Genomic DNA, 214,774 nt, shown 5'->3' on the forward strand with positions numbered 1-214,774 from the left:
GGAGACATTGCCACCGATCACCACCGCCGCTCTCCCGCGGCGCAGGCCGCGCGCGGCTCCAAACGCACGCCCGTCTGATCGGCCGCCGAACGCGTCAGAATAAACGGGCGGTGAGAGAAGTGGGCTAGAGGAGCGGGAAGAACCAGCTGATCGCGAGCACGCTGGCCGCACCTACGACGATGTTCATGGGCACGCCCACCTTAAGGAAGTCGGCGAAGCGGTAGTCGCCGGCGCCATAGACGAGCGTATTGGTCTGGTAGCCTATGGGCGTCGCGAAGCTTGCGCTCGCGCCGAACATCACCGCCACCACGAAGGGGCGCGGATCGACGCCCAGTTGGCCCGCCAGCCCGATGACGAGCGGCGTAAGCAGCACGGCGATCGCGTTGTTCGTCACGAGTTCCGTGAGCACCGAGGTGAGTATGTAGACGGCGAACAGCGCCACCAGCGGCGGCATCTCCGTAAGCCACGGCGCTGTAACCGCGACCAACAACTCGATGCTGCCGGCATTCTGCAGGCCGATACCCACCACGAGCATTGCAAAGATCAGCACGAGGATGGAACCCTCGACCGAATCCCAGGCCTCGTCGGCGTCGATGCATCGCAGCACCAGGATGCCCGCCACGGCCATCAGGGCGAGCGTGCCGATATCCCCGACATTCCAGGCCGCAAGCAGGACTACTGCGACAAGAGCCAGCACGGCGATCGGCGCCTTGCGCCGGCGAAAAGCACGGCCGCTCGGCCGCGATACGGAGACAAGATCGGCTTCCTCCGCCAGCGCATCGAAGCTGGCCGAAGGTCCCTCGAGCAGCAGCTTGTCCGCCGGTCGCAGCCGCACATTGTCGAGATCTGGCCCCGGAATGTGACGGTGCCGGTGGGCGCCCAGCACGCGCACTCCGAAACGGCGACCCAGCGTGAGATCGGCGATGCGTTGGCCGACGCTTGACTTGTGCGGGGCAACGATCACCTCGACCACCACGGTCTCGCCCCTGCCCTCCGGCCCGCGGCGCAATCCCACGCGCAGTTCCGGCTCGTCGTTGAGGGTCAGGAGCTCCGACGTCGTCGACATGAAGAGGAGGGCATCGCCCTTCTCCAGCACCCGCTCATCGTATCCGCTGCGCAGCAATTCGCCGCCGGTGCGTGCGCCGATGATCCTGAGGCCGGGGCGATGGAATTCCGTGATCTCGCGGAGCGGCAGGCGTGTGAACTTGCCTTCCTTGCGGATAGTAACCTCGGACAGGAACTCCGTCTCGCCCTCGCGGGTCTCCTCCCCCGCGGCCCCCCGGTCGGGCAGCAGGCGCCGGCCGATCAGGAGCATTGTCACCAACCCTGTGGCTGCCGCGATGGCTCCCACCGGCGTGATTTCGAAGATCGAGAAGGGCTCGAGCCCGTTCTGCCGCGCCACGCCATCGACCAGCAGGTTGGTGGACGTGCCGATAAGCGTCAGCGTTCCGCCAAGGATGGAGGCATAGGACAGCGGGATGAGAAAGCGCGTCGGCGCGACTTCCAGCACCCCTGCCAGCCTGATGACGATGGGTATGAGAATCAGCACCACCGGGGTGTTGTTCATGAAGGCGGAGGCGACGATCGTGGCGGCAATGAAAATGGCACCGGCAATAAGTGGCCGGTTTTCCGCGCGCCCGATGATGGCCTCCGCAACCGCCTCCAGCACGCCTGTCCGTATGAGCGCGCCGGACAGGATGAACATGGCGGCAATCGTGATGGGCGCGGGATTGGAGAAAACATCCATCGCCTCTGCCGGCGCCACCAGGCCGAGCAGCATGAAGAGCGCCGCTCCCCCTACGGCCGTCACCTCTGGCGGATAAATCTCCAGGATGAAGACGACCAGCATCAGCGCCAGGACCAGCAAGCCGACCTGGGCCTCGTATCCGCTGATAAGATTTTCCATGAAGGGAACCCCAGCACTGAAGCTGCGCCACGACTGTTGCGCCAGCCAGCCTAAATGGCGACCGGCATCAAAGGTTCCGCAATCCCGCAAACGAGCGGGGCGGCACTGAGGCCGCCCCTTCGAACCGTGCTTGGGAGGAGGAAAGCCGATCCGACGGCTACAGAATCCTCCCAAATGCTTAAAGATTGGTTAACGAACCCTTAACATTTCGAACTATTCGGCGGGTCCCATCACTACCTGGACATGATCTCCGGTCCCATCAGGCTGTAAGGTAGCCAGGTGGAAAGGATCGGCATGTAGGTCACCAGGATCAGGAACGCGAAGAGTACGGCCACGAAAGGCAGCGCCGCCTTCACCACCTGTATCAGACTCATGCCGGTTATCCCCGACGTGACGAACAGGTTGAGCCCGATTGGCGGGGTAATCATGCCGATCTCCATGTTCACCACCATGATGATGCCAAGGTGCACCGGATCGACGCCGAGTTCCATGGCGATGGGGAAGACCACCGGCGCAACGATGAGCAGCAAGCCCGAAGGCTCCATGAACTGGCCACCGAGCAGAAGCAGCAGGTTGATCGCGATCAGGAACGTGAACCAGTTGAAGCCCGCACCTATCATCAGGTCGGTAATGGTTTGGGGAATGCGCTCCGATGTCAGCACATGGGCAAACAGCAGCGCATTGACGATGATGAACATCAGCATCACGGTCGTGCGCGCCGCATCTACCATCACCTTGCGCGTATCGTCGTTGAAGAAGGCGCGGAAGAAGTTCCGCCCCATCAGCGAGAGGTTGCGTCGCCAGATCGGCAGGCTCGCAATCAGATACCCTGGAATGTTCAACGGATTGGACTCGCGGTCCCGCCATAGCGCGTAGGCCACCATGATCGCGAGCGACAGCGCCACGCCCAGCAAGGTGCGGCCGCGCAATGTCACACCCGGTAAATCGGCTGCGGCGAAGAATGTCAGGATCATCCAGACGAAGAAGAAGGCGACGGCGTAGACACTGGCCGAAAAACCGACCCGGGCGCGTTTGGGATCGTCCTGACGCAGCCATTTCTCGCCCTTCATTGGCCCCATGTCGCGGTAGACGAACAGAGCCACGGCAAAGGCATAGACGGCCGCCACGGATGCCGCTTCCGTCGGTGTGAATACACCACCATAGATGCCGCCGAGGATGATGATGATGAGAAAGAGGCCCCATCCCGCTTCCTTGCCGCCTTCCAGGATTTCGCCGAAGCCCTTCCATTCCTCCGCCGGCAGGTTCTTGACGCGCGCCATCACATAGATGGCGATCATCAGCATCAGGCCGGCCACGATGCCCGGTATCACACCGGCCAGGAACATGCGTCCGACAGATACGTCGGTCGCCGCTGCATAGACAACCATCACGATGGACGGCGGGATGAGAATGCCGAGCGTGCCGGCATTGGCGATGATGCCGGCTGAAAACTCCTTGGTGTAGCCCACTTGCCGCATGCCGGCGATGGCGATCGTGCCGATGGCCACCACGGTCGCCGGCGACGAGCCGGAGAGTGCTGCGAACATCATGCAGGCAAGGACCGACGCCATGGCCAAGCCGCCTTTGAAGTGCCCGACGGAAGCAATGGCGAAGCGGATGATGCGCCGCGCCACCCCGCCCGTCGACATGAACGCGGAAGCCAGAACGAAAAACGGAATGGCCAGCAGTGTGTAGTTCTGGGAGGCCGTAAACAGTTGCAGCGCCACCGACGAAACGGAATCGTTGGAGAAGAACGTGATGATGATGAGCGACGACAAGCCCAGCGATACGGCCACCGGCACACCGAGAAATAGCAGCGACAGGACCAGAACGAAGAGAATGAGCGATTCCATCCAGGCTACTCCTTCAGCGCGTCGCGGTTTTCGCTCACAAGGTCTTCAGCCTCGTGGCCCGCAATGATGAGTTCCCGCTCGCCCCGGTAGATGGCGATGACACCTTGAAGTGCTCTGAAGGCCAAAAGAGCCAGACCCACGGGCAGCATCAGGTAGGCCACCCAGCGCTGCACCCGGTCCTGCAGCCCGAAATTCTCCTGCATCCACATGGGGTAGCGCAGGTCGTCGAGCCCAGTGCCTCGGTCGAACATGAAGGTCCAATAGCCGATCGCGCCGGTCTGGCGCCAATTGGTGGAAACATCGGCGCCCAGCCAGGCAAGCCAGCCTGCGTACAGCAGTAAGAAGGCATAGAGGAAGGTGCAGAGCGCGGCGAAGATGGCGGCGATGCGGAAGGCCGGCTTCGGCATCAGCCGCACGAAGGCGTCGACCCCGAGATGGATGCCGTTCTTCACGCCGTAGCTCATGCCGAAGAGGATCAGCCAGGCAAAGGCGATGCGCGTAAACTCGAGCGCGCCTTGCCAGCCGCTGTTGAACCCGTAGCGCGCGATCACCTGGGTGAAGGATACGAAGGTGATGGCGGCGAGAAGAAGTGAAAGAACGTTTTCTTCAAGGCGGCCGACGGCAGCCGGATAGCGTCTTTCGGCGAAGAAAAGTACGGTCACCAACGCAATCAGCGCCAGCGACGGCCAAAGCAGTTCCATGTCGATTGCCTCCCACGAGCGAAATAGCCGCGCCGTTCCCCGGATTGACCTGGCGCGTCATCTTCCGTGCCCGTGCGTCCGCCTGGACGCACGGCAATGCTGTTATTCGCTACCTGACGCACCGGGCGTTCCGGATATTAGTCCCGGTTTGCTCCGATGCGCCCGACGCACCCGCCGAAGCGGGTGCGCCTCTATCCGTCAGGAGCCGGTATTGGCCGCCGCCTGAATAAGGTCGGCGCCAATATCGCTCTCGAACTTCTCCCACACGGGCTTCATCGTGGAGAGCCATTCCTGGCGCTGCTCCGGCGACAGCTCGCGGATTTCGCCGCCCGCATCGAGGATGTTCTGGCGGCAGGCTGCTTCCTTGTTGGCAACGTCGGCATTGGCCTCGACCGTCACCTCGTTGACGATCGTCAGGAACTGGTCGCGCACCTCCGGCTCGAGGCCCTCAAGCCATTCCGTCGAGGTCACGAGCAGATAGGACAGGAGCTGATGGTTGGTTTCGGTTATGCCGTCCTGAACCTCGAAGAATTTCTGGGTGTAGATGTTGCACCAGGAGTTCTCCTGCCCGTCGACGACGCCCGTCTGCAGCGCGCTGTAGACCTCGTTGAAGGCCAGCTTCTGCGCGGAAGCCCCCATGGCCTCGATCATCGCCACAGCCACGTCCGACGTCTGCACGCGGAACTTCAGGCCGGCCGCATCGCTCGGCACGTTAAGGGGCTTGTTCGCCGAGAACTGCTTGAGGCCGGACATCCAGTAGCCGAGCCCCGTATAGCCCTCGTCCTCCATGACCGTGAGCAGTTCCTTGCCGTTGTCCGACTGGATGAAGGTGTTGACCGCATCAAGGGAAGGGAAAAGGAAAGGCAGGTCGAAAAGCCGGTATTTGAGGGTGTATGCCTCGAACTTCGCCAATGACGGCGCCGCCAGTTGCACATCGCCCAGCAGCAGCGCTTCCATCACCTTGTCGTCATCGTAAAGGGTGGAGTTCGGAAAAACCTCCATACAAGCGGTTCCGTTCATCTCCTCATTGATGCGATTGGCAAGGAGGACGGCCGCTTCTCCCTTGGGGTGTCCCTTTTCGGCCACCACATGGCTGAACTTGATGACCATCTCGCCATCATCGCAATTGGCGGAAGCTGCCGAAGTGCCGATTGCCAGCATTCCGGCGGCCGTGAGCATGAGTCCGAGTTTTTTCATGGTGTTTACTCCTCCACATTATTTTCTGCGAACGTCGCCCGCAGCAGCGGCGAAAGGAAGCGAGCTGCCGCCCTGTTGCAACAGCTTCGGGCCGGACGGCAGCGCTTTTTTCCGCCGCCCTCGGAAAAATGGGTGGATGTGGTAACATTCATCTTCCCGCGCTGTACCCCAATAGTAACAGCTATCCCGCAGAGCGGAAGCTGGACCGATCCATTCCGTGCTTCTGCATCTTTTCGTAGAGCGTCTTGCGGCTGATGCGCAGCGCCTCGTAGGTCGGCTTCAGCCGCCCGCCATTCGCTTCCAGCTCGGCCGCGATCACCTGGCGCTCGAACGCCATGACGCGTTCGGAAAGCCCGCCGGCATCGGCCGTCATCATGGCTTCATCCTGTCCGTCCAGCCCCAGCACGAAGCGCTCGGCCGCATTGCGCAATTCGCGGACATTGCCGGGCCATTCCCTCATCGCCAACTTCATCAGCAGCGCCGGCCCCGGCTTGCGCGCCTCGACGCGATAACGCGCCGCCGCATCCTGGGACAACAGGGCAAAGAGTGCGGCGATGTCGTCGCGGCGGCGGGCCAGGGGCGGCATGTGTAGCGTCATGACGTTGAGCCGGTACAGAAGATCGCCGCGAAAAGCCCCGTTTGCAGCGGCGCTTTCCAGATCGACCTTGGAGGCGGCGATGAAACGGGCGTTGAGGGGGATGGCGTCGTGCGAGCCGAGCCGCGTCACGGTGCGGTCCTGGACGACGCGAAGGAGCTTGGCCTGCACGTCGAGCGGCATCGCATCGATCTCATCAAGGAACACCGTGCCGTTGCGCGCGTGCTCGAATTTGCCGAAGCGCGCCCGTGTCGCGCCCGAGAAGGCGCCGACCTCATAGCCGAATAGCTCCTGGTCGATCATGCCCGTCGGCAGCGCGGCGCAATTGATCGTGACGAAGGGCCTGTCTCCGTCGCCGCTGAGGTCATGGATGGCGCGCGCGGCAATTTCCTTGCCGGTGCCGGTATCGCCGATGATCAACACGTCCGACGGTGTCTGCGCGACCGCGCGGATCCGGTTCCGCAATTCGATCATGACCGGCGTGCGGCCGGCAAGACGGGCTTCGAGATTGTCCCAGCGGCTGGCCACCTTGTCGCGCAGCCTACGGTTTTCCAGCGTGAGCTGCCGCTTTTCCACCGCGCGCACGATGGAATCCACGAAGCGTTCGGTGGCGAAAGGCTTTTCGATGAAATCATAGGCTCCGGCGCGCATCGCATCCACGGCAAGATCGATGTCCCCATGGCCCGTAACCAGGATGACGGGAAGGTCCGGATCGATCTCCAGCGCCTTGCGCATCAACTCCATGCCGTCGGAGCCCGGCATGCGGATATCCGTCACCAGAACGCCGGCGAAATTGCGCGAAAGGGCGGGCAGCGCTTCCGCCGCCGAGGCCGCGGTGCGCACCGGCACATCGGCAAGTTCCAGGAGCTGGGTTGCAGCGCGCCTGATGTCGGCATCGTCGTCGACGAAAAGAACTTCGAAACCCTCGGTCATTGAGCCGCCTCGCTGGCCTCAAGCGCGCTTTCGAGCTCGACCGTAAATACGGCGCCCTCGCCATGATTGGCGGCTGTCAGCCGGCCGCCGAAATCCTTGATGATGTTGTAGGAGATCGACAATCCCATACCCATGCCCTTGCCTACCTCCTTCGTCGTAAAGAAGGGGTCGAACATACTGGCCAGCGCCTCTGGCGCAATGCCGGAGCCGTGGTCGCGCACGGCCACCAGCGTGCGGTCGCCCTGACGGCGCACCGACACCTCGATGATGGGATCGGAAACGCCCTCCATCGCGTCGAGCGCATTGGAGAACAGGTTCACGAAGACCTGCTGCAGGCGCACCGGCCCGCCGCGCACGCGGACATCGCCCTCCGCCATGTCGAGTTCGACCCGTGCGCCCGCCTCGCGCAGCCGGGCGCCCAGCACGGCCATCGCATCCTCGATGACCTTCGTAATCGAGGCATTGCCGAAGGTCGGGTTGGGCTTGCGGGCGAAGTTTCTGAGGTGGCGGGATATGTCGGCCATCCGGTCGGTCAGTTCCGATATGCGGCGGATATTGTCGCGCGCCTCCTCGCCGCGGCCCCGCTCAAGGTATTTGAGCGCGTTGTCGGCATAGGATTTGGTTGCCGCCAAAGGTTGATTGAACTCGTGCGACAGTGAGACCGACATCTGGCCGAGTGCCGCCAGCTTGCCCGTCTGCACCAGCTCCGACTGTGTTCGGCGCAACTGCTCCTCCGCCTGCCGGCGCTCGTGCACCTCCCGTTTCAGCGTCTTGTTGGACTGGCTGAGCGCCCGTGTGCGGTCGCGTACGACCCGTTCGAGCCGCAACGATACGGCCCGGTCGCGCCGCCCCCTCAGCGTCACGACATACTGACGGTTGATCAACGCCTGGACACCGAGACTGGCAAGCAGCACCAGTCCGCCCGCGATCGCGCCCCAAAGGAGTCGGGCGATGTCTGCCGAAGCCGTACTGGAAAGGACGTGCAGTTCCCAATCCAGCAATGGCAGGAACCGGCTCGCATCGAGATGGGCCCGCCATCCCTCGCTTGTCTCGTAAAGGAGCTTGTCGCCATCCGCCTGCATGATCTCCGGCTCCGGGCGCAGCCGCCACTTGGAGCGGTTGGAAAGGAAGATGTTTCCGTTCTCTGCGACCACATAGATCGGGTTGGCCGAAAGCGACCATGTCGCCTCGAGCCGGTCCAGGCTGACAAAGACGGCAACGATGGCCACCACGGCCGTGTCCGGCCCGCGGATCCCGCTTGTGAAGACATAGGCGCGCTGGCCGTGCGCGAAGGTGAAGGCCTCGCGGCCGAGCTGCCCGAACTTCGCCGCGCGCACGAGTTGCGACGATGGGTCGAGCCGGCTGTCGTCGAACAGGCTGAGGCCGGAGGCGATGGGCTCGCCATCGGTCGTGAAGAACACCACGTCGAGCGCGCTCGACAGCCCGGCCGCCTGCACGCCGATCCTCCATACGGCCTGCCTGTCGACCTGTTGGCCCGGTTCAGAAAAGAGCGCCCGCACATCGCCGCGCCGGCTCAGCGTTCCAGCCAGCAGCCGGTGCTTGTCGAGCATGCCCGAAAGCGCTTCGGCCTGCACGGCAAGTGTCTCGCGGGCCGAGGCGCGCAGATTGGCCTCCATCGCGCCGCCGGCATAGGAGGCGGTGAAATAGGCTGCGGCGCAGACCACGCCCAAGGTCGCGATCAGGTTCAGGAAGCCGTATCGGCGATACCTGCGCGCCAGAGCTCCTCCGCTTGGCATCTCAGTCCCCATCTTCTTGTTTTGAGCCCGTTATATCACGCGTCATGCCCGCAGGAAGGGCGGAGCCGATTAGAGGCGGCGGCTACTGCCCGGATCGCATCCGCTCCACCGACACCGCCCTGACCAGCGCCACGATCTCCTGCCCTGGCGACAATCTCAGCAAGCGCGCCGAGCGGCTGGTGACACGCGCGAAGATCGTCTGCCCCTCGAAATCCATCGCAACATCGGTAACAGGCCCCCGGCTCTCCACTCGGGTGATCCGGCATGGAAGCTGGTTGCGTATGGACAATTCTTCATGGCAACGGGTGGCAAGCGCCACCTCGGAGGCATCGATGCGCAGCCGCACGCGGTTTCCGGGGCGCATATCCGCGCCCGGCAGCTCCATGACCGAAGAGCCGACGGCCACCTCGACCGTTTCGCCATCCTCGTGGAAAGCAGCTACCCTGCCATCGATCAGCGCCACGGGTGCATCGTTGGCGCGGGCATAGGACGCCCCGGCGCCACCGAGGACATCAGCCGGCGTGCCGGTCTGGACGACCCGGCCGTCCTCGATCACCACCACGTGGTCAGCAAGGCGCATCACTTCCTCCGGCTCGTGGCTGACATAGATGACGGGTATGCGCGCCTCGCCGGCAACCGCTTCGAGATAGGGAAGGATCTCGCCGCGCCGCTGGCGGTCGAGCGAAGACAAGGGCTCGTCCATCAGCAGGATTTCCGGCTCGGCCAGAAGCGCCCGCCCGATCGCCACCCGCTGTCGCTCGCCGCCCGACAGGGTTTCGGGAAAGCGGTCGAGCAGCGTTTCGAGGCCAAGAAGCGCAACAATTTCCTCAAACCGCCGCGTCGCCCGCCGCCGGCCCGCCCACCGCGCATAGGTGAGATTGCGCTGGACGGACAAATGCGGGAACAGCCGGCCGTCCTGGAAGACGAATCCGACATTGCGCGACTGGGGAGAAAGATCAATGCCGCGTTTCGTGTCCAGAAACACCCGCCCGCCCGCAGCGATGCGCCCCACTCCCGGCCGGATCGTCCCGGCGATCATCTTTAGGATCGTCGTCTTGCCTGCGCCGGAGCGTCCGAACAAGGCGGTCACACCCGGTCCGGCTCCAAATGCCGCGCGGATTGCGAACCGGCCGGCGCTGCCCGTGACGTCGACTTCGAGCTGATTCATGGGCTAGCCCTGCCCTTGAGCCGCCGCGCCACCCACTCCGAGGCCAGCACGGCGGCGAGCGCGATGAGCACCGAGGCCAGGATCAGTCGCAGCGCGGCCGCGTCCCCGGCTGGTGTCTGCAGCAGCGAATAAATCGCCAGCGAAAGTGTCTGCGTCTCGCCGGGAATGTTGGAAACGAAGGTGATGGTCGCGCCGAACTCGCCCAACGCCTTGGCGAAGCCAAGTGTCGCGCCCGCCATCACACCCGGCAGCGACAGAGGCAGCGTGACCGTGGCGAATATCATGAGGCGCGATGCCCCCAGCGTAGCGCTCGCCTCTTCCAGCCCCCGGTCGACAGCTTCCAGCGACAGCCGTATCGGACGAACCAGAAGCGGAAATGCCATGAGGCCCGCGGCCAGCGCCGCACCGGTCCACCGGAATGCAAAGCTGAAACCAAAGGCCGCGTCGAGCACCCGACCTATCGGCCCGCGCGAGCCGAACAGGACGAGCAGCCCGTATCCCGTCACCACCGGCGGCAGAACCAGGGGAAGGGTAACCAATGCCTGGAGGAGGCTCTTCCCCGGAAATTCCCTGCGCGCCAGCAGCCACGCCGCAAGAAACGCCACTGGCAATGCGAACAGGATGGCGGTCAGCGCCACCTTCGCGGACAGCAGGATAATCGAGGTTTCCACCTCACTCATTGCCGCCGGTCCTCCGGAACCGGCGCAAAGCCGTAACGGGCGAAGATCGCCCGACCTTCAGCCCCCGAAAGAAAGTCCAGGAAGTTTTCGGCGGCAGCCGTGCCCTTTCTCGTCGCGGCCGCCGGGTAGACGATCGGCGGGTGGCTGTCCCCAGGGAACGTATAGACGCGCACCAGATCGTCGCTTGTGGCCTTCTGGTCCGACCCGTAGACGATCGCCGCGGTCACTTCGCCCCGGCGCGCAAATTCCAGCGCGACCCGGACATTTTCGGCGAACACAGCGCCATCCCTCAGCCTCTCCCACAATCCCAGGCTTTCCAGGGCAGCCTTTGCATACATGCCGGCCGGCACATGGCCGGGGTCGCCCATGGCAAAACGGCCCCGCCCCAGAAGCACACGCGGATCAGCTATCTTCGGCATGGGACCCGCCGCTGCAATCACCAGGTCATTGCCGGCAATGTCCCGCCGGCTGGGCCCGCGCAGGAGGCCCGCACCTTCGAGCCGGTTCATCCAATCCTGGTTGGCCGAGATGAAGATATCGGCCGGCGCACCCGCTTCTATCTGGCGAGCCAGCACTGAACTCGACGCGAAGGAGACGATGACTTCCGCATCGATCGTCCGCCCGAACGCTTCAACGGCAGCGTCTATCGCCTCTTTCATGCTGGCGGCGGCGAAGACGACAATCTTGTCCGCCGCGAGGCTGGCAGACGCAGTGGCCAGCACGAATGACGTTGCCAAGACGACGGCGAGCAGCTTCCTCATCACATCCTCCATAGGCCATGCGGCGCGACCGGGCCTTGCAGACCCGAGGCCGGATGTCGGCGGGTACGAAACCGGGTGTGATGGTAGCCAGCAGCTGCATCCGCGCACCGGACGCAGCGCCGGCCTTGGCGCAAGGGCGGCCGATCACCGCCGCCCGTTGTTGCCACAATAGGTTGCCATTGCGGAAGGAAGCAAGTGGCTCGTCAATTCACGGTATCAGCGACAGTCGCCTCGATGTGGTCGACCAGCGCATCGGGCAGCTTCAGCCTGCCGGCCAGCATATCGAGATACCCGCGCTCGGCCCGGCTTTTCGGATCGATGGTGAGACGCGATGCGGTATAGAGCTCGATCTTCTGGGCATCGGTCTCGGCCGCATCCACCAGGGCGTCGAGGTCGACGGGTTTTTCAAGCTCCTCGACGAGGAACGCCTCGGCTTCCTCGCCGATCCCGGACAGGCGCAGGCGGTCGGCGATCTTCTTGCGTTCTGCTTCATCGATATGGCCATCGGCCCGCGCCGCCGCGACCATGGCGCGCACCAGCGTAAACGCGAATTCCTGCTCCCCCTGGGGCGCCTGGGCCGGATCGAAAGTCGTACCGGCGGGCGGCGGTAGCAGATCGCCGTCTTCGACGGTCGCCGCCTCTGGCTTCTTGCCACTCTGGTAATTCTGATAGGCCTTGTAGGCGAGGCCGGCAACAGCAGCCATGCCGCCCAGCTTCACCGCGTTCTTGGTAAGTTTACGCCCTGTCCCGGTGCCGAGCAGCACCGCCACGATCGCTCCCGTGGCCAACGGATTGTCCTTGGCAAGCTGCGTCACCTGTCCAGCCTTGTCCCGTACGGTACTCTCCGTCCCCGGAACATTGCTGCCCAGAAAATCGTCAAGCAGCTTTCTTGGATCGATCATGGCGTTCTCCTCGTGAAACTCGGTTCCCCGCGCCCCCTTTTTACGCGATCTCAGGTAGGCGGTGCCGGCGGAAAATACAATGCGGCATTGTACGAAGAACCCGAAGGATCGCAGCTTTTCAGCCCTGGCCGATGGGAAAGGCGCGTCCGCGCTGGCGCGCCAGTTCCACCTGCCGCTGCCTTTCGGCATAGCGCGCGCGTTCCGCCTTGCTCTTGCCGTCATGACAATGGGGGCAGGAAATGCCTTCCCTGAAATGCTCGGACTGCCGCTCCTCGGGCGTCAGCGGATGTCGGCATGCGCGGCACAGCGTGGCGCTTCCTTCCACGAGCCCGTGGCCCACCGACACGCGCTCGTCAAAGACGAAGCACTCGCCTTCCCAGAGGCTGTCGTGGGAGGGCACTTCCTCCAGATATTTCAGAATGCCGCCCTTGAGATGAAACACGTCGTCAAGCCCCCGCATGCGCAGATATGCCGTTGCCTTCTCACAGCGAATGCCGCCGGTGCAGAACATCGCCACCTTACGGTCCTTGAGCCTTTCGAGATTTTCATCCACCCAGCGGGGAAATTCGGTAAAGCTCTGCGTCGACGGATCGATGGCGTCACGAAAGGAGCCGATGGCCGTCTCATAGGCGTTGCGCGTATCGATGACGACCGTGTCGGGCTGCGAGACGAGCGCGTTCCACTCCCTTGGATCGACATAGGTGCCGGCCTGCGCCGCCGGATCCACGCCTTCCACGCCCATGGTCACGATCTCCTTCTTCAGCCGCACCTTCATGCGGTGAAAAGGCATATGCGAGGCATGGCTGTACTTGAAATCCGGAACGCCCAGCCCCGGAATGGCCGTGAGATGAGCGACGAGTTCGACTATTGCATCGGCACTGCCCGCCACCGTGCCGTTTATACCTTCATGCGCCAGGAGCAGCGTCCCGCGAATGCCGAACCTGCGGCAAAGCGCGATCAACGGCTCCCGCTGCGCCTCGAAATCATCGAAGCGCGCAAAGCGGTAAAGCGCCAGCACGGTGATCGGCTCGTTTGCTTCAGTTTGCTGCATAGGCGCGTCCTACGCCGCGATCGGGGCAAAGGCAAGATGCAGAGTCGGGCCCTTTTCCTGCCGCAAAATAATTTTTGCACCTGATTTATCCACGCTGGCCGGTCCTGGGGGACAATGCTCTGCAACGCAATGGAGACAGCGCCCGATGATATCCGCAGACACCGCCAGAACGATCGCCGAAGCCGCTGTCGAGGCAGGCTTCGAACCCGCCGCCCTACTGGCCCTGGTCGAGGTCGAGAGCGCCGGACGCACGCACGTGCTCGTCGATGGCCGGAAGGAACCGTTGATACGGTTCGAGGCCCATTACTTCGACCGTCGCCTGGAAGACGAGACGAGGCAGCGGGCGCGAGACGAAGGGTTGGCATCGCCACGGGCCGGCGCGGTACGCAACCCGCCCAGCCAGGCCGCCCGCTGGGCACTCCTGGAACGGGCCTGCCGGATCGACCGCAACGCCGCCTATGAATCCGTCTCATGGGGCATCGGCCAGGTCATGGGCGCCCACTGGTCGCGGCTCGGCTACGAAAACGTGGAAGCCCTGGTGGCCGCAGCGCGCAGCGGCGTGGAGGGGCAATTGCGCCTTACCCTGCGCTATATTGCCATGGCCGGTCTGGCCAATGCCCTGAAGGAGAAAGATTGGCAGGCTTTTGCACGCGGCTATAATGGACTCGGCTACGCCCGCAACGGCTACCACCTGAAACTGTCCCTGGCCTATCGACGTCACGCGCGCGGCCCTGTCGGGACACCGGAAATGCAGCCGAGGCAGAAGCCAGCCAGAACCGGGGTTTTGCGCACCGGGGACACCGGTGCCCAGGTCAGGCATGTCCAGACCTTACTCTGCGCGCTAGGCTATCCGGTCCCTGTCGACGGCGTGTTTGGACCTCGCACCCGCGCGGCCATCCTGCGCTTCCAGCGATCGGAAGGTCTGCGTCAAGATGGTATAGTCGGCGCTGAAACGCTCGCAGCCATGGAACAGGACCTGCCGCTGGCCCAAGCCGGCCATCGGTTCCGCAAGGTGTTCATGGCCTTCTGGCGTCGCGTCGGACGCTTGATCCTGTAGCGCACCGGTCAAATCCAACCGCCCAGGACATTTGTACTTTGCCGCTGAATCGGTTTAAGGAAACGCGAAGCCATCGCAGGAGCCAGTCATGATTAAGAAGACGGAACGACTTGTGGAAATTCTGTCGGGCCAGCCCGTCATTCCCGTTCTCAAGATCGACCGGCTCGCCGATGCCGTGCCCTTGGCCCGGGCGCTCGCGAAGGGCGGGCTGCCGGCAGTGGAAATCACTCTGCGCACTCCCGACGCGCTGGACGCCATCCGGCTCGTCGCCGACGAAGTCCCCGAGGCGATCGTCGGCGCCGGCACCATTCTGTCGGCCAGGGACTATGCAAGCGCAGTAAGTGCCGGCGCGCAGTTCATCGTCTCGCCCGGCACCACCCAGGAGCTTCTGGATGCGGCCGGCCAGTCGGAAATCCCCTTTCTCCCCGGCGCCATCACCCCCAGCGAGATCATGGCAGTCCGCGAGGAAGGCTATCGGGTATTGAAGTTCTTCCCGGCGGAACAGGCAGGCGGCGCGTCTTTCCTGAAATCGCTCTCCTCGCCCATCGCCGACATCCGTTTCTGCCCGACGGGCGGCATCTCCCCGAAGAACGCGAATGACTACCTTTCCCTGCCCAACGTCTTGTGCGTTGGCGGCTCCTGGGTCGCGCCTGACGATGCATTGCAGGCAGGCGATTGGGATCGCGTCGAGAAGCTCGCGCGCGAGGCCTCCCTATTGCATAAGGGTTGACCGGATCAGGCGGAGTAGAAGGCTGATCGTTTGAAGCGCCGAGCATTGCCGGCGCTTTTTTATCGCGCCGCGAACTTCGCGACCGACAGGAAGGTCACGGCCTTGCCGGTGAAGCGCCGCGCGTCAGCAATCATCCCGTCTTGCTGGAAACCGTCCGTATAGACTGCGCTGGGCGCCTTGGCGATCTGCGGCGTAAAGGACGGTGCTTTGGTCCGATGTGTCTTGTTGATCACCGAATCACGGCTGAGCACCAGTTGTCCTCCACTGGAATGTACCGGCATCACCAAAGGCTTCGGCTCCGGACGTGCATCGTCTGGACCGGGCTTCGCGCTCTTGGGCGTCGTTCTTGCGCTCTCGGCAATTGCCCGAACAGCAGTGCCCTTTGACGTATCCTGAAGCATGGCAAGACGGGGCGAAGCCGAAATCGGGCTGGCGCTCTTTTCCAGAGCGTCCTGCGTGGGTGCGGATGAAGCCATGGGCATGGCGGTGGCTGCTTCGACCGCAGCCGCCTTTGCATCCGGCACGGCATCGGTAAGCGCCGCAACGACGTATTCGGTCGGAACAGTCGCGTCCGGCTCGGCCACCGCAGTCAGGGCTGGAGTCGCGTCATCGCGCGGAGTCTGGTCGTTCGAGGCAAGAAGTTCGGCAATCGCATCCGCCGGGCCAGCCCCTTCGGGCCGCCGCGTCGGCGTGACGAAAGCAGTAGTCGTCGGAAGATCATCTTCCTCATCCGCCTTCACCGACGCCACCTGCACTGCCGGTGTCGCGTAGTCCGGCCTCGGCGAGGGCACGGGAACCCGCTTGGTAAACTGGAACGGAATCTCGTCCGGGGCAGGTGCTTCGGCGACAACAGCCTCTGCCTGCAACTGCTCGGCGTCCGGGGTCCCGGGCTGGGCTTGCTGCGCAGGAGGCGGAGCAACGGAAGCGACCGCAAGTTCGGTGCCTACGCCGATGTCGGGACGCGGTGCCGCGCGTGGCAGCGGCAGGGCACGGGCGGGCAAAGCCGCCAGGATCGTCGCCGGTGTCTCAGGCTCAGGCGCGGGCTGAGCGGCCTGCGCCGGCGCGCGTGCCGCTGGCGGAGCAGCCGCGACCTGCGTGACGGATTCGGCCGTATCCTCTTCCTCGTCGGCGCCGCCGCCAAACAGCGCGGCAAGCAGCCCGCGGCCACGGGGGCGGGTGCTTTCATCGGCGATCTGGACAGTTCCGCCGTTGCGTTTGCGGGCCTCATAGGAAGCCAATGCCTGCTGATAGCCGGGCAGCGGCTTTCCGTCCGTCGGCACATGCAGCGTCTTTCCGTCGGGGAAGACGGCGGCTAGCTCCTTGCGGCTCATGCGGGGCCAGTGACGCACATTGCCAACATCCAGGTGAATGAAGGGGGAGCCCGAACGCGGATAATAGCCGACTCCGCCTGCTTGCAGTTTAAGCCCGGCATTGCGCAGGCTCGAAAGCTTTACGCCCGGAATGTAGAAATCGATAGCCTTGCCGAGCATATGCTGGCTTTTCTTGGCCACACCATTGGAGCGGCTCCGCAGCATCGCATTGGTCTGCGGCGACCGGTAGGCAGAGACCACATTGATATAGTCGCGAGCGCCGGTAGCCTGATAGACCTCCCAGAGCACATCGAGCAGGCGCGGGTCCATCTTGGTCGGCTCGTTGCGCCGCCAGTCCCGCAGGAAACGGTTGATTTCGTTGAGACCGCTCTGGATATAGCGCCCGTTGCGCTTGTACGTGATTTCCGCCCGCTCTTTCGTATGAATGAAATACAGCTTGAGCGTCCGCGTTTCCGCGCTGGCTGGAGCGGCGGCAAGGATGAATGCAATGGCTATAAGAAACCCGGCTGCCACGTTCCTGGAGCCGAACAGTGCCTTGCGCCATCCATGATGTCGAACGTCGTTGTTTTTCAACTCGTGGCCTTGTCGGCTGGAACTGTCCCCGAAGCGATTGTCTGGAGGCTCTCCTGCCCCCGAAACACCCTAAGTCTCTATCCTAATGGTTAATCGAGCCTTATCGAAGTAGCAATGCCCTTAGACAATGGCGATAAAGTGACGGGCTTGAAGTGCATTAAGGCTCGGTAAATAAACGCTTAAAAGCACCATGGAGAAGGTTGGAGGCTCAGCCCTGGCGCGAGCGCTCGTCGCCCGGCTCGATGCCCATTTCCTTGAGTTTGCGATAAAGTGTGGAGCGGCCGATGCCGAGTCGGCGCGCCACTTCGCTCATCTGGCCGTTATAATGGTCGATGGCGAACCGTATGATCTGATGTTCCAGCGCTTCCAGCTTCTGCACCTGCCCCCGTTCGTCGAGGATACGCAAGAGACCGGCATGCAGCGGCTGCCGCTCTACCTGAGCATTCTGTGCTTGATCCGCCAAGGCGAACACCCGGTCCTGCACGACCGGCCGCTCGTCCGGAACATCTTCGAGCACGTCTTCATCGATCCCGTGCACCTGCGCTCGGATCTGAGGAAAATCCACCGCCGTCAGCGCCTCGGCCTCGCAAAGCACCATCGCGCGGAACACGGCGTTTTCGAGCTGGCGGATATTGCCCGGCCAGTCATAGCTACTAAGCATCTCCAGGGCATCCGCCGAAATGCCCCTGATCTTCCGGCCATGCGTCGAATCGGCAAAGCGTCCAATGAAGTGCTGAACCAGGATCGGCACGTCTTCCTTACGGTCGCGAAGCGGCGGCACCATGATCGGGAAAACATTGAGGCGGTAATAGAGATCCTCCCTGAACCGTCCCTCCTTGACCCGCTGAAGCAGATCGTGATTGGTCGCTGAAATCAGCCTTATATCGACCTTGACGGTTCCGCGCCCGCCCACCGGATCGACCTCGCCCTCCTGGATGGCGCGCAGCAGCTTGACCTGGACATCGAGCGGCAGATCGCCGATCTCGTCGAGGAACAGCGTTCCCGTGCTTGCCTCGACGAACTTGCCCGTGTGTTTTTCCGTTGCGCCGGTAAACGCGCCCTTCTCATGGCCGAAAAGGATGCTTTCCACGAGATTGTCGGGTATCGCGCCGCAATTCACTGTTACGAACGGCTTGCCGCGCCGTACGCTCTCGCCGCGAATGGCCTGCGCGATCAGTTCCTTCCCGACTCCCGATTCGCCCTCTATGAGAATGGGAATATCGGTTGCCGCCGCCTTCTGGCAGAGCCGGAGAACCCGTGCCATGGCCTCGCTGCCGGTGACGATGTCGCGCAGGGAGAAGCCGCTGCCGCGCCGCGCCGGCTTCTTGCGCGCCGCGCCACCCAATTCCTGTACCTTCAGGGCGTCGCGCAAGGCCCTGCCAATGCGTTCCGGCGAGGCCGGTTTGACGACGAAATCGAACGCGCCCGCCCGCATCGCCTCAACCGCGGTGTCGATGCCGCCCTTGGCCGTCTGAACGATGACAGGCACGTCGAAATTGCGTTCCCGCAAGCGCTCCAGCACTTCGATGCCGCCCATGCCGGGCATGACGAGGTCGAGTATGACGGCGCGCAGACCATCTGCCCCGCGCTGTTCGACCAAGTCCATCGCCGCCGCCCCGCTCTCTGCCAACTGGGTGGACATGCCAAGCCGCCCTACCACGGCCTCCAGAAGGCGGCGCTGCACAGGATCGTCGTCGACTATCAATACCGCATCGGACATGTTTGCCACAGCTTCCTGAAAATCGCGCGAATGTACACGTGGGCGGACTGGAACAATATGGCACAGGCTTCTAAACAGGCATTCAAGAAACCCGGTGAACGAATCCTTCGCGCCTTGTGGCGCATTTGAACCGCAGCATTAAAACCTATGGAGCAATTTATGGCCTATCGCTCAGGCTCAGGCGCAAAGCTTCCCCATGCCCCGGCGGCACAAGGCGCGGACGGCACGAGGATAAGCGGCGCCCTCGGCGATCTGCCGGAGTGGAACCTGGCCGATCTGTACCCCGCCATCGATTGCGCGGAATTGACAGCCGATCTGAAGCGGGCGGAAGAAGACGCCATCGCATTTGAGAAGGCCTGGAAGGGGCAGTTGGAGGCAGAAGCCGCCAAAGGGGCGGCAGGCAGGCTTGGCCGGGCCGTGCGGGAGTTCGAGGTGCTGGATGAGCTCTTCGGCCGCATCGGCTCCTATGCCGGCCTCACCTATGCCGACGATACCTCCGACCCAAAGCGGGCGAAGTTCTATGGCGACGTGCAGGAAAAGCTCACCAATGCGAGCACCCATCTCCTGTTCTTCTCCCTGGAGCTCAACAAGATCGACGACGCACTGATTGAGAAGGCGCTCGCGGAGGATCCCGGCTTCGGCAACTATCGCCCCTGGATACTCGATCTGCGTAAGGAAAAACCGCACCAGCTCGACGACAGGAGCGAGCAATTGTTCCACGAGAGCTTCGTCATAGGGCGCGGTGCATGGAACCGCCTTTTCGACGAGACCATGACCAGCCTGCGCTTCGATGTGAATGGCGAGGAACTGTCCCTGGAGCCGACCTTGAACCTGCTTCAGGACGCCGACGGCAAAAAGCGGCGCCAGGCGGCCGAAGCCCTTGCCGAAACGCTGCGCGGCAACATGCGCGTCTTCACCCTGGTCACCAACACGCTGGCCAAGGAGAAGGAGATATCCGATCGCTGGCGCAGCTTCGCCGACGTCGCCGATTCACGCCATCTGGCGAACCGTGTAGAACGGGAAGTCGTGGACGCGCTGGCGCAGTCGGTGCACGAGGCCTATCCGCGCCTGTCGCACCGCTACTACGCCATGAAGGCGAAGTGGCTCGGCATGGAAAAACTCAACCATTGGGACCGCAACGCCCCGCTGCCGGATACACCCCAGACGGTCATCGCTTGGGAAGAGGCGCGCGAAATGGTGCTGTCCGCCTATCACTCATTCGCGCCGGAAATGGCTGAGATCGCAAGCCGCTTCTTCGACCGCCGCTGGATCGACGCCCCTGTGCGGCCGGGCAAGTCGCCGGGCGCCTTCGCCCATCCCACGGTGCCCTCGGTCCACCCTTACGTCCTGTTGAACTATATGGGCAAGCCGCGTGACGTGATGACGCTCGCCCACGAGCTCGGCCACGGCGTCCATCAGGTGCTCGCCGGCGAACAGGGCGCGCTCATGGCCTCGACGCCGCTGACGCTTGCCGAAACGGCTTCCGTGTTCGGCGAGATGCTCACCTTCCGCTCACTGCTCGACCGCACCGCCGACCGCCGCGAGCGCAAGGCCATGCTGGCCCAGAAGGTCGAGGACATGATCAATACGGTCGTGCGCCAGATCGCCTTTTACGAGTTCGAGCGCAAACTGCATCTGGAACGGCGCAAGGGCGAGCTGACATCCGATCGGCTGGGCGAATTGTGGCTCGAGGTCCAGAAGGAAAGCCTCGGGCCGGCGGTGGACCTGCGTGAGGGATACGAAACCTTCTGGGCTTACATTCCCCACTTCATCCATTCGCCCTTCTACGTGTATGCCTATGCGTTCGGCGACTGTCTGGTAAATTCGCTGTTCGCCGTCTACCAGCAGGCGGAGGAAGGCTTTCAGGAAAAATACTTCGAGATGCTGAAAGCCGGCGGAACGAAGCACCATTCCGACTTGCTCGCGCCCTTCGGCCTCGACGCCTCAGACCCGGCCTTCTGGAATAAGGGGCTTTCGGTTATCGAGGGGTTGATCGACGAGTTGGAGGAACTGGACGAGGCATCGACGTCCAGCGACACTGCGCTGTAGGACCGCAGCTTCCGGCGGAAACGAAGCACGAGTACTGACCAGGCTGGAGCCTCGAATTCACCTTGGCAACAACTGATACCCGTAGGAGAACCCACCTCGCCCGTGCCTTCTTTCGCAATGACCTGACGGGCCAACGACTGGGCTTTGCCGGGCCACGGGAACTCCTGCTGGCGCACCGTCCTCGCGAAGTCGCCGAAATGCTCGATGCCGCCGAGGCGCACCGTCTGGCGGGTAGGTGGTTGGCCGGCTACATTTCCTATGAGGCGGGCTACGCGCTCGATCTTTCGCTCGTTTCCCACATGCCTTTGGTACGGCGCGCACCGCTCGTCTGCTTGGGCGTATTCGACGCACCATCGGATGCGGGCGACGTACCGGTCTCGGATCAGGACCCCGACCTTTCCCAACCGGTTGCCCAATGGAGCCTCGACGACTACCGCACGCGCTTCGACGCCCTGCACCGTCATCTGGCGCTTGGCGACTGCTATCAGGGCAATCTCACCTTTCCGGTTCGCGCGAAATGGCGAGGCGAGCCTTTCGCGCTGTTCGAGCGGCTGACCGCCCGCCAGCCGGTGCGCTATGCCTCCTTCATCGACCTTGCCGGCCCGGTGGTCCTGTCGCGTTCGCCCGAGCTGTTCTTCGAAGTATCGGGCAACGGCTTCATCGAAACCATGCCGATGAAGGGTACCATGCCGCGCGGCACCACCGCCGAGGAAGATCAACGACTGAAGGAGCTTCTGCACTCCGACCCGAAGAACCTGGCCGAGAACCGGATGATCGTCGATCTCCTGCGCAACGACATCTCCCGCATCAGCGAAGTCGGTACGCTGGAGGTCCCCGAGCTATTCCGAATCGAGACCTATCCCACCGTTCACCAGATGGTCAGTCGCGTGCGCGCGCGCCTTGCCGAAGGAGCCACGCTGCGGGAGATTTTCGCGGCACTCTTTCCCTGCGGCTCGGTTACCGGCGCGCCCAAGATCAGCGCCATGAAAATACTGCGACGGCTGGAAGGCGGCGCGCGCGACGTCTATTGCGGCGCAATCGGCTGGGTCGCGCCGGACGGGCGCATGCGTTTCAACGTCGCCATCCGCACGATCGCGCTCCATGACGAGGGGGAGGCCGTGTTCAACGTGGGCGGCGGCGTGGTCTTCGATTCCACCGCCGAAGGCGAATATGAAGAAGCGCTCCTGAAGGCCCGCTTTGCGACGGGCGAGGTGCCGCGAACGCCATAGCGCCCGGCAGGCGACCTTTCCACCGCGTTAGGGCTGTTGGCCATTTTCGCTTTATTGTGACGTTGAACTGTGTTTTTCCAACGCGATCGCATGCTTCCCCCGGACATTGAGGAGAACCATCCCAAATGGCGAAAAACGACTGGCCCGTCCACGGCGAGATTTCCGGCCCCATCGTGATGATCGGCTTCGGCTCCATCGGACGAGGGACACTTCCTCTCCTCGAGCGTCATTTCAAATACGACAAGTCGCGCATGGTGGTGATCGACCCCAGCGACGAGCATCGCAATCTGCTCGACGAACGCGGCATCAAATTCGTCCAGGCCTATGTGACCAAGGAGAACTACAAGGAGTTGCTCACGCCGCTCCTGACCGAGGGCGAAGGCCAGGGCTTCTGCGTCAATCTTTCCGTCGACACCTCCTCACTCGACCTGATGAAGCTATGCCGCAAGCTGAAGGTTCTCTATATCGATACCGTCGTCGAACCGTGGCTCGGCTTCTATTTCAACAAGACCGCGGACAACGCCTCGCGCACCAATTATGCACTGCGCGAAACCGTGCGCCAGGAGAAGCGCAAGAACCCCGGCGGCACCACGGCGGTCTCCACCTGCGGTGCGAATCCGGGCATGGTCTCCTGGTTCGTCAAACAGGGTTTGGTGAACCTGGCCGGCGATCTGGGCGTCGACATCAAGGAACCAGGGTCGGAAGACCGCGAGGGCTGGGCGAAGCTGATGAAGAAGCTTGGCGTTAAGGGCATCCATATCGCCGAACGCGACACCCAACGCACCAAGAAGCCGAAGCCCATGAACGTCTTCTGGAATACTTGGTCCGTCGAGGGCTTCATATCGGAAGGGCTGCAACCGGCTGAACTCGGCTGGGGCACCCACGAGAACTGGAAGCCCAAGAATGCGCGCAAACAAAAAAAGGGATGCAAGGCTGCGATCTTCCTGGAGCAGCCGGGCGCAAACACCCGCGTGCGCACCTGGTGCCCGACACCGGGCCAGCAATACGGCTTTCTCGTCACCCACAATGAATCGATTTCGATCTCGGACTACTACACGGTCCGCGACAGGAAGGGTAAAGTCGCCTACCGCCCAACCTGCCACTATGCCTATCACCCCTGCAACGACGCAGTGCTTTCGCTTCATGAAATGTTCGGCGCCTCCGGCAAGGCCCAGCCCGTTCATCATGTGCTCGACGAGAACGAGCTTGTCGACGGCATCGACGAGTTGGGCGTGCTGATCTACGGCCACGAGAAGAACGCCTATTGGTTCGGCTCGCAGCTCTCGCTCGAAGAAACACGTGAGTTGGCCCCTTACCAGAACGCCACCGGCCTTCAGGTCACGTCAGCCGTTCTCGCCGGCATGGTCTGGGCACTCGAAAACCCCGAAGCCGGCATCGTTGAAGCCGACGAAATGGATTACCGACGCTGCCTGGAAGTACAGCTTCCCTATCTCGGTCCGGTGAAGGGCTACTATACCGACTGGACGCCGCTCGAAGGCCGCTCTGGGCTTTTCCCCGAAGACGTCGACGAAAAAGACCCATGGCAATTCCGCAACATTCTCGTGCGCTGATGCCCATCGGACATGTTTTGCTTGCATTCCCCATCTTTTGTGGCGAATGAATCAGGCATTCGAGGAGAGGAGGCTGCTATGGTCAATTTTCGCAGGGTTGGGCCGCTGGTCACGGTCGTGACGGCTCTAATCGTCTCTGGCTGCGTAGGTGGCGTGGCACCGCGCGAGATCGCGTCGCGCCCCACCGGCGTCGAAGGCCAGTGGATGGACACCCAAAGGGTCGCGATTTCGACATTCTCTGGAGGCCGCTTCGATTCTGTCGCCACCGATACGGGCAACAGGCTCTCAGAAGGCACCTACCATATGCGGGACAGAAACAATGTGGAAATCACGATGACCTCGCTTATCCGCCAGACAAGGACGAGCGTCAATTGTGCACTGGTTTCGCCAAGCCAACTGAACTGCACCAACGCCTCCGGCCAAAACTTCGTTCTGACCCGCCGCGGCGGCGTATCCTGATCACACGCCTTTGAAATACCGCACAAGGGCCATGGCCCTTGCGCACCGGCATGCCCGCCTGCAATAAAGCCACCGGACAATTGCGGGAGGAGCAATGGCCGCCTATTACGATGCGTCCGAGACACGCGATCCGTCCGAGCGCGAAGCGGAACTTTTCACGCGCCTGCCGGATTTTCTTCACCGCGCGGCCACCGAGGCGCCGGGGCTTGCGTCATGGCTTTCGAACGTGGACCTTGCCGCCGTCAGGACGCGCGGCGATCTCGCGCGCCTTCCGGTTCTGCGCAAATCCGAACTGCTGGAGCGCCAGCGCGCCGACCCGCCTTTCGGCGGCTTCGTTCCCCCCAGCTATCTGAAGGGCTCCCGCCTTTTCATGTCGCCCGGACCCTTGTGGGAAGCGCAGCCGCCTGGCGCCGATCCCTGGGGCGCGGCGCGGGCTTTCTTCGCCGCCGGCGTGCGCCCCGGCGACATCGTCCACAACGCATTCGCCTATCACATGACGCCAGGCGGCTTCGTACTGGACGAAGGCGCGCGCGCCTTCGGCTGCGCCGTGTTTCCCGCCGGCACGGGTAATACCGACATGCAGGTGGAAGCCGCCTCTCATCTGCGTCCCGCCGTCTATTGCGGCACGCCCGATTATCTCAGGGTCATGCTGGACCGGGCGGAAGAGATGGGCCACCCGCTGACCTCGTTCAAGCGCGGCCTGGTCTCCGGAGGCGCGCTCTTTCCTTCCCTGAGAGAGGAATATGCCGGCCGCGGCATCAGCGTCTACCAGTGCTACGCCACCGCTGAATTCGGTGTCATCGCCTACGAGACCTGCGACGAGGACGGCGTCCCGCTGCCCGGCATGGTGCTCAACGAGGACCTCATCGTGGAGATCGTCCGCCCCGGCTCCGACGAGCCGGTGCCGGACGGTGAGGTGGGCGAGATCGTGGTAACGAGCTTCAATCCCGCCTACCCGCTCGTGAGGCTCGGCACCGGCGACCTTTCGGCCGTCCTGCCAGGCCAAAGCCCGTGCGGCCGCACCAACCGCCGCATCAAGGGCTGGATGGGCCGCGCCGACCAGCGCACCAAGATCAAGGGCATGTTCGTCGATCCGAAACAGGTGGCCGAGCTCCTGCGCCGCCACCGCGAGCTCGCCCGCGCCCGCCTTGTCGTCACCAGACGCAACGAGAGCGACAGCATGGCCCTGTATGTCGAGCCGGCAGACGGTGCCGTGGTCGACCGGGAAGCCGTGGCAGCCTCGTTGAGGGATATAACCAAGCTTGGCGGCGCGGTCGAAGTGGCCGCGCCCGGAACCCTGCCTAACGATGGCAAGGTGATCGCCGATGAAAGGCAATACGTCGGCTAAGTTGAACCCAAAACAAGGGTTGCGGGGGACGTACCACCGGCACAGGTTTCCCTTGCATCGGACCAGACCCGGTGGGAACATGCTGCCCAGCAGGCGTTACGAAACCGACACAGGCTGACACTACAACCGGACTGCTGTCGCGCGGTGACACCGGCTTAGCCACCTTCGGGAGATGAACAATGAAGAAGCTCGCCCTATTTGCCCTGACTTCGTCGGCGCTTGCCCTCACGGCGACCCAGTCCTTTGCCGATTACACGCTCAATATCCTGCACATCAATGACTGGCACAGCCGCATCGAATCCATCAACAAATACGATTCGACGTGCTCGGCCGAAGACGAGGCGGAGGGCAATTGCTTTGGAGGCGCGGCACGGCTGGTGACGGCAGTGCGCGACCGGCGGGAGGCGCTTGACGGCCAGAACGTCCTCTTCCTCAACGCCGGCGACAACTTCCAGGGATCGCTCTTCTACACAACCTATAAGGGTGCGGTCGAAGCCGAGTTCCTGAACCTGATGAAGACCGACGCCATGGTCGTCGGCAACCACGAATTCGACGACGGCGAGGACGGCCTCGCCACTTTTCTCGACAAGGCGGAGTTCCCGGTTCTGGGTTCTAACGTTAAAGCCAGCGAGGCCTCCAGCCTCGGCGACCGGGTGAAGGAATATGTCATCCTCGGAGAGGGCGGCGAGAAGATCGGCATCGTCGGCGCGGTGGCGAACGACACGGCCGAGCTTTCATCGCCAGGCGAGAATGTGAGCATCATAGAGGACGTGGAAGGTATAACCGCCGCCGTCGAGGCCGCAAAAGCCGAGGGCGTCAACAAGATCATTGCCGTAACCCATGTCGGCTATCCGCGCGACCTTGCCGCCATCGCCAAGATACCAGGCGTGGACGTCGTGGTGGGCGGCCACACCAACACGCTTCTGTCGAACACGATCGAAGGTGCCGAGGGCCCCTATCCGACCATGGTGGACAATCCGGACGGCTACCAGGTGCCTGTCGTGCAAGCTGCCTCCTACTCCAAATATCTGGGCGAACTGAAGGTGGTGTTCAACGATGAGGGCGTCGTGACGGAAGCCACCGGCGACGTGCATCTTCTGGACGCGACCGTGCAGCCGGACGAAGCCGTCGCCGAGCGGGTCGCCGAACTGGGCGGCCCCATCGAGGAGCTCAAGCAGAAGGTCGTTGCCCAGACCACCGCCCCTATCGATGGCAGCCGCGAGAACTGCCGCGCTGGCGAATGCGAGATGGGCAACGCCGTCACCGATGCAATGCTTGCGCGCACGAAGGACCAAGGGGTTGATTTCGCCATCACCAATGGCGGGGGCCTGCGCGCCTCTATCGACGCAGGCGAGGTGACGATGGGCGAGGTGCTCGGCGTCCTGCCTTTCCAGAACACGCTCGCCACCTTCCAGATCAAGGGCGAGGATGTCATCGCCTCGCTCGAGAGCGGCGTCAGCCAGCTCGAAGAAGGCGCCGGGCGGTTCCCGCAAGTCTCCGGCCTGCGCTTCTCGTTCGATCCGTCCGTTGCACCGGGCGAAGGCCGGGTAAGCAATGTCGAGGTCAGCGAAAACGGCGAATGGCAGTCGATCGATCCCGACAAGACATATTCAGTGGCCACCAACAACTTCATGCGCAACGGCGGCGACGGCTACAAGCTCTTCGCCGAAAAGGCTGAAAACGCCTATGATTATGGGCCGGGCCTGGAAGAGGTCTTCGCTGATTATCTGACCGAAAACAGCCCCTACCAGCCAGCCATAGACGGACGCATCACCAAGGTCGAGGCCGCGACGGCTTCTGCCGGAGCCACGGAAGAGGCGAGCGGTCCTTCCGCCGATATGGCCGGGGAAAGTGCCGACGGCACGGCTGAACCCGGTGAAGCAGCAGCCGATACGCCCATGGCGAGCGAAACGACCATGGCCGAGGATGGGCAGAGCCATACTATCGCGCGCGGCGACACCTATTGGGATCTTGCCCAGCGCTTCTACGGCGATCCCCGCAAGTGGCGGACCTTGGCGGAAGCCAATCCCGACCACACGGCCCGTCGGCTGATGGTCGGGGCGGCAATCGTCGTCCCCGCTGCCGAATAGCAGAACCGGCAAAGCATCTATCGGTCTCGCCCCTGTCGGCGGGACCACCCTTCCCCTGCGGCCACAAGCGCCATTGTATTTATCCGCTCCTCCACTAGCTTCAAGGCGCGCATAGGAGCTGGATTGAGATGACGTTGAAAACGATGCCGGAAGCCGGGGCCGCCAAGTCTGCGACGGTACTTCCCGAGGGACACCCGCCGGTCAGGATCGGCAAGGTCGGCGTCCTGCTCGTCAATCTTGGCACGCCCGACGGCACCAGCTACTGGCCCATGCGGCGCTATCTTCGCGAATTCCTGTCGGACAAGCGGGTGATCGAATGGCCGCGCGCCATCTGGTATCCCATTCTGTACGGCATCGTGCTGAACACCCGACCGAAGAAATCGGGCGCGGCCTACGACACGATATGGAACAGGGAGCGCAATGAATCGCCTCTGCGGACATTCACCCGCTCCCAGGCCGAGAAACTGGCAGGAACGCTCGAAGGGCTCGACAATGTCGTTGTCGATTGGGCCATGCGTTATGGCAATCCCTCCATCGAGACGGTCACCAAGAGCCTGATGGAACGCGGCTGCGAACGCATCGTCATGTTTCCGCTCTACCCGCAATATTCCGCGACCACCACGGCAACCGTGAATGACAAGTTCTTCGAGGCGCTGATGAAGATGCGCTTCCAGCCGGCGATCCGCACCATACCTTCCTATCAGGACGAGCCGGCATATATAGAAGCGCTCGCACGTTCCATAGAACAGCACCTGGCGACGGTCGACTTCGAACCGGAGGTGGTGATCGCGTCCTATCACGGCATTCCGCAGAGCTATTTCCGGCGCGGCGATCCCTATCACTGCCACTGCCAGAAGACGACGCGGCTGCTGCGCGATCGGCTCGGGTGGGACGAGGCGAAATTGATCACCTGCTTCCAGTCCCGTTTCGGCCCGGAGGAATGGCTCCAGCCCTATACGGACAAGACGGTGGAGAAACTGGCGCGCGACGGCGTGCAGTCAATCGCTGTCCTTAATCCCGGCTTCGTCTCCGACTGCCTGGAAACGCTTGAGGAAATTGCCATCGAGGCAGGCGAAATCTTCCACGAGGCAGGCGGCCGGAACTTCACCCACATACCTTGCCTTAACGACAGCGCCGAAGGCATGGCAGTGATTGAAACTCTCGTCCGTCGCGAATTGGCGGGATGGGCTTAAAACAGGACAGCCACCCTCTTACCTATAGGTCGCAATCTGTGAGATAGTGCGGCAGCTTTAATCCATTTCCACCCGCAGGGATCACGCAATGCTTTTTTCAGGTCTCGATATTCTTATTCCGGTCCTCGTCGTCCTTGTCCTCCTGCTGCTGTTCGTCAGCGTCAAGACGGTGCCGCAGGGGCATAATTACACGGTCGAACGCTTCGGCCGCTACACGCGCACGCTTTCACCCGGCCTCAATATCATCACCCCCTTCATCGACCGCGTTGGCGCGAAGATGAACATGATGGAGCAGGTGCTGGATGTGCCGACCCAGGAGGTCATCACGCGCGACAACGCCATTGTCGCCGTGGACGGCGTTGCCTTCTACCAGGTGTTAAGTGCGCCGCAGGCGGCTTATCAGGTATCCGGCCTGGAGAACGCCATACTCAACCTGACCATGACCAATATACGTTCGGTCATGGGCTCCATGGATCTCGATGAGCTTCTGTCGAACCGCGACATGATCAACGAAAAGCTCCTGCGCATCGTCGATGAGGCAGCCAATCCGTGGGGCATCAAGATGACCCGCGTTGAGATCAAGGACATCAACCCGCCCGCCAACCTCGTTGAATCGATGGCGCGGCAGATGATGGCCGAACGCAACAAGCGCGCTCAGATTCTCGAAGCCGAAGGTCTCAAGCAGGCCCAGATCCTTGAAGCCGAGGGCCGGCGCGAAGCCGCTTTCCGCGACGCCGAGGCGCGCGAGCGCGCGGCAGAAGCCGAAGCCCGCGCCACCCAGGTCGTCTCCGAGGCCATTGCCAAGGGCGACGTTCAGGCGGTCAACTACTTCGTCGCGCAGAAATATACCGAAGCGCTCGCCAAGATCGGTTCGTCGGCCAACAACAAGATCGTGCTGATGCCTTTCGAAGCGTCTTCGCTGATCGGAACGCTGGGCGGCATCGGCCAGATCGCGCGGGACGTGTTCGGCGAGGACGGCAAGAGCCCGCGCCCCTCCACACCCCGTCCGCCGACGACCGGCCTGGCCCGCGATTGAGGCCCGGCCATGCTTCAATCGATTCTGACCGAACTCGGCCCATGGAACTGGATGGTGCTTGGCTTCGTCCTGCTGGCGCTCGAATTGCTTGTCCCCGGCATTTTCCTTCTATGGATCGGAGTTGCCGCCATCCTGACCGGCGCGCTCGCGCTGCAATTCTGGGGCCTGGCCTGGTTGACCTGGCAGGTGCAGGTCCTCGTCTTCCTGGCATTGTCCATCGCTTCGGCGCTCATCGGCAAGAGGCTCATGGACGCGCGGCGGGCGAACGACACCGATCAGCCGCTGCTTAACAAGCGTGCGGAGCAGCTTGTTGGGCGCACCGCCTCACTGGAGGAACCCATCGACAACGGCTATGGCCGCATCCGCATCGACGATACCACCTGGCGCGTCTCCGGCCCCGACCTGCCAGCCGGGACCCGCGTGCGGGTGACGAACGCAGATAGCGGCGAGCTCAAGGTCGAGAAGGCCTGAGCGCAGACCTACGCCGCTCCGATACGCAGAAGGTCGTGCAGGTGGACGATGCCAACCGGCTTGTCCCCCTCGACCACCATCAGCGTGGTGATCGCCGAGGAATTCACCATCTGCAGCGCGGTGGCGGCCAGCGTGTCGGGCGCGATGGTCTTGGGATTGCGGGTCATCACCTGGTCCACACTCATCGACAATATGTCGCTGTCCATGTGGCGTCTGAGGTCGCCATCGGTGATGATGCCGGTCAGCCGGCCGTCGGCGGCTGCCACACCGACGCAACCAAATCCCTTTCTCGAGATTTCGAGAATGGCTTCCCGCATTCCGGTACCGGTGGAAACCAGCGGCAGGTCCCCGCCCGAATGCATGATGTCGCCCACATGCATCAGATTGGCGCCAAGCTGTCCGCCTGGGTGAAATGTCCGGAAATGATCGGGTGTGAAGCCACGCGCCTCCAGGAGTGCGATGGCCAGCGCATCGCCGATGACGAGTTGCAGCAGCGTCGAGGTCGTCGGCGCCAGCCCGTGAGGGCATGCTTCGGCCGCCTTGGGCAGGCGGAGCACGACGCTCGATTCGCGCGCAAGCGCCGACTTTTCGCCGGAGGTGATGGCGATGAGCGGTATCGAGAAGCGTCTTGCATAGGCAACAATGCCCTTCAGTTCGGCGCTTTCCCCCGACCATGAAAGTGCGATGATCACATCATCGCGGGCGATCATCCCGAGGTCTCCGTGATTGGCCTCGGCGGGATGCACGAAATAGGCCGGCGTTCCCGTGGAGGCGAGCGTCGCGGCGATCTTGGAACCGATATGGCCACTCTTGCCGACCCCGGTGACGATGACGCGGCCGGAGATGCCGCTGATCGCGTCAACAGCCGCCGCGAAAGGTTCGCTCAGCCCGTCGGTCAGGGCCTGGCTCAGTTCCGCGAGCCCCTTCCGTTCGGTCTCGAGCGTCCGCATCGCCGAAGCGATAGCCTGTGCCGGATCGGTCTTTTTTCTGGGTGCGCCGTGCATGCGATGGCGCTTAGCGCTTTCACCAGCCAATGTCCAATCCTCTTTGCCGGCACAGGCCGCGCACATGTTCGTTCGCGCAATTCAACTATGTGTTAACCATCGGCGTTTACCGTTTAATTACCAGGGCCCGACGGGCCGCACGAGAATTCGGGTAGCAATGTCGCGATTACCTCCGGCAGGGAACTACGCTGTTTGGCGGCTGGCTGCCTTTGCCGGCCCGCTGCTTTTTGCCCAGGCCGTTCATGCGCAGGAATACCAGCTTCGCGGTGCCGTGAACGAGCAGGAAGTCAGCTCCAGTCTCCTCGCCGGGGGAACGGGAGGCATACCGGCCCCTGCCTACGAACCGGCGAGCCAAGGAGCGGTTACCGACGAGGAAATGGACACGCTGTTTCCTTCCGGAGAAGGCGTCGGCACGACGATCTCACAGGAGCCGTTCCCGCCGTTGAACCCCTCCGCCCGACCGGTATCGCGCCCGAGTGCCCGCACCAACGACGCCGAGGATCCCAGCTCTTCCACGGCGGCTGACGCGAACCCGCCCGACGCCGGAATTGATGATCTGAGCACCGGAGGCACGCGCCCGGCCGGTCCCGTCGAATCCAAATATCTGGAAGAGCCGCGGCGGCTCAACCAGCCTGTCGTGCCCGTGGAAGGGCAGGCCAGGGACGAGCCGCAGGACCCCTATGCGCCGCTCGGCCTGCGGATCGGAACGTTCAATGTCGTGCCGCAGCTCGAACAGGGTCTGACCTGGACGTCGAACGCCAATAACAGTCCCGACGGCGGCGAAGCAGTGCTCTCCCAGACCACGCTGCGCCTTCGAGCCGTGTCCGACTGGTCGCGCCACGGGGCGACGGCCAACGCCTTCGGCACCTACCGTAAATCTATCTCAGGCGAGGAAGTTTCCGAGCTGGAAGGCGGCGCGGACGCCGCGCTCCGGCTCGACTTCGCCGACGACCTCACGGGCAACGCATCGCTCGGCTACCGGGCCGCCCGCGAATCCGCCTCCTCCCCGGTGGCGATCGCCAGCGTCGATCGGCAGCCGCTGCGTCACACGATCGATGGCACGCTCGGCATCGAAAAATCCCTCGGGCGCCTTCGGCTCGGCCTTGCCGGCGACGTCACACGCATCCAGTACGGCGAAGCGGAGTTGAGTGACGGCACCCGCCTTTCGCAGGACGACCGCAACTCGACCCTGGCCCTGATGCGGCTTCGCGCCGGATATGAGATATCCCCCAGCCTCGCGCCATTCGTGGAGGTCGAGGGCGGGCGCCGCTTCTACGATGAGGAAAACGACAGCGCCGGCTATGCCCGCTCCGCCACGCGCCTGGGCGCCCGCGCCGGACTGGCGGTGAACGTGTCGGAGAAACTGTCGGGCGAAATCTCGGCCGGCTGGATTTCGGAGGATTTCGAAGATTCCCGTCTTGAAACGATCTCCGGCCTGGCCCTCGCCGCCGCCATGGAATGGTCGCCGGTGCGGGAGACGACCGTACGCCTCGACGGGTCGACAATCATTGAGGGTACCACCGATGCAGGCCAGAGCGGCTCCATGCTTTACTCTGGAACGCTGCGCGCCTCACGGAATCTGCGTGCCAACCTCACCGGCGAAGCGGCATTCGGCGCCGCCTACCGCGACTATGTCAGCGGCGGCCATGATCTGATCCTGAGCGGCGAGGCAAGCCTTACCTGGTGGTTGAACCGCTATGCCGGCTTGGTCGGCCGGGCGCGCCATGAGCGCCAGACGAGCAGTCTGCCCGACCGTGACTACGAGACCACGAGCGTCTTCATGGGTGTGACCCTGCGCCGCTGAAATTGCATCCGCCTACCCTTCCTGCGCCAGGATATCGCGGGCGAAACGTGTGATGAACGGCTTCAGGTCCTCGCGTTGCAGTGCAAAGGCGAGATTGGCCTCCACGAAGCCTTCCGGCGAGCCGCAATCGAAGGTACGGCCTTCATAGATGTGCGCGTAGAAGGGTTGTTCGGCGTGCAGGCGCAGCATGGCGTCGGTGATCTGGATTTCGCCGCCGGCCCCCGTCTCCTGGTTCTCCAGAAGCGCAAAGATTTCCGGCTGAAGAATATAACGGCCGTTGATGTAAAACGGCGACGGCGCGTCCTCAGGTTTCGGCTTTTCCACCATGGCGGTGATCTCGAAGCCCGAATGAGCGTCCTTGCCGCGTCCGACGATGCCGTATTTGTGGGTCTCGGAGGGATCGCATTCCTCGACGGCGAGGATGTTGCCGCCGGTCTGCTCGTAGAGGTCCACCATCTGCTTCATGCAGCCCGCTTCCGATTGCATGATCATGTCGGGCAGCAGCAAGGCGAAAGGCTCGTTGCCCACCAGCTCCCGCGCGCACCAAACGGCGTGGCCGAGCCCCAGCGGCACTTGCTGGCGGGTGAAACTCGTCTGCCCCGGCTGCGGCTGCATCGCCTTCAGGCGCTCGAGGATTTCTGTCTTTCCGCGCCGCGAAAGCGTGTCGTAAAGTTCCACCTGCACATCGAAATGATCCTCGATGGCAGATTTGTTGCGGCCGGTCACGAAGATCAGATGCTCTATACCTGCTTCACGCGCTTCATCCACCACATACTGGATGACCGGTTTGTCGACCACCGTCAGCATTTCCTTGGGCAACGCCTTGGTCGCTGGCAGGAACCGCGTTCCCAGGCCGGCGACCGGAAACACGGCTTTACGGATCTTCTTCATGCAAAAGGCCCCTTTTCAAGATCGGTTGGTGGAAAGACACGCATCGGTCAATGCGCGGGGAATGGGTTGGTTGCGCCGTGAAATAGCGCGAATTTTCTGGCATCACACATCATGCACGATTCCTATGGTAAACTCTTTACTAACCGCAATAGGCGATCATGGGGCACGAATTTCCTTTGGAGGTTGGAATGTTGTCACGCCGAACCCTTTCAGGCTTCATTGCGCGCGGGTTTCTCGTAGGCGCACTTCTCGCAGCCGGCGCAGTTTCGCCTGCCCGGGCGGATGCCGGCTTTCAGCGGTGGGTCGCACAGTTCCGTTCTGTCGCGATCCAGAACGGCGTTTCCGGCGAAGTCTACGATCGCGCCTTCCGCGGCATCACCGCGCCTGATCCGGAAGTGTTGGAAAAGGCCCGCTATCAGCCGGAGTTCCGCGCCGAGCCCTGGGAGTATTTCGACAACCGGGTGCAGGAAGAGGCTATCCGCACGGGACAGCAGCTTGCGCGCCAGTGGAAGCCGTGGCTGGATCGCATCGAGCGCCAGTTCGGCGTGGATCGCTCCGTGTTGCTGGCCATCTGGTCGATCGAATCGAACTATGGCGCAGCTCTCCAGAACGACCGCATCATGCGCAGCCTGCCGCGCTCCCTGGCCACGCTCGCCTATGCCGACAGCCGCCGTGCCAAGTTCGCACGCACGCAGCTTATCGCTGCGCTGAAGATCCTGCAGCGCGGCGACGTCACCGAACGCCAGCTCACCAGTTCCTGGGCCGGCGCCATGGGGCACACGCAGTTCATCCCGACCAGCTACCAGGCCTATGCGGTCGACATGGACGGCGACGGCCGCCGCGATATCTGGAATTCGGTGCCCGATGCGCTGGCCACTGCGGCAAACCTCCTGCGCAAGAATGGCTGGCGCCCCGGGGAAACCTGGGGCTATGAGGTCGTTCTCCCCGGAGGCCGCAAATTCCCGGCCGGCAACATGTCGCTCCAACGGTGGGCATCCATCGGCGTCGTGCGCGCCAACGGCAAGGCCTTCCCACGTCCGTCTGACAGCGCGGAGTTGAAAGTGCCGGACGGGCGCGCCGGCCCCGCATTCCTGATGACCAGGAATTTCTCCGTCATCAAGCGCTACAACAATTCCGACAAATATGCGATTGCCGTCGGGCTCCTTGCGGACCAGATAGCCGGCTATGGCGGCCTCGTGCGCGATTGGAGCCGGCCGTTCGAACGCCTGTCCTTCGGCGAAACCGAAGAGCTGCAGAAGCGGCTGGGCGCGCTTGGCTATTATGATGGGCCGATCGACGGCAAGATCGGCTCGGGCTCGCGCAACGCCATCAGGCAATTCCAGGAGCGCATGGGGCTTAACCAGGACGGCCATCCCAGCAAAGAGGTTCTAAGGAAGCTCCGGGGGAACTAAAATTCCTTGCGTTCCGGCTGAATGCGGAAAACAACGATGGAGCGCAGTTCGATATCCGGCAGGACGTGCGGCAAGGAGGACATCTTGCTCATCGGCACAAGGACGAGGAAAATTCTGGCCAAGGCGGTACTGGTTGCCGCCGCTTGCGGCTTTGCCCTCGCCGTTGTTCCGCCCATTGCCGGCACCGCGGAGGCCCAGGAGCTGATCCGCAGGCGTGGTCTTCTCGACATGCTTTTCGGCGGGCCGCCGGAGCGCCAGCTACCGCCCGCGCAAGCCGCACCCAGCCGGCAACGGCAAAGCGCACCGCCTCCTTCCACGCGCAGGCAGTCGAGCAGACCGTCGCAGCGGGCCGCTCGCCCCGCCCCGCCACCGGAGCCTGAGGTCGAGAAACTGGAGAATGCGCGCGTTGTCCTCGTCGTCGGCGACTTTTTGGCAAGCGGTCTGGCCGAGGGCCTGCAGGCAGCCTACCAGGAATCGCCCGGCGTCGTCATCGTCGACCGCACCAATGGCTCCTCCGGCTTCGTGCGCGACGACTACTATGACTGGAATGCGGAAATCACCGGCATAGTGGAGGAGGTCGACCCGGCCGTGGTTGTCGTCATGATCGGTTCCAATGACCGCCAGCAGCTCGTCATCGACGGCCAGCGTGAACGCCCGCAAACGGAGCCCTGGATCCAAGAATATGAAAGGCGGGTGAACGCTTTCGCCACCGCGCTCAAGGATGAGGACGTGCCCTTCATCTGGACCGGCATGCCGCCATTCAAATCGCCGAGCATGTCGTCCGACATGCTGGCCTTTAACGACCACTACAAGAAGGCCTCCGAGAACGCCGGCGGGACTTTTGTCGACATATGGGAGGGCTTCGTCGACGAGAGCGGCGCCTTCGTCTTCACCGGACCCGATATCAACGGTCAATCCGTGCGCCTGCGTGGCAGCGACGGCATCAATTTCACCCGCCCGGCCAAGCGCAAGGCGGCATTCTACGTGGAAAAACCGCTGAACAAGCTGCTCGGCGACGCCGTGGCGCCCGACATCGAGCAGTTCGACATCCAGAATCTTCCGATGCCCGGCCTGCTGACGATAGAACCCGAGATGATCGACCGCACCGGACCGATCTCGCTGGCGGGCCCCGAACTGGACGGGAACAAGGAACTGCTGGGCGCCTCGCACCAACCCGTGCCCGAAACGGAAAAGCGATCGCCGCCCCTGGAAGCTGGAACCGTTCCAGGCAGGGCCGACAGCTTCGCTCTCGATCCGACCCCTGCCGGAGCTGAAACGGAAGACACCGCGGCCGAGACCACGACGTCGATCCTTCCCTGATACCTCAATGGTGAGCCCCGCCGCTCAGCGCGGCAGAACCGTCTCGCCCATCAGAAACTCGTCGATCGCGCGAGCGGCCTGGCGGCCCTCACGAATTGCCCAGACCACGAGCGACTGGCCGCGCCGCACATCGCCCGCCGCGAAGAAGCGGTCGACATTGGTGCGGTAGTCCTCATCGTTGGCCACCACGTTGGTCGAGTTGCGGCGGTCGGTTGTAGTCTCCAGCGTGGAGTCCAGTTCCCTGAGCACGCTCTCCTCGTTGGGCCCGGCAAAACCGATGGCGATAAAGGCGAGGTCGGCCTTGATGATAAATTCCGTGCCCGCCACCGGCTTGCGCTTTTCATCCACCTCACAGCACTTCACGCCGGTCAGTTCGCCGTCCTCGTCGCCGACGAACTCGAGCGTGGCCACCTGGAACTCCCGTTCCGCGCCCTCCGCCTGCGATGAGGACGTGCGCATCTTGGTGGCCCAGTAAGGCCACACAGTAAGCTTGTCTTCCTTTTCCGGTGGCTTGGGGCGAATGTCGAGCTGGGTCACGCGCACCGCGCCCTGGCGGAACGCCGTGCCCACGCAGTCCGAAGCCGTGTCACCGCCCCCCACCACGACGACATGCTTGCCGCCTGCCAGGATCGGCTCTTCCGGCCAGGCGGTGGACTGGATATCCTCTCCCCCTACCCGCTTGTTCTGCTGCACCAGGTAGGGCATGGCGTCATAGACGCCGTGAAGCTCCACGCCCGGGATGCCGGCAGGGCGCGGCTTTTCCGAACCGCCGCAATAAAGCACCGCTTCGTATTCGGCCAGCAGTTCCTCGACCGGCTTGTCCACGCCGACATTGACCCCGCAATGGAACACCACGCCTTCACCCTGCATCTGCTCGATGCGGCGGTCGATATAGTGCTTCTCGATCTTGAAATCGGGAATGCCGAAACGCATCAGCCCGCCGGGCCGGCTCTCGCGCTCGTAGACATGCACCTCGTGGCCGGCGCGGCCGAGCTGCTGGGCAGCCGCCATGCCAGCCGGGCCCGAACCGATGATCGCCACCCGCTTGCCGGTCTTCCTGTCGGCCGGCTGCGGGCGCACATAGCCCAGTTCATAGGCCTTGTCGGCAATCGCCTGCTCGATGGTCTTGATGGCGACGGGAATGTCCTCGAGATTCAGTGTGCACGCTTCCTCGCATGGCGCAGGGCAGATGCGGCCCGTCCATTCGGGAAAGTTATTGGTCGAGTGCAGATTGCGGATCGCCGTCTCCCAGTCTCCCTGGTAGACGAGGTCGTTCCAGTCCGGGATCTGGTTGTGCACGGGACAGCCCGTCGGACCGTGACAATACGGAATCCCGCAGTCCATACAGCGCGCGGCCTGTTTCTCGACTTCCTTGTCCGACATAGGCAACGTGAATTCGCGGAAATGGCGAATGCGATCGGCCGCCGGCTGATACTTGTGCACCTGCCGGTCGATTTCGAGAAACCCTGTAACCTTGCCCATACTCATCCCTTGTTCCTGACGGCCCGATCAGGCCCGCAACCAGTTTTCGATCCTCAATCCCGGAACCCGGGAGAATTCCTTGCCGCATCGTTCCGGGCACCCGTCACACCGGTGGCTACGACGGCCCCCAGTACCAGTAGGCAAACCCGATGACCGCACCCAATACGACGATTTCTGCTCCTGCCCTGCCAGCCATCAGATAGACTGCCATTGGAATCGCTACGGCGACCAGAAGCGACACCAGGGCGTGAACGAGCCTTAGCGCGCTCACTCCGCCGCCACACCCATCCGCATACGCTCCATCTCTTCGAGCGCGCGGCGATACTCGACCGGCATCACCTTGCGAAATTTCGGCCGGTACTCCGCCCAATTATCGAGAATTACCCGCGCCCGCTCGGAGCCCGTGTAGTGGAGATGGTTGGCGATCAGCTTGGCAAGGCGCTCTTCGTCGTGCCGGGTCATGTCGCCGGAGACGTCGACGCGCCCCTTGTGCGCAAGGTCGCCGCCGTGGTGGTGCAGCTTTTCGAGGATGTCGTCTTCCTCCGGCACCGGCTCCAGCTCGACCATCGCCATGTTGCAGCGTTCGGAGAAATCACCAACCTCGTCCAGCACATAGGCCACGCCGCCCGACATGCCGGCAGCGAAGTTGCGCCCCGTCTGGCCGAGCACGACCACCACGCCGCCCGTCATATATTCGCAGCCATGGTCGCCGACACCCTCCACGACCGCAACCGCGCCGGAATTGCGCACGGCGAACCGCTCGCCGGCCACACCCCGGAAATAGCACTCGCCCTCGATGGCACCGTAGAGCACCGTATTGCCGACGATGATGGACTCCTCCGGCACGATCTTCGACTGTTCCGAGGGTCTGATGACGATGCGACCGCCCGAGAGGCCCTTGCCGACATAGTCATTGCCGTCGCCGATCAGCTCGAACGAGATGCCGCGCGCCAGGAATGCGCCGAAGGACTGGCCCGCCGTGCCCGTCAGGCGCACTGAGATAGTGTCGCGCTTCAGCCCCTTGTGGCCATAGCGTTTGGCCACCTCACCCGAAAGCATCGCTCCCGTGGAGCGGTCGATATTGCAGATGTCGAAGTCGAGCCGGACCGGTTCCCTGTTCTCCAGCGCCGGCATCGCGGCGGCGATCAGCTTGCGGTCAAGAATATCCTCGATCGGATGCTTCTGCCGCTCCGTCCAGCGGATTGCGTTGTCCGGTGCATCAGGCTTGAAGAAGATGCGGCTGAAATCAAGCCCCCGCGCCTTCCAATGCTCCACCAGGGTCCGCTTTTCCAGAAGCTGGGAATGACCGACGATCTCCTCGAGCTTACGCACCCCCATCTCGGCCAGGAGTTGGCGCACTTCTTCGGCGATGTAGAAGAAGTAGTTGATGACATGCTCCGGCGTGCCCTTGAAGCGCTTGCGCAGCACCGGATCCTGCGTGGCGATGCCAACGGGACAGGTGTTGAGATGGCACTTGCGCATCATGATGCAGCCCGCCGCGATCAGCGGTGCGGTGGAAAAGCCGAACTCGTCCGCCCCCAGCAGCGCGCCGACGATCACGTCGCGCCCGGTCCTCAGACCCCCGTCGACCTGCAGCGCAACGCGCGAGCGCAGACCGTTGAGCACCAGCGTCTGGTGCGTTTCCGCAAGGCCCATCTCCCACGGGCTGCCCGCGTGCTTGATGGAGGTGAGCGGCGAGGCGCCAGTGCCGCCATCATAGCCGGCAATGGTGATGTGGTCGGCGCGCGCCTTGGCCACACCGGCCGCAACCGTGCCGACGCCGACCTCGGAGACGAGCTTGACCGACACGTCGGCCGTGGGATTGACGTTCTTCAGGTCGAAGATGAGCTGCGCCAGATCTTCGATGGAATAGATGTCATGGTGCGGCGGTGGTGAGATGAGCCCGACGCCCGGCGTCGAGTGGCGTACCTTGGCGATGGTCGCGTCCACCTTGTGGCCGGGCAACTGCCCGCCCTCGCCCGGCTTTGCGCCCTGGGCCACCTTGATCTGCATCATGTCCGAATTGACAAGGTATTCAGTCGTCACACCGAAGCGTCCGCTCGCCACCTGCTTGATGGCCGAGCGCTCGGGATTCATTGAGCCGTCGGGTAGCGGCAGGAAACGGTCTGCCTCCTCGCCGCCCTCGCCCGTGTTCGACTTGCCGCCGATGGCGTTCATGGCGCGCGCCAGCGTCGTGTGCGCCTCGCGGCTGATGGAACCGAAGGACATGGCGCCCGTGGAGAAGCGCTTGACGATATCGACCGCCGATTCGACATCTTCCAGCGGCACCGGCTTGCGGCCCGTTTCGTTCGCCATCTTGATGCCGAACAGCCCGCGAATGGTCTTCGCACGCGCGCTCTCGCCGTTGATTAGATTGGAAAACTCCTGATAGGACTCCCACGACTTCTTGCGCACAGCGTGCTGCAAGGTGGCGACGGCATCCGGCGACCATATATGGTCCTCGCCGCGAATGCGGTAATTATATTCTCCGCCGACCTCCAGCGAGTCCTGCAACACCGGGTCCGGGCTGAACGCCGCGCTGTGCCGCAGGACGGTTTCGCGCGCGATCTCCTCCAAGCCGATGCCCTCGATGGTCGTCGCCGTGCCGGTAAAGTAGCGCTCGACGAAGTCGCTCTTCAGCCCCACCGCGTCGAAAATCTGCGCGCCGCAATAGGACTGGTAGGTAGAGATACCCATCTTCGACATCACCTTGAGGATGCCCTTGCCGATGGACTTGATATAGCGCTTCACCACCTCGTTCGGATCGACCTCCGGCGGGAACTCCCCGCGCGCATGCATGTCGAGCAGCGTGTCGAAGGCGAGATAGGGGTTGATGGCCTCGGCGCCATAGCCGGCAAGACAGGCGAAGTGATGCACCTCGCGCGGCTCACCCGATTCCACGACCAGCCCCACCGCGGTTCGTAGACCCTTGCGGATGAGGTGATGATGCACCGCGGCCGTTGCCAGCAGCATCGGAATGGCGATCCGGTCCGGTCCCATCTGCCGATCGGACAGGATGATAATGTTGTAGCCGCCGGCCACCGCCGCTTCGGCGCGATCGCATAGCCGGTCGAGCGCACCGGCCATGCCGGCCGCCGCTTCAACCGCCGAATAGGTCACGTCCAGCGTCTTGGTGTCGAAGCGATCCTCGGTATGGCCGATGGAACGGATCTTCTCCAGATCGCCGTTCGTAAGGATCGGCTGGCGCACCTCCAGGCGCTTGCGGCGCGAGCTTCCTACCAGGTCGAAGATGTTCGGCCGCGGCCCGATGAAGGAAACGAGGCTCATCACCAGTTCCTCGCGGATCGGGTCGATCGGCGGATTGGTGACCTGGGCGAAATTCTGCTTGAAATAGGTGTAGAGCAGCTTCGACTTGTCCGACATCGCCGAGATCGGCGTATCGGTCCCCATGGATCCTATACCTTCCTGACCGGTGGTCGCCATCGGCGCCATCAGCATCCTGGTGTCTTCCTGCGTGTAGCCGAACGCCTGCTGGCGGTCGAGCTGCGACACATCCTTGCGCAGCGCCCGCGGCTCCACCGGGTTCAGCTCTTCCAGGATAAGCTGGGTGTTCTTCAGCCACTCCTTGAACGGATGCTTGGTCGCGATCTCCGCCTTCGACTCGTCATCGGATACGATACGCCCCTGCTCCAGATCGAGAAGCAGCATACGGCCCGGCTGCAGCCGCCACTTGGAAACGACGTTCTCCTCCGGCACTACCAGCGCGCCGGCTTCCGAAGCCATGATGACACGATCATCGTCCGTCACCAGATAGCGGGCTGGGCGCAAGCCATTGCGGTCCAGCGTCGCGCCGATTTGACGACCGTCGGTAAAGGCAACCGCCGCCGGACCGTCCCACGGCTCCATGAGCGCGGCATGATACTCGTAGAAGGCCTGACGTTCCGCGCTCATCAGCTTGTTGCCGGCCCACGCTTCGGGGATCAGCATCATCATGGCGTGCACCATGGGATAGCCGCCCTGGTAGAGGAACTCGAGCGCATTGTCGAAGCAGGCCGTGTCTGACTGACCCTCGTATGAGATCGGCCACAGCTTGGAGATGTCGTTGCCGAACAGCTCCGAATCGACCGAAGCTTGGCGCGCGGCCATCCAGTTGACGTTGCCGCGCACCGTGTTGATCTCGCCATTGTGGGCGACCATCCGGTAAGGGTGCGACAACTTCCAGGAGGGGAAGGTGTTGGTGGAGAACCGCTGATGCACCAGCGCCAGCGCCGATTCGAAACGCTCGTCCTTCAGGTCGTGGTAATAGGCGCCGAGCTGATAGGCGAGGAACATCCCCTTGTAGACGATGGTTCGCGCCGACAACGACACGATATAGAAGCCGTTGTCCCTGCCTTCCGTTTCGTGATGAATGCGCCCGGAAATGACCTTGCGCAGGATATAAAGGCGGCGCTCGAAATCCTCTTCGTCCGTGACGCCCGCGCCGCGCGCGATGAAAACCTGCCGGTGGACAGGTTCCGCAGCAACGATCTCAGGGGCCTTGGACAGGCAGGAATTGTCGACCGGCACGTCGCGGAAGCCGAGCAGGATTTGACCCTCCGAACGGACCGCATCCGCGATGACTTCCTCGATATGATCCTGCATGGCCTTGTCCTGCGGCATGAAGACATGGCCGACGCCATAGGTGCCGGGTGCGGGAAGTTCCAAGCCCTGCCTTGCCATCTCCTCGCGGAAGAGACCGTCGGGGATTTGCACGAGCATGCCAGCACCGTCGCCTACCAGCGGGTCGGCACCCACCGCGCCGCGATGGGTGAGATTCTCCAGCATCGCCAGCCCGTCGCCGATGATGGAATGGGACTTCTTTCCTTTCATATGCGCAACAAAGCCCACGCCGCAGGCATCGTGCTCGTTGCGGGGATCATAAAGACCCTGCGCGGCCGGCAGGCCCCGCGCGGCATAAAAGGCACCGTTAGCCGTGGAACCGCGTTTGGCGGTGATCGTCCCGTCCTGTACGGCGGACATCCGTCCGATCGATACAGATGGCGTCATTTCCGTCATCGCTACTTCCTCCACGTCTGGCCCCGGGAGCCGGGGCGTCGATCACTTGCGGGCGGGCCTCGTCATTGGCGGCACATCCCGATTTTCAGCTCGGCGCATCTTTCGAAAAGCCGGAAGCGCGCTAGCCGCATTTGCCGGCATACGCATCTTCTTATGAGCGTTCCGCGCCGTATCCGCCGCCTCCCGCCGCGTTCGCACAAGCCAGATCGCCCGAACCGCTATTATAACCAATTCGGTCACTAGTTACGCGAATAAATAAGACAGTACTACTGTCCTATTTGCTGACATGCCAGAAAATCACAGATCGCACAAGACGAAAACACAAAAATTCATCGGATTAGAGCAACAAAATTGCGGGATATCCGCCGAACCCGCAACTTCCGGAAGAGCGAAGCGCCCCTCCACAGGCCCCTCCGTGTCGGTCCCTTGCGTCCATCGCAGTCGACTGTCAATTTGCTGCCGCATCCATGGGATCCCAGCAAGTATGAATTTCGCCTCCGACAACTGGGCCGGAGCCCATCCGGCAATCAGTGCAGCCCTTCATCGTCACGCCGATGGCTTTGCGCCCGCATATGGAACAAGCGAACTCGACCGCAAGGTGGAAATGCGATTCTGCGAGATATTTGAGCGTGAGGTCGCGGTCTTTTTTGTCGCCACCGGCACCGCCGCGAATGCGCTTTCGCTCGCCGCCGTCAACCGGCCCGGCGGAGTCGCCTTCTGCCACAACGAAGCCCATGCCCGCGAGGATGAAGGCGGCGCGCCCGAATATCTGACCGGCGGCGCACGCCTTTGCGGCATCTCCGGTGCCGAAGGCCGTATGGACCCTCAGACCCTTGAAGAAGCGATCGGTCGCTTCCCTCCCGAATTCGTCCATGCCGGCCAGCCCATGGCCGTTTCCCTGACCCAGGCCACGGAAGTCGGCACCGTCTACAGCCTTTCCGACATTGAAGCGATCAGCGGCATTTGCCGCAATCATGCTCTTCCCCTGCACATGGATGGAGCCCGCTTCGCAAACGCGCTTGTGGCCCTGGACACCACACCGGCGGAAATGACCTGGAAGCGCGGCATCGACATCCTGTCCTTCGGCGGCACGAAGAATGGCTGCTGGTGCGCGGAGGCGATTGTCGTGATGGACCCGGAAAAGGCGCGAGACCTTCCCTTCATCCGCAAACGTGCCGCTCATCTCTTTTCCAAGAGCCGGTTTATCGCCGCCCAGTTCGACGCCTATTTCGAAAATGGCCTTTGGCTCCGAAACGCGTCTCACGCCAACGAGATGGCAAAGCGTCTGGCCGGCGCCCTGGAGGGGTCGTCCGACGCACGTCTTGCCTGGCGCCCCGGCGCAAACGAGGTGTTTGCCATTCTCTCATCGAAGGCAGTCGCTCATCTCGAGAAAAACGGCGCCCGGTTCCATTCTTGGTCGGCTCCCAACGATGCCGCCGACAAGCCAGGCCCTGGGGAGGTACTCTGCCGGTTCGTCGCATCCTATGCCACCACGCCCGAGGAAATCCGGGAATTCGAGAAGCTCATCGGATCCATTCGCACCCCGTCCGGAAGAGTTCACGCATGAGTGAACAAATATTCGCGTTCGATTGATTTCCAAGTGAACAGCGCCTCTGGAAAAGTTATCGAGCCGGTCAACCTCCGGCTTCGATTTAACCTCGAGAGGAGAAATGCATGTCCACAAAGAACATAGTAGGCGCGGCCTATCTGGCCAGCGTCGTTACCGCCGCTCTTGCTTCAGGTGCCGCCGCGGCCCCGTTGAGCGAGGCCGAGGCCAAGGCTGCGATGGATGCCGGCATGGAGAAATGCTACGGTGTCTCCCTAGCTGGCCAGAATGACTGCGCCGCCGGTCCCGGCACCACCTGCGCCGGCACTTCCAAGGTCGATTATCAGGGCAACGCCTGGAAATTCGTCGATGGCGGCACCTGCACCACGGTGGAATTGCCCGGCGACCGCATGGGCTCGCCTGAGCCGCTCGACAGGGACATCCCGTCGTAAGGCTGAAGCTCAGAAACTGCGCCGGGAAAAAGACCATGGTGAATGAACTTCCAAAAAAGCCAGCAACTCATGGCCGTTTCCCGGCATTCAACCCTATCGGTCGTGCCGGCGCCAGCTTCAAGCCGCAGCATTTGGAAGCTATCGCTGCCGAGCCCGACTCTATTGGTTTTCTTGAAGTGCATGCGGAAAACTACATGGGCGCGGGAGGACCGCCGCACGCAGCGCTCACGAAAATCCGCGAAATGCTTCCCGTGTCGCTGCATGGCGTATGCATGTCCATCGGCGGCCTTGACCCGCTGGACAAGGAACATCTGGCACGTTTCGCCGGCCTCGTCGAACGCTACGAGCCCTGCCTCGTATCGGAGCACCTTGCCTGGTCGACCCATGACGACGTCTTCTACAACGACCTCCTTCCCCTGCCTTATACGAACGAAACGCTGGCGCATGTCTGCGCGCATATAGATCAGGTGCAGGAAGCCATCGGCCGGTCGATGCTTCTGGAAAACCCGTCCACCTACGTGCTTTTCAAGGAATCCACGTGGAAAGAGACCGACTTCCTGCGCGAGGTCGTCCGCCGCGCCGGCTGCGGACTGCTGCTCGACGTCAACAATGTCTTCGTTTCCGCCACCAATCACGGCTACAGCGCTACCGAATATCTGGCCGACTTCCCCCTTGAGCATGTCGGCGAAATCCATCTGGCCGGCCATGACGAGCAGGAAGACGATGAAGGCGCGCCGCTGCTTATCGACAGCCATGACCGACCCGTGGCAGACCCGGTCTGGACCCTCTACGAGATGGTAATCGCCAGGCAGGGACCGATCACCACACTCGTCGAATGGGACGCCGACATCCCCGACTGGCCGGTGCTCAGATCCGAGGCCATGGCTGCCGAGACGATCCTGAAACGACAAAGCATCGCGCCTGACGCAGGAAAGCGCCATGCAATCCACCTCTCATAGAGGCGACGGCGCACCGGCTGCCGCAAGAAGCTACGGCGCGGCATTCAGCGCCGCCATCCTCGACCCTGACCAGCCCAAGCCCGACCGGATAACAGGCCCACGCGGCAAAGCCGCTGACAAACGCTTCAACGTCTACCGCAACAACGTCACCTATAGCCTCGTGACGGCGCTTGCGGAGATATTCCCCGCCGTTGCACGTCTGCTGGGCGAACACAATTTCCGCCTGGTTGCCCGCGACTTTCTGCGCGCCCACCCGCCGCGCTCACGCATGGTCATCGAATATGGGCATGAGTTCGCCGGCTTTCTCGCAAAGCTCGAGCCGGTTCGCCATTTGAAATACCTTCCCGACCTCGCCCGTCTGGAACGCGCCTGGCTGGACGCCTATCACGCGGCCGATGCCGCGCCGCTGGCACCGGAGGAAGTCGGAACGTTGCCTCCGGAGGCCCTGGCCGGTGCGTGCTTCATTTCGCATCCAGCCGCCCGCATCGTCCGCTCCCGCTACGCCATCCACGCACTCTTCACTGCCAACCGCGGCGGAGAAATGCCCGAGCGCATCGATGCCGGCGAGCCGGAGAGCGTGCTGATCACCCGCCCGAACTTGCAGGTGAAAGTCTACAAGCTCGCGCCCGGCCAGTTTTCGTTCATCGAAGCACTGATGTCTGGACGGAATTTGCAGGCGGCCGCTGAAGCCGCCATCGGGAATACCCCCTCGTTCGACCTCGCTCCGGCCATCGGCCTGCTCATCGAAAGCGGAGCCTTTCACGCATGCATGGGGGCAGAGAGGAACGCGGGGGGAAAACAAAAAGGATGACGAGTTTGAGACCAATCGAGAAGATCGCAGGCCTGCACCACCGGGTGTTCACTGCTCTTGAGGTCGGCACGGAGCGCTGGCTGCTCGGCCTGGCGGCGCGCTTCGCCTTTCTGGCCGTACTGTATTTCTACTTCCTCAATTCAGCGCGCACCAAGGTGGGCGAAGGGCTCTTGGGCTTCTTCAATCTTTCCGACAGCGCCTACTTCCAGATCGCCCTGCCCGCGGTCGAGGCGGCCGGCTTCAACGTCTCGAACTTGGCTTTCCTACCGTGGACGCCCATCGTCTGGGCCGGCACCTACGCCGAATTCGTCCTGCCTCTGCTCATCGTCCTCGGGCTGTTCACACGGCTCGCCGCACTCGGCATGATCGGCTTCATCGTCGTGCAGTCCATCGTCGATATCACCGTGCACAATGTCGGGGCGGAGACCGCTGGCGCCTGGTTCGACCGCTTCTCCGATGGCCTGATCTGGGATCAGCGCACGCTCTGGGCCTTCCTGCTGGCCTATCTGGTGATCAAGGGTGCCGGTTACATCTCCCTGGACGCCCTGCTCTGCCGCTGGGTCGTGAGCCGCCAGCTTCCGGAAAAGGCTGCCGGGAGTCATATCTGAAACGACAATGGCGGCGCCTGTTGCGCCGCCACTTTTCATTGACAAGCCTTGGGAACGCTTCCCGTCAGGCCGCTGTCTAAGCCTCGATCTGCTTGCCAGCGTCTTTGGTGGCGCTCGAGATCGGTATCTGGCGCGGCTTCATCTCCTCGGGCACGCTACGTACGAGATCGATATACAGAAGGCCGTTCTTCAGCGCGGCGCCCTTGACCTCGACATGATCGGCCAGTTGGAAGCGGCGCTCGAAGCTCCGGCCCGCGATGCCGCGATAGAGCAGTTCGGCGCCTTCGTTCTCCTGCTCCTCGCTCTTCTCGCCCTTGATCGTAAGCAGATTGCGATGAGCCTCAACCGAGATGTCATCCTCGGAGAAGCCGGCGACGGCCATCGAGATGCGATAGGCGTCGTCACCCGTACGCTCGATATTGTAGGGCGGATAGGTCTGCCCATTGTCGGGCTGGGCAAGCGAATCGAGCATGCTGAAAAGACGGTCGAAGCCGACCGTCGAACGGTAAAGCGGGGAAAAATCGACATGACGCATGGGTCTGTCCTCCATTTGAGCAACATTTGCGTTCTGATCTCGGTCGAAACCCGTTGACGGCGTTTCCAGGAGACCAACAGCCCCGTTCCGGCGGCTGCACAGCAAATTTGGGAACTCATTCTGACGGCTTCAAGACCTGGCCCGACAATGCAGATGAACGACAGCTGAACGAGGCTTTCGGCCTGCGTTCAGATCGCCCTGTTAAGGTCGTCGTCATTGGTTGTTCGGAGCGTTTGCATCGTCCCTTCCAAGCGCTCCGGCAAAGGCCGGGGGCGGCCCCGCCGCCTCCGGCATGCCCTTGGCAAGCCGCTTTCGCCTTTGAAAGCTTTTGCTTTTATCCGGCCCGCTCTTTATCACGATGGGATTGCAACTAGTGTCGGCCGCGATGACTGAGTTCTTTCGCCAGGTACCGGAAAATCCCGCTCCCACCGGTGCCAAAGCCGGGATAATGAAAGCTGCGGACGGGCTTGATATCCGTTATGGCCTGTTCCCCAACGCCGCCCTAAACGGCACCATTGTCCTGCTGCCGGGCCGCAACGAAAGCATCGAAAAATATTTCGAAACCATAGGCGATCTCGCCAAACGCGGTTTTGCCTGTGCGATGCTCGACTGGCGCGGGCAGGGCGGCTCCGGGCGGTTGCTCAAGGATCCCCGCAAGGGACATATAGAACGCTTCGACGATTATGTGGCCGACCTCGATCAGTTCTTTACCGAGATCGTGCTGCCGGATTGCCGCCCCCCGTTTCATTTGATGGCCCATTCGATGGGAGCGTTGATCGCGCTGCTGGCCGCGCAGGAACTCGTCAACCGGGTGAGACGCATGATCCTTCTGGCCCCGCCGCTGGATTTTTCCGCACCGCTCTCCATGCCGGCGATGCGACGAGTAACTGGTCTTTTCTACGTAATGGGGCTGGGCAGCCTTTACGCCCCCGGCGGCCGACGACGCGGCGGCCCGTTGCCCTTCGATGGCAACAGGCTGTCAAGCGATCGCCAGCGCTTTGCACGCAATCAGGCGATTGTCGCCCGGCATCCCGATCTTGCCATGGGCGGTCCCACTGCCGCCTGGGTTCATGCCGCGTGCGTTGCCTCGGATCGCGTGCGCGATCCCGATTTCATGGCCGCGATCCGCGTCCCGATCCTCTTCCTGGCCGCCGGCACGGATAGCGTCGTGTCCACATCGGCGATCGAGCGTTATGCGCGCGGGCTGCGCAGCGCTTCCGCGCTGACGGTCGATGGAGCCAGACATGAGCTGTTGCAGGAAGACGATTTCTACCGCGAACAGGTGCTCGCCGCCGCCACGACCTACATACTGGGCGCGGGTGCCGCAGAGAACCGCCCCTTATCGCTAACGTAGCAGATCCATAGCCTGGGAATGCAGTTCGGGCGTGGCAGCGGCAACAATATCGCCGCCCTGTTCGGCTGCCGCCCCGTCCCATCTCGTGATCACGCCGCCGGCCTTCTCGATGATGGGGATCAGCCCCACGATGTCGTAGGGTTGGAGATCGCATTCGACAACCAGGTCGACATGACCGGCCGCGACCATCGCATAGGCGTAGCAATCCGTGCCGTAGCGCGGCAGCTTCACCGCCTGCTCGACCCGGTCGTAAAGTGCCCGGCGCGGCCCGTGGAACAGAGCTGGCGTCGTGGTGCAAAGCGTCGCCTCGCCAAGTGCCGTGGTCGCCCGCGTGGCGAGCCCCCGGTTTCCGCCGGGCCCCTCGTAGAAGGCACCCTCGCCATCCGCGAAATAGAGCTCTCCCGTGAAAGGCTGCGACATCAGTCCGGCAACGGCCTTGCCCTCGACCGTCAGGCCGACAAGGGTGCCCCACAGCGGCAGGCCCGAAATGAATGCGCGAGTGCCGTCGATGGGATCGATGACCCACACATGGCTGTGGTCGGCGTTTTCAGCCCCGAATTCCTCCCCGATGATGCCGTGTTCGGGAAATTCTTCCCGAATCAGCGTCCTTATGGCCCTCTCGGCCGCCTTGTCGGCTTCCGTGACGGGATCGAAACCGGCAGCGAGCTTGTTGTCGATTGAGCCGCCATTGCGAAAACGCGGCAGCGTCTCCGCCGCCGCCGCGGCAGCAATGCGGCGCATGAAATCCGGCGTCGGGCTCATTCCCTATCCATTCTACAACCGGCGCACCCGTGGCTTTGTGAAAATACAACCAAAAGAGGCCGCCGCCCTTGACATTTGTGCAGCGCAGCATAAACTTTGATTCGGATGGCTTGCCGTCCTGCCCACTTTGGGCGTTTCCTCCCTAGACTTATGACCGTGTCGTGTAAACGATGCGGTCTCTTTTTATCTGGGAACGCGCCTGCTTCCGCCGCGCTCATTCCGCCGCAAGCGGCGAGACGAAATACTGGTCCGGAATCATCATCAGGTCGCGCACGAATTCCCGAATGTCGACGGACAGGCGGGCAAAGCCTTCCGTCCGCTCGAACGTGCGTTCGTTGAGATAGAGCCCGCGATTGATTTCGATCTGTAGGGCATGGAGCTGTTCCGCCGGTCGCCCGTAGTGCTCCGTGATGAAGCCGCCGGCATAGGGCTTGTTGTGAACGACCTTGTATCCCTTGGCCGAAAGCAGGCCGATGGCATATTCGGTCAGGCCCGGCGTTGCGGACGCGCCGAAGCGGTCACCGATGATGAAATCCGGTCGCATCCCCGCCTCGCCCACCCGGATATTGGCCGGCATGGAGTGACAGTCGATCAGCACGGCATAGCCGAACCGCGCCCGTGTTCGGCCAAGCATTTCGGCAAGGCAGGCGTGATAGGGCCTGTAGATCGTATCAATGCGCATTAGCGCCTCGGAAAGCGGCAGCCGGCACCCATAGATATCCTGCCCCTCGCCGACGAGCTTTGGAATCGTGCCGAGACCGCCCGCCACCCGCGGCGAGCGCATATTGGCGAACGAGGGCAGAGGCTCGTTGAACATGCGCGGGTCGAGCTCCCACGGCTCGCGATTCACATCCAGATAGGCGCGCGGAAAATTGGCCACGAGAAGCGGCGCGCCGAAGGCCGAGGCCGCGTTGAAGAGTTCGTCGACATAGCAATCCTCGGAACGCCGGATCGCCGCCGCGTCGAGACGGCTCATATTGAGGAAACGCGAGGGATAGTACCGGCCGCTATGCGGCGAATTGAACAGGAAAGGAGAGCGCTGCTCACCCGCAGAGCGAATCTCGAATGCGGGAACGTCGGAAAAATCGTCAACCGCGCTCATCTCAAGCCCATCAACCCCACATATCGTCCATGTTTATTTCTCCCTTTGACAAGCCTGCCACCGCGTCCAATCCCTGTCCAGTGCCCGCAGCAGGCTAGCGGCGGCAAGAAGTCTCATTCACTTGATATTTACCCTGTCCGAATCATATACGAAGACACTTCGGGGCTGCCGCAAAGGTCGGCCCGGTTTCGTTCGGTAGGCATGATGGCACGAATTCTCCTTGCAGAAGACGATGAAGATATGCGGCGTTTCCTCGTCAAGGCGCTAGAGCGCGCCGGCTACGAGGTCGTCGATTTCGACAACGGCGCCGGAGCCTATGCCCGGTTGCGCGAGGAGCCCTTCTCCCTGCTCCTGACGGATATCGTCATGCCGGAGATGGACGGGATCGAATTGGCCCGCCGCGCGACCGAGATCGACCCCGACCTCAAGGTCATGTTCATCACCGGCTTCGCCGCCGTGGCGCTCAATCCCGATTCCAACGCGCCGCGCGACGCAAAGGTTCTGTCGAAACCTTTCCATCTCCGCGATCTCGTGAACGAAGTGGAAAAGCTCCTTCAGGCCGCCTGAAGCGGGGCTCTTCCACGCATTTTTCCGAGCCTGAAGCGGGCCAGTTTCCCGGTCGCCAAAAGCCCGCACCAAACCTATTGACGCAGCCGCCATTTATGTGGTCTATGCGCCGCGTCGGATGGGCGTGTAGCTCAGCGGGAGAGCACTTCGTTGACATCGAAGGGGTCACAGGTTCAATCCCTGTCACGCCCACCATCCACATCAAGCGTTCCGAACCAGCCTGTACAGTGGCCGCCGGGTTTCGCCGGGCCGGATTGGCAGTGCCCTTCGTCATTGACATTCAGCGCCCTATGCCGGCCAGATACGGGCAATCTTGCGATAAACTGGGTTGGGTCCCATGGGTAAGCATTCCACCGACTCTGCGTGGCGGAACGACCCGGATCGTTGGCACGGCGAATGGCAGCAGCCTGGCACGGGAAGCGGCGTGTCGATCATCTTCAACGAAACCGATACGATCGGCTACGGCCCGGCCCTGCACAGCCACCCTTACGCTGAGACCTTCATCGTCAGGAAGGGTAGGGTGCGGTTCATTATAGGCGACGACGTCATCATTGCCACGGAGGGTGACATACTCGTGGCACCGGCAGGCGCTCCCCACCGCTTCGAGAACATGGGGCCGGAGCGGCTGGAGATGATCGACATCCATGCCAGCCCAACCTTCGTCACAGAGTGGCTCCAGACTCGCGGGATAGGAATAAAATGACGGAAAAAACCGACCTCTACGGACACCTGACCCAGCTCGGCTCGGCCAGCCCTTTGCCCGCGTCGCCCGAAGAGGCCAAGCTTGAGCGCGTGCCGAACCCGCAAGCCGATAGCCCGTATTGCGTGCGCTTCACCGCACCCGAATTCACCTCGCTCTGCCCCATGACGGGCCAGCCGGATTTCGCGCATCTGGTGATCGACTATGTGCCGGGCCATTGGCTGGTGGAAAGCAAGTCCCTGAAGCTCTACCTCGGCGCGTTCCGCAACCACGGCGCCTTCCACGAGGATTGCACCGTCTCCATCGGCAGGCGGCTGACAGACCTGCTGGAACCCGAATGGCTGCGGATCGGCGGATATTGGTATCCGCGCGGCGGCATTCCCATCGATGTATTCTGGCAAACCGGACCGGCCCCGGCCTCGCTCTGGATCCCCGAGCAGGGCGTGCCGCCCTACCGCGGTCGGGGATAACGCAACATCATGGATGCCCGTGAACTGGGGCGGCATAATCTGCTATACTCACTCACGGATGCCAATCCGGGAGGATGAAAATGAACACCGCGAATCTGCAGTTGGAAGGCGTTCTTATGGCCATGGCGGCGCTATGCCGCCTGATGCGCGAACAGGGCCTTGCGACCGCCGACCAGATCGACGGCGTCATGGGGGAAGCCGAACGCGCCCTCAAGGATGACAAGTTGCGTCCCGCCGCCGTGTCCGCCGCCAACGTGGAAGCGGCACTGTTTCCTTTACGATTCCTGCGTGAGGCCAATCGGCGAGCTGACGAAGTCGAGCACGCCGCATTCAGCGGCATTGCCACCGCGGTCGGTCAGGCGCGCCGCCAGTCCGTCGAAGCAGACGGCGGCCAGTAGCCTTCCACCGACTACCTGATCGAGGACGAGCCGCATGTCGCAAATGACCGTCGAGGAACTGGAAGGCGCCCTTCACGCCCAAAGGGAAACATTGGCCCTCATTCTCGCCTGGCTTGCTGACAAAGGGAATGACGATGCAGATGCGCTATGGGCAGCCATGGAAGAGCGCGCCGAACTGGAGGACCATCAGGAAGACCCCGGCGCCGTTCCCACCGATGGCCTTGCCATTGAAGGGGCGATGATGATGGAGTTTCAACTTATACTCCGGGCAGCGCGGGCCCGTTTGGCCGAACAGAGGGAAAAGGCCGGCAGGTAGGTTGGCCTCCGGCTATCCTATTCGTTGCGCCAGCCCGCACTGCCTACCAGCGCGACAAAACGGACGGCGCACAGGTTTTCTTCGCTGGTATTGCCATGCTCGTCGAGCATAACACGGACAAGTCTCTGATCCATCCGTGTGCCGACGGGCATGATCAACCGCCCGCCCGGCCTAAGCTGCTCTTTCCAGGCGGGCGGAACGTCCGGCCCGCCCGCCGACGCGATGATCACGTCGAAGGGCGCCTTTTCCGGAAGACCCAGCGTCCCGTCGCCATGCACGACATGGACGTTCTCGTGGCCCAGCCGTTGAAGCCTTGCGCGGGCGGCATCGGCGAGCGGCTTATGGCGCTCGACCGTATAGACCTCATCGGCGATTTCACACATCACCGCAGCCGCGTAGCCCGAGCCCGTCCCGATCTCGAGGGCGCGCTCGCCCGGAGCCAGGCCCGAAGCCTCGATCATGTAGGCCACCACATAGGGTTGGGAGATGGTCTGGCCTTCGCCGATGGGCAGCGGGGCGTCTTCATAGGCCGAAGTCTGCATGTCCTCCGGCACAAAATCGTGACGGGCCACCTTCCCCATCGCCGCCAGCACCGTTTCATTGCCAATGCCGCGCCCGATGAGGTCACGTTCCACCATCCTCCGGCGGGCCTTCTCGAAATCCCAGCTCATCGCCAATCTCCCGAACATGTCGCCTACAATACAGGCCGAAACCGGAATCCATTTTCGGAAAGCACGATGCACAGATTCAAAAGCTCGAGCCTCCTTTGCGCGTCCGAATGGAGCACGAAGCTTCAGGGCCAATGGAACCCTACAGGCAAAACATGACCTGCATCTCGGAAGACGCTCCAGCACGGCGCCGGTTCCAACCATTACAGCAATTTAATGATATTCTTGCTGAATTCTGCCGCCATTTCGGCGTACTAACACGAGCGCAGGCGGCAACAATTGGTCCGGGCTGGGCATAACCTTACCCCTGCCGCATAATTGTTGAGCCGGAGATTTGCATGTCGTGGTGGAAACAGCTCCTCTTGGGGCTCCTCATAGTGGTTGCCGCCGCCGCCGTCTGGTACCGTTTCGTACCGGGCGCGACGGAAATCGTGGCCGGATGGGGGCTGGGTCGGGCACCGGCCGAGGCGGCGGTTTCCGACGATGGCGCAACGCGCAGCGATGGTGCACGGCGCAGCGGATCAGGCGGAACGGGAAGCGCGGTCATCGCGAGACCCGTTACCAATGCCACGATCAACGACCGTCTTACCGCGATCGGTACCGGCAAGGCGCTCCATTCGGTCGCGGTGCGGCCTTATACTTCCGGCCGCCTCGTGGAAATTCTAGCCAGGCCAGGCGAGCCGGCAGAGGCTGGCGCGGTGATCGCGCGGCTGGATGCCGAGGCTGAGGAAATCGCACTGGATCGAGCCCAGCTTGCCCTCGACGACGCCCAGAACCGGCTTGAGCGCATCAATGCCCTTCGGTCCTCCAACACTGTGACCGCGGTCCAGCAGACCGAAGCGGAGCTTCAGGTGCGCAACGCGGCGCTGGCATTGCGCGATGCGCAGTTGGCGCTCGAAAGACGACAGATAGTAGCTCCCATTGGGGGCATGGTGGGTATCCTGCCCGTGTCTTTGGGTGACTATGTTACCTCCTCGACGGACATCGCCATGCTCGATGACCGTTCGCAGCTTTTGGTGGACTTCTGGGTGCCCGAGAAATATGCCCAAGCCATCACCGTGGGCGCACCGCTTGTTGCCGAATCGGTCGCCCGGCCCGGCGAGCGTTACCAGGGCAAGGTTCAGGCCATCGACAATCAGGTGGACAGCACCAGCCGCACATTGCGCATCCAGGGTCTGATCGAGAATCCCGGCGACATATTGCGTTCCGGCATGGCCTTTCAGGTGGAGATGCGGTTCGAGGGGGAAAGTTTCCCGGCCGTCGACCCCTTGTCGATCCAATGGGGCAGCGACGGCGCCTATGTCTGGGTCGTTCGCAACGGCATCGCCCAAAGGACACCCGTGCGCATAATCCAACGCAATGCCGACACCGTGCTTGTCGACGGCACCTTCAGCAATGGCGACCAGGTGGTCACGGAGGGCGTGCATTCGGTTCGCGACGGCCAGCAGGTGATGGTCGCCGGCGACGAAGCCCGCAACGGCAATGCCGGCCGCGGTTCGTGACGGAGCGCCGAATCCGATGAGCAAAGAGACCATTTCCGATACCGCAGCGGGAAGCACGGCGCTGTTCGTTCGCCGCCCCGTTCTGGCTTTCGTTTTCAACATGCTGATCGCCGTCGCGGGACTTGCCGCACTGTACGGGGTCGAGGTTCGGGAACTGCCGGACGTGGACCGTCCCGTCATCTCCATCAGCACAAACTTCGACGGAGCGGCGGCCGAGACCATCGACCGCGAGATCACCACCTTCATCGAAGGCGCGGTCGCCCGCGTCCCCGGCGTGACCGCCATTTCCTCTTCATCGTCATTCGGCAGGAGCCGCGTAACGGTGGAATTCAGCGAAAGGGTCAACCTCGACACGGCCGCATCGGATATCCGCGACGCCGTCGGCCGTATCCAGAACCAGCTCCCCGACGACGCCGAAACCCCCACCGTGGTGAAGGCGGACGAGAATTCCGATGCCGTCATGCGTATCGCCGTCGTCTCCGAAAACATGTCGATCGAGGACATGACCTTGTTCGTCGACGACGAGATCGTCGACAAGTTGGCCGCCGTTCCCGGCGTCGCCGACGTGCAGGTCTATGGCGACCGCAACAAGATATTCCGCGTCGATGTCGACCAGACCCGTCTCGCCAGCAAGGGCTTCACCATTGGCGGTATCGGCACCGCGCTCGCCGACGTCGCCTTCGACACGCCCGCCGGCTCGCTCTCCAGCAATACCCAGGAACTGATCGTTCGCGCCTCGGCCACGGTACGGACATCGGAGGATTTCGAGAACATCCAATTGGCGAGGAATGTCCGCCTCGGCGATGTCGCCACCGTAACGCTCGGGCCGGACCTCGGCGAAAGCCGGCTCCGCGCCAACGGGAGCCCGGGCATCGGCCTCGGCATCATCCGACAGGCGCAGTCCAATACGCTCGACATATCGCAGGGCGTGCGCGCGGCGGTGGACGCCCTCCAGCCAACTCTTCCCGAGGGCATGTCGGTCTCGGTTTCCAGCGACGACGCCACCTTCATCAAGGGAGCGATCAGCGAGGTCGAAATCGCCCTGGGCATTTCGGTGACCGTCGTTCTCCTGGTGATCTATCTTTTCCTCAGGGATATCCGCGCGACGATCATCCCCGGCGTCGCTATCCCTGTGGCGCTGATCGGCACCGTGGCCGCCATCTATCTCGTCGGCTTTTCCATAAACATCCTGACGCTGCTGGCCCTGGTGCTGGCGACGGGGTTGGTCGTCGACGACGCCATCGTTGTCCTGGAAAACATCGTACGGCGGCGCAACATGGGAATGGGGCCACGCGCGGCGGCTGTTCTGGGAACCAAGGAAGTGTTTTTCGCCGTCGTGGCGACCACCGCGACGCTGGTTGCCGTGTTCGTTCCGCTCTCCTTCCTGCCGGGTCAGGCGGGCGGGCTCTTCCGCGAATTCGGCTTCGTGCTCGCGATCTCGGTCTTTCTGTCCTCCATCGTTGCCCTGTCGCTATGCCCCATGATTGCATCGCGCGTGCTGGCGAGCGGCGACACCCATGATGCCCGTCCGAACAGTCCGCTCGGCTGGCTCGGCGGGAAGCTGACGAACCTTTATGCCCGCACGCTCCACTTCAGCCTCGATGCGCCAGCCATCATCCTGCTCGTGTCAGTGCTCTTCGCCGGCACCGCCTTCAGCCTCTACGGAACGATCAAGAACGAGCTGACGCCGACCGAGGACCGCTCGCTGGCCTTCATGCGCGTCTCCGCTCCGCAGGGCGTCAGCCTCGATTATCTCGCCGATCAGATGCGTCATGTGGAAACCCTGCTCATGCCGCTGCGCGAGCGCGGCGATATCCGCGGCACATTCTCCATCATTGGACGAGGCAGCTCCAACAGCGGCTTCCTGGTTCTTCGCCTTGCGCCATGGGAAGAGCGCGAACGGAGCCAACAGGAAATATTGGACGAAGTGAACGCGCTTGCGCGCCAGGTGCCGGGCGTTCGCGCCTTCGCCTTCCAGCCGAACAGCCTCGGCATCCGCGGCTCGGGAAGCGGGCTCCAATTCGCCGTGGCCGGTTCGAATTACGAGAGGCTGACGGAAGCGGCCACCAACATCGTCGCTGAAATGGAGAAGGATCCGCGCTTCCGGCAGCCTCGCCTCTCCCAGGACATTACCCAGCCGCAACTGCACGTCGAAATCGATCGCCGCCGCGCGTCCGATCTCGGCATTGACATTAACGGTCTCGGCCCCTCCATCCAGGCACTGCTCGACGGCCGCAAGATCGGCACCGTTTTCCTCGGCGACAAGAGTATCGACATAAAGCTCCTGTCGACGACCAATCCGGTCAACGACCCGACCGACCTGGAGAGCATTTTCGTCAAGACCGGCGACGGGCGTTTCGTGCCGCTGGCCACCATAACATCGCTCGATGAACAGGCGGTTCCGCCTTCGCTCTCGCGCGAGCAGCAGACACGTGTCGTTGCCGTCACCTCCGCACTCGCCGACGATTTCGCGCTGGGCGAGGCCCTTGCCGTCGCGCAGGAGATCGCCGCGCCGCATCTGCCGGAGGGGAGCCGTATCATCCCGCTGGCCGAAGCCGCCTCGCTTGGCGAAACCGCCAACAGCATGTTCACGATCTTCGGTTTCGCCATCGTCATTATCCTGCTTGTTCTGGCCGCCCAGTTCGAGAGCTTCGTCAGCGCTCTCATCATCATGGCAACGGTTCCGCTCGGGCTTGCCTGCGCAGTTTTCGCGCTGATCCTCACGGGTACCAGCCTCAATGTCTACAGTCAGATCGGGCTTGTGCTCCTCGTCGGCATCATGGCCAAGAACGGCATCCTGATTGTCGAGTTCGCAAACCAGCTCCGTGACCGCGGGCTTGGCGTGCGCGAAGCCATTGAGCAGGCCTCGCTGATCCGCCTGCGTCCGGTAGCGATGACCATGATCTGTACCGTAGTGGGCGGCCTGCCGCTCGTGCTGGCCAGCGGTGCCGGGGCCGAGGCACGCATTGCGCTTGGCTGGGTGATCGTCGGCGGCCTGGGGCTTTCGGCCCTGTCGACACTCTACCTGACGCCGGTGGCTTACCTGCTTCTGGGGCGTTTCATTACCCCGAAGGTGGAGGAGGAAGCCCGTCTCGAACGTGAATTGACCCACGCCGCGGACGCTTCACGTTCGCACTGACCACGACGACTTCCCAGGCAGGTTTCGGAAAAGGTCCCACGATTTTCCGGTCAGAATCTGCGGCAAACAAAGGGATATAGGCAAAGCAATCGTCGGGCGACCAACGGATGCTTGCCTGGTCGGGCCAGCCGCGTTCCGGGTCCTTCCCTGCCGAGCAAATAGCCTTTCAACGCGAGGGTTGCGTTTCCAGCCTTTACGAATGCGCGAATGGTGAACAGACTGGCCTTGTCGTCAACCTCGCCAAAGGGCGAAATCAGACGCGAACGGAAGCGCCTTCATGAACTTTTTCGAAAATCTCTTTTCCCTCTCCGGAAAAAAGGCTCTCGTCACCGGTGGGGCATCGGGGATCGGCCATATGGCGGCGACCGCCATGGTGCATGCTGGCGCCCATGTCATGATCGTATCGCGTCGCGGCACCGAATGCGATGAGGCAGCCCGCGTCTTGAACGAACTCGACGCGCCCGGCAGTGCCGAGGGCTTCGCCGGCGACGTCGGGTCGGAGAGCGGTGTGGTGAAATTGGCCGCCGAGGTCGCCCGCCGCACGGACAAGCTGCATATCCTGTTCAACAATGCCGGCCTTAGCTGGGGCGAGCGGATCGAAAGCTTCCCCTACCACGCCTGGGCGCGGGTGATGAATGTCAATGTCGCCGGGCTTTTCCACCTCACCCGCGAATTGCTGCCCTTGCTGGACAAGGCCGCAAGCGACGCCGATCCCGCGCGCATCGTCAATCTGGGCTCGGTGATGGGCACGCAGCCCATCGCCGAAGGCGCCTACTCATATTCCGCCTCCAAGGCCGCCGTTCACCACCTGACGCGGATACTGGCGCACGAATTCGCCGCGCGTAACATCACGGTCAACGCTTTCGCGCCGGGCCCGTTTCAGAGCCGTATGACCGCCTTTGCCACCGGGACGGAGGAAAAAGCCGCCAAGGTGGGCGCGCGGGTGCCCCTTAGCCGCATCGGTTCACCCGATGACATAGCAGGAGCGACCCTGTATCTGTGCTCGCGGGCGGGCAGCTATATCACCGGCGCAATCCTGCCGATCGACGGCGGCCAGTCGGCCCAGCACGGAATGAACTTGTTCAGGGACTGAGCACCCAGTCTCTGAAAACGGAGTCGAAACAAACCCATGGAAACAATCTCCATAGATGCCGCAAAAGCGCTTATCGGCAAGGAAGTCGGTGTCTCCAACTGGCGGCTGGTGTCGCAAGAAATGATCGATCAGTTCGCGGCAGCGACCGACGATCATCAATGGATCCACACAGATCCCGATCGCGCTGCGCGCGAGACGCCCTATGGCGGCACCATCGCCCATGGTTTTTTGTCGCTGTCGCTCCTGTCAGCCATGGTGTTCGAGGCCGTTCCGCGGTTGGACTGTGCCGCGATGGGCGTCAATTTCGGCTTTGACCGCATAAGGTTTCTCAACCCCGTCAAGTCGGGCGCCCGTGTGCGGGCCCGCTTCGAGCTGGGCGACCTCAAGGTCCGCCCTTCCGGTATCGTCGAAGTCCATTACGATGTCACCGTCGAGATCGAAAACAGCCTGAAACCCGCGCTCACCGCGCGCTGGCTGACGCTCGCGATGCCCGACCGGGGAGGAGAAAGTGCGGCATGACCCCTCGCGGAAGGTGAAAGCTGACGTCCATCGGCCGGGACATCGACAAACGCCCGCTTGACGGCAGCGCCTCGAACCCCGAAAAGGCGGAAATCTAAGGCCGCATCGCGGAAATTTCTGGTCGGACCTATGACCGTGGATAGTGACCAATCTGAGGGGACAGGGCGAATCGTGAAACAGGAACCGGCCTGATGCGTTCTTGTTGATATACAGCTTTGATGGGGCGGTATCGATTCGTTCGCTCTTGGGGATAATAGAAAAAGAGGTGCGCTGCGATGGCGCGTTTTGACGGTCTGACGGTGCTCCTGACCGGAGCAACCGGCGGCTTCGGAGGGGAAATGGCCCTGCGCCTGGCGGCGGAGGGCGCGAATCTCGTATTGTCGGACCTCGATGCGCAGCTGCTGGAGAAAATGGCGGCAGCTCTCGACGCGGAAACTGCGACACTGGCCGGCGATATCACTGACGAAAACCTGTCGGAGCAGCTCGTCGCGCTGGCACTGGAGCGTTTCGGCCAGATCGACATCGCCATCAACAATGCCGGCATTGCCCAGCCATTCGTGAAATTTCACCTGATCCCTTCCGAGGAGGCGCGTCGTGTCATCGATGTCGACCTTATGGGCGTCTTTTACGCGATGAAGCACCAGTTGCCTGCAATGGAGCGCCAGCACAGGCAGACGGGACGCAAGGGCGCGATCGTCAACGTAGCCTCGGTCGCCGGCCTCGTCGGCGCACCACGATTGGCTGCTTATTCGGCGGCCAAGCACGGGGTGCTTGGCCTCACCCGTACAGCGGCGGCGGAATACGCCACGAGGGGGATACGCGTCAACGCGGTCTGCCCCTCCTTCTCGCGCACCGACATGGTGATCGACATGCTCAAGCTCTCGCCGGCAAGGCCGGGCAAGGCAGAGGCCGGCCTTACACGCGGCGTCCCAATGAAGCGCTTGGCCGAGATCGACGAAGTGATCGAGATCATCCTTTTCGCCGCCGACCCCGCCAACAGCTTCATGACCGGCCAGGCCCTGGCCGCCGATGGCGGCATCACGGCGCTGTAGATCGATCCACAGGGAATGTGGAAACCCGCGTTCCATCCGGCATAGCGCAAAGTGCCCCAGCCCGGCGGGCGGCGGAAGCCCTGACGCTGCCGATCGTGGCGGTGATCGCCCCCAGGAAATAGATGCCGAGCCCGGTAAGGGTTGCCGGCGCATAATCCACCCGCCCCTCGAATGTCTGCATGAGGAATACCACCAGCGGGCCGATGGCGGCGAACGTCCCGATGGTGAGGGTGGACGTCAGCGATACTGCCTTTTGCACCGCATATATGGGAAACGCCAGAAGCAGTAAGCCCGCGAGGAAGACATAGGCGAGATCTCCTGCCGGCACCGGCCCCTTGTCGTCCAGACCTGCAAGAAACCCGCCGACGGCTAATAGCGTATAGAGCGGAAACCGTAACCCGAACTGCGCCATCGGCCGGACGCCCGCCTTGTCCAGCCGGGCACTGTAAAGCAGCATGCCTGAGATCATGATGCCCGCTGCCCCGGCTAGCGCAACGCCAGACACCGCACCGGCAAGCCCACCGCGTACGAACCCCGACCAGCCGGCCATTGTTGAAAAGGACAGGGCGGCGAGGCCAAGGAAGATGATCGCGGTTCCCAAAGCCTCGGCCATATTGCGCAGCCGGGGCGCCTCGGGATAACCGAAGCGTCTCGCCATCAAGGCAGCCAGGGGGATTGCCCCGGAAAAGATCGTGAAGGCAACGGCAGGTTCGATGAGCTGTATCGCCATCAGATAGAGGAGCCACGCACCTGCCGCTGTGAGGTTGAGGCCCGCGAGATCGCGCCCATTCGCCAACGCGGTCTCGATCTGCCCTCGGTCGAACACCGCCAGCCAGGCAAGGCCAAGCACCGTCGGCACGCCGAACGCGCATGCCCCCACCAGAAACGAATCCATCCGCTGGAAAGCACTGCCGAAAAAAACCGCCTGGGCCGCATCCAGAAGGACGAAGGTGCAGCACCAGATAAGGCCACGCGCTTCCGATTTCATAGGCAAAGGCCCCGTTTATCCCGCCACACGATAAGAGCCGGAGCTTGAAGCCGCCAAGCCCGTTTTCCGGTGATCGGGTACGGTGACCATCGTCGGTCCGGAAAGCTTGCCACAACCAGAAAGACATCAATCGCCGCTGGCGCAAGTCGGGCGCCGGCGGCAACAAGGAGCAGCCATGCCGCTGCCTTGTATGAATTCAATCGCTCCTGGCAGAGCAACTATTCCGGTATCGGCCAGATGATGGCGGGCGATCCCGAGCGCTCAAACGGTGTCATGGAGGCGACGCTGAAGATGACCAGGTTCGACATTGCCGCCCTCAAGCAGGCCTTAAGCCGCATGAGTTTCACACTATTCCGCAGGCCCGGATCAGCTTCAGAAGACGCGGGAGCGACGGCCGCTTATTCATCGCGCAATAGGTCTGGCGGCATTCGCCCCCATAGCTTTCCTTGTGCCTGGCTAGTGACTGGGTGGGATAAACGAAACGCTGGGCAAGGGCGTTGGTATGGAGCAGGCGGAAAGCGCGCTTGGTAAGCCAGTCCTTGGGGAAGTCCTTTTCGTCGATACGGTGAAAAGGCATTAGGCCAAGATAGAGGCGAGGCACGCCTTCCGCCTTGAAGGCTTCGATGGCGCGCCTCACGAGGAAATAAGCGGCCAGCGGATCGGCATCGGGCAGCCAGCGGCGTGTAGCCGACAGATAGCCGGTCAGTTTGCCTTCACGGTACAGCGGATCGAAGAACGCAAAGGCGACGGGTCTGCCGCCACTGTCGAGAAGAAAAAACTTGCGGACCTCCGGCTCATCCACCAGTTGGACCGGTCGCACGAGGAAGGAGAGTTCCCGCCTGCTGGTCGTGCGGGTGCGGCGCCAGCCTAGTGATATTGCGCGGAGATCGCTTGGATCGAGCGCCGAAGGCGGCAGTTCGGCCACGTGATGTCCTGTGCGAAAAAAGCGGTTGGTCGCCGTGCGGAAGCTGCGCTTCCTTGGGCCCGCGAAATCGTATGCCTCAAGATCGAGCCAGCTTTCCACCCCGAGCTCGTTGACGGAAAAGCCTCGCTGCGCAAGCAGCGAAGCCATGTCGCGTGACATCTGCCAGAACGTCACATCCTGCTTGGCGGTAACAAAGGCGTCGATAAGCCCGGGCCATTGCTCGCGCGGTCCAAGCGGATCCCCCAGCACATAGGCCGTACGCCCCACCATCCTGTAGGCAAGAAACCCCCCGCCATCGCCGAAATGGTGCATGCCCGGCTGGAAAGCTGCCGAATAAGCCAGTGCGAATGAGCCATATTGCCGAAGCGCCTTGAGCCGCGCTTCCGGTGACGGGTTGATATCCGCCTGCCGGCTCGGCATGGAGGCCATGTAGTTCATGTGCAGCACACCCGTACACAGCACCCCCGGCCAGTACGCATGCATCCGTTCGGCCAGCTTGGCAAGATGGCCGGCCGTCATTTTCTGTTACTTCCGGTTGCGCGGGCGTCGACGCCATTGACAATAAAACAACTAAATGATTTCTTTAATATCAATGGAGGCGGCGATGCAGATGGTTTCCCAAACAGAGCAAGCTGATGAACAGGCACAAGGTGGCGGACAGCGCATCCTGTTCGCACTGAAGACCAAGGGAGCCATGACCGCGCAGCGTCTGGCAAGCAGGTTGGGCATCACAGTGGTAGCGGTCCGCAAGCAGCTTGCGCGGTTGGAAAGCGAAAGGCTGGTCACCTACCGGGAAATCACCGAGGGCCGAGGGCGGCCCGAAAGGCTTTGGCGGCTGACGGCGGAAGGTCACGAACGTTTTCCCGACAGCCACTCCGAACTGACACTGGAACTGATCTCCGCCGTCCGCTCCATATTCGGCGAAGCGGGTCTGGAGCAGCTGATAGCAGCCCGCGAGGAAACGGCGCGCCACGTCTATAGCGACGCGATTTCGCATGGGGAAAGCCTCGAATCGAAAGTCGAGACCCTAGCCAGGCTGCGGCAGCGCGAAGGCTACATGGCAGAGGTGAAGACCCTCGACGACGGCGCCATCCTGCTGGTTGAGAACCATTGTCCGATATGTGCGGCGGCCACCGCGTGTCAGGGTTTTTGCCGATCGGAGCTTGCCGTATTCCGCGCCGTCTTGGGCGACGGCGTGGCGGTTACACGCACCGACCACATCCTGGCCGGCGCCAGGCGTTGCGCCTATCGCATCGAGCCCGCAGGCGGCAACACAGCCGTCAACTGACAGGAAACACGGAATGTCGCAGTCACCCCACGGCGCGACGCCGCCCGCGGACGCCGGCTGGGCCGGTATCCTGAAAACCGGCTATCTCGGCCAGTTCGCGCTCCTTTGCCTCGGGATATGGCTGCACGCAGCCGACGCGCTGGTGGTAGCGACGGCAATGCCTGCAGCCGTCGCCGAGATCGGCGGCGACCGGTTCGTAAGCTGGGCGCTGTCGCTTTATCTCCTGGGCTCCATCCTCAGCGGCGCGGGCGCCGCGCTTTGCGCCACAGCCTTCGGGCTCCGCCGCGCCTTCGTGATCGCCGCGCTCGTCTACGCGGCCGGATGCGCGACAAGTGCCATGGCCCCTGAGATGATGGTCATGCTGGCGGGACGCCTTGCCCAAGGCCTTGGTGGCGGGCTTCTGGTCGCGCTCACCTATGTCGCCATCCAGCGCCTGTTCCCGCGTGAAATGTGGCCGCGCCTGATCGCGCTCATGTCGGCCATCTGGGGTGCGGCCGCCTTCACCGGCCCGCTGATCGGCGGCTTCTTCGCCGACCTCGGTCTATGGCGCTGGGCTTTCTGGTCCTTTGGCATACAGGCTCTTGTCCTGGCCATATTGGTGCCTGCACTCATGAGACCGAGCGCGCCGCGCAGCGGGCACCCGCCCCGCTTTCCCCTGGTGAGGCTGGTCCTTCTATCGGCCTCCGTGCTTCTCGTGGCCGCGGCGGGTGTCACGCTTTCCCCGGCCACTTCGCTGCCGATGCTGGCCGGCGGCGCCGCCTTCTTCGTGCTGTTCCTGAAAAACGACGCCAATCGCGGCACCGAGCGCATGTTTCCCGCTTCCGCCTTCTCCATGGACTCGATGCTTGGCGCGGGCTTCATCGCAAATCTGGCACTGGGCGCGGCGGCCATGTCGCTTACTGTCTACGGACCATTCATCCTCAACCGTATTCACGGCGTATCGGCACTGGGCGTCGGGTTGATCATCGCGGCGGAATCCATTGCCTGGAGCCTGGCTGCTGTGGCCTTTGCCGGCGTCGGCGAAGCGGGCGAAAAATACCTCATCAGGGTTGGCGCCCTGATGATCCTGCTTGCGATCACGGTACTCGGCCCTCTGATGGCTGAAGGTCCGATCTGGGCGATAGCACTGGCGGCAATCGCCCAGGGAGCCGGCTTCGGGATGTTGTGGGGCTTTCTCATCCGCCGCGTGGTCGCGGCAGCCGCCGAGAAGGAACGCGACAGTGCCTCCGCTGCCATGCCCACGACCCAGCAGATCGCCTTTGCCCTGGGCGCAGCGCTCTCCGGAATTGTCGCCAACATGGCCGGCTTCACCGAAGGCAGCAACGCCTCGATGGAAAATGTTGCGCTGTGGGTCTTCGCAGCTTTCGTCCCGATTGCAGCCCTGGGCGCTGGCGCAGCCTGGCGAGTGACGAGAGTCTAATCCTTGCGGTGCCTGTCCTTGCCTGGAGGGCCGGCGTGAGACGATGAAGTCACTGAAATCGGATCGCTGGCCGGAAAAGTGTCCTCCAACCCTGCGTCCAACTCCTCATCATGCTCATGGCCCTTGAGAGGTTTCTCCTTGGCAAACTCGCCGGGAGCGCCGGTGCGTGTCGTTCCCGTCACCGAAACCGGGTCGCTGGCCGGGAAGGTGCCTTCCAGCCCTTCTTCCAGTTCCTCGTCGTGCTCGTGGTTCTTCGCGGGCATCTTCTTGCCCTTGTTTTTCGTCGTGTCCGACTTGCGATCCGCTTGCATATCCCAATGCCTCCATCTGCCGTTCAAACGCGCCGGCATGCACTGGGGTTCCGCAGGGATGAACGCTAGGGTCATGACCTAGCCGGGGTCGCGTGCCGCCGCTTCGAGCAGGCCGAATACATAGTCCGCGAAAGAACGCCAGCATTCAACACGGAAATGCTGCTCGCTCCTGCGCCACAACACGACCTCCGCCTTGCCGAATATCGTGCGCGATGCCGCACCGACCGGAAATGCCCGCAATGAAAGGTCCTGCGGGCAGCCCGCCGCCAGCACGTCTTCCACATTGGGCCCGGTCACATCGATCGCAACATTGCGATGTGAAATATCCACCGCAGAATGAACAGCGGTTATGGCGGCGCAAGCCGCCATCAGGTCATTGCCGTCCTCGTCGATCAGCAGCCATTCGTCCGGCCCCAACCAAAGGGCGGCAAGGTTGCCGCTGGCGGATGTCGATTTGGGCCTCAGTGGAAGGGAAAGCGCCAGGGCTTTGGACAAGGCCTTCACCGCATCGCCGCCGGCGCGCAGCGAAAGGCGCGCGGCAGGTTCGGCGGGCGAGAGCCGAACACCGCTGGCCGCGAAGGAGCGCCCATCGAGCGGGCCTGTACGCGTCAAGACCTCAACCATTGGCATCCTCCCCCTTGCCGTCGAAAAACACCGTGGACACGATCTCGGCGTCGATGACCTCGTCCGGCATCGGGACGTGGACGATTTCGCCCATCCGGCCATGGCCACCCTCAACCAGCGCCAGCGCGATCGAGCGCCCGCAATTCTCCGACCAGTAGGAGGAAGTGACAAAGCCGATCATCTTCATCGGCACCGCCTGATCCGGGTCGGCGACGATCTGCGCTCCTTCCTCCAGCACCTTGTTCGGATCCCTTGTTTTCAGCCCCACAAGTTGCCGCCTTCCCACTGCCGTGAGATCGGGCCGGGCAAGCCCTCTTATGCCGACGAAATCCGTCTTCTTCTTGCCGATCGCCCAGGAAAGGCCGGCATCATGCGGCGTGACCGTCCCATCCGTATCCTGCCCGACAATGATGAACCCCATTTCGGCGCGCAGCACATGCATGGTTTCCGTGCCGTAGGCACAGGCCCCATGCTTGCGCCCTTCCTCCCAGACAGCTTCCCATGCCTGACGGCCGAAATCGGCGGGGACATTGATCTCGAAGCCCAGTTCACCGGTGAACGACATGCGGAAAAGCCGTGTCGGGACGCCGCCAAACCTGCCCTCGCGAACGGACATATGCGGCATGGCCTCGTCCGAAAGATCGATACCTTCGACCAGCGGAGCAATGATCTCGCGGCTTTTCGGCCCCTGTACGGCGATCACTGCCCATTGCTCCGAAGTGGAGGTAAGCCAGACCTTCAATTCGGCAAACTCGGTTTGCAGATAGTCTTCCATATGATTGAGCACGCGCGGCGCGCCGCCCGTCGTCGTCGTCACATGGAAGCGACCGTCCGCCAGGCGCCCGACCACGCCATCGTCATAGATGAAGCCGTCCTCGCGCAGCATGATGCCATAGCGGCAGCGGCCGGGCGCGAGCTTCTGCCATGGATTGGTGTACATCAACTCCATGAAGCGCGCCGCGTCCGGCCCGACGATTTCGATCTTGCCGAGTGTCGTGGCGTCGAAAATGCCCGCGCTGGTGCGTACGGTCCTGCATTCCCGGGCGACTGCCCCGTGCATATCCTCGCCATCGCGCGGGAAGTACCAGGCGCGCTTCCACTGCCCGACATCCTCGAATACGGCTCCGTTTTCCTCAGCCCATCCGTGGATCGGCGTGCGGCGCGTCGGCTCGAACAGGGCGCCCCGCCCATGCCCCACCAGCGCGCCGAAGGTGACAGGTGTGTAGGGCGGGCGGAACGTCGTGAGCCCGACTTGGGGAACCGGTAGGCCCAGCCGCTCGGCGGCAATCGCCAGGCCGTGCATATTCGAGGTCTTGCCCTGATCGGTCGCCATGCCATTGGTGGTGAAACGCTTCACATGCTCGATCGAGCGCATGCCCTCGCGCACCGCCTGCCTTATGTCCTTGGCGGTCACATCGTTCTGGAAATCGACGAAGGCCTTGCCCCGCTGGGGCGCGCGTGCCGAGTCGCCGATCATGCCGCCCGCGCCGCCTTCCGGCGACCACGCGTCGATCGATAGCGTCCGGCCCTTGCCGCGATGGCCGGTCTCCCGCGCCGCCGTCTCGCCGGCGGCAAGCCCCTCTTTCACCCCATCAGCCAGCGCCGCCGTGCCATTGCACGCGCCTACCGACACCGCATCCTGCACGTAGGTGTCAGGAAGGAAGCGCTGCGTCGCTTCATCGAATGCCAGCTTGCCGCGCGATTGCGAGAAAAGATGCACCGCCGGCGTCCATCCGGACGACGTCAGGAGCGCATCGACTTCGTATTCCCTCCGCTCACCCCCTTCGCGCGGCCGGACGCAGATGCGCGATATGCGCAGGCGGCCATCGGTCCCGCTGAGAGCGTGGCCGGTCACGACTTCGATGCCGGCCTGCTGCGCCTGGTCGACGAGATCGCCGTTCGGCTTGCGGCGCAAATCGACCAGAACCGGCACATCGACCCCCGCACTTCTCAGGTCGAGCGCCGCCGCATAGGCGCAATCGTCGGCGGTGTAGACGCCGACCTTCGTGCCCACCGCGACGCCGTAGTGGTTCAGGTAGGTGCGCCCGGCGGATGCAAGCATCGCACCCGGTCTGTCATTGTCCGGGAACACCATGTGACGTTCGATAGCGCCGGTGGCCAGCACCACGCGTCCCGCCCGCACCTGCCACAGCCGCTCGCGCGGCCGGTCCGGGTCGGGCTCGGCCAGATGGTCGCTCAGCCGTTCGACCAGGCCCAGCATGTTCTGCGCGTAGTATCCAAAACCCGTGGTCCGGGTCAGAACCCGCACATTGTCCATGGCGCTGAGCGCGGTCGCCATCTCCTGCGCCCACAGCCAACCAGATTTCCCGTCCAAGGTGGCGGAGAGGTAGCGCATCGCGCCGCCGAGCGCGGGTTGCTCGTCGGCGAGGATGACGCGCGCGCCCTTTTCCGCCGCGGCGTGCGCTGCGGCGATACCGGCTGCCCCACCGCCGATGACAAGCACGTCGCAATGGGCGAAACGGTTGGCGTAGCGGTCCGAATCGGGCTTGTCGGGGGCTTCGCCAAGGCCGGCTGCGCGGCGGATGAAGGGTTCGTAGAGCCTCTCCCAGGCCGATTTCGGCCACATGAAGGTCTTGTAGTAGAAGCCCGCAGGGAAAAATGGGGTCCCCAGATCGTTGAGCGCGCCGACATCGAGCCGCAGCGAAGGCCAGCGGTTCTGTGAAACGGCTGTCAGGCCCTCATAAAGCTCCTGCACCGTGGCGCGCACATTCGGCGTTTTCCGGGCTGCATCGCGGTGGATGCCGACCAGCGCGTTCGGCTCCTCGACGCCCGCGCCGATCACCCCGCGCGGACGGTGGTACTTGAACGAGCGGCCCATGAGATGGACGCCATTGGCAAGCAGCGCCGAGGCAAGCGTATCGCCTTCAAGACCAATGTAGGATTTGCCATCGAAAGTGAAGCGCACAGGGGATGCGCCGCCGAGGTGGCCGGCATTGGCAAGGCGGAATGGCTGCATCATGTGGCGACACCGTGTTTCCGGGAAGCGCGAAGCATCGCCATCATCGTCCTTCCCCGCTCAAATCCGGCTTTGGCTCACCTGTCTCGTACGTCTTCAAAAACCTGTCGCTCACCGTATCCCGGGCCGCGTTGAAAAACCGCCCGCAGCCATGGATGTGGCGCCAGCGCTCGAACATCAGCCCTTTCGGATTGCTGCGGATGAAGAAGTACCGCTCGAATTCCTTGTCGGTGATCTCGGAAATGTTCTGCGGCCGCGCTATATGCGCCTCCCCGGCATGGCGGAACTCCAGTTCCGGCCGCTCTTCCTCGCAATATGGGCAATGGATCAGCAGCATCGCTATTCCTCAGTGGGCAACGGCCGCAGCCGCCGCCTCGTCGATGAGGCGCCCGCCTCTGAACCGCTCCAGTGTAAAGGGCGCATTGATCGGGTGCGGCTCATCGCGCGCGATGGTGTGCGCGAAGACATGGCCCGACCCCGGCGTAGCCTTGAAGCCGCCGGTGCCCCAGCCGCAATTCACGTAGAGGCCCTTGACGGGGGTTTTTGCCAGGATGGGCGAGCGGTCCGGCGTCACGTCGACGATGCCGCCCCAGGAGCGCAGCATCTTCATCCGCGTGAAGATCGGGAACATCTCACAGATGGCATCGAGCGTATGCTGGATGATGTGGAGCCCCCCCGTCTGCGAATAGGAAGTATACTGGTCGGTGCCCGCACCGATCACCAGTTCGCCCTTGTCCGATTGCGAAATATAAGCGTGCACCGTGTTCGACATTACCACGCAGGGGAACACCGGCTTGACCGGCTCCGATACCAGCGCCTGCAGGGGGTAGGATTCGAGCGGCACCTGGACGCCCGCCATCTGCATCAACACCGACGAATGACCTGCGGCCACGACGCCGATCTTCTTCGCGCCGATGGTTCCGCGCGTGGTCTCCACGCCGGTCACTGCGCCATCGGGGCCGCGATTGAAGCCGGTCACCTCGCAGTTCTGGATGATGTCGACACCACGCGCGCTGGCCGCACGCGCATAGCCCCATGCAACCGCATCGTGCCTGGCCGTGCCACCACGGCGCTGAAGCGCGGCACCCATGACGGCATACCGCGCATCCCTGGAAATGTTGAGCGGCGGGCAGTATTCCTTGGCCTCTTCAGGCGTCAGCCACTCATTGTCGACGCCATTGAGGCGATTGGCGTGGATGTGCCGCTTGAACACCTGCACGTCGTGCACATTGTGTCCCAGCATCATCACGCCGCGCGGGCTGTACATGACATTGTAGTTGAGATCCTGGCTCAGCCCGTCCCACAGCTTCACCGCATGATCGTAGATGCCGGCGCTCTCGTCATAAAGGTAATTGGAGCGGATGATGGTGGTGTTGCGGCCCGTATTGCCACCGCCCAGCCAACCCTTCTCGAGAACGGCGACATTGTTGATGCCATGCTCTTTCGCCAGATAATAGGCGGTCGCAAGACCGTGACCGCCCGCGCCGACGATGATCACGTCGTAAGCCTTTCTGGGCTCGGGCGATTTCCATTGCTCGGGCCAGCCCTTGTGGCCGCGCATTGCTTCGCGCGCCAGGGCAAAGACTGAATATCTGCGCATGGGTCTCCCCCGAGAATCCGCACGAGGACGTTCGATTGAGAACCATCCGTATCGAAAGCGAAAGCGTCGCCTTGCGCTAATTGCGACGGCAGGTGCCGCTTTGCGCAAATAGCCACCCGCGGGCGTCCGGTTTCGGGTGGCGCATCGCTCGGCAATCTTCAGTTTGCAGGACGCCGCATCCGCCGCGCGACCCGAAGAGATCGCCCAGGCCCTCTTCCTGGCTTCCGAAGCGGTGAGTTTCGTGACCGGCGCGGCGATGCTCGCCGATGGCGGCGTCACGGTCACCAAGGTCTGAGAACTGGTCCAGGATATTTTGGAAAACAGGGACCGGATTGTAGGTGCGGTATCGCGGCTTGCATGAATGCGAAAACGCTCCGACCCGGCGCCCCAGTCAAAAAAATCTCGACAAACGCGCCGCCTTCTGCTATTTGCCGCCCCATTTCGCGGTGGTGCGCTATCGCGAAGTTATGGTCTGTGGGAATCAGACATCCATATCAACGCTATGACAGGAAGACCCGGTGCAGGTACTCGTCCGCGACAACAATGTTGACCAGGCGCTTCGCGCGCTCAAGAAAAAGATGCAGCGCGAAGGCATTTTCCGCGAGATGAAGATGCGCGGGCATTATGAAAAGCCCTCGGAGAAGCGTGCGCGCGAGAAGGCTGAAGCCGTTCGCCGCGCCCGCAAGCTGGCCCGTAAGCGCGCTCAGCGCGAAGGCATTGTCGGTGGGCGTCCAGCGGCACGCTGAGTGCCGCTATTTCGTCCTTTTCCGGCTCTATAGGAAGGTGGCGCGATAGGCTTGTCGCGACCGCCTTTTTTGTTGCATCACGTACCCGGGCGGAAATCCGGGACGTGGCCATCACATCAATCTGGAACGGACGGACAGAATTCATGGCTGAAGGGAGAACGGGTTTGCATGTCGGGTTCCACAAGCTGGCGGGAACGCTGGCATTGGCTGCCTTTCTCGCAGGCTGCCAGGCAAGCGATACGCTCAGCGATCTCAGCCGTATCGACACCGCCCAGGGATCGGCCGAGAATATCGGCTCGCTGACCGCCGTCATCCAGCGCACCCCCAACGATCCGGAAGCCTATAATGTCCGTGGCGCGGCCTACGGTCGCGCCGGTCGCTACCGCGAGGCGCTGGAGGATTTTGACAAGGCTATCGCGCTGGATCCGGGTTCGCACAGGGCCTACGCCAACCGCGCGCTCATCCATCGGTACATGGGCGACCAGCAGAAGGCGCTGGCCGACTACAACAGGGCGATAGAGCTCAACCCGAGCTACGATGCCGCCTATATCGGTCGCGGCGAACTCTATCGCCTCGCCGGCCGGTCGAGCGATGCCTTCCGTGATTTCGAGCGCGCCATCCAGCTCGACACGACCGACCCGCGTGCCTATCACCGCCGCGGCCTGCTTTACCAGGCCAGCGGCCAGCACCAATACGCTATCGAAGACTTCGCCACCGCCATCTCGCTCGCGCCGGATCAACCCTACGGCTATAACGGGCGCGGCCTCTCATATCTGGCTCTTGGCGACCAGGAGAACGCCTTCTCGGACTTCAACACGGCCCTCCGGCTGGACGGCGAGATAGCCGAAAGCTGGGCCAATCAGGCGCTTGTCTACGAACAGCAGGGCGAGAAGGCAAAAGCGGCAAAGTCCTATTCCCGCGCGCTGCAGCTCGATCCCGAATATGCGCCGGCGCGCGATGGTCTGGCGCGCACCCGCGCCTGAACCGATCTCTTCGGAACAATGAATTCCTGATCCCGTTTACCCCCGGTAACGGAACAGGAGATTATTGCATGAAACGTAAGATAATTGCGGCGCTCGGCGGGGCGTTTCTCCTATCGGCCAGCGCGCTGCCCGCCGCTGCACAAAGCCGGGTTGAGATCGGAACCCTCGACTGCATCATCGAAGGAGGCGTGAATATCGCCGTTGTTTCGTCGAAAGAGTTCTCCTGCACCTTCGATCCGGCCAGCGCTTCCAGCCCGCCGGAAACCTATGTGGGTGCGGTGAACAAATTTGGCCTAGACATCGGCGCGACGGGCGAAAAGGTCATGCGCTGGCTCGTCGTCGCACCGACATCCGATGCCTACGCGCCCGGCGCGCTTGCCGGCGACTATGTGGGCGCGAGCGCCGAGGTGACCGCCGGCGTGGGTGCGGGCGCCAACCTCCTTGTCAGCAGTTCCAACCAAAACCTCATGCTGCAGCCCGTCAGCCTGCAGGCCCAGACCGGCCTCAATCTGGCCTTGGGCGTGAGCGAATTCCAACTGCGCTCCACGGTGCAATAGAACATCGTGCGGCTGTAAGGGGTACCCGATTCACCTGAAAGAAAAGCCCGGCCAATGGCCGGGCTTTTCTCAACTGTTGAATTTCCAAACACGATAGGCTTGAACGGCGCCTAATCTTCCATCGCCTTGACGATGTCCTCGGTCATCTTCTTGGCGTCGCCGAGCAGCATCATCGTGCCGTCCTTGTAGAACAGCGTATTGTCGATGCCGGCATAGCCGGAGCCGAGCGAGCGCTTGACGAACAGGCAGGTGCGAGCCTTGTCCACGTCCAGGATCGGCATGCCGTAGATTGGCGAGGTCTTGTCGTCGCGCGCCGCCGGGTTGGTGACGTCATTGGCGCCGATGACATAAGCGATGTCGGCCTGGCTGAACTCGGAATTGATGTCCTCCAGCTCGAACACCTCGTCATACGGCACCTGCGCTTCGGCGAGCAGCACGTTCATGTGGCCCGGCATGCGGCCGGCCACCGGGTGGATGGCGTATTTCACCTCGACGCCGTGCGCCTTCAGCTTGTCGGCAAGCTCCCGCAGCGCGTGCTGCGCCTGGGCCACCGCCATGCCGTAGCCAGGCACGATGATGACCTTCTGCGCGTTCTGCATCAGATAGGCCGCATCGTCCGCCGAGCCCTGCTTGACCGTGCGGTCGAGGCCGTCATCGACCGCTACCGCGGTCTCGCCGCCAAAACCGCCGAGAATGACCGAGATGAAGGAGCGGTTCATGCCCTTGCACATGATGTAGGACAGGATCGCGCCCGACGAGCCGACGAGAGCGCCGGTGATGATGAGCGCGAGATTGCCCAGCGTAAAGCCGATGCCGGCGGCGGCCCAGCCCGAATAGGAGTTGAGCATCGACACCACGACCGGCATGTCCGCCCCACCGATCGGGATGATGATGAGGACGCCGAGCACGAGCGACAGAAGCACGATCAGCCAGAAGACGGTCGTGCTCTGGCCCGCAACCAGCATCACCACCAGCACGACCAGCGCAATCGCCAGCCCCGCATTGACGACGTGGCGCAGCGGCAGCAGGATCGGCTTGCCGGACATGCGGCCATCGAGCTTCAGGAAGGCGATAATGGAGCCTGTGAAGGTAATCGCGCCGATGGCCACGCCCAGCGACATCTCGACCAGCGCCTGCGCATGGATCGCGCCGACCTCACCGATGCCGAAGCTTTCGGGCGAGTAGAGCGCTGCGGCGGCCACCATCACCGCCGCAAGGCCCACCAGCGAGTGGAAGGCGGCGACGAGCTGCGGCATGGCGGTCATGGCGATGCGCTTGGCGACCACCGCGCCGAACGTGCCGCCCACCGCGATGCCGCCCACGATCAGCAGAAGGCCGCCGAAGGAAGGCGTGGCATAAAGAAGTGTGGTGGCGAGAGCGATGCCCATGCCCACCATGCCGTAGAAATTGCCCTGGCGACTGGTCGTCGGGTGCGAAAGCCCCCTCAGTGCCATGATGAAAAGAACGCCGGAAACGAGATAGAAGAAGGATGCAAGATTGGCTGTCACGTCACTTGTCCTTCTTCTTGTACATGGCCAGCATGCGCTGGGTCACCAGGAAGCCGCCGAAGATGTTCACGGAGGCGAGCACCAGCGCGACGAAGCCGAAGCCGGTGGCAAGGCCGGAGGCCGAAATGCCCACAGCCAGCAACGCGCCCACGACGATCACCGAGGAAATCGCATTGGTGACCGACATCAACGGCGTGTGCAGCGCCGGCGTCACCGACCAGACCACGTAGTAGCCGACGAAAATCGCCAGCACGAAGATCGCCAACCGGAAGACGAAGGGGTCGATCGCACCGCCGCTGGCGCCGTGCGCCAGTGCACCGGCGGCGTCCGCCACTTCGGCCGACTGCATGCTTTCGACGGCGGCGCGCACGCTGGCCACCGCGCGCTCGAGCTGATCGAGCGCCTTTTCAATTGCCGTTGGTTCCATCAGACGTCTCCCCCCGATTTGGGCGTTGCCGGCTTCCGGGCCGGCGCCTTGCGCGTCGTGGCCGGGCGCTTGGCTGCCGTTTTGGCTTCGCTTGATTTTGCTGCGGTTGATTTCGCCGGCGCGGACTTCGCAGCCGCTCTGCGGGCCGGGGTCTTCTTCGGAGCGACCTCGAGGCCCGGCTCGGTGCCCTTTGCCGCCTTGGCTACCTGCGGGTCGATCTTGGCCGGCGCCGCGGCGGTATCGGCGAAGTTCGGATGCATCAACTTGCCACCATGGGTCAGCATGGTCGCCTTGACCAGCTCATCCTCCATGTCGATCTCAAATTCCTTCGTCTCCTTGTCGACCATGGCCTCCAGGAAGGTGTAGAGGTTCTTGGCGTAGAGCAGCGACGCGGAAGCCGCCACCCGGCCCGGCACGTTGAGATGGCCGATGATCTTCACATCATTCGCCGTCGTCACCACCTTGCCGGCGACGGCGCCCTCGACATTGCCCCCGCGCTCCACCGCCAGGTCGACGACCACCGAGCCGGCGCGCATCGACTTCACCATATCCGCCGTCACCAGCCGCGGCGCTGGCCGCCCCGGGATGAGCGCGGTGGTGATGACGATATCCTGCTTGGCGATATGCTCGGCAACAAGCTCGGCCTGGGCCTTCTTCTCCTCGTCGGTGAGCTCGCGGGCATAGCCGCCCTCACCGGAAGCATCCTTGAGCGCGTCGGTCATGATGAACTTCGCACCGAGCGACTGGACCTGCTCACCCGCCGCCGCGCGCACATCCGTCGCGGTAACGACGGCGCCCAGCCGGCGTGCAGTGGCAATCGCCTGAAGGCCGGCCACACCTGCGCCCATGACGAAGACCTTGGCCGCCGGCACGGTGCCTGCCGCTGTCATCATCATCGGCAACGCGCGGTCATATTCAGCAGCTGCGTCGATCACCGCCCGATAGCCTGCAAGATTGGCCTGGGAGGAGAGGACGTCCATCGATTGGGCGCGCGTGATGCGCGGCATGAACTCCATGGCGAGGCCCGTCACGCCGGCTTTCGCCATTGCTGCGATCTCGTCCTCGTTGCCGTAAGGGTCCATGGACGCGATGACGACCGCGCCTTTTTTGTAGGTCTTGAGTTCGGAAGCTTGCGGGCGGCGCAGCTTCAGGATGATATCGGCCTTGGCCGCATCACCGGCCGTGCCGATCTTCGCTCCCGCCTTTTCGAAATCGCTATCGACGATGCGCGAAGGAAGGCCTGCCCCCTTCTCCACCGTCACCTCGAAGCCCAGCCCGGTAAGCCGCTTCACCGTGTCCGGCGATGCGGCGACTCGCGGTTCGTTGGCATCGAGCTCCTTGGGCACGAATAGTCTTTGTCCCACCGTCAATTCCTTTCGGTTGGACCGTCCTCTCCCCACATTGGCCCCGCTGGCGCGGGGCCGGCTGCGTGCCTAGCGCAGCAGCCACCCCCCCAGGGCGCAGATGAGGACAAAGAGAACGGTACTGGAGAAAAAGCCTGCAGAAGTGAAAAAGCCGAAGGCCATCGCAACGAGGATCGCGATGATGATCAGGCTCGAATACTTCGTGATCGTCAAAAACAGATTGTAGGTGCGCTCGTGTTCTGTGTAGTCCATTTCCGCACCCGTCTCGACCGGACCGGCCGGCTTGTCGTCTGCCATCGCTAAACCCCATGGGATAAGATTTGCGATGGGGAATAGCGAAAACCAGCGTCAAGGGCAATGGCAGGATTGCCGCATTCGGTACGCAGCTTGCCCGTTTCAGCGCCCGGCGTGCAAGATGCACCCTCTATTTCCGCGGGATGAAACCCGCGCTATGACAGCCAGCGCTTGCGCCGCTTGTAGTGCTTGACGTTACGGAATGAACGCCGCCCCTCGCCGCCGACTCCCAGATAGAACTCCTTCACATCCTCGTTCTCGCGCAAGGCCTTGGCCTCGCCATCGAGCACGATTCGGCCAGCCTCGAGAATATAGCCGTATTTGGCATAGCGCAGCGCCACATTGGTGTTCTGCTCCGCAAGCAGGAACGACACGCCCTGCTCCTCGTTGAGCTTTCGCACGATCTCGAAGATTTCCTCAACAAGCTGTGGGGCAAGTCCCATGGACGGCTCGTCGAGCAAGATCATCTTCGGCCGCGACATCAGCGCCCTGCCGATCGCCGTCATCTGCTGCTCGCCGCCCGACGTATAGCCCGCCTGGCTGTTGCGGCGCTCCTTGAGACGCGAGAAATAGGTGTAGACCAGATCGAGATCGCGGCGGATGGCCGCCTGGCCGTCCCGCCGCGTGAAAGCGCCGGTGAGAAGATTATCCTCCACCGAAAGATGTCCGAAGCAATGCCGCCCCTCCATCACCTGGATGCAGCCCTGGCGCACCAGATCGTTGGGCGACAGATTCTGGACCTGGTTGCCGTCGAAGACGATGTTGCCCTTGGTCACCTCACCGCGCTCGGCGTGAAGCAGGTTGGAGATGGCTTTGAGCGTCGTGGTCTTGCCGGCACCGTTCGCGCCCAGAAGCGCCGTGATGCCGCCGCGAGGTACGGTCAGGGACACGCCCTTGAGCACCAGGATCACATGGTCGTAGATGACCTCGATATTGTTGACCTCGAGGATGGTGGGTGCCGGGTCTTGCTTTTGCGCCGTTGCGCTTTCCGGAGTGGTCATCACTTACTCATTCAGCTTGGAACTGCGCGCCTTCGGTAAACGCCATCATCCCGGCTCCCCCTGTGGTCGGCCGGGATGACGTTTTTCTCTTTTACATCTCGCACTCTTCATTCACGGGCCAGGGCGCATTGGCCTCGGCATATTCCTTGGCTTTCTCTTCCTCCAGCGGCTCGATCGCGCTGCGATCCGGCTGGATGATGTCGGATACCTTGACGAACTTGGAGCCGTCCCATTCGAGCATCCAGCCACCGCCATGGCCGGTATGGTCGGCGCATGAGGTCGAGAATGGCACCAGCATGCCTTCCGCCCCGAGTTCCTTGAGCCGCGCCTCGTCGAGCTTGATGTTCTCAAGCCCCCAGCGCACCTGCTCGGCATTGGGTGTCTGAGTGTCGAATTCTTCCTGGGCAGCACGGATACCTTCTACCAGGATGACCGAGATCATGATGCCGCGCTGATAGAACACGGAATCGAACTCGCCTTCCGCCTGGTTGATCTGCGACTTACCGGCGTCGACCACATGGGTCTTGATGTCCTGCATCAGGCTGGACTCGGAGTTCGGGACACTCCACGAAATCGAGCGGTAGCCCTTGCCCTGGTCCCCTATCAGCTTGAGGTCGCCGTCGTGGCCGGACCACCAGATCCCCAGGAACTGATCCATCGGATATTTGGTCTTGGCGGCTTCGGTCAAGGCGCCGGCATTCATCGCCCCCCAGCCCCACATGATCACATAGTCGGGCCGCTCGCGGCGGATTTGCAGCCACTGCGCCGCCTGGTTCTGCATCTCCGTCAGCCCGACCGGAATGGGCAGAAAGGTGAACCCGTGTTCGCCCGCCAGCTTCTCGAACAGCGGGATGGGCTCCTTGCCATAGGGATGGTCGAGATGCAGAAGCGCAATCTTCTTGCCCGACAGGCTGGAAAGATCGTTATCCGAAATGTGATTGAGGATCATCGATGCGCCATCCCAATAAGAGGAAGGCGGGTTATAGGCCCACTGGAACACCTTGCCGTCGGCCATGGCAGAGAAGCCGTATCCTGGCGCCAGGATCGGTATTTCATCTACGTTCGATTTCGGCAGCACCTGCAGCGTGATACCCGTCGACCAGGGCTGCGTGACCACGGCATTGGCCTTGGTCTTCTCGTAGCACTCCACCCCCTTCTCGGTGTTGTAGCCGGTCTCGCATTCATCATAGACCAGCTTGGCGCCGTTGAGGCCGCCATCGCGCTCGTTGAGAAGCGTGATGTAATCGCGCTGGCCGTTCATGAGCGGCGTTCCCGTCGCCGCAAAAGGCCCTGTGCGATAGGACAGGTTGGGGATATAGATCGACCCGTCCTGCGCGAGTGCCGGTGCGGCGAACACGACGCCCGCCGCCATGGCCGACGCCGTCGCGGCTGCTTTCATCCATGTCTTCATGCTCATTTCCTCCACTTGTCCGTTTTTCCTTATGGATGGGGCGAACCGGCCCCGTTTTCGCAGCCCGTTCCGCTAATGCGGGAACGGCCACAATATCAGTTTCTCCCGTATGACCGCCCAGAACCGCGCAAGCCCATGCGGCTCGACGATCAGGAAGGTGATGATGAGTGCCCCTACGATCATCACGTTCAGATGCTCCACCATGGCTGAATCGATCGGTATGCCGAACGTTGCCGGCACCGTGCTTACGATCACCGGCAGGGCAACGATCAGGATCGCGCCCAGGTAATTGCCCAGGATCGAGCCGAGCCCGCCGATGATGGCGATGAACAGGACCCGGAAAGACAGCGGAATATCGAACAGATTGGCCTCCGCCGCGCCGCGCCACAGGAACACGAACAGCGCACCGGAAACGCCGACGATATAGGACGACACGAAAAACGCCGTCAGCTTCGCCCGCATCAGGTTGATGCCGACCAGTTCGGCGGCGATGTCCATGTCGCGCACCGCCTTCCACATGCGGCCGATGCGGCCGCGCGTGATGTTGATGGCGAACAAGGTGATGACCGATACGACGCCGAGCACGAAGTAATACTGGGTCATTGCGGTGGCGCGCGGACCGGCAACCGTGATGCCGAACATGTCGATATTAGGCACCTGGATCGCGCCCGAAGCATTATAGTTGTAGAGCCACGCCCATTTCTGGAACAGCCAGACCAGGAAGAACTGGGCAGCCAGCGTGGCGATGGCCAGATAAAACCCCTTGATCCTGAGCGACGGCAGCCCGAACAGCACGCCGACCGCCGCCGAGAAGAAGCCCGACATGGCGATGGCGATCACGATGTTCATTTCGGGGAATATGGTCAGCAGCTTGTAGCAGGCATATGCGCCCACCCCCATGAAGGCCCCGGTGCCGAGCGAAAGCTGCCCCGCATAGCCGGTGAGAATGTTCAGACCCAGCGCCGCCAGCGAATAGATGAGCACGGGGATCAGCAGCGCCCGGAATGTGAACTCGCTCGCCGTCAGCGGAAACACGACGAAGGCAAGCAGCAGGACGAAGCCCAGCAGATAGGCATCCTGCCGCACGGGAAACAACGCGTGGTCCGCCTTGTAGGAAATCTTGAACTGGCCGGCTGTACGATAGAGCATCCGATTACACCCGCTCGATGATGCGTTCGCCGAACAGTCCCTGCGGCCTGAACAGGAGAACCATCAGCGCCAGTACGTAGGCAAACCAGGCTTCCGTATTGCCACCGAGCAGCGGTTGGCCCCAATAGATCTCGAACAGCTTTTCCAGGATGCCGATCGCGAGTCCCCCGATGATCGCGCCCATCACGCTCTCCAGTCCGCCCAGCATGAGCACCGGCAGCGCCTTGTAGGCGATGACCTCCAGCGCGAAGGAAACCCCCGCGCGGGCGCCCCACACGATGCCCGTGGCCAGCGCGATGACGCCGGCGATGAACCAGACGATAACCCAGATCGTCGACAGCGAGATACCGACCGAAAGCGCCGCCTGATGGTCGTCGCCGAGCGCCCGGATCGCCCTGCCGATCTTCGACTTGTTGAGGAAGACGAGCAGGCTTGCGACGAGAATCCCGGCGCCGATCACCGCCGTCAGGTCCTTTTCCTCGATGGAGACGAACCCGCCGAACGGCTCGAACAGGATGCTGCCTGTCGGAATGCCGAGTTGCTCGGTTATCATCACCTTGTTCTCGCCGCCGAAGATGATCTCCCCCAGCCCGATCAGGAAGAGGGTGATGCCAATCGTCGCCATGAACAGGATGATGTCCGGCTGGTTGACCAGCGGCCTGAGCACCACCCGCTCGATGGAGATGGCCAGAAGCAGCATGACACCCAGCGTCAGCGGCAGGGCAAGAAGCGCCGGCACGCCCATCTCATACAGGCCCACTAGCGTCAGAGCCGCAAACACGACCATGATGCCCTGCGCGAAATTGAAGATGCGCGAGGATTTGTAGATGAGCACGAAACCAAGCGCGATCAGCGCGTAGAGTACGCCGCCCACCAGCCCTTCCCACAGGACCTGCAGCAGGAAATCGGGCGCGGCCGCCATGTCGGCGAACGGCTTCACGAAGATGGCGTTCAAGAGTTCCATCAATTGCTCCTCCCCAAGGCTTCCGAGGAAGCGTGAGCCGCCGACATGTTCATGCTATCCCATGATCCCTGGAAACAACCCGATCAGCCCGATCAGGATGAGATAGAAGGCGACGATATAGTTCAGCAGCCGAGGTACGACGAGAATCAGTATCCCGGCGATCAGCGAGACGAGCGGCGTAAGCGATATATCCATCATCATGGCATTTCCTCTCCATGCGGGACGCCCAGATAGGCGTCGATCACATCCTGGTTGTTCTTCACTTCATCGGGCGTGCCATCGGCGATCTTCTTGCCGTAGTCGAGCACGACCACCCGGTCCGACAGATCCATCACCACGCCCATATCGTGCTCGATGAGCGCGATGGTTGTACCACGCTGCTGGTTCACATCGATGATGAAACGGCTCATGTCCTCTTTCTCTTCGAGATTCATGCCGGCCATCGGTTCGTCGAGCAAAAGCAGGCTCGGCTCCATGGCAAGCGCGCGCCCAAGCTCGACCCGCTTTTGCAGGCCATAGGGCAGCTTGCCCACGGGAGTGCGCCTGATGTGCTGGATCTCGAGGAAATCGATGATCTCCTCCACCTTCTCGCGATGCTCGATCTCTTCATTGAGCGCCGGCCCGTGCCAGAGCATCTGCCAGACGATGTTGCGCTTCATCATGACGGAGCGCCCGGTCATGATGTTGTCCAGCGTCGACATGCCCTTGAAGAGCGCGACATTCTGGAAGGTGCGTGCAATGCCCTGGCCCACCGCCTCATGCGACTTCATGGCCCGCCGCTCCTTGCCGCGAAAGGTGATCGTTCCTTCCTGCGGGGTATAGAAGCCGTTGATGACATTGAGCATCGACGTCTTGCCGGCGCCGTTCGGGCCGATGATGGCACGTATCTCGCCCTTTTTCACATTGAGGGAAATGTCCGTTATCGCCTTGACGCCGCCAAAGGCCAGCGAGACGTTTCTGACATCGAGAAGTACCGCCCCCGCGGCGATGCCGTCGTCGGGCGTGGTCATCTGCTTATGATCGGGACGCTGGTTCATTCCGCCGCCTCCGCCATCGGACTCCCGTCCGTCGCCACGATCTCGGCATCGACGATGCGTATATTGGCGCTGATGACACCCTTGCGCCCGTCCTCATAGGTAACCTGCGTCTCGGCAAATATCTCGGGGCTGCCGTCATAGAGCGCTTCGATCAGGGCGTCGTAGCGCTCGGCGATGAAGGAACGCCGTACCTTCTGGGTGCGGGTGAGTTCGCCGTCATCGGCATCGAGTTCCTTGTGCAGAACGAGGAAGCGGCGAATCTGGGATGCCGCCATCATAGGCTCCGCCGCCAGCCGGCGATTGGCCTCGGCGACATGATTCGAGATGATTTCATAGACGCGCGGATGGCCCGCCAGCTCCTGATAGGATGCATAGGCAATGTTGTTGCGCTCCGCCCAACTGCCGACGGCCTGCAGGTCGATATTGATGAAGGCGGCGCAGAAGTCCCGGCCGTGGCCGAAGGCGACAGCCTCCTTGATGTCGGGGAAGAACTTCAGCGCGTTCTCGATATATTTCGGAGCGAACAGCGCGCCGTTTGAAAGCTTTCCCACGTCCTTGGCGCGGTCGATGATCCTGAGTTGGCCGTCGCTGTCGAAGAAGCCGGCATCGCCGGTATGCACCCAGCCATCGGGCGTCTTGGTTTCCCGCGTCGCCTCCTCGTTCTTGTAATAGCCGAGGAACACACCCGGCGACCGGTACATGACCTCGCCGCTGTCGGCGATCCTGATCTCGACCTCCGGCGACGGCAGCCCCACCGTATCAGGCCGTATGTTTCCGTCCGGCTGGGCCGTGATGTAGACCGTCGCCTCCGTCTGCCCGTAGAGTTGCTTGAGGTTTAGTCCGATCGACCGGTAAAAGCTGAAAAGCTCCGGACCGATCGCCTCGCCGGCCGTATAGCCGACGCGGAGCCGCGACATGCCGATGCGATCCTTCAACGGGCCATAGACCAGAAACTCGCCCAGGCCGTATCTGACGCGGTCCCATGCCCTGACGGCCTCGCCGTTCAATATCTTCTCGCCGACCTTGCGGGCATGGGCGAGGAAGTAATGGAACATCGCCTTCTTGGACCGACTCGCATCCTCCATGCGCACCATGATCGTCGTCAGCAATGTCTCGAAGACCCGCGGCGGCGCGAAAAAATAGGTCGGCGCAATTTCGCGCCGGTCCTCGTTCACCGTCTCAGCGCTCTCCGGGCACGCGACGCAAAAGCCAGCCGTATAGGACTGCGCCACTGAAAAGACGTGGTCGCCCACCCAGGCGAGCGGCAGATACGCGATGATCGTCTCATGCTCGTCCAGCCGGTCGAATGCATTGGCATTGAGCGCCGAGCGCACGAGATTGTCGTGCGACAGCATCACGCCCTTGGGCCGGCCCGTGGTTCCCGACGTATAAAGCATGACGCCCAGATCGCCTCCCTTGCCCCTGGCGATCTCCTCCAGCCAGGCATTGGCCGTATCCGGGCTATCGGCAAGCCGTTTGAGGCCGGCCTCCCGCAGCGCCGAATAATCGTGCAGATGCGCGTGATCGTAGTCCCGCAGCCCACGCGGTTCGTCATAGATGATCTCGGAAAGGCGGGTCGTCTGGTCGGCGATGGAGAGCAGCTTGTCGACCTGCTCCTGGTCTTCGACGACCGCAAACTTCACCTCGGAGTGTTCAAGCACATAGGCCATCTCCTCGGCCACCGAATCGGCATAGACCGGCACCGGCACGCCGCCCAGCGACTGCACCGCCGCGAAGGTCCAGTAGAGCCGCGGCCTGTTGGAGCCGATGACGGCAACCCGATCGCCGCGCTTGAAGCCAACGGATTGCAGGCCGAGCGCGAATGCCCGCACCTCTTCGAGCTGTTGATCCCATGTCCAGCTTTGCCAGATGCCGAAATCCTTGTGACGCATGGCAGGTCGGCCACTGAACCGTTCGGCGTTCAACAGCAGATATTTGACAAGCGTATCGGGTGACGCGAAAGGTTGCGCCAATCCGTCCTCCTCCCATTGCGGCGACTTGCCGCCGCCCTTGCCGAGCGCTCCTCCGCGCCCGGTTTATGTTTCCGCGTTGAAGTTTCCACGAAACCGGGTGGCAATCAACACGCCCCTTGACAGACGAGGGAAGCTTTTGCCTTTATTATCAGGCCGAATTGTGGGTGCTCGCGCTGTTTTCAGCTATCGTACTGGCTCAGCGCGTCCGGTTGCAGTACCGTGATGCGCCCATGGGTCGATCGCAGGAGCCCCTCCTCCTCGAGTTCCTTCATGGCCCGATTCACGACCTGTCGCGAAACACCGGCTAACAATCCCAGCTCTTCCTGGCTGATTTCGATCTCATTGTCGGTCCGTGGATAAAGCACGGGATTGAAGAACCACGACAGGTTGCGCGCCACCCGCGCCTTGGGATGCAGGATGCGGTCATATTCGGTGGTCGCGATGAACTGCCCCAACCGCTCATTGAGCTGGCGCACGAGGAAGCGATTGAAACCGGTGCTGTTTTCGTAGAACCACATGAAGGTCGATCGCTGCATCATGGCGACCTTTGTGTCGCGAATCGCCACGAGATCGTATTTGCGTGCCTCGTCCTTCAGCACCGAGCCTTCGCCGAACCAGCTCCCGCTGGCTGCGCCGGCAAAGGTCATTGCCTTGCCATGGGCGGAGATCGCGCTGATCTTCACCAGCCCATCGGCGACTCCCGTCCAGTAGTCCAGCTTGTCGCCTCGATGGCAGATATAACTGCCCTTGGGATAGTGGCGCTCGGCCAAGCCACGCGCAGCGCGGTCAAGCTCGCCTTCCGTAAGTTCGCCCGACCAGATGGCGGCGCGGGCAGCATCTTCTTTTTGGCTCATGGCACTACGCAATACGAGCACTGCCGTCCCGATGGCAGCGCATTACCTCTTACCGCTTATGACCTTCAAAGGAGGCCAAGGCAAGCGTGCGTCATCAAGCAGCGTGGTGCAGATACTTCGCTGTCGGCAAAACCGTGAGAGGCGTGGTCTCGCCCTCGCCCGGCTGGCCGAACAACAGGCGCTGCTCGGCGGGTGTCGAGTGGAAAAACGGAAAGCGCGACACGATCGGCCCGAACTCCTTGGCGCACTCGCCCCCGTAGAGCATAAGGGGAATGCTGATCGGCGGATATTGGCGCGGCGCGCTCATCTGGCGCGCACCGAAAATGCGTTGATAGAACGCAGTATGCTCCTGGCGGATCAGGCAGGCACAATAGGTCGACCGGAAATATTCATAACCGACGATCACCAGCCGCAGCGAGACATAGGGCAAAACCCGGTATTCCCTGGCGACATCCGGATCGGCGGCGAACATGCTCGGATTGATGATGCTGTCGCCCCGATCGATGATCGGCCGGACAATGTCGCCAAACCCCTTGGTCACGGGGCCATGCGGATTGTCGCGGTCGATCTGGTGGAGACGCACCGTACTCACCAGGCAATTGTCTATGTAAATGCCGAACACATGGCTGTTGGGCAATTCATCGAGATCGTCTTTTGTGGAGCGAGCGGGGGATTCGGAAACGAAGCCGTGCGGCCGGTACGCCTTATAGCGCAGCCGGTACATCGCCTCGAGGTCTTCGCCACTCTCGCAGCGTCGATATTCAGTGCGCTCCAGCAGCGCCAGGACATTGCGAACGAAACTGGATGAAGGACCGGAGTGATTGATCGGCCCACGCTCGCCAGTTTCCATGCTCTTCGCGTTCGCGGAAACGCTGGAACTCATGCCCGATCCCCTCGTCTACTACAATCACAGGGTAGTGCACCGCTCGATCGTGTAAAGCATTTAAGTCGAAGTTTCACATTTACGATACATTAAGGTTAACAACCGGTGAAACTGACGAAGAATTCGGCACACAGTCGTTCAGATGCGCAGCATTTAGGCAGAAACGGGATTGAAAGATGCTTGCGACTCGTGGCTGAAAGACCAGCGTTGGTCCGACATGGTCCTTATACCGGAAGCCGTCAGTGCCGATCCGAAAAGGAATCCCTGGACAAGCTCCGGTTGAACCGCGTCCGACAGGAGCTTGAGCTGGGCGAAGGTTTCCACCCCCTCCACCGTCACCGTCAGGCCGAGATTACGGGAGAGCTCCACCACGCTCTTCAGAAGCCGAAGCGAACGCTCGTCGCTCGTGATGTCGGCAACGAAACTTCCATCGATCTTGACCTTGTCCAGCGGCAACGTGTGCAGATAGCTCAAGCTGGAATAACCCGTCCCAAAATCGTCCAGAGCGATCGTCACGCCCAGTTTCTTCAGTTCCTCTAGATAGGCGCTGGTGGCGGAAGTGTCATCCAGTACCGCGGTCTCGGTGACTTCCAGCTCTAGGCGCTCGGGCGCCAGGCCCGACGCCGCAAGCGCGTTCTTCACCTTCTGGACCACGCCGGCACTGTGAAAGTCCTTCGCAGACAGGTTTACCGAAACGCGCAGCCCATCCGGCCACTTGGCGCATTCAGCACAGGCGATGCACAGCACCATTTCGCTGATCTCGGAGACGATGCCCATCTCCTCGGCCAGCGGAATGAAGGCGGCCGGCGAAATCGGGCCGAGTTCCGGATGGTCCCATCGACACAGTGCCTCACTGCCGCCGATCTGCATCGTGTGCATGTCGATGATCGGCTGAAACACTACGCGCAGGCTCCGCGTCTGGATGGCAGTGCGCAGGTCAGCCTTCAGCGTCTGGCGGTTCCTGAACGCAATGTCCATTTCGCGCTGGAACAGCCGCCAGCCATTCTTTCCGAACTCCTTCGCCTGGTACAGCGCAAGATCAGCCTTGACGATCAGATCGTCGACATTTGCCCCATCGACTTGCAAGAGCGCCGCTCCGCTGCTCACCTGGATGCGCAGCAGATTACCGGCCACGTCAATCTCGCCGCTGAGCGCCTCGAATATCGTATCCATGCGCATGGCGAGATCGTCCTCGCCTTCGACATGGTTGAAGAAGATCGTAAACTCGTCACCACCGAAACGGCTGATCCTGACGTCGTCCTTGGCGAATTCGGCGAGGCGCTCGGCGACGCAGTAGATCATGCCGTCGCCGACCGGATGTCCCAGCGTGTCGTTGATGCTCTTGAAATCGTCGAGATCGAACACGGCCAGCGCACAGTACCGACCCCGATCGCCGCCTTCCAGCAGTTCCGATACCTCTTCATGGAAGAAAGCCCGGTTGGACAGATTCGTTAGACTGTCATAGCGCGCCATGAAGCGGATTTTCGCCTCAGCCTCGACACGCGCCGTCACCTCCTCGAAAGTCAGGACCCCCAACTCGTCGCGGCCCTCTCGTGCCGAAAACTCGAGATAGCGCCCGTCCAGGAGACGCAGCAGGACTTTCCGGTTACGGCCCTCACGCAGCGCTTTCGCCAACTGCCGCTCGGCATATTCGAAGTCCTTGCGGTCCAGCAGCCCGGCGGCCACGCCCCGCGTGAGCAGGGCCTTGAGCGACCGGCCCATCATTTGGGTGGAGGAGCGGAACTGCAGCTTCTCGACCGCCTGCGCGTTGGCCACAACCACCCGCCCTTCCGGGCTGAACATTATCAGTCCGTGGGACATGGTGTTGAGGGCCCGGTCGAAGCGCTGCGCAAGCCGGGAAGAACGTTTTTCCTCGCTGATCGCGTGAAACAACACCGTGCGGACCAAGTGCGCCATCTTCATGATCACGAGCATGAAAGGGGCGATGAAAAGGCCCAGGGTGAAGTGATAGATGTCGCCCTTGAGCATTAGCCCGAGCGCCATCGGAAAGACGGCGGTCAGGGTCAGGATGGAGACCATTTTGGTCGAACCGTAATTGCGGCCGGCAATGGTAATGGCGCCGCACAATACAGCCGAAACAGCAGCCAGTTCGCTGAATGAATCGTCGCCCAGAACAAGGGCGCTGAACCCGAACATGCCCACGGTCAAGCCGTGGATGGAGCCCCACAGGATGTAGCGCTGCTCCCAGCGGAGCGCGGATGCATAGTCCGAGATCAGGGCGTGGTCCACGCGCGTGATCAGCCAGTAGCGCCAGAGGCCTGCTCCAAGCATGAGGGGGGCCATGGCAAGATGCACGACGTTGCCCGTCTTGTGGTAGAGCAAAACGGCAATGGCGGCAAAGCAAAGTGCGCCGATCGGCAGCACACCCACGTCCTGAAACAGCGACCGGATGTAGCCGACATACACGTCTTCAGAAATGTGTGCCTTGCTGTTTTTCACTACCCGCACCTATTACGCGGGCTCAGCTATCGCACAGGCGACTTAAGAAAGCTTTATAGCTGATATCGCTTATGATTCGATCATTTGTGCGATGCGAAAATACACTATTCCGCCGCCTCCAGCAATGGGCCGGGCCCATCGTGCTTCAGCCGGTCGACAAGGCGCGCCCTTTCCTGCTTCGCCTTTTCGGCATTGGCTTCCTTGACATGTCCATATCCCCGGATGATCGCCGGAATGCTGGCAAGCGCCGCGGCGGCTTCTATCTTCTCGGCGCGCAGCGATTTTTCGATCAGGTCGAGGTCGGCTTCATACCGGGTCAGTATTTGCCGCTCCATGCGGCGCTCGGCGGTGTAGCCAAAGACGTCCAGCGCCGTTCCGCGCAACCGCCGCGCGCGGGCGAGCAGCGAAAATGCCTTCATCATCCACGGCCCATAGCTGGTCTTCCGCAGATGCCCAGCGCTGTCCCTGCGGGCAAAGGCAGGCGGCGCCATGTGGAACTCCAGCCTGTCGAAGCTTTCGAACTCCGCTTCGAGCTGCCGCTGGAAGGAGCCGTCGGTGTAAAGCCGCGCAACCTCGTACTCGTCCTTTATCGCCATCAGCTTGAACAGGTTGCGGGCGGCCGCCTCCGTAACGGCAGTGGAACCCGGCGCTGCTTTTTCTTCCACCCGGCGCAATCTCTCGATGCGCTGACGATAGCGCTCGGCATACGCCTTGTTCTGATAGTCCGTGAGGAAAGCCACCCGGCGCTTGACGACCTCATCCAGGGTCTTGGCGATATCAGTGGAATGCGAAGGCGCAGCGCGGGCTACGACATCGCGCACATAATCGGGATCGTGTGCTGCCCTGCGTCCCCAATGGAACGCGCTGATATTCATCGAGACGGCCTGGCCGTTCAATTGGATCGCCTTTTCGATCGCCTCCGCCGCAACTGGCAACCCGCCGAACTGGTAGGCCATGCCCAGCATGAACATGTTGGCGCCGATTGAATTGCCGAACAGCACGGTCGCCGCCTGCGTCGCGTCGAAGAAATGCGACTTGCCTTCGCCGGCCGCCTGCGCTACCGCCTTCTTGAGCCGTTCCACCGGCAGCGAGAAATCGGCCGACCGCGCGAAATCGCCGGGCATCACCTCCGCGGTATTGGCCACGACTATCGTGTGGTCCTGCCGCACCGTCGAAAGCACCTTCTTGGCACCCGAAACCACAAGGTCGCAGCCAAGAACCAGATCGGCCTTTCCTGCCGAAACGTGGATCGAATAGACCTGCTCCGGCAATTTGGCGATGCGCAGATGCGAGAATACCGCACCGCCCTTCTGGGCAAGTCCCGCCATGTCTATGATGCCAGACCCCTTGCCTTCCAAGTGGGCCGCCATGCCGAGAATGGCTCCAATCGTCACAACGCCGGTGCCTCCGATGCCATCTACAACGCCCGCCCAGCCGTGATCGTCCAAAGGGAAAAGCGCCGGCTCCGGCACACGGTTCAGCGGATCCTCGCCGCCCGCCGCGCCCTCTAGCTTCTTCAGCTTCGCGCCGTGCACCGTCACGAAGGACGGGCAGAACCCGTTGACGCAGGAGAAGTCCTTGTTGCAGCTCGACTGGTCGATGCGCCGCTTGCGGCCGAACTCGGTCTCCACCGGCTGCACGGAGACGCAGTTGGACTTGACGCCGCAATCGCCGCAGCCCTCGCAAACCAGCTCGTTGATGATGACCCGCTTGTCGGGATCGGGAAACGTCCCGCGCTTGCGCCGGCGGCGCTTTTCAGCGGCGCATGTCTGGTCGTAGATCAGGACGGTGACGCCCTTCGTCTCCCGCAGGCTGAGCTGGACGCCGTCCAGATCGTCCCGGTGGTGGATCGTGGTTCCCTTGGGGAAATCGATGGCGCCTTTGTATTTTTCCGGTTCGTCGGAGACGACTGCGATGCGCGATACGCCTTCCGCGCGCACCTGCTCGGCAATCATGTCGACGGTCAGGCCGCCCTCGTGGGGCTGCCCGCCGGTCATGGCAACCGCGTCGTTATAGAGGATCTTGTAGGTGATGTTCATTCCCGACGCGAGCGCGAAGCGCAGCGCCAGGGAGGCGGAATGATTGTAGGTCCCGTCGCCCAGATTCTGGAAATAATGCTGCCGCTTGGAGAACGGCGCCTGACCGATGAATTGCGCCCCTTCGCCGCCCATCGCGGTAAAGCCGACCGTGTCGCGGTCCATCCACAGCGCCATGAAATGGCAGCCAATACCGCCGCCGGCAATCGAACCTTCCGGTACCCGCGTCGAACTGTTGTGAGGACAGCCCGAGCAGAAATAGGGCGTGCGCGTGGCGACATCCGTCGTGTCGGCCAGCATGGCCTGAAACTGGCGCAGCCGGGCTACCCGCGCGGAGATCTCCTCCGACGGACCGATCACCTTCAGGATGCGCTCGCCGATGGTGATGGCGATGTCGTTTGGGTCGAGGCCGCCGGTGGGCGAGAACAGGCGCTCGCCGCGCTCGTCCGACTTGCCGATGATGAGCGGGTGATTGGCCGTCGCGTAGAGGTTTTCGCGCAGTTGCACCTCGACCAGCGAGCGCTTTTCCTCGACCACGATAACCATGTCGAGCCCGCGCACGAACTCCGCCATGTGCTGGTAGTCGAACGGCCACGGGCAGGCCACCTTGAACAGCCGCAAGCCGATCTGGCTCGCCCGTTCCTCGTTTATGCCCAGATCGTCCAGTGCCTGCCGAACATCGAGATAGCTCGTCCCGAGCGTCACGATACCAATCTTCGGATTCCGCCCACCGGAAAAGACGATCCGGTTGAGGCCGTTCGCCTGCACGAAGGCGGCCGCTGCCGCCCGCTTGTAGTCGTGCAGCCGCGCCTCCTGGCCGAGCTGGTTCACCTCATGGCGGATATGCAGGCCGCCGGGAGGCAGGTCGATCTCCGGCAGCACGATGTCGAGCCGGTCCTGTGCGACGTCCACGGAGGCCGTCGATTCGATATTGTCCTTCACGCATTTGATGGCCGCCCAGGTGCCGGCAAAGCGCGACAGCGCGTAACCGTAGAGCCCATAGTCGATAAGCTCCTGCACGCCGGCCGGATTGAGGATCGGCACCATAGCGTCGACGAAGGCAAACTCGCTGGCATGCGCCACCGTCGAGGATTCGGCGGTATGGTCGTCGCCCATCAATGCCAGTACCCCGCCATGCTTCGAGGTCCCTGCCAGGTTGGCGTGGCGAAACACGTCGCCCGTGCGGTCCACACCCGGTCCCTTGGCATACCACAGGGCGAAAACGCCGTCGTAGCGGCCGTCGCCCAGGAGCTCCGTCTGCTGTGAGCCCCAACAGGCCGTCGCCGCCAATTCCTCGTTCAGCCCCGGCTGGAAAACCACATTCGAGGCGGCAAGCTCCTTGCGCGCCTTCCAGAGCTGCAGGTCGAAGCCGCCAAGCGGAGAGCCGCGGTAGCCCGACACGAAACCCGCCGTGTTCAGTCCCGCCTGCCGGTCGCGCTCGCGCTGCATCATGAGCATACGAACGACCGCCTGCGAACCCGAGACGAAGATGCGGTCCTTCGCAAGATCGTACTTGTCCGTCAGCGATATCTCATGCAGCGTCATAAATCGCTTCCTCCTGGACGGAATGGTGAGTCACGGCTCCAACCATCCGGACATCTTTCTCCTGCCTTCGCAGCCGGTCAAACGAAATCGCCCTCTTGAAAAAATCCGCAAGACCTGCCCGCTTCTTCGCGGCTGCGGCGACATTTTGTTTTGCTGGAACCTCGGAACACGAATGATTCTGTTCGGGCTGACGGACGCATTTACCACAGGTGGGCGCTCCGGCCCGAAAGATCAAATCTCGCAAATGCCACAGTTTTTTGTCTCGCTCACTTTTTCCCTTCCCATAAAGCTGCTAAAGACCGCCCGCCGCAGGGGCAACATGCATAACAAGATCAAGCTCCCGTAAGGCCGAGCCAGGGGGAAACCGATGAAGTCGTATAGGTCGCGCAGACCGATCTGCCGCATAGGGAAGGTATAGGCCGGTGCGCGCAATTGCTTTTCTCGTCCGCGCCATCAGCGGGCTGAATGCCTTGATAGGCAACATCTTCTCCTGGCTGTCACTGGCCATCGTTCTGGTCTGTTTTACCGTCGTCGTACAACGCTACGTGTTCTCCGTCAGCTACGTGTGGATGCAGGACCTTTATATCTGGCTGAATGGTGCCATGTTCACCGCCGTAGCCGGCTTCGCGCTTCTGCGAAACGACCATGTGCGCGTCGACATATTCTATCGTCCTGCAAGCATCCGGCGTAAGGCCATGGTCGACATCATAGGCGTCATATTCTTCCTGCTGCCCTTCTCCTGGGTCGTTTTCGCCTATGGCTGGACCTTCGTCTCCCGTTCCTGGCGTATCCATGAAGCCTCCGCCAATGTCGGCGGGATGCCGGGCTTGTTCATTCTGAAGACTTTCATCCTCGCCTTCGCCGCGCTTATCGCGCTCCAGGGCGTCGCCATGGTGCTTAGGTCGATCCTCGTCCTCACTGGAAACGAGGAATTGCTGCCGGAAAAGCTCCGCTATGAGCGGCAGGATACGGCCCCGGCGGAGGTCAGCATCTGATGGATCCGATCTTTATCGGCGAGCTCCTTTCCGGGCTCATGTTCTTCGGCATCATCGGTTTTCTGCTGCTCGGGTTCCCGGTGGCGTTCACCCTTGCCGGCGTGTCGCTGATGTTCGGCTTCGTGGGCATGTCGCTCGGGGTCTTCGATCCCTCGAACTTCGGCAGCCTGGCCAATCGCTATATCGGCTTCATGACCAACGAAGTCTTGGTCGCCGTGCCGCTGTTCATCTTCATGGGCGTTATCCTCGAGCGCTCCAAGATCGCCGAGCAACTGCTTCTCACCATGGGCAAGCTGTTCGGCAATCTCCGCGGCGGGCTCGGTATGTCCGTCATCGTAGTGGGCGCGCTTCTTGCCGCCTCCACCGGCGTGGTCGGGGCGACGGTCGTGACTATGGGCCTGATCTCGCTGCCGGCCATGCTGCGCGCCAATTACGATCCGCGCCTGGCGAGCGGCGTGATATGCGCCTCCGGCACGCTCGGTCAGATCATCCCGCCCTCGACGGTGCTGATCTTCATGGGCGACATGCTTTCCGGCATCAACTCCCAGGTGCAGATGGCGAAGGGCAACTTCGCGCCCACGCCGGTCTCCGTCGGCGATCTTTTCGCCGGCGCGCTGCTGCCGGGCGTCCTGTTGGTCGGGCTATACCTCGCCTGGGCCGTCGCCAAGGCCATCTTCGATCCCGAATCGTGCCCGGCCACACCCGTTCCGGAAGACGAGAAGAAGCATCTTATGCGCGAGATCGCAGTGGCGCTGGTGCCGCCGCTGCTTTTGATCATGACCGTGCTGGGTTCCATTCTCGGCGGCATAGCGACCCCCACCGAGGCCGCCTCGGTAGGCGCCGTCGGCGCCATGGTACTGGCTGCGCTGCGCTGGCGGCTTTCGTTCCGCGTATTGCGGGAGGCTGCAATCTCCACCGCCTCGATCACCTGCATGGTGTTCATCATCCTGTTCGGCGCGTCGGTATTCTCCATCGTCTTCCGCCTGATGGGCGGTGACAGCCTGGTGCATGAATTCCTCACCAACCTGCCCGGCGGCACGTTGATGGCCGTCGCCGTCGTGATGCTCATCATGTTCCTGCTGGGCTTCATCCTCGATACCTTCGAGATCATCTTCATCGTGATCCCGATCACCGCGCCGATCCTGCTTGCGCTGGATGTCGATCCGGTCTGGCTCGGCGTGCTCGTGGGCGTCAACCTTCAAACGAGCTTCCTGACGCCGCCCTTCGGCTTCGCGCTGTTCTACCTGCGCGGCGTCGCACCCAATTCGGTGACGACGGCGATGATCTACAAGGGGGTCATCCCCTTCGTGGTTCTTCAGCTTATTGCCATCGCGATCATGTTCGCTTTCCCGCAGATCGCCACCTGGCTGCCAAGGGCGATCTACAACTGACCGCTTTCGCGGCGACCCTAAACCGAACGGCTGAATCAACAGCCCGCAAAAAAGCCCGGGACAAGCCCGGGCTTTTTCAGTTCGGAGAATCTTCGATCAGATCTTGAAGAACTTTTCGCGCGCCTGCATGTAAGCGCCGTCGGTGCTTTCGCTGCGGGTACGCAGAACTCTGAGCGCATCGAGGAAGCTCTCGGTCGTCTTCTTCGTCAGCGCATCGTCGGAATCGCGCAGCCCTGTCATGATTTCCACAGCGGCATCGGCCCCGGCCTGCATGATATCGTCGGGGAAGGTACGCACCATCACACCGTGCTCATCGACCAGCGTCTTCAGGGCGCGGGGGTCGTTGGCGTAGAAGTCGGAAGCGACCTGGTCATATTCGGCCTGCGAACAATCCCTGATGATTGCCTGAAGGTCGGTAGGCAGCTCCTGATACTTCGCCTTGTCGACGACGAGTTCGGTGGCAAGGCCGGGCTCGATGAAGCTCGGGAAGTAATAGTTCTTGCACACCTGATAGAAGCCGAGAGCGAGATCGTTGTAGGGGCCGACAAACTCCGCCGCGTCGAGCGTACCGGACTGCAGCGCCTGGAAGATTTCGCCTGCCGCCATGTTGGTGACGGTCGCGCCGAGTTTTTCCCAAACCCGGCCGCCGAGGCCGGGGGTGCGGAAGCGAAGGCCCTGGACATCGGATAGACCGGTCAGTTCTTTACGGAACCAGCCGCCTGCCTGCGTGCCCGTGTCGCCGGACAAAAAGCCCTGCACGCCGAACTGGTCATAGATCTCGTCCCAGAGTTCCTGGCCGCCCATGTAGCGCACCCATGCGGCCATCTCGCGGGAAGTCATGCCATAGGGGACACCCGTGAAGAACGACAGGGCGATGCTCTTGTTCTGCCAATAATAGGCGGCGCCATGGCTCATCTCGGCCGAACCGTCGATGACGGCGTCCAGCGACTGCAACGGCGGCACGAGTTCGCCGGCGGCATAGACCTGGATGGTCAGGCGTCCGCCGGAAGCCGCGGTAATGCGGTCGGCCAGGCGCTGCGCACCCACGCCCAGCCCTGGAAAGTTCTTCGGCCACGTGGTGACCATGCGCCAGGTCTGGTTGCCCTGCGAGATGGCGGGCGTTGCAAGAGCGGACGCGCCAACGCCCGCGCCGGCCAATCCCGCCTTCTTGATGAATGAACGGCGATCCATGGAATACCTCCCGGAAATGAGGATCATTTTTCAAACGGATACGGGGCGCTGTGGCATCCCGCGCCATCCTCCCCCGAAGCCGGGCCGTATCAATACACGCGTCTTGCGCCAAGTCCAGTTGGGCGAACCCATCCATTTTGCGTTTGGTAAAATCTTGCACACAAAACGCTTTCCCTGTTGCAGCCACGGCGAAAGCAGTTGGAAAGCCGTCTCACGACGATTAGATGTGAGCAGGATTACCAGCGCCAGAAAGAGGCCGATCAGGATGAACCAGCCGCTCGTTGCCGTCTCCACGGACGTCAAGGAATTCGAGAGATACACATGGCACGCCGCGCCGGACCAATATCTGGAGGCTGCCCTGTCGGCGGCCGGCGTCTTGCCCGTGCTGGTGCCCTCTTTCGGCGACCGTCTCGATCTCGACAGCCTCCTTTCATCCGTGGATGGCGTGATGCTCACCGGCTCGAAGTCCAATGTGAACCCCAGCCATTACGGCAGGAAAGCGGACGAAAAAAACGGCCCCTATGACGAGCGTCGCGATGCGACCACATTGCCCCTGATCCGCAAGGCGATCGAGCGTGGCGTTCCGTTGCTCGCTATCTGCCGCGGCATTCAGGAGATGAATGTGGCCCTTGGCGGCACGCTTGCCGGCGAAATCCAGGAGCGCAAGGGCGCGATGGATCACCGCGCGCCCGAAAGCGACAGTCAGGACGAACGTTTCGCCATCCGCCATCCGGTTCATATCGAGGAGGGGTCGTGTTTGGCGGGCATCTTCGGTCCCGCTGAGATCAACGTCAACTCGGTTCACCGCCAGGGCATCGACCGGTTGGGTCCCAATCTCGCCGTGGAAGCGGTGGCCCCGGATGGCGCCATAGAAGCGGTCTCCGCCATAGGCGCCAAGGCCTTCGCGGTCGGCGTGCAATGGCATCCCGAATACTGGGCTGCCACCGACAATGCGTCCCGCAGGATCTTCGAAGCCTTCGGCGAAGCCGTCCGGGCCCACGCAAGCGCCCGCAGACCCGCAGCGGCGGCCGAGTAGCCTATTCGGCCGTCAGCGACATCAGCGGCGAGGCGGGCTTGAGCGATTCGAAGGCCACGCCGTCAGCAGCGAAGAACCGGGCGATCTCCCTACCGTCCGCCGCGGCGAAAACCACGTCCCCTTCGCCGCTCCTTTTCCATATCCGCGCATCGGCCAAGCGCGGAAGCAACTGGTAGCAGTCGTCCTCAGCCTTCAATTCGGCCGCATCCAGCCCCATTTCCACGCCCTTTTCGACCAAACAGCTTCCGTCTCGGCCGGAAACGCTGAGGCGATAACGCAAAAGCCCGCCCTTTTCAGCCACGGCCTTGCTGACCTCCACCATGCGGTCCTCCGGCCATATCGCAAAGGATGCGCCCGCAAGAGCGCCTACCAGCAACAAGGAGGTCATCATCTTCACAGGGAGCACTCCGAACTTTCGACAAGTGCGTCATTATTGCCGCCCAACGTTAACCGAACCTTGCGTCGCTTCAGCGCCCGGACTGGACGTGTTGTGTCTCCCATACCGGCGTGACCGGTGTGCCTTCCTCGAACCAGGCGATGAGGTTGTCGACGACGAGATCTGCCATTGCTTGGCGCGTGGCGATCGAGGCGGAGCCCACATGCGGCAGGAGGGTCGCGTTCTCACAAGCGAGCAAGGCCTGCGGCACATTCGGCTCATCGGCGAAGACATCGAGCCCGGCCGCCAGTATTGTGCCGTCGGCCAGCGCCTCGGCCAGCGCGACCTCGTCGACGGTGCTGCCGCGCCCGATATTGACGAAGACGCCGTTCGGCCCGAGCGCCTTCAGGACCTCCGCATTGACCGCCTTCTCCGTCGCCTCGCCGCCGGGCGCAACCGAGATCAGCGTGTCCACAGCTTCCGCCAGCGAAACGAGAGACGGGTGATAGGTGTAATCCTCGCCGTGGACCTGGCGGCGATTGTGGTAGCTGACGGACAGGCCGAAGGCTTCGATGCGCCGGGCGATGGCCCGCCCGATGCGCCCCATGCCAAAAATGCCGACGCTGCGCCCGCGCAGGCTACCCTTCGTCAGCGGGTAGGGCCCGTCGGAACGCCACTTTCCCGCCCGCAGATAATTCTCAGCGCGCCCCAGTTCGCGTACCGTGCAGAGGAGCAGCCCGAGCGCGGTATCGGCCACCTCCTCGGTCAGGACATCCGGGGTATTGGTGACCATGACATCCTTCTTGCCCGCATGCGCAGCGTCCACCGCATCATAGCCGACGCCGAAATTGGCGATGATCTCGAGATTGGGAAGGGCGTCGATGAAACCTGCGTCGATCGCTGTCATGGAGGCTACGCCCCTGACCTCCTTCTTCATCGCATCGTCCAGAAGCGCGGGATCGGCACGATCGATCCGCACAAGCCGAAAGCGCCCATTGATGCGTTCCACCGCATGCGGGTGAAGCTTTCCTGGTACAAGTATTGCGATATCCTGCGTCTCGCTCATCATGGGTCTCCTCTCGATCAGCCGGCACGATAGGAGGGGCGGCTGCAAAAGAAAAGGCATGATGATAATGTATCCATTATGTCATGCCGGGTCGGATTTCGCGGCCGTTCGATCACTTGCCCGATTGCCTAGCACCCGCTGCATGTGCTTGTTTGTTCGAGACTCGAAAAAAATCATGGTGCGAAGTTCGAGACCGGTTCGGTCTTTGACGGCGCGGGAGGAATGAAATGTATCTCGGGCTCGATCTCGGCACTTCCGGGGTCAAGGCGCTGCTCATCGGCGGCAATCAGGAAATCGTCGCTTCGACCAACGCCTCACTGGACGTGATGCGGCCCCACGCCGGCTGGTCCGAACAGGACCCGGCGGACTGGATCGCGGCAACCGAAGCCGCCATGGACCAGTTGAGGCGGTCGCATCCGACGGAACTGGCGGCGGTGCGCGGCATCGGCCTTTCGGGCCAGATGCACGGCGCAACCCTGCTGGACGCCGCCGACAAGCCCCTGCGCCCCTCGATCCTGTGGAACGACACGCGCAGCCATGCCGAGGCCGCCGCCCTCGACGCCAACCCCATCTTCCGCGATCTGACAGGCAACATCGTCTTTCCAGGTTTCACCGCGCCCAAGCTTGCCTGGGTGAAGGCCAATGAACCGGAGCATTTCAAGGCCACGGCCAAGGTGCTGCTGCCAAAGGATTATCTGCGGCTCTGGCTGACCGGGGAGCACGTCTCCGAAATGTCCGATGCCGCCGGCACCGCCTGGCTCGATGTCGCCTCCCGCCGCTGGTCTCCCAACCTCCTGGCCGCGACCGGCCTCGATGAAAGCCACATGCCCGGGCTGGTGGAAGGCACGGACGTTTCGGGGCGGCTGCGGCGGGAAATCGCTAGCCGTTGGGGAATGGCAGACGGCGTCGTCGTGGCCGGCGGCGCAGGCGACAACGCCGCCTCCGCCTGCGGCGCGGGCACGGTCGCGCCGGGCTCGGCATTCGTCTCGCTGGGCACCTCGGGCGTGCTCTTCGCGGCAAACGAAAGCTACCTGCCCAACCCGGCAAGCGCAGTGCATACATTCTGCCATGCCCTGCCCGCCACCTGGCATCAGATGGGCGTCATCCTGTCGGCGGCGGACTCGCTCAACTGGCTGGCCGGCATCTGCGGCCGCAAGCCTGCCGAACTGACCGCGGAACTGGGCGACACGCTGCGCACGCCGGGCAGCGCCACCTTCCTGCCGTATCTCTCCGGCGAGAGAACACCGCACAACGATGCCGCCATTCGCGGCAGCTTTTCCGGCCTGAGCCATCAGAGTGACCGGACCGCATTGACCCAGGCAGTGGTGGAAGGCGTCGCCTTCGCCTTCCGAGACAATCTGGAAGCGCTGAAATCCGCCGGCACCAGGCTCACCCGCCTTACCGCCATAGGCGGCGGCTCACGCTCGACCTATTGGCTGAAGGCGATTGCCACCGCGCTGGACCTGCCCGTCGACATCCCCGCCGAGGGCGATTTCGGCGCTGCGTTCGGTGCCGCCCGCCTCGGCCTGATTGCGGCGGAGAAGGCCGATCCCCTGTCGGTCTGCACACCGCCGGCCATCGCCGCCAGCATCGAGCCCGACGACCAATTCAGGCCGGCTTTCGAAGCAGCCTACCAACGCTACACCAGACTCTATCCCGCATTACGAGGAGCAACGACATGAGCACGGGTTTTTTCGGCAACATCGCCAAGATCGCCTATGAAGGACCAGACAGCGAAAACCCGCTGGCCTTCCGCCACTACAATCCCGACGAAAAAGTGCTGGGCAAGCGCATGGAAGACCATCTGCGCTTTGCCGTGTGCTACTGGCACAATTTCGTTTGGCCGGGCAACGATCCCTTCGGCGGCCAGACCTTCGAGCGCCCCTGGTTCGGTGAAACGATGGAGCTGGCGAAGCTCAAGGCCGATGTCGCCTTCGAGATGTTCGACATTCTCGGCGCGCCCTTCTACACCTTCCACGATCACGACGTGCGCCCGGAAGGCGAGACCTACAAGGAAAGCGTCGCCCGGCTGGACGAAATTGCCGACTATTTTGCCGGCAAGATGGAGAACGGCGGCCCCAAGCTCCTTTGGGGCACCGCCAACCTCTTCTCGAACCGCCGCTATATGGCGGGCGCGGCCACCAATCCCAATCCTGAAGTCTTCGCCTACGCCGCTGCCACCGTCAAAGCCTGCATGGACGTGACGAAAAGGCTGGGCGGGCAAAACTATGTGCTGTGGGGCGGGCGCGAAGGTTACGAGACGCTTCTCAACACCGATATGGGACGCGAGCTGGACCAGCTCGGCCGGTTCCTGACGATGGTCGTCGACTACAAGCACAAGATCGGCTTCGAAGGTACCATCCTGGTGGAGCCCAAGCCGCAAGAGCCGACCAAGCACCAGTACGATTTCGACGTCGCCACCGTCTACGGCTTCCTCAAGCGCTACGGACTTGAGAACGAGGTCAAGGTGAACATCGAGCAGGGCCACGCAATCCTCGCCGGCCACTCCTTCGAGCACGAGCTGGCGCTGGCCGGCGCGCTCGGGATCCTCGGGTCCATCGACGTCAACCGCAACGACTACCAGTCCGGTTGGGATACGGACCAGTTTCCCAACAACGTGCCTGAGGTGGCGCTGGCTTATTACCACGTCCTGCAGCAGGGCGGCTTTACCAGGGGCGGCACCAATTTCGATGCGAAGCTGCGCCGTCAGTCACTCGACCCTGAAGACCTGATCGCCGCCCATGTCGGCGGAATGGACGTATGCGCGCGCGGCCTCAAGGCCGCCGCCCGCATGGTCGAGGACAAGGCCCTGAGCGGACCGCTGGAGGAGCGTTACGCCGGCTGGCGGGATGCCGAGGCGCAGGCCATGCTCAAGGGCGAGCGCACGTTGGAGCAGATCGCGGATCGCGTGGCGAAAGAAGGTATCGAGCCGCAGCCGGTTTCCGGCCGTCAGGAGCGCCTGGAGAACATCGTCAACCGCTACGTCTAGAAACTTCCGGAAATGCGGGAGCAACGTCAGAGGTTTATCACCCGCTCCCCACTTTAGCCGGCTGAACAGCAAGCCCGTATCCGACCGGATGCGGGCTTATTTTTTCATAAGAGTGTCGCCAAATATTCATGCAACGGCCTTTCTCCCGTCAGGTTTGGGGGCCATCTATCGCGCAGTGAATCGAATGAGGCGTACCATGTCATCAGACAAGAACGTTGAAGCGCAGATCGAAGCGTTGTTGGCAAACGACGACTCGATTTCCGTCATCGAATCGCTGCTCGCCCTCCCGCGTGTCGCCGACAGCGATCCGCTGGCCGACGAATGGGAGCGTGCCATGCACGCACGGCTGCAAGCGCGTCTGTCGCGCAAGATGCGCGGCATGATCGGCAAGCGCTCCGCGTCCAACCAGAGCGCGGCGTAGCAACACGAAAGCACTGGCCATCGCCAGGCTACTGGAGCGCCAGGAAATCCTCGATCAGGGCGGCAGCCTGTTTCAACAGCGGAAGTATGGTGCCGTGCATCTCGTCACAGGAAAAACGCGCCGCCTGGGTGGAAACATTGACGGCCGCGCAAATCCGCCCCGCCCGGTCGCGCACCGGCACGGCGATCGAGCGCAGGCCGATCTCCAGTTCCTGGTCGACGATGGCGTAGCCTGCCCGCCCGGCCTCGGCCACAAGGCCGGCCAGCGCCTGCCGGTCCGTAACGGTGTTGGGCGTGTTGGTGCCGATCGACGCCTTTTCGAGAAAACCGGCGAGTTCGGCCGCATCCAGTCCTGACAGCAGCACCCGCCCCATGGAGGTGCAGTAGGCGGGCAACCGAGCTCCAACGGCAAGCTGCACCGACACGATGCGCCGCCCCGCCGCCCGCGCCACATAGACGACGTCCTCCCCATCCAGCACCGCCGCCGAACAGGACTCGCCCAGCGCCTCCGAAACCCCGCGCAGGATGGGCGTCGCATAGCTCCAGACCGAGGCTTCGCCGATATAGGAACGCGCGACCGACAGGAGCTTGGCCGAAAGAACGAACCGACGCTCCCGCTGCTCGGCATACCCTTCCGCGACCAGCGTCAGCAGAAGCCGGCGCGCTCCGGCGCGGGTAAGGCCTGCCAGTTCGGCAACTTCGGTCAGCCGTAATCCGCCCGGGGCGCGGGACAGGATTTCCACCACCGCCAGCCCCTTTGCCAGCGAGCCCACATGATCGCGTTGTACGGCCACATCTTCCTGCATGGTCAGTCGACTTCCTGCCATTGACGCCTTCCGTTGACTCATTTCCTCGATCAGCGTAAATAGGTATTGCATATAATACTTTTGTTCGCAATACGAACACAGGAGGAGAGGCCGATGGCGCGCATGATGCCCCTGGACGAGGCGGTGCGGCAGAATCTTCGCCCGGGCGACACCGCCGCCTTCGAGGGCTTTACCCACCTCATCCCCACCGCCGCCGCCCACGAGGCGATCCGCCAGAAAATCGGCAACCTGACGCTCATCCGCATGACGCCGGATGTGGTCTACGACCAGATGATCGGCATGGGTCTGGTGAAGAAGCTCGTCTTCTCCTATGCCGGCAATCCCGGCGTCGGCCTCCTGCGGCGCATGCGGGATGCGGTGGAGAACGGCTGGCCGCAGGCGGTCGAGGTGGAGGAGCATTCCCATGCTGCGATGGCCAACGCCTATGAGGCGGGCGCGGCGGGCCTTCCCTGCGCAATCTTCCGCGGCTATCGCGGTGCCGAGCTCGCCCGCGTCAACCCGAACATAAAGTCCGTCACCTGCCCCTTCACGGGCGAGCAGCTTGCTGCCGTCCCCGCGATAAGGCCGGACGTCACCTTCATTCACGCCCAGAAGGCCGACCGCAAGGGCAATGTACTGGTCGAGGGGATCATCGGCATCCAGAAGGAAGCGGCCCTGGCCGCCAGACGCACGGTCGTGACGGTCGAGGAGATCGTCGACGATTTCAGCAACGCCCATCCCAACCTGTGCATCCTGCCCCACTGGACCATCGATGCGATATCGCTCGTGCCCGGCGGCGCCCATCCCTCCTACGCCCATGGATATTACGCCCGCGACAACGCGGCCTATCTGGAATGGGACGAGGTCTCCGCCGACCGCGAGCGGTTCCAAGCCTGGATGGAGGAAAATGTCCTGAACGCGGCTCCGCAGGACTTCGCCAACCGTGTGGAAAAGCTGAGGACGGCGCAATGACCCGACAGGATTTCACCCCGAACGAGATGATGACCATCGCCGCCTCGCGCGCGTTGACCAGTGAGGACGTATGCTTTGTCGGCATCGGCGCACCTTCGGCGGCCTGCAATGTCGCCCGCCTCACCCATGCGCCCGACATCACGCTGATCTACGAGTCGGGCACCATCGGAACCGCGCCGGACGTGCTGCCGCTTTCCATCGGCGACGGCGAATTGTGCGAGACCGCGCTGACCACCGTTTCCGTGCCGGAAATGTTTCGCTATTGGCTGCAGGGCGGCCGCGTCTCCATAGGTTTCCTCGGCGCAGCGCAGCTCGACCGTTTCGGCAACATCAATACCACGGTCGTCGGTGACTATGATAAGCCCAAGGTGCGGCTGCCGGGCGGCGGCGGCGCACCGGAGATCGCCACCTCGTCCGGCCAGGTCTACATCACCATGGCGCAATCGAAACGCGGCATGGTGGAGAAGATCGACTTCTATACCTCCTTCGGCCACGGCGATGGCGGCAACCACCGCCAGCGCCTCGGCATCGACACCAAGGGCCCGACGCTGCTGATCACCGACCTTGCCATTTGGCAACCGGACCCGGAGACGAAGGAGTTTACCGTCGTCTCCCTCCACCCCGGCGTCACCCGCGAACAGGTACAGGAAACCTGCGGCTGGACGGTCAAATTCGCCGACCGGCTGGAAGAGACGCCGCCGCCGACACCGCTCGAGCTTTCCACGCTCAGGGACTTGAAGGCTCGCACCGAAAGGGCGCACAAAGGCGCCGAAGCGCCTGGTGCGAGGAAAGGATCGAAAGATGGCTGAAGCCTTTATCTGTGACTATATCCGCACACCCATCGGCCGCTTCGGCGGCGCGCTTTCCTCCGTCCGTGCCGACGATCTGGCGGCGCTGCCGATCAAGGCGCTGATCGAGCGCAATCCCGGCATCGACTGGGCCGCCATCGACGACGTATTCTACGGCTGCGCCAATCAGGCGGGCGAGGACAACCGCAACGTCGCGCGCATGGCGGTACTGCTTGCCGGCCTGCCGGTCCAGGTGCCCGGCTCCACCGTGAACCGCCTCTGCGGATCGGGCATGGACGCGGTCACCATCGCGGCGCGCGCCATCAAGGCGGGCGAGGCCGACATCATGATCGCCGGCGGCGTGGAATCCATGAGCCGCGCGCCCTTCGTCATGCCCAAGGCCGAAACCGCCTTTTCCCGGAATGCCGAGATCTACGACACGACCATAGGCTGGCGCTTCGTGAACCCCGTCCTGAAAAGGCAGTACGGCGTCGATTCCATGCCGGAGACGGGCGAGAACGTCGCCGAGCAGTTCAAGGTCAGCCGCGCCGATCAGGACGCCTTCGCCGTGCGCAGTCAGGAAAAGGCCGTCGCCGCCCAGGAAAACGGCCGGTTGGTCAGGGAGATCGTTCCCGTCACCATACCCCAGCGCAAGGGCGATCCGGTCGTGGCCGGGAAGGACGAGCACCCCCGCCCCGGCTCGAGCGTCGAAAAGCTCGGCAAGCTGCCCACTCCCTTTCGCGAGAACGGCACGGTGACCGCCGGCAACGCCTCCGGCGTGAACGACGGCGCCGCCGCGCTCATCGTCGCCTCCGAGCAAGCCGCGAGGAAGTACGGCCTCACGCCCATCGCCCGCATTCTCGGCGGCGCGACGGCCGGCGTCGAGCCCCGCATCATGGGCATGGGCCCGGCCCCCGCCACCAAAAAGCTCTGCGCCCGGCTCGGCCTCAGGCCTTCCGACTTCGATGTCATCGAACTCAACGAAGCCTTCGCTTCCCAGGGCATCGCCGTCCTGCGCGAGCTCGGAATTCCCGAGGACGCACCCCATGTCAACGCCAATGGCGGCGCCATCGCGCTGGGCCATCCGCTCGGCATGTCCGGCGCCCGCATCACTGGCACCGCCGCCCTCGAACTGCGCGAGAAAAACGTAAAGCTGGCGCTTGCCACGATGTGCATCGGCGTCGGCCAGGGCATCGCGCTGGCCCTGGAGCGGGTTTAGTCGGCAAACGGCGACCTTGTGCCCCTCAGCCGTCAGGATCAGTCGGGAGCGGAAAGTTTCTGTCTCCCGCAGCGACTGCGGCAATGCTAGACTTCATGCGGCGGGCCAGAGGGAAGGAGACCGCAGTGAAACGCTTTCTGGCAATTTATATCGGAACGATGGCGGCCGTGGAGAAGGCCCGAGCGGCATCGAAGACGGACGAGGAATGGCAGCAGAATGTGAGCCGGGGCATGGAAGCCTGGGGCGCCTGGATGGAGCGGCACAAGGCGCGTATTCTTGATGCGGGCGGGCCGCTCGGCAAGACAAAGAAGGTCGACCCCAACGGGATTGCCGACACGCGCAACACGGCATCGGGCTATGTCGTCCTTGAGGCGGATAGCCACGAAGCGGCGGCCGAACTGTTCCGCGACCACCCACATTTTTCGATTTTTCCCGGTGATTCCGTGGAAGTAATGGAGATCCTGCCCATGCCCCGTGGCGAATGAGGCTCACCGCGCCTCAACGACACGCAGGCCGTTAGTTCAGCGGAATGTCGTTGTCGGCCTTTTTATCCTGATAAGCGGCGGAAAGCTCGGCATAAAGGACAGTGATTGCCTCGATACGGGCTTCCAGCCGCGCCTTCTCCTCCAACGGCAGTCCCGCCAGGAGCTTCGGAATCGAACGGGCGGACCAAAAGGCGTTGTCGGCGTTGTAGCCGCCAGGCTCCAGCCCAAACACTTCCTTCAATATCTTCAGATCGTGCGGGATAGCGAAACTGTCGCGGGAATCCTCATGGCTGAAGAGATAGTAGAAATTGTCGAACCCGGTCCAGGTGATGGCCGAAAGGCACAGCGAACAGGGTTCGTGCGTTGACAGGAAGATGCAGTCCTTCGTGGCCGGCCGCGCGTCTTTCGGCAGCTCGTAGAACTGCTTCAGCGCATGAACCTCGCCATGCCATAACGGATTTTCGATCTCGTTGTTGGTCTCGGCGACGACCACCGAGAAATCGCTTTTCCTCAGTACCGCCGCCCCGAATAGCTTGTTGCCCGCCCTCACGCCTTCGGCCGTCAGCGGCACGATCTCCCGCTCGATCACATCGAGCAGACGGTGGATGAAGGATGCATCCTTCATGGGTTCTCCCCAACATGGATCATGAAAGGCTCGTCGAAGAAGAACTCTTCGAGATTGTTGCCCTCGCCGCCCCGGTCAACGACGAGGAAATCCTGCTCCTTGCCGATCGGCGTCAGCACCGCATGCCAGACATTGCGCGCATAATTCACGCCCTGCCCCGGCGCCGTGATGAAGGCGCGGGGCTCGCCGGGAGCGCCGTCAATATCCGGGCACACCGCGACGAGGAATGGACGCTCCGACAGCGGCATGAACGCCTGGCTGCCGAGCGGATGCCGCTCGACCATGCCGAGCGCCAGCGGCAGTGTGTAGGGCCTGCCCCTGAAGACGTTGATCAGCACCCGCGCGCCTTCGCCCGCCGCCTCCACGCGCGCCAGATCGTGAAAGCGCCGGCAATTGCCCTCATTGATGAGAAAGCTGTCGGCTCCCTGTGTCTCGATGACGTCGCCGAAAGGCGCGAAAGCCTCCCGTGTCAGCGATTGCGCTTCGATGCGCTTCATGGGTCGAGCTCCTTCAACGGAACGGCGGACCGAGCTTGGGATGGCGGTTCACATCCTTGTAGAGCAGATAGCGGAACGGGCCCGGCCCGCCCGCGTAGCAGGCCTGCGGGCAGAAGGCGCGCAGCCACATGAAGTCGCCTGCCTCCACCTCGACCCAATCCTGGTTCAGCCGATAGACCGCCTTGCCCTCCAAGACGTAGAGCCCGTGCTCCATGACGTGGGTTTCGGCAAAGGGAATGACCGCGCCCGGCTCCAGGGTTACGATCGTCACATGCATGTCGTGGCGAAGATCGTCCGCGTCGACGAAACGCGTGGTGGCCCATCTGCCCTCGGTCTTCGGCATCGGCGTGGGCGCAATATCCTTCTCGTTGACGAAGAACGCCTCCGGCGCCCCGATGCCTTCTTCCATCGGCTCGTAGGCTTTGCGTATCCAGTGGAACCGCGCCGGCTCGCTGCCCGTGTTAAAAAGGCTCCAGCCCGCGGAAGGCGGCAGATAGGCATAGCCCCCTTCGCCCATCACATGCTCGCTGCCCTCGTGGGTGACGACCACTTCGCCGGACACTACGAACAGAACGCACTCCGCCGTTGAATCGGGCTCCGGGCGCGAACTGCCCCCGCCGGGAGCCACTTCCACGATGTACTGGGAGAACGTTTCGGCAAAGCCGCTTAACGGCCGGGCGATGATCCAGCAGCGCGTCTCTTCCCAGAACGGCAGCCGGCTCGTCACGATATCGCGCATCACCCCCCTTGGAATGACCGCATAGGCATCGGTGAAGACGGCCCTGCCCGTCAGAAGCTCATCCTGCCCCGGATGCCCGCCGGTCGGCGCATAATAGCGGCGCGCGCTCATATCGTTCTCCTCATGAAGGCAGCAGGTCCCTGAGCCGGTGCCAGGCGATACGCTCCACCTGGCCGCAGGCCGTGGCGAATTCGGTTTCGCGGTCGTTGGCAATGCGCTGCTGGAATGCCCGCAGAATGCTTTCCTTGCTGTTGTCCTTGACCGCGATGATGAAGGGAAACCCGAAAGTCTCCACATATTGCGCGTTGAGACGGCTGAATGTCTCGCGCTCCTCGTCCGTCAGCGCATCGAGGCCGGCCGAGGCCTGCTCCCGCGCCGATTCCGCCGTAAGGCGCTTGGCCGCGGCAAGCTTGCCCGCCAGGTCCGGGTGGGCGGTGAGAACGCGGAGCCGCTCCTCGTTGCTCGCGGAACGAAACGCCCGGCACAGCGCATTGTGCAGCCCTTCGGCGCTGTCGTGGGCGGGGCCCAGTTCCAGCCTGTGCGCCCGCTCTGCAATCCATGGAGAGTGTTCGAACACGCCGCCGAACCGCTCGACGAATTCGGCCAGCCCCATGCGGCTGGGGCGCACCCTCGGCGCCTCGTAGGGGTGCGTCGTCATCCAGTGGGCGGCAATGTCCGCCCGCCGCGCCAGCCAGACCCCGTTGTGGTCCTTCACATGGTTGATGAAGCGCTGCAGGGCGGCGGCCCGGCCCGGTCGCCCCGCCAGGCGGCAGTGAAGTCCGATGCTCATCATCGCCGGCCGGCCGGCGGCACCTTCCGCATAGAGTGTATCGAAGGTGTCCTTCAGATAGGTGAAGAACTGGTCGCCGGAATTGAAGCCCTGCGCCGTGGCGAACCGCATGTCGTTCGCATCCAGCGTATAGGGAATGACGAGCTGCGGTCGCGTGGCGTTGCCCTGCCCGTCATGGTCGAGCCAATAGGGAAGGTCGTCGTCATAGGTGTCGGAGATCCAGTCGAAACCACCCTCCTCCATGGCGATCCTGACCGAATTCACCGAAGTGCGGCCGAGATAAAGTCCGCGCGGCCGCTCGCCGACCACTTCCTCGTGCAGCCGGACGGCCGCCGCGAGGTCGGCTCTTTCATCCTCCTCCGCATGGTCGCGATAGTCGATCCAGCGCAAACCGTGCGAGGCGATCTCCCACTCGGCTTCCTTCATTGCCGCCACCTGCTCGGGCGAGCGGGCGAGCGCGCTTGCCACGCCGAACACCGTCACCGGCACATCCTCCGCCGTGAACATCCGGTGGAGCCGCCAGAAACCGGCGCGGGCGCCGTAATCGTAGATCGATTCCATGTTCCAGTGGCGCTTGCCCGGCCAGGGCGCTGCACCCACGATCTCGGAAAGGAACGCCTCGGATGCCGCGTCACCATGCAGCACGCAGTTTTCGCCGCCTTCCTCGTAATTGACGACGAACTGCACGGCAATACGCGCACCACCCGGCCATTTCGGGTTCGGCGGATTGGCTCCATAGCCGCGCATGTTCCTGGCGTATCGCATCACGCTTTCACTTCCTTTCCAGCCGGTTCGCCGGGCGACAGGATAGCCGATCGCCCGGAACAGGCATTCCCTTGAAAAATTTGAAAGACTTTTTGCGCCTCTCTCATACCCTCCCCCTTATGCTAGTCATTGATTTGCCGCACAATCGGCCAGGAACAAAACAATGAATGCAAGGGGAGACCAATGGGCAAGCCCGGCGAAGGCCGGCTGACGACGCATGTGCTCGACACCGCCTCGGGCCGTCCCGCAGCCGGCATGGAAATCGCGCTCTACCGGTTCAACGGCGAGGGCCGTATGCATCTCAAGACCGTCATCACCAATGCAGACGGGCGCTGCGATGCGCCGCTGCTTGAGGGCAACGCCTTCGCGCCCGGCGAATACGAGCTCATATTCGAAGCCGGCAACTACCTGCGCAAACAGGGCATGAGGCTGCCTGCACCGGCTTTTCTCGACCGCGTGCCGATCCGCTTCGGCATCGCCGAACACTCCCACTACCATGTGCCGCTGCTCGTTTCGCCCTATGGTTATTCCACCTACCGAGGGAGCTGAATGCCCGAAATCCGCCATCAGATCCGGTTTCTCCTGAACGAGAGCGATGTTTCGCTGGCCGAGGTCGCGCCGGATGAAATGCTGCTCGACTATCTGCGCCTGCGCCGCCGCCTGACCGGTACCAAAGAAGGCTGCGCCGAGGGCGATTGCGGCGCCTGCACGGTCCTGGTTGGCCGCATTGCCGGAGACGAGCTCGTCTACGAGGCCGTCAATGCCTGCATCCGCTTTCTCGGCTCGCTCGACGGCTGCCATGTGGTCACGGTCGAGCATCTGAAGCGGACGGACGGGACGCTGCATCCGGTGCAGCAGGCCCTGGTGGACCATCATGGCTCCCAATGCGGTTTCTGCACGCCAGGTTTCGTCATGTCGCTCTACGCCCTCTGGATGCGCTCCCCCCAGCCGAGCGACCAGGCGATAGACAAGGCCCTTCAGGGAAACCTCTGCCGCTGCACCGGCTACGAACCCATCGTCAAGGCCGCGCGGGCCATCACGGGCTACGGCGCGCCGCAGGCCGATCCGCTGCATGGCGAGCGGGCGCGGGTGCGCGCGCGGCTTTCGGCCATGGCTGATGGAAGCCGCGTCGAGATCGGCAAAGGTGCAAACCGCCTCCTCGTGCCGGCCGATGTCGACGACCTGGCCGAAATCCTGCAGGCTGAACCCAACGCGACCATCGTCGCCGGCTCCACCGATGTCGGCCTGTGGGTCACCAAATTCATGCGCGACATCGCGCCTGCCGTGTTCATCGGCGGGCTGGGCGCGTTGCGGGCGATTGAGGAGGGCACGGCCGGCATCACCTTCGGTGCCGGCGTCAGCTATTCGGACGCTTTCTCCGTCCTTTCAGGCAGGATACCGCCGCTGGGTCGGCTGATCGACCGCATCGGCGGGGACCAGGTGCGCAACATGGGAACCATCGGCGGCAACATCGCCAACGGTTCGCCCATCGGCGACATGCCGCCGCCGCTGATCGCGCTGGGCGGCTCCCTCACCCTGCGCAAGGGCGATACGCGCCGCACCATCGCGCTCGAAGACTATTTCATCGACTATGGCAAGCAGGACCGGGCGCCGGGAGAATTCGTAGAGAAGATCCATGTACCGCTGCCCAACCCGGACGCCCGCTTTGCGGTATGGAAAGTGTCCAAGCGCCGCGACGAGGACATCACCGCCGTGCTGGGCGCCTTCAACGTCACCGTGCGCGACGGGTCCGTCGCGCAAGCCCGTATCGCCTATGGCGGCATGGCCGCCACGCCAAGGCGGGCAAAGGCCGTCGAGGCGGCACTCGTCGGGCGACCGTGGTCGCAGGAAACGGTCGATGCCGCCCTTGCCGCCTATGAGGTGGATTTCACGCCCATCAGCGACATGCGCGCATCGGCCGAATACCGCATGATGGCGGCGAAGAATCTTCTGCGGCGCTTCTATCTGGCAACGTCCGGTGGCGCGATGCCTCTGGAAGTCGCCCGCTATGAGGTGGCGCAATGACCAGACACGAGCCGCTCGACCTCAAGAAGGCGGAAATCTCCGGTGGCGTGGCCACCGACCGCCGACACGATTCCGCCCATAAGCATGTTACCGGCGAAGCCGTCTATATCGACGACATGGCAGAGCCGGCCGGCACGCTACATGCCTATCTAGGCCTGTCGACGGTCGCCCACGGCATTATCAAGTCGATGGACCTCGGTGCGGTGGCCGCCGCGCCCGGCGTCGTCGCCGTTCTGACCCACGAAGATGTTCCCGGCACGAACGACATCAGCCCGGCGGGCCTCGACGACGAGCCGATTTTCGCGCCCGACAAGGTGCAGTTCCTCGGCCAGCCGGTTTTCGCCGTTGTCGCCGAAACGCGAGAGCAGGCCCGCCGGGCCTGTTCCCTGGCCAGGATTGAATATGAGGACCTGCCGGCGCTGATCGACATCGCAGAGGCCGGCGAAGATGCCCGCCTCGTCACCAAACCGCTCACCCTGCAGCGCGGCAGCGTGGGCCCGGCGCTCCAGGCAGCGCCCAGGCGCATCTCCGGCCGGATGCGCGTCGGCGGGCAAGATCATTTCTACCTTGAAGGCCAGATCGCCTTCGCCATGCCGGGCGAGGATCAGGACGTGACCGTTCACTCCTCCACCCAGCACCCGAGCGAGGTTCAGCATATGGTCGCCCATGCGCTGGGCGCGCCTTCCCACGCCGTCACCGTCGAGGTGCGGCGCATGGGCGGCGGCTTCGGCGGCAAGGAGACGCAGGCCAATCTGTTTGCGGCGGTCGCCGCCATCGCCGCGAAGAAAACGGGAAGGCCGGTCAAGATCCGCCCCGACCGCGATGACGACATGACCGCCACCGGCAAGCGCCACGATTTCCTGATCGACTACGACGTCGGCTTTGACGAGGAAGGGCGGATACTGGGCGTCGATTTCACCTACTCGGCGCGCTGCGGCTTTTCCGCCGATCTCTCCGGCCCGGTCACGGACCGGGCGCTGTTTCATTGCGACAACACCTATTACTACCCGTCGGTGCGGGCCATCTCCCGCCCGCTCTACACCAACACCGTCTCCAACACCGCCTTTCGCGGTTTCGGTGGCCCGCAGGGCATGCTGGGTGCCGAACGCATCATCGATGAGGTGGCTTTCGCGCTGGGCCGCGACCCGCTCGAAATCCGCAAGCGCAACCTCTACGGCGAAACCGACCGCAACGTGACGCCCTATCACCAAACCGTCGAGGATAGCGAAGCCGCGCGCGTGATCGAGGAACTGGAGATCAGCGCCGGCTACGCGGACCGCCGGCGCGAGATCGCCGAGTTCAACGAGCGCAGCCCCATCGTCAAGCGGGGCATTGCGCTGACGCCGGTCAAGTTCGGCATCTCCTTCACCGCGACCCATTTCAACCAGGCGGGCGCGCTTGTGCACGTCTACACGGATGGCTCCATCCATCTCAATCATGGTGGCACCGAGATGGGACAGGGCCTCTACGTCAAGGTCGCCCAGATCGTCGCCGAGGAATTCCAGGTCGATATCGAGCAGGTGAAGATCACCGCAACGACCACCGGAAAGGTGCCCAACACCTCGGCCACCGCTGCCTCGTCCGGTTCCGATCTCAACGGCATGGCCGCGCAGAACGCCGCGCGCCAGATCAAGGACCGCCTGATCGATTTCGCAACCGGCCAATATGAGGTTCCAAAGGAGCAGATAGAATTCCTGCCCGGCCGGGTGCGCGTCGGCAACCAGGAAATCCCTTTCGCCGAACTGGTGCGCCAGGCCTATATGGCCCGGATCCAGCTTTCCGCCGCCGGCTTCTACAAGACGCCGAAGATCCATTGGAACCGCGACAAGGGCAAGGGCCGCCCCTTCTACTATTTCGCCTATGGCGCGGCCTGCTCGGAAGTCTCGGTCGACACGCTGACGGGCGAATATGTCGTCGAGCGCACCGACATCCTCCACGAGACCGGACGTTCGCTCAACCGGGCCATCGACATCGGCCAGATCGAGGGCGGCTTCATTCAGGGCATGGGCTGGCTGACCACGGAAGAACTCGTCTGGGACGACAAGGGCCGGCTGCGCACCCATGCGCCCTCCACCTATAAGATCCCGCTGGCCTCCGACCGGCCGAAAATATTCAACGTGGAACTGGCCGACTGGGGTGAAAATCGCGAGAAGACCGTTCACCGCTCCAAGGCCGTCGGCGAACCGCCCTTCATGCTGGCCATGTCCGTCCTGCACGCCCTGTCGGACGCCGTGGCAAGCGTCGCCGGTCATAAGATCTGCCCGAGGCTCGATGCGCCGGCCACGCCTGAACGCGTGCTGATGGCGGTGGAGCGCCTGCGGGCGGAGGGTTGACCATCCAACGCCGGCGCTGCCGGGAAACCGAAAGCCCATGACACCGACCGCCGACCGCCTCCAAACCTTTCTCGACGCCGCGCCTGCTGCGGCGCTGATCGAGGTGCGCGAGGCGAAGGGATCGACCCCGCGCGAAAAAGGCGCTTGGATGCTGGTTTCCCCCGAAGCCATCTTCAACACGATAGGCGGCGGCCAGCTCGAATTCCTGGCGATAGACAAGGCCCGGGAGCTGATCGAACGGAACATCGAAACCGGCGCCCTCGACATTCCGCTTGGCCCCGAGATCGGCCAATGCTGCGGCGGCCATGTCGGCCTCGACATCCGCATCGTCACCGACAGCGAACGCGCCCGGATGCTGGAGCGCGCCAGCGCCGAGGATGCAGCCCAACCCCATGTCTACCTGTTCGGCGGCGGGCATGTCGGCCATGCGCTGGCACGGGCGCTCGCCCTGCTACCCGTCCAGGCAGTGGTGGTGGAAACCCGGCGGGAAGCGCTTGAGGACTTCCCGCCCGACGTCGAAACACGGCTGACCGCCATGCCCGAGGAGATGGTGCGCGCCGCCCCGCCGGGTTCTGCCTTTGTCGTGCTCACCCACGATCACGCGCTCGACTTCCTCATCGTCTCCGAAGCGCTGGCGCGCGAGGATGCGGCCTATGTTGGCATGATCGGCTCGAAGACCAAGCGCGCGACCTTCAAGAGCTGGTACCTGAAAAACGGCGGCAGCGAGAGCCGCCTTGCCCGGCTCGTGACCCCCATCGGCGGGAGCCATCTGCGCGACAAGCGCCCGGCGGTGATCGCGGCCATGGTGGCCGCCGAGCTGATGGCCGCACTGGCGTAGAGCCGCCGCCCTGGCCGAGAGCCGTTACCGCCCCGTCAGCGCCTCGCCGATCAGGCGCTGGCAGCGCTCCGCCATGAAATCGACCAGCAGCCGCACCTTCGGGTCCTGATATTTCTTGTGCGGATAGACCGCGGCCAGCTTGATCGGGACCGGCGGCGTTTCCGGCAGGACGACCTTGAGCCGCCAGTCGCGCAGGAAAGGCTCTATCTCGAAGCGCGGCTTGTTGATGATGCCCCGGCCCGAAAGCGCCCAGCCCGTGATGACATCGCCGTCATCCGTATCGAACGGTCCCCGCACCTCGAATTTTCGCGGACCTTCCGATGTTTGCAGGGTCCAGAAATATTCGCGCAGGCCGGGAAACCGCAGCATCAGGCAATCGTGCCCGTCCTCCACCAGCTGCTCGGGCCGTTCCGGTATGCCGCGCCGCGCCAGATATTCGGGCGAGGCGGCCAACACCCGCTCGCAATCCATGATGCCGCGCATGCGCAGGCTGGAATCTTCGAGAAGCCCCAGCTTGAAGGCCACGTCGATGCCTTCCTTCATCATGTCGACCTCATGGTCGGACAGGCGAAGCCTGACCTGTATGTCGGGATAGCGGTCACGGAAGTCCGGTATGCCGCTCGCGATCATCCGCCGCCCGAGGCCGAGGGGCGCCGTCATACGGATGATGCCGCGCGGCTGCCCCGAAAGCGCGGCGACGGAAGCCTCGGCCTCCGACACCGCCTCCAGCACCTTCTTCGCGCCCTCATAGAACACCCGCCCCTGCTCGGTCGGCATGAGCTGCCGCGTGGTGCGGTTGAACAGGCGCACGCCGAGATATTTTTCCAGCTCCTTCACCCGGTTGGAGGCGACGGCCGGAGAGATGCGAATGTCGCGCCCGGCGGCCGAAAGATTGCCGAGTTCCACCACCCGGACGAAGACTGCTATGTTGTCGAGATAAGCCATGCTGGCATTTCAATCCTGTCGCGAGGGTATTTTCCAGAAAATTTTGAAAGTCATCGTGCCGGCGCCCTCTTTCCGTTTGCCGCTCAATCCGTAAACCTCGCATCAAAAGGAGCGGGAACGAACATGGACGACATCGCCGTAATCTGGGACTGGATCGGCTTCGCAGTGCGCTGGCTGCATGTGGTGACCGCGATCGCCTGGATCGGCTCGTCCTTCTACTTCATCGCCCTCGATCTCGGCCTGCGGCGCGACAGACCTCTTCCGGAAGGCGCGGCGGGTGAGGAATGGCAGGTCCATGGCGGCGGTTTCTATCACATCCAGAAATATCTGGTCGCGCCCGCCGCCCTGCCCGAGCATCTGACCTGGTTCAAATGGGAATCCTATTGGACCTGGCTGTCGGGAGCCGCGCTCCTGGCCATCGTCTACTATGCCGGCGCTGATCTCTACCTGATCGACCGCAACGTGCTGAACATCTCCGTTCCCGTCGCCATTCTCATTTCGATGGTCTCCATCGGGCTCGGCTGGGTTCTCTACGACCTTCTGTGCAAGTCGCAGCTCGGCCGCAACGACACGACCCTGATGCTTGTGCTCTACGCCATTCTGGTGGCGATGAGCTGGGGCTATACCCAGCTTTTCACCGGCCGCGCCGCCTTCCTGCATCTGGGCGCCTTCACCGCGACCATCATGACCGCCAACGTCTTCCTCATCATCATCCCCAACCAGAAGATCGTGGTCGCCGATCTGAAGGCCGGCCGAAAACCCGACCCGAAACTGGGTGCGCAGGCAAAGCAGCGTTCGCTGCACAACAACTACCTCACCCTGCCCGTGGTTTTCCTGATGCTGTCGAACCACTACCCGCTGGCATTCGGAACCGAGTTCAACTGGGTCATCGCCTCGCTGATCTTCATCGTGGGCGTGCTGATCCGGCACTATTTCAACACGGCCCATGCGGGCAAGGGCCACCCGCACTGGACCTGGGGCGCAGCGGCAGTGCTGTTCATCGTCATCATGTGGCTGTCCACCGTTCCCGCCGTCCTGACGGGAGAGCGGCAGGTCAGCGCCGCCGAGGAACGCTTCATCGCCTCTGCCCACTTTCCCGCCGTCCGAGACACGGTGATGGGCCGCTGCGCCATGTGCCATGCCGCTGAGCCGGCCTATGACGGCGTGCCCATCGCACCCAAGAACGTCAAGTTCGATACCGACGCGGAAATCGCGGCCCACGCCCGCGAGATCTACCTTCAAGCCGGCCGCAGCCACGCCATGCCGCCCGGCAATGTGTCCGGCATGAGCGAACAGGAGCGCCGATTGCTGGTAACGTGGTTCGAGGAAGCACGGTAAAGGAAATCATGACTCAAACTCTTATCCGCGGCCGTGTGCTGACATTCCTCCGCGAACCGCAAGGTCAGGGCGATCACCAGGCCTATTCCTACGAGGAAGACGGCGCCGTCCTGATCGACAGCGGCAGGATCGTCGCCCGCGGAACCTATGGCGAAGTCAGCCGCGCGGCCGCGCCCGGTTGCACGACTGTCGACCACCGCCCGCACCTCGTCATGCCCGGCTTCATCGACACGCACGCCCATTTCCCGCAAATGCAGGTGATCGCGAGCTTCGGAACCGAACTGCTCGACTGGCTCAACAAATACACATTCCCCGAGGAGGCGCGCTTCGGCGATCCTGCCCATGCCGCCCGCATCGCCGAATTCTTCCTCGACGAACTCGCTCGCCAGGGCACGACCACCGTCGCCGCCTATTGCTCGGTTCACCCGCAAAGCGCCGACGCCCTGTTTGAGGCCGCCGCCCGCCGCGACATGTGCATCGTCGCCGGCAAGGTGATGATGGACCGCAACGCCCCCGACAATCTCGTCGACACGCCCCGGACCTCCTACGACGACACGCAAGCGCTGATCCGGCGCTGGCACGGCAAGGGCCGCGCCCGCTACGCCATCACGCCCCGCTTCGCCATCACCTCCAGCCCCGAGCAGATGGAGATGGTCGCCGCGCTCGCCCGCGAACATCCCGATCTGCACATCCAGACCCACCTGTCCGAAAACCGCGACGAGATCGCTCTTGCCTGCTCGCTCTATCCCGAAGCGCCGGATTATACGGGAATCTATGAGCGCTACGGCCTGACCGGCCCCAAAAGCCTGTTCGGCCACTGCATCCATTTGAGCGAGCGCGAGGCCGACGCCCTTTCCGAAAGCGGCTCGGTTGCCGTCTTCTGCCCGACGTCGAACCTCTTCCTGGGCTCCGGCTTGTTCGACTACCAGCACTATCGCCGCCGGGCGAAGCCCTTGCGCGTCGCGGTCGCCACCGATGTAGGCGGCGGCACCAACTATTCGATGCTGCGAACGATGGACGAAGGTTACAAGGTGATCGCGTTACAGGGCGAGAAGCTGAATCCTCTTGCCTCCTTCTGGCAGATCACGCGGGGCAATGCTGAGGCGCTCGCCCTCGCCGATGAGATCGGAACGCTGGACAGCGGCACCAGCGCCGACATCGCGATCCTCGACGCCGGCGCCACCCCGGCCATGGCCTTGCGCATGGAGCGGGCAAAAACCCTTGCGGAAGAGCTTTTCGTGCTGCAAACCCTCGGCGACGACCGTGCCGTGGTGCAAACCTACGTCGCGGGCAAGGCGATGAAAGGGAGCACGGACGGCGGTGATGGCATCAGGGATTGAACCGAAGAAATTCTTCGCCTCGCTCTTCGAGGCCGCCGTCGCCGCGGCAGACCCCGAGAAGACGATCCGCGATTTCCTTCCTGAGAAGCCAAAGGGCCGCACAATCGTCATCGGTACCGGCAAGGGCGCCGCGCAAATGGCGCAGGCCTTCGAAAACGCGTGGGACGGTTCGTTCGAGGGAGCCGTTGTCACCCGCTACGGCTACGGCGCCCCTACCCGCCGCATAAAGGTCTACGAAGCGGCTCACCCGGTGCCGGATAAGGCAGGCCTCGAAGGCGCCAGGGTGCTCATGGAACTCGTCTCCGGCCTGAGCGAGGACGACCTTGTCGTCGCCCTCATCTGCGGCGGCGGCTCGGCGCTCCTGCCGGCCCCGGCGGGAAACCTGACGCTGGAAGACGAAATCGCCGTCAACGAAGCGCTGCTCGCCAGCGGCGCGCCGATCTCGGCCATGAACACGGTGCGCAAGCACGTCTCCGCCATCAAGGGCGGGCGGCTGGCCGCTGCCGCCCATCCCGCGCGCGTGGTCTCGCTCGTCGTTTCGGACATCCCCGGCGACGATCCCGCGCTCGTGTCCTCCGGCCCTACCGTGCCCAGCGCGGCCACCCGCGCCGAAGCGCTGCAGATCGTGGAAACTTTTCGGCTCGACCTGCCGGAAGCGGTGATGCGCCATCTGAACTCCGACGCCGCCGACGCTCCCTTGCCCGGCGACACCTGTTTCGCCGGAAACGACGTACAAATCATCGCCTCGGCCGCCCGCTCGCTGGAAGCGGCCGCCGCCGCCGCGCAGCGCCATGGCGTCACCCCCGTCATCCTGTCCGACGCCATCGAGGGCGAGGCGCGCGAAGTAGCGGGTGTCCATGCCGCGATCGCTCGTGAAGTCGCGCAGCGTGATCGGCCCTTCAGGAAGCCCGTCATCATCTTGTCGGGCGGCGAAACCACCGTCACCATCAAGGCAAAAGGCGGACGCGGCGGACGCAACGGCGAATTCCTGCTGGCCCTGGCAATCGGCATAGACGGCGTGACGGGCATCGATGGCTTCGCCGCCGATACCGACGGCATAGACGGCTCGGAAGACAATGCCGGCGCCTTTGCCGACCACACCACCGCCACCCGCCTGCGCGCCGCCGGACACGATCCCAAGGCCCTGCTCGCCGCCCATGACAGCTGGGGTGCGTTCGATGCGCTGGGCGATCTCTTCGTTCCAGGGCCGACCGGGACCAACGTCAACGATCTGCGAGCAGTGCTGGTGAGATAGCACTACCCGCTCATCAGTGCCTTCACCTTTCGCAGATCCTCGCAAAACCGCTCGCGCTCGCGCTTCTTGTCGACCGCATTGGGGATGCGCAGCAAATAGGACGGGTGCACCGTTATCACCACCGGCACGCCCTCCACGCTCTCCAGCACGTCGCCGCGCAGCTTCGTGACTGGAACCTGCCTACCCACCAGCGCCCGGGCTGCCGTTGCGCCCAGCGCCACCGCCACTTCCGGCTTGATCAAGGTCAGTTCCTGGTCGAGCCACCAGCGGCAGGCCTTTATCTCGCCGACGTTCGGCTTCGAGTGGATGCGGCGTTTGCCGCGCGGCGCGAACTTGAAGTGCTTGACGGCATTGGTGACATAGGTCTTTTCCCGATCGATCCCCACTTCTTCAAGGATCGCGTCGAACAGGCGCCCCGCCGGCCCCACGAAAGGCCGGCCTTCGATATCCTCCCTGTCACCCGGCTGTTCACCAACGAAGACGACGCGCGCCACGCGTCCTCCCTCGCCGAACACCGTTTGCGTCGCATGTTTGTAGAGGTCGCAGCGTGTACAGCCATCCGCCTCCTCGCGCAGGGCCTGCAGGGAGTTGAACGGAAGTTTTCCGGCGGGACGGTCGCCCATTTATCCTCCAATAGCCGCTTCAGCGCAAAAGCTGCACGGTCACCGAAGGTTCCAGCGCGCGGCGAAAATGAGCGGCGGACACGCGGGAAGATCAAATATCTGGGAGCGCCGTTGAACCGGATCAGGCCGAGGGGTTTTCAGGCGCCGGAAGCGCTGGGACGCGCCTTTGAGGCCGGTACTGACCCTTCTTGAAAAGGACTTTCAGAAGGAGATGTCGACTACGCCGCTTTCCCCCTCTCCGCTGCCGAAGGCAAGCCTGCGGCCCTCGCCATCCCAGGCCAACGCGGTAATCGCACCCTTGCCGGGACGGCGCAGAAGCACTTCCTTGGCGTCGGCGCAGCGCACCGCCAGAACCATACCGTCGCCATAGCCGACCGCGACGATCTCCTCCGTGGGATGAAACGCGACCTGGGTGACCGCCGTGTCGCCGCGCGTGCCGAGCTCCAGCGGCGCCTTGCCCATTGGGCCGTCCTTGGCCTGAAACGGCCAGACGATGGCCGCCGGCGCGCCGGACGTTGCCAGCCATCTGCCCTTGGGCCCCCACGACCAGCTTTTCACCTTGGCGGGATAGCCGGCCATGCGCATATGCTTGCCGTCGGCCAGTTTCCAGCCGTGCAGCGCATTCTCCTGCATCGTCGTGACCAGGAACTTGCCATCCGGCGAAAAGGATACGGCCGTATGCGCCCCCGCCCATTCAAGCTCCACCGGCTTGCCTTCAGTCGCGGGAAAATGCAGCGTCGCCCCGTTGTAACGGGCGACCGCCAGCCGCATGCCCTTGGGCGCGAAGGCCAATCCCTCGACCGACCGCGCATGGGCAAACGAGCGCGTCCTGCCGTCGGAAAACCGCACCACCGCTTCACGCCCGGCAGCGAAAGCCACCGCGCCCTGCGGCCCGGCGGCAACGTCGGTGATCCATTTGCGGCCTTGCTCGGCCAGCACGTCAACGGCGCCATCGACTGATACCGCCGTCACCCGCCCGTCTTCGCCGCCACATATCAGGCGCCCGGCATCGAGGTCAGGCGCTGCAGCCAGCAGGCCGTCATGGGCCTCAGTCCATTTGTGGCCGTGATCGAGCCTGTGCACGACACCGTCCGCGAGCGCGAAATGCGGGATGTCGTTCAGCCAGGCAGCGGCGATGCAATGGGCATCGAGATCGAGTGGGGCGACTGTTGGCATGCTTGGGACCCAGGGTATGTCATCAATTGTCGGATTTTGAGTCGAAAACGGCTGTTAACCGGAGCGGAGCGTACTCGAGGTACGTGAACACCGGAAGCGCGGAAAATGGCCGTTTGCAGGCCAAAAGACGATGCTTGATGACATATCCTACGCTTGGCAGGCCTCGAAGGTGCGCTTGAGGCGTTCCATGTCGAGGTCGCGGCCAATGAAGACGAGCCGGCTTTCGCGCTTCTCGCCCTCTTTCCAGGCGCGCTGGTGATCGCCTTCGACGATCATGTGCACGCCCTGTACCACATAGCGCTCCGGATCGTCGTGAAAGGCGATGATGCCCTTGAGGCGCAGGATGCTCGGCCCGTCCATCTGCGTGGTCTGTTCCATCCACGGAAAGAACTTCTTGGGATCCATCTCGCCAGCCCGCAGCGAAATCGATTTCACACCCGCATCGTGGATCGGTGAGACTTCACCGTGATGATGATGATGATGGTGGTCGTGACCGTGATGGTCGTGGTCATGATCATGGTCGCAATCCGGTCCGCAGACATGGTCCAGATCGTTGTGATCGAGAAAATGCGGATCGTTGTCCAGCGCCCGCTTCAGGTCGAACGCGCCGCGGTCCAGCACCGCGTCCAGCGCCACTCCGGCCCGCTCGGCACGGTGGATCCGGGCGGAAGGATTGATGGCGCGGATCGTCGCCTCCAAACGCCTGAGCTCGTCCTCGTCGACCAGGTCGGTCTTGTTCAGGATGATGACATCGGCAAAGGCGATCTGATCCTCGGCCTCGTTGGAATCCTTCAGCCGCAACGGCAGGTGCTTGGCATCGACTAGCGCCACCACGGCGTCGAGCCTGGTCTTGGCCCGCACGTCGTCGTCCATGAAAAAGGTCTGCGCCACCGGTGCAGGGTCGGCAAGGCCTGTGGTCTCCACGATGATGGCGTCGAAACGGCCGGCCCTGCGTGTCAGCCCCTCGACCACGCGCACGAGGTCGCCGCGCACGGTGCAGCACACGCAGCCATTGTTCATCTCGTAGATTTCCTCGTCAGATTCCACGATCAGATCATTGTCGATGCCGATCTCGCCGAACTCGTTGACGATGACCGCGTATCGCTTGCCATGGTCCTCGGTGAGGATGCGGTTCAGGAGCGTGGTCTTGCCGGAGCCGAGATAGCCGGTCAGCACCGTAACCGGGATTTGCGCGTTCTGTTCGGACATGAATTCCCTCTCGGGCGAAAATGATGGGTCGCCGTCCATATAGGATACCAGGCAAGGTTTTGCACGAGGGAGAATCTGCCGCGGGGCGGCCCGATCATTACCAAAGCTTCATTCGTCTTTACCGTCTTTGCGTCCTATCCTCCAGAAAGACGAAGTCAGGGAGCAGAGAACGGACGATGAAACGGATCACCCGGCGCAATGTCTTCGCCTTCCTCGCTGTCACCGCCGGCGGGGGGACGTTTCTGACTGCCGGACTTTTCGGCAGGATGCGGTCGGTGGCCGCGGCAGAGTCTCTCATCACGGGCGCCGGCATATGCTCCATCATGCCCGAAACAACCGAAGGTCCTTTTTATTTCGACCCCGCACAGGAACGCTCGGACATCACCGAAGGACGACCCGGCGTGCCGATGCGGCTGCGTCTGCAGGTGGTCGACGCCGCCTGCACGCCCATTCCCGGCGCGCGGGTCGACATATGGCATTGCGACGCCGAGGGCCGTTATTCGGGCTACCCGCGACAGCCAGGCGGGCTCGATACAACGGGCGAAACCTTCCTGCGTGGCACGCAGCTCGCCGATGAAAACGGCATCGCCACCTTCACCACCATCTATCCCGGCTGGTATCCGGGCCGCACGCCGCATATCCATTTCAAGGCGTTTCCAGACAGCGGCAGCGTTTTGACTGGACAGATGTTCTTCCCCGATGCGCTGAGCCGCGACATCTATGAGAACATCCCGCCCTATAACGACCGCCCCCTCGACGGCATCACCTGGAATGCGCGCGATGGCATCGCCCGGCGCGCCGGCGATGCCGCCCTTGCGGAAATGGCGCGGGCAGGCCAGCGTCTCGATGCGGCGCTCGTCGTGGCCGTGGCGGGCTGACCTTCTATCCCTTCAGCGCCGCAAGATCGAAACGGTCGACATCGGCAAGAAGGCCGAGAAAGCCGTCGACCGCATGGTCGAGGATCGCCTTGCCCGCTGCGGCGGTCGCCGCCGCCGCGTTGCCCGTCACGCCTTCGGGCGACAGATCCCGCATCTTCCAGCCGAAAGCATGCGGCCCATAGGCGCGCAGATGTTCGAAGTCGGACGCGAACCTTTCCTGCGCCGATTTGAAATCCCGCGCCTTGTCCATATCTACCAGATCGGGCCGCAGCGCCAGCATGACGGAGGTCTCGATGAGCCCGCCGTGAATGCCAAGCGCCCGTTCCTGCGGGGTCACGACCTCCGGCGGATAGCCGAAACGCGTCCAACTCGTGGCGACCGCCAGCATGCGGTGCCGCACGCGCAGTTCCGTCGCCACGATCGTCATCAGCGGCGCGTTGCCTCCATGGGCGTTGAGCATGACGAACTTGCGCACGCCCTCGGCGTTCAACCTTTCGCCGATGCCGATCCAGCGCTCGACTGCTTCGCCATAGGCGAGCGTCTCCGTGCGCTCGTCATCGCCATGCTCGATGGAATATCCGATCTTCTCGACTGGAAGGAATGTGACCGGCAGCCTGTCCGGCAGGCGCTCGGCGGCGAGCCTGGCAACGCCTTCGGCGATGATCCAGTCGGTCTGCGGCGGCAGGTGCGGTCCGTGCTGCTCGGTCGCTCCCAGCGGCAGCACCGCGATGCGTTGATGGTCGGCCAGCCTCTTTCCTCCCTGTCGCGAGTCTTTGTCATAAGAATGATACGCCGATTTGGCATTAGCCTGGAAAGTATCCGATGTGCGGGCACGCTAACGCATCGGCCAAAAAATCGGAATCGGTTTTCGGAAACCGATGCGGCTGGGAATGCCGGTTGCCATGATTGGGGGGCCGGCTATGCTTTGCCGGGGCGCGCGCTCTGGGTCGTCTCGGGCTCAAAGCAGGCCATAGAGGGATGGATGGATGGCAAAGTCGTCTAAAGGTACGGTAATAAGCCGGCTGCAATCGGCCGCGCGCCTGTCACGCACCGCACTCGCGGAAAAACTTCTCGACCAGGGTCTTTACGCCGGGCAGGACAAGATCATGCTCGCGCTGTTCCAGGAAAACGGCCAGACGCCCAGCGAACTGGCCGCGAAGCTCGGCGTACGGCCGCCGACCATCACCAAAACCATCAACCGTCTGGCTGCCCAGGGCTTTCTCGAAAAGCGCGCCTCCGAGCAGGATGCGCGGCGGGCCCATGTCTTCCTCACCGAGAACGGTGAGCAGGCGATCCGCGCCATCGAGAAATCGGTGCGCAAGACCGAGAAGCAGGCCCTGAAGAGCCTCGACAAGAAAGAGCAGAAGGCCCTCGTGAAGCTGCTGGCCCGCATCGAGGCCAACCTTTCCAGGGGCGCGCCGCAGGTCGAGGAAGAGATCGAAGAAGAGGCCTGAGGGTGCCGCCCGCATATTGATAAGGCGTCCTTACGGTTATTCTTGATCTTGCCGAACTATACGGCACAATGGACATCTGCGTTCGCGCATACCATTGTTCTCATCCGACTGGTCGTTCATGACAGATTCCACATCGGCGGACGGCGGCAGCCGCCGCCAGCCACAACCCGAAACCGCGACCCCGGCTTCGGCGATCGGGCTGATCTTCCTGTCCGGAATGGTCCTGTCCTGCCTCGATGCGAGCGGCAAATATCTGGTGACTTCCGGCCTTGCCGCTCCCTTTGTCGCCTGGGTGCGGTTCGCGGTCCATGTGGTGCTTGTGCTGGTCCTGCTCCAGGCGTGGCGAAACCCGCGCATGTTTCACGTCAAAAGCCTGCCCTGGCAGATTATCCGCGGCTGCTTCTTGTTCGGCTCGACGGTGCTCAACTTCCTGGCGTTGAAGACGCTTCAGCTGGCCGAGACGGTGTCCATCTTCTTCTTCGCGCCGATGGTCATCACGGCGCTAGCCGGTCCGCTGCTCGGCGAATGGGCGGGCTGGCGGCGCTGGATGGCGATCATTGTCGGCTTTGTCGGTGTCCTGGTGATCACCCGGCCCGGCCTCGGCATCTTCGGCCTTGGTCACCTCTACGCCATCGGTGCCATGAGCTGCTATTCCCTCTACGTGATCCTCACGCGCCGCATGAGCGCGACCGAATCGGCCGAAAGCCTGATCTTCTATTCCGCCCTGACGCCGGTCGTCCTGATGTTCCCCGCCGTCCCGCTATATGGCGTCGTGCCGCCCGAGCCGCTGCAATGGGTTCTGCTGCTGGCGCTCGGCGTCTTCGGCGCGACCGGTCACTGGCTGATCATCAAGGCATACCGGCAGGCGACCACCTACGCGCTGGCGCCTTACCCCTATCTGCAAATGGTCTGGATGATCGCCTTCGGCTACCTCGTCTTCAACCAGTTACCGGATTTGTGGACGCTGGGCGGCGCGGCCATCATCGTTGCGAGCGGGCTCTACATCGTGCACCGCGAACACCGGCTGCGGCTGGCCAGCCGGTCGGTACCCAACGCCGAGACGGAGCCGCTTGCGAAAAAGCTTTGACCTTGAACGGCCCGATGGCATAAGCCGGGTTAAACCGTTTAAAGCGGCGCATCGCGCGGGAGGGATACGCTGGCGCAGAAGATAAAACTGTCGACGATCGCCGATGCTCTCGGCGTTTCCACGGCAACCGTCTCGTTGGCCTTGCGCGACAGCCCGCTCGTCGCCGACGCCACGCGGCTGCGCATAAAGGAGCATGCGCGCGAGATCGGCTACATCTATAATCGCCGCGCCGCCAGCCTGCGCACTTCGCGCTCCGGCATCGTCGGCGTGGTCGTTCACGACATTATGAATCCGTTCTTCGCCGAGATCCTGCGGTCCATCGAGACCGAGCTCGACAGATCGCGCCAGACCTTCCTCCTGTCGAACCATTACGATCAGCTTGAAAAGCAGCGCACGTTCATTGACACGCTGCTGCAGCTTGGCGCCGACGGAGTCATCATGTCGCCGGCCATCGGCACCCCGCCCCAGGACATCCTGCTCGCCGAGGAAAACGGCCTGCCGGCGGTGCTCATCGCGCGCTCGGTGGAGGGCGCCGCAGTGCCCGTGTTCCGCGGCGACGACGCCTACGGCATCGGCCTGGCGACCAATCATCTGATTTCGCTCGGCCATACGCGGATCGCCATGATCGGCGGTACCGATCAAACGTCTACCGGCCGCGACCGCTATCAGGGCTATGTCGCCGCCATGGAGAAGGCGGGCCTCGAGGTAAGACCCGAATGGCGTTTCCCCGGCCCCCGCACCAAGCAGGCCGGCTTCGAGATGACCGGCGCTTTCCTGGCCCTCAAGGACAAGCCGACCGCCGCCGTCTGCTGGAACGACCTCGTCGCCATCGGCCTGATGAACGGCATTGCACGCGCCGGCCTCGTTCCGGGCGTCGACATCTCGGTAACGGGCTATGACGACCTCGAAGAAGCAGCCATCGCCACGCCGGCGCTGACGACCGTCTGGAACGGACAGCGCGAGGTGGGCCGCCGCGCCGCCCGCGTGCTGCTCGACCGCCTCAACGGCATCGAAGTCCATCCCGAACAGGTGCTGATAAAGCCCGAACTGCACGTCCGCCAATCGACCACGCAGCCGGTGGAACGCTAAGCTCTCCCTACCCCGCGCTCGACTTGTCCCCCTCCCCTTGTGCCTACGATGTTCACACATCTTCCCCGGAAGGGGTGCCTGACATTGCAGCCGGCGTTTCTTCTCCCTTTGCGGGGGAGAAGTGGGCCGCGAAGCGGGTCGATGAGGGGGCCTCGTCCGAGACGGTCTCGGTTTGTGCAGACCGGGGCACAGCGGCAGCGGCCACGGCAGTCACGATGCAGCGTGCAACACCGCAGCGCCATTCCCCCTCACCGTCTCGCGCGTTCCGCGCGATCCACCTCTCCCCCACTTTGTGTGGGGGAGAGGAGAGGCGCCCGTCTTCACAGCCTGCGCTTCCTCGCCACCTTCGTGCTGAACGGATGTGTGAATCCGGTAGCTTGTGGGGAGGGATTGAGGGTGGAGGTCCAGACGAAGTCGAACAACAGGCCCCCTTCCTACTGGTGCGCCATGCTCGCCCGCGCAGCGCCCATCTGCGGCGGCACGCGCGCCAGCTCGTCCTTCAGCAGCTCGAAGATGTCCAGCGCCATGCGCAGATTGAACCTGCGTTCGTCGAAGAACATGCCGTAGCGCGCCTCGATCTGGCCCGGCAATATCTGCGTGCAGCCATTGAGGTCGACCGCCGGATTATCGAGCGCGTAGGCGGGCAGCGGCGACAGCGCCATGCCGCTCGACACCAGCCGGCTCGCCGTCAGAATGTCGTCCACCTCGCCGACGATGTCGTAGACGACCTCGTGCTGCCGCAGCCAATCGCGAGATACGGCGCCGAGCGGAGAATGCGGTGAGGCCAGCACGACGGGCAGGCCATGGCTTTCCGGCTTCATGAAATCCAGAAGGTGCTTCTCCCCCACCCATTTCATGGTGAATTCCGTCGACAGGTCGGGAGCGATCTCCGACGGATAGAGCGCGCGGAAAACCGCGTCGAGCTCGCCCTGCTCATACATTTCCTCCAGCCGCCTAAAATCGGCGATCCGCCAGGACAGATTCTCCTTCATCTTGCCGAACATTCCGGCCCGCTCCATCAACAGCGGCGCGCAATAGGTGCAGACACCGATCTTCAGCTTCGAAATGTTCTTTTCGTAGCCGACCGTCTTCAGCCGGCGCTCCAGCGTCAGCATCTGCCTGATGAGGCGGGAAATCTCTTCCTTGACGACGATCTTGTTGCCCACCTTCTTTATCAGCGACGTGCCGATGGCCCGTTCCAGCCGGCCCAGATGCATGCTGATGGCGGGCTGACTGATTCCCAGCTTCAGCGCCGCCCCGGTCAAGCTCTTGGTCTCGATCACCGCTTCCGCCGCACGCAATGTCGCGAAGGAAAGCCCCTCCTGTTTATGAACGTTCATATTCCGCACCTCCCGATGAATATGAAGGGCGAGCCCTTCGCGCCTGTTTCAAATACTTGCGGCATTCCACCCGCCCTTCGAGGGCAAATCTCCGCCATCACGAAGGACGCAGTCCCTCGCGGCATGAATGCCGATCCGGTTTTCTGTAACTCCGCCGGCCGTCCGCTGTCGGTCCGCGCCGAAGACTGGAACAGTCAGATTGCGAGGAAGAACACCAAAGAAGCGCCCATGCCCCGGCATGCTGATTCAACTGTAACGAGATCGGGGAATACGCCCCCACGACGAACTTCTACATCGCCAAGCGTCCCCCTTCTTGTCTTGACCGAGTAAGGCAAGATTAACGCATTAGTTGTGCATATACAACCTATGAGAGCATATTTGCACACGGATAAGCCGAGGGGTGCCCGTGCGAGATAAGATCAAATCAAAACAAAGGCTTGAATCGCATCAACGGAAGAAGCAAGAGGTGAAAATCCGGCCGCCGGTGCTTAGATCTCAGTCGTGCAAGCGCGAGAATACAACCTTTGAGAGCATTCGCGACTCGCTGATTTCTCTTTCCGGAAAACTGATTCGAAACGCACCATCGTCAGAGCAAAAAACATTCAGCCCGAAACTGGCCATCGAGGAAAAGCCTAAGGGCCTGACCGAGGGCCGGCGAGGGATTTTCTGGCTGGCTCAATGCACGTCGCTGCGGCAATTATCGTGATCCGCCAGGATCTGGATGACGCGACATTCGCACACCTGGCCGTGGCCGCACCCCTCCACCATCCGCTGCAGCTCGCCTCTGAGCGCCGTCAGGCGCTCGATGCGCTGTTCGATCTCGCGCAGATGACGCCCGGCGATACTGTCGGCATCGTGACAGGAGCTCTGCGGCTCCTCCGTCATCGCCAGAAGCTCGCGAATATCGGCCATGTCGAACCCCAGCTCCCGCGCATGGCGTATGAACTTCAGCCGGTTCAGGTCGTTGTCGTCGAACTGGCGCCGATTGCCCTCGCTGCGCGCGGGCGCGGGCAGCAGGCCGATGCGCTCGTAAAAGCGGATCGTCGGCACCTTCACGCCACTCCTGCGCGAAGCCTCGCCGATGGTGATCTCGTATGCGGGCATTTTTTCCTTGCTCCTATAGCCGCTATAGGAATTAGGCGTCTCTTCGGGCGATATCAAGGAACGAAAAATGACGGCAGAACCCACGACCGAACGACGCTACCGGGTAGAAGGCATGGATTGTGCCGGTTGCGCCCGCAAGATCGACACCGCCGTACGCCGTATCAAGGGTGTCGACGACGTGAACGTCTCCGTCGCCGGCGAGAGCATGACCGTACGGCACAGTGGCGATCCGGCGGTGGACGATGCGATAGCCAAGCAGGTCCGGAAGCTCGGCTACCGGCTTTCGCCGGTCGCCAGCGGCACGCGCGAGGCCGCGGCGCCCGATGCCTGCTGCGCGCACGGCACCGGCGCCGAAGGCAATGACGGCGGAAAGCGCGCTACCGCCCAAGTGCAGCCAACCGGCCTGGCTCCTGTCGTCGCGGGAGATGTGTGGTGGAAGCAGCCACGCGCCCAGTTGGCCATCCTCTGCGGCCTCGCCCTCGGCACCGCCTTCGGGCTCGCGCGCTTCTTCCCCGGCCTCGACGTCTACCTCTTCGGCGGTGCCATGCTCATCGGGCTCGTGCCCGTCGCGCGCCGCGCCTTCGCCGCCGCCACGACCGGCACGCCGTTCTCCATCGAAATGCTCATGACCATCGCCGCCGTGGGCGCCGTGATCATCGGGGCGACGGAGGAGGCGGCCGTGGTCGTGTTCCTGTTCCTGGTAGGCGAATTGCTCGAAGGCGTGGCCGCCGGCCGCGCCCGCGCCAGCATCCGCGGTCTGAGCGACCTCGTGCCAAAGACGGCGCGGCGCGAGACGCCCGCAGGAGCGATCGAAGAGATCGACGGCTCGCTTCTTGAGGTAGGCGATGTCATCGTGGTTCGCCCGGGCGACCGGATCGCCGCCGACGGCGAGGTCCTGACCGGCTCGAGCGCCGTCAATGAGGCGCCTGTGACCGGCGAGAGCACGCCCGCGAGCAAGGACCCCGGAGACGTGGTCTTTGCCGGCACCGTCAATGGCAATGCGGTTTTGCGCGTCAAGGTGACCGCGGCCGCCGAAAACAACACCATCGCCCGGGTCATCAAGCTGGTCGAGGAAGCGCAGGAAAAGCGCGCGCCGACGGAACGGTTCATCGACCGCTTTTCCACCTACTACACGCCGCTGGTCGTTGTGCTGGCCGCGCTGGTGGCCACCATGCCGCCGCTGCTTGGCGGCGAACCGTGGAGCGAATGGATGTACAAGGGCCTCGCCATCCTGCTTATCGGCTGCCCCTGCGCGCTCGTCATCTCTACGCCGGCGGCAATCGCAGCCGCCCTTTCGGCCGGCGCCCGGCGTGGTCTCCTGATGAAGGGCGGCGCTGTCCTCGAAGAAGCGGGGCGCCTCAAGGCCATCGCCTTCGACAAGACCGGCACGCTGACCGAAGGCCGGCCGGTCGTCACCGACATCGTCGCCTTCGCCGGCACGGCCGAGGAAATGCTGCGGCTTGCAGCCGCCCTTGAGGCGGGCTCCAGCCATCCCCTGGCGCTCGCCGTGCTGGAGCGGGCCAATGCCGACGGCGTGAAGCCCGCCGCAGCCGAAGACAGCGCCGCCGTGGGCGGCAAGGGCGTCAAGGGCGTAGTCGAGGGTGAGGAAATCTTCTTTGGCTCGCCGCGCGCCGCCGCAAGCCTTGCCGAGCCCTCGGATGCGCAGCAAGCGCTGATCGCCACCCTTAACGATCAGGGTAAGACGGTCTCTGTCGTCGTCGCCGGCAAGCGCCTGCTGGGCGCCATCGCCATGCGCGACGAACCGCGCGAGGACGCGGCAATCGGGCTGGCGCGCCTCAAGGAAGCCGGCATACGGACGCTCATGCTGACCGGCGACAACCGCCGCACCGCCCAGGCTATCGGCGATGCCCTGGGCATCGAGGTTCGCGCCGAACTGATGCCGGAAGACAAGGCCCGCATCGTGGCCGAGCTCAAATCCGACGGGCTGAAAATCGGCAAGGTGGGCGACGGCATCAACGACGCCCCGGCGCTTGCCACCGCCAATATCGGCATCGCCATGGGCGGCGGCACCGACGTAGCGCTGGAGACCGCCGATGCAGCCATCCTTCACGGCCGTGTCGCCGATATCGCCGCCATGATCGACCTCTCAAAGCGGGCCATGGCCAATATCTGGCAGAATATCACCATGGCGATCGGACTGAAGCTGGTGTTCTTCGTGACCACCATCCTGGGCATTACCGGCCTGTGGCCGGCCATCCTCGCCGACACGGGCGCAACCGTGCTGGTAACCGCAAATGCCATGCGCCTGCTGGCCTGGAAGCCTCGTTCCTGACTCTTGTTAAGCCCCGCGCGGCGCGCCGATGCGCGCGCGGTGCGGGGCGAACAGGCAGGCGAACGCCAGTATGATGCCCGACACCGTCGCGATCATGCCCGCCGCGCTCACCGCATTGTCGGCTCCCAGCCACAGCGGCCCATAGCCCGCCAGGACATAGCCAAGCACAGCCGAAAGCGTCGCAAACGCAACGCTCCATGCGATCTGGGCCTCCAGACGATTGGTCATCAGCCGGGCAGCCGCCGGCGGGCAGATGAACATGGCGATGACGATGATCGATCCCACCGCGTCGAAGGCCGCCACCGCAGCCACCGCAGCAACCACAACGAGTCCGAGGCTGACGGCGGCGGTAGGGATACCGACGGCGCTCGCGAACCCTTCGTCGAAGGTGGATAGCTTGAGGGGCCGCCAGAATATCAGGGTCAGCAGCGCTATGAGCCCCGCAGCCGCCGCCATTCGGAAAAGCTCCGGCGGCAGATCAGCAAGCGCGGCCGCGTCCGTCAGTGACGACCAGCCTTCCGCCGAGAGCCAGATAAGACTCTCCAGATTTCCGTATAGGGCGTGCTCGACGTCCAGATGCACCGCGCTCGTGTCGCTCTGCTCCAGAAGCAGGACTCCGCCGGCAAACAGCGAGGTGAACGTCACCCCCATCGCCGCGCCCGGCTCGATCCTGCCGATCCGCTTGATCGCTTCGATGATGATGACCGCGACGATCGCCGCGCCGGCCGCCCCCAGCAGCATCGGCCAGGTGGAGACGACGCCGGTGATCAGGAACGCCACCACGATCCCCGGCAGCACCACATGGCTGATCGCGTCGCCGATCAGCGCCTGCCGCCGCAGGATCAGAAAGTTGCCCGGCAGCGCACAGGCAATGGCCGCGAGAACGCCGATCAACAGCGGCGTCAGGCTGAGTTGAACGAATTCCGCGCCCATATTGACCTCTTTTCAGCTGAGAATCGCCGTCGGCGGGCCGATAACGCGGTCGATTTCCGCGATTTCGTCCCAAGTCAGCACCGTTTCTATGGGCGTCAGCCCGTCATAACGCCCCTCAACCGCCTCGTCGGCATAGAGCTGGCGCGCGACTGCCCAGCGCTTTTCGTCCCGCAGCGCCTTGGCCGCCTGCGCCCGGCCTTTTTCCGTGGGCACCTGATCCTGGCGGATGAGCCCTTCACGGCTGAGCACAGAAAGCGTCAGCCGATCGAAGATCGGCTCGTTGTGCGCCAGAGCAAGCAGGCCCTGCCGGCGGTGCACGCGGAGCTGGAAACGCCGGCGTCGGAACAGCGCCGCCAGCATGCCGCGCCGGGGCGCGAACAGAAGCGACAGAACGAACAGGCCGAAGCTCACCAGCACGATGATTGGCCCGGTCGGGAGATTTGGCGCGGACGCCGAAATCGCCGCGCCCAGATAGCCCGAAACGCCGCCGACCGCACCGCCGATCCAGATGACGCGGTCGGTCCTTTCGGTCCAGAACCGCGCCGTCACCGGCGGAATGATCAGCATCGCGACGATCAATATGAGACCCACGAGCTTGAGGCCGATGACCGTCACCGCCATCACCAGCCCCATCATCGCCAGGTCCATCCGACGCACATTGATGCCTGCGGTGGCGGCGAACTCCGTATCGAAGGCGACGAGCGTCATCGGCCGCCGCAGCAGGATGACCACCGCGACCGCCAGCGCGCCGCCGACCGCGATCACCACCGCGTCGCGGAACAGCATGCCGGCGGTCGAACCGAGCAGGAACCCCTCGAGACCGGCCTGGTTGCCGCTCGACATAGATTGGATGATGGTGAGAAACACGATGCCGACGCCGAAGAAGACGGAGAGAACCGCGCCTATGGCGGCATCCTCGGCCAGCCGCGTGCGCCGCGTTATCCACTCCACTGCCAGCAGCCCGAGCCCCGCGGTTACCGCCGAACCGAGCAGAAGCCCGATCAGGTTGCGGCCATCGCCCCCGAAGGCCACCATGATCATGAAGGCCAGCCCCACACCGGGCAGCGTGGCATGCGCCACCGCATCGCTGACGAGCGCCCTTTTGCGGAGAAACAGGAAGGTGCCGCCGCTGCCGGCTGCAATACCGAGAAGCGCTGCGCCAAGCGCGACAAGCGCCGCGTTATAGCCCGATTGGAGAACAAGCGCGTTGAGGAAGATGCTCGACATGAAGCGGCTAACCTACCGGCAGCTTCAGCTGGTCGATATGCGTCGTGGCGAGCCTGCCGCCATAGGTCTTCTGAAGGTTCTCGCCGGTGAACACCGTCGCCACCGGCCCTTCGGCAATCTTACGCACATTGATCAGAAGGACATGGTCGAAATAGTCGGCCACGGTCGCCAGATCGTGGTGGACACACACCACGGTACGTTGCTCCGCCTTGAGCGACTTCAACACGTCGATGATCGCCTTCTCCGTCGCAGCGTCGACACCGGCGAAGGGCTCGTCAAGAAGATAAAGGTCGGCGTTCTGCGCCAGCGCCCGCGCCAGGAACACGCGCTGCTGCTGTCCGCCCGAAAGCTGGCCGATCTGACGATCCGCGAAATCTGCCATGCCCACCCGCTCCAGGCAGGAAAGGGCGCGCTCGCGGTGGTTCCGCCGCACCAGGCGAACAAGGCCCAACTCGCGATAGAGCCCCATCAGCACCACATCGATGACGCGTGTCGGGAAATCCCAGTCGACGGAGGCCCGCTGCGGCACATAGGCGATGCGATGCATCGCCTTTTCGACCGGCTGGCCGAATACCGTCACCCGTCCGGAAAGACGAGGCACGATGCCGAGCGCGGCCTTGAGCAGCGTTGACTTGCCGGCGCCATTTGGTCCGATGATCGCGGTCATGGATTGAGGCGGCACCATTGTGTCGACCGAAAAGACAGCCGGCTTCTCGCCGTACGACACCGTGAGCTCGTGAACGGCCAACGGGCTGTCCCGCAAATTGACAACCGATGCCGACGGATCCCTGCGGGCAGCGATATCGATGGGTTCGGCCGCAATCGCCATCGGTCAGCTCCCTGCCGACAATATACCGAGCCGCCCGCGCTCCGGCGCATCGCCACCAAGCGCACGTGTGATCCCGGTGACATTGTGGTCGATCATGCCGAGATAGGTACCCTCATAGGTGCCATCGGGGCCCATAGCATCGGAGTACAACTGACCGCCGATCACGACCTTGTGCCCCTTGGAGCCCGCGCCCTCGATCAGCGCCCGCATATTGCGGTCCGACACGGACGATTCCACGAAGACCGCGCGAATCTTGCGGTCGACCAGAATGTCGACAAGCTCGGAGATGCGGTTGAGCCCCGCCTCGCTCTGGGTTGAAATGCCCTGAATACCCAACACTTCGAATCCGTAGGCCCTGCCGAAATAGTTGAAGGCGTCATGCGCTGTCACCAGCATGCGCGAGCCTTCCGGAACACTGGCGGTAACCTTCTTGGCATAGGCGGAAAGGTCCGCGATCTCCTTCAAATGCGCCTCGGCGTTTTGCGTAAAGACCTCTTTGGCCTCCGGGCGCTCCGCGATGAGAGCGTCGCGTACCGTGACGACGACCTTCGACCACAGGTCGGGGTCCATCCACACATGCGGATCGTACTTGTCCTGATAGATATCGTGCGTCAGAAGAAGGTCTTTGGGCAGGCTTTCCGCAACGGCCACCACATCCCGCCGCTTTTCCAGATCGTGCATGAAGTCTTCCATCTGGGCCTCCAGATAGAGCCCGTGCCACAAGACGAGATCGGCCTTGGTCATTGCCAGGATGTCGGTGCGGGTCTGGCGATAGGCGTGCGGATCGACGCCCGGCCCCATCAGCGCCTTCACTTCGACCTGATCGCCACCGACCTGGCGGGCGGCATCGGCGATCATGCCCGTAGTGGCCACGATCGAGAGCGGCTGCTGAGCAGATGCGGGCAGAGCGCTCAAGGGCACAATACCCAAGGCTACTATAAAAAGTGCGAGCCCCGACAAAGCCCGCCGCAAACCGTCAATCATATCCACCTCTCCCTCGCGTCACGACAATCTTCTCGCGCAATTGCAACCTATTTGCAAAAAGCTCTTGGTCCAATACTGCAAATGCAAATGATTTGCAAGTACCGATAGCCCATCCCGCAGTCTGATCCGAACAGACGCTACCCATCTGCTTGGAAAAATCAGACCACAAACTATCTGGTGGGGCGATTTGTCCTGACAGATGGGTACCATCCGTCAGGATCGCACCACTAGGAAGAACGACGGCAGCCTGCCTCGAGTTCGTCCGCGATCACGGGAAAACAAGAAAATGTGATTTCAGCTTGGGTCGACAGGCAGGAAAGGTCGCGCTAACACGAAGGCGTAAAAGAAAATTACCCAATGTTTTCAAATTGTTATTACGTATACCTTTTTACTCGGAAGCCAAGGCAACTGTCGCGGATGCGCTTTCCAGAATATTCGCGCAGAGGTCAAAGCTGCTGTTGACGGAACCATACTGGGCAGATCGCGGATAAAAAAACGACCGTTATCTGCCAATCGCATAAGGCAAGCCTGGGGTACTTTTTTCAGCACCGATCACGATTGCCACGAATCTCCTCCCAGGAGCGGGGTTGCGGAACGGCTCACGCCGATCCGCAACCCTTTTTTCTGCCCGAGCATCGCCGTCTTCACCCCGCCTGCCGGACCGCCGGCATCCGCAACGCGGACATGCTCATGACGACGGCGATTGCCGTGCATGCCGCTGCGAACACCAGGAAGCTTCCGGCAACACCCGTTTGCGCCGCCGCGAACCCCGATACGAGCGGAGATACGAACTGCCCGCTGAAAAGGGCTGTGGTCATCAGCCCGGCCGCCCGGCCGCGCTGCTGCGGGGCCACGAACTGCATGAAATGAGCCATGAAATTCGGGATCAAAGGTCCGATTGCCAGTCCCGAAATTGCCATTCCGGCGACAATCCCGGCAAAATTGAAGGCCAAGGACAGAATAGTCAGCCCCGTGGCGAGGCAGACAAAGCCCCAGGCGAAAACGGCGTGGGCCGAAAGCCGCTGGCGAATTCTGCCGTAACTCAAAGAGCCAGGCAGGGCACAGAGCGTCACCAGCGCGAGTGCGACACCGCTGAGCATCGGTCCGTCGATGCCGATCTCCACCAGCCGGAATGGAACGCGCGTCGGCAGAATGTAGAATATGGCCATGAACAGGAACGCGAGCGACCCGATCCGGGCAAACTGGGTCCACGGAAAATCCTGGCTATCGGCCTGTGCCCCATATTCGCCCGCATTTTTCCGCGCCCCGGCATATTTCGGCCCGCGCAGCACGACGCCGGCATAGACTGCCAGGGGAAGCGCGATCAAATAGGCCGCGAAAGCCCAGCGCCAGCCGAAGCCGGCGAGAAAGCCGCCCACAAGCACAAAAATGATGCCGCCAAAACTCATGGCTGCGCTCTGCCGGCCCATGAAGCGCTCGCGTGCGCCGGCTTGCCAGAGGTCGGCCGCATAAGCCCCGGCGAGCGTCATGGTGCCGGCGACGCCGATGCCTAATACCGCCCGACCGAGCAAAAGCCCCGGTATGCTGTCGAGAACGAGCCCCGATGCGCCACCAAGAGCGTACACGATCATCGCGAGGACGAGCACGAGACGGCGCTCTGTCCGGTCGGCGACCCAGCCGATCAGGGCAGCGGTGAAAACGACGAAGATCGAGGGAAGGGTAAGGATCAGCCCGCTGAGCACCTCGATATGCGGTGTCTCGCTGAAGGCCTCGCGCAAACCCGGCAGGGACGGCGCGATCGTGGCATTCGCCATGACCGTGAGCGCCGACGTCGCCAGGATAGCGAAAGTCACGGCGGCCGGGACGGGCGCGGCCGTCTCCTGTGTTACCCCGCCCTGTACCGATTGACTGGACATGTATCATCTTCCTTTGCTGGCCCAAATCGTGGCGCGGCGGGAGGCGTCCCGCCTTGCATCCCTCCTTCTCAAATGACATGATTAGGAACAAGTCTGCGGGTATTGGAAAGACTGTGCATGAATATGGATAATGAACTCGACCTTGCCGCGCTTCGCGTTTTTCATGCCGTCGTGCGAGAAGGTTCCTTTGCCGGTGGCGCCCGCCGCCTCGGCGTACCGCGCTCCACGGCATCCAAGCGCGTGGTCGATCTGGAACGATTGCTCGGCGTCCGGCTTATCGAACGCACGACGCGGCAGATGCGGGTTACGACCGAGGGTGAGGTGCTTGCCCTGCGCGCGGAGCGGCTTCTGGCGGAAGCAGGTGACATACGCCGCTCGCTAAGCGATGCGGGACAGGCGCCCCGCGGCCATCTGCGCATCGCCGTGCCGCAGCTCTTCGGGCAGATCATGATGGGCGGTATCGCGGCGAGATGCAGGGCTCGTTATCCCGAGATCACGCTCGAATTCGTCTTCACCGACCGCCCCCCGGATCTCATTGAAGAAGGCTTCGACGCCATGATCCGCTTCGGACCGCTGGAAGACAGCACGCAGGTGGCGCGACGCATATCCACTGGTGCCCCGGTTCTCGCCGCCTCACCCGGCCTGGCCGGCATCGAGACTTTGGCGCACCCGCGCGATTTGATCCGGTTCCCGCTGATCGACGTCCCACTTCACTGGCGGCAAGGATGGACCTTCCATCGAGAGGACGATGTCGAGCTCATCCGCATAGAGCCGGCGCTGCGCTTCTCCTCTATGCTCGCCGCCCGCGATGCTGCGGTCGAAGGCGCCGGCATCACGCAGCTCCCGGCCATTCTGGCACGGCCGGAAATAAAGGCCGGCCAACTGGTCCGCCTCCTGCCGGAGTGGCAGGGTGCGGAGAAATCCATGTATTTCGTGTTCGCGTCGCCGCAGTCGGTCACGACCCGCCTGCGCGCCTTCCTCGATGTGCTCCTTGAGAGCCTGAAATCGAGAAGCGAAGCTACTTCGGCTTTGGAGCCGTCCTAACTGCGACCATATACGTCTTCGACGCGGACGATATCGTCTTCGCCGAGATAATCGCCCGTCTGCACCTCTATGAGCACCAGCTTGAGAACGCCGGGATTTTCCAGGCGGTGCATTGCGCCGCAAGGGATGTAGGTTGACTGGTCGGTCGTCAGCATCATCTCCTGCTCGCCATTGACCACCCGCGCCGTGCCCGACACGACGACCCAGTGCTCTGCCCGGTGGTGGTGCATCTGCAGCGATAGCCTGGCGCCCGGCTTCACCTCGATCCGCTTGATCTTGAAGCGCGGCCCCTCCTCCAGCACGGTATAGGAGCCCCAGGGCCGAAAGACCGTGCTGTGGATGCGATATGTCTCGTCGCCCGCTTCCTTCAGCTGGTTATAGAGAAGTTTCACGTCCTGCGCATGCTCGCGGGAAGCGACCAGCAAGGCATCCGGCGTGTCGGCAACAATGAGATTGTCGACCCCGACAAGCCCTATCAGCCGGTTGCTGCCGCGCACGACATTGCCGTGCGAACCGATGGCGTTGACGATGCCGTGGATCCGGTTGCCGCTATCGTCGCTTTCGAACTGCTCCCCCAGCGCCGACCATGAACCGATATCGTCCCAGCCGATATCGCAGGCGACCACCGATACGTTGGGCGCCTTTTCAAGGACCGCATAATCTATGGAATCGGCCCGTACCTGGGAGAACGCCTCGCCGTCCAGAGCCACCTGCTCGGTCCCCTCTCCCACCGATCTGCGCGCCTTTTCCAGGGATTCGCGGCATGCTGAAAGGATGTCCGGACAATGATCTTCCATTCCCTTGATCATCGTCTTCGCCTGAAAACAGAACATGCCCGAGTTCCACAGGAAGCGGCTCGATGCCAGATATTCGCGCGCTGTCGCCTCGTCCGGCTTCTCCACGAAGCGCGCGACATCGGCCCCGTCGGCTTCGATATATCCGTAACCGGTCTCGGGCTGGGTCGGCTTGATGCCGAAGGTGACGATGCGCCCCTTTTTGGAAAGCGCAGCCGCCTGCTCCACCGCTTTCACCAGCGCCGGCGTATCGCCGATCATGTGATCGGCGGGCAGCACGCAAAGAACCGCGTCGCCGCCTAAAGTCTCGGCCGCCTCGAGGCTTGCCACGGCGATCGCCGCCGCCGTGTTGCGCCCGACGGGTTCCAGCAGGAAGCGCGAGCGGCCCAGATCGAGTCCCAACTGGCGGTATTCATCCTCGATGGCGAAAAACAGGTCGCGGTTGGTGACTGTGATCAGGTCCGACATGCCAGGCAGCGCGATGGCGCGCAGCAGCGCATGCTGGATCAGCGATAGCCCATCGGCCAGCCGGATGAGCGGCTTGGGATGGTTTTCCCGCGAAAGCGGCCAAAGGCGCGACCCCGCGCCTCCGCAGATAATGACCGGTACGATGCTCGTCATGTTGCCTGCCAATCAGATGAATAAAAATGTACCGCACTCATGACGCGGGAAATCGCGGCAATCGTAGGGCGGTCTGTTTGAGATAGGATTAATACCAGGGACCGGCGCTATTTGTCCTCCTGTCCCTTGATCTTGAGGCCGGCCACCAGCATGCGCGCGGATGAGAAGAACTCGCGATAAAGGATCGAGCCGAATATCAGGACCGTCGTGGCAATAGCAGCCAGCGGCGAGATGAACCAGGCCACCGTGCCGATGGCGAAGTAATAGGCCCGGATGCCCTGGTTGAAATTGCGCGCGCCGAGGGTGTTCAGCGCCGTCATGACGTAGATCTCTTCCTTGTCGCTTTTTTCCGCGTGCTCCGCCGCGCCCAGCATGATGCAGAAATGATTGAACTGGCGGAGCGACAGCGTGAACGCCATGAAGGCCAGCACGAACATCAAGAGCACCAGGATGAGATGCCTTTCGACATTCGCCTTGGTGATCTCCTGTTCAGGCTGGATGATGTTCACCGCCTCCACCACCGAGTTGACCTGCCCCAGCACCGCGAACAGCGCCAGTATGATGAGCACGGTGGTAGAGGCGAAGAACGAGACGGAGCTCATGAGATTGCCGGAAAGAATCGCATCCATGGGCGTTTCGCGATGCACCGCATTCTCCACCCAGCGCCTGCGGTGCCTGCTCATGATCATCGACAGCGAAGGCCGCACGGTTTCCAGCAGCCCTGCAAGGACCGCGTAGAGAAACCAGCCGGCGATTGGGAAGAGCGATCCTGCCAGGGTCACGCCATGTCCTCGGGTTGTTCGGTTATCCTTATTACTCCGACCGCAGAGCTTCTTTCAACGCATGCCACGAAGCTTTCGGCGTGCGCTGCAGCGTATCGAAATCCACATGCACGAGGCCGAAGCGCTTTTCATAGCCCAGCGCCCATTCGTAATTGTCGAGCAGCGACCAGATGAAATAGCCTTTCAGCGGCACGCCGGCGTCGATGGCCTGGCGTACCTTTGCCAGATGCCGGTTGAGGAAATCGATGCGGGCTGGATCGCCGACCGCACCGCCGGCGAGCCGATCCGCCGAGGCCATGCCGTTTTCCGTCACATAGATGGGCAGGCCCTTGGCATAGTCGCGATGAACCCGGTCGATGAAGAACGCGAGCCCATCGGGATAAATCTCCCAGTCCATCAGCGTCTTGGGAAGCGGTCCCTCGACCTCCTTCAGCGCGGGGAACTGGCCGCTCCCGTCCGGGGCGATGAGCTTGCGCGTGTAGTAGTTGATGCCCACCCAGTCGACCGGTTCGGCGATAATGTCGAAATCACGCTCGTATCCTTCCGGCATATGCGGCCCGAGCCCCGCCAGAACCTCCTCCGGATAGGATTTCTTGAAGACGCCATCCAGGAACCAGCGATTATAGATGCCGTCATAGAGCCTGGCCGCTTCTTCCGCCTCCGCACTGTCGTCGGCAGGGGCGGCATATTCGAAATTCGTCACGAGGCCCAGATTCTTCATTCCCAGCGCCCGCATCGCCTGGATCGAGCGCCCGTGAGCCAAGAGCACATGATGCATGGCCCGCGCCGTCGCCCGTATGTCGCGCAGCCCGGGGGCATGATGCCCCATGAAATGGCTGAGCCAGGCAACGCACCAGGGCTCGTTGATGGGCGCCGCCGCATGGATGCGGTCGCCCACGCGGCGCATGATCACATCCGTGTAGTCGGCGAACCACGACGCGATGTCGCGGTTGCGCCAACCGCCGAGATCGGCCAGCGGCGCCGGCAGATCCCAGTGATAGAGCGTGGCGAAGGGCTTGATGCCACGCTCCAGCATGCCGTCGACAAGCCGGTCGTAGAAATCGAGCCCTTCCTCGTTCGCCCTTCCCCTGCCCTCCGGCAGCACCCGCGCCCACGACATCGAAAAGCGATAGGCATCGAGCCCTGCATCGCGCACAAGGTCGAGGTCTTCGGGCCAGCGGTGATAGTGATCGCACGCCACCGAACCATCTTCGCCGCGCGCGGTCGCGGTATTGCCGGGTGTAGCAGCGAACGTATCCCAATGCGACGCACCGCATCCGCCGAAGCGCGATCCCTCGATCTGATAACTCGAAGCGGCGACGCCGAAGAGAAAGCCTTCTGGGTAATCCGCACGTTTGCAATCGATTACATCATATTCGCTATTCATCAAAAATCTCTTTTCTGAAAATTTGCGTCCACGCCATCCAGCCCCATTCAAGCTGGGAATACCCGGTGCCTGCCGACGGTTTCTCTCAAGGGTCCGGTCGTCGTTCCAATCACGAATTCGGCTTCCCACAGTTCCTGTCTGGGCGGGGCATTGGCGGGCGCGTCGATCCGCTCCAGGAGGATTTCCGCCGCGCGGCGCCCAGCCTCCCGAATCGAAGAGCGCATGGCGGTGAAGAACGGGATACCCCTGCCCCCACCCTCGCTCGGTGCCTGGAGAAAGGAAAGATCGTCGTCGAAGGCGATGATCGATATATCCGCTCCCGCCTTCAGCCCGAGCTCCCCCATCGCCCTGATCACGCCCATCGCCGGCAGCACGCTGGCCACCAGGAATGCGGTCGGCGGGTTATCGCCCTCGAGCAGCTTCTTGGCAACGCGGTGGCCGTAAGGCTCCACCATATCCGCTCCGAAGATCAGGCCGGCGTCGAGCGGTACGCCCCTTGCCTGATGGGCATCCTCATAGCCCCGCCGGCGTCTGCCCGCGAAGTTCATCGTCTCGATGCCGTTGACGAGCGCGATCCGCCGGTGCCCCATATCGAACAGGAACTCCGTCGCCCGGCGGAAAGCTCGCCTGTTGTTGACGTCCAGCCAGGAATAGTCGCTTGCCAGATCGTCGCACCGGCCATGGACGACGAAGGGCAATCCAAGGGAATTGAGCAGCGGAATGCGCGGATCGTTGGTTGCCGGGCCGTGGACGACGACCCCGTCGACGCGGCTTCGGCTGGCAAAATCGCGATAGACGTCTGCCTCGTCCTCGCGGGCCACCACCTTGATCAGCATCTCATAGCCGAACTGGGCATAGACCTCGCCCGCCCCCGCCATGAAGTCGGAGAAATGCGGGTTGATCATCATATGCTCCGCCAGCGGCACGACATGGCCGATGGCGCAGGCCTTGCCCGTGGCCAGGCTGGCCGCGCTGGCGCTCGGCCGGTAGTTGAGCCGGTTGGCCGCCTCGATCACCCTCGCGCGCGTCTTCTCGTTGACTTCGGGAAAGCCGTTGAGCGCGCGCGAAACGGTGGTCGGGGAAAGACCCAACACCTGCGAAAGCCGTTTCAGATTGACCGCACCACGAGCCACCGACGTAACTCTCCCTCTTTCAAAGCGCTTTGAAACTATTTCTTATCATCCAAAACAAATCAAGGCCGTCAATTACATTCGACCCAGACATCCACGACATCGTAGCGAAAACCACTGATAAATCCGTATGTTCTGCCATGGACTGCATTGACGCGACTTGACTCAACCGACCCGAAGGGCGATGCTAAAGCAACCAAAGCGCTTTGAAGCTTTGGCGATATTGTCGAAAACGTCGTGCCAGGCGGCACGCCTGGTTCGGATTTTCTGGCTGCGGCATGCAGCAGCCGATTGTGGAGGAAACCAATGATTAGACCGAGGATTTCGGGCACGGTTGCTTGCGCGCTGTCGCTAGCGCTCACCTGCGGCGTGGCGGGGGCGCAGGAACTCAAGTTCGCGCCGGGCGAGGACAGCCGCTTCAACTGGGACAGCTATGAAGAGTTCAAGGCCGCGAACGATCTTTCAGGACAGGAGCTGACCATATTCGGTCCCTGGCTATCCGCCGACGAGGAACTGTTCGAGTCAATTCTGGCCTATTTCGAAGATGCGACCGGCGCGACCGTCAACTATTCCGGCTCGGACTCTTTCGAGCAGCAGATCGTCATCGACACGCAGTCGGGCAGCGCACCCAATATAGCCGTTTTCCCGCAGCCCGGCCTTGCCGCCAACCTCGCGGAAAAAGGCTATCTCGCTTCACTGGGCAGCGAGACCGCAGATTGGGTCAAGGAGAATTATGCTGCCGGCCAGTCCTGGGTCGACCTCGGCACCTATGCCGGCAAGGACGGGACGGAGAATTTCTACGCCTTTCCGTACAAGGCCGACGTCAAATCACTGGTCTGGTACGTCCCCGAGAACTTCGAGGATGCGGGCTACGAGGTTCCGGAGACCATGGAGGACCTGAAAGCCCTTACCGAGCAGATCGTGGCGGACGGCGAGACGCCGTGGTGCATCGGTCTGGGCTCGGGCGGCGCCACGGGTTGGCCGGCGACCGACTGGGTTGAGGACATGATGCTGCGCACCCAGCCGCCGGAAGTCTATGACCAGTGGGTCCGCAACGAGATCCCCTTCGACGACGAGCGTATCGTAGCTGCTATCGAAGAATTCGGCTGGTTCGCGCGCAATAACGACTTTGTCGATGGCGGCACCGAAGGCGTGGTCTCCACGGATTTCCGTGACAGCCCCAAGGGCCTCTTTGCCTCACCGCCCAAATGCTACATGCACCACCAGGCTTCCTTCATTCCGAGCTTCTTCCCCGAGGGAACCGAACTCGGCCTCGACGCCGACTTCTTCTATATGCCGGCTTATGAGAGCAAGGATCTCGGCAAGCCCGTGCTAGGCGCGGGAACGGTGTTCGCGATCACCGAAGATTCCGATGCAGCGCGCGCTTTCATCGAGTTCCTGAAGGCGCCCGTGGCTCATGAATTGTGGATGGCGCAGTCCGGTTTCCTGACCGCCTACACCGGGGTCAACGCCGAAGCCTATGCCAACGACCCCCTCAAGAAGCAGGGCGACATCCTGGCCAGCGCGACGACCTTCCGCTTCGACGGGTCGGACCTGATGCCGGGCCGCATCGGCGCCGGCGCCTTTTGGACGGGCATGATCGACTATGTCGGCGGCAAGTCAGCCGAAGATGTCGCGTCTGACATCCAGAAGGAGTGGGACGCGATCAAGTAGCAGAAGCCGATCGAAGAGGGCGGAACCCCGCCCTCTTCGCGGCCACTTCGGGCAGACCAAGAAGATTGAGCCGAGGGGAAAAGCGTGGCTATTTCAGGAACTATGGCGCCTCCGCCGCCCACCGCGTTGTCGAGACTGGTCTCGCATCTGATCACGGCTCTTCTGACGCTCGTCATCATGATTGCCGGCATTGTGATCAGCGTGGCTGCTGCCGTTGCCGCCTTCGCCGCCATCAGCCTCGTGCTACCCGACATCAAGCTGTTGACCGCCACCTTGGTGATGATCCTTGGCGTTGCCGCCTGCTTCGGCTATTTCTGGGGCTCCAACAGGCTGCTCGACACGCTCTATCCTGCCCGAGGCGAGAATGTCGGCGCCAACCTGACCAAGGCAAACGCCATCAGGCCATGGCTTTTCCTGGGTCCCGCGATCGTCATTCTGGGCCTTTATCTGGTTTACCCGGTCGTCAATTCAGTAGTCCTCAGCTTCCACGGGCCGAACGGCGAGAACTGGGTCGGCCTCGCCAATTATCGCTGGCTTGCCGGCGACGCGGCATTTCGCGAGAGCATGCGCAACAACATCCTTTGGCTGTTCGTCGTGCCCGCCGCCGCCACCTTCTTCGGCCTTATCTCGGCCGCGCTCACCGACCGCATTTCCTGGGGCAACGTCGCCAAGAGCCTCATCTTCATGCCGATGGCCATTTCCTTCATCGGCGCCAGCGTCATCTGGAAATTCATCTACGATTATCGCGCCGCCGGCTCAGAACAGATCGGTCTCCTCAACGCCATCGTGACATCCTTCGGCTTCGAGCCGCAGGCATGGATCACGGTCCCCTTCTGGAACAATTTCTTCCTCATGGTCGTGCTGATCTGGATTCAGACCGGCTTTGCCATGGTCATCCTCTCCGCCGCTCTGCGCGGCATTCCCGAGGAGACCATCGAAGCTGCGATAATCGACGGCGCATCGCCCTTCCAGATCTTCTACAAGATCAAGGTGCCGCAGATTTGGGGCACCATCGCCGTTGTATGGACCACCATCACCATCCTCGTGCTCAAGGTTTTCGACATCGTCCTTGCCATGACCAATGGGCAATGGGGCAGTCAGGTGCTGGCCAATTACATGTTCGACTGGATGTTCCGCGGGCTCGACTTCGGCCGGGCCTCGACCATCGCCCTCGTGATCATGGCCATGGTCATCCCCATCATGATCTGGAATATCCGCGAAGCCCGGAAGGACATCAAATGAGCACGGCAGTCGGCAACCGCCCGGCCCTTTCGTGGGCCGTCAACCTCGCTGTCCTGCTATTGGTCGCTATCTGGACTTTGCCAACCTTCGGCATCCTCGTCTCGTCCCTTCGCGACAAGGACCAGCTCGCCGTCAGCGGCTGGTGGACCGCGCTTACATCGTCAGAGCAGAACATCATCGCCCGCGCAGCGCCTCCCGACGAGGCCGTGGAGCAAGGCGGCCAATGGATAATCGCCGGCAATTTGTTCGAAAGCGGCTCAGGGCGGGTCAGCGCCTTCGGCACCTCCTCGCGCGAGCCCAGCGCCTACGAACCGGGTGAAGTCGTCGAGATGCGGGGTGGCGGCACAGCTACCGTCGAGGAAAACGGCGACTACCGGCTTGTCTATTCCGAAAAGCCCGAGGGCCGGCGCGGCGAGCGCCTCTTCATCACGATCCGCGAAGCACCGCGATTCACGACCGAAAACTACGAAAACGTCCTGTTCTCGGAAGGCATCGGCCAGAGCTTCATCAACACGCTGACCGTCACCATACCGGCCACCGTGATCCCCATTCTGATCGCCGCCTATGCGGCCTATGCACTCTCCTGGATGCAGTTTCCGGGCCGGGCGCTGCTGCTGGCCACGATCGTCGGCCTTCTCGTCGTTCCGCTACAGATGTCGCTCATTCCGCTGCTGCGCCTCTACAACGATATCGGTATCGGCAAATCCTTCATCGGCATCTGGATCGCCCACACCGGCTTCGGTCTGCCGCTCGCCGTCTATCTCCTGCGCAACTACATCTCCGGCCTGCCGCGCGAGATCATCGAAAGCGCCAGGGTGGACGGCGCGTCGGATTTCGAGATTTTCCGCAAGATCGTGCTGCCCCTGTCCTTCCCGGCACTAGCGTCCTTCGCCATCTTCCAGTTCCTCTGGGTCTGGAACGACCTGCTGGTCGCCACCGTCTTCCTCGGCAATAACGAAGAGCAGCTCGTGCTGACGGGACGGCTCCGCGAACTGCTTGGCTCGCGCGGCGGCAACTGGGAAATCCTGACCGCCTCGGCCTTCGTCGCCATCGTGGTGCCCATCATCGTCTTCTTCGCACTTCAACGCTATCTCGTCCGGGGCCTGCTTGCCGGCTCCGTCAAAGGGGGCTGACCACTTCATGAACGTCATTGCGAGCGCTCCGTCGATGAACGCGCATATCCAAACCGACAATCCGCCCGACCTGGACTGGTGGCGCGGCGCGGTGATCTATCAGATCTATCCGCGCTCCTTTCAGGACTCGGACGGCGATGGCATCGGCGATCTCCGGGGCATCACCCGCCGGCTGCCCTACGTGGCCTCGCTCGGCGTCGATGCGGTGTGGATATCGCCTTTCTTCAAATCGCCGCAGAAGGATTTCGGGTACGATATTTCCGACTACCGCGACGTCGACCCGATGTTCGGCACCCTGGCCGATTTCGATGCGCTGATTGCCGAGGCACATCGGCTGGGCATCAAGATCATCATCGACCAGGTCTATTCGCATACATCCGACAAGCATCCATGGTTCGCCGAGAGCCGGGCGAACCGCGACAATGCCAAAGCGGACTGGTATGTGTGGGCCGACCCCAAGCCGGACGGCGCGCCGCCGAGCAACTGGCTCTCCGTCTTCGGCGGGTCGTCCTGGCAGTGGGACACGACGCGCCGACAGTATTATCTGCACCATTTCCTGGCCAGCCAGCCGGATCTCAACTTCCACAATCCCGAAGTGCAGGACGCGGTTCTCGATACCGCACGCTTCTGGCTCGACCGCGGCGTCGACGGTTTCCGCCTCGACACCCTCAACTTCTTCTTCCACAGCACCGGACTGGAGGACAACCCGGCCCTGCCGCCCGAAGAGCGCAACGCCGTGAGCACGCCGGCAGTCAATCCCTACAGCTATCAGCGCCACGTCTACGACAAGAACCGGCCGGAGAACCTGGATTTCCTAAAACGGTTCCGCACCCTCCTCAACGAATATCCGGGCGCGGTGGCCGTCGGCGAAGTCGGCGAGAGCCATCGCGGGCTGGAGCTTATCGGCGCCTACACCTCGGGCGGCGACAAGGTGCATATGTGCTATTCCTTCGACTTCCTTGCGCCGGACCCGCTGACCCCGGCCCACATCCGCAAGACGTTGACCGACTTCGATGACAGCGCGCCTGACGGCTGGTCGTGCTGGAGCTTTTCCAATCACGATGTGGTGCGCCACGCCTCGCGCTGGGCCGACCGGACCGAAGATCGCGACGCCTATCTGCGCATGGCCGCCGCTCTGCTCCTGACGCTCAAGGGCTCCGCCTGCCTTTACCAAGGCGAAGAGCTGGGGCTGACCGAGGCCATCCTCGATTTCGACGATTTGCAGGATCCCTACGGCATTCAGTTCTGGCCCGAGTTCAAGGGCCGCGACGGCTGCCGCACGCCGATGGTGTGGGAAAGCGGCAGCCCCAATGGCGGCTTCAGCGGCGGCCGGCCCTGGCTTCCCGTGCCGGCGGAGCACCTGCATCTTGCCGTATCGGAACAGGAGCATGGCGAGAGCCTGCTGCAGCACTACCGGATGCTGATCGCGCTGCGCAGCAGGAACATTGAGCTGACCAAGGGAACGCTGCGCTTCATCGGCGACAGCGACGCCGTGCTGGCGTTCGAGCGCCGCTTCGGCGACCGCACCATTGTGGTTGCCATCAACATGTCGGGCATCACGGCCCAGGTAGATCTGCCGGATAACGGCCTCAGGGCCATAGCCGGTTTCGACGACAAGGCACGGCTGGAGGATGGGCGGTTGACGCTCGAGCCGTATGGATACTGGCTGGCCAGACAGCGCCAGGGGAGTGAGATCGCATGACGAGCGTATTGTTGAAGAATATCAAGAAGAGCTACGGCGTAACCGAAGTGATCCACGGCATCGATCTCGAGATCGAGCCGGGGGAGTTCGTCGTGTTCGTGGGCCCGTCGGGCTGCGGAAAGTCCACGCTGCTGCGCATGATCGCCGGGCTGGAATCCATTACCGGCGGCGATATGTATATCGACGACCAGCGCGTCAACGACATCCCGCCCTCCCAGCGTGGCATCGCCATGGTCTTCCAGTCCTACGCGCTCTACCCGCATATGAGCGTCTACGACAACATGGCCTTCGGCATGAAGATCGCCAAGGCTCCCAAGGCCGAGATCGAAAGGCGGGTGAAGGCGGCCGCCGAGATCCTGCAGCTCGAGCCCTATCTGGACCGCTTGCCCAAGGCGCTTTCCGGCGGCCAGCGGCAGCGCGTCGCCATCGGCCGCGCCATCGTGCGCGATCCCAAGGTCTTCCTCTTCGACGAACCGCTGTCGAACCTCGATGCGGCACTTCGCGTGGCCACCCGTATCGAGATCGCCAAGCTCAAGGAATCCATGCCCGATTCCACCATGGTCTATGTGACTCACGACCAGGTGGAGGCAATGACGCTGGCCGACCGCATCGTGGTCCTGTCCGCTGGCCGTATCGAGCAGGTCGGTGCGCCCATCGAGCTCTATGAGCGCCCAGCCAATCTCTTCGTGGCCCAGTTCATCGGCTCGCCCGCGATGAACATCCAGCCGGCGAAGATCGAAAAGGCCGGCGAGAAGACCACCGTCAAGCTTGGCAATGGAATGGCCGAGTTGCCGATACCTTCCGAAGCCGGCTCCGAAGGCCGGACCGTGCAGTTCGGCGTGCGGCCCGAAGATTTGAGCATCGCCACCAACGGCAGCGGTCTGTTCAATGGCCGGGTCGATATCGTGGAATCTCTCGGCGAGGTGACGAACGTCTATCTCGACGTGGAGAACGCGCCCGAACCGGTCATCCTGAAACTGCAGGGCGTGCAGAAGCTCGGTCGCGGGGAGACCATCTCGCTCGCCGCCGATCCCGCCAAGATGCACCTTTTCAACGAGCAGGGCCGCTCGCTGCTTCATCTCTAGCGTAAGACATATCCGCCGGTGCCGCGCCCAATCTGCGGGCCGGGGCGTGACGCCTGGGTAAACTCGTGCTATGTGCGCGGCAACTGACGGCACCGATGGCGACGAATGTTCCCGCCGCCGCATTGATCCATTGCGTGACACCATGGCCCTGACACTTGATATGACCACGCCGCAAGCGCGTGACCAGCTGCGCCCCGCCGGGCTTGCGGAGAAGAAATCGCTGATCGGCTTGACCCGCGACGAGATGGGCGCGGCGCTGGCTGAAATCGGCGTGCCGGAGCGCCAGGTCCGCATGCGCGTGCGCCAGCTCTGGCACTGGCTCTATGTGCGCGGCGTCTCCGAATTCTCGCAGATGTTCAACATCTCCAAGGAGCTGCGCGCAGCCCTCGACAGCCATTTCACCATTACCCGTCCCGAGATAGTCGAAGAGCAGATCTCCCAGGACGGCACCCGCAAATGGCTGCTGCGCTTTCCCCCGCGCGGCGCCGGCCGGCCGGTCGACGTCGAAACCGTCTACATTCCCGAGGAAGGGCGCGGCACACTGTGCATCTCCAGCCAGGTCGGCTGCACGCTCACCTGCACCTTCTGCCATACCGGCACCCAGAAGATGGTGCGCAATCTGAAGGCGGGCGAAATCCTCGACCAGCTTCTCATCGCCCGCGACCGGCTCGGCGATTTCCCCGACCACGACACGCCCGATGGCGCGATCGTGCCCGCCGAGGGGCGCAAGGTCACGAACATCGTCATGATGGGCATGGGCGAGCCGCTCTACAATTTCGAGAATGTAAAGCAGGCGCTGCTCGTCGCCTCTGACGGCGACGGTCTGTCGCTATCGAAGCGCCGCATAACGCTGTCGACCTCGGGCGTCGTGCCGGAGATATACCGCACTGGCGAAGAGATCGGCGTGATGCTCGCCATCTCGCTGCATGCCGTCCGCGACGAGCTGCGCAACGAGCTGGTGCCGATCAACAAGAAGTACCCGCTCGAAAAGCTTTTGCAGGCCTGCCGCGACTATCCGGGCCTGTCCAATGCCCGCCGCATCACCTTCGAATATGTGATGCTGAAGGGCGTCAACGATTCCATGGATGACGCCCGCGAACTGGTGAACCTCCTGCGCGGCATCCCGGCCAAGATCAACCTGATCCCTTTCAATCCATGGCCCGGCAGCAACTACGAATGTTCCGACTGGGACCAGATCGAGAAATTCGCCGACTACGTCAACCGCGCCGGCTACGCCTCCCCTATCCGCACCCCACGCGGCCGCGACATCTTCGCCGCCTGCGGTCAGCTCAAATCGGCCTCGGAGCGCATGAAGAAATCGGATCGGCTCGCGCTTGAAGCGATGATGATCGCCGGGCACGGAGAGTAGGCGCCCTGCCCCAAGCCGTCATCCGAAGGGCTTCCGGGATGACGATGGCGGATACTTCACCCTCGCCGGAACGCATCAACAAACGTCGACAGAGCTGATAGCGCAGGCGCCAGCACCCGCCCCTACCGCGCCTGCGCCGTCAATATCTTCAACGCGAAGGCCGAAAACACCCCGGCGAACAGGTAGTCCACCACCCGCGTCACCTTTGGGCTTTTCCTGAGCAGCTTCGAGAACCCGTCAGCAGCCAGCACCATGGGCGCGGTTACGGGAAGCGACAGCGGAATGAAAAGCAGCCCCAGGAAAAAAAGTTGCCCCGGCGCATCGGGATCGCCCGGCGAGACGAACTGCGGCAGGAAGGTCATGAAGAAAAGGATGATCTTCGGATTCAACAGGTTGATGCCAAGGCCCGTCGCCCAGTTCCTGAACAACGAATTCCCCGCTCCGGCCTTCTTCTCCGGGGCAAAGGCCGAGCCGTGCCGGATCGCCTGGTAGGCGAGCCAGACCAGATAACCCGCGCCGAAAATCTTCAGCACCCAGAAGGCCTCCGGCGAGGCCACGATCAGCGCCGAAAGCCCGAGCGCGACCAGGCTCGTATGTACGAGAATGCCGGTCATCGCGCCGAACATGCAGGCGAAACCCGCCACCTTCCCGTGACTCAACGCCCGGCCCACGAACAGGGTCATGTCCGGTCCGGGCGTGAGCGCTATGATGAAGGTAGCGACGGCGAACTGAAATATGACCGCGCTGGTCGGCACAAAATCCATCTGAATCACCTGGAGATTGTTCTGTCGCGGCGATGCTACAGCATTGGCCTGGAAATCGAAATCAATTTGAAACGCAATGGCAGAGCCGACGCACGGCCGCCTCCGCCGAATGGCGGAGGTCAGGCGAATTTATACGACTTTCGTATTAGTGGGTCTTTTCCGGGCTTCCGCTTCCGCCTCGTGTTCTTGCATGATTGGATCAGTGGGGTAATCTCTGCTTGCTCAATAACAAGAACAATGGGCACCAACGGGAGGAAATCAACATGACAGACAAGGCACTTTCACGCCGAAAATTCCTCGGCAAGGCAACCACGGCTGCCGGCGCCGCCGCGGCCGGAACGTTGGCTGCGCCGGCCGTCCTGGCGCAGTCTCCGATAACCTTGAAGATGCAATCGTCCTGGCCATCATCGGATGTGTTCCAGGACATGGCGAAGGAATATGTCGAGCGCGTCGAAGCCATGTCGGGCGGGCGGCTGAAGATCGACCTGCTGCCGGCGGGCGCGGTGGTGGGCGCCTTCCAGGTGCAGGACGCCTGCCATGACGGCATCCTCGATGCCGCGCACACCGTTCCGGTCTACTGGTACGGCAAGAACAAGGCCGCATCGCTGTTCGGCACGGGTCCGGTCTTCGGCGCCGACGCCACGCAGATGATCGCCTGGATGTACCACGGCGGCGGCAACGAGTTCTACCGCGAGCTGACCCAGGATGTCCTCGGCCTCAACATCGTCGGCTTCTTCGCCTTCGGCATGCCGGCCCAGCCCTTCGGCTGGTTCAAGAACCCGATAGAGAGCGCTGACCAGGTACAGGGTCTCAAATACCGCACGGTGGGTCTGGCCGCCGACCTGTTCCAGGCCATGGGCGCCAGCGTGGCGCAGCTTCCCGGCGGCGAAATCGTGCCGGCGATGGAGCGCGGCGTTATCGACGCCTTCGAGTTCAACAATCCGACCTCGGACATGCGCTTCGGTGCGCAGGACGTCGCCAAGAACTACATGCTCTCCTCCTACCATCAGGCGAGCGAGTCTTTCGAGTTCATCTTCAATCGCGACCGCTACGAAAGCCTCGATCCGGATCTTCAGGCTATCCTGAAATATGCGGTGGAGGCGGTGCACCTGTCCAACACGGCACTGGCCATGGATCAGTATTCCTCCGACCTGCAGAAGCTTCAGGAAGAGTCCGGCGTCAATGTCCAGCGCACACCGGAAGAGGTCCTCAAGGTTCAGCTCGACGCCTGGGATGAGATCCTGCCCGGTCTCATGGAGGACGAGTTCTTCGCCAAGGTGGTCGACAGCCAGAAGGCCTGGTGCGAGCGCGTTGTCTTCTACACCCTTATGAACGCGCCGGACTACAAACTGGCTTACCAGCATTATTTCCCAGGCAAGATCGAATTCTGATCGATCGAAACGATCTGCGGGGCGCACGAGCGCCCCGCTTTTCTCCGGGAACCAGAGAAACGAGATGCACAGATATATCCACTTCGCCGACACCGTCTCCGCATGGTTCGGCAAGGCGTTTGCATGGTGCGTCGTGCTCATGACCCTGGCGGTCAGCTACGAGGTCGTCGTGCGCTATGCATTCCGGGCGCCCACCGTCTGGGCGTTCGACCTTACCTATATCATGTACGGGACGTTGTTCATGATGGCGGGCGCCTACACACTTTCGCGCGACGGCCATGTGCGCGGCGACTTCATCTACAGGCTCTGGTCCCCCAGGACCCAGGCCAAGGTTGAACTGGTTCTGTATTTCATCTTCTTCTTTCCCGGCGTCCTCGCGCTCGTCTTCTCCGGCTGGCGCTATGCAGGCCGCTCATGGCGCTATCTCGAAGTGTCGACCATGAGTCCGGCCAATGTGCCGATCTACCAGTTCAAATCGGTGATCATCGCTGCCGGCATTTTGTTGGTCATCCAGGGCATCGCCCAGGTCTTCCGCTGCGTCATCACCATCCGCACCGGCCAATGGCCCCCCCACGCCGAGGATGTCGAGGAGCTTGAAACCATCTTGCAGAAGCAGGGCGCCGAGGCACTGCGTCACGGCAGCGAATCTATCGACATTGTCGATCGAAGGGAGCCACGGGAATGACCGACCCGCAAGTCGCCGTGGCGATGCTCGGCATTTTCATCTTCATCATTCTTCTGGGTTTCCCGATCGCCTTTACACTCATGGCCATGGGCATCGGCTTCGGCTATTACGCCTATTACGATTCCGGCCGCATGTGGATGCCCTATACGCGAGCGTTGGAGCAGGATGCGGGCACGTTCACCCTGATTCAGAACTATGCCGGCGGCTTCCTCAACAACCGCGTCTTCGACCTCTTCGTCAACCAGACCTACTCGGTGATGGCCAATGACGTTTTGACCGCAGTGCCGCTATTCCTGTTCATGGGCTATGTGGTCGAGCGCGCCAATATCGTCGACCGGCTCTTCCAGACGTTGAGCGTCACGACGCGCCGGCTGCCCGGCTCCATGGCGGTGGCAGCGCTCATCACCTGCGCACTCTTCGCAACGGCGACCGGCATCGTAGGCGCCGTTGTCACGCTGATGGGCCTGCTTGCCTTTCCGGCCATGCTCAAAGCCCGGTACGACACGCGCTTCGCCTCCGGTGTCATTTGCGCGGGCGGCACGCTCGGCATTCTCATTCCGCCCTCGATCATGCTTATCGTCTATGCGGCGACATCCGGCGTTTCGATCGTGAGGCTTTATGCGGGCGCTTTGCTGCCGGGTTTCCTGCTGGCTGGCATGTATCTGATCTACATCGTTGTCCGCGCCATGATCCAGCCGGGCCTGGCGCCCAAGGCGGAGAAGCTTGGCGAGGATATCGGCATCTATCAGGTCATATGGATGCTTTTGACGTCCTTTTTCCCGCTGGCAATCCTCATCACCGCAGTTCTGGGGGCGATCCTTTTCGGGTTTGCGACACCGTCCGAGGCCGCCGCGATCGGCGCGCTCGGCGGCCTGCTTCTGGCTATGGCCTACGGCGCGCTGACATGGCAGCGGCTCCAGGAATCGGTCTACCTGACAGTCAAGACCACTGCCATGGTTTGCTGGCTCTTCGTCGGCTCCTGGGTTTTCGCTTCGGTCTTTTCCTATCTGGGCGGCGAGCAGCTCGTCCGCGAATTCGTGGAAGGCCTCAGCCTGACGCCGCTCCAGTTCCTGCTGCTGGCGCAGCTCATCATCTTCCTGCTCGGCTGGCCGCTGGAATGGTCGGAGATCATCATCATCTTTGTCCCGATCTTCCTGCCATTGCTGCCGATCTTCGACATCGACCCGCTGTTCTTCGGCATCCTGATCGCGCTCAACCTACAGACATCGTTCCTGACGCCGCCCATGGCCATGTCGGCCTACTACCTAAAGGGCATAGCGCCCCCCGGCGTGCAGCTCACCCAGATATTCTCCGGCTCCCTGCCCTATGTGGCCATGGTCTTCATCACGATGATCCTGCTCTACAATGTGCCTGCGATTATCTATTGGCTGCCCCAACTGTTCTACGGGCGTTGAGGAGGCGCGAGGCAATGCTACTGGACCGCGTGATCGCAGCTGCCGCGCTGGCGACGTTGACCGGTTATCTCGGGATATTCGTCTTGTCGGTACCGAGGACACCGCTTTTCATTGTGGTCGGCTTCGTGCTGGTTCTGGCCTTCTACGATTTCTGGAACCAGCTCTTCCGAAACGGCAAGCGGTAGCGCCAAGCTCAGGCTTCGCCACCGAGCCAGCTTTGCTTGACGCGGATCTGATCGTCGAGCCACACGATATCGGCGCGCGATCCCGGCTTCAGATAGCCATACTCGCGGCCGATGCCGAGATAATCGGCCGGATAGGCGCTCGCCATCCTGAGCGATTCTTCCAGTGGCAGTTCGAGCATCTCGACGCCGAAGCGCACAGCTGAAGCCATGTCGAGATCGGACCCCGCTAGCGTTCCGTCTTCAAGCACGAGCCTGGAACACACCTCACCGGCCTCTCGATGCACGGCCCGCCCGTTGATCTCGAAGCTCTCGGCCTTGCTGCCCACCAGCGCCATGGCGTCGGTGACGTGGAAAAGCCGGCCGGGACCACGCATGGCCCGCAGCGCGATTCTGAGGGCGATGGGATCAACGTGATGCCCGTCGGCGATGATCCCGCCCCAGGCCGGGCCGTGGTCGAGCGCAGCCCCCACCAGACCCGGCGCACGGTGGGACAGGCCGCTCATGGCGTTGAACAGATGGGTGACGCCGCGCGCGCCGGCTTCGAACAGGGCGATTGCGGTCTCGCTGGTGCAATCCGTATGACCAAGGCTGACGATGACGCCCGCCTCCGTAAGCCGCCTGATCCTGGAAGGCGATGCCTGCTCGCAGGCGAGCGTCATATGCAGGACCGGCATCTTGTCGGCCGCAGCGCAGATCTCCTCCACATCGTCATCTTCAAGAGGCCGCATCAGTTCAGGCAGATGCGCTCCCCGGCGCGCCGGAGCCAGATGGGGGCCTTCCAGATGCAGGCCGATGATGCCCGGCTCGGACCTTGCCGCCTCGCAGGCGGCGGCAATCGCCTGGGCTGTCACCTCCCGCGTATCGGTTATCAGCGTCGGCAGCAGCGCCGTGGTGCCGCAGGTCCGATGCGCGCGGGCGATTGCCCCCATCGTCTCCGCCGTCGGATCGTTGTTGAGCATACGGCCGCCGCCGCCATTGACCTGGACGTCGATGAAGCCGGGTGCAAGCAAACCTCCGTCGAGTCGTTGCACCTCCGAGCGGTCCGCGACATCCGCCTCAGGCACGACGGCCTTGACCCGCCCCTCTTCGACGAGAAGCGCTTGACCCGCAAGCGAGCGCTCACCATCGAAGATGCGCGCTCCAGTCAGAACCAAGCTCGTCATCAAAGCGTCTCCGTTACCTTGCTCAGCTTGTCCGGCGTGTCAGGATCGAACCCGCGCTCCCGCGCCACGCGCTCGATCAGCCGGTAATAGGCGACCAGCGCGGGGAGAGGATCGAGGTGGCCGCTACCCGTCGAATGCACGGCTATGGTCTCGGCAACCGCTTGGCGCGAGGATATAGCAAAGACGTGCGCGCCCAGCCCCGCCAGCCTGTCCAGCGCTTGGCTGCTGGATTCCAGCGCCTCATCTTCCGGCACGAAGGCCAAGACCGGAAAGCCCTCGTCGATCAATTGCATGGGACCGTGCATGAGCTCCGCCAGCGAGAAGGCCTCGGCGTGCAGCTTGGCGGTTTCCTTGGCCTTCAACGCCGCCTCCAGCGCAATGGCGAAACCGGGCCCGCGCCCCGTCGTATAAACCGACCGGGCTTGCACGAACGCCGCCAAGGCCCGCTCGTAATCGGCCGAACAGGCTTCGTCGAGAGCGGTGGGCAGACGCTGCAGGCCGGCAGCCAACGCGTCGCTGCCGGTGGCCGACTGCGTGAGAGCGGCGAGCGCGGCCGCAGAAGCGATGAAGCTCTTGGTGGCCGCCACGCTGCACTCCTTGCCGGCGTGGATGGGTATCACGATATCGGCGGTGCGGGCGAGCGGGCTGTCGGCGACGTTGACGATGGCGACGGTTGTGGCCCCGCCGCTCTTGGCCGCCTCCTGGACCGCGATGATATCGGGGCTCGCCCCCGATTGCGACACCGTCAGGTGCAGCGCGCCGGGCAAATGAAGCCGCGCATGGTAGACCGAGGCCACCGAGGGGCCGATGGAGGCGACCGGGATGCCGGCGTTGATCTCGAACAGATACTTGAAAAAGCTCACCGCATGATCCGACGAGCCGCGCGCGGCGACCGTCACGACGGGCGGCCGTCTGGCCGAGACGACACGTCCCAGCTCGGCAAAGGTCTTCGCCTCGCTCGACAGAAGGCGCTCCACGGCGGCGGCGGCCTCTGTCGTCTCCGCATGCATCAAAGACCCATTGTCGCTTTCCGTCATGCCAATCTCCCGCTACGCTCCGGATGCGACCAATCTAATACCAAATATGAGTATAGCGGCTTTGACGATTGTTTCCATGTCCGCCGACGATAATTTTTACGTGCTGGTGAAGCGGCCCGAGAGGAGACAGCCCTGGCGCTCAGCCTTCGAGCAGCAGGCGCCGGCGCAGCGTATCGAGTTCGCTCACCCGCGTTCCGGTGAATATCTCGAATGCATCGACGCCCTGGTAAAAAAACAGCTCATAGCCGCTGATGAAATCGAGACCCGCGGCCTCGGCCTGTTGCTTGAAGAGCGTTTCCACGGGCGTGTAGACCGCATCGAACGCCCAGGACTGGCCGGCGAAATCGGTTTCCCCGACCGGAGAGCCCGGATAGCCCGTCATACCAAGCGGCGTGCAGTTCACAACGCCGTCGGCGCCCGTCATCGCGACCGCGACGTCGGTTTTTGCAACGGCGCTTGCCGCGCCGGCCGCGCCCAGCGCCACTGCCAGCGCCTCGGCCTTTGGCAGATCGCGGTCGATCACGCGGATTTCCTCCGCCCCGAGCGCAGCGAGGGCAAATGCGACGGCTTTCCCCACGCCGCCGCCGCCGATCAGCGCGACGATACCCGGTTTCCGCTCTCCGAAGGCCGCTCGAAAGGCCGAGATGAAGCCCGAATAGTCGGTGTTGAACCCGCGCGCGCCGTCCACTGTCAGCTTGACGGCATTGACGGCGCCGATGCGCGCGATCATCGGATTCTCGACCTCGACCAGCTTCATGACGCGCTCCTTGTAGGGCAGCGTCACGTTGAAACCGGCCAGACCGTCCGCCAGACAGCGGGCGAAGGTCTCCTCGAATGTCAGGCCGAGATCGGACGGAATATAGAGATCGTAGCTGACCTCCAGCCCCGCCAGAGCGCCGCAGATGCGGTGTAACACCGGCGAGCGCGAGGCGCGGATATTGTCGCCGATAAGGCCCAGCCTCACCTGACCCGGCCTGGCTTCACGGGCAGTCATGGGCATGTTCATCCCTGGTAGCCAAAGATGCGGGGTAACCACAGCACCATGTCCGGCGAGAAGATGAGGATCAGCAGCGCCCCTACCAGCACGACGAAGAACGGCAGTACGTTGCGAATGATCTCACCGAGCGGAATGCCCGTCACTGCGTTTATGACGAAAAGCAGAATGCCGTATGGCGGCGTGATCAGGCCGATCATCATATTGACCACCGCCACCACCCCGAAATGGATGAGATCGATGCCGAGAAGCCGGCAGGTGGGAATGAAAAGCGGCACGATAACCAGGATGATCGTGGTTGCGTCGAGAAAGCAGCCAAGCAGCAGAAACAGGACATTGATGGAAAGCAGAAAGAGCACGGGGTCCATCTCCAGCCCCACCAGCGCCCCCGCCATCTGACCCGGAATATTCTCGTTGGCCACGATATAGTTGAAGATCAGCGCACCGCCGATCACCAGGCCAACGGCCGCTGATGAGCGCGCGCTCTCCGCCAGCACGGCATAGAGCGAGCGCCAGGTTAGCGAGCGATAGAACAGGCTCGCCAGGATGAGTGCGTAGAAGGCGGCGACGGCCGCGGCTTCCGTCGGCGTGGTGATGCCGCCATAGATGCCGTAGAGCAGAATGACGGGCATCAGGAGCGCCGGAAAGGCTCGAACCGTTAGTTGCGGCAACTCGGAAAGCGGCACGACTTCATCGGTCTCGAAGCCCCGGCGATAGGCAATGATCACATTCATGGCCATCAGCACCACGCCCATGACGAGCCCTGGAATGATGCCGGCCAGGAAAAGGAAACCGATGGAGGTATCGGAAACCAGCGCATAGAGCACCATCGGGATCGATGGCGGGATGATCGGCCCGATGGTCGCCGAAGCGGCTGTGATCGCGGCGGCATAGCCACGCGTGTAGTGGCCGGATTTCACCATCATCTCGATGATGATCTTGCCGATCCCGGCGGCATCTGCCACGGCCGAGCCGGACATGCCGGAAAAGATGAGCGATGCGACGACATTCACATGGCCAAGCCCGCCCTTGAAGCGGCCGACCAGTGCCACGCAGAATTTCAGCAGGCGCTCGGAAATCGTACCGGCATTCATGATGTTCGCGGCCACGATGAAGAGCGGCACGGCCAGGAGTACGAAGCTGTCGTAAAGACCCTGGATGATCTGCTCGCCAGCCAGCGCCAGATCCTGCCCGCCGACGGCCAGGTAGGCGGTCGCCGCAAGGATCAGCGCATAAGCGACAGGCATTCCGATGCCAGCCAGAAGAAAAAGCACGAGCAGACATGCGGCAAGCGCCAGGCTCATTATTCAGCCTCCTGGCCGGGCGACGGATCGCCGCTGCTCAAATCCTCGACGCCGCGCCATATGCGGACGATACGCAATGCATAGGCCGCGATCACGGCCACCGCGAAAACCGCATAGATCGAGAAGACATAGTCCAGCCGGATGTGCAGGATGGCGCTCTTCTTGATCTTGTAGAAGGTGATGTAATCGAGCGTGTCCGGCAGGGCCGCGGCAAAGCCGACGATGATGGCCAGCGCCGAAATGATGACGAAAAGTTTTCGCATCCGCTTGCTGACCGACAGATAGATCACGTCGAACTTGACGTGATCGCGGTCGTCCAGAATGAACGCGCTCCCCCAGAACACCAGCCACAGCCACAGTGTCAGACTGAGCTCGACCGTCCAGCCGAGCGGGCTGCGAAACAGGTAGCGTGCGGTGATCTGAAGGATGAATATGAGAAACATGGCGGCGAGCATGCCCACCGCCACATTCTCAGCTCGCGCCCGGAAAAACCGGATAACGGAAGCCATCGGTCAGCCGGTTATCAAAGCGCGTTGATCTTGTCGATCATGCCTTCCGGCCAATCCTTGGCGAAATCCGACTCCAGATAGGCCTTCTGCACATGCGTGCGGAATGCTTCCAGATCCGGCTCATAAACCTCCAGACCCTGTTCGCGCATGAAAGCGACAAGCTCGTCCTCAAGCTCGAGCTGGCGCTGGCGTCCAAGGTCCGCCGCCGCGTCGGCACCCTTTTGCACCGCTTCCTGCTGCTCCGGCGTCAGGCTGTCCCAAAGCTCCTTCGAGAAAGCGATGTAATTCAGATCGACGAGATGGCTCGTCAGAACGATCTGGCTCGTCACCTCATAGAATTTGGAGTCCTTGACGGTCGGCAACGGGTTGTCCTGGCCGTCGATGGCGCCCGTCTGCAACGCCGTATAGACCTCGGTAAAGGCCAGCGGCACCGGGTCCGCGCCGAGCGCCGAACCGAGGAACTGCCAGGCGTCGGTTCCCGGCATACGAAGCTGGACGCCCGCCAAGTCGGCCGGCGTATTGATCTTCTTCTCCGGCTTCAGATTGACGTGGCGGCGACCCAGATAGACGACCGAGAGCAGCTTCACGCCGAGCTCGTCTTCGACCTTCTTCTTCATCGGCTCCATGAAGTCGGCGTTGAAAACCTTCACCTGATGCTCGGCATCGCGGTGCAGATAGCCCGCGGTGAAGATCGAGAACTCGGGGAAGATGGTCGCCAGCTCCTGCGCCGAGGTGATCGACATTTCCAGATTGCCGCGCGCGATAGCTTCGAGCTCCGTGCCCTGCTTGAACATCGTCGCATTGTAGTTCGGTTGATACTCGGCGAATTCGGCTACCGCCGGTCCGAACGCCTCTTCGAGCGCCACGGAGCGCTGGTCGGTGGCCGTCGCCGGCGTCGACATGCGGATGACGACCTTGTCCTGCGCCATCGCGGCGCCGGCGAGCATAGAGCCCGCCACCGAAAAGGCAGCCGTCGCCAAGAGAGCGCGACGCGTGATGGAATGTTTCATTGGTTTCCTCCCGGGAATGCTTTTTGAAATGGCCTTGCCGGCCCCAGCCACGTCAACGTCGCACAGGCGGGCGATCTTTTCAATACACGATCTATGTTTTATAGGATGATACGTCGTTTCGTCAGGCAGAGAGACGTTCCGCTACACGGGCCTGAATCGAATGCTCGACCCCATTCAAGATGTGCCGCCGCAGAATCGTCTTGCCCGCCTCCGCATCGCGCGAAAGCGCGGCCTGCATCAGATCGCGATGGTCCCTGGCCGCTTCCTCACCCCGAAAAGTCAAGGTAAGCATTTGATATCGCAGGTACTTATCAAAGATTTCGCCATGGGTGGACAGCAGCAGCTGCGATCCGCACGCTTGGATCAGAGCCCTGTGGAATTCCCAGTCGTAGCGCTTCCAGGTCTCACGCACCGACAGGTCTCCACTGATCATCTTGCGCTCCATCACATTGAGCTTGTGATGAGCCGCCACCACCGACGCCTCCCAGTCCACGTCGCCATCGGTGAAGGACTGTTCGAGCGCATGGCATTCCAGAAGAATGCGCAGATTGGCGATCTCCGTCAGGTCCTCGTCGGACACCGGCGCGACGGCGAAGCCCTTCTGCCCCTCGGCCCTGACAAAGCCGTCTGCCGCAAGGCGTGCAAGGATTTCCCGCAAGGTGGTGATGCTCACCTTGTAGCGGTCGCGCAGCTTCTCCAGGCGCAATCGGGCGCCGGGCGCCAGCCGCCCGAAGATGATGTCGTTGCGGATCAAACGGTAGGCCTGTTCGCCGACAGACGGGATGGATTCTTGGTCTAACATAAGGAGGAAAATAGCAGAGCTTGTTGCTTTTGCCATAGAGGCTTTCTTGTGATATTCGAAAAATAATTGATTATTTTCCAAATCCAGCATGAAAGACCGCATGAACGCGCTCGCCGACATCCGAAAGGAAACGCTGTCCAGCCGCATTGCGGCGGATCTGCGATCGTCCATCCTGCGGGGGGATATTGCGCCGGACGAGAAGATCAATCTCGACCGCGTTCGCGAGCAATTCTCGACCAGCGTCACACCGCTTCGCGAAGCAATGTCGCGGCTGGTCGCCGATGGCCTGGTGGTCTTCGAGGATCAGCGCGGCTATCGCGTCACACCGGTATCGCTGCGGGATCTCGATGAGGTCGTCCGCCTGCGCACGGACCTTGAAACGCTGGCTCTTGGCTATGCCATCCAGTCGGGCGATCTGGACTGGGAGGGCCGCGTCGCCGGAGCGCTCTACAAGCTGACGCGCGGCGAACGGAATGGCGATGCAGAAAACGATGTCGAGACATGGGAGCGCGCCCATGCCGATTTCCACCTGACCCTGATCGATGGCTGCGGCATGCCGCATCTGATAGGGTTCTGCCGCATGCTCCACAATCTCAACGACCGCTATCGCCGCATCTTCCTCGAACGGCCCGCCGGCGACCCCGACCCTGACGGAGAGCACCGCAGGATCGGCGAAGCCGCGATGGCCCGGCGCGCCGACGAGGCCACGGAACTGTTGAAGGCCCATATCGCCCGCACCGGAGCCCGCCTGCGTACAGCCCTTCAAGCGCGCTCGCAGAAGGAACCGGCGAAGTGAGGGCCCTACACCCTCGAGCACGGCACTGCCTCATTGCCTTCGACCCATTATCCCACCGAAAAAGCTGACGGAATCATCATGGCTAAGAAGATCTACATATTGAACGGCCCCAACCTCAATCTCCTGGGCAAGCGCCAGCCGGAAATCTATGGCCATGAGACCTTGGCCGATGTGGAAAGCGCCTGTCGCAAGGAGGCGTCGAACGCCGGGCTGGAGATCGCCTTCCACCAGTCCAACCACGAGGGTGCGATTATCGATCTGATCCACGAAGCACGAGACAGCGGGGCGGGCATCGTCATAAATCCGGGGGCGCTGACGCACACATCCATCGCCGTCCTCGATGCGCTCAACGCGTTCGAAGGGCCGGTTCTCGAAGTGCACATCTCCAACGTGCACAAGCGCGAGAGCTTCCGGCACCATTCCTATGTCTCCCTGCGGGCCGATGGCGTCATCGCCGGCTTCGGCACCCAGGGCTATCAGCTCGCCGTGCAGCGCATGATCCGGCTTCTGGGAGTGCAATAATGGCGGTGCGGATCGGCGTGGCCGGCGCAGGCGCGATGGGCGTGCGTCACGTTGAAGCCATGAGGGCGTGCCGCGACGCCGAACTGGCTGGCATCGTCGATCCATCGGGTAGCGCGGCCGCTTATGCCGAGCAGGAAAAGGTCGACCATTTCACCAGCCTGGCGGATGCATTTTCATCCGGAAGCCTGGATGCAGTGATACTGGCGACCCCCAACCAGCACCATGTGGAAGGTGCGCTCGAATGCATCGAGGCTGGCATTCCCGTGCTGGTGGAGAAGCCGCTGGCAACCGACCTTGCCGGCGCGCTCCGGCTCGTAGGGCGTGCGGAAGCGCTGAACGTTCCCCTTCTGACGGGCCACCACCGCCGCCATAACCCGCTGGTCCAGGCCGCCAAGGCGCGCATCGAGGCCGGCGATCTCGGCCGCATCGTCGCCGCCCACGGCATGTTCTGGGCGATGAAGCCGGATGACTATTTCGACATCGGCTGGCGGCGTCAGAAGGGCGCCGGCCCCATCTATCTCAATTTCATCCACGACATCGACCTCATGCGCCATCTGGTGGGTGAGGTCGCGTCCGTCCAGGCAGTCGAAACCAACGCCATCCGAGGCAACGAGGTCGAGGACGCGGCCGGAATGCTGATGACCTTCGACAATGGCGCGATCGGCACCTTCACGGTTTCAGACAGCATCGTATCGCCGTGGAGCTGGGAGCTCTCCTCGCGCGAGAACCCCGCCTATCCGCCGGCCGATGCGACCTGCTACTGGATCGGCGGTACGCAGAGCTCGCTGGAGCTGCCGAACGCGGCACTCTGGTCGCACGCCGAAAAGCCAAGCTGGTGGGAACCCATCGGGCGAACGCCGCTCATGCGCCATTCCGCCGACCCGCTGGTCCTGCAGGTGCAAAACCTCGCCGACGTCGTGGCCGGCCGCGCGAGGCCGGTCGTCTCCGGCCGCGAGGGATTGAAGACACTGGCCATCATCGATGCCATCAAGGAGGCGACAGCCTCGGGAAAGACGGTTGAACCTGGCCGCTTCTGAGAATTTCGAGCTGAAAAGCATCCTGAAATGGCGATATTGCCCTCCATTCTCCCGCTTTTTGCGGTCATAATCGTCGGTTTCATCGCCATTCGCAGCGGTTATGTGGTGGCCGAACAGATAAAGCCCGTCAGCGATTTCGTCGTGAAGATCGCGCTTCCGGCCCTCATCTTCAACGCGCTGACGTCGGTTCCGCTGGCCGAAGCGGTGAGCTGGTCGTTCATGGCCGCTTATGCAGGCGGATCGATGTTCATCTTCCTTTTCGGAATGCTGGCCGCCCGCAATCTTCTGGGAATGGAAACCGGCCATTCCGCCCTCGCCGGTCTTGGCATGGCAAACTCCAACAGCGCCTTCATGGGGTATCCGATTGCGCTGACGGTGATCGGCGCCCCGGCCGGCGCGCTTCTTGCCCAATGCATGATTATCGAGAACCTGGCGCTTATTCCACTGGCCATGGCGATCGCCGACTCGGCGCGCGCCGGCGGCGGCAATGGCTGGCGCCCGGCGCTCGGGCAAGCGGCGCGCAACGTCGTTCGCAATCCCATCATCCTGGCGATGCTCGCGGCGGTTCTGGTCACTGTCGTCGGGCTGCCGGTGCCTGGCGTCATCTCCTCGGCGATCGACATGCTGGCGCGCATCGCGGCACCGATCGCGCTCTTCGTCATTGGTGGCACCCTCGCCTCGCTGCCGCTCGCCGGTGTCTACCGCAGGGTGAGCCTGATCGTCGCCGGGAAGCTGCTGCTGCATCCGCTGATCATCTTCGCCGCGCTCAGCCTGGCGCCCGGCATCAGCGAAACTACATTTATCGGCGGCGTGATCTTCGCCTCGGTTCCCATGCTCAGCATCTATCCGTTATTGGGCCAAAGAAGCGGCATGGTGCTCGTCACTGCTACCGCGCTTCTGGTGGCCACGGTCCTGTCCTTCATAACCGTTCCGGCGGCAATCGCCATCGTTCAGCATTTGCAGGCCCCTTGAAACGGCACTGCCGGGCGAGTTCGACACGATCTCAGCCCGACCTGTCGGATTGCGAAGGGTTCTTCGTCCTATGGTCAGCGTTGGCGAAAACGCATGAGATGGAGAGGAGAGCCCCATGTTTAGAGCACGAACCTCGAGAAGTCCTTGCCATCCTTCGGGGTAATTCCATCTGACTGCAAAAGCTGTGGGCGCCTTTCTCGCGATACTGCCTTGCTTAACCGAGAACGACTCGCGCAACATCATCTTCCGTCACGTCGACCATCGGCCGCTCGATCCTGAAAGCCTGCGGGCTTTGCCCCGGCCGCAATATGCCGATGACCGTTTCGACGTCCGGACATCCGGGTTCGCGGCAGGTGATCTGACTGACCGACACGACGACCTCGTCCTCGAGTCCTAACCGCGTCCGCAACCATTTCTTGATCAGCGCGGATTCGGCGGGCGAGCGACGCGGCCTCGGTGCGAACAGATTTGCAAAGCTACTCATTCCTTCAACCCTTTCCCGTCGGTAGACGGAGCGCGATGGCCTCCCGCATGTTTTCTCCTTCGCAGATTCGGCTTATTATGTAATAACATAACAAATCGGCAGACGATGTTCTAGTATTACGCTATCGGCATCATGCAAACGTCATGTGCGAGGTGAAATTCCCTACGCGGCTACCCCCCCCCGGATGTGCGATTTCTGGAGGTTGTCCCTTTGTACGCCCCGGACAACTCAGGAATGCGGGGGAACATTGAGGCAGCTTTCGTGTTCAACAGCCATGGTGGATTTGACTGGCCATCTCGCAAACCATATGGCTCTGCACATCCTGGCGATGAACTTGCTGGCGCCAGCCCTAGTATATGCGCGGCATCGGGCGCGGCGAAACGTTTTGCTGCCGTCGACCGGTATCGCGACATCGTCCGCCTTGCAGCTTGCGATCTTATGGGCCTGGCACGTTCCAGCGGCCTTCGCTACGGCCTCTACTCAACCGATCATGGCCGCTGCGATGCATCTTTCGCTGTTGCTGGCGGCGCTCCTGTTCTGGCGCGCGGTATTTCACGCCGCAAGCGTCTCGCCATGGCGTTCGATCGCCGCTCTTCTGGTGACCGGAAAGCTGTTCTGCCTGCTTGGCGTCCTTCTCGTCTTTTCGCCCCGGCCGCTTTACGAGCCAACGGGTTATCCGGCCACCATGTCCACGGCCATCCTGCTGGCTGATCAGCAAATGGCGGGCCTGCTCATGCTCATCATCTGCCCCCTTACCTATGTGCTCGCCAGCATCATAATCGCGCACCGCTGGATCGCCTCGGACGAGCAGAAGGGTGGATGGCTTTTCGAGCGGTTGCGGCCGTGAGATTGCATTATCCGCGTGATCTGAGCTGGCGAAGGGCGTTGCTCTGGCTTGTGGCCTACTTGGCGATAGGTGCAGTCGGAGCCACGCTCTTTGCCGCCTCGGGCATCTACAATGTCGCGGCCTCCGTACAGCATTTCCAGATAACGGAGCGCATCATCAAGTTCGTTCTCAACCGGTCGGTCGCAGTCCACAGTCCCGACGAAGTGCCGACGGATATCGGCGACGACCGCCTGGCACAACTGGGTGCACGCCATTTCCGGCTTGGCTGTGCCCCATGCCATGGCATGCCCGGCGAGGACGCCAGTCCGGTCATGCAGCAGATGTACCCCGCGCCTCCGAGGCTTGAGCACGCCGCGCTGAAATGGGAGGCGGCCGAACTCGCCTGGATCATCGACAATGGGCTGAAATTCACCGGCATGCCGGCCTGGGCCGGGCAGGGTAGAATGGACGAGGTCTGGGCGTTGGTCGCCTTCCTGCGCCGTCTGCCAAATGCAGATAAACAGGAAATCTCCGAACTTGCCGGCGGCCCCGATGGGATTCCCATGCTCGCCGATCAATCGACGGTAGCGCAATCCTGTATCTCCTGCCATGGAAACCAGGAGCAGCCGCCGGTCTCGCCGGAAGTACCATCGCTTTCCGGTCAGCCTCGGGCCTATTTGCAGCGCGCATTGTTGGAATACCGCGCCGATCTGCGCCAGAGTGGCATGATGGAGCCGATCGCCGAGGCGCTTGACGATGCAGCGATCGAACGTCTCGCCAGCCGCTTCGCCGCTCAATCACTGCCTGTCGCGCAAAACCTGGAACTGACACGCGGAGAAGTCGATCGCGGCCGGACCATCGCCACGGTCGGACATCCGGGTGGCAACGTGCCGCCATGCCTTTCATGCCACGGCGCCGGAGCTTCGGAACTGTTCCCGCGGCTTCGAGGGCTCTCGCAAGAATATATCGTCGGCCAGTTGCACCTCTTCCAGTCAGGCTCCCGCAGCCAGACCGCGTATGGTGCGATCATGTCGACCGTAGCCCGCCGTCTGACAGCCGAAGACATGGAAGACGTCGCAGCCTTTTTCGCTGGTCAGCCTGAAGCGAGGACCGCCGGCCGATGACGTGGCATGCGCGCATAGCATCCCTCGGCGGGATGCTCCCCATTCTTGCCGGATGCGGCGGCGTCCAGTCGGCACTGGAGACGACAGGACGCGAGGCGGCGGACATATATTTCCTGTTCATCGTAGCCACGGCGCTCAGCATAGCCATCACGCTGCTGGTTCTGGTCCTGCTCGTGGTCGTTCTGTGGGGGCCGTCGAAATGGCGCGACCGGCTTGGCTCCGACCGGGTCGTGATCGGCGGCGGCGTTGTGCTGCCGATCGTCCTGCTCAGCCTGCTGCTCGGCTACGGCCTATTCGTTCTGGACGCGGGCGCCTCGCGCACCGCGCACGCCAAAGATGACGGCATCACGATCGTCGGCAAGCGCTGGTGGTGGGAGGTCGCCTATGCCACGGCTGACGGTGAACAGGTTGTCAGCGCCAACGAATTGCGCCTACCGGTGGGGCGGCCCGTGACCCTTCACCTTGAAAGCGACAACGTGATCCACAGCTTCTGGGCTCCCCAACTCGCCGGCAAACTGGACATGATACCAGGCCGCACCAACAGTCTGGTCGTCGAAGCGACGGAGCCGGGCGTCAGTCGCGGCCAATGCGCGGAATATTGCGGTGGGGCGCACGCGCTCATGGCCTTCTTCATCATAGCCATGCCGCCCGATGAATATGATGCTTGGCTGCAGGAGGAAGCCGCGCCGGCACGCGCACCCGAGACCGGGATTGCGCAGCGTGGCCAAGCCCTTTTTCTCGAAAATGGCTGCGGTGCCTGCCACACGGTGCGCGGAACCCAAGCCGGCGGGACGATCGGCCCCGACCTCACCCATGTCGGCTCACGCCGCTCGCTGGCGGCAGCGACCCTTCCCAATGATGCGGAGGCCTTTGCCCGCTGGATCAAGGACAATCAGCACATCAAGCCCGAGAACCTGATGCCTCCCTACGAAAACCTCGAGCCGGACGATCTTACCGCCATAGCGGCATATCTGGAGGGGCTGGATTGAACATGCCTGACTTCAGCGCGCTCCCCCTACCCCTGAACCTCGTGCTTTTCACGGCGGGGGCCGTTGTCGTGTGGTTCGCCGGCAGCCGCCTCACCTATTATGCGGACGCCATCAGCAACGCCACGGATATCGGCCAGGCCGCCATCGGCATCATGCTCCTGGCGGGCGTTACCTCGCTTCCCGAAATCGGCGTGACGGCCACCGCTGCTATTGCCGGCAATGCCGACCTCGCCGTCAACAACCTTTTCGGCAGTATCGCGCTGCAGGTGGCCGTGCTTGCCGTGGTCGACTTCCTGATCGGAAGAAAAGCGCTTACTGCAGCGGTGGCTGATCCCACCGTCATTCTCCAGGGCAGCCTCAACATCATCATGATTTCGGCGGCCGCCGCGGCAATGGTCATCGGCGATGTCAGCGTCTTCGGTGTCGGCTTGTGGGCGTGGGGAGCGATCGCCGCCTATGTCTCCTGCATCCACATACTGTCACGGGGACGAGGGCGCCGGCCCTGGCTCGCCGCCGGCAACGAGCGCGTGGAACGGGAGCCGGTCGGGGAGAACCAGGACCACGGCTCGTCAGCCTCCGACCGCGAGTCCAAAACCCTGCGCAGCCTCGTTGTAAAGACTGCCGGGGTCGCGGCGATCATCCTCGTGGCGGGATATGTCGTCGCCAAGTCCGGCGAAGCGATCGCGGAACAGACCGGCCTCGGTTCAAGCTTTGTAGGTTTCGTGCTGGTCGCCATTGCCACTTCCCTGCCGGAGCTCAGCACCGCCCTGTCGGCCGCAAGGCGCGGCCTTTTCACAATGGCGATATCCGACATCCTGGGCACCAACCTGATCAATATCGCGATGATCTTCCTGGTCGACCTGCTCGACACCGGTGAGCCGGTGATCGGTCGCATGGGCCCCTTCGCGATTTTCGGCGCGTTGCTGGCGGTGGTGCTGACGGCGCTGTTTCAGGCTGGCGTGGCTGAGCGGCGCGACAAGGCCATCCTGCGCATGGGCTACGACTCTCTGCTGGTGCTCATCGTATATGTCGGCGGCGTCGTCCTTCTCTATACCTTGCGGAGCACGGGAACATGAGCAACGCGAACCACAAGCTTCCCAATCCGGAACCGCGCTCCGAACGCGAAGTCGACGAACTCCTGCGCATTTGGGCGACACCCAAAGGCTGGAGGATCATAACCGCCGTCAACAACACGGTGATCGGCCTCCTCTACATTGGTGCCGCTTTCCTCTTCTTCCTGATGGCCGGGGCGTTGGCGCTCTTGATGCGGACACAGCTGGCTGTGCCGGAGAACGATTTCCTCAGCCAGGACTTCTACAATCAGATCTTCACCGTGCATGGCACCACGATGATGTTCCTGTTCGCCGTGCCGGCGGTAGAAGCCCTGGGGGTGATGCTCCTGCCTCAGATGCTCGCCGCGCGCGACCTTCCCTTTCCGCGCCTCAGCGCCTTTGCAATCTGGGCCTATGTGGTCGGCGGCCTCGTCTTCTTCTCGACCGTTTTCTACGACCTGGCGCCCAAGGGCGGCTGGTTCATGTACACGCCGCTGACGCTGAAGGAGTTCTCGCCCGGCGACAATGCCGATTTCTGGCTGCTTGGCATCGGCTTCATCGAAATCTCGGCCATCGCCGGCGCGGTCGAGATTGTCGTCGGCACGCTACGCACCCGCCCGCCGGGAATGTCGCTGACCAAGATGCCGATCTTCGCGTGGTCGATGCTGATCTTCGCGGCCATGATCATGTTCGCCTTCCCCGCGGTTATCCTGGGAACGATGCTGCTCGAGATTGAGCGTTCCTTCGGTTGGCCGTTCTTCACCGCAGCCAAGGGCGGTGATCCGCTGCTCTGGCAGCACCTGTTCTGGTTCTTCGGCCATCCGGAAGTCTACATCATCTTCCTCCCGGCGGCGGGCCTTGTTTCGATGATCGTTCCGACCATGGCCCGCCGGCCGCTGATCGGCTACCGGCTGATCGTGGTAGCGCTTATCGGCACAGGTTTCTTCTCGTTCGGCCTGTGGGTTCATCACATGTTCACCACGGGTATTCCCACGCTCAGTCTCGCCTTTTTCTCGGCGGCGAGCATGGCTGTCGCGATACCGTCCGGCATCCAGGTCTTTTCCTGGATCGCCACCATGGCGGCGAGCAAGGGCCGCTTCCGCATCAACACGCCATCGCTCTTCGTGATCGGCTTCCTCGTCATCTTCACGATCGGCGGAATGACCGGCATAATGGTGGCTCTGGTGCCGGTGGATTTCCAGGTGCACGACACATATTTCGTGGTCGCCCATTTCCACTATGTGCTGATCGGCGGAATGGTGTTTCCGCTTTTCGCCACCTTCTACTACTGGATGCCGATGGCGACGGGAAAGCTGTTGTCGGAAGCGCTCGGCCGCTGGGTGTTCTGGTTGATGTTCGCCGGCTTCAACATCGCCTTCTTCCCGATGCACGTAACGGGCCTGCGGGGCATGCCGCGCCGAGTGTGGACCTATCCCGGCGATCTTGGCTGGGATGCGCTTAACATGGTCTCGACCGTCGGCGCCTATATCTTCGCCGCCGGCGTGCTCGTCTTCCTGTTCGACCTTTCGCGCAGCCTCCTTTACGCCAAGGCCGCACCGGACAATCCGTGGGGAGCCGGCACTCTCGAATGGCTGCCGAACGACCTTTACGCCATGCGCAGCATTCCCTTTGTCACCAGCCGCGAGCCGGTATGGGACCGGCCCAGCCTTCCCGAGGAAGTAAGGGCCGGGCATCACTTTCTGCCCAATGCGCCGACCGGAGGGCGCGAGACGATCGTCACCTCAGCCGTCGAAGCGGAACCGCAATACATCATCCAGATGCCCGGTCCCGGCTGGGCGCACCTGATCGCCGCAGTATTCACGGCGGCGTTCTTCCTGTTGCTGACGGTCAAGATCGTCGTGCCGGCGATCATCTGCGGCATTGTCGCCATCACCGCCTGCCTGGTCTGGGCATGGGGCCTCGATCCCGGGCCGTCCAAGGGAGAAGTGGAAATCGGCGCCGGCATCCGGCTCCCCACCTATGCGAGCGGTCCCTCGTCCCATTCCTGGTGGGCGATGATCGTGCTGATCTTCGTCGCCTCCTCTCTCTATATCGCCTATGTCTTTTCGTACCTCTATCTATGGGTGGTCTCTCCGGACGTCTGGGCGCCGCTTGGCTCTCCGGCCCTGCCGCCGCCCGCCTGGCCGGCGGCGAGCCTTCTGCTGACGCTGGCCGGCACGGCGGCAATATGGCTTGCGGGCCGCCTGCTTCCCGCCCCCGGCACGCGCAATGCCGTATCCCCGGGCCTCAACGCGGCGGGGGCGCTATGCCTCGTCGCCGCCATTGCGCTGGAAATCCTCGGACACTGGGGCACCGGGTTGCGTCCGACCGAAAATGCCTATGGCGCGCTGGTCTACATGCAGAGCGCGCTGAGCGGCCAGCTCGCCTTCGCCATTTTCATCATGAGCGGCTTCGCGGTCGCCCGGGCGGTGACGGGCAGGCTAGACCGCGTGCGCCGGGTCAGCTTCGACAACTGCGCCGTGCTCTACTATTACGCGGCGCTTCAACTTGTCGTCGGCCTGCTTTTGATTCACGGGTTCCCAAGGGTGGCGGGCTGACATGAGCGAACGTGAGGACTTTTTTCCGCCAACGAGGAAGCCTTCGACAACCGGCACCCTGGTCTATCTCATGTTCGGTCTGCTGGTCTGGGCGGCGCACCTCACCATTGTCTATGGCGGCCATACGCTGCTTTGTGCGTTGGGTTTCCCGCCGGAAGCGGCAAGCTGGCTGGTGATTGCGGCGACAGCGGGCGCGATGCTTGTCGTTGTGTGCTTCCTCACATGGCGGAAGCCGTGGGCTCGGATGACAAGCCTGCCGCCCGACCGGACAATAGACCTGATCGCCCGCCTGATCGCCATTCTGTCGCTCGTCGACATTTTGTGGGCAGGCGCGGCTATCGCCTTCGTAACCTCCTGCTCCCAAGGGAGGTAGCGGTTCCAGCGCTGAAATCTATGGAATTTTGCCGCCAGGCAGAATCACCTGACGTCCGCACGCAATGCGGAAAACCAAAAGCTGGAGCGTCCTTTGTTGCGTCCGAATGGACGCACGGCGTGCTAAAGCATCGGACGGCCGCCGGTGACCTCGATCAGCGCTCCGGTCGTATAGCTCGCCTCGGACGATGCCAGGAGCACATATGTCGCCGCCAGTTCCGCAGGCTGACCTGGTCGTCCCATCGGCGTGTTCTTACCGAAGTTTTCTACCCTCTCCGCCGGGAGGGTGGAAGGAATGAGCGGGGTCCAGATCGGCCCGGGCGCGACGGCGTTCACCCGCACACCATCGTTCGCGACCATGCCGGCAAGGCCGGCAGTGAAATTGGCAATGGCGCCCTTGGTTGTCGCGTAGGCAAGCAGCGAAGGCGACGGGTCGGTCGCGTTGATCGACGATGTATTGATGATCGAAGAGCCCGGCTTCATATGCCGCAGCGCCTCCTTGCACAGATAGAACATCGCATCGACATTCGTGCGGAACGTCAGATCCCACTCCTCCGTCGTGATGTCGTCGATGCTCGCGAAGCTCGCCTGATGCGCCGCATTGTTGATCAGTATGTCGAGGCGGCCGAACTCGTCCAATGTGCGCTTCACAAGCGACTTGCAGTGGCTTTCGTCACCGATGTCGCCCGGAGCCAGGATTGCCTTGCGCCCAGCATCTTCTACCCAGCGGGCGGTTTCCTCCGCATCGCTATCCTCGTTCAGATAGGAGATGACGACATCGGCTCCCTCCCGTGCGAAGGCAATCGCGACCGCCCGCCCTATCCCGGAATCCCCGCCCGTGATCAGCGCTACACAATCAAGCAGCCGGCCGTGCCCCTTGTAACTGTGCTCGCCGTGATCCGGCGTCGGATCCAGTTCAGCCGTCAGGCCTGGCATGTCCTGGCGCTGTTTCGGAAATGGCGGTTCGGGATATCCGGTTCGTAGATCATTTGCCATGGCAGACCTCAATATTGAACCGTCAAACCTGCCAGTACAGGTTTTGTTCCAGTGACGTGATCGGAAGCACATCGCTGAAAATTGGGTCCCCAAGGTTCGCCTGATTTGGACCTGTTCGGGGGCCATTCCAGAAATCAGGATGCCGCCTGAACTCAATGGCTGGAGACCAACAATTGCACCGGCGGCTGTTCCTTTCGCTGACGGCAGTGCCAATGCTGCCCACTTCTTTTCCGTCCTCAGTCACGGCACAAGCAGCTCAGGAGAAGAACGATATGACCACCCCCGCGGAAGCTGGATATGCCCCCGTCAACGGGCTTGAGCTGTACTACGAGATCCACGGCGCGGGTAAGCCATTGATCCTTCTTCATGGCGGTATCGCGGCATTCGAGCTCTTCGAAACGAGCCTGCCGGTCTTCTCCAAGAGCCGGCAAGTGATCCTCGTCCACCTGCAAGGACATGGCCGGACAAGGGATATCGATCGGCCGCTTCGGTTCGAATTCATGGCCGATGACATCGCTGCGTTGGTGGCTCACCTCGGTATCGGGAAGGCCGATGTGATGGGCTATTCCCTCGGCGGCGGCGTGGCCATTCAACTGGCGATCCGGCATCCGCAAGCTGTTGACCGGCTGGTGGTCGTTTCCGAGGCTATCAAGCGCAGTGCCTATTATCCGGAAGTCGTTGCCGCCTTCGACCAGATGGAGGCGATGGCGCCACAGATCGGTGCGAACGTCGCGCAATCTCCTCTGGCCGAGCTCTATTCCGATGTGGACTGGGTACAGCTTTTCACCAAGATGGGAGACCTTCTCAAGCGCGACTTCGACTGGTCCGAGCAATTTGCCGGGATCTCGTCGCCGACCATGCTGGTTTTTGCCGACGCGGACGCCCAGACGCCCGAATACATCATGGAGGTCTGGCGCCTTCTCGGCGGTGGCCAGCGCAATGCCGGACTTGATGGTTCGTTGAGACCGCAGGCGCGGTTGGCGATCGTTCCCGGTACGACCCATTACAACCTGGTGGCAACACCGGTCGTCGCGGAACTCGTCGCTCCCTTCCTCGATGCCGAATTGCCGCAGCCGTCGAGCGCAAACTGACAGCGCAATCCCCATCTCTTGCCAACCCTCCACGGGTGACAACAATGATAGACAACCGACCTATTCTCATCATTGGCGGACGCGGCAAGACCGGCGCCCGCGTCAACTCGCTGCTTAACGAGCGCGGCATTGCCACACGGCCCGTCTCACGCGCCAGCAATATCCCGTTCGACTGGACGAAGCGCGAAACATGGGCCCCGGCGCTCAATAGCGTCTCCAAAGCCTATGTTACTTATCAGCCCGATCTGGCGGTGGATGGTGCTGAAGAGGATATCGCCGAGCTTTCCCGTCTTGCGCGTGAAGAAGGGCTGGAGCATGTCGTGCTCCTGTCCGGACGCGGCGAGCCCGGGGCGCAGCGCGCCGAGGCCGCGCTGCAGGCTTCCGGCGTCGGTTGGACGAATGTACGGGCCAGCTGGTTTAATCAGAACTTTTCCGAGGGACCATTTCGTGACGGCATCCTGGCGGGCGAATTGGCGCTACCGGCCGAACCGATTCCCGAACCCTTCATCGACGCCGACGATATCGCCGATGTCGTGGTCGAGGCGCTGACCGCGGATGGTCACGCCGACCGGCTCTATGAAGTGACGGGACCGCGCGCGATCACCTTTGCCGAGGCGGTGGACGAGATGGCTAAGGCGGTGGGCCGGCCGATCCGCTACCGGCAGATTCCGGTGGAGGCGTTCGTCGAACAGATGCGGCCCTATGCGCCCGAAGACATCATCACTCTGCTCGTGGAGTTGTTCACGGTGGTGCTCGACGGCCGCAACGTCGAAGTCATGAGTGGGGTAGAAGAGGCGCTCGGGCGTGCGCCTGTCGATTTTTCGGACTTCGCAAGACGTGCGGCAGCGACCGGCGCATGGGAGGCTGGCAGCTGATGCAGACGGTCATTACCTCTCTTCTGTGGTTCGTGGCCATCGGATGCGGGTTGATTGCCGGTCTCTACTTCGCCTTCTCGACATTCATCATGACGGCTCTAGGTCGCATGGAGGCGGCGCAGGGTGTCGCCGCGATGAACTCCATCAACTCGACGATCGTCGGCTCACTGTTCATGCCGCTATTCTTCGGCACGACGATCGCCGCTGCCGCGCTAGCGGCGTTCTCCCTGCTACGCTGGAGCGAACCCGGTTCGGCGGCGATGCTAGCGGGCGGTCTGACCTATCTGATCGGCATGTTTGGATGCACGATCGTCTACAATGTACCGCTCAACAACGAGCTCGAACGGAACGCAGCCGGCGCGGCGGACGTATGGGTACGCTATTTGAAGGATTGGACCTTCTGGAACCACATACGAACCGTCGCCTCGACGGCCGCGATGGTGTTTTTCATCGTTGCGCTTCTTGCCGGGCGCTCTGACTAGCATCGACGAATCTGAACCTGACCGGAAGAAAGATGGAGATAAGCCAGTTTCGCAGGAACGCCGACGGGGAAAATGTCGCATGGGCCATATGGCGGCGACTTGACACGCCTGGACACGACGCAGCGCGACTCGTCCGGTCCGGGGCAGGGTATTTGCTGGCAGGAACCGCTGTATTCCTGCACCCCAAAGGACCCGCGTGCATCAGGTACCGGGTCCACGTCGACCACGAGTGGAACACTATCGACGGCCATGTTGAAGGGTTCGTCGCCGGGGAGACGGTTCGGCACGAAATCGGGCGCGACGGTGACTGTTGGCGGCTGGACGGCCGAAAGATGCCCGATACGGCACCGCTACGGGATCTCGATCTCGGCTTCACGCCGGCCACCAATCTGCTTCAACTGCGGCGCGCCGGGCCCCGGCTTGGTTGCAGCGTGGAACTGACCGTGGCCTGGTTCGATATCGGCGAAACCCGGATCACGTCATTACCACAGGCCTATGTCCGGCGAAGTGAGAGAACCTACGAATACTCGGCGCCGTCCGTTCCTTATGAGGCGGTGCTGGAAATGGCGCCGAATGGCTTCGTCCAAAGCTATCCCCGTCTATGGACGATGGAAACGTAGGCCGGGGCGAGGACACAGCAGGCATGATTGATGCAGCAGATCATCCATAACTCACGCGACCGCGTCTACGTCGCAATGCCGCTCTTCATCCAGCGAGCACGCATGGTGGAAATCGAAGCTATCGTCGCACCTTGAAATGCAATTTGCTGTCCCAAGAGAAACTGCCGAGATGCGCGGTGATGTCATGGCGAAGAGTGGAGAGCGCTACGACAACGAATACTGCTTCATATTCCGCTTCCGGGACGAAAGATCGCCGAAATAACTGAATATTGCGACAGCGACCTCATTGCGCGTCCTGGGCTCATACGAAGATGCGGTCGAAGCCGTAAAGGCTAAGTCCGGACGAAGCTGCGGAGACACAGAATGATCGACCTGACAACCTTGATTGCCTACATCGTCATCGTGCTGGGCTTCGTATTCATTCCGGGCCCGGCCACGCTGCTCACGGTTGCGCGCGCCACGAGTTTCCTCTCAACCGCCTTTTGCCCTCCGGTCATAGATTCCCAACTTGGCTCCATGGTTTTTCCGGATGGCGGAACTTTTGGAACACCACAAACGGGAGCTAATTGAGAGCTAGTTGTGTGCCGCGGCATACGCAAAGCCGGCGGCAATCTCAGGACAGCTGAGCCTGCCTGCAAGGACAAGGAGCCGACCGATGGCTGACGCCCACCTTCCCGGCCTTCTGCTCGCCTGGACCGCATATGGGCTGGGAATACTCAGTCCCGGCCCTAATGTGCTCGCCGTCATGGGAACGTCGATGGAACACGGTCGGCGGGCCGGCGTCACGCTGGCGGCCGGCATGATCAGCGGCACGCTCGTCTGGGGCACCGCCACACTGCTTGGGCTGACGACTTTGCTGGCAATCTACGCATCGGCCCTCACATTCATCAAGTTCCTCGGAGCGGCTTATCTTCTTTGGCTTGCCTATAAATCCTTCCGCGCCGCTCTGAGCAGTCGATCCGACCGTCCCGCCGGGCTCGAATACAACCAGGACGCCCGAAAGCTGTATGTCCGCGGACTGGCCATTCAGCTCAGCAATCCCAAGGCGGCGCTGACCTGGATCGCGATCATGTCGCTTGCGGTGCGCGAGGGCTCGCCCCTCTGGGTGGGGCCGGCAGTGGTCGCCGGGTGCCTTGCGATCTCTTTCAGCGGACACATCGCCTACGCGCTGCTGTTCTCGGCGCCGCCGGTCGGCCGCGTCTATCTGCGCACGCGGCGCTGGATCCAGGGCGGCCTTGGCGTCTTCTTCTGCTTCGCCAGCTGGAAACTGGTTACGGCGCGCTTCTAGATTGTGCCGAAACCCAATCCCGACAACTCGGCGATCGCCGGTTCAATATGTTTTGCCTCGATCATCCCGAAGCCGAATACGAAGCCCCTCTGCGCGGTGTCGCGCGAGGCATAGCGCGCGATATCCTCGACCCTGATGCCCCTCGCAGCGGCAGCGCCAACCACGGCCTGCTCGTCGCCCGGCGCAGTCAATGCCGCCGCGAGATGAACCCCGGCATGGGCGCGGAATGGGCGCAGATGATCGCCCAAATGGGTCTCCAGGGCAGAGCGCAGCGCCTCGTGCCTCGCCGAATAGATCCTGCGCATCTTGCGGACGTGACGCGCCAAATGGCTTTCGGCGATGAAATCGGCGAGCGCGAGTTGGTTGATCAGGGGGCTATGCTGGTCATTCAACTGCTTGGCCAGCGTCAGCGCGTAGCGCGCCCATTCCGGCGCCACGACGAAGCCCATCCGAAGGGCCGGGAACATGCTCTTGGAAAACGTGCCGACATAGAAGACCGAGCCCGAGCGGTCGAGCGTCTGCAACGCATCGAGCGGCATGCCGCTGTGTCGAAACTCGCTATCGTAGTCATCCTCGACGATGACAGCGCCGAAGCTCTCGGCGAAATCGAGCAAGGCCGTGCGCCGGCGTGCCGACATGGCGACACCGAGGGGGAACTGGTGCGAGGGCGTCACGCAGATGACACGCGCACTCGGCGGCAGCCGGTCCACGACAAGCCCTTCCTCGTCCACGGGAATGGAAAGGACTTTTGCGCCTGCCCCTACGAACGACCGGCGTGTCGGTCCGTATCCCGGGTCTTCCAGAGCGACCTCGGTTTCCCCCGGCGTCACCAGAATGCGTGCGATCAGATCAACCGCCTGCCTTGTGCCCGCCGTCACGACAATGTCCTCCGGCTGGCACGCAACCGCGCGAACGAAGGAGACGTGGCTGGCGATCGCCCGGCGCAGAACTGGTTCGCCGGCCGGATCGTGCTCATGGACCGGGCTTCTGGCAACCCTGCGTGCCGCGCGCGTCGAAAGCCGCTGCCAGATGTCGAACGGAAACTCGCTGTCGGGCATGCCAGCAACGAAGTCGTAGCGGTAGGTCTCGCCGCTGCACGTTTCAGCAAGCGGCCGCCACCCGCGCCAGATGGGAGCCAGCCGTTTGTCGGCAACAGGGTCGACCTGCAGCGGCGCCTTGCGGCGCTCCAGTCGCGGGCGCACATCCGCAACGAAGGTGCCCGCGCCCCTTCGCCCTTCGACATAGCCCTCGCTCAGCAACATGTCATAGGCAGCGATCACCGTGTTACGCGATATGCCGAGACCTCTTGCCAACGCCCGCGTCGGCGGCAACCGAAGTCCGGCCTGAAGCCGTCCGTCGATGATCGCGGCTCGCAATTGCCGGTGCAGCGAACGCAGAAGCTCGCGCGAACCCTTCTCCGGCAGGGCGATGGCGATGTCGAGAATTGGCTCCATGAACTTCCGACCAATAGACCTGTCTTGGAACCATATCGCCGGGCACTTTTGCCTGCAACGCACATTGCGTGCCCGTTGGAGACGAATGTTAGGGCGAGGAACCGGCGATGATCGACCTCTATTTCTCACCGACGCCAAACGGCCTGAAGCTGAAGCTGAAGCTGTTCTTCGAGGAGACAGGTCACATCGCCGCCGGATCCTGTGCAACCGGTTGCATATGGCGCATTGCACACGTTGCGCTGGCGCATACCGCTGGTTACAAGCAGCCTCAGCACCGGCTATTGTTTCGTCGTTCCGACGGATCGGTAGGACCGAAGACTTTGAGGGCTTTTTTGCTGCGAGATTGATGCGCGACAGAATTTGGAATGAGTGGCCGTCATGACTCATAGCCCACCGGACAAGTTCAAGATTCTCCGTATTACCTGGAGGGGCATGGAGGCCATAGGCTTGTCGCCCGCGGTCGTGCTGCGTCAGGCGCGGCTGCCGGCAACGCTGCACCTCGGGGAAGGAGGTCTGGTTACGACCGCCCAGTACTTCGCGCTCATGCGGGCGGCGGAGGAATTGTGCACTGACCCCGGCGCGGGGTTCACGGCGGTGATGCGAAACGATCCATCCTTGCTTCCGCCGTCCAATCTGGTTGCCTATTATGCCCGCGACTACCGGGACGGCCTGGCGCGAACCGCACGCTTCAAGTCGCTTTTTGTCCCGGAGCGGATCGACAACGTCCCGGACGGGGACGACTGGATCATCTCGGCCAAATGGTTCTATGCCGCCGAAAGCGAGCCTCCGATTTTAACCGACATCACCTTCGCGGCGCTCATGGAACTCGGGCGCAGGAACACGGGCGTGCAGATTGTGCCCCGGCGAGTCGAACTCGAGCGGCCGGAAGACAAGAGCGGTGTCCATGAGAACTATTTTGGCTGCCCGATCCGCTTCGGCGCGCCGCGCAACATCCTGGTCCTCAAGGGAGAAGATCTTGACCGCCCGTTCCGGAGCCACAATCCGGAATTGCTCGACATGCTGAGCCCAGCGCTCGCCGCCGCACTCGCCGAGCTGACCGCACAGGGCTCGATCGGCGAGCAGGTCAAGGCCGTCATGAAGAAGATGCTTCCGAGCGGACGACCCGAGCTTCGTGACGTGGCGCGCGAACTCGGGATGAGCGAGCGCACCCTGCAGAGACGTGTCGCCGAAGAAGGCGGGAGCCTGCGCCAGCTGCTTTCGGAGGCCCGTCAGGAACTCGGTCGCCAGCTCCTTCTCGAGCCCGCGATGGATATCGGCGAGGTAGCGTATCTGTTGGGATTTGGGGACTCAAACTCCTTCTACCGCGCCTTCCGCGCCTGGGAGGGAACGACCCCGGCCCGCTGGCGACAGCTTCAATCGTGAATAAAGCCGGCGCCTGACCGCCCCGCATTGCTGCGCAGCGGTTCGAGGGGATTTAGCGGAGCGGACCAGAGGCTGTGCTTTCAAGGCTTTCGTGCCGCTCCAACCTTTATTGTTCTCCAGGCAATCCGCATCTCCATCGCCATCTCCGCGCCTGGCTCCAATACGCGCAGCCCCGGCATGCCCTGCTGATTGAACGCATCCACGGCGTGCGTGACGGGCTCGAAGCAGAAGAAGTCCGCGTTCCCATCAGGCGAGAAGACGATTGCAACGTCCATGTCCGGCGCGGTGATCTCGACGGACAGGCCCAATTCCGGTTGGAGGACGGTCGCGCTGCCCCGCCAGCCGGTATAGGCGTTGTTGATCCAGCTTCGCGGAAGGGCGCGCAGGCGCCGGAAATCGAAATCCGCCGCCATCTCGATCGGCCGTTGTTCGGTGGGCAAATGACGCGCGTCCTCCAGCCACACATGCGTCGCGTCGAATGCAAGACCCGTCCCCTCGCGGCGCGGAAACCACGGGTGGAACCCGCCGCCGAAGGGCAGGCGCGAGCCGGTGTTGGTCACCCTCACCCGCGCAAGCAAAGTTCCATTCTCGAGAGCGTAGGTCAGCTCGGCAGCGTAGCGAAAGGGACCGATACCGCCATCGGGCAGGGAAAGCGTGGCGGACGTGCCCGTGGCGGCCAGAACCTCCCATTCGCGCAGGAACGCATCGCCATGAGCGGGGAACTCCTGCCCGTCGATATTGCAAGGAACGGCGTGAAACGCCTCCCCGAAGTTAAACCCGCCCCCGGATATGCGGTTCGAAAACGGAATGAGAACGTTGTTGGCCAGTCCGAAGGCGTCTGCGCCCGGCCTCGCATTCCGCAGCACCGGAACGAGGCCATCCGCGAGTTTCGAGTCGAAACCGGCAAGGCCACCGCCCAAAGCGGGCGCAACCGTCACTCGGCTGTGCGCATCACTCAGTTCCAGGAGCCTTGCCACCCTGCCGTCCCCATCGATGCGGCCATGAGACATTTCTCTCAGGCGGATATCACCGCCCGCCGCCGCGCCGCGCGATGACCTTCGACAGATCGTCGCTGGCAACAGTGATCAGCCCCGTCATCAGCCGCCGCGCCTCTGCGGGCCGGCGCATGCGGATCGCCTCGAGCACCTCGCCATGCATGTCGAGTGTCGCGGCGTAGTTCTCGGATGCCGACGTCGTGAGACGGAAAGCATGGCGTAGCGCCGATCCTATGACCGATCCGAAATTCATGAAAACCGCGTTGCGGCTGGCTGTCAGCACCGCAAGGTGGAAAGCCTCGTCCGCCTTGACGCTGGCATCGATGTCGCTGGGTGACGCCCGCCGCATCTCGTCATAGGCGGCTTCGATCCTGCCGAGATCCTGGCCTGTGGCCCGCTCCGCCGCCAGACCCGCGGCCGCCGGTTCGATCACCTGCCGCGCCTCGTTGAGGCCGCGGATGAAATCGAAATCCGGCTCCAGCTCCTCGCGCCATGCCAGAAGCTCCGGGTCGAGCTGGTTCCAGTGCTCGGCCGGCAGGACGACCGTTCCCGTGCGCGTGCGGCTTTCGATCAGCCCCTTGCCCGCCAGTGTGCGGATGGATTCCCTCAGTGCGGTGCGGCTGACAGCCAGGGATTCGCCCAGTAGGGACTCGGCCGGCAATTTCTGGCCCGGCTGCAATTCCCCCGACAGTATCCGCTTGGCCAGGGTGCTCGTCACATGGTCGCGCGGGCGCGCCCGATCCTGTCCATTGCCCGAAAGCCTCGTCATCGCTCAGCTCCGGTTCAAACGGTATTCGGCCAGAAGAACGGCCAGGATCAGCAGGCTGCCCTTGGCAAGCATCTGGTAGAAGGTGGGAACGCCGGTCAGAATCATGCCGTTGTTGAGAATCCCGATAATGGCGACGCCCAAAAGCGCCCCGATGACAGTGCCCTTGCCCCCCTGCATGGCGCAACCGCCCAGAAAGGCCGCCGTGATCGCCTCCAGTTCCAGCCCCTCCGATCCCGAGATCGGCTGACCGGAGCCGGTGCGCGCCGCAAGCAGTATGCCGCCGATGCCGGCGACCATGCCGCTGAGGACGTACATGCCGACACGATAGCGCTTAATATCCATTCCCGACAGGCGCGCAACCACCGGATTGCCGCCGATGGCGTAGATGTTGCGCCCCACGATGCTCTTGTGAAGAAAGACATAGAACACGACCGCGACTCCGATCAGCACCCAGATGGGTGCCGGCAGGCCGAGAAAACGGCCCACGCCGAGAAGGCGGAACGTGTCGTTGAAGATCGAGATGGATTGCCCGTTGGAGATGATAAAGGCGATGCCGCGGAAGATCGCCATGGTGCCGAGGGTCACGATGATCGCGTTCACCCGGCCATAGGTGATCACCAGCCCGTTGAACAAGCCGGCCGCCGCCCCTATCGCCACGCCGGCCAGCGGGCCGGCAGCCGCCCAACCCGTCGCGTCGATCGCCATGGCGGTGGAAACGGTCGTCAGGCCGACGATGGCACCCACCGAGATATCGAGCCCGCCCGACACGATCACCGCGGTCTGCGAGATCGCCAGCACGCCGAGAATGGCCACGCCCATGCCGATGTTGAGAATGTTGCGGCTGGAGAAAAAGACGTCTCCGCGCAGGATGCCGAACAGGACCAGCAACGCGATCAGCGCCAGGATAAGGCTCGCATTGTGGATGCCGACCCGCTCGACCAGATCCGCCAGACGCGCTCCTGCTCTTGTCCGGGGCGTTTCCGCGTGTGCACTCATGCCGTTCTTACCTCTTCGTCCGGGGGGTGGGCGCCGCGTTCAGCGCTCATGGCTGCTTTCAGGATGGCGTTCTCGTTCATCTCGTCGCCCGTCAGTTCCGCGGTGAGGCGCCCGCCCGCCATCACGAGGATGCGGTCCGACAGGCCCAGAAGCTCCGGCATTTCCGACGAGATGACGATGACGCCGAGGCCGTTGCGCGCAAGGTCGGCTATGAGGCGGTAGATCTCGCTCTTGGTGCCCACATCGATGCCGCGCGTGGGCTCGTCGAGGATGAGCGCTTTCGGCGCGCGCGCCAGCCAACGGGCGAGGACGACCTTCTGCTGGTTGCCGCCCGAAAGGTGGGAGACGGGGGTGTTGAGGCTGGGCGCCTTGATCGACAGCCGCTCGGCGATACCGTCAACGATCTCGGTGGCCTTGCGCCGGTCGAACAGGCCGAAACGCGATACCCGGTCGGGAATGCACAATGTCGCATTGTCGAGGATCGAGCGCAGCAGAAGCAGCGCCTCCTCCTTGCGGTCCTCCGGCGCGAAGCCGAGACCGGCAAGGATGGCATCGCCCGGACGGCCGGAGGGGATGGCTTTGCCGTCCACCTCCACCGTGCCCGCACGTCTCGCGTGAAATCCAAAGACGCCCTTGGCAAGCTCCGAGCGTCCGGCACCCACCAGCCCGCCGATCCCCAGAACCTCGCCCGCGTGAAGCTCGAAGGAAATATCGCTGACATGCTCGGTCGACATGCCCCGCACGGACAGGACGCACCGTTCCGTCGGCGGCGTCCGTTCGGGAAACATCTCCGTCAGGTCGCGGCCGACCATCTTGCGCGCGATGCTCTCTTCGCTCGCTTCGGCGACGGGCTCGATATCGATCAGCCGCCCGTCGCGCAGCACGGCGATCCTGTCGGCGATGTCGATGATCTCGCGCAGGCGATGCGAGATGTAGATGATCGACACGCCCTCGCCGCGCAGCCGGTGGATCACCTCGAACAGCCGCTGGCTCTCCTCGCCGGTGAGCGAGGAGGTCGGCTCGTCGAACGCGATGATGCGGCCGCCAGCGTGCACCGCGCGCATCACTTCGATCATCTGCCGCTGGGCAGGCCCCAGCCCGACGCAGTGCTGCTGAGGCGCAAGCTCGCGCTCCATGCCGAAGAGTTTCAGCATCTCGCCGGCACGGGCGTAGAGCGTTTTCCTGTCCAGAAACAGGCCGCCCCTGTGCGGCAGTGCGCCGGGATAGATGTTTTCGGCGACGCTGACGTGGGGAATGATTTCCGGTTCCTGGTGGATAACGCGCACGCCGGCCGCATGACCGTCTCGCGGACCGGAGAAGGCGACGGGCTGGCCGTCGAGCAGAAGACCTCCGCCATCCGGCGGAAACACGCCCTCGATGATGCGCGTCAGCGTCGATTTGCCGGCCCCGTTCTCGCCGACCAGCGCCAGCACCTCGCCCGCCCGCAGGGTCAGCGATACGTTCGACAGCGCCTGTACGCTGCCGAAGCGCTTGCTGACATTGTCCAGTTGCATGATGTCGTTGTCAGGCATCGCGTTCCCTATGCCGGTACGGGGCAGGAGATTGAGCCCCCTGCCCCGATCCGCACGTCAGTTGCACAGGCGCTCTTCGTAGAGTTCGAAGTTCTCGGCCGAGATATATTCAGGCTGCGTGTAGGTGGTGGTCGGCAGTTCCTCGCCGTCGCGGATATTCTTGACCAGCAGTTCCACCGCCTGGGCGCCATGGTTTTCCGAGTTCAACCACATGGTGCCGCGGAAGGCCGACGGCCGTCCCGAACCGAAGGCGTCACAGGCGCGGCTTCCGTCGATGCCCACGCCCATGCCCTGCTCCGCCCCGTAACCCGCATTCTCCAGCGCACGCGCCGCGCCCAGAACGCCGTCATCGTTGCAGGAATAGAAGATCCAGTGCGTGACCTGGGGATTGGCCGTCAGCGTCGTGGTCATCGCATCGATGGAACCGACCATGGTGTTGTCGTAGGGCACGCGGACGATGTTCTCGGGATCGAAATCGGGAACCGCCTCGAGGAAGGCCTCCTCCGCACCGCGGTTGCGCTGCATGCAGGTGTCGGCCTTGCGGTCCTCGATGGAGGCGATACGGACCTCATCCTCCTCGGCCCAGTTCTCCTGCTTGTAGAGCTCGGCCAGCTTCTCACCGACCCTGAGCCCGATATTGTGTGCGTTCAGGCCCACATACGGAACCTGCGTCTCGTCCTCGAAATAGATGTCGTCGTCGACGGCCACCAGCGGCACGCCGGCCTCCTTCGCCTTCGCCGCGACGACCGGCCCGAGCGCGCGGTCGGGGACCACGATGGCGATGCCGTCCACGCCGTCGCCGATCATCGTGTCGAGCGTGGTGATCGTCAGATCGGCGTTGAACTGGACGTCCTGGGCGACGAAGTCCGCACCCATTTCGGCCGCCTTCTGACGGGCGCCATCCACCTCCGCGACGAACCATGGATGGTCGCCCATCTTGTTGATATAGCCGATCTTGATGTCTTCAGCCTGGGCCGGCAAAGCGATGGCGGCGCTCACCATGGCGATACCGGTCAAAAGTTTAAGCGATTTCATGTCTTCCTCCCTGGTTGCTTTTTCAGTCGTGGTAGAGCGCGGAACGGCCTCCATCGATGACGATGGTTTCCGCATTGATGAAGGGGGCTTCGTCAGACGCCAGAAACACGCAGGTCATCGCCACTTCCTCCGGCTTTCCGATCCTGCGCGGGGGATGCAACGCCTCCGCCTTCGCGCGTTCGGCATCCGGGTCGGCGAAATCATCCCAGTAGTCGCGCGCGATCTGGGTATCGATGTAGCCGGGCGCGATCGCATTCACCCGGATGCCCTCGTCCGCGTATTCGATGCCGAGCGCCCGGGTCAGGCCCACCAGCCCGTGCTTGGCAACGGGATAGGGAAAGGTGTGGGGAATGATCTTGAAGGAATGGCAACTGGCGATGTTGACAATGGAGCCCTGCCGCCGCGCACGCATGCCCGGCAGCACCGCCTCCGCCATGGCCCAGCAGGCTTCGAGGTCGAGCGCCATGCAGCGCGCCCACTCGCTGCGCGGCATCTCATGAGGGCGGTGAAAGACATTGGCGCCGGCGTTGTTCACCAGCACGTCGACCCGCCCGTAGCGCTCCTCCGCGGCCTTCACGGCAGCTTCCACCTGTGCCTGGACCGTCACATCCGTTTCCACGAACAGCCCGCCGATCTCCTGCGCCACGCCCGCTCCCGTCTCGGCATCGCGCTCGGCCACGACGACGGACGCGCCCTCCCGCGCAAAGGCGCGCGCGATCGCTTCACCGATGCCGCGTCCGGCGCCCGTCACCAATGCGATCTTGCCAGAAAGGCGACCCGCAGCCATGGCGCTCACCAGTCCACGACCGTGCCGTCGGCCAGCACGGCGTTGGCGGCATGCAGGATTTCCGGCGCGAAGGGATGGCGCTCGATCTCGGCCTCGTCGACCTCGATGCCCAGACCCGGCTTCTCCGGCAGGTCCCAGCGGCCGGGGCGGCGCTCGATCGGCCACTCAACGACGCTGTCGTACCAGGGCACGGCGCCGGACATTTCCTCCTGAATGATGAAGTTGGGCGTGGAAACGCCGAAATGCAGTGCCGCGACGCCGGCAATCGGCCCCAGCGGATTGTGCGGCGCCATGCCGATGCCGGCGCTTTCACACAGGGCGGCGATCTTCTTGGCTTCCGAAAGACCGCCCACATGGCAGATATCCGGCTGCGCGATGTGGAAGGCCCGGCGTTCCACCGCGTCGATGAAGCTCTGACGACCGATGAGGCGTTCGCCGGCGGCGATATGCACCGGCATCGATGCCGTCAATTGCGCGGTGCCTTCGATATTCTCCGGCGGCAGCGGCTCTTCGACGAAAAGCGGGCGGCACGGCGCAACCGCCTGTATGAAGTCGCGCGCCAGGGCGACCGATGCAGGGCGCCCGTGGAAATCGATCATGATATCGACATCGGGGCCGACCGCCTCGCGCAGCGCCATCACCTTGCTGGCGGCGGAGTCGATCGCGCGGTTCGATGCCGTGTAATGGGAATAGGGAATGGAAACGACCTTCACCGCCTCGTAGCCGGCCTCGACCACGGCGCGCCCCCGCTCGACCAGGCGCGCTTCCTCCGTCGTCTCGTAGACCGAACTCATGTCGCCCATGCCCAAATGCGTGTAGGTGCGGACGTGGTCGCGGCACTTGCCGCCCAGGAGACGCCATACCGGCACGTTCAGCGATTTTCCCAGGATGTCCCACAGCGCGATCTCAATGCCGCTGACGGCGGACATGCCGATGACGCCGAGACGCCAGAAGCCGTGACGGGTGAGAATCTGAAAACACTGCTCGATATCGCGAGGATCGCGCCCCATGATCAGCGGTGCCAGGTCCTCGATGGCCCCGACGACGGAGCGCGTCTTCCACTCGAGCGTCGCCTCGCCCCAGCCGACAAGGCCCGGCACGTCGGTCTCGACCCGCACGAAAACCCAATTCCGCATCTCCGCATTGCAGAGCCGAGCCTTAATTCCGGTAATTCGCACTATATCTCTCCCATATAAATACTATTTAAATTCTCATTAGATCACATTGTCAACGGCAATAGTGAGATCTATAAGTCGTTACGATACGATAATAAAACCACTTCTGGTTCGGAGCCGACGCCCCGAACGCGTGGTTGAGAAGTTTTGTGATAACGCTGCACGCTCGCCCGTGTCCTCGGGTAGCCCGCGCCGACGCGGTCGTGCCCGCAGGCCGTTCTCCCGCATCAGCCGCTCGATCCGGTGCAGGCCGCAGGAGAACCCGTCGGCAAAAGACATCGCGCAGCCGCTTGATCTGAAGCTGCTCCGGCTTTGTCAAAAACACCTTATCTTGGTGTCCACGAAAACCGGCAGCAGGCCACGTTTCGGCATTGCGGTTTCAAGGCTGTTCCGGGTCTTGGGGCAGACTACCACCGCACCCTGAAGCCGACTGTCCCGCTCACCATGTTGCTGTCGCCGAAATTTTCCAGGCTCGTATTGGCTAGCGCCTCGCCATAGAGCGAGTATTTGTCGTCGGCCCAGTTGATAGACCCGCCCAGGCCGACACCGCCGCGCCAGGAGTCGTTCTCGCTGGCAAAAGGCGTGCCGTTCACATCCACCGGGGAGCCATCTGCGAAGTCGTAGTAGAGATTGGCGATTCCATAGAGATGCGAGCGGCCGGTACGGCCCTCCGCATCCTGCCACTCGGTCTGGCGGTCGACGGCCAGGCCGAGGCGGCCGACCAGGCTCCTGCTCCTGTCGAGCGACACGTCGACATCGAAGCTGTCGGTGAAGTCGTCGAAGCGCACCGAGGAATATGTGAGTTGGGCCTGGGGTGTCAGCGCCCAGGTCTCATTGAGCGCGATGCGCTGGCCGGCCTCGATGCTGAGCGCGTAGCCCGTACCGTCATTATCGTTGACGAGGCTCTGCCGGGCGGTGGTGGAATAGAGATCGCTGTCAAACCACGTCACCTGTGCCTGGCCGTCGAGATAGAAGCCTGTATTGCCGTACCAGGTCAGCGTGCCACCAACACCGTAGCCGGTCGTGTCGATGCTGCCATTGCCGTGAGCCGAGGTCACTTTGGATGAAACGCTGCCATAGTGCACTGACGCCCCTGCAACCAAACGTCCAGCTTCGCCCTCGTGAAGCAGACCATCAGCGCCGGTCTGGAACCTCCAGGTGCTCGTATCGTAGTCGGTGCCACTGGTCGATGTCTTAGGCTCGAAGTCGGCATGAGCCGCCTCGATGCGCGCCCAGATACCGGTGTCATCGGTGCCTTCTTCCGCCGAGCCCGCGTCGCGGGCGACCCGAAACCTGTTGCCGACACGCTGCTGCAAGGTACCTAGCTTGTTGAAAGTCTGCAGGGATCCGGCATATGCCTCGTAAAGTGGCACACCAGGTTGGAAGAGCGGAACGCTCGGTTCATCATCTGTCAGGGTGGAGCGCAAGTACCAGTCGCCGTCGGCGGGCGTGCTCACGCCGCCCTTGAAGAGCCGATAGGCATAGGCGCCGGCCACAACGGCCTGATCGCCTTCAAAAATGAAGTCACCCCGAAGGGCAAATGTGCCGTTCGACACACCGCCGACATCGATGACTTTGATGCCATCAACGGTTTGTGCGCCCGCGCCACCGATATTGGCGACACGCAGATCGGTGCTGCCCGAGGTATCGCCGGAGACGATGAGGCGGTCTGTCACCGAGTCATCCTCGCCGAGCATAGCGTTCAGGATGATGGTTCCGCCAAGGCCTTCATAGTCACCCGCAACCGTCAGGGTCGTTCCCGGCGCGCTCGAAAGTATCACTGTTCCGGCGTTTACCAGCGAAGCCACCGTCTGGTCGAAACCGGCAAGATCGAGCGCGCCGTCACTACCAACCGTAAAGGCCGAAGATAGGCTAAAGGCCCCCGCTGAGCCGGCTTGCAGCGTGCCATCAGTCACTGTGGCAGCGCCGTCATAGGACGAGGTACCCGCCAGCACCAATGTGCCACCGCCCGCTTTGGTGAAACCCCCAGGGCCAACGAGGGTGCCGTTGAGGGTGAAGATCTTCCCGTCATCGGTGAGGAAGGTTCCCCCGCTTGCCAAGGAAACGTTGCGATCGCTTTCCAGCGAAGCCGTATTGTGGAGCGTCCCGCCGTCGAGCGTTATCTCACCGGCAGCATCGCCCAGGTTCTGGTCGCTGGAGATCTGCAGCGTACCTTCGTCGATCACTGTCCCGCCGGTGTAGATATTGATGCCGGAAAGCACCAATGTGCCGAGATCGGCTTTGACCAGTGTGGACGCGCCGGCGAGCTCCGCCTCGATGGTCGCGGTCATCTCCATGCCGTCGAGCGTGCCATCGCCCACGCGGATGATGGACGAACCGCCGACCAATGTCAGAGGTTCGCCGTCGATGAGATAGCCATCGACCGCGAATTGCATGCCGAGCGCTTCCACCTCGCCATTGCCGTTGTCGATGGTCACGGTTCCGGACCGGCCCGCGAATACGGCGAAGGCGCCGTTCGAATAGGGTGCGTTGATCAGGCCGGTGTCGTTGGTCCAGTCGTCATTGTCGGCAAGCCGCCAGACACCGTCGCCTCCGTGAATGCTGCCGTCATTGACTGTGCCGTCCGGTCCGTCCCAGAAATTGAGCGTGACGTCCGTCGTGTTGACCAAATTGACCTGCTTGTCGATCGAGGTCTGCACAAGGAAATCGCCGGGCGGCATGCTACCGAGGCCGAGGCCGTTGTCGGCGAGCGCGCCCTCATAGCTGATGATGCGGTAAATGCCTGGGATGAAGCTGCCTCCCGCGGACTCGGTCACATTCAGCGTGCCGTCGAGATCGAGATCCCCCCCGACCAGGGTGAGATCGTTGAAGGCTCCGCCGACCACGTTGGCCTGACCGAAATTGTAATTGAGGCTTGAGCCGGCGCTGAGAGTAAAACCGCCATTGATGGTGAGCGTTCCCGGAACAATGCCCAGATCGCCGGGATTGACGGTGCCGCCATCCGCCACGGTGACATCACCGCCGATCATGCCGATCCCGCCGAGCATGGCGCCATTTTCGACCGAGGTGAGCCCGGTTGCGCCGGATTGATCGCCATTGATGAGCAGGCTTCCCGATTGCACCGTGGTGGCGCCCGAATAGGCATTGTCGCCGGCCAGGATGGTGATTCCACTGCCGATCTGCTCGACCGAACCACTGCCCGAGATCAGGCCCGCGAAGGTGTAGGTGTCCGAACGGTTAAAGGTGAGCGTGCCGTTGTTGAGCACGCCACCGAGAATGGAGCCGGACGCACCGCCATCGCCGAGTTGCAGTATCCCCGACGAGATCGTCGTGCCGCCTGCATAGGAGTTTTCCGCGATCAATGTCAGCGTGGCATCGCCCGTCTTGGTGAGCGGCCCCGTGCCTCCCATCACGCCCGACAGTTGGAGATCCGCGTCAGTCTGCAAGGTCCCGCCACCATCCTCAAGTGAAACGGTACGTGCCGAGGCGAAGGAGGCGGTGTTCTGCAACGTGCCAGTGTCGAAGCTGATTGCGCCGGCGGCATTGCCGAGGTTCCCGTCGCTCGAGACCGATACCACGCCCGCATCGATGAAGGTACCACCCTCATAAATGTTGTCGCCGGCGAGCGTCAGCACGGCGCTGCCCTTCTTGGTAAGCGCGCCCACGCCGCCGATCACACCGGTCAGCTCGAGGTCGGCATCGGTCTGGAACGTGCCGCCCTCGCCCTCCAGCGTGACGGCACGTGCAGAGGTGAAGGAGGCAGTGTTGCGCAACGTGCCGCCGTCGAAGGCGAGGCCTGCAGCCGCATCGCCCAAATTGCCGTCGTTTGCGACCTGCACTGTGCCAGTCTCGATCCTCGTCCCGCCGGTGTAGCTGTTGGCGCCTGACAGCACCAGCGTGCCGAGATCGGTCTTCACTAGGGTGGAAGCGCCATCGACGACAGCGTCGATGACGGCGGCCATATCAGCCGCCTCGGTCGTGCCGTCACCCACACGGATGATAGACGACCCGCCGACCAGCGTCAGGGGTTCACCGTCGATGACATAACCGTCGACCGCAAACTGCATGCCCGAGGCTTCGACTTGACCATTCACATTGTCGATCGTCACCGTGCCGCCCGTACCGGTGAACACTGCGAAGGCGCTGTTGGAATAAGGCGCGTTGTATGCGCCTGCGTCGGTCGTCCAGCGTTCGTTGTCGGCAAGACGCCAGATCCCATCCCCACCCTGGATGATTCCGTCGTTCAACGGACCGACCGCACCATCCCAGAAGGTCAGCTGGCTACCGCTCGCGTTGACTAGGTTGACCTGGTTGGCAACGGAGGTCTGCACGAAAAGATCGGGGGAGGCGACATCAAGACCATTGTCGGTGAGCGTGCCGTCATAGCTGAAGATGCGGTAGAGACCCGGACCAAAGCTGCCTCCCGGCGTCTCCGTCACATTCAACGTGCCGTCGAGCATAAGGTTGCCGCCCACCACGGTCAGGTCGTTGAAGGCTCCGCCGACCACATTCGCCTCGCCGAAACTGTAACTTACGAGCGATCCATCATTGAGCGTGAGATCGCCATTGACGGTGAGCGTTCCGGGAACAGCGCCCGGATCGCCAGGGTCGAGGACAGCGCCATCGGCCAGCGTGACGTTGCCGCCGATGATGCCCGTTCCACCGAGCGTGGCGCCATTCGCGACCGAGGTGGGTCCGGTTGCGCCGGATTGGTCGCCATTGATGTACAGGCTTCCCGATTGCACCGTGGTTGGACCAGTGTAGCTGTTGTCGCCCGTCAGGAAGATGGTGCCGTCACCGATCTGCTCGGCCGAGCCGTTGCCCAAGATCAGGCCGGAGAAGGTGTAAGTGTCGGAACGGTTGAAGGCGAGCGTACCGTTGTTGAGCACGTCGCTTGCGAGCGAGCCGGAGGTCCCGCCATTGCCGATCTGCAGCGTGCCGTCCGAAATCGTCGTGCCATCTGTGTAGCCGTGGTCGCCGGTCAGGGTCAGCGTACCGGTATTGTCCTTGGTCAGGGCTTCGAAGTCACTGATGCTTGCCCCGTCGAGGGTCATGGCCAAGGCCTTGTTCACCTCAAGGGTGTCTGTGCCGGCACCGGCGGTAACGCCCCCGCCGCCGATTACGGCTCCGTCATTCAGTACGAGCGTATCGTTGCCAGCTCCAAGAGCCAGCGTGCCGGCGCCTGTATCGAGAAGACCTGCCAGGCTCACGGTATCGCTGCCACCGCCCAGAGCGCCGTTAGCCAGCAAGGTGCCTCCGGCGCTCACGGTGACGGTTTGGTTCCCGGCGTTACCTGTGAGGCTGGTCTGCACAGGCCCCTCCGCCTGCAATATGCCGTTCACGGTCAGCGCCGAGGTGCCGGTCATGGCGATGGTGGGTGTTTCCAGGCCGCCATCCGCCTCCAGAGTGCCAGCGCTGATGGTGGTGGCGCCGATGGCGTTGTCCGGCGAGGTCAATACGCTTGTGCCCGTACCGATCTGCGCCAGAGTACCGGGGCCGCTCAGCGTACCGTCAAAGGTGAAGGTGTCGCTGCGGTTCAGCGACAGAGTGGAGGTGGGGGAGTCCACGATCACATTGCCGGCACCGGCGTTGCCGGTGGTGCCGCCATTGCCGATCACCAGGTTGCCGTCGTTGATGACGGTATTGCCGGTGAAGGTGTTGTTGCCGGTGAGCACCCAGGTGCCGGAATCGTTCTTGGCGAGCGTTGTGGCGCCGGCGCCGTTGTCGCCAATGGCGCCGCCCATGGTGTTGTCGCCGGTGTTGGTGCCGCCCAGCGCGATGGTTCGCGGCGTGTCGGTGCCGGTGAGAGCTGCAGGGCCGGTATTGGTGAATTGCAGGGCGCCGGTGCCCGAAGACTCGATAAAGGTGACCCCTTCATCCAGGGTGAATTGACGGTCGGTGGTGTCGCCGGCGCCGGTGTAGCGCAGGGTGGAGCCGTTGCCGATCACCAGATTGACGGCATCGTTGGTGGAGGCGCCGATGCTGCTGGCCATGCCACCATCGGCCATCTGGTCAATCTCGAGAACGCCGCCGCTGAGGGTGGTGACGCCTGTATAGGTGCTGTTGGCATTGGTCAGGCGCCAGAGACCGTCGCCGGTCTTGGTGAGCGAGGTGGCCCCGGTGCCGTTGTCATCCAGTTGCGCGGAGAAGATGTTGGTGTCGATGTTGTCGCCGGTGAGCGTCAGGATGCGTGCGGTATCGTTTCCCGCCAGTGTGACCGGACCCGCGTTGGTGAATTCGACGGCGTCCGTTCCGGTGGAAGAAACAGTGCCGCCATTGGTGCCCAGCGTAAATTGACGGTCGGTGCCGTCACCGCTGCCGATATAGTCCAGGGTGCCGCCGTCGATCACCAGATTGGCCGGATCGGAGGTGGACGCGCCGATGGAGCTATTGACACCACCATCCGCCAGACAGGAGACCTCCAGTTCGCCGCCATTGATCGTGGTGGAACCGGTGTAACCGCTGTTGCAGCCGCCTAGCCGCTGGATGCGGTTGCCGTTCTTGACCAGATTGCCGGTGCCGCTGATGGCGCCGGCATAGGTACGGTTGACACCGTCGAGGATCGTCAGCGTGGCGCTGCCCAGCTCGATATTGCCGCCATTGGTGCCGCCACCGTTGAGCGAGGTCACAATCGTATCGTAGCCGTCCAGGTCCAGCAGCACGCCGGCCGTGTTGTTCAGTGTCATTTCACCCTGCGGGCCGAACGCATTGGTCGCCGCCGCGCGTAGCACGCCGCCGGTCACCTGGGTGTTGCCGGTGTAAGTGTTGGTGCCCGACAGCACCAGCGTGCCCGCGCCATCCTTGCGCAGATGTCCGCCGCCGATGACCGCCCCCTCGAATTCCAGCGTGGTGGCGGCATCATTCACGTTGATGGCGCCAACACCGCCCTGCAATTGGAATCCCCTGTCGATAGCGATGTTGCCGCCGGTGTAGATGAGTACCGCGTTGATGAACGACAGGTTGGCGGAGTCGGCGCTGGAGGCGCCGATGCCGCTGGCCAGGCCACCGTCCTGCAGGCAGTCGGTGCTCAGGTTGCCGCCCTGCAACAAGGTGCTCCCGGTATAGGTATTGTTGCAGCCGTTGAAGGTCTGGGTGCCGCCGCCGGTACGGTGGATGCCGCCGGTGCCGCTGATGACGCCGGAATAGTCACCGTTGCCGCGATGGATGCGCAGGGTGCCGGAGCCGAGCGTGACATTGCCGCCATTGACACCGCCACCGTTGAGCGGGCCGATAAGATTGTCGAAATCGTTCAGGTCCAGAGTAACGCCGGCGGCGTCGGCCAGGGTGGTCGGGCCCACATTGGTAAAGGCACCAAGCGTATTTTCGCCGCCCGCGCGCAGCACGCCAGCGTTGACGGTATTGCCGCCGGTATAGTTGGTGCTACCGGACAACACCAGGGTGCCGTCGCCTTCCTTGATGAGGGTGCCGCCCGGGCCATCGACATCACCTCCGAAGGTCAGGGTCGCGCCTGCATCGGTCACGTCGACGGTACCGTTATTGGTTCCCAGCGTGAAACCGCGGTCCGTGGTAACGGTGCCGCCGGTGTATTGCAGGCCGCCGCCGTCGAGCACAAGATTGGCGGAATCGCTGCCGGACTGGCCGATGCTGCTGACCTCGCCTCCATTGGCGAGCGTAGTAACCCCCAGCATACCGCCAGTGACAGTGGTGATGCCAATATAGTCGTTGGTGCCATTGGTCAGGGTCAGGGTGCCAGGGCCGCTCTTGGTGAAATTGGCGTCGTCCGGACTGGTGACCAGACCCGAAAAAATCAGGTTGGCATCGGTATCGGTGACTTCGACCCCGGCACCGAGGATGTCGCCGGACTTGACGATGGTGAAGCCACGGTCGCTGCTGGTCGTACCGCCGGTATATTGCAGAGTTCCGCCTTCCAGAACGAGGTTGGACGAATCGGCGGAGGAAGCGCCGATGCCGCTGGCCATACCACCATCGCCGATATTGCCGACGGACAGGGTGCCCTGCACGACCTGTGTCGCCCCGGTATAGCTGTTGCCCGCATTGGTCAGAGTCACAAGTCCCGTACCGGCCTTGATGAAACCGGTGGCGCCGCCATTATCGACGATCTGGGATGCGATGGTGAAGTTGCCCTCACTGTTTTGCCGGATGCCCAGGTCACCGCCGGTGCCGCCGGTTAGCATGCCGCCGGTGATCAACTGATCGAAATCCTCCACCGAGGGAGAGACGATGATCGGGCCGTCGATGCCTAGCGTCTCGCCGGGATCGACGATCACGGTCGTGGAGACCGGTTGGGTGTAGCGCAGGCCGCCGAGTTGCTTGCTGCCGCTCACCGTGCCGAAGAAGCCGTCGACATCGGTGATGAATTCGCCGTCCAGCCAGTTTGCCGCATTGTCCTTGTCGGTGTAGTCGCTCTCCTCGAAGGCGAGGATGTTGCCGCTCTCTACCTTCGCATAGTCGGTGCCGTTGACCGTGGCCCAACCGCCGAGCGACAAATTGGTGGTGGTTATGTTGCCGCTTTCCGGCAGGTTGAAGTTGATGAGGCCGCCGGTCCGGTTGATTGCCCCGAGATTGACGGTCATCGTGCCGCCGGTACCCGAGCTTGCAGCGATGACGTTGTTGCCGGCTGCGATGTTCAGACCATCGGAGGTCTGGGTATTGGCGGCTCCGTCAGCGCCGATCACATTGAGACTGCCGCCACTCATGTTGAAGGTGGAATCGCTGCCGATGATATTGCTGGCCGGCGCACCCGCGGCACTGAAATTCAGGTTCAGCGTCCCGCCGCCGATGGTGGTGTCGCCGGTATAGGTGCTGGCACCGGTCAGGGTCTGCTCGCTGGCGCCGAGCTTTGTCAGCCCGCCGCTGCCGGTGATGCTGCCGGCATAGCTGGCGCTGGTGCCGGACTCGGCCTCCAAGGTCAGCGCGGCGCTCCCCAACTCCACAGTGCCGCCGGTTCCGGAGAGCGTGGTGAGCGTGCGGTCGAAGCCGTTCATGTCCAGCGTGCCGCCGTTGACCACGAAATCGGTCGATCCACCGAAGGCGTCGACCGTTCCCGCACGCAATATGCCGCTGTCGACAATGGTGTCGCCGTTATAGGTGTTGGTCCCGGTCAACACCCACGTGGCGTCGCCGCCGCTGCGCAGGTCGCCGGCGCCGGAGATCACACCGGCATAAACATTGTCCGCCCCGGTAAAGCTCCCGCCGAGCGTGGCGGTGTTGGCGATGGTCATATCCCCACTCAGCGTCAGAGCGCCGCTACCATCGTTGGCGAGGGTGCCATTACTGAGCGACCAGGTACGGTTGCTGCTTGCGCCCGCGCCCGTATAGCTCAGAGTGTCGTTCCCAGCGATAGCTATCCCGGTGCCAGCACCCAACGAACTGGAGACACCGATATCCGCGATGGTGCCGGCCTGCACCGTTCCGCCGGCTGTTCCGCCGCTGATGATCGCAGTACCAGAGAATGTGCTCGCGTCCCCCAAGGTGATGATGCGTCCCGCATCAGCGAGAAACGTGACCGGGCGGCCGTTATTGCTGCTGATCACCCCCAGCAGTTCCATATCGGCAGATTGCGCGTAGAACTGAGGGCCATTCCCCGAGCCGCCGCCCAGGGCGATATCGCCGGTCAGGGTCAGCGTGCCCGTGCCACTATTGCGGAGCTGCGGCCGGATGCCTCCAGGACCGGAGCCGGGATTGATCTGCCAGTTGCGGTTGGAGCTGTCGCCATCGCCAACGTATGAGAGTGTGTGGTTGGTATGGTTTGAATTACCGAAGGTGATGGTGCCGTCGGTGACCGTGGTGGGCGCCCCCAAAGAGCTTGCCGCTCCCAGGTCGCCGATCGAAGTGAAACTGGATGCGCCGCTCCCTGTGAAAGAGGTTGGGCCCGTGTAGTCGTTGGCGTCGTTTGCCATGGCGACCGAGTTGCTGGCGCTCACGCCACCGCCGCCGGTGAAAAAGGCGCTGCCGACGCCTGCGCCGGCGATGACGGCGGTTCCTCCGGTAAGCGACACTGTGCGGCCCGCCAGGTCGCCGCCGGTCGCACCGGCGTCCAGCCGCGTTCCAGACACCATATTGATCATGTTGCCTGCGTCGCCGAGACCCGTATCGCCGTTGACGATCAGCCGGCCACTATTGATGTTGACATCACCGACGAAATTGTTCGCGGCATTCAGGTGCAGCGTGCCGCCATTGATCTCGATCCCACCGTTGAAGGTGTTGATACCATCCAGGCGCAGGCCGCCGCCGCCAGCCTTGACGAGCCCGCTGGTGCTGTCGATGACGGATCCGATGACGCTGGTTCCGGTGATAACCGAAATGGCGGGGGCAACCCCGTCCAAGGTCAGGGTTCCACCGGTGATGGTGTAGCCGCCGGTCTGGAACGTCATGTTGTGCACCGTGATCGGCACGCCGAGGGTGACGGTGCCGGCGGTACCGCCGAAAAAGGCGTCATCGAGCGCCCCGTTGTCCCAGGAGCTGTAAGGGCCGCTCACACCATCGTCATTGGTGCTCCAGACATCGTCCGTCGTGTTCCAGGTGCCAGTGCCGCCGTGGCCGATTACCGTATTGTTGACGTCCCAATACCGGTCTGCAGCAGCGGCGGGCATTGCGGCAAGCCCGATCAGCAGCGCGAATGGCAGAAGCCCGATTGTCACCCTGCGGGCGGCGCAGGAGAAGAGTCCGACGACTTGTGGGGCGTAGCTGGCGGCCTGCCCCTTCCATTTCGTCATGCGTCCGCCGCGCACCGTGTGCAAGTCACGGTTCGCGTCAAATCTTGGCTTGTTCGACGGCCCCGAAATAGTCAGGCGGCCACGAGTTCGAGTATCCGAGTCCTGCCGCATGCCCCCTCGCATCGTGTCCAGCGCGATGGTCATCGGGAGAAGACTCAAAGAAACTGACCCGCACCAACCCGCACCGCACGGCTCATTTTGGGGAGGTATTGTCGCAGGGGAAGGTAATTTACTGTATTGAACGCGAAGAAGAGCGATGCATCAGAGGCGTCGATCAGGGAATTCCAAGCCCGACTTTCCTGAGCGAACCGAGAAATATTTCGGCATCTTCCGAACGGCCGAATCGTAACAGCGCTTCATGCCGAACATTTGTTACCAAGGCGGGTACGTGTTCCATGAGCCAGACACGCTCGCGTTCGGCGTCTGCCGCATAGCCTCCTTCGGCAAAGATCGCGGCGGCGATCAGATGATAGAGCGCGTTGCTTGGAACGTTTGCCTTTCTGATCCACATGGCTGCCTGCTGAAGGTCGCCGCTGAAATAGGCGCACATGGCCAATCCCACCTCATAGTAGGCGAAAGGCCCCGGATTGCGCCTACGCGCTTCTTCGACCAACGGGCACCCTTCCATCCAATTTCCGGACAAGGCCAACCGATACCCGTACTCGCCCAAAAATACGGTGTCGTTGGGATTGATGGTCATGCCGCGGCGTCCCACTCTCATGGCCGCATCGATTTCCCCCTTGAAGTAGAGAGCGAGCATCTGCGCCTGGAGAGCCCGGACATTGGTCGGCTCCAATTCCGCTGCGCGGCGGGCAGCAGCGAGCGCACGATCGATCAACGGTTCGGAGTTCACGGTATCGAACGGAAAATGGAACCTGACTTCGTCAATGTAGATCAGCGATAGAAGTCCCCAGGCGGTTGCGTATGCGGGAAAGCGGCCGACAGCCTTCTCGAGACAAGAACGGACGGACGGACGCGTTTCGGGATCGAAGCCGGCCCGATATGAATAATAGGAAAGTGTGCAAAAATATGCGGCCCGGTCTTCGGGAGCATTGGGGACAACACGCTTGGCGTCCGCCTCGAATATTGCGCCGTAGGCCTGTGCCAGGTTTGTCGCTACATTGGCAGCGATGTCGGCTTGAACCTTTAAAAGATCGGAAACTGTTGTCCTGCCATCGTAGCTATGTGCCCAGAGCACTGATCCGTCCGCGCGATTGAACATACGAACCCGAAACCGGAAGGTGTCGGCAGACATATCCACGCTTCCTGCGACCACGTAGCGTACGTCCGGTCCCATCTGGCCGAACGGGTGAACCACGACAATGTCCCTGAATTTGGAGAGCTGGCTTATGACCTCTTGTGTAAGCCCACGGGCCAGGGCCACAGCCTCCTCCGACCCGTCCATGTCGTCGAACCACTCGACCAGCAAATGCGGGATCTCCGGCCTGCTCAGGGAAGGCCGTGAAGAATAAGACCACACGACCAATACGATCGCAGCAGCGGCCAGCATGGCGACTGCGGCTATGAGCCGGGGCTTGCTCAGTGGGCGTGGCCGCAAACGCTTGGAGGCGGTCGCGGAGGTGGGTTCTTCCGTTGCGGGGCTCGGGGTGTTGCGTGGTGAGAAGGTGGCAACATATCCACCCTTCGGGATGTCGATGAGAATGGGATCGGCCTGGCCTGCAGTCAGGTAGTATCGCTCGAGCGATCTGCGAAGGTGGCCAGCTGCAATGCGCACAATCGGATCTGCCTGCGGATCGAAAGACGCGTCACGCTCGAACACCTCCACCGCTATCGAATAAGCCTTGATGCGATTGCTGCGCCCCGCCAGAGTTTCGCCCACGACATAGCTGAGGAACCGACGCTCGCGATCAGTTGCATGAAAGTCTGCGCTACTGAGAATACGCGTAAGTTGCGCCTGGCAGTCTTCGACAGAAAAATCCGCCCCTTCATGTGCGTTCAATTCCACGCAAATTGCCCCTCCGTCCGCTACCTGCCTGAATACCGCTGTCGATTCGCCGCAACGACGCAGTCGCCCTGTAAGTTACATTCCGCTTCTTGTACCAGCAACGGGTTTGTGCGTAGCCTCCCGCCAGCGTGAGGCACGAGATGGAGAAGAAGGCTACGACTGTGCGAGCGGCGATATCGGCGGCGGTGCGTCGATTTCCAGAGCTCGAACTACCAATCCGTCGAAAGATCGAGGCGGATCCGGCCTTTCGCGATATGTGTGAGGAACTCGCGGAAGCTGAGGCCGCGCTGTCGAAGGTCGATCAGCTTCCGCCGTCGATACGTGCGGCCAGAAGCGCCGAGTGGCGTGATATAATCCAGAGACTGGTCTGCGAGCTTGAAGAGACGCTGCGTGAGAAGCTGGCGGCCCAATCGCGCATCGATTCCCGGCCACCTCGGTGACTTCTGCAGGCTGCAGAAGAAAGCGGTCTGGCCTGACGTACTCCCCTGAAAGGTCCTCGCTTTGCGTTTAGTCTGTTCTTGGAGAGAGGAGATCGCGCTTTTCGGACGAGCAGATCATCGGCATTTTGAAGGAGCACCAGGCGGGGCTTTCGGCGGCGGAGCTGTGCCGCAAATACGGGATCAGCGACGCAACCTTCTACACCTGGCGCAACCGGCCTGCGCCAGAGGCTGCGTGAACGCTGGCCGAAAGCGTCCCGCAAATTGACCAGAAGGCTCTGGCTCGAATACCGTCCGAGCAGTTGTTCGTGGGGAGGCCATCAATGCTGTTCTGTAACATCGGCTGGATGAATCGGTATGAGGGCCTTGCTGGCAAACCTGACAAGATCGTTGGCGGCGGGAGGTGGGTGCATGAAAATGAGTTCGGCCGCGAAGTCTGCAATTTCTTACCGTGTCCAGACGGCTACGTTTATGGGCACATAGAGACGGTTCATGGGGAGAATGATCGTCAAATCCGACTTGAGAAATTTGGAGGGAACGGAGACTCAATTGAGGGAACCGACGTCATCTGGACGGCAACTCACCCCGATGAGCGGGGTCGACGCGTGGTAGGATGGTATCGCAACGCCACCATCTTTCGCGAGCGCCAGGATTTTGCAGGTTATCCCTCGAAATCCATCAGATGCCGGGACTAATACGTCGGCCGTGAAGAATCCGGAAGCCACTGATATTCCGTAGAAAATGGCTGCAGTGTTGTTTTCGAGATTGCAGGAAACAGCCTGGTTGTGGGTCGTTTCCTTGCAATTCCAGTTTGTGGTTTTCCTGCCCGGCGAAGCATGATTCACTGCCTTTATCGCGGTGAATCGGAGAGCCAGGCGATGGGCAAACCACGCGAGCGGCGCGAGACGGGAGAACAGGATCTGTTCCGCGCCCGCCTTGATCAGATTCTCAACATGAAGCACGAGCTGGTGCGGTTGACGCAGGCCATCGACTGGCCGGTGCTGGAAGAGCGTTTCGGCGCGGTCTATTCCGACGGGCCGGGCATGCCGCCCTTGCCGACACGGCTGATGGCCGGGCTGGCGATCCTCAAGCACACCTTCGACCTGTCGGATGAGGCACTGTGTGAGCGCTGGATCGAGAATCCCTATCTGCAATACCTGTGCGGCGAGGAGTTCTTCCAGCATGAACTGCCGTTTGACCGCTCCTCGATGACGCGCTGGCGTCAGCGCATGGGCGAGGAGCGGATCACGGCCCTGCTGCAGGAAAGCCTTGCGGTGGCGGTGAAGACCGGCGCGATGAAGCCGCAGGACACGCGGCGGGTCATCGTCGACACGACGGTGCAGCCCAAGAACGTCATGTTCCCGACCGACGCCAAGCTTATCCATCGTGCCCGCGAGCGGCTGGTGCGGCTGGCGAAGAAGACGGGGCTCGACCTGCGCCAGTCCTATGTCCGGGTCGGAAAGCTGGCGCTGATCAAGCATCAGCGCTATGCCCACGCCAAGCAATTCAAGCGGGCCGGCAAGGCCCTGCGCAAGCTGAAGACCTATCTCGGGCGGACCATCCGCGACATCAAGCGCCAGATCGCCGGCGATGCGGAGCTGGACGCGGTCTTCAAGTGGCCGCTCTACCAGGCCTCCACCGTTCTCGAGCAGAGGCAGCGCCAGCGCGGCCGCAAGATCTACAGCCTGCACGCCCATGAGGTCGAGTGCATCGGCAAGGGCAAGGCGCACGCGCCCTACGAGTTCGGCGTCAAGGTCTCGATCGCCACCACGCTGAAGCGCTCGAAGGGCGGCCAGTTCGCCCTGCACGCCATGGCCCTTCCTGGCAACCCCTATGACGGCCATACGCTGGGAACGGTCATCCCCGCGATGCAAGACACCGTCGGCGCCGAGATCGAGCGCATCCTCGCCGACGCCGGCTACCGCGGCCACAATGCGCCGCAAAGCCACAGATTCAGGGTCTTCACCGCCGGCCAGAAGCGTCGCGTGACGCCGGCCATCAAGCGCCAGATGCGACGACGATCCGCCGTCGAGCCGGTGATCGGCCATATCAAGAGCGAACACAGGATGGGCCGCAACTACCTCGCCCACGCGCAAGGCGATGCCATCAACGCCATCCTGGCCGCCGCCGGCTACAACTTCTCCCTCCTCCTCAGGTGGCTGAAGGTGTTTTTGTCGCTCTTGATCGCTGTGCTTCAATTCCGGCCGATGCAGGCCGCCGCTTAGAACCCGGATTGTTCACGATCGACTAATACCTGGTTGCCTGCTGGCGAGCGAGGACGAATCCGGCCAGAAGCTGGCCGCTGCATTTCGGACATACGACATCGACAAATTTCCGCGTCAGGTCGGAAAAATGACGCTAGACCACAAGAAAGCTTTTAGTCGAGCCGCAGATCCGGCGGGATTTGACGTTGTTCCGTTCGCCACCGGCAATCAAGAAAATTTTATATTTTCTCCGGATTTATGTATATTAGAAGGAATAAAATTTCCGAGACAGACATCGGATAGCAAATTCACGAGCGAAGGGAGCGCTCGATGGTGAAATTTCACTTCAAAGGTCCACCAGTGGGTGACGCCGCCGATCTGTCGGCTGAATGCGAGCGCCAATTGCTGCCTGTTATCCGTGAAATCGTCCAATCGGCGGAAGCGGCGGGGTGGAACCGGAAGGATGTTCTTCTGGTTATAGTAGAACTCGCATGGGAATTTTATGAGACCGGTCGCACTGATCTTTAGAGATCAGAAGGACGCCGGAGCATATTCATGACCCATGATTGACCGGTTGCCGATCTTCTCCGCACGCCGATTTGCAAATCTGTCAAAATATCCATGACATCAGTGCATGGGCGTGCAATGCAGAGCAGCCTGTCGTGTATGTTTACCAAATTTATGCAAGATCTATCGCTTGGGCTAGAAGACCTCTTCCCAACGAAGAACAGTGTTCGTATGGAGAAATGGGACGACAAGGGGATGGGAAAGAAATAGTTGAGGGAACGAATTGAACCCCTGCTAATCTGCAAGCATGGGATTTCGGTCGGACGGCAACACGGCTGAGGCTAACGGGTATGCAAAAAACCGAGGAGGTCCGGGGACGCGGCGGTTCCCGAGCCGCAGATGAGGAACGGACCGCCCGGCACGTCGTAGACATAATTCCTGAAAGCGCGGGGCCAAGAAGAATTATGACGCGGGGGAGCGTGATACACTCTGTCCGTAGCCCCGGATCGCAGAAATTCCTGGCTAAAGAACATGCTGCGGGAATCGTGCTTGCGCCCATCCGCAAGTTGAGGGCCTCGCTTGGCAGCGACCGGATCGAGGAATTCGATGCCCCCATCGGGAGCCTCGTTATCAATCCAGCTGGTGTGGATAGCAGCCTCGCCTGGTCGGCGACCAGGGAAAATGCCGTCGTTTCCATATCTCCCGAAGCGCTGTCGGATCTGGCTGCTCATGAGTTCGATCTCGCCGATGTGGAGCTTCAGCCGCCCGCCTTCGGCACTGTCGATCCTCGAGCGTTCGATATTGCCCGGTTAATCACTTCTGAGTTGAGCGGGGGGGTGGCCCCGAATGAGCTCTATTTGGACTCATTGGTCACCCAGTTCGGCGTTCATTTGCTTCGTACCTACACAAGTCGCAAGAGACAGCCTGTGCCGATTAGGGGCGGGCTCTCTCCCAGCAGTGCGCGGCGTGTGCGGGAATTCATAAATGAGAACTTTACCCGAAAATTGGCGGTTGCAGAACTTGCGTCGGTCTCGGGCGTTTCACCGAACCATTTCATCGCCGCATTTGCCAAGACATTTGGAATGCCGCCGCATCGCTATCTGATCAACCTGCGCCTGACTTTCGCGGAAAAGCTGCTTAGGGAGGGCGAGCTTACGCTTGCGGAAATCGCCTATCTGGCTGGATTTTCAAATCAGGGTCACTTGGCCATCACTATGAAGAAGTACAGGGGGAAAACACCGACCGAGCTACGATTTGGAAGATAATCGTGGGTGGAGTTTCGGTGGCAGTGGCGACCCGCTCCTGAGCAGGTCCTGCATTTGTCGGACGACCTGCTGGAATCCGTGACGGGCTCCACCTGGCAGCAACTACAGGCCCCCATCCGTAATGTCATAGCACGCGTGCTGATCCGCGAATGGCGATGCTTCGGGGCAGCCTCATCCATTCCATCCGCGAATCGGCGCGTCGATGCCGCTGGCGGAATGCCATTTTGCGGCAGTGATTCCAGCGCCGGCCCTACGTCCAGCGCTCGCAAGTGACAGACTGCAGGGGTACGATGCACCTGTCGGTACGATTGTGGTTACCCGACGAACGTCGGCGGGCGTGCGGAGCGGTCACGTGCCCGGAAACCTGGGATTGTCGCCCGCGATCCAAGAACCTGCTCGAACTGGCCGGCTATGAATTCGGCGCAGGCCATGCCGAGCTTCGGCCACCGCCCCTCGGAACGGTTGATCGTCTTATCGCCGCGCCCCAAGTTCGCCGCGACAATGTATCCGTGGCCGTTGGCAGCCCGAAAGTCTGCGCGCCAGAGCTGCTACACAAGCTGCCTGGGCGATTAGAAATCGGAGTTTCCTACAAAGATTTCAGAATATTCAAAAATACATCCCGTCGCGGTGTGCCATATGCTCAACGCGGGATATCATTCGGGTGGGCTGTGGATCTCTCCAATAATCATTCAGTGCGGCCTGTTGAAATTTCCGAGGACATTCGGTTCCCGGAAACCGAAATCTTCACGCCAAGGGCTGAAGCGGCCTGGATTGCGCTGCAGCGCCGGTATGCCGGCGGGATCACCGACGCTGAGATCGATTACCTCTTTGCCTGTTTCGTGCTTGGGTTGACCTCTCCGGCATACGCCGAGCGCGAACCGGCCCTTCATTTCGATCTCTGTCGCGCGGTGACGGCGGTCAAGCTTCCTCCGGAGCGGGCCCACGCTGCCCTGCACACTGTTCCGGAACCCACGCAGCCATGGCTTGCGAGCGCCTGCGCGCTGATCGAGAGCCAGGGCGCGAAGATGGGGCGTGCTCTTCAGGAAACCACCTCCAACTTCGAAGACTTGACCGCCGGGGCGGATGCGGCAACAGAGCGCCCGGGCAACAACGAGGGCAACGCGAAATGACCGTAGGCATCGAGAGGGAATCCCGTCGCGGATTTGTCGGCAACTGGGTTTCGGGCGGCGGCGACAGCCGCTGGCAGCGCCGCAGGCTGATGGCGGTGCTGCGCTTGGCGCACCGTGCGCTCGGCCTAAGCCGCAAGCGGCTAGGGCTCGGGGCGCTGGGCTTTGGCACGGTATCCAGGGCGTTGCTCGCCGCCGCCGGAATCATAGCCCCGCAAGCGGCCTCCGCGCAGGTCGCCATCGGCAACGGCACGTTGGCCAACCCGGCTTGCGGCCTGACCACGAGCGCCGTGGCCATGGCCACGGCGCTCGGCTGCGGCGCCACCGCTTCAGGCGTGAACGGTTCGGTCGCGATCGGCTACGATGCCGATGCGACGGGGTTCTACGGGATCGCCCTCGGCCTGAATTCGCGAGCCACGGGCGATGGCGGCATGGCGCTGGGCGTCAACACGGTCGCAAGCCACATCAACGCGGTCGCGCTCGGCGTCAACGCCAGTGCCACCTCTGCCGGCGCCAGCGCCTTGGGCACCGCCGCCACTGCTTCGGGATCGAACTCCACCGCGGTCGGTGTCGCCTCCACGGCGAGCGGCATGTTTTCGTTCGCCGGAGGCCGGCTGGCGGCTGCCAGCCAGCAAAATGCTGTGGCCATCGGCTTCCAATCGACCGCATCCGCAATCAACTCCATCTATCTCGGAGCACGCACCGCTGCGGGAACAGGCGCTCTCGCGCAGAGCGCCATCGCGATCGGCACGGATGTGACGGCGTCTCAGGCCGACACTATCGCAATGGGGCGTGCAACCCAGGCGACGGGTCTTGCCGCCACCGCCATCGGCAACACCGCCCGGGCGACAGGAAACAGCGCTCTTGCGCTCGGCGCGCAAGCGGTGGCCGTCGGCGACAGCACGGTTGCTGTCGGGCAGGGGGCGGGCTCTGGTTCGACCACCGGCAATGCCAGCTCTGTTGCGGTCGGCATCGCGGCGGGGACGCTCGTCAGCGGCGGGCAGAACTCCGCTGTCGGCGGGGGTATCGCAAGCGTTCTGAGAGGCGCCGGCTCCGGCGTCTCGGGAGCGCGCAACGTCGCCATGGGAACCGGCGACGGTTCCGTCACTTACGACGGCACGCTCGCAGCATCCGCGGGCAATCTGGTGACCGGCAACGACAATATCGCGATCGGCACCAATGCGGGCATCGGCATTGCCAGCAACACAACGACGTCGATCGGCTACAACGCCATGGCGTCCGCCGACAATGCCATCGCTATGGGCAATGCCGCGGTGGCAGATTCTGTGGACGCGGTCGCCATCGGCACGGGCGCGACAGCCACCGGCGGCAAGGCGGTGTCGATCGGTTTCGGCAACATCGCCAATGGCGACGGCGCGGTCGCCATCGGCGATCCCAACACCGCGACCGGGGCCGGCGCTATCGCGCAGGGCAAGGACAACACCGCGACCGGCGACGGTTCGGTGGCGATGGGTAACACCAATATGGTCGGCGGCGGCGGACAGGCCGTCAGCACTCCCGGCACGGCGGCGCAGGGCGCGGTCGGCATCGGCTATCAGAACACCGTGATCGGCCAGGGCTCGGTCGCGATCGGCAACACCTCAAGCGCGCTGGCGGCGGGCGCGGTCGCCTTCGGCGACACGGCGATTGCGAACAACGCTGGCGATGTCGCACTCGGTTCGGGCTCGGTGACGGGTGTCGCCGTCGGCACGCCGAGTGCGGTGATCGACGGCACCACCTACAATTTCGCCGGTACGACGCCGACGTCGACGGTCAGCGTGGGCGCGCTGGGGGCGGAACGCACCATCACCAATGTCGCGGCCGGGCGGATCAGCGGCACTTCGACCGACGCCATCAATGGTTCGCAGCTCTATGCGACCAACCAGGCGGTCGACAGCTTGGCCACGACCGTGAACAACATCAACGACGGCGCGGGCATCAAGTATTTCCACGCCAACTCGGCTCTGCCGGATTCACAGGCGCTGGGGACGGATTCGGTCGCGATCGGGCCGAACGCGGTGGCCAACAACGCCGGCGACGTCGCCATCGGCTCCGGCGCCGTGTCGGGCGCGACGACCGTGGTGTCCAGCGCGGTTATCGGCGGCACGACCTACAACTTCGCGGGTGGGACGCCGGCCAGCGCTTTCTCTGTCGGCGCTCTGGGCGCCGAGCGCCAGATCCAGAACGTCGCGGCGGGGCGGCTCTCGAACAGCTCGACCGACGCGGTGAACGGATCGCAGCTCTTCGCGACCAACCAGCAGGTGACGATCAACACGACTGACATCGCCAATCTCGATGGACGCGTGACAACGGTCGAGGGCGACGTCACCAATCTCGACGGGCGCGTGACGACGGCCGAGGGCAACATCACCAACCTCGGCAACACGATCAACAACATCGCCGGCGACACCTCGGCGGCCTACACCGACGCCAATGGCGACGGCATCCGGTATGTGCGCACGAACGACCGTACGCTGCCGGTCGCGGATTCTTCCGCCCAGGGAATCGCCTCCACGGCCGTCGGCTATCAGGCGACGGCCGTGGCCGACAATTCGCTCGCGCTCGGCCGTGACAGCCAGGCCAGCATCGCGGGCGGCGTTGCGCTTGGTTCCGGATCGGTCGCCGATCGCGCGCTGGCTCCGGTCACCGGCCAGATTCCGGTCGGGGCGGCGATCATCGAATACAATACGACCGACAAGACACTCCTTGGCGCGGTCTCGGTGGGCACCGACACCTCATACCGGCAGATCACCAATGTCGCGGACGGCACGAACGCCCAGGACGCGGTGACGATCCGTCAGCTCCAGGGCGCCATCGCCTCGGTCGCGACGACACCGTCCATGTATTTCCATGCCAATTCGACGGCCGGCGACTCCCTTGCCGTCGGCGCGGAGTCGATTGCGGTCGGCCCGACGACGGTGGTCAACGGCGACAACGGCATCGGCATAGGCAATGGCGCGATCGTCGACCAGATCGCGCCGGGCGGAACGGCCATCGGTCAGAACGCTCACGTCATGCTGGCCGACGGCATTGCGCTCGGCACGAGTTCTCGCTCGGCGGGCATTCAATCCGTTGCCATCGGCGCGGGCGCTCAAAGCGACCACGCCAACAGCGTCGCCCTTGGCGCGGGATCGGTGACGCAGGCCACGGTGGCTACTTCCGGCACGACCATCAATGGCCAGACCTACGATTTTGCCGGCGCCGCCCCGGTTGGCACCGTGAGCGTCGGCGACGCCGGCGCCGAACGGACCATCACCAACGTCGCAGCCGGGCGCATTTCGGCAGACAGCACCGACGCCATCAACGGCTCACAGCTATACGCCACGAACCAAGCGCTCAATGACCTGTCCGTCGAGATCGGCGATGTTGGAACGATTGCCAACAATGCGGTCGCCTATGAGACCGTCACCAACCCCGACGGATCGGTGACAAGGACCAACAATGTGATCCTTGAGGGCGGCGATCCCAGTGCGCCGGTCGTCATCTCGAATGTCGGGGCAGGCGTCGCCAACACCGACGCCGTCAATGTTGCGCAGCTGAATGAGGCCAGGTCCTTCGCCGTCGAGACGGCGAACGATTATACGGACCAGGTTGCGGCAACGACGTTGGGTCAGGCTAATGACTATACCGACCAGAAGTTCAGCGAGCTCAACCAGGCCTACGGTGACATACGGGCCGAGGCGAGACAGGCCGCTGCCATAGGGCTTGCAGCGGCATCGCTCCGCTACGACGATCGTCCCGGCAAGCTCAGTGTGGCCATGGGGGGAGGCTACTGGCGGAGGGAAGCCGCACTTGCCTTCGGTGCCGGCTACACCAGTGAAAACGGACGTGTCCGCGCGAATCTGTCGGGAACGACGACTGATGGACACTGGGGCGTCGGCGCGGGTCTCAGCTTCACTCTGAACTGAGGCCGTTATGTTCAGGCAAGCGGCCCCTGCCGTCCCGATTGTCACGGCTTGCCTCTTCCTGTCCGGTTCGCATGCGGCCGGGCAGGAGACGATTTCTGCCGGCTTTCGTATCAAGCCCTCCGAGGTAGCAATACCTCAGGACGTGAAGCTGGGGGATTATCAGCGGACAATCAGGCCGTTCGAGAACTGGACGCTGATCTGCGATGAGAACCTGGAAAAACGCCAGCGTATCTGCAACGTAACCCAGGTGATCGAGAATCAGGCTGGACAGCTGGCTTTCAGTTGGTCGCTTGCCGCCACGCAAGAGGGAAAGCCTTACATGATCTTGCGGACAGCACCCGTCGCAAAGACAGACGGTCTGGTCTCGTTCAAATTCGAGGGGCGCGAGGAACCGGTCAAAGTTCAACTGGACGGCTGCAATCAAGCGGTGTGCGTCGGCATGCTGCCGGTCGGTCCCATCATGCGTGAACAGATTTCGAAAGACGCGGTACCGGCCGTCTCCTATCCCACGACGGATGGGCGGACAATCAGCGTGACCGCGACCCTCAAGGGCCTTTCTGAAGCCGTTGAGGCCATAAATTGATGGAGATGCCCTCGATGAATCAACGGTCGATCCACGATCGGATAATGTCCCGGAACCAGAGCAAGGATGCCGTTCGGGACGGTGTCGTCGATCGAAGCAGGCCGAGCCGAAGTTGGTTGAGAACGGCGGTCTTCTCGCTGCTCGCAGTTGCCGCCGTCGGTGCCGCCGGCTTCACCGCCGTGCGATACGATGTGGTTCGGAATTTCATATCGCAGCCGGCTGTGGCAAAGACCAACGAAGCCAGCCAAACGCTGGCCGATACGCCTTTCCTGCAGCACGCCAAGCAGGCCGGTTTGCAATCCTGCTCCACCGTCTTTCCGGTTCTCGGGGAGCTGCTGACGAACGGCACGACCTATAGCGTTCAGTCGATCTGGAACAACGAGGCCGCCGACGAGCACGCCGTGCAAGCACTGGTTGGCATGAACTATGCCGCGGAAGGCTACAGCGGTCCGGCGGCAGGCGTCGTATTCGCCGCGCCTACCGCATCCGCTTGCGAAGGCTCAATGGTCCGCGTGGCGCCTTTCGCTGCCGCCTGCGCAGAAATTCCGGCCGTGCTTCCGGAAGGAAGCAAGCTCGTCAACAATCTCGGGCAGATCGGCATCTATGAACTTGCCAATGGCGGGGGCAGCGCGATGCTACTGCCTGCTGGCAACAGCTGCGTCGTCATTTCCGTGGCCTCGGCGGCCGGAAAATAAGGGGGCAAAAATGAAACCATGGTCTGCCATTGCGGCGATCGGCATGCTGTTGATGTGCACCGGGCTGCTCGGCGCGGCCGATCTCCCCACAACAGCGGCGGAAGTACCGGTTCCGCCGCCTCAAGAGGAACGCGGCATCTGGGCGGCGATTGCCTACTCAGAGGTGGACGAGAAGCACGGCTTCTTTTGGGGCGCCGACAAGCGGCAAGAGGCAATGGACATTGCACTCAAGCACTGCGAGCGGGACGGGGGCAACGCGTGCGTCGTTGTAAGCGTGTTCCGCAACCATCGTCATTGGGATGACAACGATGAAACCGGATTTCCGTATCACCACTGCGGCGCGCTCGCCGTGGGCGGGGAGACGACCGGCCGACCCGCCAGCTGGGGTGCAGAGGCGGCACAAACCCGCAGGGAAGCCGAAGATCTCGCGCTACAGATCTGCGAGCGGGCCGGAGAAGAATGCACAATTCGCGAGTGGGTATGTACATGAGGCTTCGTTCGAGGGCCGCTTCCGCGTGCGGGGCAATCATATTCTCATTGATGTCGCCCGCATCGGCTCAGCAACAGGTGGCGGCACTTCCGAACGGAGCGTCCTCCCTCCACGAGGTATATCAGGACTGGAGCGTGGCCTGCTCCGTTCAGGAGAACACGAGGGTCTGTTCGCTCTCGCAAGATCAGGTGCAGCAGAACGGCCACAGGATTCTTGCGGTAGAGATGCAGGGGCGCGCGGACGGTTCGGCAACCGCCACCATACTTCTGCCCTTCGGCATCTTGCTCGATTCCGGCGTGACGCCGCAGATCGACGACCAGCCGCCGTTGCCCCTGCTGCGGTTCAGGACCTGCCTGCCCACAGGGTGCCTTGCCGTCTTTTCGATCGATCCGCCGACGCTTGAGGGAATGAGAGGAGGCACGGTTCTGAAGCTCAATGTCACAACCGTTGCCGAAACTCAGCTGACCTTCCCGGTGTCCCTCCGCGGCCTGACCGCAGCGCTCGATCGCATGGCAGCGTTAAGCGCACGTTGAGGAGAAGACGAGCCCAGGCGGGCGATGAGAAGACAGGCCACAAGACGGCGATGGTGTGGATGGTAAATCGATAGCAAGCGCAACGGAGCTTTGAGCCGTTTGCCGCCTGTCCGGTTCTGGCCGAAAAACTGAGCAAGCCGCCGTTCCGCAGTCGACCTTATTGTCGCCATCAAGGGTGCTTCCGTCGCCGCCCGAAACTTGTCATTCGCTCGGCTCCCGCGGATGGCAGAGTCGGGGTCGGAATGGCCCCGTCCGCTATCGGAACCTGGTTAGCAACAAGCAGCCGTTCCGTTGACGACGCAAGTACGAACCCGCGCCCTCCCGCAAGCGGGTTTGCTCTTGGCTGGCTTGAAGTTACCCATAAGTCCTTAGGTTGCAGTTTTCACTTGATCACGTGGAATCGGCCATGATTCCTTATCTGGCACCTTCAACAAACGGGGTGCGGACATGGGGAAGAGTTGGGTGGGCGAAGAA

The 214,774-nt window shown here is 62.7% G+C and carries 185 protein-coding genes, 1 tRNA gene and 4 pseudogenes; 101 read left to right on the forward strand and 89 right to left on the reverse strand.

What is annotated here, in order from left to right:
* Nucleotides 1-124: 124 nt before the first annotated feature.
* The 11 genes from N1058_RS15550 to trhO form a co-directional block, all read right to left on the reverse strand.
* Nucleotides 125-1,906 (reverse strand): SLC13 family permease, encoded by a 1,782-nt coding sequence (locus N1058_RS15550; RefSeq protein ID WP_265518521.1) that lies wholly within the window; start codon nt 1,904-1,906, stop codon nt 125-127.
* A 233-nt stretch (nt 1,907-2,139) separates the two neighbouring features.
* Nucleotides 2,140-3,759, reverse strand: a complete 1,620-nt coding sequence (locus N1058_RS15555) for a TRAP transporter large permease (RefSeq protein ID WP_265518522.1) — start codon at nt 3,757-3,759, stop codon at nt 2,140-2,142.
* Between the two features lie 5 nt (nt 3,760-3,764).
* Nucleotides 3,765-4,460: a TRAP transporter small permease gene (locus tag N1058_RS15560; RefSeq protein WP_265518523.1), complete on the reverse strand. Its 696-nt coding sequence runs from the start codon at nt 4,458-4,460 to the stop codon at nt 3,765-3,767.
* 198 nt (nt 4,461-4,658) lie between these two features.
* Nucleotides 4,659-5,657, reverse strand: coding sequence for a DctP family TRAP transporter solute-binding subunit (locus N1058_RS15565; protein ID WP_265518524.1), 999 nt, complete (start codon nt 5,655-5,657; stop codon nt 4,659-4,661).
* 181 nt (nt 5,658-5,838) lie between these two features.
* Nucleotides 5,839-7,185, reverse strand: a complete 1,347-nt coding sequence (locus N1058_RS15570; RefSeq protein WP_265518525.1) for a sigma-54-dependent transcriptional regulator — start codon at nt 7,183-7,185, stop codon at nt 5,839-5,841.
* The gene (locus tag N1058_RS15575) at nt 7,182-8,942 is read right to left on the reverse strand and encodes a sensor histidine kinase (protein WP_265518526.1); all 1,761 of its coding nucleotides are present in this window, start codon (nt 8,940-8,942) and stop codon (nt 7,182-7,184) included. Before N1058_RS15575 ends, N1058_RS15570 begins: the two co-directional genes overlap by 4 nt.
* 82 nt (nt 8,943-9,024) lie before the next feature.
* Nucleotides 9,025-10,110: a molybdenum ABC transporter ATP-binding protein gene (modC, locus tag N1058_RS15580; protein WP_265518527.1), complete on the reverse strand. Its 1,086-nt coding sequence runs from the start codon at nt 10,108-10,110 to the stop codon at nt 9,025-9,027.
* Nucleotides 10,107-10,790 (reverse strand): molybdate ABC transporter permease subunit, encoded by a 684-nt coding sequence (gene modB, locus N1058_RS15585; protein ID WP_265518528.1) that lies wholly within the window; start codon nt 10,788-10,790, stop codon nt 10,107-10,109. Before modB ends, modC begins: the two co-directional genes overlap by 4 nt.
* On the reverse strand, nt 10,787-11,551 hold the full coding sequence (gene modA, locus N1058_RS15590) for a molybdate ABC transporter substrate-binding protein (protein ID WP_265518529.1): 765 nt from the start codon (nt 11,549-11,551) through the stop codon (nt 10,787-10,789). Before modA ends, modB begins: the two co-directional genes overlap by 4 nt.
* A 203-nt stretch (nt 11,552-11,754) precedes the next feature.
* Entirely contained in the window at nt 11,755-12,453 is a 699-nt protein-coding gene (locus N1058_RS15595) for a tellurite resistance TerB family protein (RefSeq protein WP_265518530.1), read from the reverse strand.
* 118 nt (nt 12,454-12,571) lie between these two features.
* Nucleotides 12,572-13,504, reverse strand: a complete 933-nt coding sequence (gene trhO, locus N1058_RS15600; protein ID WP_265518532.1) for an oxygen-dependent tRNA uridine(34) hydroxylase TrhO — start codon at nt 13,502-13,504, stop codon at nt 12,572-12,574.
* 145 nt (nt 13,505-13,649) lie between these two features.
* Here trhO and N1058_RS15605 point away from each other — a divergent pair, with 145 nt between their 5' ends.
* The gene (locus N1058_RS15605) at nt 13,650-14,561 is read left to right on the forward strand and encodes an N-acetylmuramidase domain-containing protein (RefSeq protein WP_265518533.1); all 912 of its coding nucleotides are present in this window, start codon (nt 13,650-13,652) and stop codon (nt 14,559-14,561) included.
* A gap of 88 nt (nt 14,562-14,649) precedes the next feature.
* Nucleotides 14,650-15,291, forward strand: coding sequence for a 2-dehydro-3-deoxy-phosphogluconate aldolase (locus N1058_RS15610; RefSeq protein WP_265518534.1), 642 nt, complete (start codon nt 14,650-14,652; stop codon nt 15,289-15,291).
* Nucleotides 15,292-15,350: 59 nt separating this feature from the next.
* On the opposite strand, the gene mepK is transcribed toward N1058_RS15610, so the two are convergent.
* Nucleotides 15,351-17,153, reverse strand: coding sequence for a peptidoglycan L,D-endopeptidase MepK (gene mepK / locus N1058_RS15615; protein WP_476739414.1), 1,803 nt, complete (start codon nt 17,151-17,153; stop codon nt 15,351-15,353).
* A gap of 250 nt (nt 17,154-17,403) precedes the next feature.
* A complete protein-coding gene (locus N1058_RS15620) occupies nt 17,404-18,915 on the reverse strand; it encodes a sigma-54-dependent transcriptional regulator (protein WP_265518536.1) in 1,512 nt (503 codons plus the stop codon).
* Between the two features lie 159 nt (nt 18,916-19,074).
* Here N1058_RS15620 and N1058_RS15625 point away from each other — a divergent pair, with 159 nt between their 5' ends.
* The 9 genes from N1058_RS15625 (at nt 19,075) to N1058_RS15665 (ending at nt 30,361) form a co-directional block, all read left to right on the forward strand.
* The gene (locus tag N1058_RS15625) at nt 19,075-20,964 is read left to right on the forward strand and encodes a M3 family oligoendopeptidase (protein ID WP_265518537.1); all 1,890 of its coding nucleotides are present in this window, start codon (nt 19,075-19,077) and stop codon (nt 20,962-20,964) included.
* Nucleotides 20,965-21,026: 62 nt separating this feature from the next.
* Nucleotides 21,027-22,193, forward strand: coding sequence for an aminodeoxychorismate synthase component I (locus N1058_RS15630; RefSeq protein WP_265518538.1), 1,167 nt, complete (start codon nt 21,027-21,029; stop codon nt 22,191-22,193).
* A 125-nt stretch (nt 22,194-22,318) separates the two neighbouring features.
* Nucleotides 22,319-23,764, forward strand: a complete 1,446-nt coding sequence (locus tag N1058_RS15635; protein WP_265518539.1) for a homospermidine synthase — start codon at nt 22,319-22,321, stop codon at nt 23,762-23,764.
* Nucleotides 23,765-23,842: 78 nt separating this feature from the next.
* Nucleotides 23,843-24,223: an outer membrane lipoprotein Omp10 gene (omp10, locus tag N1058_RS15640; RefSeq protein WP_265518540.1), complete on the forward strand. Its 381-nt coding sequence runs from the start codon at nt 23,843-23,845 to the stop codon at nt 24,221-24,223.
* A gap of 94 nt (nt 24,224-24,317) precedes the next feature.
* On the forward strand, nt 24,318-25,571 hold the full coding sequence (locus tag N1058_RS15645) for a phenylacetate--CoA ligase family protein (RefSeq protein ID WP_265518541.1): 1,254 nt from the start codon (nt 24,318-24,320) through the stop codon (nt 25,569-25,571).
* A gap of 179 nt (nt 25,572-25,750) precedes the next feature.
* Nucleotides 25,751-27,661, forward strand: coding sequence for a 5'-nucleotidase C-terminal domain-containing protein (locus N1058_RS15650; protein ID WP_265518542.1), 1,911 nt, complete (start codon nt 25,751-25,753; stop codon nt 27,659-27,661).
* A gap of 128 nt (nt 27,662-27,789) precedes the next feature.
* Nucleotides 27,790-28,854: a ferrochelatase gene (gene hemH, locus N1058_RS15655; protein ID WP_265518543.1), complete on the forward strand. Its 1,065-nt coding sequence runs from the start codon at nt 27,790-27,792 to the stop codon at nt 28,852-28,854.
* A gap of 88 nt (nt 28,855-28,942) precedes the next feature.
* Nucleotides 28,943-29,890: an SPFH domain-containing protein gene (locus N1058_RS15660; RefSeq protein ID WP_265518544.1), complete on the forward strand. Its 948-nt coding sequence runs from the start codon at nt 28,943-28,945 to the stop codon at nt 29,888-29,890.
* A 9-nt stretch (nt 29,891-29,899) separates the two neighbouring features.
* Nucleotides 29,900-30,361 (forward strand): NfeD family protein, encoded by a 462-nt coding sequence (locus N1058_RS15665; protein ID WP_265518545.1) that lies wholly within the window; start codon nt 29,900-29,902, stop codon nt 30,359-30,361.
* An 8-nt stretch (nt 30,362-30,369) separates the two neighbouring features.
* Here N1058_RS15665 and N1058_RS15670 read toward each other — a convergent pair whose 3' ends face one another.
* A complete protein-coding gene (locus tag N1058_RS15670; protein WP_265518699.1) occupies nt 30,370-31,365 on the reverse strand; it encodes a KpsF/GutQ family sugar-phosphate isomerase in 996 nt (331 codons plus the stop codon).
* Nucleotides 31,366-31,522: 157 nt separating this feature from the next.
* On the opposite strand from N1058_RS15670, the gene N1058_RS15675 reads away from it, so the two are divergent.
* A complete protein-coding gene (locus tag N1058_RS15675) occupies nt 31,523-33,169 on the forward strand; it encodes an outer membrane beta-barrel protein (RefSeq protein ID WP_265518546.1) in 1,647 nt (548 codons plus the stop codon).
* 12 nt (nt 33,170-33,181) lie between these two features.
* Here N1058_RS15675 and galU read toward each other — a convergent pair whose 3' ends face one another.
* A complete protein-coding gene (galU, locus tag N1058_RS15680) occupies nt 33,182-34,060 on the reverse strand; it encodes a UTP--glucose-1-phosphate uridylyltransferase GalU (RefSeq protein ID WP_265518547.1) in 879 nt (292 codons plus the stop codon).
* Between the two features lie 188 nt (nt 34,061-34,248).
* On the opposite strand from galU, the gene N1058_RS15685 reads away from it, so the two are divergent.
* Both N1058_RS15685 and N1058_RS15690 read left to right on the forward strand, forming a co-directional pair.
* A complete protein-coding gene (locus N1058_RS15685; protein ID WP_265518548.1) occupies nt 34,249-35,472 on the forward strand; it encodes a lytic murein transglycosylase in 1,224 nt (407 codons plus the stop codon).
* An 84-nt stretch (nt 35,473-35,556) separates the two neighbouring features.
* Nucleotides 35,557-36,792, forward strand: coding sequence for an SGNH/GDSL hydrolase family protein (locus tag N1058_RS15690; RefSeq protein ID WP_265518549.1), 1,236 nt, complete (start codon nt 35,557-35,559; stop codon nt 36,790-36,792).
* Nucleotides 36,793-36,816: 24 nt separating this feature from the next.
* Here N1058_RS15690 and N1058_RS15695 read toward each other — a convergent pair whose 3' ends face one another.
* The 3 genes from N1058_RS15695 to gltB all read right to left on the reverse strand — a co-directional run bounded on the left by N1058_RS15695 (nt 36,817) and on the right by gltB (nt 43,290).
* Nucleotides 36,817-38,274, reverse strand: coding sequence for a glutamate synthase subunit beta (locus N1058_RS15695; protein WP_265518700.1), 1,458 nt, complete (start codon nt 38,272-38,274; stop codon nt 36,817-36,819).
* A gap of 115 nt (nt 38,275-38,389) precedes the next feature.
* Nucleotides 38,390-38,545: a hypothetical protein gene (locus N1058_RS15700; protein ID WP_265518550.1), complete on the reverse strand. Its 156-nt coding sequence runs from the start codon at nt 38,543-38,545 to the stop codon at nt 38,390-38,392.
* Nucleotides 38,542-43,290: a glutamate synthase large subunit gene (gene gltB / locus N1058_RS15705; protein ID WP_265518551.1), complete on the reverse strand. Its 4,749-nt coding sequence runs from the start codon at nt 43,288-43,290 to the stop codon at nt 38,542-38,544. Before gltB ends, N1058_RS15700 begins: the two co-directional genes overlap by 4 nt.
* Nucleotides 43,291-43,774: 484 nt before the next feature.
* Here gltB and N1058_RS15710 point away from each other — a divergent pair, with 484 nt between their 5' ends.
* The 5 genes from N1058_RS15710 (at nt 43,775) to N1058_RS15730 (ending at nt 47,666) form a co-directional block, all read left to right on the forward strand.
* Complete coding sequence (locus N1058_RS15710; protein WP_265518553.1) at nt 43,775-44,857, forward strand: threonine aldolase family protein; 1,083 nt, start codon at nt 43,775-43,777, stop codon at nt 44,855-44,857.
* Between the two features lie 107 nt (nt 44,858-44,964).
* Entirely contained in the window at nt 44,965-45,288 is a 324-nt protein-coding gene (locus tag N1058_RS15715) for a BufA1 family periplasmic bufferin-type metallophore (protein WP_265518554.1), read from the forward strand.
* Between the two features lie 35 nt (nt 45,289-45,323).
* Nucleotides 45,324-46,247 carry an MNIO family bufferin maturase gene (gene bufB, locus N1058_RS15720; RefSeq protein WP_265518555.1) on the forward strand — a complete coding sequence of 308 codons (924 nt, stop codon included), beginning with the start codon at nt 45,324-45,326 and terminating at the stop codon, nt 46,245-46,247.
* Nucleotides 46,228-47,058 (forward strand): HvfC/BufC N-terminal domain-containing protein, encoded by an 831-nt coding sequence (locus tag N1058_RS15725; protein ID WP_265518556.1) that lies wholly within the window; start codon nt 46,228-46,230, stop codon nt 47,056-47,058. Before bufB ends, N1058_RS15725 begins: the two co-directional genes overlap by 20 nt.
* Nucleotides 47,055-47,666 carry a DoxX family protein gene (locus N1058_RS15730; RefSeq protein WP_265518557.1) on the forward strand — a complete coding sequence of 204 codons (612 nt, stop codon included), beginning with the start codon at nt 47,055-47,057 and terminating at the stop codon, nt 47,664-47,666. The genes N1058_RS15725 and N1058_RS15730 overlap by 4 nt, the downstream gene beginning before the upstream one ends.
* 76 nt (nt 47,667-47,742) lie before the next feature.
* On the opposite strand, the gene N1058_RS15735 is transcribed toward N1058_RS15730, so the two are convergent.
* Entirely contained in the window at nt 47,743-48,201 is a 459-nt protein-coding gene (locus tag N1058_RS15735) for an Hsp20 family protein (RefSeq protein WP_265518558.1), read from the reverse strand.
* A gap of 448 nt (nt 48,202-48,649) precedes the next feature.
* Between N1058_RS15735 and N1058_RS15740 the strand changes: the two genes are divergently transcribed.
* The gene (locus tag N1058_RS15740) at nt 48,650-49,555 is read left to right on the forward strand and encodes an alpha/beta fold hydrolase (protein WP_338040691.1); all 906 of its coding nucleotides are present in this window, start codon (nt 48,650-48,652) and stop codon (nt 49,553-49,555) included.
* Here the strand turns inward: N1058_RS15740 and hisN are convergent.
* Together hisN and N1058_RS15750 are read right to left on the reverse strand one after the other, a co-directional pair.
* Entirely contained in the window at nt 49,547-50,317 is a 771-nt protein-coding gene (gene hisN, locus N1058_RS15745; RefSeq protein ID WP_265518560.1) for a histidinol-phosphatase, read from the reverse strand. The genes N1058_RS15740 and hisN overlap by 9 nt on opposite strands.
* Nucleotides 50,318-50,531: 214 nt before the next feature.
* Nucleotides 50,532-51,419: an N-formylglutamate amidohydrolase gene (locus N1058_RS15750; RefSeq protein ID WP_265518561.1), complete on the reverse strand. Its 888-nt coding sequence runs from the start codon at nt 51,417-51,419 to the stop codon at nt 50,532-50,534.
* 204 nt (nt 51,420-51,623) lie between these two features.
* On the opposite strand from N1058_RS15750, the gene cpdR reads away from it, so the two are divergent.
* The 6 genes from cpdR to N1058_RS15780 all read left to right on the forward strand — a co-directional run bounded on the left by cpdR (nt 51,624) and on the right by N1058_RS15780 (nt 53,870).
* A complete protein-coding gene (cpdR, locus tag N1058_RS15755) occupies nt 51,624-51,986 on the forward strand; it encodes a cell cycle two-component system response regulator CpdR (RefSeq protein WP_265518562.1) in 363 nt (120 codons plus the stop codon).
* A 120-nt stretch (nt 51,987-52,106) separates the two neighbouring features.
* Nucleotides 52,107-52,181 (forward strand) — tRNA-Val (locus tag N1058_RS15760).
* Nucleotides 52,182-52,323: 142 nt separating this feature from the next.
* A complete protein-coding gene (locus N1058_RS15765; RefSeq protein WP_265518563.1) occupies nt 52,324-52,689 on the forward strand; it encodes a cupin domain-containing protein in 366 nt (121 codons plus the stop codon).
* Nucleotides 52,686-53,156 carry a preQ(1) synthase gene (gene queF / locus N1058_RS15770; protein ID WP_265518564.1) on the forward strand — a complete coding sequence of 157 codons (471 nt, stop codon included), beginning with the start codon at nt 52,686-52,688 and terminating at the stop codon, nt 53,154-53,156. The genes N1058_RS15765 and queF overlap by 4 nt, the downstream gene beginning before the upstream one ends.
* Nucleotides 53,157-53,236: 80 nt before the next feature.
* The gene (locus N1058_RS15775) at nt 53,237-53,554 is read left to right on the forward strand and encodes a hypothetical protein (RefSeq protein WP_265518565.1); all 318 of its coding nucleotides are present in this window, start codon (nt 53,237-53,239) and stop codon (nt 53,552-53,554) included.
* A gap of 34 nt (nt 53,555-53,588) precedes the next feature.
* Nucleotides 53,589-53,870 carry a hypothetical protein gene (locus tag N1058_RS15780; RefSeq protein ID WP_265518566.1) on the forward strand — a complete coding sequence of 94 codons (282 nt, stop codon included), beginning with the start codon at nt 53,589-53,591 and terminating at the stop codon, nt 53,868-53,870.
* Between the two features lie 17 nt (nt 53,871-53,887).
* Here N1058_RS15780 and N1058_RS15785 read toward each other — a convergent pair whose 3' ends face one another.
* Nucleotides 53,888-54,541, reverse strand: a complete 654-nt coding sequence (locus N1058_RS15785; protein ID WP_265518567.1) for a protein-L-isoaspartate(D-aspartate) O-methyltransferase — start codon at nt 54,539-54,541, stop codon at nt 53,888-53,890.
* 335 nt (nt 54,542-54,876) lie between these two features.
* Here N1058_RS15785 and N1058_RS15790 point away from each other — a divergent pair, with 335 nt between their 5' ends.
* From N1058_RS15790 to N1058_RS15810, 5 genes are all read left to right on the forward strand, one after another.
* Nucleotides 54,877-56,040 (forward strand): efflux RND transporter periplasmic adaptor subunit, encoded by a 1,164-nt coding sequence (locus N1058_RS15790; protein ID WP_265518568.1) that lies wholly within the window; start codon nt 54,877-54,879, stop codon nt 56,038-56,040.
* Nucleotides 56,041-56,056: 16 nt separating this feature from the next.
* Complete coding sequence (locus N1058_RS15795; RefSeq protein WP_265518569.1) at nt 56,057-59,179, forward strand: efflux RND transporter permease subunit; 3,123 nt, start codon at nt 56,057-56,059, stop codon at nt 59,177-59,179.
* 277 nt (nt 59,180-59,456) lie between these two features.
* Entirely contained in the window at nt 59,457-60,272 is an 816-nt protein-coding gene (locus N1058_RS15800; protein WP_265518570.1) for an SDR family oxidoreductase, read from the forward strand.
* Between the two features lie 36 nt (nt 60,273-60,308).
* Nucleotides 60,309-60,791: a MaoC family dehydratase gene (locus tag N1058_RS15805; protein ID WP_265518571.1), complete on the forward strand. Its 483-nt coding sequence runs from the start codon at nt 60,309-60,311 to the stop codon at nt 60,789-60,791.
* A gap of 275 nt (nt 60,792-61,066) precedes the next feature.
* Nucleotides 61,067-61,843, forward strand: coding sequence for an SDR family NAD(P)-dependent oxidoreductase (locus N1058_RS15810; RefSeq protein WP_265518572.1), 777 nt, complete (start codon nt 61,067-61,069; stop codon nt 61,841-61,843).
* Here the strand turns inward: N1058_RS15810 and N1058_RS15815 are convergent.
* Nucleotides 61,830-62,831 carry a hypothetical protein gene (locus N1058_RS15815; RefSeq protein WP_265518573.1) on the reverse strand — a complete coding sequence of 334 codons (1,002 nt, stop codon included), beginning with the start codon at nt 62,829-62,831 and terminating at the stop codon, nt 61,830-61,832. The genes N1058_RS15810 and N1058_RS15815 overlap by 14 nt on opposite strands.
* Nucleotides 62,832-63,174: 343 nt before the next feature.
* On the reverse strand, nt 63,175-64,275 hold the full coding sequence (locus tag N1058_RS15820) for a DUF2156 domain-containing protein (protein ID WP_265518574.1): 1,101 nt from the start codon (nt 64,273-64,275) through the stop codon (nt 63,175-63,177).
* Nucleotides 64,276-64,360: 85 nt separating this feature from the next.
* Between N1058_RS15820 and N1058_RS15825 the strand changes: the two genes are divergently transcribed.
* Nucleotides 64,361-65,044, forward strand: coding sequence for a helix-turn-helix transcriptional regulator (locus N1058_RS15825; protein ID WP_265518575.1), 684 nt, complete (start codon nt 64,361-64,363; stop codon nt 65,042-65,044).
* Nucleotides 65,045-65,057: 13 nt separating this feature from the next.
* A complete protein-coding gene (locus tag N1058_RS15830; RefSeq protein ID WP_265518576.1) occupies nt 65,058-66,464 on the forward strand; it encodes an MFS transporter in 1,407 nt (468 codons plus the stop codon).
* On the opposite strand, the gene N1058_RS15835 is transcribed toward N1058_RS15830, so the two are convergent.
* The 5 genes from N1058_RS15835 to N1058_RS15855 all read right to left on the reverse strand — a co-directional run bounded on the left by N1058_RS15835 (nt 66,461) and on the right by N1058_RS15855 (nt 71,976).
* On the reverse strand, nt 66,461-66,775 hold the full coding sequence (locus tag N1058_RS15835; protein ID WP_265518577.1) for a hypothetical protein: 315 nt from the start codon (nt 66,773-66,775) through the stop codon (nt 66,461-66,463). The two genes, N1058_RS15830 and N1058_RS15835, sit on opposite strands and share 4 nt — an antisense overlap.
* A 78-nt stretch (nt 66,776-66,853) precedes the next feature.
* Nucleotides 66,854-67,399, reverse strand: coding sequence for a sarcosine oxidase subunit gamma (locus N1058_RS15840; protein ID WP_265518578.1), 546 nt, complete (start codon nt 67,397-67,399; stop codon nt 66,854-66,856).
* Entirely contained in the window at nt 67,392-70,379 is a 2,988-nt protein-coding gene (locus N1058_RS15845; RefSeq protein ID WP_265518579.1) for a sarcosine oxidase subunit alpha, read from the reverse strand. The genes N1058_RS15840 and N1058_RS15845 overlap by 8 nt, the downstream gene beginning before the upstream one ends.
* Nucleotides 70,380-70,419: 40 nt before the next feature.
* Nucleotides 70,420-70,713, reverse strand: coding sequence for a sarcosine oxidase subunit delta (locus tag N1058_RS15850; protein ID WP_265518580.1), 294 nt, complete (start codon nt 70,711-70,713; stop codon nt 70,420-70,422).
* Between the two features lie 9 nt (nt 70,714-70,722).
* Nucleotides 70,723-71,976 carry a sarcosine oxidase subunit beta gene (locus tag N1058_RS15855; protein ID WP_265518581.1) on the reverse strand — a complete coding sequence of 418 codons (1,254 nt, stop codon included), beginning with the start codon at nt 71,974-71,976 and terminating at the stop codon, nt 70,723-70,725.
* Nucleotides 71,977-72,160: 184 nt separating this feature from the next.
* Here N1058_RS15855 and N1058_RS15860 point away from each other — a divergent pair.
* The 4 genes and pseudogenes from N1058_RS15860 to N1058_RS15875 form a co-directional block, all read left to right on the forward strand.
* Nucleotides 72,161-72,271 (forward strand): annotated as a pseudogene (locus tag N1058_RS15860) (SDR family oxidoreductase); the annotation flags it as partial.
* A 223-nt stretch (nt 72,272-72,494) separates the two neighbouring features.
* A complete protein-coding gene (gene rpsU / locus N1058_RS15865) occupies nt 72,495-72,722 on the forward strand; it encodes a 30S ribosomal protein S21 (protein ID WP_265518582.1) in 228 nt (75 codons plus the stop codon).
* 143 nt (nt 72,723-72,865) lie between these two features.
* A complete protein-coding gene (locus N1058_RS15870; protein WP_265518583.1) occupies nt 72,866-73,705 on the forward strand; it encodes a tetratricopeptide repeat protein in 840 nt (279 codons plus the stop codon).
* A 68-nt stretch (nt 73,706-73,773) separates the two neighbouring features.
* Nucleotides 73,774-74,262: a DUF992 domain-containing protein gene (locus tag N1058_RS15875; protein WP_265518584.1), complete on the forward strand. Its 489-nt coding sequence runs from the start codon at nt 73,774-73,776 to the stop codon at nt 74,260-74,262.
* Between the two features lie 110 nt (nt 74,263-74,372).
* On the opposite strand, the gene N1058_RS15880 is transcribed toward N1058_RS15875, so the two are convergent.
* The 15 genes from N1058_RS15880 to N1058_RS15950 all read right to left on the reverse strand — a co-directional run bounded on the left by N1058_RS15880 (nt 74,373) and on the right by N1058_RS15950 (nt 93,168).
* A complete protein-coding gene (locus tag N1058_RS15880) occupies nt 74,373-75,770 on the reverse strand; it encodes an NAD(P)(+) transhydrogenase (Re/Si-specific) subunit beta (protein ID WP_265518585.1) in 1,398 nt (465 codons plus the stop codon).
* 1 nt (nt 75,771) lies between these two features.
* Complete coding sequence (locus tag N1058_RS15885) at nt 75,772-76,197, reverse strand: NAD(P) transhydrogenase subunit alpha part 2 (RefSeq protein ID WP_265518586.1); 426 nt, start codon at nt 76,195-76,197, stop codon at nt 75,772-75,774.
* A complete protein-coding gene (locus N1058_RS15890; protein WP_265518587.1) occupies nt 76,197-77,561 on the reverse strand; it encodes a Re/Si-specific NAD(P)(+) transhydrogenase subunit alpha in 1,365 nt (454 codons plus the stop codon). Before N1058_RS15890 ends, N1058_RS15885 begins: the two co-directional genes overlap by 1 nt.
* Before the next feature lie 69 nt (nt 77,562-77,630).
* Entirely contained in the window at nt 77,631-77,858 is a 228-nt protein-coding gene (locus N1058_RS15895; protein ID WP_265518588.1) for an aa3-type cytochrome c oxidase subunit IV, read from the reverse strand.
* Between the two features lie 152 nt (nt 77,859-78,010).
* Nucleotides 78,011-78,856: an ABC transporter ATP-binding protein gene (locus N1058_RS15900; protein WP_265518589.1), complete on the reverse strand. Its 846-nt coding sequence runs from the start codon at nt 78,854-78,856 to the stop codon at nt 78,011-78,013.
* A gap of 91 nt (nt 78,857-78,947) precedes the next feature.
* A complete protein-coding gene (locus N1058_RS15905; protein ID WP_265518590.1) occupies nt 78,948-80,267 on the reverse strand; it encodes an ABC transporter substrate-binding protein in 1,320 nt (439 codons plus the stop codon).
* Between the two features lie 72 nt (nt 80,268-80,339).
* Nucleotides 80,340-81,416 carry a branched-chain amino acid ABC transporter permease gene (locus N1058_RS15910; RefSeq protein ID WP_265518591.1) on the reverse strand — a complete coding sequence of 359 codons (1,077 nt, stop codon included), beginning with the start codon at nt 81,414-81,416 and terminating at the stop codon, nt 80,340-80,342.
* A gap of 4 nt (nt 81,417-81,420) precedes the next feature.
* Nucleotides 81,421-82,380, reverse strand: a complete 960-nt coding sequence (locus N1058_RS15915; protein WP_265518592.1) for a branched-chain amino acid ABC transporter permease — start codon at nt 82,378-82,380, stop codon at nt 81,421-81,423.
* 54 nt (nt 82,381-82,434) lie between these two features.
* On the reverse strand, nt 82,435-82,581 hold the full coding sequence (locus tag N1058_RS15920) for a DUF3096 domain-containing protein (RefSeq protein ID WP_265518593.1): 147 nt from the start codon (nt 82,579-82,581) through the stop codon (nt 82,435-82,437).
* A complete protein-coding gene (locus N1058_RS15925) occupies nt 82,578-83,417 on the reverse strand; it encodes an ABC transporter ATP-binding protein (RefSeq protein WP_265518594.1) in 840 nt (279 codons plus the stop codon). The genes N1058_RS15920 and N1058_RS15925 overlap by 4 nt, the downstream gene beginning before the upstream one ends.
* Nucleotides 83,414-85,390, reverse strand: coding sequence for an AMP-dependent synthetase/ligase (locus N1058_RS15930; protein ID WP_265518595.1), 1,977 nt, complete (start codon nt 85,388-85,390; stop codon nt 83,414-83,416). The genes N1058_RS15925 and N1058_RS15930 overlap by 4 nt, the downstream gene beginning before the upstream one ends.
* A gap of 179 nt (nt 85,391-85,569) precedes the next feature.
* The gene (locus tag N1058_RS15935; protein WP_265518596.1) at nt 85,570-86,244 is read right to left on the reverse strand and encodes a Crp/Fnr family transcriptional regulator; all 675 of its coding nucleotides are present in this window, start codon (nt 86,242-86,244) and stop codon (nt 85,570-85,572) included.
* A 94-nt stretch (nt 86,245-86,338) separates the two neighbouring features.
* The gene (locus N1058_RS15940; protein ID WP_265518597.1) at nt 86,339-87,127 is read right to left on the reverse strand and encodes an N-acyl amino acid synthase FeeM domain-containing protein; all 789 of its coding nucleotides are present in this window, start codon (nt 87,125-87,127) and stop codon (nt 86,339-86,341) included.
* Between the two features lie 153 nt (nt 87,128-87,280).
* Nucleotides 87,281-89,587 (reverse strand): putative bifunctional diguanylate cyclase/phosphodiesterase, encoded by a 2,307-nt coding sequence (locus tag N1058_RS15945; RefSeq protein WP_265518598.1) that lies wholly within the window; start codon nt 89,585-89,587, stop codon nt 87,281-87,283.
* Between the two features lie 104 nt (nt 89,588-89,691).
* Nucleotides 89,692-93,168, reverse strand: coding sequence for an indolepyruvate ferredoxin oxidoreductase family protein (locus tag N1058_RS15950; protein WP_265518599.1), 3,477 nt, complete (start codon nt 93,166-93,168; stop codon nt 89,692-89,694).
* Nucleotides 93,169-93,190: 22 nt separating this feature from the next.
* Here N1058_RS15950 and N1058_RS15955 point away from each other — a divergent pair, with 22 nt between their 5' ends.
* The 3 genes from N1058_RS15955 (at nt 93,191) to N1058_RS15965 (ending at nt 95,554) form a co-directional block, all read left to right on the forward strand.
* The gene (locus N1058_RS15955; RefSeq protein WP_265518600.1) at nt 93,191-93,514 is read left to right on the forward strand and encodes a hypothetical protein; all 324 of its coding nucleotides are present in this window, start codon (nt 93,191-93,193) and stop codon (nt 93,512-93,514) included.
* Nucleotides 93,515-93,590: 76 nt separating this feature from the next.
* Nucleotides 93,591-94,163, forward strand: a complete 573-nt coding sequence (locus N1058_RS15960) for a TRAP transporter small permease subunit (protein ID WP_265518601.1) — start codon at nt 93,591-93,593, stop codon at nt 94,161-94,163.
* Nucleotides 94,163-95,554, forward strand: coding sequence for a TRAP transporter large permease (locus N1058_RS15965; protein ID WP_265518602.1), 1,392 nt, complete (start codon nt 94,163-94,165; stop codon nt 95,552-95,554). The genes N1058_RS15960 and N1058_RS15965 overlap by 1 nt, the downstream gene beginning before the upstream one ends.
* A gap of 96 nt (nt 95,555-95,650) precedes the next feature.
* Here the strand turns inward: N1058_RS15965 and N1058_RS15970 are convergent, their stop codons facing one another.
* Entirely contained in the window at nt 95,651-96,745 is a 1,095-nt protein-coding gene (locus N1058_RS15970; RefSeq protein ID WP_265518603.1) for a TRAP transporter substrate-binding protein, read from the reverse strand.
* Nucleotides 96,746-97,010: 265 nt separating this feature from the next.
* Here N1058_RS15970 and N1058_RS15975 point away from each other — a divergent pair, with 265 nt between their 5' ends.
* The gene (locus tag N1058_RS15975; protein WP_265518604.1) at nt 97,011-97,781 is read left to right on the forward strand and encodes a gamma-glutamyl-gamma-aminobutyrate hydrolase family protein; all 771 of its coding nucleotides are present in this window, start codon (nt 97,011-97,013) and stop codon (nt 97,779-97,781) included.
* A gap of 1 nt (nt 97,782) precedes the next feature.
* Here N1058_RS15975 and N1058_RS15980 read toward each other — a convergent pair whose 3' ends face one another.
* Together N1058_RS15980 and N1058_RS15985 are read right to left on the reverse strand one after the other, a co-directional pair.
* Nucleotides 97,783-98,178, reverse strand: coding sequence for a hypothetical protein (locus N1058_RS15980; RefSeq protein WP_265518605.1), 396 nt, complete (start codon nt 98,176-98,178; stop codon nt 97,783-97,785).
* Between the two features lie 70 nt (nt 98,179-98,248).
* Nucleotides 98,249-99,226: a 2-hydroxyacid dehydrogenase gene (locus N1058_RS15985; RefSeq protein ID WP_265518606.1), complete on the reverse strand. Its 978-nt coding sequence runs from the start codon at nt 99,224-99,226 to the stop codon at nt 98,249-98,251.
* 224 nt (nt 99,227-99,450) lie between these two features.
* On the opposite strand from N1058_RS15985, the gene xylB reads away from it, so the two are divergent.
* The 3 genes from xylB to N1058_RS16000 all read left to right on the forward strand — a co-directional run bounded on the left by xylB (nt 99,451) and on the right by N1058_RS16000 (nt 102,633).
* Nucleotides 99,451-100,905 carry a xylulokinase gene (xylB, locus tag N1058_RS15990; RefSeq protein ID WP_265518607.1) on the forward strand — a complete coding sequence of 485 codons (1,455 nt, stop codon included), beginning with the start codon at nt 99,451-99,453 and terminating at the stop codon, nt 100,903-100,905.
* Nucleotides 100,902-102,212: a xylose isomerase gene (gene xylA / locus N1058_RS15995; RefSeq protein WP_265518608.1), complete on the forward strand. Its 1,311-nt coding sequence runs from the start codon at nt 100,902-100,904 to the stop codon at nt 102,210-102,212. Before xylB ends, xylA begins: the two co-directional genes overlap by 4 nt.
* Nucleotides 102,213-102,408: 196 nt before the next feature.
* Nucleotides 102,409-102,633: a hypothetical protein gene (locus tag N1058_RS16000; RefSeq protein ID WP_265518609.1), complete on the forward strand. Its 225-nt coding sequence runs from the start codon at nt 102,409-102,411 to the stop codon at nt 102,631-102,633.
* Nucleotides 102,634-102,661: 28 nt separating this feature from the next.
* Here N1058_RS16000 and N1058_RS16005 read toward each other — a convergent pair whose 3' ends face one another.
* A complete protein-coding gene (locus tag N1058_RS16005) occupies nt 102,662-103,459 on the reverse strand; it encodes an IclR family transcriptional regulator domain-containing protein (protein ID WP_265518610.1) in 798 nt (265 codons plus the stop codon).
* A 93-nt stretch (nt 103,460-103,552) separates the two neighbouring features.
* On the opposite strand from N1058_RS16005, the gene N1058_RS16010 reads away from it, so the two are divergent.
* The 4 genes from N1058_RS16010 to N1058_RS16025 all read left to right on the forward strand — a co-directional run bounded on the left by N1058_RS16010 (nt 103,553) and on the right by N1058_RS16025 (nt 106,902).
* Nucleotides 103,553-104,410: a CoA transferase subunit A gene (locus N1058_RS16010; protein WP_265518611.1), complete on the forward strand. Its 858-nt coding sequence runs from the start codon at nt 103,553-103,555 to the stop codon at nt 104,408-104,410.
* Nucleotides 104,407-105,219, forward strand: a complete 813-nt coding sequence (locus N1058_RS16015) for a CoA-transferase subunit beta (RefSeq protein WP_265518612.1) — start codon at nt 104,407-104,409, stop codon at nt 105,217-105,219. Before N1058_RS16010 ends, N1058_RS16015 begins: the two co-directional genes overlap by 4 nt.
* A complete protein-coding gene (gene pcaF, locus N1058_RS16020) occupies nt 105,212-106,417 on the forward strand; it encodes a 3-oxoadipyl-CoA thiolase (RefSeq protein ID WP_265518613.1) in 1,206 nt (401 codons plus the stop codon). Before N1058_RS16015 ends, pcaF begins: the two co-directional genes overlap by 8 nt.
* 125 nt (nt 106,418-106,542) lie before the next feature.
* Nucleotides 106,543-106,902 (forward strand): YciI family protein, encoded by a 360-nt coding sequence (locus tag N1058_RS16025; protein ID WP_265518614.1) that lies wholly within the window; start codon nt 106,543-106,545, stop codon nt 106,900-106,902.
* A gap of 31 nt (nt 106,903-106,933) precedes the next feature.
* Here the strand turns inward: N1058_RS16025 and N1058_RS16030 are convergent, their stop codons facing one another.
* The 4 genes from N1058_RS16030 to puuE are packed head-to-tail and all read right to left on the reverse strand — an operon-like array spanning nt 106,934 to nt 110,318.
* On the reverse strand, nt 106,934-107,527 hold the full coding sequence (locus N1058_RS16030; protein ID WP_265518615.1) for a nucleoside deaminase: 594 nt from the start codon (nt 107,525-107,527) through the stop codon (nt 106,934-106,936).
* Nucleotides 107,524-108,024 (reverse strand): ureidoglycolate lyase, encoded by a 501-nt coding sequence (locus tag N1058_RS16035; RefSeq protein WP_265518616.1) that lies wholly within the window; start codon nt 108,022-108,024, stop codon nt 107,524-107,526. Before N1058_RS16035 ends, N1058_RS16030 begins: the two co-directional genes overlap by 4 nt.
* Nucleotides 108,025-108,037: 13 nt before the next feature.
* Nucleotides 108,038-108,874 (reverse strand): bifunctional allantoicase/(S)-ureidoglycine aminohydrolase, encoded by an 837-nt coding sequence (locus N1058_RS16040; protein WP_265518617.1) that lies wholly within the window; start codon nt 108,872-108,874, stop codon nt 108,038-108,040.
* Between the two features lie 10 nt (nt 108,875-108,884).
* On the reverse strand, nt 108,885-110,318 hold the full coding sequence (gene puuE, locus N1058_RS16045; protein ID WP_265518701.1) for an allantoinase PuuE: 1,434 nt from the start codon (nt 110,316-110,318) through the stop codon (nt 108,885-108,887).
* 183 nt (nt 110,319-110,501) lie between these two features.
* On the opposite strand from puuE, the gene uraH reads away from it, so the two are divergent.
* From uraH to xdhC, 4 genes are read left to right on the forward strand one after another with little or no spacing between them, the layout of a single operon-like run.
* Nucleotides 110,502-110,867 (forward strand): hydroxyisourate hydrolase, encoded by a 366-nt coding sequence (gene uraH, locus N1058_RS16050; protein WP_265518618.1) that lies wholly within the window; start codon nt 110,502-110,504, stop codon nt 110,865-110,867.
* On the forward strand, nt 110,868-112,343 hold the full coding sequence (gene xdhA, locus N1058_RS16055; protein WP_265518619.1) for a xanthine dehydrogenase small subunit: 1,476 nt from the start codon (nt 110,868-110,870) through the stop codon (nt 112,341-112,343).
* The gene (xdhB, locus tag N1058_RS16060; protein WP_265518620.1) at nt 112,340-114,676 is read left to right on the forward strand and encodes a xanthine dehydrogenase molybdopterin binding subunit; all 2,337 of its coding nucleotides are present in this window, start codon (nt 112,340-112,342) and stop codon (nt 114,674-114,676) included. The genes xdhA and xdhB overlap by 4 nt, the downstream gene beginning before the upstream one ends.
* Before the next feature lie 37 nt (nt 114,677-114,713).
* The gene (gene xdhC, locus N1058_RS16065) at nt 114,714-115,514 is read left to right on the forward strand and encodes a xanthine dehydrogenase accessory protein XdhC (protein WP_265518621.1); all 801 of its coding nucleotides are present in this window, start codon (nt 114,714-114,716) and stop codon (nt 115,512-115,514) included.
* Nucleotides 115,515-115,538: 24 nt separating this feature from the next.
* Here xdhC and N1058_RS16070 read toward each other — a convergent pair whose 3' ends face one another.
* On the reverse strand, nt 115,539-116,459 hold the full coding sequence (locus N1058_RS16070; RefSeq protein WP_265518622.1) for a LysR family transcriptional regulator: 921 nt from the start codon (nt 116,457-116,459) through the stop codon (nt 115,539-115,541).
* A gap of 123 nt (nt 116,460-116,582) precedes the next feature.
* Here N1058_RS16070 and N1058_RS16075 point away from each other — a divergent pair, with 123 nt between their 5' ends.
* The 3 genes from N1058_RS16075 to N1058_RS16085 are packed head-to-tail and all read left to right on the forward strand — an operon-like array spanning nt 116,583 to nt 120,392.
* Nucleotides 116,583-117,797 (forward strand): urate hydroxylase PuuD, encoded by a 1,215-nt coding sequence (locus N1058_RS16075; protein WP_265518623.1) that lies wholly within the window; start codon nt 116,583-116,585, stop codon nt 117,795-117,797.
* Between the two features lie 8 nt (nt 117,798-117,805).
* Nucleotides 117,806-119,137, forward strand: a complete 1,332-nt coding sequence (gene guaD, locus N1058_RS16080) for a guanine deaminase (RefSeq protein ID WP_265518624.1) — start codon at nt 117,806-117,808, stop codon at nt 119,135-119,137.
* The gene (locus N1058_RS16085) at nt 119,121-120,392 is read left to right on the forward strand and encodes a glycerate kinase type-2 family protein (protein WP_265518625.1); all 1,272 of its coding nucleotides are present in this window, start codon (nt 119,121-119,123) and stop codon (nt 120,390-120,392) included. The genes guaD and N1058_RS16085 overlap by 17 nt, the downstream gene beginning before the upstream one ends.
* Nucleotides 120,393-120,394: 2 nt before the next feature.
* On the opposite strand, the gene N1058_RS16090 is transcribed toward N1058_RS16085, so the two are convergent.
* From N1058_RS16090 to N1058_RS16100, 3 genes are all read right to left on the reverse strand, one after another.
* A complete protein-coding gene (locus N1058_RS16090; protein ID WP_265518626.1) occupies nt 120,395-121,015 on the reverse strand; it encodes a UdgX family uracil-DNA binding protein in 621 nt (206 codons plus the stop codon).
* Between the two features lie 201 nt (nt 121,016-121,216).
* A complete protein-coding gene (locus N1058_RS16095) occupies nt 121,217-122,191 on the reverse strand; it encodes a WD40 repeat domain-containing protein (protein WP_265518627.1) in 975 nt (324 codons plus the stop codon).
* A gap of 147 nt (nt 122,192-122,338) precedes the next feature.
* A complete protein-coding gene (locus N1058_RS16100; RefSeq protein WP_265518628.1) occupies nt 122,339-123,400 on the reverse strand; it encodes a CobW family GTP-binding protein in 1,062 nt (353 codons plus the stop codon).
* 176 nt (nt 123,401-123,576) lie between these two features.
* Here N1058_RS16100 and N1058_RS16105 point away from each other — a divergent pair, with 176 nt between their 5' ends.
* Nucleotides 123,577-124,278 (forward strand): intradiol ring-cleavage dioxygenase, encoded by a 702-nt coding sequence (locus tag N1058_RS16105; RefSeq protein WP_265518629.1) that lies wholly within the window; start codon nt 123,577-123,579, stop codon nt 124,276-124,278.
* Between the two features lie 4 nt (nt 124,279-124,282).
* On the opposite strand, the gene N1058_RS16110 is transcribed toward N1058_RS16105, so the two are convergent.
* A complete protein-coding gene (locus N1058_RS16110; RefSeq protein ID WP_265518702.1) occupies nt 124,283-125,026 on the reverse strand; it encodes a creatininase family protein in 744 nt (247 codons plus the stop codon).
* A gap of 238 nt (nt 125,027-125,264) precedes the next feature.
* On the opposite strand from N1058_RS16110, the gene N1058_RS16115 reads away from it, so the two are divergent.
* The 3 genes from N1058_RS16115 (at nt 125,265) to N1058_RS16125 (ending at nt 127,908) form a co-directional block, all read left to right on the forward strand.
* Complete coding sequence (locus N1058_RS16115) at nt 125,265-125,732, forward strand: MarR family winged helix-turn-helix transcriptional regulator (protein WP_265518630.1); 468 nt, start codon at nt 125,265-125,267, stop codon at nt 125,730-125,732.
* 118 nt (nt 125,733-125,850) lie between these two features.
* Nucleotides 125,851-126,819, forward strand: a complete 969-nt coding sequence (locus N1058_RS16120; RefSeq protein ID WP_265518631.1) for a DMT family transporter — start codon at nt 125,851-125,853, stop codon at nt 126,817-126,819.
* A 69-nt stretch (nt 126,820-126,888) separates the two neighbouring features.
* Nucleotides 126,889-127,908 (forward strand): LacI family DNA-binding transcriptional regulator, encoded by a 1,020-nt coding sequence (locus N1058_RS16125; RefSeq protein WP_265518703.1) that lies wholly within the window; start codon nt 126,889-126,891, stop codon nt 127,906-127,908.
* A 434-nt stretch (nt 127,909-128,342) separates the two neighbouring features.
* Here N1058_RS16125 and N1058_RS16130 read toward each other — a convergent pair whose 3' ends face one another.
* Nucleotides 128,343-129,248: a LysR family transcriptional regulator gene (locus N1058_RS16130; protein ID WP_265518632.1), complete on the reverse strand. Its 906-nt coding sequence runs from the start codon at nt 129,246-129,248 to the stop codon at nt 128,343-128,345.
* A 406-nt stretch (nt 129,249-129,654) separates the two neighbouring features.
* On the opposite strand from N1058_RS16130, the gene N1058_RS16135 reads away from it, so the two are divergent.
* A complete protein-coding gene (locus tag N1058_RS16135; RefSeq protein ID WP_265518633.1) occupies nt 129,655-129,954 on the forward strand; it encodes a hypothetical protein in 300 nt (99 codons plus the stop codon).
* Here N1058_RS16135 and N1058_RS16140 read toward each other — a convergent pair.
* Nucleotides 129,924-130,352: a MerR family transcriptional regulator gene (locus tag N1058_RS16140; RefSeq protein ID WP_265518634.1), complete on the reverse strand. Its 429-nt coding sequence runs from the start codon at nt 130,350-130,352 to the stop codon at nt 129,924-129,926. The genes N1058_RS16135 and N1058_RS16140 overlap by 31 nt on opposite strands.
* Before the next feature lie 67 nt (nt 130,353-130,419).
* On the opposite strand from N1058_RS16140, the gene N1058_RS16145 reads away from it, so the two are divergent.
* Nucleotides 130,420-132,645: a heavy metal translocating P-type ATPase gene (locus N1058_RS16145; RefSeq protein ID WP_265518635.1), complete on the forward strand. Its 2,226-nt coding sequence runs from the start codon at nt 130,420-130,422 to the stop codon at nt 132,643-132,645.
* Nucleotides 132,646-132,651: 6 nt separating this feature from the next.
* Here N1058_RS16145 and N1058_RS16150 read toward each other — a convergent pair whose 3' ends face one another.
* From N1058_RS16150 to N1058_RS16170, 5 genes are all read right to left on the reverse strand, one after another.
* The gene (locus N1058_RS16150; protein ID WP_265518636.1) at nt 132,652-133,578 is read right to left on the reverse strand and encodes a metal ABC transporter permease; all 927 of its coding nucleotides are present in this window, start codon (nt 133,576-133,578) and stop codon (nt 132,652-132,654) included.
* Nucleotides 133,579-133,590: 12 nt separating this feature from the next.
* Nucleotides 133,591-134,805 (reverse strand): metal ABC transporter permease, encoded by a 1,215-nt coding sequence (locus N1058_RS16155; RefSeq protein WP_265518637.1) that lies wholly within the window; start codon nt 134,803-134,805, stop codon nt 133,591-133,593.
* Nucleotides 134,806-134,812: 7 nt separating this feature from the next.
* Nucleotides 134,813-135,634, reverse strand: coding sequence for a metal ABC transporter ATP-binding protein (locus tag N1058_RS16160; RefSeq protein ID WP_265518638.1), 822 nt, complete (start codon nt 135,632-135,634; stop codon nt 134,813-134,815).
* A gap of 3 nt (nt 135,635-135,637) precedes the next feature.
* Nucleotides 135,638-136,555 (reverse strand): metal ABC transporter solute-binding protein, Zn/Mn family, encoded by a 918-nt coding sequence (locus N1058_RS16165; RefSeq protein ID WP_265518704.1) that lies wholly within the window; start codon nt 136,553-136,555, stop codon nt 135,638-135,640.
* Nucleotides 136,556-137,262: 707 nt separating this feature from the next.
* Nucleotides 137,263-138,495, reverse strand: coding sequence for an MFS transporter (locus N1058_RS16170; RefSeq protein WP_265518639.1), 1,233 nt, complete (start codon nt 138,493-138,495; stop codon nt 137,263-137,265).
* Between the two features lie 117 nt (nt 138,496-138,612).
* Between N1058_RS16170 and N1058_RS16175 the strand changes: the two genes are divergently transcribed.
* Nucleotides 138,613-139,539 (forward strand): LysR family transcriptional regulator, encoded by a 927-nt coding sequence (locus N1058_RS16175; protein WP_265518640.1) that lies wholly within the window; start codon nt 138,613-138,615, stop codon nt 139,537-139,539.
* Here the strand turns inward: N1058_RS16175 and N1058_RS16180 are convergent.
* From N1058_RS16180 to N1058_RS16195, 4 genes are all read right to left on the reverse strand, one after another.
* Nucleotides 139,536-140,954 carry a mannose-1-phosphate guanylyltransferase/mannose-6-phosphate isomerase gene (locus N1058_RS16180; protein ID WP_265518641.1) on the reverse strand — a complete coding sequence of 473 codons (1,419 nt, stop codon included), beginning with the start codon at nt 140,952-140,954 and terminating at the stop codon, nt 139,536-139,538. The genes N1058_RS16175 and N1058_RS16180 overlap by 4 nt on opposite strands.
* Nucleotides 140,955-141,061: 107 nt before the next feature.
* A complete protein-coding gene (locus tag N1058_RS16185) occupies nt 141,062-141,736 on the reverse strand; it encodes a DUF599 domain-containing protein (RefSeq protein WP_265518642.1) in 675 nt (224 codons plus the stop codon).
* A 31-nt stretch (nt 141,737-141,767) separates the two neighbouring features.
* The gene (locus N1058_RS16190) at nt 141,768-143,123 is read right to left on the reverse strand and encodes a GH1 family beta-glucosidase (RefSeq protein ID WP_265518643.1); all 1,356 of its coding nucleotides are present in this window, start codon (nt 143,121-143,123) and stop codon (nt 141,768-141,770) included.
* 47 nt (nt 143,124-143,170) lie between these two features.
* Complete coding sequence (locus N1058_RS16195; RefSeq protein ID WP_265518644.1) at nt 143,171-144,256, reverse strand: substrate-binding domain-containing protein; 1,086 nt, start codon at nt 144,254-144,256, stop codon at nt 143,171-143,173.
* Nucleotides 144,257-144,559: 303 nt separating this feature from the next.
* Between N1058_RS16195 and N1058_RS16200 the strand changes: the two genes are divergently transcribed.
* The 6 genes from N1058_RS16200 (at nt 144,560) to rlmN (ending at nt 152,458) form a co-directional block, all read left to right on the forward strand.
* Nucleotides 144,560-145,927, forward strand: a complete 1,368-nt coding sequence (locus N1058_RS16200) for an ABC transporter substrate-binding protein (protein ID WP_265518645.1) — start codon at nt 144,560-144,562, stop codon at nt 145,925-145,927.
* A gap of 279 nt (nt 145,928-146,206) precedes the next feature.
* Nucleotides 146,207-147,169, forward strand: a complete 963-nt coding sequence (locus N1058_RS16205) for a carbohydrate ABC transporter permease (protein ID WP_265518705.1) — start codon at nt 146,207-146,209, stop codon at nt 147,167-147,169.
* The gene (locus N1058_RS16210; protein WP_265518646.1) at nt 147,166-148,302 is read left to right on the forward strand and encodes a carbohydrate ABC transporter permease; all 1,137 of its coding nucleotides are present in this window, start codon (nt 147,166-147,168) and stop codon (nt 148,300-148,302) included. The genes N1058_RS16205 and N1058_RS16210 overlap by 4 nt, the downstream gene beginning before the upstream one ends.
* A gap of 34 nt (nt 148,303-148,336) precedes the next feature.
* The gene (gene bglA / locus N1058_RS16215; RefSeq protein WP_265518706.1) at nt 148,337-150,004 is read left to right on the forward strand and encodes a beta-galactosidase BglA; all 1,668 of its coding nucleotides are present in this window, start codon (nt 148,337-148,339) and stop codon (nt 150,002-150,004) included.
* Nucleotides 150,001-151,089 (forward strand): ABC transporter ATP-binding protein, encoded by a 1,089-nt coding sequence (locus N1058_RS16220; protein ID WP_265518647.1) that lies wholly within the window; start codon nt 150,001-150,003, stop codon nt 151,087-151,089. Before bglA ends, N1058_RS16220 begins: the two co-directional genes overlap by 4 nt.
* Before the next feature lie 142 nt (nt 151,090-151,231).
* Entirely contained in the window at nt 151,232-152,458 is a 1,227-nt protein-coding gene (rlmN, locus tag N1058_RS16225; protein ID WP_265518648.1) for a dual-specificity RNA methyltransferase RlmN, read from the forward strand.
* Nucleotides 152,459-152,580: 122 nt separating this feature from the next.
* Here rlmN and N1058_RS16230 read toward each other — a convergent pair whose 3' ends face one another.
* The gene (locus tag N1058_RS16230; RefSeq protein WP_265518649.1) at nt 152,581-153,222 is read right to left on the reverse strand and encodes a LysE family translocator; all 642 of its coding nucleotides are present in this window, start codon (nt 153,220-153,222) and stop codon (nt 152,581-152,583) included.
* 263 nt (nt 153,223-153,485) lie between these two features.
* Between N1058_RS16230 and N1058_RS16235 the strand changes: the two genes are divergently transcribed.
* From N1058_RS16235 to N1058_RS16250, 4 genes are all read left to right on the forward strand, one after another.
* Complete coding sequence (locus N1058_RS16235) at nt 153,486-154,613, forward strand: TRAP transporter substrate-binding protein (protein ID WP_265518650.1); 1,128 nt, start codon at nt 153,486-153,488, stop codon at nt 154,611-154,613.
* Nucleotides 154,614-154,677: 64 nt separating this feature from the next.
* A complete protein-coding gene (locus N1058_RS16240; RefSeq protein WP_265518651.1) occupies nt 154,678-155,298 on the forward strand; it encodes a TRAP transporter small permease subunit in 621 nt (206 codons plus the stop codon).
* Nucleotides 155,295-156,713 carry a TRAP transporter large permease gene (locus N1058_RS16245; RefSeq protein WP_265518652.1) on the forward strand — a complete coding sequence of 473 codons (1,419 nt, stop codon included), beginning with the start codon at nt 155,295-155,297 and terminating at the stop codon, nt 156,711-156,713. The genes N1058_RS16240 and N1058_RS16245 overlap by 4 nt, the downstream gene beginning before the upstream one ends.
* A 14-nt stretch (nt 156,714-156,727) precedes the next feature.
* Nucleotides 156,728-156,898: a hypothetical protein gene (locus N1058_RS16250; RefSeq protein ID WP_265518653.1), complete on the forward strand. Its 171-nt coding sequence runs from the start codon at nt 156,728-156,730 to the stop codon at nt 156,896-156,898.
* Between the two features lie 8 nt (nt 156,899-156,906).
* On the opposite strand, the gene nagA is transcribed toward N1058_RS16250, so the two are convergent.
* The 7 genes from nagA to N1058_RS16285 all read right to left on the reverse strand — a co-directional run bounded on the left by nagA (nt 156,907) and on the right by N1058_RS16285 (nt 163,717).
* Nucleotides 156,907-158,064 (reverse strand): N-acetylglucosamine-6-phosphate deacetylase, encoded by a 1,158-nt coding sequence (nagA, locus tag N1058_RS16255; protein WP_420848002.1) that lies wholly within the window; start codon nt 158,062-158,064, stop codon nt 156,907-156,909.
* Nucleotides 158,061-159,098, reverse strand: coding sequence for an SIS domain-containing protein (locus N1058_RS16260; RefSeq protein ID WP_265518655.1), 1,038 nt, complete (start codon nt 159,096-159,098; stop codon nt 158,061-158,063). The genes nagA and N1058_RS16260 overlap by 4 nt, the downstream gene beginning before the upstream one ends.
* Before the next feature lie 139 nt (nt 159,099-159,237).
* Nucleotides 159,238-160,092: a shikimate dehydrogenase family protein gene (locus N1058_RS16265; RefSeq protein WP_265518656.1), complete on the reverse strand. Its 855-nt coding sequence runs from the start codon at nt 160,090-160,092 to the stop codon at nt 159,238-159,240.
* 8 nt (nt 160,093-160,100) lie between these two features.
* Nucleotides 160,101-161,396 carry a TRAP transporter large permease gene (locus N1058_RS16270; protein WP_265518657.1) on the reverse strand — a complete coding sequence of 432 codons (1,296 nt, stop codon included), beginning with the start codon at nt 161,394-161,396 and terminating at the stop codon, nt 160,101-160,103.
* Nucleotides 161,396-161,905 carry a TRAP transporter small permease gene (locus tag N1058_RS16275; protein WP_265518658.1) on the reverse strand — a complete coding sequence of 170 codons (510 nt, stop codon included), beginning with the start codon at nt 161,903-161,905 and terminating at the stop codon, nt 161,396-161,398. The genes N1058_RS16270 and N1058_RS16275 overlap by 1 nt, the downstream gene beginning before the upstream one ends.
* Nucleotides 161,906-161,919: 14 nt before the next feature.
* Complete coding sequence (gene dctP / locus N1058_RS16280; protein ID WP_265518659.1) at nt 161,920-162,915, reverse strand: TRAP transporter substrate-binding protein DctP; 996 nt, start codon at nt 162,913-162,915, stop codon at nt 161,920-161,922.
* Between the two features lie 121 nt (nt 162,916-163,036).
* Complete coding sequence (locus tag N1058_RS16285) at nt 163,037-163,717, reverse strand: GntR family transcriptional regulator (RefSeq protein ID WP_265518707.1); 681 nt, start codon at nt 163,715-163,717, stop codon at nt 163,037-163,039.
* A gap of 100 nt (nt 163,718-163,817) precedes the next feature.
* On the opposite strand from N1058_RS16285, the gene N1058_RS16290 reads away from it, so the two are divergent.
* The 4 genes from N1058_RS16290 to N1058_RS16305 all read left to right on the forward strand — a co-directional run bounded on the left by N1058_RS16290 (nt 163,818) and on the right by N1058_RS16305 (nt 167,044).
* Entirely contained in the window at nt 163,818-164,513 is a 696-nt protein-coding gene (locus tag N1058_RS16290) for a GntR family transcriptional regulator (protein ID WP_265518660.1), read from the forward strand.
* 78 nt (nt 164,514-164,591) lie between these two features.
* Nucleotides 164,592-165,035 carry a type II 3-dehydroquinate dehydratase gene (aroQ, locus tag N1058_RS16295; protein ID WP_265518661.1) on the forward strand — a complete coding sequence of 148 codons (444 nt, stop codon included), beginning with the start codon at nt 164,592-164,594 and terminating at the stop codon, nt 165,033-165,035.
* A complete protein-coding gene (locus N1058_RS16300; protein ID WP_265518662.1) occupies nt 165,035-166,072 on the forward strand; it encodes a Gfo/Idh/MocA family protein in 1,038 nt (345 codons plus the stop codon). The genes aroQ and N1058_RS16300 overlap by 1 nt, the downstream gene beginning before the upstream one ends.
* A 27-nt stretch (nt 166,073-166,099) precedes the next feature.
* Nucleotides 166,100-167,044, forward strand: coding sequence for an AEC family transporter (locus N1058_RS16305; protein ID WP_265518663.1), 945 nt, complete (start codon nt 166,100-166,102; stop codon nt 167,042-167,044).
* Between the two features lie 214 nt (nt 167,045-167,258).
* On the opposite strand, the gene N1058_RS16310 is transcribed toward N1058_RS16305, so the two are convergent.
* A complete protein-coding gene (locus tag N1058_RS16310) occupies nt 167,259-167,528 on the reverse strand; it encodes a nitrate reductase (protein WP_265518664.1) in 270 nt (89 codons plus the stop codon).
* A gap of 274 nt (nt 167,529-167,802) precedes the next feature.
* Between N1058_RS16310 and N1058_RS16315 the strand changes: the two genes are divergently transcribed.
* From N1058_RS16315 to N1058_RS16340, 6 genes are read left to right on the forward strand one after another with little or no spacing between them, the layout of a single operon-like run.
* Nucleotides 167,803-168,375 carry a cytochrome c oxidase assembly protein gene (locus tag N1058_RS16315; RefSeq protein WP_265518665.1) on the forward strand — a complete coding sequence of 191 codons (573 nt, stop codon included), beginning with the start codon at nt 167,803-167,805 and terminating at the stop codon, nt 168,373-168,375.
* A 59-nt stretch (nt 168,376-168,434) separates the two neighbouring features.
* A complete protein-coding gene (locus N1058_RS16320; protein ID WP_265518666.1) occupies nt 168,435-169,478 on the forward strand; it encodes a c-type cytochrome in 1,044 nt (347 codons plus the stop codon).
* On the forward strand, nt 169,475-170,467 hold the full coding sequence (gene coxB, locus N1058_RS16325) for a cytochrome c oxidase subunit II (protein WP_265518667.1): 993 nt from the start codon (nt 169,475-169,477) through the stop codon (nt 170,465-170,467). Before N1058_RS16320 ends, coxB begins: the two co-directional genes overlap by 4 nt.
* A 2-nt stretch (nt 170,468-170,469) precedes the next feature.
* Entirely contained in the window at nt 170,470-171,543 is a 1,074-nt protein-coding gene (locus tag N1058_RS16330) for a sodium:calcium antiporter (protein ID WP_265518668.1), read from the forward strand.
* On the forward strand, nt 171,540-174,077 hold the full coding sequence (gene ctaD, locus N1058_RS16335) for a cytochrome c oxidase subunit I (RefSeq protein WP_265518669.1): 2,538 nt from the start codon (nt 171,540-171,542) through the stop codon (nt 174,075-174,077). Before N1058_RS16330 ends, ctaD begins: the two co-directional genes overlap by 4 nt.
* 1 nt (nt 174,078) lies before the next feature.
* Nucleotides 174,079-174,450: a hypothetical protein gene (locus N1058_RS16340; protein WP_265518670.1), complete on the forward strand. Its 372-nt coding sequence runs from the start codon at nt 174,079-174,081 to the stop codon at nt 174,448-174,450.
* Nucleotides 174,451-174,572: 122 nt separating this feature from the next.
* On the opposite strand, the gene N1058_RS16345 is transcribed toward N1058_RS16340, so the two are convergent.
* Nucleotides 174,573-175,445 carry an SDR family oxidoreductase gene (locus N1058_RS16345; protein ID WP_265518671.1) on the reverse strand — a complete coding sequence of 291 codons (873 nt, stop codon included), beginning with the start codon at nt 175,443-175,445 and terminating at the stop codon, nt 174,573-174,575.
* Between the two features lie 272 nt (nt 175,446-175,717).
* Between N1058_RS16345 and N1058_RS16350 the strand changes: the two genes are divergently transcribed.
* The 6 genes and pseudogenes from N1058_RS16350 to N1058_RS16375 all read left to right on the forward strand — a co-directional run bounded on the left by N1058_RS16350 (nt 175,718) and on the right by N1058_RS16375 (nt 179,801).
* Complete coding sequence (locus N1058_RS16350) at nt 175,718-176,536, forward strand: alpha/beta fold hydrolase (protein WP_265518672.1); 819 nt, start codon at nt 175,718-175,720, stop codon at nt 176,534-176,536.
* A 47-nt stretch (nt 176,537-176,583) separates the two neighbouring features.
* A complete protein-coding gene (locus N1058_RS16355) occupies nt 176,584-177,411 on the forward strand; it encodes an NmrA family NAD(P)-binding protein (RefSeq protein WP_420848003.1) in 828 nt (275 codons plus the stop codon).
* Entirely contained in the window at nt 177,411-177,893 is a 483-nt protein-coding gene (locus N1058_RS16360; RefSeq protein WP_265518674.1) for an anthrone oxygenase family protein, read from the forward strand. The genes N1058_RS16355 and N1058_RS16360 overlap by 1 nt, the downstream gene beginning before the upstream one ends.
* A gap of 32 nt (nt 177,894-177,925) precedes the next feature.
* Nucleotides 177,926-178,513 (forward strand): putative glycolipid-binding domain-containing protein, encoded by a 588-nt coding sequence (locus N1058_RS16365; RefSeq protein WP_265518675.1) that lies wholly within the window; start codon nt 177,926-177,928, stop codon nt 178,511-178,513.
* 363 nt (nt 178,514-178,876) lie between these two features.
* Nucleotides 178,877-178,978: pseudogene (locus N1058_RS16370) on the forward strand (LysE family translocator); the annotation flags it as partial.
* Between the two features lie 190 nt (nt 178,979-179,168).
* Complete coding sequence (locus N1058_RS16375; protein WP_265518676.1) at nt 179,169-179,801, forward strand: LysE family translocator; 633 nt, start codon at nt 179,169-179,171, stop codon at nt 179,799-179,801.
* Here N1058_RS16375 and pdxR read toward each other — a convergent pair.
* The gene (gene pdxR, locus N1058_RS16380; RefSeq protein WP_265518677.1) at nt 179,798-181,255 is read right to left on the reverse strand and encodes a MocR-like pyridoxine biosynthesis transcription factor PdxR; all 1,458 of its coding nucleotides are present in this window, start codon (nt 181,253-181,255) and stop codon (nt 179,798-179,800) included. The two genes, N1058_RS16375 and pdxR, sit on opposite strands and share 4 nt — an antisense overlap.
* Nucleotides 181,256-181,362: 107 nt before the next feature.
* Here pdxR and N1058_RS16385 point away from each other — a divergent pair, with 107 nt between their 5' ends.
* Nucleotides 181,363-181,602 (forward strand): hypothetical protein, encoded by a 240-nt coding sequence (locus N1058_RS16385; RefSeq protein WP_265518678.1) that lies wholly within the window; start codon nt 181,363-181,365, stop codon nt 181,600-181,602.
* Between the two features lie 31 nt (nt 181,603-181,633).
* Nucleotides 181,634-182,638, forward strand: coding sequence for an AraC family transcriptional regulator (locus N1058_RS16390; RefSeq protein ID WP_265518679.1), 1,005 nt, complete (start codon nt 181,634-181,636; stop codon nt 182,636-182,638).
* A gap of 80 nt (nt 182,639-182,718) precedes the next feature.
* Here the strand turns inward: N1058_RS16390 and N1058_RS16395 are convergent, their stop codons facing one another.
* The 10 genes and pseudogenes from N1058_RS16395 to N1058_RS16440 all read right to left on the reverse strand — a co-directional run bounded on the left by N1058_RS16395 (nt 182,719) and on the right by N1058_RS16440 (nt 202,551).
* Complete coding sequence (locus tag N1058_RS16395) at nt 182,719-183,615, reverse strand: aldose 1-epimerase (RefSeq protein ID WP_265518680.1); 897 nt, start codon at nt 183,613-183,615, stop codon at nt 182,719-182,721.
* Nucleotides 183,616-183,664: 49 nt separating this feature from the next.
* Nucleotides 183,665-184,402, reverse strand: a complete 738-nt coding sequence (locus N1058_RS16400; protein WP_265518681.1) for a FadR/GntR family transcriptional regulator — start codon at nt 184,400-184,402, stop codon at nt 183,665-183,667.
* 3 nt (nt 184,403-184,405) lie between these two features.
* A complete protein-coding gene (locus N1058_RS16405; protein WP_265518682.1) occupies nt 184,406-185,398 on the reverse strand; it encodes an ABC transporter permease in 993 nt (330 codons plus the stop codon).
* Nucleotides 185,395-186,930 (reverse strand): sugar ABC transporter ATP-binding protein, encoded by a 1,536-nt coding sequence (locus tag N1058_RS16410; protein WP_265518683.1) that lies wholly within the window; start codon nt 186,928-186,930, stop codon nt 185,395-185,397. The genes N1058_RS16405 and N1058_RS16410 overlap by 4 nt, the downstream gene beginning before the upstream one ends.
* A 57-nt stretch (nt 186,931-186,987) precedes the next feature.
* Nucleotides 186,988-187,965, reverse strand: a complete 978-nt coding sequence (locus tag N1058_RS16415; RefSeq protein ID WP_265518684.1) for a substrate-binding domain-containing protein — start codon at nt 187,963-187,965, stop codon at nt 186,988-186,990.
* Nucleotides 187,966-187,987: 22 nt separating this feature from the next.
* Nucleotides 187,988-188,752, reverse strand: a complete 765-nt coding sequence (locus N1058_RS16420) for an SDR family oxidoreductase (protein WP_265518685.1) — start codon at nt 188,750-188,752, stop codon at nt 187,988-187,990.
* A 5-nt stretch (nt 188,753-188,757) separates the two neighbouring features.
* Nucleotides 188,758-189,888 carry a galactonate dehydratase gene (gene dgoD / locus N1058_RS16425; RefSeq protein ID WP_265518686.1) on the reverse strand — a complete coding sequence of 377 codons (1,131 nt, stop codon included), beginning with the start codon at nt 189,886-189,888 and terminating at the stop codon, nt 188,758-188,760.
* A gap of 139 nt (nt 189,889-190,027) precedes the next feature.
* A pseudogene (locus tag N1058_RS16430) lies at nt 190,028-190,197 on the reverse strand (IS3 family transposase); the annotation flags it as partial.
* Nucleotides 190,198-190,334: 137 nt separating this feature from the next.
* Nucleotides 190,335-200,729 carry an autotransporter-associated beta strand repeat-containing protein gene (locus tag N1058_RS16435; RefSeq protein ID WP_265518687.1) on the reverse strand — a complete coding sequence of 3,465 codons (10,395 nt, stop codon included), beginning with the start codon at nt 200,727-200,729 and terminating at the stop codon, nt 190,335-190,337.
* 130 nt (nt 200,730-200,859) lie between these two features.
* Entirely contained in the window at nt 200,860-202,551 is a 1,692-nt protein-coding gene (locus N1058_RS16440; protein WP_265518688.1) for a hypothetical protein, read from the reverse strand.
* Nucleotides 202,552-202,691: 140 nt separating this feature from the next.
* Between N1058_RS16440 and N1058_RS16445 the strand changes: the two genes are divergently transcribed.
* From N1058_RS16445 to N1058_RS16495, 11 genes and pseudogenes are all read left to right on the forward strand, one after another.
* The gene (locus N1058_RS16445; RefSeq protein ID WP_265518689.1) at nt 202,692-202,991 is read left to right on the forward strand and encodes a hypothetical protein; all 300 of its coding nucleotides are present in this window, start codon (nt 202,692-202,694) and stop codon (nt 202,989-202,991) included.
* 86 nt (nt 202,992-203,077) lie between these two features.
* Nucleotides 203,078-203,206 (forward strand): annotated as a pseudogene (locus tag N1058_RS16450) (transposase); the annotation flags it as partial.
* A 660-nt stretch (nt 203,207-203,866) separates the two neighbouring features.
* Nucleotides 203,867-205,213, forward strand: coding sequence for an IS5 family transposase (locus tag N1058_RS16455; protein WP_265518690.1), 1,347 nt, complete (start codon nt 203,867-203,869; stop codon nt 205,211-205,213).
* A 309-nt stretch (nt 205,214-205,522) separates the two neighbouring features.
* A complete protein-coding gene (locus tag N1058_RS16460) occupies nt 205,523-205,720 on the forward strand; it encodes a hypothetical protein (RefSeq protein WP_265518691.1) in 198 nt (65 codons plus the stop codon).
* A gap of 524 nt (nt 205,721-206,244) precedes the next feature.
* Nucleotides 206,245-206,964, forward strand: a complete 720-nt coding sequence (locus tag N1058_RS16465) for a helix-turn-helix domain-containing protein (RefSeq protein ID WP_265518692.1) — start codon at nt 206,245-206,247, stop codon at nt 206,962-206,964.
* A gap of 290 nt (nt 206,965-207,254) precedes the next feature.
* A complete protein-coding gene (locus N1058_RS16470; RefSeq protein ID WP_265518693.1) occupies nt 207,255-208,094 on the forward strand; it encodes a hypothetical protein in 840 nt (279 codons plus the stop codon).
* 89 nt (nt 208,095-208,183) lie between these two features.
* Nucleotides 208,184-211,999: a YadA-like family protein gene (locus N1058_RS16475; RefSeq protein WP_476739415.1), complete on the forward strand. Its 3,816-nt coding sequence runs from the start codon at nt 208,184-208,186 to the stop codon at nt 211,997-211,999.
* Nucleotides 212,000-212,006: 7 nt separating this feature from the next.
* Entirely contained in the window at nt 212,007-212,582 is a 576-nt protein-coding gene (locus N1058_RS16480) for an invasion associated locus B family protein (protein WP_265518695.1), read from the forward strand.
* Nucleotides 212,583-212,596: 14 nt separating this feature from the next.
* The gene (locus N1058_RS16485; protein ID WP_265518696.1) at nt 212,597-213,277 is read left to right on the forward strand and encodes a hypothetical protein; all 681 of its coding nucleotides are present in this window, start codon (nt 212,597-212,599) and stop codon (nt 213,275-213,277) included.
* Nucleotides 213,278-213,287: 10 nt separating this feature from the next.
* A complete protein-coding gene (locus tag N1058_RS16490) occupies nt 213,288-213,767 on the forward strand; it encodes a DUF4189 domain-containing protein (RefSeq protein ID WP_265518697.1) in 480 nt (159 codons plus the stop codon).
* Nucleotides 213,764-214,300 carry an invasion associated locus B family protein gene (locus N1058_RS16495; protein ID WP_265518698.1) on the forward strand — a complete coding sequence of 179 codons (537 nt, stop codon included), beginning with the start codon at nt 213,764-213,766 and terminating at the stop codon, nt 214,298-214,300. The genes N1058_RS16490 and N1058_RS16495 overlap by 4 nt, the downstream gene beginning before the upstream one ends.
* Nucleotides 214,301-214,774 lie beyond the last annotated feature (474 nt).

Origin of the sequence: Nitratireductor luteus, assembly GCF_026162365.1 — a bacterium.
GTDB classification, from domain to species: domain Bacteria; phylum Pseudomonadota; class Alphaproteobacteria; order Rhizobiales; family Rhizobiaceae; genus Chelativorans; species Chelativorans luteus.

What these genes read in the sequence shown, in the direction of transcription:
- N1058_RS15740 (WP_338040691.1), top strand. Translation starts at nt 48,650, where the DNA reads ATGAAAGCTGCGGACGGGCTTGATATCCGTTATGGCCTGTTCCCCAAC.
- N1058_RS15920 (WP_265518593.1), bottom strand. Translation starts at nt 82,581, where the DNA reads ATGATGATGGATATATCGCTTACGCCGCTCGTCTCGCTGATCGCCGGG.
- N1058_RS16435 (WP_265518687.1), bottom strand. Translation starts at nt 200,729, where the DNA reads ATGACCATCGCGCTGGACACGATGCGAGGGGGCATGCGGCAGGACTCG.
- N1058_RS15875 (WP_265518584.1), top strand. Translation starts at nt 73,774, where the DNA reads ATGAAACGTAAGATAATTGCGGCGCTCGGCGGGGCGTTTCTCCTATCG.
- galU (WP_265518547.1), bottom strand. Translation starts at nt 34,060, where the DNA reads ATGAAGAAGATCCGTAAAGCCGTGTTTCCGGTCGCCGGCCTGGGAACG.
- N1058_RS16120 (WP_265518631.1), top strand. Translation starts at nt 125,851, where the DNA reads ATGACAGATTCCACATCGGCGGACGGCGGCAGCCGCCGCCAGCCACAA.
- dgoD (WP_265518686.1), bottom strand. Translation starts at nt 189,888, where the DNA reads ATGCGGAATTGGGTTTTCGTGCGGGTCGAGACCGACGTGCCGGGCCTT.
- N1058_RS15645 (WP_265518541.1), top strand. Translation starts at nt 24,318, where the DNA reads ATGGCCGCCTATTACGATGCGTCCGAGACACGCGATCCGTCCGAGCGC.
- N1058_RS16495 (WP_265518698.1), top strand. Translation starts at nt 213,764, where the DNA reads ATGAGGCTTCGTTCGAGGGCCGCTTCCGCGTGCGGGGCAATCATATTC.
- N1058_RS16005 (WP_265518610.1), bottom strand. Translation starts at nt 103,459, where the DNA reads ATGGCAGGAAGTCGACTGACCATGCAGGAAGATGTGGCCGTACAACGC.
- N1058_RS16340 (WP_265518670.1), top strand. Translation starts at nt 174,079, where the DNA reads ATGAGCGAACGTGAGGACTTTTTTCCGCCAACGAGGAAGCCTTCGACA.
- N1058_RS15710 (WP_265518553.1), top strand. Translation starts at nt 43,775, where the DNA reads ATGAATTTCGCCTCCGACAACTGGGCCGGAGCCCATCCGGCAATCAGT.
- modC (WP_265518527.1), bottom strand. Translation starts at nt 10,110, where the DNA reads ATGAATCAGCTCGAAGTCGACGTCACGGGCAGCGCCGGCCGGTTCGCA.
- N1058_RS15735 (WP_265518558.1), bottom strand. Translation starts at nt 48,201, where the DNA reads ATGCGTCATGTCGATTTTTCCCCGCTTTACCGTTCGACGGTCGGCTTC.
- N1058_RS15570 (WP_265518525.1), bottom strand. Translation starts at nt 7,185, where the DNA reads ATGACCGAGGGTTTCGAAGTTCTTTTCGTCGACGACGATGCCGACATC.
- hemH (WP_265518543.1), top strand. Translation starts at nt 27,790, where the DNA reads ATGACGTTGAAAACGATGCCGGAAGCCGGGGCCGCCAAGTCTGCGACG.
- pdxR (WP_265518677.1), bottom strand. Translation starts at nt 181,255, where the DNA reads ATGGAGCCAATTCTCGACATCGCCATCGCCCTGCCGGAGAAGGGTTCG.
- N1058_RS15765 (WP_265518563.1), top strand. Translation starts at nt 52,324, where the DNA reads ATGGGTAAGCATTCCACCGACTCTGCGTGGCGGAACGACCCGGATCGT.
- N1058_RS16010 (WP_265518611.1), top strand. Translation starts at nt 103,553, where the DNA reads ATGGCGCGCATGATGCCCCTGGACGAGGCGGTGCGGCAGAATCTTCGC.
- coxB (WP_265518667.1), top strand. Translation starts at nt 169,475, where the DNA reads ATGACGTGGCATGCGCGCATAGCATCCCTCGGCGGGATGCTCCCCATT.
- N1058_RS16160 (WP_265518638.1), bottom strand. Translation starts at nt 135,634, where the DNA reads ATGGCGATTGCGGCCGAACCCATCGATATCGCTGCCCGCAGGGATCCG.
- N1058_RS15730 (WP_265518557.1), top strand. Translation starts at nt 47,055, where the DNA reads ATGACGAGTTTGAGACCAATCGAGAAGATCGCAGGCCTGCACCACCGG.
- N1058_RS15795 (WP_265518569.1), top strand. Translation starts at nt 56,057, where the DNA reads ATGAGCAAAGAGACCATTTCCGATACCGCAGCGGGAAGCACGGCGCTG.
- N1058_RS15950 (WP_265518599.1), bottom strand. Translation starts at nt 93,168, where the DNA reads ATGACGCTGCATGAGATATCGCTGACGGACAAGTACGATCTTGCGAAG.
- xdhA (WP_265518619.1), top strand. Translation starts at nt 110,868, where the DNA reads ATGCCCGAAATCCGCCATCAGATCCGGTTTCTCCTGAACGAGAGCGAT.
- N1058_RS15560 (WP_265518523.1), bottom strand. Translation starts at nt 4,460, where the DNA reads ATGGAACTGCTTTGGCCGTCGCTGGCGCTGATTGCGTTGGTGACCGTA.
- N1058_RS15780 (WP_265518566.1), top strand. Translation starts at nt 53,589, where the DNA reads ATGTCGCAAATGACCGTCGAGGAACTGGAAGGCGCCCTTCACGCCCAA.
- N1058_RS16400 (WP_265518681.1), bottom strand. Translation starts at nt 184,402, where the DNA reads ATGACGAGGCTTTCGGGCAATGGACAGGATCGGGCGCGCCCGCGCGAC.
- N1058_RS15595 (WP_265518530.1), bottom strand. Translation starts at nt 12,453, where the DNA reads ATGATCGATCCAAGAAAGCTGCTTGACGATTTTCTGGGCAGCAATGTT.
- N1058_RS15695 (WP_265518700.1), bottom strand. Translation starts at nt 38,274, where the DNA reads ATGGGCAAGGTTACAGGGTTTCTCGAAATCGACCGGCAGGTGCACAAG.
- N1058_RS15750 (WP_265518561.1), bottom strand. Translation starts at nt 51,419, where the DNA reads ATGAGCGCGGTTGACGATTTTTCCGACGTTCCCGCATTCGAGATTCGC.
- N1058_RS16365 (WP_265518675.1), top strand. Translation starts at nt 177,926, where the DNA reads ATGGAGATAAGCCAGTTTCGCAGGAACGCCGACGGGGAAAATGTCGCA.
- N1058_RS16170 (WP_265518639.1), bottom strand. Translation starts at nt 138,495, where the DNA reads ATGTCCAGTCAATCGGTACAGGGCGGGGTAACACAGGAGACGGCCGCG.
- N1058_RS15905 (WP_265518590.1), bottom strand. Translation starts at nt 80,267, where the DNA reads ATGAAGACATGGATGAAAGCAGCCGCGACGGCGTCGGCCATGGCGGCG.
- N1058_RS15835 (WP_265518577.1), bottom strand. Translation starts at nt 66,775, where the DNA reads ATGCAAGCGGATCGCAAGTCGGACACGACGAAAAACAAGGGCAAGAAG.
- hisN (WP_265518560.1), bottom strand. Translation starts at nt 50,317, where the DNA reads ATGAGCCCGACGCCGGATTTCATGCGCCGCATTGCTGCCGCGGCGGCG.
- N1058_RS16190 (WP_265518643.1), bottom strand. Translation starts at nt 143,123, where the DNA reads ATGAATAGCGAATATGATGTAATCGATTGCAAACGTGCGGATTACCCA.
- N1058_RS15665 (WP_265518545.1), top strand. Translation starts at nt 29,900, where the DNA reads ATGCTTCAATCGATTCTGACCGAACTCGGCCCATGGAACTGGATGGTG.
- N1058_RS15975 (WP_265518604.1), top strand. Translation starts at nt 97,011, where the DNA reads ATGAACCAGCCGCTCGTTGCCGTCTCCACGGACGTCAAGGAATTCGAG.
- N1058_RS16275 (WP_265518658.1), bottom strand. Translation starts at nt 161,905, where the DNA reads ATGGCTTCCGTTATCCGGTTTTTCCGGGCGCGAGCTGAGAATGTGGCG.
- N1058_RS16000 (WP_265518609.1), top strand. Translation starts at nt 102,409, where the DNA reads ATGTCATCAGACAAGAACGTTGAAGCGCAGATCGAAGCGTTGTTGGCA.
- N1058_RS15670 (WP_265518699.1), bottom strand. Translation starts at nt 31,365, where the DNA reads ATGCACGGCGCACCCAGAAAAAAGACCGATCCGGCACAGGCTATCGCT.
- N1058_RS16360 (WP_265518674.1), top strand. Translation starts at nt 177,411, where the DNA reads ATGCAGACGGTCATTACCTCTCTTCTGTGGTTCGTGGCCATCGGATGC.
- modA (WP_265518529.1), bottom strand. Translation starts at nt 11,551, where the DNA reads ATGAGGAAGCTGCTCGCCGTCGTCTTGGCAACGTCATTCGTGCTGGCC.
- N1058_RS16445 (WP_265518689.1), top strand. Translation starts at nt 202,692, where the DNA reads ATGGAGAAGAAGGCTACGACTGTGCGAGCGGCGATATCGGCGGCGGTG.
- N1058_RS16260 (WP_265518655.1), bottom strand. Translation starts at nt 159,098, where the DNA reads ATGACGGAAAGCGACAATGGGTCTTTGATGCATGCGGAGACGACAGAG.
- N1058_RS15800 (WP_265518570.1), top strand. Translation starts at nt 59,457, where the DNA reads ATGAACTTTTTCGAAAATCTCTTTTCCCTCTCCGGAAAAAAGGCTCTC.
- N1058_RS16150 (WP_265518636.1), bottom strand. Translation starts at nt 133,578, where the DNA reads ATGGGCGCGGAATTCGTTCAACTCAGCCTGACGCCGCTGTTGATCGGC.
- N1058_RS16100 (WP_265518628.1), bottom strand. Translation starts at nt 123,400, where the DNA reads ATGTCCGAACAGAACGCGCAAATCCCGGTTACGGTGCTGACCGGCTAT.
- N1058_RS16130 (WP_265518632.1), bottom strand. Translation starts at nt 129,248, where the DNA reads ATGAACGTTCATAAACAGGAGGGGCTTTCCTTCGCGACATTGCGTGCG.
- N1058_RS16490 (WP_265518697.1), top strand. Translation starts at nt 213,288, where the DNA reads ATGAAACCATGGTCTGCCATTGCGGCGATCGGCATGCTGTTGATGTGC.
- N1058_RS16410 (WP_265518683.1), bottom strand. Translation starts at nt 186,930, where the DNA reads ATGCCTGACAACGACATCATGCAACTGGACAATGTCAGCAAGCGCTTC.
- aroQ (WP_265518661.1), top strand. Translation starts at nt 164,592, where the DNA reads ATGGCTAAGAAGATCTACATATTGAACGGCCCCAACCTCAATCTCCTG.
- N1058_RS15660 (WP_265518544.1), top strand. Translation starts at nt 28,943, where the DNA reads ATGCTTTTTTCAGGTCTCGATATTCTTATTCCGGTCCTCGTCGTCCTT.
- N1058_RS16420 (WP_265518685.1), bottom strand. Translation starts at nt 188,752, where the DNA reads ATGGCTGCGGGTCGCCTTTCTGGCAAGATCGCATTGGTGACGGGCGCC.
- trhO (WP_265518532.1), bottom strand. Translation starts at nt 13,504, where the DNA reads ATGCAGCAAACTGAAGCAAACGAGCCGATCACCGTGCTGGCGCTTTAC.
- N1058_RS15650 (WP_265518542.1), top strand. Translation starts at nt 25,751, where the DNA reads ATGAAGAAGCTCGCCCTATTTGCCCTGACTTCGTCGGCGCTTGCCCTC.
- N1058_RS15830 (WP_265518576.1), top strand. Translation starts at nt 65,058, where the DNA reads ATGTCGCAGTCACCCCACGGCGCGACGCCGCCCGCGGACGCCGGCTGG.
- gltB (WP_265518551.1), bottom strand. Translation starts at nt 43,290, where the DNA reads ATGACGGAAATGACGCCATCTGTATCGATCGGACGGATGTCCGCCGTA.
- N1058_RS16015 (WP_265518612.1), top strand. Translation starts at nt 104,407, where the DNA reads ATGACCCGACAGGATTTCACCCCGAACGAGATGATGACCATCGCCGCC.
- N1058_RS15915 (WP_265518592.1), bottom strand. Translation starts at nt 82,380, where the DNA reads ATGGAACTCTTGAACGCCATCTTCGTGAAGCCGTTCGCCGACATGGCG.
- N1058_RS16205 (WP_265518705.1), top strand. Translation starts at nt 146,207, where the DNA reads ATGATCCTTGGCGTTGCCGCCTGCTTCGGCTATTTCTGGGGCTCCAAC.
- N1058_RS16290 (WP_265518660.1), top strand. Translation starts at nt 163,818, where the DNA reads ATGAACGCGCTCGCCGACATCCGAAAGGAAACGCTGTCCAGCCGCATT.
- N1058_RS15870 (WP_265518583.1), top strand. Translation starts at nt 72,866, where the DNA reads ATGGCTGAAGGGAGAACGGGTTTGCATGTCGGGTTCCACAAGCTGGCG.
- N1058_RS16105 (WP_265518629.1), top strand. Translation starts at nt 123,577, where the DNA reads ATGAAACGGATCACCCGGCGCAATGTCTTCGCCTTCCTCGCTGTCACC.
- N1058_RS16230 (WP_265518649.1), bottom strand. Translation starts at nt 153,222, where the DNA reads ATGGATTTTGTGCCGACCAGCGCGGTCATATTTCAGTTCGCCGTCGCT.
- N1058_RS15820 (WP_265518574.1), bottom strand. Translation starts at nt 64,275, where the DNA reads ATGACGGCCGGCCATCTTGCCAAGCTGGCCGAACGGATGCATGCGTAC.
- N1058_RS16375 (WP_265518676.1), top strand. Translation starts at nt 179,169, where the DNA reads ATGGCTGACGCCCACCTTCCCGGCCTTCTGCTCGCCTGGACCGCATAT.
- pcaF (WP_265518613.1), top strand. Translation starts at nt 105,212, where the DNA reads ATGGCTGAAGCCTTTATCTGTGACTATATCCGCACACCCATCGGCCGC.
- xylB (WP_265518607.1), top strand. Translation starts at nt 99,451, where the DNA reads ATGTATCTCGGGCTCGATCTCGGCACTTCCGGGGTCAAGGCGCTGCTC.
- N1058_RS16390 (WP_265518679.1), top strand. Translation starts at nt 181,634, where the DNA reads ATGACTCATAGCCCACCGGACAAGTTCAAGATTCTCCGTATTACCTGG.
- N1058_RS15940 (WP_265518597.1), bottom strand. Translation starts at nt 87,127, where the DNA reads ATGAGTTCCAGCGTTTCCGCGAACGCGAAGAGCATGGAAACTGGCGAG.
- N1058_RS16265 (WP_265518656.1), bottom strand. Translation starts at nt 160,092, where the DNA reads ATGACTGCCCGTGAAGCCAGGCCGGGTCAGGTGAGGCTGGGCCTTATC.
- N1058_RS16095 (WP_265518627.1), bottom strand. Translation starts at nt 122,191, where the DNA reads ATGCCAACAGTCGCCCCACTCGATCTCGATGCCCATTGCATCGCCGCT.
- queF (WP_265518564.1), top strand. Translation starts at nt 52,686, where the DNA reads ATGACGGAAAAAACCGACCTCTACGGACACCTGACCCAGCTCGGCTCG.
- N1058_RS15985 (WP_265518606.1), bottom strand. Translation starts at nt 99,226, where the DNA reads ATGATGAGCGAGACGCAGGATATCGCAATACTTGTACCAGGAAAGCTT.
- N1058_RS16345 (WP_265518671.1), bottom strand. Translation starts at nt 175,445, where the DNA reads ATGGCAAATGATCTACGAACCGGATATCCCGAACCGCCATTTCCGAAA.
- N1058_RS16090 (WP_265518626.1), bottom strand. Translation starts at nt 121,015, where the DNA reads ATGGGCGACCGTCCCGCCGGAAAACTTCCGTTCAACTCCCTGCAGGCC.
- N1058_RS15675 (WP_265518546.1), top strand. Translation starts at nt 31,523, where the DNA reads ATGTCGCGATTACCTCCGGCAGGGAACTACGCTGTTTGGCGGCTGGCT.
- N1058_RS16310 (WP_265518664.1), bottom strand. Translation starts at nt 167,528, where the DNA reads ATGAGTAGCTTTGCAAATCTGTTCGCACCGAGGCCGCGTCGCTCGCCC.
- N1058_RS15725 (WP_265518556.1), top strand. Translation starts at nt 46,228, where the DNA reads ATGCAATCCACCTCTCATAGAGGCGACGGCGCACCGGCTGCCGCAAGA.
- rlmN (WP_265518648.1), top strand. Translation starts at nt 151,232, where the DNA reads ATGGCCCTGACACTTGATATGACCACGCCGCAAGCGCGTGACCAGCTG.
- guaD (WP_265518624.1), top strand. Translation starts at nt 117,806, where the DNA reads ATGACTCAAACTCTTATCCGCGGCCGTGTGCTGACATTCCTCCGCGAA.
- modB (WP_265518528.1), bottom strand. Translation starts at nt 10,790, where the DNA reads ATGAGTGAGGTGGAAACCTCGATTATCCTGCTGTCCGCGAAGGTGGCG.
- N1058_RS16075 (WP_265518623.1), top strand. Translation starts at nt 116,583, where the DNA reads ATGGACGACATCGCCGTAATCTGGGACTGGATCGGCTTCGCAGTGCGC.
- N1058_RS16180 (WP_265518641.1), bottom strand. Translation starts at nt 140,954, where the DNA reads ATGACGAGCATCGTACCGGTCATTATCTGCGGAGGCGCGGGGTCGCGC.
- N1058_RS16415 (WP_265518684.1), bottom strand. Translation starts at nt 187,965, where the DNA reads ATGAAATCGCTTAAACTTTTGACCGGTATCGCCATGGTGAGCGCCGCC.
- N1058_RS15685 (WP_265518548.1), top strand. Translation starts at nt 34,249, where the DNA reads ATGTTGTCACGCCGAACCCTTTCAGGCTTCATTGCGCGCGGGTTTCTC.
- xylA (WP_265518608.1), top strand. Translation starts at nt 100,902, where the DNA reads ATGAGCACGGGTTTTTTCGGCAACATCGCCAAGATCGCCTATGAAGGA.
- N1058_RS16030 (WP_265518615.1), bottom strand. Translation starts at nt 107,527, where the DNA reads ATGAAGGATGCATCCTTCATCCACCGTCTGCTCGATGTGATCGAGCGG.
- N1058_RS15855 (WP_265518581.1), bottom strand. Translation starts at nt 71,976, where the DNA reads ATGCGCAGATATTCAGTCTTTGCCCTGGCGCGCGAAGCAATGCGCGGC.
- N1058_RS15625 (WP_265518537.1), top strand. Translation starts at nt 19,075, where the DNA reads ATGGCCTATCGCTCAGGCTCAGGCGCAAAGCTTCCCCATGCCCCGGCG.
- N1058_RS16350 (WP_265518672.1), top strand. Translation starts at nt 175,718, where the DNA reads ATGACCACCCCCGCGGAAGCTGGATATGCCCCCGTCAACGGGCTTGAG.
- N1058_RS16330 (WP_265518668.1), top strand. Translation starts at nt 170,470, where the DNA reads ATGCCTGACTTCAGCGCGCTCCCCCTACCCCTGAACCTCGTGCTTTTC.
- N1058_RS16115 (WP_265518630.1), top strand. Translation starts at nt 125,265, where the DNA reads ATGGCAAAGTCGTCTAAAGGTACGGTAATAAGCCGGCTGCAATCGGCC.
- N1058_RS16210 (WP_265518646.1), top strand. Translation starts at nt 147,166, where the DNA reads ATGAGCACGGCAGTCGGCAACCGCCCGGCCCTTTCGTGGGCCGTCAAC.
- bglA (WP_265518706.1), top strand. Translation starts at nt 148,337, where the DNA reads ATGAACGCGCATATCCAAACCGACAATCCGCCCGACCTGGACTGGTGG.
- N1058_RS16285 (WP_265518707.1), bottom strand. Translation starts at nt 163,717, where the DNA reads ATGTTAGACCAAGAATCCATCCCGTCTGTCGGCGAACAGGCCTACCGT.
- uraH (WP_265518618.1), top strand. Translation starts at nt 110,502, where the DNA reads ATGGGCAAGCCCGGCGAAGGCCGGCTGACGACGCATGTGCTCGACACC.
- N1058_RS15925 (WP_265518594.1), bottom strand. Translation starts at nt 83,417, where the DNA reads ATGAACCAGCGTCCCGATCATAAGCAGATGACCACGCCCGACGACGGC.
- N1058_RS16300 (WP_265518662.1), top strand. Translation starts at nt 165,035, where the DNA reads ATGGCGGTGCGGATCGGCGTGGCCGGCGCAGGCGCGATGGGCGTGCGT.
- ctaD (WP_265518669.1), top strand. Translation starts at nt 171,540, where the DNA reads ATGAGCAACGCGAACCACAAGCTTCCCAATCCGGAACCGCGCTCCGAA.
- N1058_RS15785 (WP_265518567.1), bottom strand. Translation starts at nt 54,541, where the DNA reads ATGAGCTGGGATTTCGAGAAGGCCCGCCGGAGGATGGTGGAACGTGAC.
- N1058_RS16315 (WP_265518665.1), top strand. Translation starts at nt 167,803, where the DNA reads ATGGTGGATTTGACTGGCCATCTCGCAAACCATATGGCTCTGCACATC.
- N1058_RS15805 (WP_265518571.1), top strand. Translation starts at nt 60,309, where the DNA reads ATGGAAACAATCTCCATAGATGCCGCAAAAGCGCTTATCGGCAAGGAA.
- N1058_RS16405 (WP_265518682.1), bottom strand. Translation starts at nt 185,398, where the DNA reads ATGAGTGCACACGCGGAAACGCCCCGGACAAGAGCAGGAGCGCGTCTG.
- N1058_RS15810 (WP_265518572.1), top strand. Translation starts at nt 61,067, where the DNA reads ATGGCGCGTTTTGACGGTCTGACGGTGCTCCTGACCGGAGCAACCGGC.
- omp10 (WP_265518540.1), top strand. Translation starts at nt 23,843, where the DNA reads ATGGTCAATTTTCGCAGGGTTGGGCCGCTGGTCACGGTCGTGACGGCT.
- N1058_RS15620 (WP_265518536.1), bottom strand. Translation starts at nt 18,915, where the DNA reads ATGTCCGATGCGGTATTGATAGTCGACGACGATCCTGTGCAGCGCCGC.
- N1058_RS15790 (WP_265518568.1), top strand. Translation starts at nt 54,877, where the DNA reads ATGTCGTGGTGGAAACAGCTCCTCTTGGGGCTCCTCATAGTGGTTGCC.
- N1058_RS16070 (WP_265518622.1), bottom strand. Translation starts at nt 116,459, where the DNA reads ATGGCTTATCTCGACAACATAGCAGTCTTCGTCCGGGTGGTGGAACTC.
- N1058_RS16385 (WP_265518678.1), top strand. Translation starts at nt 181,363, where the DNA reads ATGATCGACCTCTATTTCTCACCGACGCCAAACGGCCTGAAGCTGAAG.
- N1058_RS16200 (WP_265518645.1), top strand. Translation starts at nt 144,560, where the DNA reads ATGATTAGACCGAGGATTTCGGGCACGGTTGCTTGCGCGCTGTCGCTA.
- N1058_RS15610 (WP_265518534.1), top strand. Translation starts at nt 14,650, where the DNA reads ATGATTAAGAAGACGGAACGACTTGTGGAAATTCTGTCGGGCCAGCCC.
- N1058_RS15635 (WP_265518539.1), top strand. Translation starts at nt 22,319, where the DNA reads ATGGCGAAAAACGACTGGCCCGTCCACGGCGAGATTTCCGGCCCCATC.
- N1058_RS15815 (WP_265518573.1), bottom strand. Translation starts at nt 62,831, where the DNA reads ATGAAATCGGAAGCGCGTGGCCTTATCTGGTGCTGCACCTTCGTCCTT.
- N1058_RS16145 (WP_265518635.1), top strand. Translation starts at nt 130,420, where the DNA reads ATGACGGCAGAACCCACGACCGAACGACGCTACCGGGTAGAAGGCATG.
- N1058_RS15885 (WP_265518586.1), bottom strand. Translation starts at nt 76,197, where the DNA reads ATGGAACCAACGGCAATTGAAAAGGCGCTCGATCAGCTCGAGCGCGCG.
- N1058_RS15565 (WP_265518524.1), bottom strand. Translation starts at nt 5,657, where the DNA reads ATGAAAAAACTCGGACTCATGCTCACGGCCGCCGGAATGCTGGCAATC.
- puuE (WP_265518701.1), bottom strand. Translation starts at nt 110,318, where the DNA reads ATGCGATACGCCAGGAACATGCGCGGCTATGGAGCCAATCCGCCGAAC.
- N1058_RS15895 (WP_265518588.1), bottom strand. Translation starts at nt 77,858, where the DNA reads ATGGCAGACGACAAGCCGGCCGGTCCGGTCGAGACGGGTGCGGAAATG.
- N1058_RS15575 (WP_265518526.1), bottom strand. Translation starts at nt 8,942, where the DNA reads ATGCCAAGCGGAGGAGCTCTGGCGCGCAGGTATCGCCGATACGGCTTC.
- N1058_RS15555 (WP_265518522.1), bottom strand. Translation starts at nt 3,759, where the DNA reads ATGGAATCGCTCATTCTCTTCGTTCTGGTCCTGTCGCTGCTATTTCTC.
- N1058_RS16240 (WP_265518651.1), top strand. Translation starts at nt 154,678, where the DNA reads ATGCACAGATATATCCACTTCGCCGACACCGTCTCCGCATGGTTCGGC.
- N1058_RS16235 (WP_265518650.1), top strand. Translation starts at nt 153,486, where the DNA reads ATGACAGACAAGGCACTTTCACGCCGAAAATTCCTCGGCAAGGCAACC.
- N1058_RS15715 (WP_265518554.1), top strand. Translation starts at nt 44,965, where the DNA reads ATGTCCACAAAGAACATAGTAGGCGCGGCCTATCTGGCCAGCGTCGTT.
- N1058_RS15845 (WP_265518579.1), bottom strand. Translation starts at nt 70,379, where the DNA reads ATGATGCAGCCATTCCGCCTTGCCAATGCCGGCCACCTCGGCGGCGCA.
- N1058_RS15605 (WP_265518533.1), top strand. Translation starts at nt 13,650, where the DNA reads ATGATATCCGCAGACACCGCCAGAACGATCGCCGAAGCCGCTGTCGAG.
- N1058_RS16035 (WP_265518616.1), bottom strand. Translation starts at nt 108,024, where the DNA reads ATGAAGCGCATCGAAGCGCAATCGCTGACACGGGAGGCTTTCGCGCCT.
- N1058_RS15775 (WP_265518565.1), top strand. Translation starts at nt 53,237, where the DNA reads ATGAACACCGCGAATCTGCAGTTGGAAGGCGTTCTTATGGCCATGGCG.
- N1058_RS15965 (WP_265518602.1), top strand. Translation starts at nt 94,163, where the DNA reads ATGGATCCGATCTTTATCGGCGAGCTCCTTTCCGGGCTCATGTTCTTC.
- N1058_RS16305 (WP_265518663.1), top strand. Translation starts at nt 166,100, where the DNA reads ATGGCGATATTGCCCTCCATTCTCCCGCTTTTTGCGGTCATAATCGTC.
- N1058_RS16250 (WP_265518653.1), top strand. Translation starts at nt 156,728, where the DNA reads ATGCTACTGGACCGCGTGATCGCAGCTGCCGCGCTGGCGACGTTGACC.
- N1058_RS15935 (WP_265518596.1), bottom strand. Translation starts at nt 86,244, where the DNA reads ATGAGCCAAAAAGAAGATGCTGCCCGCGCCGCCATCTGGTCGGGCGAA.
- N1058_RS16155 (WP_265518637.1), bottom strand. Translation starts at nt 134,805, where the DNA reads ATGTCGAGCATCTTCCTCAACGCGCTTGTTCTCCAATCGGGCTATAAC.
- N1058_RS16040 (WP_265518617.1), bottom strand. Translation starts at nt 108,874, where the DNA reads ATGAGCGCGCGCCGCTATTATGCGCCGACCGGCGGGCATCCGGGGCAG.
- N1058_RS16480 (WP_265518695.1), top strand. Translation starts at nt 212,007, where the DNA reads ATGTTCAGGCAAGCGGCCCCTGCCGTCCCGATTGTCACGGCTTGCCTC.
- N1058_RS16470 (WP_265518693.1), top strand. Translation starts at nt 207,255, where the DNA reads ATGCACCTGTCGGTACGATTGTGGTTACCCGACGAACGTCGGCGGGCG.
- N1058_RS15825 (WP_265518575.1), top strand. Translation starts at nt 64,361, where the DNA reads ATGCAGATGGTTTCCCAAACAGAGCAAGCTGATGAACAGGCACAAGGT.
- N1058_RS16245 (WP_265518652.1), top strand. Translation starts at nt 155,295, where the DNA reads ATGACCGACCCGCAAGTCGCCGTGGCGATGCTCGGCATTTTCATCTTC.
- cpdR (WP_265518562.1), top strand. Translation starts at nt 51,624, where the DNA reads ATGGCACGAATTCTCCTTGCAGAAGACGATGAAGATATGCGGCGTTTC.
- xdhB (WP_265518620.1), top strand. Translation starts at nt 112,340, where the DNA reads ATGACCAGACACGAGCCGCTCGACCTCAAGAAGGCGGAAATCTCCGGT.
- N1058_RS15840 (WP_265518578.1), bottom strand. Translation starts at nt 67,399, where the DNA reads ATGGTTGAGGTCTTGACGCGTACAGGCCCGCTCGATGGGCGCTCCTTC.
- bufB (WP_265518555.1), top strand. Translation starts at nt 45,324, where the DNA reads ATGGTGAATGAACTTCCAAAAAAGCCAGCAACTCATGGCCGTTTCCCG.
- N1058_RS16455 (WP_265518690.1), top strand. Translation starts at nt 203,867, where the DNA reads ATGGGCAAACCACGCGAGCGGCGCGAGACGGGAGAACAGGATCTGTTC.
- N1058_RS15910 (WP_265518591.1), bottom strand. Translation starts at nt 81,416, where the DNA reads ATGCTCTATCGTACAGCCGGCCAGTTCAAGATTTCCTACAAGGCGGAC.
- N1058_RS16175 (WP_265518640.1), top strand. Translation starts at nt 138,613, where the DNA reads ATGAATATGGATAATGAACTCGACCTTGCCGCGCTTCGCGTTTTTCAT.
- N1058_RS16270 (WP_265518657.1), bottom strand. Translation starts at nt 161,396, where the DNA reads ATGAGCCTGGCGCTTGCCGCATGTCTGCTCGTGCTTTTTCTTCTGGCT.
- xdhC (WP_265518621.1), top strand. Translation starts at nt 114,714, where the DNA reads ATGACACCGACCGCCGACCGCCTCCAAACCTTTCTCGACGCCGCGCCT.
- N1058_RS16475 (WP_476739415.1), top strand. Translation starts at nt 208,184, where the DNA reads ATGGCGGTGCTGCGCTTGGCGCACCGTGCGCTCGGCCTAAGCCGCAAG.
- N1058_RS15850 (WP_265518580.1), bottom strand. Translation starts at nt 70,713, where the DNA reads ATGCTGCTGATCCATTGCCCATATTGCGAGGAAGAGCGGCCGGAACTG.
- N1058_RS15900 (WP_265518589.1), bottom strand. Translation starts at nt 78,856, where the DNA reads ATGACCACTCCGGAAAGCGCAACGGCGCAAAAGCAAGACCCGGCACCC.
- N1058_RS15550 (WP_265518521.1), bottom strand. Translation starts at nt 1,906, where the DNA reads ATGGAAAATCTTATCAGCGGATACGAGGCCCAGGTCGGCTTGCTGGTC.
- N1058_RS15955 (WP_265518600.1), top strand. Translation starts at nt 93,191, where the DNA reads ATGGTGAGTCACGGCTCCAACCATCCGGACATCTTTCTCCTGCCTTCG.
- N1058_RS15970 (WP_265518603.1), bottom strand. Translation starts at nt 96,745, where the DNA reads ATGGATCGCCGTTCATTCATCAAGAAGGCGGGATTGGCCGGCGCGGGC.
- N1058_RS16460 (WP_265518691.1), top strand. Translation starts at nt 205,523, where the DNA reads ATGGTGAAATTTCACTTCAAAGGTCCACCAGTGGGTGACGCCGCCGAT.
- N1058_RS16485 (WP_265518696.1), top strand. Translation starts at nt 212,597, where the DNA reads ATGAATCAACGGTCGATCCACGATCGGATAATGTCCCGGAACCAGAGC.
- N1058_RS16085 (WP_265518625.1), top strand. Translation starts at nt 119,121, where the DNA reads ATGGCATCAGGGATTGAACCGAAGAAATTCTTCGCCTCGCTCTTCGAG.
- N1058_RS16220 (WP_265518647.1), top strand. Translation starts at nt 150,001, where the DNA reads ATGACGAGCGTATTGTTGAAGAATATCAAGAAGAGCTACGGCGTAACC.
- dctP (WP_265518659.1), bottom strand. Translation starts at nt 162,915, where the DNA reads ATGAAACATTCCATCACGCGTCGCGCTCTCTTGGCGACGGCTGCCTTT.
- N1058_RS16140 (WP_265518634.1), bottom strand. Translation starts at nt 130,352, where the DNA reads ATGCCCGCATACGAGATCACCATCGGCGAGGCTTCGCGCAGGAGTGGC.